Annotated in this window: 223 protein-coding genes, 1 tRNA gene and 1 pseudogene (2 of these 225 running past the window's edge); 100 read left to right on the top strand and 125 right to left on the bottom strand. The window is 69.5% G+C overall.

Annotated elements, in window-relative coordinates; genetic code table 11:
* The 5 genes from gltX to folC form a co-directional block, all read right to left on the bottom strand.
* A protein-coding gene (gene gltX / locus HHL11_RS13435; RefSeq protein ID WP_169418867.1) for a glutamate--tRNA ligase crosses the window boundary here: on the bottom strand, positions 1–1,271 show its 5' portion. 112 nt of this gene lie to the left of the window's left edge; the window shows 1,271 of its 1,383 coding nt (coding positions 1–1,271); it begins with the start codon at positions 1,269–1,271; the stop codon falls past the left edge of the window.
* 167 nt (positions 1,272–1,438) lie between these two features.
* The gene (gene purF / locus HHL11_RS13430; protein ID WP_169418866.1) at positions 1,439–2,947 is read right to left on the bottom strand and encodes an amidophosphoribosyltransferase; all 1,509 of its coding nucleotides are present in this window, start codon (positions 2,945–2,947) and stop codon (positions 1,439–1,441) included.
* Positions 2,948–2,962: 15 nt separating this feature from the next.
* Entirely contained in the window at positions 2,963–3,451 is a 489-nt protein-coding gene (locus HHL11_RS13425; RefSeq protein ID WP_169418865.1) for a CvpA family protein, read from the bottom strand.
* The gene (locus tag HHL11_RS13420; protein ID WP_169418864.1) at positions 3,451–4,197 is read right to left on the bottom strand and encodes an SPOR domain-containing protein; all 747 of its coding nucleotides are present in this window, start codon (positions 4,195–4,197) and stop codon (positions 3,451–3,453) included. Before HHL11_RS13420 ends, HHL11_RS13425 begins: the two co-directional genes overlap by 1 nt.
* An 11-nt stretch (positions 4,198–4,208) precedes the next feature.
* Complete coding sequence (gene folC / locus HHL11_RS13415) at positions 4,209–5,495, bottom strand: bifunctional tetrahydrofolate synthase/dihydrofolate synthase (RefSeq protein WP_240980071.1); 1,287 nt, start codon at positions 5,493–5,495, stop codon at positions 4,209–4,211.
* 31 nt (positions 5,496–5,526) lie between these two features.
* Here folC and HHL11_RS13410 point away from each other — a divergent pair, with 31 nt between their 5' ends.
* From HHL11_RS13410 to HHL11_RS13375, 8 genes are all read left to right on the top strand, one after another.
* On the top strand, positions 5,527–5,883 hold the full coding sequence (locus HHL11_RS13410; protein ID WP_169418862.1) for an ArsC family reductase: 357 nt from the start codon (positions 5,527–5,529) through the stop codon (positions 5,881–5,883).
* Between the two features lie 95 nt (positions 5,884–5,978).
* The gene (locus HHL11_RS13405) at positions 5,979–6,734 is read left to right on the top strand and encodes a glycine zipper 2TM domain-containing protein (protein WP_169418861.1); all 756 of its coding nucleotides are present in this window, start codon (positions 5,979–5,981) and stop codon (positions 6,732–6,734) included.
* Positions 6,735–6,845: 111 nt separating this feature from the next.
* A complete protein-coding gene (ppnP, locus tag HHL11_RS13400) occupies positions 6,846–7,163 on the top strand; it encodes a pyrimidine/purine nucleoside phosphorylase (RefSeq protein WP_169418860.1) in 318 nt (105 codons plus the stop codon).
* 8 nt (positions 7,164–7,171) lie between these two features.
* Entirely contained in the window at positions 7,172–8,497 is a 1,326-nt protein-coding gene (argG, locus tag HHL11_RS13395; protein WP_169418859.1) for an argininosuccinate synthase, read from the top strand.
* Between the two features lie 14 nt (positions 8,498–8,511).
* The gene (locus HHL11_RS13390; RefSeq protein ID WP_169418858.1) at positions 8,512–9,828 is read left to right on the top strand and encodes a hypothetical protein; all 1,317 of its coding nucleotides are present in this window, start codon (positions 8,512–8,514) and stop codon (positions 9,826–9,828) included.
* Positions 9,829–9,891: 63 nt separating this feature from the next.
* The gene (locus HHL11_RS13385; RefSeq protein ID WP_169418857.1) at positions 9,892–10,266 is read left to right on the top strand and encodes a nuclear transport factor 2 family protein; all 375 of its coding nucleotides are present in this window, start codon (positions 9,892–9,894) and stop codon (positions 10,264–10,266) included.
* Positions 10,267–10,268: 2 nt separating this feature from the next.
* A complete protein-coding gene (locus tag HHL11_RS13380; protein WP_169418856.1) occupies positions 10,269–11,141 on the top strand; it encodes an alpha/beta hydrolase in 873 nt (290 codons plus the stop codon).
* Positions 11,142–11,269: 128 nt separating this feature from the next.
* Entirely contained in the window at positions 11,270–13,204 is a 1,935-nt protein-coding gene (locus HHL11_RS13375; RefSeq protein ID WP_169418855.1) for a GAF and HD-GYP domain-containing protein, read from the top strand.
* A 53-nt stretch (positions 13,205–13,257) separates the two neighbouring features.
* Here the strand turns inward: HHL11_RS13375 and HHL11_RS13370 are convergent, their stop codons facing one another.
* Genes HHL11_RS13370 through HHL11_RS13335 form a run of 8 tightly spaced genes read right to left on the bottom strand, consistent with a single transcriptional unit; the run spans position 13,258 to position 20,653 of the window.
* Positions 13,258–14,037, bottom strand: coding sequence for an SDR family oxidoreductase (locus tag HHL11_RS13370; RefSeq protein ID WP_169418854.1), 780 nt, complete (start codon positions 14,035–14,037; stop codon positions 13,258–13,260).
* A gap of 10 nt (positions 14,038–14,047) precedes the next feature.
* Complete coding sequence (locus HHL11_RS13365; RefSeq protein ID WP_169418853.1) at positions 14,048–15,400, bottom strand: 3-hydroxyacyl-CoA dehydrogenase; 1,353 nt, start codon at positions 15,398–15,400, stop codon at positions 14,048–14,050.
* Positions 15,397–16,185, bottom strand: a complete 789-nt coding sequence (locus HHL11_RS13360; RefSeq protein WP_169418852.1) for a crotonase/enoyl-CoA hydratase family protein — start codon at positions 16,183–16,185, stop codon at positions 15,397–15,399. The genes HHL11_RS13365 and HHL11_RS13360 overlap by 4 nt, the downstream gene beginning before the upstream one ends.
* Before the next feature lies 1 nt (position 16,186).
* Positions 16,187–17,152, bottom strand: a complete 966-nt coding sequence (locus HHL11_RS13355) for a tripartite tricarboxylate transporter substrate-binding protein (RefSeq protein ID WP_169418851.1) — start codon at positions 17,150–17,152, stop codon at positions 16,187–16,189.
* Between the two features lie 51 nt (positions 17,153–17,203).
* On the bottom strand, positions 17,204–18,439 hold the full coding sequence (locus HHL11_RS13350) for an aromatic ring-hydroxylating dioxygenase subunit alpha (RefSeq protein ID WP_169418850.1): 1,236 nt from the start codon (positions 18,437–18,439) through the stop codon (positions 17,204–17,206).
* Positions 18,440–18,452: 13 nt separating this feature from the next.
* Complete coding sequence (locus HHL11_RS13345; protein ID WP_169418849.1) at positions 18,453–19,454, bottom strand: amidohydrolase family protein; 1,002 nt, start codon at positions 19,452–19,454, stop codon at positions 18,453–18,455.
* Positions 19,455–19,486: 32 nt separating this feature from the next.
* Positions 19,487–19,879, bottom strand: a complete 393-nt coding sequence (locus HHL11_RS13340) for a RidA family protein (protein WP_169418848.1) — start codon at positions 19,877–19,879, stop codon at positions 19,487–19,489.
* 27 nt (positions 19,880–19,906) lie between these two features.
* Complete coding sequence (locus tag HHL11_RS13335) at positions 19,907–20,653, bottom strand: GntR family transcriptional regulator (protein ID WP_169418847.1); 747 nt, start codon at positions 20,651–20,653, stop codon at positions 19,907–19,909.
* A 281-nt stretch (positions 20,654–20,934) separates the two neighbouring features.
* On the opposite strand from HHL11_RS13335, the gene HHL11_RS13330 reads away from it, so the two are divergent.
* From HHL11_RS13330 to HHL11_RS13270, 13 genes are all read left to right on the top strand, one after another.
* Positions 20,935–23,049 (top strand): acetate--CoA ligase family protein, encoded by a 2,115-nt coding sequence (locus tag HHL11_RS13330; protein ID WP_169418846.1) that lies wholly within the window; start codon positions 20,935–20,937, stop codon positions 23,047–23,049.
* 4 nt (positions 23,050–23,053) lie between these two features.
* The gene (locus HHL11_RS13325) at positions 23,054–24,247 is read left to right on the top strand and encodes an acyl-CoA dehydrogenase family protein (RefSeq protein ID WP_169418845.1); all 1,194 of its coding nucleotides are present in this window, start codon (positions 23,054–23,056) and stop codon (positions 24,245–24,247) included.
* Between the two features lies 1 nt (position 24,248).
* Entirely contained in the window at positions 24,249–25,355 is a 1,107-nt protein-coding gene (locus HHL11_RS13320; protein WP_169418844.1) for an acyl-CoA dehydrogenase family protein, read from the top strand.
* A gap of 19 nt (positions 25,356–25,374) precedes the next feature.
* Complete coding sequence (locus HHL11_RS13315; protein ID WP_169418843.1) at positions 25,375–26,349, top strand: Bug family tripartite tricarboxylate transporter substrate binding protein; 975 nt, start codon at positions 25,375–25,377, stop codon at positions 26,347–26,349.
* 11 nt (positions 26,350–26,360) lie between these two features.
* Positions 26,361–27,578, top strand: coding sequence for a thiolase domain-containing protein (locus tag HHL11_RS13310; protein WP_169418842.1), 1,218 nt, complete (start codon positions 26,361–26,363; stop codon positions 27,576–27,578).
* 5 nt (positions 27,579–27,583) lie between these two features.
* Entirely contained in the window at positions 27,584–27,976 is a 393-nt protein-coding gene (locus HHL11_RS13305) for a Zn-ribbon domain-containing OB-fold protein (protein WP_169418841.1), read from the top strand.
* Positions 27,973–29,175, top strand: coding sequence for a CaiB/BaiF CoA transferase family protein (locus tag HHL11_RS13300; protein WP_169418840.1), 1,203 nt, complete (start codon positions 27,973–27,975; stop codon positions 29,173–29,175). Before HHL11_RS13305 ends, HHL11_RS13300 begins: the two co-directional genes overlap by 4 nt.
* 7 nt (positions 29,176–29,182) lie before the next feature.
* Positions 29,183–30,184: a DODA-type extradiol aromatic ring-opening family dioxygenase gene (locus HHL11_RS13295; RefSeq protein WP_169418839.1), complete on the top strand. Its 1,002-nt coding sequence runs from the start codon at positions 29,183–29,185 to the stop codon at positions 30,182–30,184.
* 4 nt (positions 30,185–30,188) lie between these two features.
* The gene (locus tag HHL11_RS13290) at positions 30,189–30,863 is read left to right on the top strand and encodes an RraA family protein (RefSeq protein ID WP_169418838.1); all 675 of its coding nucleotides are present in this window, start codon (positions 30,189–30,191) and stop codon (positions 30,861–30,863) included.
* Positions 30,863–31,528 (top strand): RraA family protein, encoded by a 666-nt coding sequence (locus HHL11_RS13285; protein WP_169418837.1) that lies wholly within the window; start codon positions 30,863–30,865, stop codon positions 31,526–31,528. The genes HHL11_RS13290 and HHL11_RS13285 overlap by 1 nt, the downstream gene beginning before the upstream one ends.
* Positions 31,525–32,187 carry a 4-carboxy-4-hydroxy-2-oxoadipate aldolase/oxaloacetate decarboxylase gene (locus HHL11_RS13280; protein WP_169418836.1) on the top strand — a complete coding sequence of 221 codons (663 nt, stop codon included), beginning with the start codon at positions 31,525–31,527 and terminating at the stop codon, positions 32,185–32,187. Before HHL11_RS13285 ends, HHL11_RS13280 begins: the two co-directional genes overlap by 4 nt.
* Positions 32,174–32,956 carry an enoyl-CoA hydratase/isomerase family protein gene (locus tag HHL11_RS13275; RefSeq protein WP_169418835.1) on the top strand — a complete coding sequence of 261 codons (783 nt, stop codon included), beginning with the start codon at positions 32,174–32,176 and terminating at the stop codon, positions 32,954–32,956. The genes HHL11_RS13280 and HHL11_RS13275 overlap by 14 nt, the downstream gene beginning before the upstream one ends.
* A 117-nt stretch (positions 32,957–33,073) precedes the next feature.
* Complete coding sequence (locus HHL11_RS13270) at positions 33,074–33,448, top strand: SPW repeat protein (protein ID WP_240980070.1); 375 nt, start codon at positions 33,074–33,076, stop codon at positions 33,446–33,448.
* On the opposite strand, the gene HHL11_RS13265 is transcribed toward HHL11_RS13270, so the two are convergent.
* The 7 genes from HHL11_RS13265 to murB all read right to left on the bottom strand — a co-directional run bounded on the left by HHL11_RS13265 (position 33,445) and on the right by murB (position 40,356).
* On the bottom strand, positions 33,445–34,296 hold the full coding sequence (locus HHL11_RS13265; RefSeq protein ID WP_169418834.1) for an endonuclease/exonuclease/phosphatase family protein: 852 nt from the start codon (positions 34,294–34,296) through the stop codon (positions 33,445–33,447). The two genes, HHL11_RS13270 and HHL11_RS13265, sit on opposite strands and share 4 nt — an antisense overlap.
* Positions 34,297–34,302: 6 nt before the next feature.
* Positions 34,303–35,145, bottom strand: coding sequence for an endonuclease/exonuclease/phosphatase family protein (locus HHL11_RS13260; protein ID WP_169418833.1), 843 nt, complete (start codon positions 35,143–35,145; stop codon positions 34,303–34,305).
* Positions 35,146–35,153: 8 nt separating this feature from the next.
* Positions 35,154–35,984 (bottom strand): carbohydrate ABC transporter permease, encoded by an 831-nt coding sequence (locus tag HHL11_RS13255; RefSeq protein ID WP_169418832.1) that lies wholly within the window; start codon positions 35,982–35,984, stop codon positions 35,154–35,156.
* Positions 35,981–36,880 (bottom strand): ABC transporter permease subunit, encoded by a 900-nt coding sequence (locus HHL11_RS13250; protein WP_169418831.1) that lies wholly within the window; start codon positions 36,878–36,880, stop codon positions 35,981–35,983. Before HHL11_RS13250 ends, HHL11_RS13255 begins: the two co-directional genes overlap by 4 nt.
* Complete coding sequence (locus tag HHL11_RS13245; RefSeq protein ID WP_169418830.1) at positions 36,877–38,169, bottom strand: ABC transporter substrate-binding protein; 1,293 nt, start codon at positions 38,167–38,169, stop codon at positions 36,877–36,879. The genes HHL11_RS13250 and HHL11_RS13245 overlap by 4 nt, the downstream gene beginning before the upstream one ends.
* A 36-nt stretch (positions 38,170–38,205) precedes the next feature.
* A complete protein-coding gene (locus tag HHL11_RS13240; protein WP_169418829.1) occupies positions 38,206–39,219 on the bottom strand; it encodes an ABC transporter ATP-binding protein in 1,014 nt (337 codons plus the stop codon).
* Between the two features lie 96 nt (positions 39,220–39,315).
* Complete coding sequence (gene murB, locus HHL11_RS13235) at positions 39,316–40,356, bottom strand: UDP-N-acetylmuramate dehydrogenase (protein ID WP_169418828.1); 1,041 nt, start codon at positions 40,354–40,356, stop codon at positions 39,316–39,318.
* A gap of 54 nt (positions 40,357–40,410) precedes the next feature.
* Between murB and HHL11_RS13230 the strand changes: the two genes are divergently transcribed.
* The 3 genes from HHL11_RS13230 to HHL11_RS13220 are packed head-to-tail and all read left to right on the top strand — an operon-like array spanning position 40,411 to position 43,153.
* Positions 40,411–40,896: a YajQ family cyclic di-GMP-binding protein gene (locus HHL11_RS13230; protein ID WP_169418827.1), complete on the top strand. Its 486-nt coding sequence runs from the start codon at positions 40,411–40,413 to the stop codon at positions 40,894–40,896.
* A gap of 5 nt (positions 40,897–40,901) precedes the next feature.
* Positions 40,902–41,534 (top strand): retropepsin-like aspartic protease family protein, encoded by a 633-nt coding sequence (locus tag HHL11_RS13225; RefSeq protein ID WP_169418826.1) that lies wholly within the window; start codon positions 40,902–40,904, stop codon positions 41,532–41,534.
* Positions 41,534–43,153: an MFS transporter gene (locus HHL11_RS13220; protein WP_425355197.1), complete on the top strand. Its 1,620-nt coding sequence runs from the start codon at positions 41,534–41,536 to the stop codon at positions 43,151–43,153. The genes HHL11_RS13225 and HHL11_RS13220 overlap by 1 nt, the downstream gene beginning before the upstream one ends.
* A gap of 4 nt (positions 43,154–43,157) precedes the next feature.
* Here HHL11_RS13220 and HHL11_RS13215 read toward each other — a convergent pair whose 3' ends face one another.
* From HHL11_RS13215 to HHL11_RS13120, 20 genes are all read right to left on the bottom strand, one after another.
* Entirely contained in the window at positions 43,158–43,703 is a 546-nt protein-coding gene (locus HHL11_RS13215; RefSeq protein WP_169418825.1) for a MarR family winged helix-turn-helix transcriptional regulator, read from the bottom strand.
* A gap of 143 nt (positions 43,704–43,846) precedes the next feature.
* Entirely contained in the window at positions 43,847–44,665 is an 819-nt protein-coding gene (locus HHL11_RS13210; RefSeq protein ID WP_169418824.1) for an FRG domain-containing protein, read from the bottom strand.
* Between the two features lie 23 nt (positions 44,666–44,688).
* The gene (locus HHL11_RS13205) at positions 44,689–45,645 is read right to left on the bottom strand and encodes a PDR/VanB family oxidoreductase (RefSeq protein WP_169418823.1); all 957 of its coding nucleotides are present in this window, start codon (positions 45,643–45,645) and stop codon (positions 44,689–44,691) included.
* A gap of 4 nt (positions 45,646–45,649) precedes the next feature.
* A complete protein-coding gene (locus tag HHL11_RS13200) occupies positions 45,650–46,681 on the bottom strand; it encodes an aromatic ring-hydroxylating oxygenase subunit alpha (protein ID WP_169418822.1) in 1,032 nt (343 codons plus the stop codon).
* Positions 46,678–46,914 carry a recombinase-like helix-turn-helix domain-containing protein gene (locus HHL11_RS13195; RefSeq protein WP_169418821.1) on the bottom strand — a complete coding sequence of 79 codons (237 nt, stop codon included), beginning with the start codon at positions 46,912–46,914 and terminating at the stop codon, positions 46,678–46,680. Before HHL11_RS13195 ends, HHL11_RS13200 begins: the two co-directional genes overlap by 4 nt.
* 21 nt (positions 46,915–46,935) lie before the next feature.
* On the bottom strand, positions 46,936–47,916 hold the full coding sequence (locus tag HHL11_RS13190) for a Bug family tripartite tricarboxylate transporter substrate binding protein (RefSeq protein WP_169418820.1): 981 nt from the start codon (positions 47,914–47,916) through the stop codon (positions 46,936–46,938).
* A 37-nt stretch (positions 47,917–47,953) separates the two neighbouring features.
* Positions 47,954–48,943 (bottom strand): Bug family tripartite tricarboxylate transporter substrate binding protein, encoded by a 990-nt coding sequence (locus HHL11_RS13185; RefSeq protein WP_169418819.1) that lies wholly within the window; start codon positions 48,941–48,943, stop codon positions 47,954–47,956.
* Positions 48,944–48,949: 6 nt separating this feature from the next.
* Positions 48,950–49,909 (bottom strand): VOC family protein, encoded by a 960-nt coding sequence (locus tag HHL11_RS13180; RefSeq protein WP_169418818.1) that lies wholly within the window; start codon positions 49,907–49,909, stop codon positions 48,950–48,952.
* A gap of 12 nt (positions 49,910–49,921) precedes the next feature.
* On the bottom strand, positions 49,922–51,406 hold the full coding sequence (locus HHL11_RS13175) for an aldehyde dehydrogenase (protein WP_169418817.1): 1,485 nt from the start codon (positions 51,404–51,406) through the stop codon (positions 49,922–49,924).
* Between the two features lie 11 nt (positions 51,407–51,417).
* Positions 51,418–52,218, bottom strand: a complete 801-nt coding sequence (locus HHL11_RS13170; protein ID WP_169418816.1) for an aspartate dehydrogenase — start codon at positions 52,216–52,218, stop codon at positions 51,418–51,420.
* Between the two features lie 8 nt (positions 52,219–52,226).
* Entirely contained in the window at positions 52,227–53,891 is a 1,665-nt protein-coding gene (locus tag HHL11_RS13165; RefSeq protein ID WP_169418815.1) for a thiamine pyrophosphate-binding protein, read from the bottom strand.
* A 142-nt stretch (positions 53,892–54,033) separates the two neighbouring features.
* The gene (locus HHL11_RS13160; protein ID WP_169418814.1) at positions 54,034–54,831 is read right to left on the bottom strand and encodes an SDR family oxidoreductase; all 798 of its coding nucleotides are present in this window, start codon (positions 54,829–54,831) and stop codon (positions 54,034–54,036) included.
* Between the two features lie 10 nt (positions 54,832–54,841).
* Positions 54,842–55,681, bottom strand: coding sequence for an IclR family transcriptional regulator (locus HHL11_RS13155; protein WP_169418813.1), 840 nt, complete (start codon positions 55,679–55,681; stop codon positions 54,842–54,844).
* 2 nt (positions 55,682–55,683) lie between these two features.
* A complete protein-coding gene (locus HHL11_RS13150; protein ID WP_169418812.1) occupies positions 55,684–56,499 on the bottom strand; it encodes an alpha/beta fold hydrolase in 816 nt (271 codons plus the stop codon).
* 13 nt (positions 56,500–56,512) lie between these two features.
* Positions 56,513–57,037, bottom strand: coding sequence for a cupin domain-containing protein (locus HHL11_RS13145; protein WP_169418811.1), 525 nt, complete (start codon positions 57,035–57,037; stop codon positions 56,513–56,515).
* Positions 57,038–57,061: 24 nt separating this feature from the next.
* A complete protein-coding gene (locus tag HHL11_RS13140) occupies positions 57,062–57,835 on the bottom strand; it encodes an SDR family oxidoreductase (protein WP_169418810.1) in 774 nt (257 codons plus the stop codon).
* 175 nt (positions 57,836–58,010) lie between these two features.
* The gene (plsY, locus tag HHL11_RS13135) at positions 58,011–58,649 is read right to left on the bottom strand and encodes a glycerol-3-phosphate 1-O-acyltransferase PlsY (RefSeq protein ID WP_169418809.1); all 639 of its coding nucleotides are present in this window, start codon (positions 58,647–58,649) and stop codon (positions 58,011–58,013) included.
* A 51-nt stretch (positions 58,650–58,700) separates the two neighbouring features.
* Positions 58,701–60,362 carry an L-lactate permease gene (locus HHL11_RS13130; RefSeq protein ID WP_169418808.1) on the bottom strand — a complete coding sequence of 554 codons (1,662 nt, stop codon included), beginning with the start codon at positions 60,360–60,362 and terminating at the stop codon, positions 58,701–58,703.
* Between the two features lie 98 nt (positions 60,363–60,460).
* A complete protein-coding gene (locus HHL11_RS13125) occupies positions 60,461–60,955 on the bottom strand; it encodes an aminoacyl-tRNA deacylase (protein WP_169418807.1) in 495 nt (164 codons plus the stop codon).
* 4 nt (positions 60,956–60,959) lie between these two features.
* The gene (locus HHL11_RS13120) at positions 60,960–62,024 is read right to left on the bottom strand and encodes an aldo/keto reductase (protein ID WP_169418806.1); all 1,065 of its coding nucleotides are present in this window, start codon (positions 62,022–62,024) and stop codon (positions 60,960–60,962) included.
* Positions 62,025–62,206: 182 nt separating this feature from the next.
* Between HHL11_RS13120 and HHL11_RS13115 the strand changes: the two genes are divergently transcribed.
* Complete coding sequence (locus tag HHL11_RS13115) at positions 62,207–63,607, top strand: sulfatase-like hydrolase/transferase (protein WP_169418805.1); 1,401 nt, start codon at positions 62,207–62,209, stop codon at positions 63,605–63,607.
* A gap of 1 nt (position 63,608) precedes the next feature.
* Here the strand turns inward: HHL11_RS13115 and HHL11_RS13110 are convergent, their stop codons facing one another.
* The 4 genes from HHL11_RS13110 to HHL11_RS13095 all read right to left on the bottom strand — a co-directional run bounded on the left by HHL11_RS13110 (position 63,609) and on the right by HHL11_RS13095 (position 67,771).
* Complete coding sequence (locus HHL11_RS13110; protein WP_169418804.1) at positions 63,609–64,319, bottom strand: hypothetical protein; 711 nt, start codon at positions 64,317–64,319, stop codon at positions 63,609–63,611.
* Positions 64,320–64,432: 113 nt separating this feature from the next.
* A complete protein-coding gene (locus HHL11_RS13105; protein ID WP_169418803.1) occupies positions 64,433–65,110 on the bottom strand; it encodes a DUF1345 domain-containing protein in 678 nt (225 codons plus the stop codon).
* Positions 65,103–66,071, bottom strand: a complete 969-nt coding sequence (locus tag HHL11_RS13100; RefSeq protein WP_169418802.1) for a hypothetical protein — start codon at positions 66,069–66,071, stop codon at positions 65,103–65,105. Before HHL11_RS13100 ends, HHL11_RS13105 begins: the two co-directional genes overlap by 8 nt.
* Positions 66,068–67,771 carry an acetate--CoA ligase gene (locus HHL11_RS13095; RefSeq protein ID WP_169418801.1) on the bottom strand — a complete coding sequence of 568 codons (1,704 nt, stop codon included), beginning with the start codon at positions 67,769–67,771 and terminating at the stop codon, positions 66,068–66,070. The genes HHL11_RS13100 and HHL11_RS13095 overlap by 4 nt, the downstream gene beginning before the upstream one ends.
* Positions 67,772–67,853: 82 nt before the next feature.
* On the opposite strand from HHL11_RS13095, the gene HHL11_RS13090 reads away from it, so the two are divergent.
* The 11 genes from HHL11_RS13090 (at position 67,854) to HHL11_RS13040 (ending at position 82,884) form a co-directional block, all read left to right on the top strand.
* Positions 67,854–68,759 (top strand): alpha/beta fold hydrolase, encoded by a 906-nt coding sequence (locus HHL11_RS13090; RefSeq protein WP_169418800.1) that lies wholly within the window; start codon positions 67,854–67,856, stop codon positions 68,757–68,759.
* Between the two features lie 127 nt (positions 68,760–68,886).
* Positions 68,887–69,819, top strand: a complete 933-nt coding sequence (locus HHL11_RS34830; protein ID WP_205964271.1) for an SEL1-like repeat protein — start codon at positions 68,887–68,889, stop codon at positions 69,817–69,819.
* 92 nt (positions 69,820–69,911) lie between these two features.
* The gene (locus HHL11_RS13080) at positions 69,912–73,379 is read left to right on the top strand and encodes a response regulator (RefSeq protein WP_169418799.1); all 3,468 of its coding nucleotides are present in this window, start codon (positions 69,912–69,914) and stop codon (positions 73,377–73,379) included.
* Positions 73,376–74,197 (top strand): CheR family methyltransferase, encoded by an 822-nt coding sequence (locus HHL11_RS13075; RefSeq protein ID WP_342593211.1) that lies wholly within the window; start codon positions 73,376–73,378, stop codon positions 74,195–74,197. Before HHL11_RS13080 ends, HHL11_RS13075 begins: the two co-directional genes overlap by 4 nt.
* A complete protein-coding gene (locus tag HHL11_RS13070) occupies positions 74,194–74,787 on the top strand; it encodes a chemotaxis protein CheB (protein ID WP_169418797.1) in 594 nt (197 codons plus the stop codon). Before HHL11_RS13075 ends, HHL11_RS13070 begins: the two co-directional genes overlap by 4 nt.
* A complete protein-coding gene (locus tag HHL11_RS13065; RefSeq protein WP_169418796.1) occupies positions 74,787–75,920 on the top strand; it encodes a hybrid sensor histidine kinase/response regulator in 1,134 nt (377 codons plus the stop codon). The genes HHL11_RS13070 and HHL11_RS13065 overlap by 1 nt, the downstream gene beginning before the upstream one ends.
* Before the next feature lie 171 nt (positions 75,921–76,091).
* Positions 76,092–77,196 (top strand): peptide chain release factor 2 gene (gene prfB, locus HHL11_RS13060; protein WP_169418795.1). Its coding sequence is split into 2 segments (ribosomal slippage): positions 76,092–76,172 and positions 76,174–77,196, totalling 1,104 coding nucleotides; the frame shifts between segments, so codons are not numbered across the junction.
* Complete coding sequence (locus HHL11_RS13055) at positions 77,196–77,858, top strand: HAD family hydrolase (protein WP_169418794.1); 663 nt, start codon at positions 77,196–77,198, stop codon at positions 77,856–77,858. Before prfB ends, HHL11_RS13055 begins: the two co-directional genes overlap by 1 nt.
* A complete protein-coding gene (gene pepN / locus HHL11_RS13050; RefSeq protein WP_169418793.1) occupies positions 77,851–80,526 on the top strand; it encodes an aminopeptidase N in 2,676 nt (891 codons plus the stop codon). Before HHL11_RS13055 ends, pepN begins: the two co-directional genes overlap by 8 nt.
* A 33-nt stretch (positions 80,527–80,559) precedes the next feature.
* Positions 80,560–81,807 (top strand): 6-phosphofructokinase, encoded by a 1,248-nt coding sequence (locus HHL11_RS13045; protein WP_169418792.1) that lies wholly within the window; start codon positions 80,560–80,562, stop codon positions 81,805–81,807.
* Positions 81,808–81,879: 72 nt separating this feature from the next.
* Positions 81,880–82,884 (top strand): class 1 fructose-bisphosphatase, encoded by a 1,005-nt coding sequence (locus HHL11_RS13040; RefSeq protein ID WP_169418791.1) that lies wholly within the window; start codon positions 81,880–81,882, stop codon positions 82,882–82,884.
* Between the two features lie 47 nt (positions 82,885–82,931).
* On the opposite strand, the gene HHL11_RS13035 is transcribed toward HHL11_RS13040, so the two are convergent.
* From HHL11_RS13035 to HHL11_RS12990, 10 genes are all read right to left on the bottom strand, one after another.
* Positions 82,932–83,519: a hypothetical protein gene (locus HHL11_RS13035; protein WP_169418790.1), complete on the bottom strand. Its 588-nt coding sequence runs from the start codon at positions 83,517–83,519 to the stop codon at positions 82,932–82,934.
* Complete coding sequence (locus HHL11_RS13030) at positions 83,516–84,823, bottom strand: phospholipase effector Tle1 domain-containing protein (protein WP_169418789.1); 1,308 nt, start codon at positions 84,821–84,823, stop codon at positions 83,516–83,518. The genes HHL11_RS13035 and HHL11_RS13030 overlap by 4 nt, the downstream gene beginning before the upstream one ends.
* 143 nt (positions 84,824–84,966) lie before the next feature.
* The gene (locus HHL11_RS13025) at positions 84,967–85,269 is read right to left on the bottom strand and encodes a hypothetical protein (RefSeq protein WP_169418788.1); all 303 of its coding nucleotides are present in this window, start codon (positions 85,267–85,269) and stop codon (positions 84,967–84,969) included.
* Between the two features lie 20 nt (positions 85,270–85,289).
* Entirely contained in the window at positions 85,290–86,609 is a 1,320-nt protein-coding gene (locus tag HHL11_RS13020; RefSeq protein WP_169418787.1) for an ammonium transporter, read from the bottom strand.
* A gap of 27 nt (positions 86,610–86,636) precedes the next feature.
* Positions 86,637–87,509, bottom strand: coding sequence for a hypothetical protein (locus HHL11_RS13015; protein ID WP_169418786.1), 873 nt, complete (start codon positions 87,507–87,509; stop codon positions 86,637–86,639).
* On the bottom strand, positions 87,510–88,271 hold the full coding sequence (locus tag HHL11_RS13010) for a transglutaminase-like domain-containing protein (RefSeq protein WP_169418785.1): 762 nt from the start codon (positions 88,269–88,271) through the stop codon (positions 87,510–87,512). It abuts the gene before it with no gap.
* Positions 88,272–88,376: 105 nt separating this feature from the next.
* Positions 88,377–89,357 (bottom strand): Bug family tripartite tricarboxylate transporter substrate binding protein, encoded by a 981-nt coding sequence (locus HHL11_RS13005; RefSeq protein ID WP_169418784.1) that lies wholly within the window; start codon positions 89,355–89,357, stop codon positions 88,377–88,379.
* Between the two features lie 22 nt (positions 89,358–89,379).
* Positions 89,380–90,120 carry a class II aldolase/adducin family protein gene (locus tag HHL11_RS13000; protein ID WP_169418783.1) on the bottom strand — a complete coding sequence of 247 codons (741 nt, stop codon included), beginning with the start codon at positions 90,118–90,120 and terminating at the stop codon, positions 89,380–89,382.
* 17 nt (positions 90,121–90,137) lie between these two features.
* Positions 90,138–91,124 carry a substrate-binding domain-containing protein gene (locus tag HHL11_RS12995; protein ID WP_169418782.1) on the bottom strand — a complete coding sequence of 329 codons (987 nt, stop codon included), beginning with the start codon at positions 91,122–91,124 and terminating at the stop codon, positions 90,138–90,140.
* 33 nt (positions 91,125–91,157) lie between these two features.
* Entirely contained in the window at positions 91,158–92,456 is a 1,299-nt protein-coding gene (locus HHL11_RS12990) for a citrate synthase (protein ID WP_169418781.1), read from the bottom strand.
* 72 nt (positions 92,457–92,528) lie between these two features.
* Here HHL11_RS12990 and HHL11_RS12985 point away from each other — a divergent pair.
* Positions 92,529–92,604: transfer RNA gene (locus HHL11_RS12985), tRNA-Thr, on the top strand.
* A gap of 6 nt (positions 92,605–92,610) precedes the next feature.
* On the opposite strand, the gene copD is transcribed toward HHL11_RS12985, so the two are convergent.
* From copD to HHL11_RS34925, 4 genes are all read right to left on the bottom strand, one after another.
* The gene (gene copD, locus HHL11_RS12980; protein ID WP_240980264.1) at positions 92,611–93,588 is read right to left on the bottom strand and encodes a copper homeostasis membrane protein CopD; all 978 of its coding nucleotides are present in this window, start codon (positions 93,586–93,588) and stop codon (positions 92,611–92,613) included.
* Between the two features lie 27 nt (positions 93,589–93,615).
* A complete protein-coding gene (locus HHL11_RS12975; RefSeq protein WP_169418779.1) occupies positions 93,616–93,975 on the bottom strand; it encodes a copper resistance CopC family protein in 360 nt (119 codons plus the stop codon).
* On the bottom strand, positions 93,972–94,970 hold the full coding sequence (locus HHL11_RS12970) for a hypothetical protein (RefSeq protein WP_240980068.1): 999 nt from the start codon (positions 94,968–94,970) through the stop codon (positions 93,972–93,974). Before HHL11_RS12970 ends, HHL11_RS12975 begins: the two co-directional genes overlap by 4 nt.
* Before the next feature lie 101 nt (positions 94,971–95,071).
* Positions 95,072–95,416 (bottom strand): hypothetical protein, encoded by a 345-nt coding sequence (locus tag HHL11_RS34925; RefSeq protein WP_425355208.1) that lies wholly within the window; start codon positions 95,414–95,416, stop codon positions 95,072–95,074.
* A 177-nt stretch (positions 95,417–95,593) separates the two neighbouring features.
* On the opposite strand from HHL11_RS34925, the gene HHL11_RS12965 reads away from it, so the two are divergent.
* From HHL11_RS12965 to HHL11_RS12950, 4 genes are all read left to right on the top strand, one after another.
* Complete coding sequence (locus HHL11_RS12965) at positions 95,594–96,511, top strand: LysR family transcriptional regulator (protein ID WP_169418778.1); 918 nt, start codon at positions 95,594–95,596, stop codon at positions 96,509–96,511.
* 85 nt (positions 96,512–96,596) lie between these two features.
* A complete protein-coding gene (locus tag HHL11_RS12960) occupies positions 96,597–97,562 on the top strand; it encodes a tripartite tricarboxylate transporter substrate binding protein (RefSeq protein ID WP_169418777.1) in 966 nt (321 codons plus the stop codon).
* 19 nt (positions 97,563–97,581) lie between these two features.
* Positions 97,582–98,283 (top strand): RraA family protein, encoded by a 702-nt coding sequence (locus HHL11_RS12955; protein ID WP_169418776.1) that lies wholly within the window; start codon positions 97,582–97,584, stop codon positions 98,281–98,283.
* A 5-nt stretch (positions 98,284–98,288) separates the two neighbouring features.
* On the top strand, positions 98,289–99,308 hold the full coding sequence (locus HHL11_RS12950; protein ID WP_169418775.1) for a ketopantoate reductase family protein: 1,020 nt from the start codon (positions 98,289–98,291) through the stop codon (positions 99,306–99,308).
* Positions 99,309–99,478: 170 nt separating this feature from the next.
* On the opposite strand, the gene HHL11_RS12945 is transcribed toward HHL11_RS12950, so the two are convergent.
* Positions 99,479–100,396, bottom strand: coding sequence for a dihydrodipicolinate synthase family protein (locus tag HHL11_RS12945; RefSeq protein ID WP_169418774.1), 918 nt, complete (start codon positions 100,394–100,396; stop codon positions 99,479–99,481).
* Between the two features lie 94 nt (positions 100,397–100,490).
* On the opposite strand from HHL11_RS12945, the gene HHL11_RS12940 reads away from it, so the two are divergent.
* Positions 100,491–101,378, top strand: a complete 888-nt coding sequence (locus tag HHL11_RS12940; protein ID WP_169418773.1) for a LysR substrate-binding domain-containing protein — start codon at positions 100,491–100,493, stop codon at positions 101,376–101,378.
* On the opposite strand, the gene HHL11_RS12935 is transcribed toward HHL11_RS12940, so the two are convergent.
* Positions 101,375–102,055, bottom strand: a complete 681-nt coding sequence (locus tag HHL11_RS12935; RefSeq protein WP_169418772.1) for a FadR/GntR family transcriptional regulator — start codon at positions 102,053–102,055, stop codon at positions 101,375–101,377. The two genes, HHL11_RS12940 and HHL11_RS12935, sit on opposite strands and share 4 nt — an antisense overlap.
* Before the next feature lie 61 nt (positions 102,056–102,116).
* Between HHL11_RS12935 and HHL11_RS12930 the strand changes: the two genes are divergently transcribed.
* The gene (locus HHL11_RS12930; RefSeq protein ID WP_169418771.1) at positions 102,117–103,169 is read left to right on the top strand and encodes an Ldh family oxidoreductase; all 1,053 of its coding nucleotides are present in this window, start codon (positions 102,117–102,119) and stop codon (positions 103,167–103,169) included.
* 43 nt (positions 103,170–103,212) lie between these two features.
* Here HHL11_RS12930 and HHL11_RS12925 read toward each other — a convergent pair whose 3' ends face one another.
* On the bottom strand, positions 103,213–104,415 hold the full coding sequence (locus tag HHL11_RS12925) for a mandelate racemase/muconate lactonizing enzyme family protein (RefSeq protein WP_169418770.1): 1,203 nt from the start codon (positions 104,413–104,415) through the stop codon (positions 103,213–103,215).
* 7 nt (positions 104,416–104,422) lie between these two features.
* Positions 104,423–105,391, bottom strand: coding sequence for a Bug family tripartite tricarboxylate transporter substrate binding protein (locus tag HHL11_RS12920; protein WP_169418769.1), 969 nt, complete (start codon positions 105,389–105,391; stop codon positions 104,423–104,425).
* Positions 105,392–105,491: 100 nt separating this feature from the next.
* On the opposite strand from HHL11_RS12920, the gene HHL11_RS12915 reads away from it, so the two are divergent.
* Positions 105,492–106,196, top strand: a complete 705-nt coding sequence (locus HHL11_RS12915; protein ID WP_240980067.1) for a FadR/GntR family transcriptional regulator — start codon at positions 105,492–105,494, stop codon at positions 106,194–106,196.
* Positions 106,197–106,205: 9 nt separating this feature from the next.
* Here HHL11_RS12915 and HHL11_RS12910 read toward each other — a convergent pair whose 3' ends face one another.
* Together HHL11_RS12910 and HHL11_RS12905 are read right to left on the bottom strand one after the other, a co-directional pair.
* Positions 106,206–107,168, bottom strand: a complete 963-nt coding sequence (locus HHL11_RS12910; RefSeq protein ID WP_169418768.1) for a Bug family tripartite tricarboxylate transporter substrate binding protein — start codon at positions 107,166–107,168, stop codon at positions 106,206–106,208.
* A gap of 28 nt (positions 107,169–107,196) precedes the next feature.
* Positions 107,197–108,318, bottom strand: coding sequence for an L-talarate/galactarate dehydratase (locus HHL11_RS12905; protein ID WP_169418767.1), 1,122 nt, complete (start codon positions 108,316–108,318; stop codon positions 107,197–107,199).
* An 88-nt stretch (positions 108,319–108,406) separates the two neighbouring features.
* Between HHL11_RS12905 and HHL11_RS12900 the strand changes: the two genes are divergently transcribed.
* The gene (locus HHL11_RS12900; RefSeq protein ID WP_169418766.1) at positions 108,407–109,417 is read left to right on the top strand and encodes a LacI family DNA-binding transcriptional regulator; all 1,011 of its coding nucleotides are present in this window, start codon (positions 108,407–108,409) and stop codon (positions 109,415–109,417) included.
* Positions 109,418–109,582: 165 nt separating this feature from the next.
* Here HHL11_RS12900 and HHL11_RS12895 read toward each other — a convergent pair whose 3' ends face one another.
* The 4 genes from HHL11_RS12895 to HHL11_RS12880 are packed head-to-tail and all read right to left on the bottom strand — an operon-like array spanning position 109,583 to position 112,628.
* Positions 109,583–110,044, bottom strand: coding sequence for a cupredoxin domain-containing protein (locus HHL11_RS12895; RefSeq protein ID WP_169418765.1), 462 nt, complete (start codon positions 110,042–110,044; stop codon positions 109,583–109,585).
* A gap of 41 nt (positions 110,045–110,085) precedes the next feature.
* Positions 110,086–110,427, bottom strand: coding sequence for a hypothetical protein (locus HHL11_RS12890; RefSeq protein WP_169418764.1), 342 nt, complete (start codon positions 110,425–110,427; stop codon positions 110,086–110,088).
* On the bottom strand, positions 110,424–111,353 hold the full coding sequence (locus HHL11_RS34825; RefSeq protein WP_169418763.1) for a DnaJ C-terminal domain-containing protein: 930 nt from the start codon (positions 111,351–111,353) through the stop codon (positions 110,424–110,426). The genes HHL11_RS12890 and HHL11_RS34825 overlap by 4 nt, the downstream gene beginning before the upstream one ends.
* A 30-nt stretch (positions 111,354–111,383) precedes the next feature.
* Positions 111,384–112,628: an alpha-hydroxy-acid oxidizing protein gene (locus tag HHL11_RS12880; protein ID WP_205964269.1), complete on the bottom strand. Its 1,245-nt coding sequence runs from the start codon at positions 112,626–112,628 to the stop codon at positions 111,384–111,386.
* Positions 112,629–112,761: 133 nt separating this feature from the next.
* Between HHL11_RS12880 and HHL11_RS12875 the strand changes: the two genes are divergently transcribed.
* From HHL11_RS12875 to HHL11_RS12850, 6 genes are all read left to right on the top strand, one after another.
* Positions 112,762–113,658: an alpha/beta hydrolase gene (locus HHL11_RS12875; RefSeq protein ID WP_169418761.1), complete on the top strand. Its 897-nt coding sequence runs from the start codon at positions 112,762–112,764 to the stop codon at positions 113,656–113,658.
* Between the two features lie 22 nt (positions 113,659–113,680).
* Positions 113,681–113,923, top strand: a complete 243-nt coding sequence (locus HHL11_RS12870) for an acyl carrier protein (protein ID WP_169418760.1) — start codon at positions 113,681–113,683, stop codon at positions 113,921–113,923.
* A gap of 2 nt (positions 113,924–113,925) precedes the next feature.
* A complete protein-coding gene (locus tag HHL11_RS12865; protein WP_240980066.1) occupies positions 113,926–115,152 on the top strand; it encodes a beta-ketoacyl-[acyl-carrier-protein] synthase family protein in 1,227 nt (408 codons plus the stop codon).
* A gap of 389 nt (positions 115,153–115,541) precedes the next feature.
* Positions 115,542–119,834, top strand: a complete 4,293-nt coding sequence (locus HHL11_RS12860) for a DEAD/DEAH box helicase (protein ID WP_169418759.1) — start codon at positions 115,542–115,544, stop codon at positions 119,832–119,834.
* A gap of 51 nt (positions 119,835–119,885) precedes the next feature.
* Positions 119,886–120,704, top strand: a complete 819-nt coding sequence (locus tag HHL11_RS12855; protein WP_169418758.1) for a ParB N-terminal domain-containing protein — start codon at positions 119,886–119,888, stop codon at positions 120,702–120,704.
* A gap of 46 nt (positions 120,705–120,750) precedes the next feature.
* Positions 120,751–121,392 (top strand): phospholipase D family nuclease, encoded by a 642-nt coding sequence (locus HHL11_RS12850; protein WP_240980065.1) that lies wholly within the window; start codon positions 120,751–120,753, stop codon positions 121,390–121,392.
* Here HHL11_RS12850 and HHL11_RS34630 read toward each other — a convergent pair.
* Positions 121,389–121,514 carry a hypothetical protein gene (locus HHL11_RS34630; RefSeq protein ID WP_281068670.1) on the bottom strand — a complete coding sequence of 42 codons (126 nt, stop codon included), beginning with the start codon at positions 121,512–121,514 and terminating at the stop codon, positions 121,389–121,391. The two genes, HHL11_RS12850 and HHL11_RS34630, sit on opposite strands and share 4 nt — an antisense overlap.
* A complete protein-coding gene (locus HHL11_RS12845; RefSeq protein WP_169418757.1) occupies positions 121,511–121,993 on the bottom strand; it encodes a P-loop nucleotide/nucleoside kinase family protein in 483 nt (160 codons plus the stop codon). The genes HHL11_RS34630 and HHL11_RS12845 overlap by 4 nt, the downstream gene beginning before the upstream one ends.
* Before the next feature lie 12 nt (positions 121,994–122,005).
* Between HHL11_RS12845 and alkB the strand changes: the two genes are divergently transcribed.
* Entirely contained in the window at positions 122,006–122,653 is a 648-nt protein-coding gene (gene alkB / locus HHL11_RS12840) for a DNA oxidative demethylase AlkB (protein WP_169418756.1), read from the top strand.
* Here the strand turns inward: alkB and HHL11_RS12835 are convergent, their stop codons facing one another.
* From HHL11_RS12835 to HHL11_RS12825, 3 genes are all read right to left on the bottom strand, one after another.
* A complete protein-coding gene (locus HHL11_RS12835) occupies positions 122,654–123,424 on the bottom strand; it encodes a transporter substrate-binding domain-containing protein (RefSeq protein WP_169418755.1) in 771 nt (256 codons plus the stop codon). It abuts the gene before it with no gap.
* 68 nt (positions 123,425–123,492) lie between these two features.
* Positions 123,493–124,455, bottom strand: coding sequence for a Bug family tripartite tricarboxylate transporter substrate binding protein (locus HHL11_RS12830; RefSeq protein ID WP_169418754.1), 963 nt, complete (start codon positions 124,453–124,455; stop codon positions 123,493–123,495).
* A 105-nt stretch (positions 124,456–124,560) separates the two neighbouring features.
* On the bottom strand, positions 124,561–125,478 hold the full coding sequence (locus HHL11_RS12825; RefSeq protein WP_169418753.1) for a LysR family transcriptional regulator: 918 nt from the start codon (positions 125,476–125,478) through the stop codon (positions 124,561–124,563).
* A 75-nt stretch (positions 125,479–125,553) separates the two neighbouring features.
* Between HHL11_RS12825 and HHL11_RS12820 the strand changes: the two genes are divergently transcribed.
* From HHL11_RS12820 to HHL11_RS12765, 12 genes are all read left to right on the top strand, one after another.
* Positions 125,554–126,240: a hypothetical protein gene (locus HHL11_RS12820; protein WP_169418752.1), complete on the top strand. Its 687-nt coding sequence runs from the start codon at positions 125,554–125,556 to the stop codon at positions 126,238–126,240.
* 10 nt (positions 126,241–126,250) lie between these two features.
* Positions 126,251–127,162 (top strand): sugar ABC transporter substrate-binding protein, encoded by a 912-nt coding sequence (locus tag HHL11_RS12815; protein WP_169418751.1) that lies wholly within the window; start codon positions 126,251–126,253, stop codon positions 127,160–127,162.
* Positions 127,163–127,195: 33 nt separating this feature from the next.
* Entirely contained in the window at positions 127,196–127,984 is a 789-nt protein-coding gene (locus tag HHL11_RS12810; RefSeq protein ID WP_169418750.1) for an SDR family NAD(P)-dependent oxidoreductase, read from the top strand.
* Between the two features lie 25 nt (positions 127,985–128,009).
* The gene (locus HHL11_RS12805) at positions 128,010–128,993 is read left to right on the top strand and encodes a Bug family tripartite tricarboxylate transporter substrate binding protein (protein ID WP_169418749.1); all 984 of its coding nucleotides are present in this window, start codon (positions 128,010–128,012) and stop codon (positions 128,991–128,993) included.
* A gap of 10 nt (positions 128,994–129,003) precedes the next feature.
* Positions 129,004–129,375, top strand: coding sequence for a cupin domain-containing protein (locus HHL11_RS12800; protein ID WP_169418748.1), 372 nt, complete (start codon positions 129,004–129,006; stop codon positions 129,373–129,375).
* Positions 129,375–130,805: an aldehyde dehydrogenase family protein gene (locus HHL11_RS12795; RefSeq protein ID WP_169418747.1), complete on the top strand. Its 1,431-nt coding sequence runs from the start codon at positions 129,375–129,377 to the stop codon at positions 130,803–130,805. Before HHL11_RS12800 ends, HHL11_RS12795 begins: the two co-directional genes overlap by 1 nt.
* Positions 130,806–130,828: 23 nt before the next feature.
* Positions 130,829–132,616: a thiamine pyrophosphate-binding protein gene (locus HHL11_RS12790; protein WP_169418746.1), complete on the top strand. Its 1,788-nt coding sequence runs from the start codon at positions 130,829–130,831 to the stop codon at positions 132,614–132,616.
* Positions 132,617–132,769: 153 nt separating this feature from the next.
* Entirely contained in the window at positions 132,770–133,141 is a 372-nt protein-coding gene (locus tag HHL11_RS12785; protein ID WP_240980064.1) for a hypothetical protein, read from the top strand.
* A 4-nt stretch (positions 133,142–133,145) separates the two neighbouring features.
* Positions 133,146–133,481 (top strand): TfoX/Sxy family protein, encoded by a 336-nt coding sequence (locus HHL11_RS12780; protein ID WP_169418744.1) that lies wholly within the window; start codon positions 133,146–133,148, stop codon positions 133,479–133,481.
* Positions 133,482–133,559: 78 nt separating this feature from the next.
* Positions 133,560–134,834, top strand: coding sequence for a M24 family metallopeptidase (locus HHL11_RS12775; RefSeq protein ID WP_169418743.1), 1,275 nt, complete (start codon positions 133,560–133,562; stop codon positions 134,832–134,834).
* Positions 134,835–134,914: 80 nt separating this feature from the next.
* On the top strand, positions 134,915–135,514 hold the full coding sequence (locus HHL11_RS12770) for a M15 family metallopeptidase (protein WP_342593210.1): 600 nt from the start codon (positions 134,915–134,917) through the stop codon (positions 135,512–135,514).
* Between the two features lie 81 nt (positions 135,515–135,595).
* Positions 135,596–136,630 (top strand): VWA domain-containing protein, encoded by a 1,035-nt coding sequence (locus HHL11_RS12765; RefSeq protein WP_169418742.1) that lies wholly within the window; start codon positions 135,596–135,598, stop codon positions 136,628–136,630.
* On the opposite strand, the gene HHL11_RS12760 is transcribed toward HHL11_RS12765, so the two are convergent.
* On the bottom strand, positions 136,545–138,869 hold the full coding sequence (locus HHL11_RS12760; protein ID WP_169418741.1) for an ATP-dependent DNA helicase: 2,325 nt from the start codon (positions 138,867–138,869) through the stop codon (positions 136,545–136,547). The two genes, HHL11_RS12765 and HHL11_RS12760, sit on opposite strands and share 86 nt — an antisense overlap.
* 105 nt (positions 138,870–138,974) lie before the next feature.
* Here HHL11_RS12760 and HHL11_RS12755 point away from each other — a divergent pair, with 105 nt between their 5' ends.
* From HHL11_RS12755 to HHL11_RS12715, 9 genes are all read left to right on the top strand, one after another.
* Entirely contained in the window at positions 138,975–139,898 is a 924-nt protein-coding gene (locus tag HHL11_RS12755) for a histidine kinase (protein ID WP_169418740.1), read from the top strand.
* Complete coding sequence (locus HHL11_RS12750; RefSeq protein ID WP_169418739.1) at positions 139,895–140,527, top strand: response regulator; 633 nt, start codon at positions 139,895–139,897, stop codon at positions 140,525–140,527. The genes HHL11_RS12755 and HHL11_RS12750 overlap by 4 nt, the downstream gene beginning before the upstream one ends.
* 73 nt (positions 140,528–140,600) lie before the next feature.
* Positions 140,601–142,820, top strand: a complete 2,220-nt coding sequence (locus HHL11_RS12745) for a TonB-dependent receptor (RefSeq protein ID WP_169418738.1) — start codon at positions 140,601–140,603, stop codon at positions 142,818–142,820.
* A gap of 62 nt (positions 142,821–142,882) precedes the next feature.
* Entirely contained in the window at positions 142,883–144,346 is a 1,464-nt protein-coding gene (locus HHL11_RS12740) for an LVIVD repeat-containing protein (RefSeq protein ID WP_205964268.1), read from the top strand.
* Between the two features lie 2 nt (positions 144,347–144,348).
* The gene (locus HHL11_RS12735; RefSeq protein WP_169418737.1) at positions 144,349–144,681 is read left to right on the top strand and encodes a hypothetical protein; all 333 of its coding nucleotides are present in this window, start codon (positions 144,349–144,351) and stop codon (positions 144,679–144,681) included.
* A complete protein-coding gene (locus HHL11_RS12730; protein WP_169418736.1) occupies positions 144,678–146,015 on the top strand; it encodes a hypothetical protein in 1,338 nt (445 codons plus the stop codon). The genes HHL11_RS12735 and HHL11_RS12730 overlap by 4 nt, the downstream gene beginning before the upstream one ends.
* A complete protein-coding gene (locus HHL11_RS12725; protein WP_169418735.1) occupies positions 146,016–146,294 on the top strand; it encodes a hypothetical protein in 279 nt (92 codons plus the stop codon).
* Positions 146,295–146,398: 104 nt separating this feature from the next.
* Complete coding sequence (locus tag HHL11_RS12720; RefSeq protein ID WP_169418734.1) at positions 146,399–146,824, top strand: CHRD domain-containing protein; 426 nt, start codon at positions 146,399–146,401, stop codon at positions 146,822–146,824.
* Positions 146,825–146,850: 26 nt separating this feature from the next.
* A complete protein-coding gene (locus tag HHL11_RS12715; protein WP_342593209.1) occupies positions 146,851–147,648 on the top strand; it encodes an alpha/beta fold hydrolase in 798 nt (265 codons plus the stop codon).
* On the opposite strand, the gene HHL11_RS12710 is transcribed toward HHL11_RS12715, so the two are convergent.
* Positions 147,632–149,524, bottom strand: a complete 1,893-nt coding sequence (locus HHL11_RS12710; protein WP_169418733.1) for an FAD-binding monooxygenase — start codon at positions 149,522–149,524, stop codon at positions 147,632–147,634. The genes HHL11_RS12715 and HHL11_RS12710 overlap by 17 nt on opposite strands.
* A 109-nt stretch (positions 149,525–149,633) precedes the next feature.
* Here HHL11_RS12710 and HHL11_RS12705 point away from each other — a divergent pair, with 109 nt between their 5' ends.
* Together HHL11_RS12705 and HHL11_RS12700 are read left to right on the top strand one after the other, a co-directional pair.
* On the top strand, positions 149,634–150,653 hold the full coding sequence (locus HHL11_RS12705) for a GTPase (protein ID WP_169418732.1): 1,020 nt from the start codon (positions 149,634–149,636) through the stop codon (positions 150,651–150,653).
* A 111-nt stretch (positions 150,654–150,764) separates the two neighbouring features.
* Positions 150,765–151,043, top strand: coding sequence for a hypothetical protein (locus HHL11_RS12700; RefSeq protein WP_169418731.1), 279 nt, complete (start codon positions 150,765–150,767; stop codon positions 151,041–151,043).
* Here HHL11_RS12700 and HHL11_RS12695 read toward each other — a convergent pair.
* Positions 151,040–152,284, bottom strand: a complete 1,245-nt coding sequence (locus HHL11_RS12695; RefSeq protein WP_169418730.1) for a GGDEF domain-containing protein — start codon at positions 152,282–152,284, stop codon at positions 151,040–151,042. The genes HHL11_RS12700 and HHL11_RS12695 overlap by 4 nt on opposite strands.
* Before the next feature lie 103 nt (positions 152,285–152,387).
* Here HHL11_RS12695 and HHL11_RS12690 point away from each other — a divergent pair, with 103 nt between their 5' ends.
* From HHL11_RS12690 to HHL11_RS12680, 3 genes are all read left to right on the top strand, one after another.
* Complete coding sequence (locus HHL11_RS12690) at positions 152,388–152,888, top strand: cupin domain-containing protein (RefSeq protein WP_169418729.1); 501 nt, start codon at positions 152,388–152,390, stop codon at positions 152,886–152,888.
* Between the two features lie 66 nt (positions 152,889–152,954).
* Positions 152,955–153,869, top strand: a complete 915-nt coding sequence (gene ku / locus HHL11_RS12685; protein WP_169418728.1) for a non-homologous end joining protein Ku — start codon at positions 152,955–152,957, stop codon at positions 153,867–153,869.
* A gap of 3 nt (positions 153,870–153,872) precedes the next feature.
* Positions 153,873–154,700: a tetratricopeptide repeat protein gene (locus HHL11_RS12680; RefSeq protein ID WP_342593208.1), complete on the top strand. Its 828-nt coding sequence runs from the start codon at positions 153,873–153,875 to the stop codon at positions 154,698–154,700.
* A gap of 79 nt (positions 154,701–154,779) precedes the next feature.
* Here HHL11_RS12680 and HHL11_RS12675 read toward each other — a convergent pair whose 3' ends face one another.
* Entirely contained in the window at positions 154,780–155,145 is a 366-nt protein-coding gene (locus tag HHL11_RS12675; RefSeq protein ID WP_169418727.1) for a hypothetical protein, read from the bottom strand.
* Positions 155,146–155,261: 116 nt separating this feature from the next.
* Here HHL11_RS12675 and HHL11_RS12670 point away from each other — a divergent pair, with 116 nt between their 5' ends.
* Complete coding sequence (locus HHL11_RS12670) at positions 155,262–158,177, top strand: VIT domain-containing protein (RefSeq protein WP_169418726.1); 2,916 nt, start codon at positions 155,262–155,264, stop codon at positions 158,175–158,177.
* Between the two features lie 49 nt (positions 158,178–158,226).
* Positions 158,227–159,318 carry a DUF6765 family protein gene (locus tag HHL11_RS12665; RefSeq protein ID WP_169418725.1) on the top strand — a complete coding sequence of 364 codons (1,092 nt, stop codon included), beginning with the start codon at positions 158,227–158,229 and terminating at the stop codon, positions 159,316–159,318.
* Between the two features lie 3 nt (positions 159,319–159,321).
* On the opposite strand, the gene add is transcribed toward HHL11_RS12665, so the two are convergent.
* Complete coding sequence (gene add, locus HHL11_RS12660) at positions 159,322–160,323, bottom strand: adenosine deaminase (protein WP_169418724.1); 1,002 nt, start codon at positions 160,321–160,323, stop codon at positions 159,322–159,324.
* A 115-nt stretch (positions 160,324–160,438) separates the two neighbouring features.
* Positions 160,439–161,746, bottom strand: coding sequence for an Ig domain-containing protein (locus tag HHL11_RS12655; RefSeq protein ID WP_169418723.1), 1,308 nt, complete (start codon positions 161,744–161,746; stop codon positions 160,439–160,441).
* A 108-nt stretch (positions 161,747–161,854) separates the two neighbouring features.
* Between HHL11_RS12655 and HHL11_RS34155 the strand changes: the two genes are divergently transcribed.
* Positions 161,855–163,150, top strand: a complete 1,296-nt coding sequence (locus HHL11_RS34155) for an alpha/beta hydrolase family protein (RefSeq protein ID WP_205964266.1) — start codon at positions 161,855–161,857, stop codon at positions 163,148–163,150.
* Here HHL11_RS34155 and HHL11_RS12650 read toward each other — a convergent pair.
* Together HHL11_RS12650 and HHL11_RS12645 are read right to left on the bottom strand one after the other, a co-directional pair.
* A pseudogene (locus HHL11_RS12650) lies at positions 163,101–163,217 on the bottom strand (SDR family oxidoreductase); the annotation flags it as partial. The gene HHL11_RS34155 and the pseudogene HHL11_RS12650 overlap by 50 nt on opposite strands.
* 10 nt (positions 163,218–163,227) lie before the next feature.
* Entirely contained in the window at positions 163,228–163,473 is a 246-nt protein-coding gene (locus HHL11_RS12645; protein ID WP_169418722.1) for a DUF2158 domain-containing protein, read from the bottom strand.
* 93 nt (positions 163,474–163,566) lie between these two features.
* On the opposite strand from HHL11_RS12645, the gene HHL11_RS12640 reads away from it, so the two are divergent.
* Positions 163,567–165,561, top strand: a complete 1,995-nt coding sequence (locus HHL11_RS12640; RefSeq protein ID WP_169418721.1) for a bifunctional DedA family/phosphatase PAP2 family protein — start codon at positions 163,567–163,569, stop codon at positions 165,559–165,561.
* Here the strand turns inward: HHL11_RS12640 and HHL11_RS34625 are convergent.
* The 3 genes from HHL11_RS34625 to HHL11_RS12625 form a co-directional block, all read right to left on the bottom strand.
* Positions 165,558–167,183, bottom strand: coding sequence for a methyl-accepting chemotaxis protein (locus tag HHL11_RS34625; RefSeq protein ID WP_281068669.1), 1,626 nt, complete (start codon positions 167,181–167,183; stop codon positions 165,558–165,560). The genes HHL11_RS12640 and HHL11_RS34625 overlap by 4 nt on opposite strands.
* 11 nt (positions 167,184–167,194) lie before the next feature.
* On the bottom strand, positions 167,195–167,686 hold the full coding sequence (locus HHL11_RS12630; protein WP_169418720.1) for a cache domain-containing protein: 492 nt from the start codon (positions 167,684–167,686) through the stop codon (positions 167,195–167,197).
* A gap of 103 nt (positions 167,687–167,789) precedes the next feature.
* The gene (locus HHL11_RS12625) at positions 167,790–168,110 is read right to left on the bottom strand and encodes a hypothetical protein (RefSeq protein WP_169418719.1); all 321 of its coding nucleotides are present in this window, start codon (positions 168,108–168,110) and stop codon (positions 167,790–167,792) included.
* Between the two features lie 52 nt (positions 168,111–168,162).
* Between HHL11_RS12625 and HHL11_RS12620 the strand changes: the two genes are divergently transcribed.
* Positions 168,163–169,059, top strand: a complete 897-nt coding sequence (locus tag HHL11_RS12620) for a LysR family transcriptional regulator (protein ID WP_169418718.1) — start codon at positions 168,163–168,165, stop codon at positions 169,057–169,059.
* Between the two features lie 4 nt (positions 169,060–169,063).
* Here HHL11_RS12620 and HHL11_RS12615 read toward each other — a convergent pair whose 3' ends face one another.
* From HHL11_RS12615 to HHL11_RS12600, 4 genes are all read right to left on the bottom strand, one after another.
* Complete coding sequence (locus HHL11_RS12615) at positions 169,064–170,194, bottom strand: ABC transporter permease (protein WP_169420029.1); 1,131 nt, start codon at positions 170,192–170,194, stop codon at positions 169,064–169,066.
* Positions 170,191–172,914 carry a ribosome-associated ATPase/putative transporter RbbA gene (rbbA, locus tag HHL11_RS12610; protein WP_169418717.1) on the bottom strand — a complete coding sequence of 908 codons (2,724 nt, stop codon included), beginning with the start codon at positions 172,912–172,914 and terminating at the stop codon, positions 170,191–170,193. Before rbbA ends, HHL11_RS12615 begins: the two co-directional genes overlap by 4 nt.
* 2 nt (positions 172,915–172,916) lie before the next feature.
* On the bottom strand, positions 172,917–173,990 hold the full coding sequence (locus HHL11_RS12605) for an HlyD family secretion protein (RefSeq protein ID WP_169418716.1): 1,074 nt from the start codon (positions 173,988–173,990) through the stop codon (positions 172,917–172,919).
* Between the two features lie 85 nt (positions 173,991–174,075).
* On the bottom strand, positions 174,076–175,764 hold the full coding sequence (locus HHL11_RS12600; protein WP_169418715.1) for an AMP-binding protein: 1,689 nt from the start codon (positions 175,762–175,764) through the stop codon (positions 174,076–174,078).
* A 96-nt stretch (positions 175,765–175,860) separates the two neighbouring features.
* Between HHL11_RS12600 and HHL11_RS12595 the strand changes: the two genes are divergently transcribed.
* On the top strand, positions 175,861–177,261 hold the full coding sequence (locus HHL11_RS12595; RefSeq protein WP_169418714.1) for a phospholipase D-like domain-containing protein: 1,401 nt from the start codon (positions 175,861–175,863) through the stop codon (positions 177,259–177,261).
* A 6-nt stretch (positions 177,262–177,267) separates the two neighbouring features.
* Here the strand turns inward: HHL11_RS12595 and HHL11_RS12590 are convergent, their stop codons facing one another.
* The 7 genes from HHL11_RS12590 to HHL11_RS12560 all read right to left on the bottom strand — a co-directional run bounded on the left by HHL11_RS12590 (position 177,268) and on the right by HHL11_RS12560 (position 181,363).
* The gene (locus tag HHL11_RS12590; protein ID WP_169418713.1) at positions 177,268–177,831 is read right to left on the bottom strand and encodes a nucleotidyltransferase family protein; all 564 of its coding nucleotides are present in this window, start codon (positions 177,829–177,831) and stop codon (positions 177,268–177,270) included.
* Positions 177,832–177,840: 9 nt separating this feature from the next.
* On the bottom strand, positions 177,841–178,302 hold the full coding sequence (locus HHL11_RS12585) for a carboxymuconolactone decarboxylase family protein (protein WP_169418712.1): 462 nt from the start codon (positions 178,300–178,302) through the stop codon (positions 177,841–177,843).
* 77 nt (positions 178,303–178,379) lie between these two features.
* On the bottom strand, positions 178,380–179,279 hold the full coding sequence (locus tag HHL11_RS12580; protein ID WP_169418711.1) for an RNA polymerase sigma-70 factor: 900 nt from the start codon (positions 179,277–179,279) through the stop codon (positions 178,380–178,382).
* Positions 179,280–179,351: 72 nt separating this feature from the next.
* Positions 179,352–180,056, bottom strand: coding sequence for an aquaporin (locus HHL11_RS12575; RefSeq protein ID WP_169418710.1), 705 nt, complete (start codon positions 180,054–180,056; stop codon positions 179,352–179,354).
* A gap of 1 nt (position 180,057) precedes the next feature.
* Positions 180,058–180,546: an arsenate reductase ArsC gene (locus HHL11_RS12570; RefSeq protein WP_169418709.1), complete on the bottom strand. Its 489-nt coding sequence runs from the start codon at positions 180,544–180,546 to the stop codon at positions 180,058–180,060.
* Between the two features lie 4 nt (positions 180,547–180,550).
* Positions 180,551–181,018 (bottom strand): ArsI/CadI family heavy metal resistance metalloenzyme, encoded by a 468-nt coding sequence (locus HHL11_RS12565; protein WP_169418708.1) that lies wholly within the window; start codon positions 181,016–181,018, stop codon positions 180,551–180,553.
* A gap of 18 nt (positions 181,019–181,036) precedes the next feature.
* Positions 181,037–181,363, bottom strand: coding sequence for an ArsR/SmtB family transcription factor (locus HHL11_RS12560; protein ID WP_169418707.1), 327 nt, complete (start codon positions 181,361–181,363; stop codon positions 181,037–181,039).
* Positions 181,364–181,424: 61 nt separating this feature from the next.
* Here HHL11_RS12560 and HHL11_RS34620 point away from each other — a divergent pair, with 61 nt between their 5' ends.
* From HHL11_RS34620 to HHL11_RS12540, 3 genes are all read left to right on the top strand, one after another.
* On the top strand, positions 181,425–182,516 hold the full coding sequence (locus HHL11_RS34620; protein ID WP_281068668.1) for a redoxin domain-containing protein: 1,092 nt from the start codon (positions 181,425–181,427) through the stop codon (positions 182,514–182,516).
* 64 nt (positions 182,517–182,580) lie between these two features.
* Positions 182,581–183,417, top strand: a complete 837-nt coding sequence (locus HHL11_RS12545; protein WP_169418704.1) for a hypothetical protein — start codon at positions 182,581–182,583, stop codon at positions 183,415–183,417.
* 44 nt (positions 183,418–183,461) lie between these two features.
* Positions 183,462–184,694, top strand: a complete 1,233-nt coding sequence (locus tag HHL11_RS12540; RefSeq protein ID WP_169418703.1) for an MFS transporter — start codon at positions 183,462–183,464, stop codon at positions 184,692–184,694.
* Between the two features lies 1 nt (position 184,695).
* On the opposite strand, the gene HHL11_RS12535 is transcribed toward HHL11_RS12540, so the two are convergent.
* From HHL11_RS12535 to HHL11_RS12495, 9 genes are all read right to left on the bottom strand, one after another.
* Complete coding sequence (locus HHL11_RS12535; RefSeq protein ID WP_169418702.1) at positions 184,696–184,920, bottom strand: hypothetical protein; 225 nt, start codon at positions 184,918–184,920, stop codon at positions 184,696–184,698.
* A gap of 72 nt (positions 184,921–184,992) precedes the next feature.
* Positions 184,993–185,811, bottom strand: a complete 819-nt coding sequence (locus tag HHL11_RS12530; protein WP_169418701.1) for a M55 family metallopeptidase — start codon at positions 185,809–185,811, stop codon at positions 184,993–184,995.
* 81 nt (positions 185,812–185,892) lie between these two features.
* Positions 185,893–186,894, bottom strand: a complete 1,002-nt coding sequence (locus tag HHL11_RS12525; protein ID WP_205964264.1) for a DmpA family aminopeptidase — start codon at positions 186,892–186,894, stop codon at positions 185,893–185,895.
* Between the two features lie 5 nt (positions 186,895–186,899).
* Positions 186,900–187,835, bottom strand: a complete 936-nt coding sequence (gene gsiD / locus HHL11_RS12520) for a glutathione ABC transporter permease GsiD (RefSeq protein ID WP_169418700.1) — start codon at positions 187,833–187,835, stop codon at positions 186,900–186,902.
* Positions 187,832–188,752 (bottom strand): glutathione ABC transporter permease GsiC, encoded by a 921-nt coding sequence (gene gsiC, locus HHL11_RS12515; protein WP_169418699.1) that lies wholly within the window; start codon positions 188,750–188,752, stop codon positions 187,832–187,834. The genes gsiD and gsiC overlap by 4 nt, the downstream gene beginning before the upstream one ends.
* Before the next feature lie 16 nt (positions 188,753–188,768).
* Positions 188,769–190,310: a glutathione ABC transporter substrate-binding protein GsiB gene (gsiB, locus tag HHL11_RS12510; RefSeq protein WP_169418698.1), complete on the bottom strand. Its 1,542-nt coding sequence runs from the start codon at positions 190,308–190,310 to the stop codon at positions 188,769–188,771.
* 20 nt (positions 190,311–190,330) lie between these two features.
* Positions 190,331–192,211, bottom strand: a complete 1,881-nt coding sequence (locus HHL11_RS12505; protein ID WP_169418697.1) for a dipeptide ABC transporter ATP-binding protein — start codon at positions 192,209–192,211, stop codon at positions 190,331–190,333.
* Positions 192,211–193,137 (bottom strand): isoaspartyl peptidase/L-asparaginase family protein, encoded by a 927-nt coding sequence (locus tag HHL11_RS12500; RefSeq protein WP_240980253.1) that lies wholly within the window; start codon positions 193,135–193,137, stop codon positions 192,211–192,213. The genes HHL11_RS12505 and HHL11_RS12500 overlap by 1 nt, the downstream gene beginning before the upstream one ends.
* 53 nt (positions 193,138–193,190) lie before the next feature.
* Complete coding sequence (locus tag HHL11_RS12495; RefSeq protein ID WP_169418695.1) at positions 193,191–194,168, bottom strand: MurR/RpiR family transcriptional regulator; 978 nt, start codon at positions 194,166–194,168, stop codon at positions 193,191–193,193.
* Between the two features lie 62 nt (positions 194,169–194,230).
* On the opposite strand from HHL11_RS12495, the gene HHL11_RS12490 reads away from it, so the two are divergent.
* Complete coding sequence (locus HHL11_RS12490; protein WP_169418694.1) at positions 194,231–194,983, top strand: YecA/YgfB family protein; 753 nt, start codon at positions 194,231–194,233, stop codon at positions 194,981–194,983.
* A 33-nt stretch (positions 194,984–195,016) separates the two neighbouring features.
* Here the strand turns inward: HHL11_RS12490 and HHL11_RS12485 are convergent, their stop codons facing one another.
* The 6 genes from HHL11_RS12485 to HHL11_RS12460 are packed head-to-tail and all read right to left on the bottom strand — an operon-like array spanning position 195,017 to position 199,811.
* Positions 195,017–195,583, bottom strand: a complete 567-nt coding sequence (locus tag HHL11_RS12485; protein ID WP_169418693.1) for a GAF domain-containing protein — start codon at positions 195,581–195,583, stop codon at positions 195,017–195,019.
* Positions 195,584–195,615: 32 nt separating this feature from the next.
* Positions 195,616–196,116, bottom strand: a complete 501-nt coding sequence (locus HHL11_RS12480) for a hypothetical protein (RefSeq protein ID WP_169418692.1) — start codon at positions 196,114–196,116, stop codon at positions 195,616–195,618.
* Positions 196,117–196,153: 37 nt separating this feature from the next.
* Positions 196,154–197,020 carry an amidohydrolase family protein gene (locus tag HHL11_RS12475; RefSeq protein WP_169418691.1) on the bottom strand — a complete coding sequence of 289 codons (867 nt, stop codon included), beginning with the start codon at positions 197,018–197,020 and terminating at the stop codon, positions 196,154–196,156.
* Positions 197,017–197,853 (bottom strand): amidohydrolase family protein, encoded by an 837-nt coding sequence (locus HHL11_RS12470; RefSeq protein ID WP_169418690.1) that lies wholly within the window; start codon positions 197,851–197,853, stop codon positions 197,017–197,019. Before HHL11_RS12470 ends, HHL11_RS12475 begins: the two co-directional genes overlap by 4 nt.
* Before the next feature lies 1 nt (position 197,854).
* Entirely contained in the window at positions 197,855–198,844 is a 990-nt protein-coding gene (locus HHL11_RS12465; protein WP_169418689.1) for a Bug family tripartite tricarboxylate transporter substrate binding protein, read from the bottom strand.
* Between the two features lie 55 nt (positions 198,845–198,899).
* Entirely contained in the window at positions 198,900–199,811 is a 912-nt protein-coding gene (locus tag HHL11_RS12460; protein ID WP_169418688.1) for a LysR substrate-binding domain-containing protein, read from the bottom strand.
* Between the two features lie 115 nt (positions 199,812–199,926).
* Here HHL11_RS12460 and HHL11_RS12455 point away from each other — a divergent pair, with 115 nt between their 5' ends.
* Both HHL11_RS12455 and HHL11_RS12450 read left to right on the top strand, forming a co-directional pair.
* Positions 199,927–200,901, top strand: coding sequence for a tripartite tricarboxylate transporter substrate binding protein (locus HHL11_RS12455; RefSeq protein ID WP_169418687.1), 975 nt, complete (start codon positions 199,927–199,929; stop codon positions 200,899–200,901).
* Between the two features lie 5 nt (positions 200,902–200,906).
* Positions 200,907–201,794: an amidohydrolase family protein gene (locus HHL11_RS12450; RefSeq protein WP_169418686.1), complete on the top strand. Its 888-nt coding sequence runs from the start codon at positions 200,907–200,909 to the stop codon at positions 201,792–201,794.
* Between the two features lie 13 nt (positions 201,795–201,807).
* Here the strand turns inward: HHL11_RS12450 and HHL11_RS12445 are convergent, their stop codons facing one another.
* Positions 201,808–202,197 carry a hypothetical protein gene (locus HHL11_RS12445; protein WP_169418685.1) on the bottom strand — a complete coding sequence of 130 codons (390 nt, stop codon included), beginning with the start codon at positions 202,195–202,197 and terminating at the stop codon, positions 201,808–201,810.
* A gap of 152 nt (positions 202,198–202,349) precedes the next feature.
* On the opposite strand from HHL11_RS12445, the gene HHL11_RS12440 reads away from it, so the two are divergent.
* Entirely contained in the window at positions 202,350–202,751 is a 402-nt protein-coding gene (locus tag HHL11_RS12440; RefSeq protein WP_169418684.1) for an OsmC family protein, read from the top strand.
* Between the two features lie 3 nt (positions 202,752–202,754).
* Here the strand turns inward: HHL11_RS12440 and bla are convergent, their stop codons facing one another.
* Positions 202,755–203,600 carry a class A beta-lactamase gene (gene bla, locus HHL11_RS12435; RefSeq protein WP_169418683.1) on the bottom strand — a complete coding sequence of 282 codons (846 nt, stop codon included), beginning with the start codon at positions 203,598–203,600 and terminating at the stop codon, positions 202,755–202,757.
* Between the two features lie 92 nt (positions 203,601–203,692).
* On the opposite strand from bla, the gene HHL11_RS12430 reads away from it, so the two are divergent.
* On the top strand, positions 203,693–204,589 hold the full coding sequence (locus HHL11_RS12430; RefSeq protein WP_169418682.1) for a LysR family transcriptional regulator: 897 nt from the start codon (positions 203,693–203,695) through the stop codon (positions 204,587–204,589).
* On the opposite strand, the gene HHL11_RS12425 is transcribed toward HHL11_RS12430, so the two are convergent.
* Positions 204,480–205,445 (bottom strand): LysR family transcriptional regulator, encoded by a 966-nt coding sequence (locus HHL11_RS12425; RefSeq protein WP_169418681.1) that lies wholly within the window; start codon positions 205,443–205,445, stop codon positions 204,480–204,482. The genes HHL11_RS12430 and HHL11_RS12425 overlap by 110 nt on opposite strands.
* A gap of 98 nt (positions 205,446–205,543) precedes the next feature.
* On the opposite strand from HHL11_RS12425, the gene HHL11_RS12420 reads away from it, so the two are divergent.
* Positions 205,544–206,305 (top strand): SDR family NAD(P)-dependent oxidoreductase, encoded by a 762-nt coding sequence (locus HHL11_RS12420; protein WP_169418680.1) that lies wholly within the window; start codon positions 205,544–205,546, stop codon positions 206,303–206,305.
* Here the strand turns inward: HHL11_RS12420 and HHL11_RS12415 are convergent.
* The 6 genes from HHL11_RS12415 to HHL11_RS12390 form a co-directional block, all read right to left on the bottom strand.
* Positions 206,302–207,135 (bottom strand): hypothetical protein, encoded by an 834-nt coding sequence (locus HHL11_RS12415; protein ID WP_169418679.1) that lies wholly within the window; start codon positions 207,133–207,135, stop codon positions 206,302–206,304. The two genes, HHL11_RS12420 and HHL11_RS12415, sit on opposite strands and share 4 nt — an antisense overlap.
* Before the next feature lie 185 nt (positions 207,136–207,320).
* A complete protein-coding gene (locus HHL11_RS12410) occupies positions 207,321–208,532 on the bottom strand; it encodes a hypothetical protein (protein WP_169418678.1) in 1,212 nt (403 codons plus the stop codon).
* Positions 208,532–209,125 carry a hypothetical protein gene (locus HHL11_RS12405; protein WP_169418677.1) on the bottom strand — a complete coding sequence of 198 codons (594 nt, stop codon included), beginning with the start codon at positions 209,123–209,125 and terminating at the stop codon, positions 208,532–208,534. The genes HHL11_RS12410 and HHL11_RS12405 overlap by 1 nt, the downstream gene beginning before the upstream one ends.
* A complete protein-coding gene (locus tag HHL11_RS12400) occupies positions 209,122–209,958 on the bottom strand; it encodes a serine hydrolase (RefSeq protein ID WP_169418676.1) in 837 nt (278 codons plus the stop codon). Before HHL11_RS12400 ends, HHL11_RS12405 begins: the two co-directional genes overlap by 4 nt.
* Before the next feature lie 76 nt (positions 209,959–210,034).
* Entirely contained in the window at positions 210,035–211,018 is a 984-nt protein-coding gene (locus HHL11_RS12395; protein ID WP_169418675.1) for an EamA family transporter, read from the bottom strand.
* The gene (locus HHL11_RS12390) at positions 211,015–211,386 is read right to left on the bottom strand and encodes a hypothetical protein (protein ID WP_169418674.1); all 372 of its coding nucleotides are present in this window, start codon (positions 211,384–211,386) and stop codon (positions 211,015–211,017) included. Before HHL11_RS12390 ends, HHL11_RS12395 begins: the two co-directional genes overlap by 4 nt.
* A 78-nt stretch (positions 211,387–211,464) precedes the next feature.
* Here HHL11_RS12390 and nudC point away from each other — a divergent pair, with 78 nt between their 5' ends.
* Positions 211,465–212,292, top strand: coding sequence for an NAD(+) diphosphatase (gene nudC / locus HHL11_RS12385; protein WP_169418673.1), 828 nt, complete (start codon positions 211,465–211,467; stop codon positions 212,290–212,292).
* A 21-nt stretch (positions 212,293–212,313) separates the two neighbouring features.
* On the opposite strand, the gene HHL11_RS12380 is transcribed toward nudC, so the two are convergent.
* Positions 212,314–213,468, bottom strand: a complete 1,155-nt coding sequence (locus HHL11_RS12380; protein WP_169418672.1) for an oxidoreductase — start codon at positions 213,466–213,468, stop codon at positions 212,314–212,316.
* Positions 213,469–213,546: 78 nt separating this feature from the next.
* Between HHL11_RS12380 and HHL11_RS12375 the strand changes: the two genes are divergently transcribed.
* Positions 213,547–213,942 (top strand): winged helix-turn-helix transcriptional regulator, encoded by a 396-nt coding sequence (locus tag HHL11_RS12375; protein ID WP_169418671.1) that lies wholly within the window; start codon positions 213,547–213,549, stop codon positions 213,940–213,942.
* On the opposite strand, the gene HHL11_RS12370 is transcribed toward HHL11_RS12375, so the two are convergent.
* From HHL11_RS12370 to HHL11_RS12360, 3 genes are all read right to left on the bottom strand, one after another.
* Positions 213,943–214,398, bottom strand: coding sequence for a carboxymuconolactone decarboxylase family protein (locus tag HHL11_RS12370; protein ID WP_169418670.1), 456 nt, complete (start codon positions 214,396–214,398; stop codon positions 213,943–213,945).
* Between the two features lie 3 nt (positions 214,399–214,401).
* Positions 214,402–215,346 carry a tripartite tricarboxylate transporter substrate-binding protein gene (locus tag HHL11_RS12365; RefSeq protein WP_240980062.1) on the bottom strand — a complete coding sequence of 315 codons (945 nt, stop codon included), beginning with the start codon at positions 215,344–215,346 and terminating at the stop codon, positions 214,402–214,404.
* Between the two features lie 159 nt (positions 215,347–215,505).
* A complete protein-coding gene (locus HHL11_RS12360; protein WP_169418668.1) occupies positions 215,506–216,486 on the bottom strand; it encodes a LysR family transcriptional regulator in 981 nt (326 codons plus the stop codon).
* A gap of 107 nt (positions 216,487–216,593) precedes the next feature.
* Between HHL11_RS12360 and HHL11_RS12355 the strand changes: the two genes are divergently transcribed.
* Genes HHL11_RS12355 through HHL11_RS12345 form a run of 3 tightly spaced genes read left to right on the top strand, consistent with a single transcriptional unit; the run spans position 216,594 to position 218,521 of the window.
* On the top strand, positions 216,594–217,142 hold the full coding sequence (locus tag HHL11_RS12355) for a 4-hydroxylaminobenzoate lyase (protein WP_169418667.1): 549 nt from the start codon (positions 216,594–216,596) through the stop codon (positions 217,140–217,142).
* 3 nt (positions 217,143–217,145) lie between these two features.
* Positions 217,146–217,880, top strand: a complete 735-nt coding sequence (locus tag HHL11_RS12350; protein ID WP_169418666.1) for a nitroreductase — start codon at positions 217,146–217,148, stop codon at positions 217,878–217,880.
* Positions 217,877–218,521, top strand: a complete 645-nt coding sequence (locus tag HHL11_RS12345; protein WP_169418665.1) for an HD domain-containing protein — start codon at positions 217,877–217,879, stop codon at positions 218,519–218,521. The genes HHL11_RS12350 and HHL11_RS12345 overlap by 4 nt, the downstream gene beginning before the upstream one ends.
* A gap of 92 nt (positions 218,522–218,613) precedes the next feature.
* Here HHL11_RS12345 and HHL11_RS12340 read toward each other — a convergent pair whose 3' ends face one another.
* A complete protein-coding gene (locus HHL11_RS12340; protein ID WP_169418664.1) occupies positions 218,614–219,027 on the bottom strand; it encodes a GFA family protein in 414 nt (137 codons plus the stop codon).
* 176 nt (positions 219,028–219,203) lie between these two features.
* On the opposite strand from HHL11_RS12340, the gene HHL11_RS12335 reads away from it, so the two are divergent.
* Together HHL11_RS12335 and HHL11_RS12330 are read left to right on the top strand one after the other, a co-directional pair.
* A complete protein-coding gene (locus tag HHL11_RS12335; RefSeq protein ID WP_342593207.1) occupies positions 219,204–220,175 on the top strand; it encodes a Bug family tripartite tricarboxylate transporter substrate binding protein in 972 nt (323 codons plus the stop codon).
* A gap of 16 nt (positions 220,176–220,191) precedes the next feature.
* Positions 220,192–221,253: a beta-keto acid cleavage family enzyme gene (locus HHL11_RS12330; protein WP_169418663.1), complete on the top strand. Its 1,062-nt coding sequence runs from the start codon at positions 220,192–220,194 to the stop codon at positions 221,251–221,253.
* Here HHL11_RS12330 and HHL11_RS12325 read toward each other — a convergent pair.
* On the bottom strand, positions 221,220–221,395 hold the 3' portion of the coding sequence (locus tag HHL11_RS12325; RefSeq protein WP_342593206.1) for an AraC family transcriptional regulator. 871 nt of this gene lie beyond the right edge of the window; the window shows 176 of its 1,047 coding nt (coding positions 872–1,047); its start codon lies beyond the right edge, outside the window; its stop codon occupies positions 221,220–221,222. The two genes, HHL11_RS12330 and HHL11_RS12325, sit on opposite strands and share 34 nt — an antisense overlap.

Genomic DNA, 221,395 nt, shown 5'->3' with positions numbered 1-221,395 from the left:
AGCTGCGGCATCTTGATGCCGTTGGCACGCAGCGTTTCCTTCACCGCTTCGGAGATGTCCTCCTTCGTCCACGGCACCGTCTCCAGCATCTTGGCCAGCATGCCGATCGCGGGGCGCACGCCGTCGGTGATGTGCTTCTTCGCCTCGTCCTCGTTGACCTGCACGTCGCCATAGAAGCGCTGGGCCCAGTCGGCCAGTTGCAGCACGGTGTCGCAGCGGTCCTTGAACAGGCCGGAGATGGCGGGCAGGCGCGCATCGGGCGTGACGCTCATTTTCTTGAGCTCCGCTTCGACCAGCAGCGCCAGCGCGCCGTCTTCCATCGCCTTCAGGTGTTGGCTGTTCACCCACTTCAGCTTCGCTTCGTCGAACTGCGCAGCGCTCTTGCCCAGGTGGTCCAGGTCGAACCACTGCAGGAACTGCTCGCGGCTGAAGATCTCGTCGTCGCCGTGGCTCCAGCCCAGGCGCGCGAGGTAGTTCACCATCGCGTCGGCCAGGTAGCCCTGGTCGCGGTACCAGGTGACGGCCTTGGCACCGTGGCGCTTGCTCATCTTCTCGCCCTGCTCGTTCAGCACGGTCGGCAGGTGCGCGTACACCGGCGGCTCCTGGCCGAGCGCGCGGAAGATGTTGATCTGGCGCGGCGTGTTGTTCACGTGGTCGTCGCCGCGGATCACGTGCGTGATCTGCATGTCGATGTCGTCCACCACCACGCAGAAGTTGTACGTGGGCGTGCCGTCGGGGCGCGCGATGACCAGGTCGTCGAGTTCGTCGTTGCTGATCTCGATGCGGCCCTTGACCTTGTCGTCCCAGGCCACGACGCCGCCGATCGGGTTGCGGAAGCGCAGCACCGGCTGCACGCCTTCAGGCACCGGCGGCAGGGTCTTGCCCGGCTCGGGGCGCCACGTGCCGTTGTAGCGGGGCTTCTCCTTGTTGGCCATCTGCTGCTCGCGCAGCGCGTCGAGTTCGGCCACGCTCATGTAGCAGGGGTAGACCAGCCCCTTGTCCTGCATCTCGCGCAGCACTTCGCGATAGCGGTCCATGCGCTGCATTTGATAGAACGGACCTTCATCGGGGTCCAGGCCCAGCCAGCGCATGCCTTCGAGGATGACGTCCACCGCGGCCTGGGAGGAACGCTCCAGGTCGGTGTCCTCGATGCGCAGGATGAAGGTGCCGCCCTGCGAACGGGCGAACGCCCAGGGGTACAGGGCGGAACGGATGTTGCCGAGGTGGATGAAGCCGGTCGGCGAGGGGGCGAAGCGGGTTCGGACTTTCACGCCGCGATTCTCGCATTGGTTTCGGGATGCGGGAGACGGACAGCGGGATGCAGAAGGCGGACAGCCGGACGCAGAGGACGCAAAGGACGCAAAAGGAAACCCTTAAAGGCTGTTCTTTTGCGTCCTCTGCGGATCCTTTGCGTCCTCTGCGTCCGGCTGTCCGTTTCCTACGCCTCCTGCGCGTTCGGGATCGCGAGGCGAGTCGTGTTCTCTTCCAGCGGGTCTTCCTGCCCGATCCTCGCCTCGTTGATCCGCGAGATGTCTTCGGGGTTGATGTCGCCCGTGACGTACACGCCGTCGAAGCAGGACGCGTCGAAGCCGTCCAGCTTGCCGTTGAGGCTGCCGATGGCCTTCTTCATGCCGTCGACGTCCTGGTAGATCAGCGCATCGCAGCCGATGATCGCGCGCACTTCGTCCACCGTGCGGCCATGCGCCACCAGCTCGCTGGACGTGGGCATGTCGATGCCGTAGACGTTGGGGAAGCGCACCGGCGGCGCGGCGCTGGCCAGGTAGACCTTGCGCGCGCCCGCGTCACGGGCCATCTGCACGATCTCGCGGCTGGTCGTGCCGCGCACGATGGAGTCGTCCACCAGCAGCACGTTGCGGCCCTTGAACTCGCTCTCGATCACGTTCAGCTTCTGCCGCACGCTCTTCTTGCGCACGCCCTGCCCCGGCATGATGAAGGTCCGGCCCACGTAGCGGTTCTTGACGAAGCCTTCGCGGTACGGAATGCCCAGCAACTGCGCCAGCTGCATCGCGCTGGGCCGGCTGGATTCCGGGATCGGGATGACGACGTCGATCTCGTTCGGCGGCACGGTGGAGATCACGCGCTTGGCCAGCGTCTCGCCCAGGTTCAGGCGCGCCTGGTACACCGAGATGCCGTCCATCACGGAATCGGGCCGCGCCAGGTACACGTATTCGAAGATGCAGGGCGACAGCTGCGGGTTCTCGGCGCACTGCTGCGCGGACACGCGGCCTTCCAGGTCGATGAACACCGCCTCGCCCGGCGCCACGTTGCGCTCGAAGCGGTGGCCCGTGCCTTCCAGCGTCACCGATTCGCTGGCCACCATCACCGTGCCGTCGGCACTGCGGCCGAAAGCCAGCGGGCGGATGCCGTACGGGTCACGGAAGGCCAGCAGGCCATGGCCGGCGATGATGGCCACCACGGCATAGGAGCCGCGCACGCGCTTGTGCACGTTGGCGACGGCCGCGAACACGTCCTGCGGCTTCAGCGGCAGGCCGCGCGTGGTCTTCTCCAGTTCGTGCGCGAACACGTTCACCAGCACCTCGGTGTCGCTCTCGGTGTTGATGTGGCGGTGGTCGGTGGAGAACAGTTCCGCCTTCAGCGCCTGCGCGTTGGTGAGGTTGCCGTTGTGCGCCAGCGTGATGCCGAAGGGCGCGTTCACGTAGAAGGGCTGCGCCTCTTCCTCGCTGTACGCATTGCCCGCGGTGGGGTAGCGCACCTGGCCGAGGCCGGCGGTGCCGGGCAGCGCGCGCATGTTGCGGGTGCGGAACACGTCGCGCACCATGCCCTTGGCCTTGTGCATGTAGACCTTGCGGCCCTGCAGGGTGACGATGCCGGCCGCGTCCTGGCCGCGGTGCTGCAGCAGCAGCAACGCGTCGTAGATCAGCTGGTTGACGGGGCCCTGGCTGACGACCCCAACGATTCCGCACATGATGTTTCGCTTTCCTTACGCCGGCAGGAAGGCGCCGAACTTCTCCGGCACCACCGGCTTCAATCCACGCAGCGCCGCCGTTGCAACGCTGCCCGTCACCGATTCAGTCCACCAGCCGCTGTGGTACCAGCCGGCCAGTTGCACCACCACGGCCAGCACCAGCACCGCCACCGCGCCGCGCACCAGGCCGAACAGCCCGCCCAAAGCCCGGTCCACAGGGCGCAAGCCTACCGCTTCCACCAGCTTTTTCACCAGCCAGGCCAGCAATCCCCCGGCAAACAGTGAAGCAATGAACACCAGGACGAAGCCGACGGCATAGCGCGTGGCTTCCCCGCTGTCGCCCATCGGCAAGCGCACGCCCGCCCAGGGCGCGAAGTATTGGGCCACCAGGAAGGCCACCAGCCAGTTCAGCACCGACAGCACCTCATAGACCAGCCCGCGCCACAGCCCCAGCAACACCGAGGCGCCCAGCAGCGCGGCCACCACCCAGTCGAGCGAAGCCACTACAAGGTGAGGACGCGGGCCGGCAAATCCAGCCCTTTGATCTTCTCGGCCGCCTTGTCGGCTTCGGATCGCGACGCGAACGGGCCCGCCCGCACGCGGATGCGCTTGCCCTCTTCGGTCTCGGCGACCTGGCGGTAGTTCTTGAGGCCTGCGCGCTCCAGCTTCTGCTGGGCCTGGCGTGCCTTAGCTTCTTCGGCGAAAGCGCCGACCTGCACGACGAAGCGGCCGCTGTCCGCCACCGTCTTGCCATCCAGCAGGGCGCGGGCCTTGGCGGAGTCGTCGGCCTTGGCTTGCGCCTTGGGCTCGGGCTTCGGTTGCGGCTTCGCTTCTGCCTTTGGCGGTTCCGGCTTCTTCTCCGGCGCCTCCGTGATGATTTCTTCTTTAGTCTGCGCCGCGGCGGCCTGGGCGACCTTCTGGTCGGCCGGAGCCGAAGCCTGCTGCGCCCCCTTGACCGCCGTAGCCGGCTCCGCAGCCGCGGCAGGCGCCGACGGCGCAGCGGCCGGAGGCGGCGGCAGCGGCTTGACCTTGTTGCGGTCGGGAATCTCGATGGGGATGTCCACGGCCACGGGACGCGGCTGCGTGTCGAACAGCAGGGGGAAGCCGACGACGCCGGCCAGGACCAGCACGACGGCGCCGATCAGGCGGTGGCGGGCACGCCGCCGCATCGCTTCGATGCTCTCAGCCGGGGTGGCCGGGGCGGCCACGGGCTCGTCGACCTTTTTCTTGCGCAACTTGAACAGCGCCATGGAGTGGTGAATCAGCCGAGATGCTTGGCGGCCAGGCGGGGCACGCCCTGCTCCAGGACGCCACCCACGGTGAAGAAGGATCCGAAGACGAGGATTCTATCAGCGGGGTCCGCCTGCTCGACGGCGGCCTGTAGTGCTTCCTTCGGACTCGCGTGGGTACTCGTGGGCACCTCGCGACGGCCAGGCACCGCCTGCCAGCGCGCCTGCAGGTCGGCCGCGGTGGCAGCACGCGCGGTCGGCAGGCCGGTGAAGTACCAGCGGTCCACCAGCGGCCCGATCTTGGCGAACATCGGCGCCAGGTCCTTGTCCGCCATCGCGCCGAACACGGCATGCGTGGTCGGATAGAAACCCATCGCATCGAGGTTGGCCGTCAGCGCCGCCACCGAATGCGGGTTGTGCGCCACGTCCAGCACCAGCGTGGGCTGTCCGGGGACGATCTGGAAGCGGCCAGGCAGTTCCACCATCGCCAGGCCGTTGCGCACGGCCTGCGCCGTCACCGGCAGTTGCTGGCGCAGCGCCTCGAAGGCAGCCAGCACGCCGGAGGCGTTCAGCAACTGGTTGGCGCCGCGCAGCGCCGGGTAAGCGAGGCCGCTGTAGCGCCGGCCGCGTCCCGCCCAGTTCCACTGCTGCTTGTCGCCGTTGAAGTTGTAGTCGCGTCCCAGCAGCCACAGGTCGGCGCCGAGCGCGTTGGCGTACTGCAGCACGCTGTGCGGCGGCATCGGGTCGCTGACGATGGCGGGCTTGCCGGCGCGCAGGATGCCGGCCTTTTCGCGGCCGATGCTTTCGCGGTCCGGCCCCAGGAACTCCATGTGGTCCAGGTCGATGCTGGTGATGATGGCGCAGTCGGTGTCGATGGCGTTCACCGCGTCCAGGCGGCCGCCCAGGCCGACCTCGAGGATGGCGACGTCGAGGTTGCTCGCGGCCATCAGCCCCAGGATGGCCAGCGTGGTGAACTCGAAATAGGTCAGCGCCTCGCCCTGCCGCGCGGCTTCGACGCGCTCGAAGTGCGGCAGCAGCGCATCGGCCTGCACGATCTCGCCGCCGATGCGGCAGCGCTCCTCGAAATGCACCAGGTGCGGCGAGGTGTAGACGCCGGGGCGGTAGCCGGCCTGCAGCGCGATGGCTTCGAACATGGCGCAGGTGGAGCCCTTGCCGTTGGTGCCCGCGACGGTGACGACCGGGCAATCGAACTTCAGGCCCATGCGCTGCGCGACCGCCTGTACGCGTTCGAGCCCGAGGGCGATGGTCTTGGGGTGCAGGCGCTCGCAGTGCGCCAGCCAGTCTTGCAGGGTATCCATTGCGCTATTGTCCGTGACTAAGATCACGGCCATGACAATCACCGTTTACGGCATCACCAACTGCGACACCGTGAAAAAAGCCCGCACCTGGCTCGCGGGCTCCGGCGTCGACTACCAGTTCCACGACTTCAAGAAGCAGGGCGTGCCGCCCGAGCACCTGGATCAGTGGCTGGAGAGCGCCGGCTGGGAAAAGCTCCTGAACCGCCAGGGCACCACCTGGCGCAAGCTCGATCCCGCGGCGCAGCAGGCCGCCGGCTCCGCCGACGGCGCCCGGGCGCTGATGCTGGCGCAGCCCAGCGTCATCAAGCGCCCGGTCGTGGAGTGGAACAATGGCGCGGTGTCGGTCGGTTTCAACGCCGACGATTGGGGAAAGCGCAACAATTCCTGAGCTCGCAGCGTTTTACCCGGCCTTTACCGTAAACATTGGCGGGGTTTGACGGCTGTGCCTAAACTTTGCCCATTGCAGTCCAACGAGTCCAAGCCATGAAGCAGTCCATCCTCCTTGCCGCCCTCGGGGCGGTCGCCTTCGGCGCCTCCGCGCAGGAGGTCGGCCACGTCATTTCGCGCACCCCCATCACGCAGCAGGTCGCCGTGCCGCGCCAGGTGTGCAACAACCAGATCGTGCAGCGCCCGACCACGGGTGGCGGCTCGGTGCTGGGCGGCCTGACGGGCGCCGCGGTGGGCAGCGGCATCGGCCACGGCGGCGGCCAGGCCGCGGCCATCGTCGTCGGCACGGTGCTGGGCGCCGTGGTGGGCAACAGCGTCGAAGCGCAGGGCAACACCCAGGTGGTGCCCAGCTGCGTGACCGAGAACGCCTACGAGAACCGCACCGTCGGCTGGAACGTGGTCTACGAATACCGCGGCCAGCAGTACTCCGCGCAGCTGCCCTACGATCCGGGCCCGACCGTGCGCCTGAACGTCGGCTCGCAGCAAGCCGCGCAAGCCACCGGCGAGCCCGGCCCCGTGGTGACCGCGCCGCCCGTGCAGCAGGCCCAGGCGGAGCCGCAGGCCTACCAGGCCCAGCCGCAGGTCTACCAGGGTCAGCCGCAGGTGGTCTACCAAGGCCAGCCGCAAGTGGTGCAGCAGGCCCCCGTCTACGTGCAGCAGCAACCCCAGGTGGTGTACGCCGCGCCGGCCTATCCCTACGCCTACCCGTACCCGTACTACCGTCCGGCGCCCGTGTGGCCCGTCGGCCTGTCGTTCAACTTCGGCTATGGCTACTGGGGCCACCGCCACTGAGCCTTTCGTGCTCCGCGCCAAGGCCGCCTCCGGGCGGCCTTTTTCATGGCCGGCACGGCCCTGCACCGCCCCGGTAAAATCGTGGGTTTTCCCTCCTCCCAAGCCTTTCCCATGACCACCGAGAACCTCGCCGTCGCCAGCGTCGCGACCAAGGCCAACGTCTACTTCGACGGCAAGTGCGTGAGCCACAGCCTCACGCTGGCCGACGGCACGAAGAAGTCGGTGGGCGTGATCCTGCCCGCCACGCTGACCTTCAACACCGGCGCGCCGGAGATCATGGAATGCGTCGGCGGCGCCTGCGAATACAAGCTGGCCGGCAGCAGCGAATGGAAGAAATCGGGCCCCGGCGAGAAGTTCTCCGTGCCGGGCAACTCCTCGTTCGAGATCCGGGTGAGCGAGTCCTACCACTACATCTGCCACTTCGGCTGAACCACGCCATGAGCACCATCCTCGAAAGCCTGCCCCTGGGCGACAAGGTCGGCATCGCCTTCTCCGGCGGCCTGGACACCAGCGCGGCCCTGCACTGGATGCGCAAGAAGGGCGCCGTGCCCTACGCGTACACCGCCAACCTGGGCCAGCCGGACGAACCGGACTACGACGCCATCCCGCGCAAGGCCATGGAGTACGGCGCCGAGAAGGCCGTGCTGGTCGACTGCCGCAAGCAGCTGGCGCACGAAGGCATCGCCGCCCTGCAGTGCGGCGCCTTCCACATCTCCACCGGCGGCCTGACCTACTTCAACACCACGCCGCTGGGCCGCGCCGTCACCGGCACGATGCTGGTGGCCGCCATGAAGCAGGACGACGTCAACATCTGGGGCGACGGCAGCACCTTCAAGGGCAACGACATCGAGCGCTTCTACCGCTACGGCCTGCTGACCAACCCGAACCTGCGCATCTACAAGCCCTGGCTGGACCAGGCCTTCATCGACGAACTGGGCGGCCGCGCGGAAATGTCGGCCTTCCTGACCGCCGCCGGCTTCGGCTACAAGATGTCGGCCGAGAAGGCCTACTCCACCGACAGCAACATGCTGGGCGCGACGCACGAGGCCAAGGACCTGGAGCACCTGAACTCCGGCATCAAGATCGTCAACCCGATCATGGGCGTCGCCTTCTGGAAGGACGAAGTCGTCGTCAAGGCCGAAGAAGTGCGCGTGCGGTTCGAGGAAGGCCAGCCGGTCGCCCTGAACGGCAAGACCTTCGCGGACCCGGTCGAACTGATCCTGGAAGCGAACCGCATCGGCGGCCGCCACGGCCTGGGCATGAGCGACCAGATCGAGAACCGCATCATCGAAGCCAAGAGCCGCGGCATCTACGAAGCCCCCGGCCTGGCGCTGCTGTTCCTCGCCTACGAGCGCCTCGTCACCGGCATCCACAACGAGGACACCATCGAGCAGTACCGCGACAACGGCCGCCGCCTGGGCCGGCTGCTGTACCAGGGCCGCTGGTTCGACCCGCAGGCCATCATGCTGCGCGAAACGGCACAGCGCTGGGTGGCGCGCGCCGTCACCGGCGAGGTGACCGTGGAACTGCGTCGCGGCAACGACTACTCGATCCTCAACACCGAGTCGCCGAACCTCACGTATGCGCCGGAGCGCCTGTCGATGGAGAAGGTCGAGAACGCGCCCTTCACGCCGAAGGACCGCATCGGCCAGCTGACCATGCGCAACCTGGACATCCGCGACACCCGCGACAAGCTGGGCGTGTATTCGCGCGCCGGGCTGCTGGTGACGGGCGGCGACACGCCGCTGCCTTCGCTGGAGTAAGAGAATGGCGGCCCATGGCCGCCATTTTTCCTTGCAGTCCCCGGCGCAGTGCAGCGTTCGCTGCGGCGCTGCTCGCCCCCGTCGCCGCCTTCGCGAGCGGCAGCCCCGACGACACGCTCGGCCTCGCCGTCCTGATGATCGCCGGCTTCAACGTCGTCCTCTACGGCGTCGTCACGATCTGCTGGGGCCTGGCCATCCGGTGGCGCAAGCGGCCCGTGCTGGCGATCCTGATGCTGCTGCTCGGCGCCCTGCCCTTCCTCCACTACGGCGCGGAATCCTTCCGCCACCGTGACGCGCCGGAGCGGCGCGCCGCGGAACTGGCGGCTCTGCAGCTGGAAGCAGCGCCGCGGGTGCCGGTGCGCGTGCTGGAAGCACCCAACACCTTCGACCAGGACCGCGACCTGCAGACGCTGGTGGCCACCGGCGTGGTCGGGGAGCTGGTGGCGCCCGTCTTCGGCCGGCAGGCCAACCTGTACCGCCGCCACGAAGCCTGGGACTGCATCGACTTCGAGACCTCCGTCAGCCCCGAGGCCGAATACCGCCGCGTGCTGCTGGCGCGGCACGCCTTCCGCAGCTGCGTGTCCGAGCGCCGCGGCGACCGGCCGGCCCAGGCCACGGTGCAGTTCCTGGTGAACGACGCCGCGCCGCACCATTACACCGGCACAGCCTGCCGCGTCGTCACCGATCCGCATCACGCGCTGGAACTGCGGACGCCCGCCGGCGGGCTGCTGGCCTACCGCGAGGCGCCGCTGCATCCGGGCTATGCGTTCCCGCCCGTGCTGGTCCTCGGCCCCACGCTCTGGAAGTGCCCGCCGTGGACGCAGCAGGACTGGGAGCGCGAAAGCGCGGGCATGGCCGTGCTGCCATTCGTGGCGCAGGCGCTGGGCCTGCGCTCGCCCGAAGATTTCCCGCGCTCCGGCGACGCCGCGCGCGTGGCCGAGGCACTGCACCGTCTCGAGCCTTTCCTGCGTTCGCAGTTCGCGCACGACGCGGTGCTTGCGCTGCTCGGGCAGTGGGCTTCGACGCCGGAGATCGACGCGCTCATCTCGGAAGGCCCGATCGCGGAACAGGCCAAGGTCCGCATCCTGCCGCGCGCGGCCGACCTGCTGACGGACCCGGCGCTGCGCGAACACCAGCGGCTGCTCTATCCGCAGCTCGCTTCGCACCTGCCCGCGCTGCTGCAGGCCTGCGGTGCGGGGCCCTCCGGCGCCGGGCTGTCGGAGCCTTGCCAGCGGCTGGCGCAGCTGTCGGAGCAGCTGCAGGCCCAGCCGCCGGCGCCCGCGCCGCGCGCGAAACGCGCGCCCGCGCGCGGGGCGCGGCCGCAGCGCTGACCTCAAATGTTCTATTGACAAGACAATTTGCGGGTTCCTAGAATGAATCCCCGAAAGGATTCCATGGACACCACGCTCCAGGCGCGGGTCGAGGCCTACTTCGCCGCCGTCGACCGCAAGGACCTCGCGGCCACGCTGGCCTTCTTCACCGCGGACGCCGTCTTCACCATCGCCACCTTCGACGTCGAATACCGCGGCCGCGACAGCGGCCTCGCCGGCATGTTCGAGCGCCTGTTCGCGCGCTACGACGGCGTCTGGCATGGCAATTTCGACCACGTGGTGCAGGCGCCGCAGCGCATCGCGACGCGCTTCGACGTAGCGAACCGCACCTTCGACGGCCAGTCGATCCGCAAGCACAACTGCAATTTCTTCCGCCTGGACGGCGACCGCTTTTCCGAGGTCTTCGTCTACATGAGCGGCGACAACGCGCTGCGCTGAACATGACCCAGGCAGCAACAAGCGGCTGGCAACCCGGCATCGGCCGCGGCTTCGTCGAACTGCCGCAGGCGCAGATCCACTACCGGCACGCCGGCCGCGACGGCGCGCGCCGCCCGCTGGTGCTGGTGCATGCCTCGCCGGCTTCGTCCGCGGGCCTGGTCCCGCTGATGGCCGCGATGGCAACCGACCGCCGCGTGATCGCGCCCGACACGCTGGGCAACGGCGACTCGGTGGGGCCGATCCCCGAAGGTGCGGACGTTCCGTTCTTCGCCGGCCGGCTGCTGCAGGCACTGGATGCCCTGGGGCTGCAGCGCTTCGACCTGTACGGCACCCACACCGGCGCCTCGATCGCGACCGAACTGGCGCTGGTCCACCCGGAGCGCGTCGGCGCCCTGGTGCTCGATGGCGTCGGCCTCTACCCGCCCGACTTCCAGCGTGAACTGCTGGAGCGCTATGCGCCGGCGCTGAAACTCGACCACCAGGCCGGCTACCTGATGTGGGTGTGGCACTTCGTGCGCGACACCTTCATGTACTGGCCCTGGTACCGGCTGGACCGCGAACATCGCCGCGACAACGCGCTGCCCGCGCCCGAGGTGCTGCACGCGAAAGTGGTGGAAGTGCTGAAGGCGGCGCAGACCTACCACCACTCGTACCGCGCCGCGATGGCCTACGACAAGCGCTCGCGCATGCCGCTGCTCCAAGTGCCCACGCTGGCGGCCTGCGCCCGCAGCGACATGCTGCACATCTACTTCGACGAACTGTGCACGCTGGTGCCCGGTGGCCGGGGCGCCTGGCTCGAAGGCATCCACACGCCGGAAGCCGCAGCGGCGACGGCGGCGCAGTTGCGCCAGTTCTTCGACGCGGTCGCGGATTGAACCGTCCGGCGGGGCTGGAGCTTCCTGCGTGAATTCCTCACGCCGGCAAGCTCGGCGCTCGCTGGCTCGGCAGCCATTCACACGCCGCAACCGGGAGTAAGCTTTTCCCTGCAGGGAGGGTTGCCCCCATGGAGCACCAGAGCACCGCCGACGCCTACCGCGAGCTGATCGAGATCGGGATCGCACTGTCCGCCGAACGCGATCCCGCGCGGCTGCGCGAGCGCATCCTGCTGGAGGCCAAGGCCTTCACCAACGCGGATGCCGGCACGCTCTACCTGAAGAACCAGGGCAAGGAGCTCACGTTCCAGATCGTGCGCAACGACTCGCTGGGCATCGCCAAGGGCGGCACCACGGGCCTGGCAATCGACCTGCCGCCGGTGCCGCTGGTCGCGGCCAACGGCGGGCCCAACATGAAGCACGTGGCGGCGTACTGCGCCATCACCGGCGAGATCGTCAACATCGCCGACGCCTACAGCCGCACGGAACACCTCGACTTCTCCGGCACCGTCGAATTCGACAGGCGCCTGCACTACCGCTCCCAGTCCTTCCTGACCGTGCCGCTGAAGAACCACAACGGCATGGTCATCGGCGTGCTGCAGTTGATCAACGCCAAGGACAGCGAAGGCCAGGTCGTTCCCTTCGACGCCGCCATCGTGCCGATGGTGAGCGCCCTCGCCTCGCAGGCGGCGGTGTCGATCGACAACCGCATCCTCATCGAGGAGCTGAAGCACCTGCTGGATTCCTTCATCGGCGTCATCGCGGCGGCCATCGACATGAAGTCGCCCTACACCGGCGGCCACTGCCAGCGCGTGCCCGTGCTCACCGAGATGCTCGTGAAGGCCGTCTGCGATTCGCTGGACGGCCCCTTCGCCGGCTTCGACCTGACGCCCGAGGAGTGGTACGAGCTGCGCGTGGCGGCCTGGCTGCACGACTGCGGCAAGGTGATCACGCCCGAGCACATCGTCGACAAGGCGACCAAGCTGGAATGCATCTACGACCGCATCCACGAGGTGCGCATGCGCTTCGAGGTGCTCAAGCGCGACGCCGAGATCGCGATGCTGAAAGGCCAGCTGGCCGGCGGTGACCTGGCGCAACTGCGCGCCGACTATGAGCGCCAATGCACCGTGCTGGACGAGGAGTTCGCCTTCGTCGGCGAGTGCAACGTCGGCGGCGAGGCGATGGCGCCGGAGAAGATCGGGCGCCTGCAACGCATCGCCGAACGCACCTGGACCCGCACGCTGTCCAACCGCGTGGGCATCTCGTACGCCGAGCAGAAGCGGCGCGACGCCATCCCGGAGCGGCCGCTGCCGGCGCGGGAAAGGCTGCTGGAAGACCGCTACCACCACATCAGCCCGCGCGTGGGCCTGCGCCTGTGTACCGAGGGCAACCCGTGGGGCTTCCAGGCGAAGGCGCCGGAGCGCGAGGCCAACCTGGGCGAGCTGTACAACCTGTCGGTCGCCCGCGGCACCTTGACCGAGGAGGACCGCTACCGCATCAACGAGCACATGGCGCAGACCATCGTGATGCTGGAGTCGCTGCCCTGGCCGCGCCACCTGCGGCGCGTGCCCGAATACGCCGGCGGCCACCACGAGAAGATGGACGGCACCGGCTACCCGCGCGGCCTGAAGGGCGAGCAGATGTCGATCCCGGCGCGGGTGATGGCCATCGCCGACATCTTCGAGGCTCTCACCGCAGCCGACCGCCCTTACAAGCCGCCGAAGAAGGTGTCGGACGCGCTGCGCATCATGCGCTTCATGGTGAAGGACAGGCACATCGACGCCGACCTGTTCCGCCTGTTCGTCGCCTCCGGCGTGTACAGCGACTACGCGCAGCAGTACTTGCAGCCGGAGCAGGTGGACGAGGTCGACCCGGGCATGCTGCTGGACGGCATCGGCGACGAGGCCATCGCCACGCCGGCGCCCGTGGCGGCGCCTTCTGGCGACGAAACGGTGGTGCTGGCCGCGATCCCGGTGATCGCGGCGATCCGCACCGAGGAAGGGCCACAGGTACCCCTGGCGGTGCCGGCCACGCCGCTGGTCGAAGAGGTGGACGCACGCGTGTAGGCCGGGCTGTTGCTCCCTCTCCCTCTGGAAGATGGCTGGGGTGAGGGCCGCCCTCAGACCAGCGCCGTATACGCGCCCCCATCCAGCTGCAGGTTCTGCCCGGTCATGAACCCGGACAGGTCGGCGCAGAGGAAAGCGCAGGCGGCGCCGAACTCGCGCGGCTGGCCGAAGCGCCGGGCCGGCACCGTGTCGGCAATCTGCTGGCGCGCGGCCTCGCGGACGATGCCCTGCTCGCGCATCAGCCGCTGCGCCATGAATTCCTGGCGGGCGGTGTCGAAACGCTCGGGCAGCAGGTTGTTGATCGTCACGTTGTCCACGATCGCCTCGCGCGCCAGCGCCCGCGACAGCGCCGTCAGGCCGGCCCGGGCGGCGGTGGACAGGCCCATGGCGGCATGCGGCGTCTTCACCATCGCCGACGTGATGTTGACAACGCGGCCGAAGCCCCGCGCCCGCATGCCGGGCAGCACCTCGCGCAGCAGCAGCGCCGCCGCGAGCAGGTTGCTTTCCAGCGCGGCCAGCCAGGTGGCGTGGTCCCAGTCTTCCAGCTTGCCCGGCGGTGGACCGGCGTTGTTGTTCACCAGGATGTCGGGCGCCGGGCAGGCCGCGAGCAGCGTCGCGCGGCCGGCATCCGTGTCCAGGTCGGCCCGCACCGCATGCACCATGGCACCAGTAGCTTCGTGCAAGGCAAGGCGCGCCTGCGCGAGCTTCTGCTCGTCGCGGCCGTTGATGAACACCTCGCAGCCCTCCTGCGCCAGTGCCAGGGCGCAGGCGTAGCCGAGGCCTTGCGAGGACGCGCAGACGATGGCCTTGCGGCCGGCGATGCCCAGGTCCATGTGCCCTCCTTCAACGAGCTTGCAGGTCCGCGAGCGACCGGCCTTCGCGCACCAGCCGCTCCAGCAGCGGCGCCGGTTGCCACCAGTAGCCGTACTGCGCGTGCAAGCGGCGGACGTCGGCCAGCACCCGGTCCAGCCCGATGCGATCGGCCATGAACAGCGGGCCGCCCTGGCGCGCGGGAAAGCCGTAGCCAGTGACGTAGGTGATGTCGATGTCGCTGGGCCGCTGGGCGATGCCCAGTTCCAGCAGCTTCGCGCCTTCATTGACCATGCCGTAAAGGCAGCGCTTGAGGATCTCGTCTTCGTCCATCGGCTTGCGCGCGATGCCCATGCGGGCCGACTCCGCGACGATGAAAGCCTCCAGCCCGGGGTCGCGCAGCGGCGTGCGCTCCCCCTTCTCGTAGCGGTACCAGCCCTGGCCGGACTTCTGCCCGAAGCGGCCCTGGTCGCACAGCTTCAGGATCAGGTCGTTCCAGCGCCGGTCCGTGGGGCGCGTCGCCATCTGCGCCTTGCGGGTCTGCCAGCCGACGTCGTTGCCGGCCATGTCGTGCACGGCGAAGATGCCCATGGCATAGCCGAACTTCTTCAGCGCGGCGTCCACCTCGTGCGGCAGCGCGCCGTCCTCCACCAGGAAGTGCGCTTCGCGCGTGTAGTTGCGGAAGAGCGCATTGCCGATGAAGCCGGGGTACACGCGCGCCAGCACCGCCACCTTGCCCAGGCGCCGGCCCAGGTCCATCAGCGTGGCGACGACGTCCGGCGCGGTCTGCGCGGCGCGCACCACCTCCAGCAGCTTCATCACGTGGGCCGGGCTGAAGAAGTGCGCGCCGACCACGTCCTGCGGCCGCGCGGTGAAAGCGGCGATCTCGTCGATGTCCAGGCCGGAAGTGTTGGTCGCGAGGATGGCGCCGGGCTTCGCCAGCACGTCGAGCTGGCGGAAGATGCCCTGCTTCAGCTGCATGTCCTCGAACACCGCTTCGATCACCAGGTCGGCATCGGCAACGTCTTCCATGCGCAGCGTGCCGCGGATCAGCGCCAGCCGCTGCTCCATGTCCTGCGCTGCCAGCTTCCCGCGCGCCACGCTGCCGGCGTAGTTGTCCTTCACGCGCGCCAGCCCGCGCTGCAGGCCTGGCGCCTCGGCGTCGACCAGGGTCACCGGAATACCGATGTTCGCCAGAGCCATCGCGATGCCGCCGCCCATGGTGCCGGCGCCGATCACGGCGACCTTGCGCACCGGGCGCAACGGCATGCCGGCCGGGAGGTCCGGCGTGCGGGCCGCCTCGGCGGCCGCGAACTTCGCGTGCGCTTCGCCGGCGGCGGCCTGCGCCTCGCTCAAGCCGAAGACGTCATCCAGCACCGCGCTCATGCCTGGTTCTCCTGCAAGCGCTTGGCCTTGCCGTCCACGAATTCGCGCAGGCGCTGTTCGGCCTCCGGCGGCCGGGCGCGCGCGGAGTTGAGCTGCTCCAGGAACAGGCCGTCGTCGTGCGACAGGTCGTTCACGCGCGGCAGCACGTTGATGATCATCCAGTTGGTCTCCACGCTGTTCTTCGCCACGCGCGCCGCCAGTTCGCGCGCTTTGGCCAGGGCCTGGCCCGCGGGAACCACGTAGCGCACGATGTGTTCCTGCAGACCCTCGGCGGCGCCGAGCAGGCGGCCGGTGAGCATCATGTCCATCATCACGGTCGTTCCCACCACGCGCTGGATGCGCACGGTGCCGCCGCCGCCGACGAAGATGCCGCGCTGGCCTTCGGGCAGGCCGAACAGCGCGGTCTCGTCGCCGACGCGCAGGTGGGCGGCGGTCGCCAGCTCCAGCCCGCCGCCGACCACCGCACCATGCAGCGCCGCGACGAAGGGGATCGGTCCGCGGGCGATGAGGTCGAACACCTCGTGCCAGTTGTGGCGCCGGCGCTTGCGCGGCGGCTTGACCTGGCCGGTGGCCCGGGCCAGCGCCTCCGCCAGGTCCAGGCCCGCGCAGAAATTGCTGCCATGCCCGAAGAGGACGGCGACGTCGGCCTCCTCGTGGGCGCGCAACACCGCCGCGCGCAACGCGTCGATGACGGCGTCGCTGATCGCATTGCGCTTGTCGGGACGGTTCAGGCCGATCAGCGCGATCGCGCCATCGAGTTCGTAGGTGACGAGTGAGTCGTTCATTTCATTCCGCCTTGAAGCCCGATGCCTTGATGATCGGCTCCCAGTGCTCCAGTTCGGCGCGCTGCAAGGCCGCCGTCTCCGCGCCGTCGCGGAAGCGGGCCGAGACCCAGAGGCTCTTCGCCATCAGCTCCTGCACCGGCGGCATCTTCAACACCTGCTGCACGGCGGCCTGCACCCGCTGCACTTCGGCGGCGGGCGTGCCGGCGCGCGCCCACATCGCCGTCCAGGCCTCGCCGGAGCTGACCGGGATGCCCTGCTCGGCGAAGGTGGGGATGTCCGGCATCAGCGGCGAGCGCTCCGGCGTGAAGATGCCGATGGCGCGCACCCGGCCGGCACGGTGGTGCGCCATCAATCCGTCCATCAGGCTGATGGCGGAGGCGAGATGGCCGCCCACCAGGTCGGTGATCATCGGCGGCGAGCCCTTGTAGGGCGTCACCGGCAGGTCGATCTTCGCGGTGGTCGCCAGCTGCACCGCGAGGAAGGCGTTCTGGCCGCCCATGCCCGGGCTGCCCACCGTGGCCTTGCCCGGATTGCGGCGCACCCATTCGATGAATTCCGGCGCGGTCTTCGCGGGCACGTTCATCGCCACGCCCATGCCGAGCGGGTAGGACGCGATGCCCGCCACCGGCACGAAGTCCTTCAGGATGTTCCAGCGCACCTGCGACGGCGGCACCAGCATCAGGAAGGTGGGCGTCGCGTTGGGCGCGATCATGTAGGTGAGGCCGTCGGCCGGCGCGTTCAGCACCGCATCGGCCGCAATCCGGCCGCCGGCACCGGGCCGGTTGTCGATGATGACCGGCTGGCCCAGCAGGGCCGGCAGCCGGTCGACCACGGCGCGCGCGATCGCATCGGTGGCGCCCCCGGGCGGGAAGCCCACCAGCACGCGGATGGCGGGCTTGCCCTGGGCGCGCGCAAGCGCCGGCAGGGCGACGGCGGCAGCGAGCAGCTGCCGGCGGCTGAACGTCATTGCTTGTCTCCTAGAGAGGTAGCGGAGGCGGCGTCTGCGCGCCGCTGTCCGTCATTGGTCGGCCAGGGTGCGCCAGTTGGCGCCGGTTGCGATCACGCCGCCCACCGATCGGATCGCGCGGTAATCCAGCTGCGGGTTGTCCGCCAGCGCCGGCGTCTTGCCGTCGATGAACTCGCGGGCGGCGCGCAGCAGCAGCGCGCGCACGCGCATCACCGCGCCGTCGGCGGAGCACAGCTGCTCCTCGCTGCGGTCGTAGATGGGGCCCTGGCTGATGAACATCGCGAAGTCCTCGGTGCCCAGGTGCTGCGGGAAACCGGTCTTGTGCCCGCGCCGCATCAGGTCGCGGTTCTGGCCCCAGTTGTCCTTGGCATCGCCGGGCGGCAGCGGCGGGAAGTTCCACACGTCCGGCGACGCCGACATGATGGTCATGCCCAGCGGCCGCTTGGGGTTGAACTGCACGAACCAGGCGCGGTGCGTCACGTCGTCCACCGGCGTCGAGAAGAACACCGTGGTCGGCCCGTTGGCATCCGGCGGGCAGATGAGGCCGTACCAAGGCATCACGAAGTTGTTGACGCGCGCGTAGACCTGGTCGTCCGGCAGCGCGCGCAAGGCAGCGTAGCGGTAGCCATAGGGCCGGTCCTCGAACTCCAGCTTCGGCGCGAGCGCCTTGGCCATCAGCATGCGCTCGTTGCCGCCGCCGGCGGTGATCTGCGTCGTGGACTCGTGCAGCACGCCGACGTGCGAGGAGTCCATCGACGCCTCCACCGCCTGCACCCAGTTGGTCGGCACTTCCACGCTGGTGACGGAGCGCTGGTCGGCCGGCAAGTCGATGAAGGGCAGTTCGGGGAACGGCGGCGCCTTCTCGCCCTGGCCCAGCCAGACCCAGACGATGCCGCCGCGGTCCACGGTGGTGTAGCGGTTCACGCGCACCTTGCTGCAGAAGCCTTCCTGGTTGCCGGTGTGGTTGGGCGCCTCGACCACTTCGCCCTTCACGTTCAGCTTCCAGCCGTGGTAGATGCAGCGCAGGCCGTTCTCGCCGTTGCCGGCCAGGGCCAGCGAGGCGCGGCGGTGCGGGCACTGCTCGTCGAGCACGCCCACCGAGCCATCGGTGGCGCGGAAGGCGACGTAGTTCTTGCCCAGGAGCCGCACGCGGACCGGCGCGCCGTCGGCCTCCAGCTTGCTCGCGGGCACCGCCGGCAGCCAGTAATGCTGGCGGATCATCTCGCCCATGGGCGCGCCGTTCTCGACGCGCGTGAGGAGTTCGTTCTCCTCCTTGGTCATCGCCATGGTGACGCTCCCTTCAGCACTGTTCGTCGGTGCGGAACGCGCGGCTGTACACGCGGCGGCAGTTGCACTCGAAGATGTCCTTCTTCTGCGCGGCGGACAGCCACTCGATGCCTTCGATCACCGGCTTCATGTCGTCGAAGTCGCGGCCCGACAGCGGATCGCGCGCGCTGCCGGTGCCGGGCTTCTCGGTGCCGAACAGCACGCGCTCGGTGCCCACCACCTTGCACAGCAGCTCGATGGCTTCGGTGCTGTAGTTGCAGGTGTCGTAATAGAGCTTGCGCACCTGCTGGTCGAAGGTCTCCTGCTCGCCCTTGCGCACGTTCCACGCGCGGAAGCGCCCCATCTGGTAGGGGATGGCGCCGCCCGCATGCGCAACCACGATCTTCAGGTTCGGGAAGGTGTCGAACACCTTCGCCTGCAGCAGCGAGACGACGGCGATGCTTTCCTCGTTGATGAACTTCAGCGTGTACGACTCGCGCGCGCTGCAACTGCCAGCGGAGTGGATCAGGCCCGGCACGTCCAGTTCGGTCATCGCCTGGTACAGCGGATGCCAGTAGGGGTCGCCCAGGCCGGGCGGATCGCCCAGGCCCTCGGTGGGGTCCGGGTTGACCAGACAGCCGACGAAGCCGTATTCGCTGACGCAACGGCGCAGCTCGGGGATGGCGCGCAGCTCCAGCGCTTCGTCCATGTACTGCGGCAGGCCGGCGACGCCGCGGAAGCGGTCCGGGAACATCTGCACGAACTGCGCGATGAGGTCGTTGCAGTGCCGCGACCACAGCTGCGCCACCTTGCCCGGCTTCACCGAGTGCATCTGCAGGTAGGGACGCGGCGAGATGAACTGCACGTCGGTGCCCACCTTGTCCATGCTGTGCACCAGCTCCTCGGCGACCTTGCGCACCGAGGCTTCCGGAATCTTCGGCAATGTGTTCGGGTTGGCGCGGCCGCCCACCAGTTCCGCCATGAACCGGAAGCTTTCCGGCGGCATGACGATGTGGGCGTGCGAATCGATGATCATGGACTTGGTCTCCGTTGGGAAGGGGTGGCGGGCTAGCGCAGGACGGCCATGGCCTCGACCTGCAGCCACATGCCGTGCTGCAGGTCGTGCAGCACGATGTGCCGCGCCGGCCGGTCCTGGGGATCGGGAAAGGCCGCCTGCCATTCGGCATTGACGGCTTCGCGCACCGCTTCGTCCTTGATCGTCACCGCGAGCTTCACCACGTCGTCCAGCGAGCCGCCGCCGGCCTGCAGCACCGCGCGCAGGTTGGCGAAGGTGTTGCGCGCCTGGCTGGCGATGTCGTCCGGCAGCTTGCCGCTGGCCGGGTCCTTGCCGGACACCGCGGACGTGCAGATCACGTTGCCTACCCTTGCCGCCGCCGGGATGGGCGCCTTGTGCGAGGCGCCGGGGACGTTGATCGAGCGGGGCGGGCGGGTTGTGGACATGGAGGGACTTTCTTCAGGCGAGGCCGCTCAGGCGTCGCCTGGTTCGGCCTCGAAGAGGTGCATGGGGATGCGGGCGAGAAACTCGGAAAAGCCGGTGGAACCGGAAGGCACGTGCAGCAGCATCAGCTGTGCGGACAGTGCCTCGTCGCCATCCTCGATGGCGCGGGCGATCTTGCGGTGGTCCTGCAGCGACTGGTTGATCTGCGCCTTGGTGACGAAGTCGCGGATGCGGTAGCGCAGGATCTGGCGGCGCGCGTTGCGGATCAGGTCTGCCAGGTAAGGGTTGCGGCTGCCGTTGTAGATGACGTCGTGGAAGGCGATGTTGGCCGCGCCGTATTCCTCGGTGCCGCCTTCGACTGCGGCGTCCTGGCATTGCTGCAGCGCCGCTTCGAGCTTGCCGCGCAGTTCGTCGTCGACCCGGCGCGCGGCCAGCTTGGCGCAGGTGGCCTCGAGCTCGCCGATGCCTTCCATGATGGCGCGCACACGACTGATCGAAAGCCGCCCGACGGTGATGCCCTGGCGCGGCGCGATCACCACCAGCTTGTGCGCGGCCAGCTGCTGCAGCGCCTCGCGCACCGGCGTGCGGGAAACCTGGAAGCGCGTGGCGAGCGCCCGCTCGTCCAGCAGGCTGCCGGGTGGCAGCTTGCCGGTTTCGATTTCTTCCTGCAGCGCGCCGCGGATCTCGGCGGCGCGGCCGCCACGCGGGCGGCCTTCGTCGCCGCCGGCAGGCGCTTCGGCATCGAGTTGCGGATCGGGCAAGACAGTGTGTTCCATGAACGGTCCTGAATATATCTGAGTTTGCTTGTGGCATGCAATCAATTTCTACCTGCATGCCAAACTAGGGTATTCACTAGCCAATCCCCATGGTACCCGGGACGGCCACCTACAGCTCGCCCGCACTTCGGCTCCTCCCTGGTAAACAGGCCATGCATCGTTCGTCCGGACTGCCAAGCCGCACCCTGGGAATAACCCTGAAACTCTCTTCTGGTGTATTTACAAAGAGTTCTGGCATGCCACAGAATCCACGTACTGCATCCAGAAAGGTCCCCGGCTCCATGTCCCCCGCCTCCCCGCTCGCACGCGTGCTGCGTCCGCGCTCCATCGCCATCGTGGGCGCCTCGGCCGACCCGCGGTCCTTCGGCGGCTTCGTGCAAGGCAACCTGGAGCGCGCCGGCTTCGAGGGCCAGCTGCACCTGGTCAGCCGCAGCAGCGAACAGATCAACGGCCGCCCCTGCGTCAAAGCCATCGAGCTGTTGCCCGAAGGCATCGACCTCGCAGTGCTGGCCATTCCCGAAACTGGCGTGCTCGACGCCGTGCGGCAGCTGGCCGCGCGCCGCTGCCACGCCGCCGTGCTGTTCGCCTCCGGCTACGCAGAAGCGGGCCCCGAAGGCCAGGCGCGCCAGCAGCAACTGGCGCAGGCGGCACACGAAGGCGGCATCCTGCTGGTGGGCCCCAACTGCATGGGCTTCAGCAACCTGGCCGATGGCGTGCCGGTCACCTTCGAGCCGCTGCCCGCGCGCGAACGCGAGACGCGTCCGGGCGTGGCCATCGTGGCCCAGAGCGGCTTCATGGCCGCCAACCTGCGCGACGCCCTGCTGGCGCGCGGCGTGCCCGTGCGCACCGTGTTCTCCACCGGCAACGAAGCCAACGTCGCGGTGGAAGACGTGCTGGCCGACTACCTGGCCGACCCGCAGGTGCGCCTGGTCACCGTGTATGCCGAGCAGTTGCGCGCGCCGAAGCGCTTCCGCGCGCTCGCGGCCGAGGCCCGCGCGGCCGGCAAGCCCATCGTGCTGCTGATGCCCGGGCGCAGCGCGCGCGCCCGCGAGGCCGCGCAGTCGCACACCGGCGCGCTCGCCGGCGACCATGCCACCGCCTGCGCGGTGCTGCGCCGCGAAGCCGTGGTGGTCGTGGACTCGCTGGACGAACTGCTGGACGTCACAGCCATCCTGCAGCGCCATCCGCGGCCGGCCGCCGGCGGCACGGCCTTCATGACCGGCTCCGGCGCCATGAAGAACATCGCGCTGGATTTCGCGGAGGACCTGAGCCTGCCGCTGCCCACCCTGACGGACGACACCGCGCAGCAGCTGCGCGGGATGCTGCCCGCCTATGCGGTCCCTGAAAACCCACTGGACTACACCACCATCGGCGTGCGCCAGCCGGGACTGGTGGGCGAGTTGCTGCTGACGCTGGTGGCCGACCGCAACATCGGCAACGTGGTGCTCGCGATTCCCGTCGGCCCTTCGGTCGCGCAGCAGGACAAGGCCGCGCACATCGTGCCGGCGCTGGCGCGGGCCAGCAAGCCGGCGGTGCTGGTGCTCACCGGCGACGACAGTCCCATCGAGCCCTTCTTCCACGACGCGATCCAGGCCAGTGGCGTGGCCCTGTTCCGCTCGGCCGACCGCGCGCTGCGCGCGCTGCGCCAGGTCGGCGCGTATGCAGAAGCGCTGCAGCGTGCCGAGCGCGCCTCGACCGCCGCGCATCCGGCCCTGCCGCTGCCCGGCGCCATTCCCGCCAACGGCACCTTCGCCGAATACCAGGGCAAGCGCTGGCTGGCGCAGGCCGGCCTCGCCATCCCGCCCGGCGAACTGGCGACCAGCGCCGACGAGGCCGTTCGCATCGCGCGAACCATCGGCTATCCGGTGGTCCTGAAGGCGCAAGCCAGCGAACTGCCGCACAAGAGCGACGCCGGCGGCGTGCTGGTGGGCCTGCCGGACGAAGCGGCGCTGCGCGCCGGCTGGGAGCGCCTGTACGCCAACGTGCGGCAGCACCGGCCCGCCTTGCAGCTCGATGGCGCGCTGGTGGAAGCCATGGGCGCGCGCGGCCTGGAGTTGGTGGTGGGCGCGAAGCGCGATGCCGACTGGGGCCCCGTGCTGCTGGTCGGCCTGGGCGGCATCTGGATCGAGGCGCTGAAGGACGTGCGCTTGCTCGCCCCCGACCTGGCAGAGGAAGACATCGTCCAGGAACTGCAGCGCCTGAAGGCGGCCGCCGTGCTGCGCGGCACGCGCGGCGCCGCCGCCGTCGACATCGCGGCGGTCGCCCGCGCGGTGGCCCGCGTGGGTGCGCAGATGCGCGCGGACCCGCGCCTGCAGGAGATCGACATCAACCCGCTGGTCGCCTACTCCGAGGGCGTGCTGGCCCTGGACGCCCTGATCGTCGCCAAGGAAATGTGAAGCCATGCGACTGCAATTCACCGCGGCCGAAGAGGCCTTCCGCCAGGAAGTGCGCGCCTTCGTGCGCGCCAAGCTGCCCGCCGACATCAAGCGCAAGGTCGAACTCGGGCTGCGCCTGGAGCACGCCGACTACCTCACCTGGTTCAACCTGCTCGAGGAGCGCGGCTGGCTCACCCCCGGCTGGCCGCCGGAGCACGGCGGCCCGGGCTGGAACCACGTGCAGCGCTACATCTTCGACGAGGAGACCTTGCTGGCCGGCGCGCCGCGCATCATCGCCAGCGGCATCCAGATGCTGGGGCCGGTGCTGATCGCCTTCGGCACGCCGGACCAGAAGGCCAGGTACCTGCCCGACATCCGCGCCAGCCGCACCTGGTGGGCACAAGGATTTTCCGAGCCGGGCGCCGGCTCGGACCTGGCCGCCGTACGCACGACCGCGGTGCTGGAGCCGGACGGCAAGCACTTCGTCGTCAACGGCCACAAGGTGTGGACCTCGTATGCACAGTGGTGCTCGATGATGTTCGCGCTGGTGCGCACCGATCCCACGGCCGCCAAGCCGCAGGAAGGCATCTCCTTCCTGCTGATCGACATGAAGTCGCCCGGCCTCACCGTGCGGCCCATCCGCATGCTGGAAGGCGGCACCGACCTGAACGAGTGCTTCCTGGACAACGTGCGGGTGCCGGTGGAGAACCTGGTCGGCGAGCTGCACAAGGGCTGGAGCTACGGCAAGTACCTGCTGGGACACGAGCGCACCGGCATCGCCGGCATCGGCTCCTGCAAGCAGCAACTGGCCCGCGCGCGCCAGCTGGCCGCGCAACAAGGCCTGGCCGATGACGCACTGCTGCAGGCGCGCCTGGCGCAGTTCGAGGTGGAGCTGATCGCGCTGGAAGCCACCGCGCTGCGCCTGCTCGCCCCAGGCCAGGGCAGCCGCACGCCAGCCGTCGAGGCATCGATGCTGAAGGTGCGGGGCACCGAGCTGCGGCAGGCCATCTACGAGACGCTGGTGGACATCGCCGGGCCCGACGCCCTGCCCTTCTCCACCGAAGCGCAATTCCTCGAACACCTGGACGAAGCCGCGGTCGCACCGGAGCTCACGGCCGTCGCGGCCAACTGCCTGGACGCCCGCAAGGTGTCCATCTACGGCGGCACGAACGAGGTCCAGCGCAACCTCATCGCCCGCGCCACCTTGGAGGTGTATTGAAATGGACTTCGCACTGGACGACGACCACCTGGCGCTGCGCGAAGCCGTGCAACGCTTCTGCGAAGGCGAATACCCGGCGCAGCACCGCGGCAACCCCGAGAGCGCGGAACAGGCCAGGCAGCGCTGGAAGGGCATGGCCAAGCTGGGCCTGCTGGGCCTGCCCCTCCCCGCCGCCTTCGGCGGCAGCGGCCAAGGGGCCATCGAAGTGATGCTGGCGGCGCAGGAGCTGGGACGCGCACTAGGCGGCGGTGCCTTCGTGGCCTCCACTGTCATCGCCGGCCAGCTGCTGGCGGCGCTCGGCACGCCCGAACAGAAGCTGCAATGGCTTCCCGCGCTGGCCAGCGGTGAGATGCAGGCGGCGCTGGCGATTGCAGAAGAAGGCCAGCGCTACGACTGGACCGCGCCGCGGCTGCAGGCCACGCGCACGCCGCGCGGCTGGGAGCTGCAAGGCCGCAAGACCTTCGTCCTGCATGGCGACAGCGCGTCGCTGTTCCTGGTCGTGGCGCGCAGCGCGACGGGCCTGGCCGTCTTCGCCGTCGATGCAGCCACGCCCGGCGTGCGCGTGCACGGCTTCGACACGCTGGACGGCCGGCGCGCGGCGCACGTGGACTTCGAAGCGGTCACGCTGGCGGAAGCGCGCCTGCTCGCGACCGACGGCGTCGAGGACGCGATCGAAGCCGCGCTCGACGCCGGCATCGCCGCGCTCTGCGCGGAAACGGCCGGCGCCGTCGAAGCCCTGCTGGCGGCGACGGTGGACCACCTGCGCACGCGCAAGCAGTTCGGCGCGCCGCTGGCGAAATTCCAGGTGCTGCAGCACCGCGTGGCCGATCTCGCGATCGACCTGGAACAGCTCAAGTCCATGGCCTGCGTCGCCGCGATGGCGGTGGCGGCAGGCGAGCCGGTGCAGCGGCGCCGCCTGGTGTCCGCCGCCAAGGTGTTCGCGTCGCAAGCGGGCCGCCGCGCCGGCCTGGCCACCATCCAGATGCACGGGGCCATGGGCATGACCGACGAATGCCGCGTCGGCCACTACGCCAAGCGCCTCATCGCCATCGGCCAGCAAGCCGGCGACGCCGCCTTCCACCTGCGGCACGTCCTGGCCACGAACTGAACACACCAAGGAGACAAGCATGCGATTCTTCCGCGCCCTGCAATCCGGCTTGGCCGGGCTGGCCCTGGGCTTCTCGTTCGCCGCGCACGCACAGGGCGAAACCATCCGGCTGCTGGTGGGCTTCCCGCCGGGCGGCTCCACCGACACCATCGCGCGCGTGCTGGCCGACAAGCTGTCCGCCACGCTGAAGCAGCCGGTACTGGTGGAAAACAAGCCGGGCGCCGGCGGCCGCATCGCCGCGCAGCTGCTGAAGGCGAGCGCGCCCGACGGCCTGACCTACATGGTGGCGCCGAATGCCACGCCGGTGTTCCAGCAGCTGCTGTACCCCACCAGCGTGCTGCGCTACGACATGCTGCAGGACTTCGCGCCGGTCGCGGTGGTGGCGTCCTATCCGCTGGCGCTGGCCGTCGGCACGCAGATGCCGGTGAAGAACGCCGTCGAATACGTGCAGTGGCTGAAGGCCCACCCCAAGGACACCAGCTTCGGCTCGGCTGGCGCGGGCGGCCAGACCCACTTCTCGGGCATGCAGTTCGGCAAGGCGGCGGGCGTGGAGATGCAGGTCGTGCCCTATCGCGGTAACGGCCCGCTGATCACGGACCTCCTCGGTGGCCAGGTCCCGGCCGGCGTGATGACCGCCAGCGACGTGCTGCCGCACCTGAAAGGCGGCAAGGTCCGCGTGCTCGGCGTGTTCGGCGCGAAGCGTTCGCCGCTGCTGCCGGACGTGCCCACGCTGATGGAGCAAGGCATCGCGGTCGACACGGGCGACGCCTGGACCGCCTTCTGGGCGCCGGCGAAGACGCCGCCGGTGCAGCTGGATCGCATGCAGCGCGCGCTGCAGTTCGCGCTGGGCCTGCCCGAGGTGCGCGAGCAACTGAGCAAGCTGTCGCTCAGCCCCGACTACCGCCCCGCGAAGGAGATGGACGCCTTGCAGCGCAAGGAGCTCGCCTATTGGGGCCCGATCATCAAGTCCAGCGGCTTCACGCCGGAGCAGTGAGGAAACTACCCATGTCCCTGAACGGAAAGGCCTGCATCGTCGGGGCCTACGAACACCCCACCCGGCTGGCCGAGAACCGCTCGGTGCTGCGCCTGCACGCCGACGTCGCCAAGGGCGCGCTGGCCGACGCCGGCCTGGCCAAGGACGACATCGACGGCTACTTCTGCGCCGGCGACGCACCCGGCCTGGGCACCGCCACCGTGGCGGAATACCTGGGACTCAAGCTGCGCCACCTGGACTCCACCGAATGTGGCGGCTCCGCGCCCATCCTGCACGTGGCGCATGCGGCCGAAGCCATCGCGGCCGGCCGCTGCAACATCGCCTTGATCACGCTGGCGGGGCGCCCACGCGCCGCGCTGGCGGAAGCGCAGGCGCGCGCCGCTGCCGCGGCCGCCGATGGCCGGCCCGCGAAGGCGCCGCTGGCGCTGAAGGCGCCGGACCCCGACGCGCCGGAGCTGGCCTTCGAGCTGCCCTATGGGCCGGCGACTCAGAACCTCTATGCCATGGTCGCCAAGCGGCACATGCACGAATTCGGCACCACCTCCGAGCAGCTCGCCTGGATCAAGGTCGCCGCCTCGCAGCACGCGCAGCACAACCCGCACGCGCTGCTGCGCAAGCCGGTGACCGTGGAAGAAGTGCTGGCCTCGCCCCTGGTCAGCGACCCGCTACGCCGGCTGGACTGCTGCGTGATGAGTGATGGCGGCGGCGCGCTGATCGTCACTCGTCCCGAGATCGCGCGCGAACTGAAGCGCCCGCAGATCGTCGTGCGCGGCACCGGCGAGGCGCAGAAGCACGGCATGGGCGGCCAGGTGGACCTGACGTATTCCGCCGCCGCCTGGTCCGGCCCGCGCGCTTTCGCGGAAGCAGGCATCACGCCGGCTGACATCCAGTACGCCTCCCTCTACGACAGCTTCACCATCACCGTGCTGATGCAGCTGGAGGACCTGGGCTTCTGCCGCAAGGGCGAAGGCGGGCGCTTCGTCGCCGACGGCAACCTCATCTCCGGCCAGGGCAGGCTGCCCTTCAACACCGACGGCGGCGGCCTGTGCAGCAACCACCCTGCCAACCGCGGTGGCGTCACCAAGGTGATCGAGGCCGTGCGCCAGCTGCGCGGCGAAGCGCACCCCGCCGTGCAGGTACCCGGCTGCGCCTGGGCGCTGGCCAGCGGCATCGGCGGCGCGCTCGCTTCGCGCCACACGGCCGCCACCCTCATCCTCGAAAGGCTTTGAGCACCATGCGCAAGATCCCCGCACCGCAGGCGCTGCCCGAGTCGCTGCCCTTCTGGCAGGCCGCGGACCAGGGCCGCCTGCTGCTGAAGAAGTGCAATGCCTGCGGCCGCGTGCACCACTATCCCCGCGACATCTGTCCCTTCTGCCTGGCGGAGGACACCGCCTGGGTCGATGCCACCGGCACCGGCAGCGTCTATTCCTTCAGCACCATGGGCAAGGGCGAGGACGCGTACACCCTCGCCTTCGTCACACTCGCCGAGGGCGTGACGGTGATGAGCAACCTGGTCGACTGCGACCCCGCACGCGTCGCCATCGGCGCTGCCGTGCGCGTCGTGTTCAAGCCCTCGCACAGCGGCCACGCGGTGCCGATGTTCACGCCGGTGGAGGCGCAGGAATGAACACGCCCCGCCCCGGCCCGCTCTCGCGCTTCACGATCCTCGATGCCTCGCGCGTGCGCGCCGGCCCGACCGCCGTGCGCACCTTCGCCGACCTCGGCGCCCGCGTCATCAAGCTGGAGATCCCGCCCGGCGCACCTGGCGGCGACGACATGATCGGCGGGCGCGACCACAACCGCGCCGACTACGAGAACCTGCACCGCAACAAGGAGAGCCTGACGCTCAACATGAAGGAGGCCGAGGGCCGCGAGATCCTGCATGCGCTGGTGCAGCGCGCGGACGTCTTCATCGAGAACTACCGGCCCGACGTCAAGCACCGCCTGGGCATCGGCCCCGATGCGCTGCGCGCGATCAATCCGCGGCTGGTCTACGCCAGCATCTCCGGCTTCGGCCAGGACGGCCCGGCCATGGGCTGGCCCGGCTTCGACTCCATCGCCCAGGGCATGGGCGGACTCATGAGCGTGACCGGCCGCCCCGGCGAAGGCCCGATGCGCGCCGGCATCCCCATCGCCGACCTCTGCGCCGGCCACTTCTGCGCGCAGGCCATCATGGCGGCGCTGCTGGAACGCGAGGCGACCGGCGCAGGCCAGTGGGTGCAGACCTCGCTGCTGGAAGCGCAGATCGCGATGCTGGACTTCCAGGCCGCGCAATGGCTGGTGGACGGCAAGGTGCCGCAATCCACCGGCAACGAGCATCCGCTGACGGTGCCCACCGGCGTGTTCGCCACCAGCGACGGCCACATCAACATCGCCGCCATCGGCCAGACCATGTGGAAGCGCCTGTGCGAAGCGCTCGACGTTCCGCATCTCGTCACCGAACCGGGCTTCGGCTCCGACCCCGAGCGCGTGCACAACCGTGACCGCGTGAATGCCGCCGTAGGCGAGCGCTTCCGCCAGCACAGCACGGCCTGGTGGACCGACCGCTTGCTGGGCGCCGGCGTGCCCTGCGGCCCCATCCACACCGTGGACCGCGTGTTCGCGGACGCGCAAGTCCGCCACCTGGGCATCGCGCAGACCATGCAGCATCCGGAGCTGGGCGGCATCGAGGTCGTCGGCCTGCCGATGCAGTTCTCGCGGCACCCGCGCGCGCAGACGCGGCTGGACGCCGCGCCCTTGCAGGGCGCCCACACCGAGTCCATCCTGCAGGAACTGGGCTACGCGCCCGATCGCATCGCGCAGCTGCGCGAGCGCTTCGTCGTTTGAGGACATCATGGCAAGACTGGCCGCCGCCTTCGCCTCTTCCCACAGCATCATGCTGGTCTCGCAGCGCGAGGACTGGCAGCACGGCTTCCGCGCCGCCGACCCCAAGAACCCCCACTACTTCGACCGCCAGGGCGAGCGCACCGACTACGAAACCCTGCTCGCGGCCGCGCCGCCCGGCAGCGAAGCGAGGGTCACGCCCGTGAAGATGGGCGAACGCTTCGACGCCGCCCAGGCCGCGATGGACCACCTGGGCGATCGCATCCGCGCCGCCCGCCTGGACGTCCTGCTGATCGTCGGCGACGACCAGACCGAGCTGTTCCGCACCACCAACAATCCGGCGATCGCCATCTACTACGGCGACACCATCCGCAACACCGCGCGCGAACCGGCCTCGCCTTCGGACAGCTGGATGAAGTCCGCGCGCATGTGGCGGCACGAGCCGGAACGCGACCGCGACTACCCGGTGCAGAGCGAGCTCGCGCAGTGGCTGGTGCGCCAGCTGTGCGACCGCGACTTCGACATCGCCGCGCTCGATGGCCTGGAGCGCGGCCAGTTCGAGGGCCACGCCTTCCAGTTCGTGCACCGCCGCCTGCTGGGCGCGCACGAGCTGCCCGTCATCCCCGTCATCCTCAACACCTTCGATCCGCCCAACCAGCCGACGCCGCGGCGCTGCGTGGCGCTGGGGCGGGCGCTGCGCGAGCTCGTCGCGCAATGGCCGCAGGACTTGCGCGTGGGCGTCATCGCCTCCGGCGGCTTGAGCCACTTCGTGGTGGACGAGGAACTGGACCAGCAGGTGATCGCCGCCGTGCGCAACAAGGACAGCGCGGCGCTCGCCGGCTTCGACCCGAAGCGCCTGCAGGCAGGCAGCTCGGAGATCCGCAACTGGCTGGTCGTCGGCGAGATGGCCAAGGACCTGGACATGGAATGGCTGGAATACATCCCGGGCTACCGCACGCCGGCGCTGACCGGCACCGGTCTCGCGTTCGCGGCCTGGAAGACCCTGGAGTGAAGACATGAGCGATCCCTTCGTGCAGAGGCTGCGCCGGCTTGACGCCTGCGCCGTTTCCGATGCCCTCGACAAGCTGGGACTGGCCGGCGCCGTCACCGGCATTCCGCAACGCAGCGGCCCCGACCACGGCGGCGGCCGCATCGCCGGCCGCGCCGTGACCATGAAAGTGGGCCCGGGCGAGCGCCCGCCCGGCCCACCCGTGCACCTCGGTTGCAGCGCGATCGGCCTGGCCGGCCCGGACCACGTGATCGTCGTGGAGCAGCGCAGCGGCGTCGAGGCCGGGTGCTGGGGCGGGCTGCTGACGCTGGGCGCCAAGGTGCGCGGCGTCGAAGGCGTGGTGGCCGACGGCCCGTTGCGCGACGTCGACGAAGCCATCGCCTACGGCTTTCCCGTCTTCAGCCGCAGCCTCACCTCGCGCACCGCGCGCGGCCGCGTGGTGGAGCTCGGTACGCAGGTGCCGGTGCAGATTGGCGAAGTCCAGGTGCAGCCGGGCGACTACGTGCTGGCCGATCGCAGCGCCGTCCTCTTCATCGCCGCGGCGGACATAGCACGCGTGCTCGAGGCCGCCGAAGGCATCGTCGCGAAAGAGGCCGCCATGGCCAAGGCCATCCTGGCCGGCACGCCCATTGCCGAAGTGATGGGCGGCAACTACGAACACATGCTGCAGAAGGATTCCTGATGGACCCGACCGAAGACCGCAACGTCGCGCGCGCCGCGAAACTGGACACCGCCACCCTCAGCGACGCGCTGGACAAGCTGGGCATCGCCGGCCAGTGCTACCGGATCCAAGGCCGCGACCCGTCGTTCCGCATGGCTGGCCGCGCCTGGACCTTGCTGTACGGGCCGGCCGGCAACCCGCCCGGCACCGTGGGCGACTACATCGACGACGTGCCGCCCGGCAGCGTGATCGTCCTGGACAACGGCGGGCGCGATGACGCCACCGTGTGGGGCGACATCCTCACCGAGATCGCGCACCGGCGCGGCATCGCCGGCACGCTGATCGACGGCGTCTGCCGCGACACGCACCTGTGCCGCAAGCTCGGCTACCCGATCTTCAGCAAGGCCCACTGGATGCGCACCGGCAAGGACCGCGTGCAGGTGGAAGCCACCGGCGTGCCGGTCAACATCGGCAATGCGCGCGTGGCGCCCGGCGACCTGGTCAAGGGCGACTGCGACGGCGTGCTGGTGATCCCGCGCGCCCACGAGGACCGCGTCCTGGAAACGGCGGAAGCCATCGAGGCGGCGGAAGACCGCATCCGCGCGGCGGTGCGCGACGGCATGCGGCTGGACGAGGCCCGCAAGGCCTTCCGCTACCACCAGTTGCAGGCGCGCGAGGCGGCATGAAGCGGCATGATCCCGCGGCTACCACCCGCACCGGCAGGCAGCGCGTCGCGGCCTCGCTGGTGCACGAGGCAGCGAAGCTGCCGACGGCCACGCTGCACGAAGCGGCCGGCAAGATCGGCGCCTTGCCCTCTGTGTTGAAGCCGATGGCGCCAGGCTTCCGCTTTGCCGGCCCTGCGCTGACGGTGCACGCGCCGCCCGGCGACAACCTGTGGCTGCATCGCGCGCTGGACATCGCGCAGCCCGGCGACGTGCTGGTGGCTTTCTGCAGCGGCGCCTACGAACATGGCTACTGGGGCGAGATCATGAGCACCATGGCGCAGGCGCGGAAGATGGCCGGCCTGGTCATCGACGGCTGCGTGCGCGACGGCGTGCTGCTGGCCGCGATCGGCTTCCCGGTGTTCGCACGCGGGCTGTGCATCCGCGGCACCGGCAAGGACTTCGGCGCCACCGGCTGGATCAACCATCCGGTCCTGATGGGCGACGTGGTGGTGCAGGCGGGCGATCTCGTGGTGGGCGATGGCGACGGCGTGGTGGCGATTCCCGCGGGCCGGGCCGAACAGGTGCTGGCCGCCTCGCACGCGCGCGAGGCGCAGGAAGCCGCGATCCTGGAGCGGCTGCGCGCCGGCGCCAGCACGCTGGATGTCTATGGCTGGCGTTGAACGCGATCCGGGCGGCGTGCCGACGCTGCAGATCGAAGGTCGCATCGCCACCATTGCGCTGCAGCGCCCGGCCCAGGCGAACCGCCTGGAACCGGAGGACCTGCACGCCCTGCTGGCGCACATCGATGCGGTGGATGCGCGGCCCGAGGTGCTGGTGCTGCGCCTGGTCGCCAGCGGGCGGAGTTTCTGCGCCGGCTTCAACCTGAACCGCATGGCGGGCGAAGGCGGCGAGGCCGGGCGGCTGTTCGAGCAGCTCGCCGATGCGATCGAAGCGACGCGGCCGGTCACCATCGCGGCGCTGCAAGGCGGCGTGTACGGCGGCGCGACCGACCTCGCGCTGGCCTGCGACTTCCGCCTCGGCGCCGCCGGCTGCGAATGGCAGGTGCCGGCGGCACGCCTGGGCCTGCACTACTACCGCGGCGGCCTGGAGCGCTATGTGGCGCTGCTCGGCCCGGACCTCACGCGCCGGGTGATGCTGCTGGCCGAGCGCTTCGATGGCCCGGCGATGCTGGCGGCGGGCATGCTGCACCGGCTGCTGGCGGATCCGCAGGAACTGGTTCGGGAGCTGGACAGGATGAGCGCGGAGCTCGCCGCCATGGGTCCGCTGGCGCTGCTGCCTATGAAGCGGCACATCAGCGCCATGGCACGCGGCCGGCTGGATGCCGGGCGCATCGCGCAGGACATCGCCCGGGCCCAGGCCTCCGAAGACCTGCGGGAGGGCAGCCGGGCCTGGCAGGAAAAGCGGCCGGCCCGGTTCCACGGCCGCTGAGCCGACGGCGGAACGGGCTTTCTACGGACAATCGCCCGACAGCCGGGAGCCCCCAAAAAGCGCGCGCGGCGTTTTAATGGCCTTGCCGCCGGTCGATGCGGCCATAGGAGGCTCGGTATGAAGCTGAAGCGCATGAAGCACTGGCAGGACGTCGTCAGCGTCCTGGTGGCGATCTGGCTGATGGCGTCGCCCTGGGTGCTGGGGTTCGCCCACACCAACCTGGCCGCCACCGGCAACTGCGTGATGATCGGTGCAGTCCTGTTCGCGTTCGAGATGGTCGAGCTGTTCGTTCCGGAATCCTGGGAAGAGTATTCGGAGCTGGTGATGGGCTTGTGGCTCATCGCCTCGCCCTGGATCCTGGAATTCACCGGCGTGCGGGTGGCGATGCAGAACGTCATCGCCGTCGGCGTCGTCACCTGCCTGCTGGCCCTGTGGGTGCTGGTGACGGACGACGAGTTCGGCTGGTTCCCGCCGCGCCGCGTCCCGCACTAAAGCTCCAGTTCGAGCAGGATCGGCTGGTGGTCGGACGCGTCGGTAGCCGCGTCCACCTCCATCCGCCGCACCGCGCCCTTCAGGTCCGCGGAGACGAGGAAGAAGTCGAAGCACTGCGGCCCGTCCGGCCACTGCTGGTGGTCGTGCAGGCCGATGGTCATCGGGTGCGGTTGCCCCGGGTGGGCGACCGGCCAGGCGTCGCACCAGCCGGGCATCTGGCCTTCGGGCTGCTGCAGGCGGGCGATCATCGGGTCCGGCGCGTCGCAGTTGAAGTCGCCGCAGATAACCCCGCGGCTGTTGCGCTCGCGCGTTTCGAAAGGCTTGCCCTCCTGCCCGGCCTGCGGCGGCAGGCGCGCGTGGCTGCCCGCCTCGGCCTGCAGCTGCCGCAGCCGCTCGACCTGCGCCGCGCGCTGCAGCGCCGAGTAGTACTCCAGGTGCGTGGTCAGCACGCGGATGGCGCCACCGGGCGCCGGCAGCACGGCTTCGATCACCAGGCGCGGCATGCTGGCCTGAGTGCCGTCGCCGGGCCACGGCAATTGGTGGCGCAGCACCTGGACCGGCGCCTCGCGCGTGAACATCATGTTGCCGAAGCGCTGGCGGCCGATGCCCGGCGTGTTGCGTTCCACCGCCACGCCCTCGATCGCGTGGAAACCTGGCAGCAACTCGGGCAGTTCGGCGAACTGGTTGGCCTTGCCGGCGCCGTCCAGCCCCGGGTAATGGTCCGCCACCTCCTGCAGGCACAGCACGTCGAAGTCGCCCAGCGCCTGCGCGGTGCGCACGATGCGCTGCAGGTCGACCTTGCCGTCGACGCCGCGGCCCCACTGCATGTTCCAGCTGACGATGATCATGGCGGCTCAGCCCAGCTCCACCAGCACCGGCTGGTGGTCCGACACCTGGGTGGCGCCATCGACGGCCGTGCGCTTCACCCGGCCCCGCAGGCCCTCGCTGACGAACACGAAATCGCAGGCGATGGGCACCGGACCGTAGGTGCGGTCGTGCACCAGGAAGGTCGGCGGCTGCGGCGCCGCGCCGTGCAGTGCCGCCCAGGCGTCGTGCAGCGTGGAACGGCCAGCCGCCTGGGTGAGCAGGCCGTATTCCGGGTCGGTGGCCACCAGGTTGAAGTCGCCGCAGAGGACGGCCTCGCCGGTGTGCGCCTTGGACTGGAAGGGCGAGCCGTCGCTGCTGGGCGCGGGCGGCGCCTTCGCCTGCCCCACCGCCTCGGCATGCAGCGCGTGCAAGGCGCGCGCCTGCGCCATGCGCTGCGGCTTCGAGAAGAACTCCAGGTGCGTGGTCATCACCCGCACCGGGCCCAGCCGCGGGTCGGCCACCGTCACCACCGTGCACATGCGCGGCATGCTGCGCACGCCTTCGTCGGCCGGCCAGGGCAAGGGGTGGTGCCGCACCTGCTTCACCGGCAGGCGGGTCGCGATGAGGTTGCCGAACTGCTGGCGGCCAGCCGCGGTGAATTCATCGACCGCCGGCCCGTAGAAGAACTGGAAGCCGGGCAGCAGCTCGCGCAGCAGCGCCGGCTGGTCGTGCCCCGGCCCACCGGCCAGCGCGGGATAGTTGACCGCGATTTCCTGCAGGCACAGCACGTCGAAGTCGCCGAGCGCGCGGGCGCCCTCGACGATGCGCCGCGGGCTGACCACCTTGTCGAGTCCGCAGCACCATTGGGTGTTCCAGGTGACGAGCAACATGGCTTGGCTTACTTGATGCCGGCCCGCATGAAGCTCTGCACGAACTGGCGCTGGAAGAGCAGGAACCCGACCAGCAGCGGTGCGGAACTCATGAGCGTCGCGGCAGTGATGACTGACCAGTCTACGCCCTGGTCCGGCGATGAGAAGACCTGCAGCCCCACCGTCAGCGGCCGCGCCTCCACACTATTGGTGATGATCAGCGGCCACAGGAAGTTGTTCCAGTGGAAGCTGACCGACACCAGCGCGAACGCGGTGTAGACGGGCCGCGCCAGCGGCACGTAGACGCGCCACAGCACTTGCATCGCGCTGGCGCCCTCCACCCGCGCCGCCTCGTCCAGCTCCTTCGGGATGCCCAGGAAGGTCTGGCGCAGGAGGAAGATGGCAAAGGCCGAGGCGAAGTAAGGCAGGCCGATCGCCACCAGCGAGTCGACCAGGCCCAGGCGCGCCATCGTCTTGTAGTTCGCCACCAGCAGGATGTCCGGCATGATCATCAGCTGCACCAGCACCAGCGCGAAGGCGACGTTGCTGCCGCGGAAGGTGTAGCGCGCGAAGGCATAGGCCGCCAGCGTCGCCAGCACCAGCTGCACCGCCAGGATCATCGCCACCAGCAAGGTGGTGTTGAAGAAATAGCGGGCGAAGGGCGCGGCCTCCCAGGCGCGGCGGAAGTTGTCCAAGGTCAGCGGCGCCATCAAGGTGAAGCGCGTCGAGAACTCCGCCGGATGGAAAGCCGTCCACACCGCATAGAGCAGCGGCAGGATCCAGGCCAGCGCCAGCACCCAGGCAGCCACGGTATCGAGCCAGGTCGGCTCGTTGTAGGCCAGGCGATCGGCTCGCTTCATTTGTAGTGCACCCGCTTGTCCAGCACGAAGAACTGGAACAGCGCCACGCTCGCGAGCACGACGACCAGCACCACCGTGATCGCGGCGGCATACGCCGTGTCCCAGAACTTGAAGCCCACTTCGTACAGGTGGTACAGCAGCAAGGTCGACGCGTTGTCCGGCCCGCCGCGCGTGAGCACGAAGATGTGGTCGACGGCGCGGAAGGCGTTGATCACCGCGTTGACCAGCACGAACAAGGTCGTGGGCATCAGCAGCGGCCACTGCACGCGGCGGAAGAAGGTCCAGCGCGAAGCTCCTTCGATCGCCGCCGCCTCGCGCAGGCTGGGGTTCAGCGTCTGCAGCGCGGCCAGGTAGAAGATCATGAAGAAGCCGGCTTCCTTCCACACGGCAACGACCGTCACGCAGGCCAGCGCCGTGCGCGGGTCACCCAGCCAGTTGTGCGAAGGCAGGCCCAGCGCGCCGGTCAGCTGCTCCAGCAGGCCGTATTGCGGCGTGTAGAAGAACAGCCAGATGTTGGCCACCGCGATCATCGGCAAGACCGTCGGCGTGAAGTAGGCCATGCGCAGGAAGGCGCGGCCGGCGATGCGCTCGTTGACCCACAGCGCCATGACGAGGGCCAGGCCGATGGACAGCGGGATGGTGGCGCCCGCGAACCAGAGGTTGTTGCGCACCGCCTTCCAGAACACCGGGTCGTCCACCATGGCCTGGTAGTTCTCCAGGCCCACCCACACCGCCGGGCGGCTGCCCTTGGGCGTCGAATAAAAGCTGTCGATGAAGGTGGCGACCGCCGGCCAATGGGTGAAGGCCACCAGCAGCACCAGCGCCGGCAGCAGCAGCAGCCAGGCGTGGACGGCGGTGGCTCCGGGACCGGTGGCGCCGAGGCGCCGCGCGCTCACTTGTACGAGCGCAGGATGCGATCGGCTTCGTGCTGCGCGTCCTGCAGCGCCTGGGCCGGCGTCTTGGCGCCGGTCAGGGCGGCCTGCACCGCGTCGTTCAGCGCCTTGGTCACGCGCTGGTTGTCATGCGTGGAGAACTCGGCCACCGACACCGGCAGCTGGTCGCGCGCCACCAGCGCGGGCGGGAAGTCGCGGCCGTACTTGCGCAGCGCATCGGTGCCGTAGGCGGCCTGCGACACGGCGACGTAGCCGGTGTCCATGCTCCACACCGCGGCGCGCTCCGGCTGCGTGATCCACTTGATGAACTTGAAGGCGGCTTCCTGCTGCGCGGGCGAGGCCTTCTTGAAGATGTAGAAGTTGCCGCCGCCGGTGGGCGAGCCCTTGCGCTTGTTGCCCGGGATCATGCCGACGCCGAAATCGAACTTGGCGTTCGCCTTCACGTTGGTAAGGTTGCCGGTGGTCGTGTACATGATGGCCGTCTTCTTCTCGAAGAAGTCCTTGGGCGTCGTGCCCCACTCCACCACGCCGGGCGGGTGCACTCCGGCCTTGCCCAGGTCCACCCAGTACTGCAGCGACTCCACGACCTTCGGGTCGTCCAGCTTCACCTGCGTGCCGGCGTCGTTGGCCAGGATGGCGTCGTTGGCCGTCGTCATCGTCTGCAGCATCCAGTAGCCGAAGCCGGTGGACGGGATCTGCACGCCGTACTGCAGGACCTTGCCGCTCGCGTCCTTCTTCGTCAGCTTGGCGGCCGCGGCCTTCAGCTCCGCCAGGTTCTCCGGCGGGCGGTTCGGGTCGAGGCCGGCCTCCTTGAACAGCTCCTTGTTGTAGTACATGACGATCGTGGAGCGCTGGAAGGGCACGCCCCAGGTCTTGCCGCCGCTGCGGCTGTTCATCATGAAGGCGGGGTAGAAGCTGTCCAGCCAGGCCTTGTCGTCGGCGGTCCTGACGAAGTTGTCGATGGGGACGATGGCGTCTTCGTCGATCAAGGTGAACATGTCGGTGGACAGCAGCACCGAGGTCACCGGCGGCGTGCCGGCCTTGTGCGCGGTCAGCGCCTTGACGATCGTTTCCTGGTAGGTGCCCGCGTAGATCGGGTTGACCTTGATGCCGGGATTGGCCTTCATGAAGTCGGCGGCGAAGCCGTCGATGGCCTTGGCGATCGGGCCGCCCACGGCGACCGGATAGAAGAAGGAGACCTCCGTCGTCTGCGCCTGCGCCTGCGCGGGCGTCCAGGCGAGGGAGGCAGCCGCCGCGGCGGCAAGGAACAGCGTGAACGTTTTTCTTTTCATCTCGACAGTCTCCTTCGTTGTTGTGAAAGTCTCGTGTCAACCCAGCCTGCGGCCCTCGGCGTCGAAGTGGTGGGTGTTGGCGGCCGCCCATTCGAGCAGTACCTTGCTGCCGGCGGCGAGTTCGGCCTGGCCGTTGGCGCGCACGGTCAAGGTTTCGCTGCCGATTGCGCAATGCAGGATCAGGTCGGCGCCCAGATATTCGACGCTGCGTACGGCGGCCGGCACCTGGCCGCCCAGGCGCACGGCCTCGGGCCGAACGCCCAGCCAGTGCGCGGCCCGGCCCGCGGGCACGACGCTGCCGGCGATGGCCTCGCCCTCCACCCGCAGCAGGTTCATGGCAGGCGTGCCGATGAAGCTGGCGGCGAAGGTGCTGGCCGGCCGCGCATACAGCTCGCGCGGCGTCGCGGCCTGCTCGATGCGGCCGCGATTCAGCAGCACCACCTGGTCGGCCATGCTCATGGCCTCGGCCTGGTCGTGGGTGACGTAGACGACGGTGAGCCCCAGGCGCTGCTGCAGCTCGCGCAGCTCGGTGCGCATCTCCTGGCGCAATTGGGCGTCCAGGTTGGACAGCGGTTCGTCCATCAGGCAGACCTGCGCCTGCGCCACCAGCGCGCGGCCCAGCGCCACCCGCTGCTGCTGGCCGCCCGAGAGCTGGCCCGGCTTGCGCGCCAGCAGCTTGGCCAGGCCCAGGAGTTCGGCGGTCTCTTCCAGGCGGCGCGCCGTCTCGGCGGCCGGCACCTTGCGCACCGACAGGCCGAAGGTGATGTTGTCCGCGACGCTCAGGTGGGGAAACAGTGCGTAATTCTGGAACACCATGGCCACGCCGCGCTGGGCGGGCGGCAGGGCCGTGACGTCGCGGCCGGCTATGAAGACCTGGCCGCTGGTGGCCGTCTCGAGGCCAGCGATGATGCGCAAGGTGGTGGACTTGCCGCAGCCGGACGGACCGAGCAGCACGCAGAAGCTGCCGGCCGCGATGTCGAGGTCGATCTGTTCCAGCGCCATCGTGTCGCCCCACTGCTTGGCAACGCCGACAAGCTGGATGGATGACATGCGGGCCAGTCTATGACAGTCCCGTGGCAGTCCGATGACGGGATTGCCCTGACTCCGTGCGGTGCGCATCGCATGGTGCGCAGCAAGCTGCGCCCCCTACACCACCACCGGCTCCGGCTCCAGCCGGATGCCGAAACGCTCGTACACGCTGGTCTGGATCGCCCGCGCCAGGGTCACGACCTCGCCGCCCGTGGCGCCGCCGCGGTTCACCAGCACCAGCGCCTGCTTCTCGTAGACACCGGCCTGGCCGACCGACTTGCCTTTCCAGCCGCAGGCGTCGATGAGCCAGCCCGCGGCCAGCTTGATGGAGCCGTCCGGCATCGGGTAGTGCACGATGCCCGGGTCGCGGGCGATGATGTCCTGGCACTGCTCCGGCGTCACGGTGGGGTTCTTGAAGAAGCTGCCCGCATTGCCGATCACCTTCGGGTCCGGCAGCTTGGCCGAACGGATGGCGCAGACCCAGTCGTAGACCTGGCGCGGCGTGGGATGGTCGACGCCGCTCTCGTGCACCTTGCGCTGCAGGTCCACGTAGCCCAGCACCGGCTTCCAGGGCTTGGCCAGGCGCATGCGCACGCGCAGGATCAGCGCCCGGCCGGCCAGGCCCAGGTCGCCCTCGCGCCCGGGCGGGTGCTTGAACACGGAGTCGCGGTAGCCGAAGGCGCACTGGGACGCGTCCAGCGTGAACAGCTTGCCGGTGGCCAGGTCGATGGCATCCAGCGACTCGAAGCGGTCCTGCAGTTCCACGCCATAGGCGCCGATGTTCTGCACCGGCGACGCGCCCACCGTGCCGGGGATCAGCGCCAGGTTCTCCAGCCCGCCCAGGCCCTGGTCCAGGGTCCAGGTGACGGCGTCGTGCCAGTTCTCGCCGGCGCCGAATTCGACGATGGTGGCCCGCGGGCCGTCCTCGAGGATGCGCTTGCCCGGAACCTCGACCTTCAGCACCACGGCCTTGACGTCGCCCGTCAGCACGATGTTGCTGCCGCCGCCCAGCACGAACTTCGGTTCGCCGCCGAGTTGCGCATGCTCCAGCACCTGCTGCACGTCCTCCTCGTCCTTCACGCGCACCAACGTCCTCGCCTTCGCGACGATGCCGAAGGTGTTGTGGGGCTGCAGCGACGCGTTTTGCTCGACGATCATGGGACAATTGTGACTGAAGGAGCCCCGGGACGGGGCGAAGGAGGACCTGCCGATATGCCGTCGTTCGATATCCAGTGCGAGCCGGACATGGTGAAAGTGAAGAATGCCGTGGACAACACCGTCAAGGAGGTGGGCACGCGGTTCGATTTCAAGGGCACGTCCGCGGCCATCGAGATCAAGGACAAGGAAATCACGATCACGGGCGATGCGGACTTCCAGCTGCAACAGGTGCAGGACGTCCTGCTCGGCAAGCTGGCCAAGCAGACCGTCGACCCGCGCTTCCTGGACAAGGGCGACGTGCAGAAGGCCGGCGGCGACAAGGTGAAGCAGGTCGTCAAGGTCCGCAGCGGGATCGAGGCCGAACAGGCCAAGAAGATCCAGAAGCTCATCAAGGAAAGCAAGCTGAAGGTGCAGGCGTCCATCCAGGGCGACGTGGTGCGCGTCACCGGCGCCAAGCGCGACGACCTGCAGGCGGCCATCGCCGTCGTGCGCAAGGACATGGCGGACCTGCCGCTGTCCTTCAGCAACTTCCGCGACTGAGGGCCATGCAGCGCCTGGCCGCCTTGCTGCTGGCGCTGGCCGCCTTCGGCGCGGCGGCCCAGAGCGTCACCTTGCAGGGCATGCTGGGGACCAAGGCGCTGCTGATGATCGACGGCGCCCCGAAGACGGTGGCGCCCGGCGACAGCGTTCAGGGCGTCAAGGTGCTCTCCACCAGCGGCGACCAGGCCGTGGTGGAAATCGGCGGCAAGCGGCAGACGCTGCATGTCGGCGACGCGCCGGCCAGCATGGGCAGCACCGAGTCGCCGCGCGGCAACCGCATCGTGTTGCCGGTGGGCAGCGGCGGCCATTTCTTCGCCAGCGGCAGCATCAACGGCAAGCCGGTGGAGTTCCTGGTCGACACCGGCGCCACCTCGGTGGCCATGAGCGTGGGCGACGCCCAGCGCCTGGGCCTGGACTACCAGTCCGGCCGGCCGATCGGGGTGAACACCGCCAACGGGGTCGTCCCGGCCTGGCTGCTGCGCCTGGGCTCGGTGCGCATCGGCGACGTCGAGGTCTACGACGTCGACGCCGTGGTGTCGCCGGCCAGCATGCCTTACGTCCTCCTGGGCAACAGCTTCCTGAACCGCTTCCAGATGACACGACAGAACGACCAGATGGTGCTGGAGCGACGCTACTAGTGCCCGATTCGACCCTGGATCCATCGCAGCTGCGGCCGGCGCAGCCCGAGCCCGAGCCCGAGACGGCGTTCGGCCCGCTGAAGTCCAAAGTGTTCCGCATGCTGTGGCTGACCTGGATGGCGGCCAACACCTGCATGTGGATGAACGACGTGGCTTCCGCCTGGCTGATGACGTCGATCGGGCCGTCGCCGCTTTGGGTGGCCTTGGTGCAGAGCGCCTCCACCCTGCCCGTGTTCCTGCTCGGCGTGCCCAGCGGCGCGCTGGCCGACACGGTGGACCGCAAGCGCTACTTCATGCTGACGCAGTTCTGGGTGGCGGGCGTGGCCACCATCCTGTGCGTCGTCATCCTCACCGGGCACCTCACCGCGCCGCTGCTGCTGGCGCTGACCTTCGCCAACGGCGTGGGCCTGGCGATGCGCTGGCCGGTGTTCGCCGCCATCATCCCCGAGGTCGTGACCAAGCCGGAGCTGCCGCAGGCGCTGGCTCTGAACGGCATCGCCATGAACGCGTCGCGCATCATCGGCCCGCTGGTGGCCGGCGCGCTGATCGCCAGCGTGGGCAGCGCCTACGTGTTCGTGCTGAACGCGGTGCTGTCGATCATCGCGGGCCTGACCATCTGGCGCTGGCGCCGCGTGCACCGGGAAAGCCCGCTGGGCCGCGAGCCACTGGCCAGCGCCATGCGGGTGGGCGTGCAGTACGTGCTGCAATCGAGCCGGCTGCAGGCGCTGCTGCTGCGCATAGCCCTGTTCTTCCTGCATTCGACCGCCGTCATGGCGCTGCTGCCGCTGGTGGCGCGCGGCATGCCGGGCGGCCAGGCCGGCACCTTCACCGTGCTGCTGGCGTCCATGGGCGCGGGCGCCATCGTCGCCGCGGTGCTGATGCCGCGCATCCGCGTCTGGCTGCCGTTGCAGCCGCGCGTGCTGGTGGGCACGGCCACGCATGCGATCGCTTCGGTCATCGTCGCCTTCTCGCCGACCATCTGGCTGTCGGTGCCGGCCATGATGTTCGCCGGCGCGGCCTGGATCACCACCGCCAACTCGCTGACCGTGGCCGCCCAGATGGCGCTGCCGGACTGGGTGCGGGCGCGCGGAATGGCGATCTACCAGATGGCGGTGATGGGCAGCACTGCCGCCGGCGCCGCACTGTGGGGCCAGGTGGCCACCTGGAACGGCATCGCCGTCGCACTGGCGATCTCCTCGGCCAGCAGCATCGTCTGCGCGCTGGTGGCGCAGCGCACCGTCATCGACCGCGGCACCGAGGAGGACCTGACGCCTTCGCAGGTGATCCGCGTGCCGCAGATGCAGCACCCGCAGCGGCCCGGGCGCGTCCAGGTGTGCGTGGAATACCGCATCGACCCGGCGCGCACGCAGGAATTCCTGGCGCTGATGCAGGAAAGCCGGCGCAGCCGCCTGCAGCAGGGCGCGCTGGACTGGCAGCTGCTGCACGACCTGCAAGCGCCCGAGCACTACGTGGAGCAGATCATCGACCCTTCGTGGACCGAGCACCTGCGCCGCTTCGACCGCATCACCGCGTCCGACGTCGCGCTGCGCGACCGCCGGCTGTCCTTCCACGTAGGCGAAGGCCCGCCGCGGGTGACGCGCTACCTGTTGGAAGAATGACCCGCTAGAACTGCGAGTCGTCGGACTGCGCGGGCGTGCTGCCGCACATTTCGCGCAGCCGCCGCAATGCGCCGTAGATCGCCCTGCGCTCTTCGACGCTGAGCTGGCGGATCATTTCGGCCTGGCGCCGGCGCGCGATGGGCATGATCTGCTCGTAGAGCGCGAGGCCTTCGGGCGTGATGCGGCACAGCACCTTCTTGCGCGGGATCACGCCCTCGGTGCGCAGCGTGACCAGCGACCGCTCTTCCATCAGCCGCAGCGTGCGGCTCACCTGGCCCTTGTCGGTGGCGGAGCGCTGCACCAGCTCCGAGAAAGGCAGCTCGCGCGAGTCGGCCAGCACCGAGAGCATTCGCCATTCGGAGACCGACAGCCCGAACTGTTCTGCGTAAGGAAGTGTGACATGGCGGCGCAACGCGTTACCCGCCAGGCCGGTCACCGTGGTGATGAAATCGTCGATGTGCAGGCCGGAGCCGGCTTCATCGATTTCATCCCAGGGGCTGGCCTGCGACAGGCTGTCGCCATGGAGGGGAAGGGTATGCACGCTGCTCATGGTGCGGTTCGAGGCCGGACACGAATTGTTTCACAGCCCGCAGAAAAATTGCGGCCCTCCTCCTCTTGGCGGAGTGCCCGAAACCCCGCTTGATCCGACAAGCCGGGCGAATGTCTCAGCGGCAGCCCGGCAGCAAGCGGAGCTCAGGAGGAGTTTGGAGGGTTCGCCGGCTGCGCCCGCTCGTAATCCTCCACCAGCCGTTCCCAGATCGCCTCGAGTTCGTAGCTCACCGAGCGGGCCAGGCCGTCGAGGTCGGGGAACAGCGTGGCGTAGGTGACGTTCATGCGGTACAGCGCGCGCATGGCTTCGTCGCGCATGGACAGCGGCAGCACGAACTTGACCAGCAGGTCCTGCGAGCCCCCATAGTTGTCGAGGATGACGTCCAGCGGCTGGTCGAGCAGGCCGGGGATCACGAACAGCCCGCTCTGCGCGATCAGCCGGCTGTCCATCTCCGAGGGCTCGCCGTACCACAGCAGCGGCAGCTTGTTGCCCAGGAAGTACCGCTCGAAGTTGCCGGGCAGGCGCGGGTCGATGCGCGAGCGCGTGAGCGTGGTGTTGAAGTCCGGCGCGCGGTGCCACAGCGCCGGCGTATTGAGCGCGAACACCGCGACGTCGCTGCTGGCGCTCTCCAGCGCGAAGAACGCCGCCACGAAGGGCGACTTGGTGAAATCGAGCAGGCGCGTGGCGGCGCCGTGGTGCTGCATCAGCGCCAGGCAGCGCAGGTCGTCGTCGAGCGCGCTGCGGTCCTGCAGGTGGATGTGCGCCTTGCGCCGGAACACGCGCATGGCGCGTCCCTCGCGCAGCGGCCAGATGCGCGGGTCGGGGCTGAACAACTGCAGCCGCCGCGTCAGCGACGGCACCAGCGGCCACGAGGCATCGACATGGCCGCGAAAGGCCCAGCCTTGCAACGCATCGGTCTGCGCGACGAACTCGGACCAGCGGGAGGGGGTGAGGACTTTCACGCCCTCATCCTACCGTGCCTGTATTACAGATCCAGCGCCAGCGTCTCGCTCTTGCACCCCGACACGCAGACCATCATGCACTGGTTGCCGGCTTTTTCCTTGGCCGTGAGGATCGAGTCGCGGTGGTCCGGCACGCCTTCCAGCACGCGGGTCTGGCAGGTGCCGCAGACGCCTTCGCAGCAGCTGTGGTCGACCGCTATGCCGGCTTCCAGCAGCTGGTCCAACAGCGATTTGTCCGGCGTCACGGTGAAGCTCTTCCTGCTCTTCACCAGGTTCACCACGTAGGTCTTGCGCGCATCATCCGCAGCCTTGTGCTCCACCGCGGCGAAACGCTCGATATGCGCGTTCTCGTGGCCCAGGTCGGCGCAATGCTTCTCGAAAGCGTCCAGCAAGGGCGCGGGACCGCAGGCGTACAGATGCAGGTCCGCAGCCGGTGCATGCGCGGACAGCAGCGCGCGCAGGTCCGGCGGCCCGCCGGCCTCGTCGTCGAAGTGGGTCTTCAAGGGCACGTCGAGCCGGCGCAGCTCGTCGAGAAACGCGGCACTGGAACGCGAACGCGCCAGGTAAATCATCTCGAACGGCCGCCCCAGCTCCCGCAGCCGCCTGGCCATGCACAGGATCGGCGTGATGCCGATGCCACCGGCGATCAGCACGCTGTGGCCGGCGTCCTCATGCAGCGCGAAGTTGTTGCGCGGCGCGGCGATGGCCAAGGTCATGCCCACCCGCAGTTGCTCGTGCACGTAGCGCGAGCCGCCGCGGCTGGCGCGGTCGCGCAGCACGCCGATCACGTAGCGGTGGCGCTCGCCCGGCGCGTTCAGCAGCGAGTAGTTGCGCACCAGCCCGTTGGCGAGATGCAGGTCGATGTGTGCGCCGGCGTCGAAGGCAGGGAACTCCCCGCCCGCCGCCGGCCGCAGCTCCACGCTGACGATGCCGTCCGCCTCGTGCCGCATCTGCTGCACGAAGGCCTGCAACATGCTCATGGCTTCAGCCCGCTGCCGCCTGCGCCTGCTCGGTCGCCATCGTCTTCAGGAAGCGGCGCAGCCGCACCAGGCCGATGTCGTGCTGGTACAGGTGCTCGCGCTGGTTGGCGTCGGGCTCCATGGCTTCCAGCATCACGCGGTCCTGCTCCAGCACCGCCCAGTGGCGCGCCTCCAGGCGGTTGCGGTACAGGAAGCGCCAGGTGTCGCGCATCCAGCCGTCCACCTTGCGGCAGCGCCAGAAGAAGATGGCGCTCATGCGCTCGTTGATCGGCGTGACGCAGCCGACGATGGCGAAGTTGCCGCCGGGGCCGCCCGTCTTCGGGTACGGGATCTCCAGGCGCATCCAGGCCGTGCCGGTGACGCCCCACTCGGTCCAGTCGAAGTTGACGCCGCGCTGGCCCGTCTTCTCGAACACGAAGCCGGTCTCGGTGTCGCGGATGCGGAAAGCGGCCGTGCTGTCGCCCTCGGCCATGGAGTGCGACTGCTTGTGCAGGAAGGTCCCGTGCATCGGGTCCATCACGTTGTCCATGGCGTAGCGCCAGTCGCATTTCCACTCGGAGTAGCAGAGGAAACTGGAGAATTCGGGCGAGCTCAGTTCCTCCGGCAAGGTGAAGGCCGGCGGCTCGTCGATGTTCTTGTCGGCGTTGAAGGCGAAGATGGCGCCGTGGGCTTCCTTCACGTGGAAGGCCAGCGCGGGGCGCGAACCTTCCAGCTTGCAGCCGGGGCTGCCCGGCACCTTGGTGACAGTGCCGTCGCAGCGCACCTCGACGCCGTGATACGGGCAGGCGATGCGGTCACCCAGCGCCACGCCTTGCGACAGCGGGCCGCCGCGGTGCGGGCAGTGGTCTTCCAGCGCGTGGACCTGGCCGCTGGCGTCGCGCCACAGCGCGAGCTTGCGGCCGAAACGGCGCAGCGACACCGGCTTCTCGCCGACGAAGCCGGACGGGCACACCGCGTACCAGAGGTTCTTGGGCCCGAAGGTCAGCAGCTTCTCCACCGGGTCGGCGGCGGCGTTGGCAATGGCGATGGTGGTCATGCGGCGTCTCCTTCGCGGCCCAGGCGCGCCATCAGCGCGCTGAAGCTGTCTTCGGTCCAGGGCTGGCCGTTGCCGGCCGGCAGGCCTTCGCGGTTCAGGTGCGCCACCAGCTCGGGCAGCGTGTGGTTGCCCGCGGCGAAGGCGCGCTCGATGGCGTCGCCCAGCAGGTCTTCGAAGATGGTCGGCGGGCGCTGGCGCGCCTGTTGCGGCTGCAGGTAGCGGTCGGTGTCCATGGCGTTTGTCTCCTCGGTGTCTCAATCGGCCTGGATGCCGAATTCCTTGATGATCTTCCCGAAGCGCGCGTTGTCCTCGGCGTTGACCTTGGCCAGGCGGGCGGGTTCGCCCCCGGCGGGCAGCGCGCCGAAGACCTTCATCTTGGCGGCGACGTCGGGCATCTTCAGGATCTCGTTCATGTGCGTGTTGAGCGTCTTCACGATCTCGGGCGGCAGGTTCTTCGGCCCCATCAGGCCTTGCCAGGCGCCCACTTCCACGCCCTTCACGCCCAGTTCTTCCAGCGTCGGCACGTTGGGCGCAAGCGGCGAGCGCACCTTGTCGGCCACGGCCAGCGGGTGCACCTTGCCGGTGGCGATGTAGGGCTCCACGGGGCCCCAGGTGATGTAGGTCAGCGGAATGTGGCCGCCCAGCACGTCGTTGATGGCGGGCGCCACGCCCTTGTACGGAACGTGCGCGATCTTCACGCCGGCGGACTTGTTGAACAGCTCGCCCAGGATGTGCATCGGCGAACCGCTGCCCGGGCTGGCATAGGACAGCGGCTTGGCCTTGGCCTCGGCCAGCAGCTCCTTCACGTCCTTCGCGCCGTTGGGGCCGGCCACCAGGAACAGCGGCTGCGTCGCGGTCAGCACGATGGGCGAGAAGTCCTTCAGCACGTCGTAGGTGGTCGCCGGCCCGGCCTTCACCACCAGCTGCGCGATGGAGATGGTGCTGGGCGACAGCAGCAGCGTGTAGCCATCGGGCTGCGCCTTGGCGACGAAGGAGTTGCCGATGATGCCGCTGGCGCCCGGCTTGTTGTCCACGATCACCGTCTGGCCCAGGCGGCCCTGCAGCTTCTCGGCGAACAGGCGGGCCATGGCATCGGTGTCGCCGCCCGCGGGGTAGGACACGACGAGCGTGATCGGCTTGCTGGGCCACTTGTCCTGCGCCGCTGCAGGCACGGCGACGACTGCGGTGGCGAGGGCGGCGGCGAGCGCCAGGGCGTGACGGCGATTCAGGTTCATGTGCGTGTCCTTGCGGGCGGGAGGGTGGATGCGCGGCTTACTGCGCTTCGATCTTTCGGCTGCGGATGACGGGGGCCCAGGTGGCCGTTTCCTTGCGGATCAGGTCGCCGAAGGCGGCGGTGGGGACCAGCCAGGCATGCAGGCCGATCTTTTCCAGGTTGGCCTTGTTGGCCGGCTCGTTGAGGATGCGGGCGGCGTCCTTGGCCAGTTGCTCGACGACCGCGGGCGGCGTGCCCTTGGGTGCCAGCACGCCGTACCACGAGGTCACGGCGACGCCGGGCACGCCGGCTTCGGCCAAGGTCGGCACGCTGGGGATGGCGGGGTCGCGCTGCGGGTCGGTCACGGCCAGCGGGCGCAGCTTGCCGTTCTGGATTTGCGGCAGCAGCGCCGGCAGGTTGCCGATGATCATGGGCACGGTGCCGCCGATCACGTCGTTCAGGCCGGGCGCGGTGCCCTTGTAGGCCACGTGCAGGATGTCGGCGCCGCTCTGCTGGCGGAACAGCTCGCCGGCCAGGTGCAGGCCGCTGCCCACGCCGGGCGACGCATAGCTGATGGTGTTGGGCTTGGCCTTGGACAGCGCCACCAGTTCGGCGATGTTCCTCGCCGGCACGTTGGGGTTCACCGCGATCACGTTGGACGCGCGGGCCAGCGTGCTCACCGGGGCGAAGTCACGGTCGACGTCGTAGCCCAGGTTGTGCATCAGCGTGGGGTTGATCGTCAGGTTGCCGGCGGGCACCACCAGCAGCGTGTGGCCGTCCGGCGCGGCGCGCTTCACCTGCTCGATGCCGATGTTGCCGTTGGCGCCTGGCTTGTTGTCGACGACCGCGGCCTGCTTGTACTGCTTGGCCAGGCCGTCGGCCAGCACGCGGGCCAGCGTGTCGATGGGGCCGCCGGGCGGGAACGGGGCGACGATGCTGAAGGGCTTGCTGCCCAGGCCCGCCGGGTCCTGCGCGTGGGCGGCAGGCACCAGCGCGCACACGGCGGCGGCAACGGAGGCGAGGCGGATCAGGAAAGAACTGCGGCGCATGGTTTCTTACTTGCGGTCGGTGATGAATTGCTTGGTCGGGGCTTCGACGGACTTCTGGCGGCGCGTGTTGCCGTCGATGCCGCCGGCGATGGCCCATTCGGCGAACACGGTGGGGCCGGGCTCGAAGTCGCGCGGCTGCCAGTCGGCGGTCAGCTGGTCTTCGTCGGCGTAGTACTCCACCAGCGCGCCGGCGGGGTTGCGGAAGTACCAGAAGTAGGCCGAGGAGATCGGGTGGCGGCCCGGGCCCAGTTCGGTGTCCCAGCCGCAGCGCGAGATGTGCATGCCGCCGCCGAACACCTCGTGGATGTCGCGCACGGTGAAGGCCACGTGGTTCAGGCCGGCGTGCTGGTCGGGGCGCTGCAGCAGGAACAGGTCGTGGTGGCCGCCTTCGGCAGCGCAGCGCAGGAAGGCGCCGCGGCCGGGGTAGTGGTCGGAAGCGACGAAGCCGAAGTTGTCCACGTAGAACTGCTCGCAGGCGCCCACGTCCTTGACGAAGAACACCACGTGGCCCACTTCGATGGGCGTCGCGCGCTCGTAGGCCGGCGCGGCGGCGTTGATGCGGCCCTTGCGGTTCCAGGTGTTGTAGTCGGCGGACTGCACTTCCACGGCGCGCTTCTTCGTCACCTGGAAGCGCACGGCCAGGCCGTTGGGGTCGGTGCAGCCGATGCGGCCGTCCTGCTGCACGAAGCTTGGCAGCTTGCGGATGCGTTCCGCGAAGCGCGCGAGGTCCAGTTCGCTTTCCACGCCCCACACCACTTCACGCAGCGTGTTGCCGCTTTCCATGGAGGCCGGCAGGCCGGCGCGGTCCGGCGCGGCCACGATCACGCGGCAGCCGTTCAAGGTTTCGAAGACGAGGCGGTCGCCCTCTTCCTGCACCAGCTGCAGCCCCCAGTCGGCGAAGAAGCGCTTGCAGGTGGCGAGGTCGTCCGCGCCGTAGGTGATTTCGTCGATGCCCAGTACGCTCATGGTCTTGTTCCTTCAGTTGGCCCAGGCGAGCGGCGCTTCGTTGAGGCCCCAGTACAGGCTCTTCTGCTCCATGTACTGCTGGATGCCCAGGCGACCCTTCTCGCGGCCCAGGCCGCTGTCGCGCCAGCCGCCGAACGGCGTGCTGATCGAGAACTGCTTGTAGGTGTTGATCCAGACCGTGCCGGCCTGTACCGCGCGGCCGATGCGCCACGCCTTCTTGTAGTCGCGGGTCCAGATGCCGGCGGCCAGCGCGTAGACGCTGTCGTTGGCCTGGGCCAGCAGGTCGGCTTCGTCGTCGAAGGGGATCGCCACCAGCACCGGGCCGAAGATCTCTTCCTGCACCGTTCGCGCGCTGTTCGTCAGCCCGTCGAGGATCGTCGGCAGGTAGTAGTTGCCCTTGTCGAACAGCGCGCCTTGCGGCCGCTTGCCGCCGGTGAGCACGCGCGCGCCTTCGCTCTGGCCCAGCGCCACGTAGGACTCAATGGTCTCGCGGTGCCTGGGCGTGATCAGCGGACCCATCTGCGTGCGCTCGTCAGCCGGGTCGCCCACGCGCAGCGCTGCGGCCTTGGTGGCGAGCTTGTCCAGGAAGGCGTCGTACAGCTTGCGCGCCACGAACAGGCGCGAGCCGGCGATGCAGGATTCACCGGAGCTGCTGAAGATGCCGTACAACACGCCGTTGACCGCGTGGTCCAGGTCGGCGTCCTCCAGCACCATGGTGGCGGACTTGCCACCGAGCTCCAGCGACACCGGCATCATCTTGTCGGCGGCGATGCGGGCGATGTGCTTGCCGGTGGTGGTGCCGCCGGTGAAGGACACGCGCTTGACCAGCGGATGCCTGGTGATGGCATCGCCGATCACCGAGCCGCGGCCACACACCACGCTGACCACGCCCTTGGGCACGCCGGCTTCCTCGCAGATGGCGGCGAGTTCCAGCGCCATCAGCGGCGTCACTTCGGCCGGCTTGACGACCACGGAGTTGCCGGCGGCCAGCGCCGGCGCCATCTTCTGCGCCTCGCTCGCGATCGGCGAGTTCCAGGGCGTGATGGCAGCCACGACGCCCATCGGCTCGTAGACGCTCATGGTCATGAAGTCGCCGCGCGAAGGCGTGATCTGCTCTTCGAAGGTCTCGCAGGCGGCGGCGAAGAACTGGAAAGTGCCGGCGGCGCTGGCCACCAGGGCGCGCGTCTCGCTGATCGGCTTGCCGTTGTCCTGGCGCTGGCGCTGCGCCAGCGGCTCGGCCCGCTGGCGGATCAGCGCGGCCACGCGGTGCAGGACCGCGGCGCGCTCGTGCGGCTTGCGCTGCGCCCAGCCGCTGTGGCGGAAGGCGTGGTCGGCGGCGGTGATCGCCTCTTCGACGTCGGCCGCGTCGGCGGCGCGCAAGCGGCCCACGGCCTCGCCGGTGGCGGGATAGAAAGTCTCGGACTCGGCGCCGCGGCCCAGCCGGCGTTCGCCGGCGATGAACAGGGGCAGCAGTTCCTGGGTGTCGGTCAGCAGCATGGCGAAAGTCCTCAGATCGCGAGAGCGCGGCCGCGGTTGGCCAGGGCCCGCACCACGCTGTAGACGGTGAGCGCGGAAGTCTTGGGGTTGGCGGCCAGCGGCTTGCCGCGCATGGTCAGTTCGAAGCTGCCGAAGGCGCCCTTCGCTTCCACGTGGTGCACGTTCTCGCTGACGCCGGGGTCGGCATACAGCTGCACGCGGGTGCGCTGCAAGCCCAGGCCCGCCAGCGACAAGGTGGCCGCCACGTTGGCGTTCTTGGGATAGAGCTGCGCGGCCTCTTCGGCGTTGCCTTCGAAGATGCACTGGGCCTGCGTCAGCGCGTCGAGGTCGACGGCGCGCTCGGCCGGCGTGCCCTTCCAGGCCTGCGGCGGCTTGCGGCCGGTGTAGACCACCGAATCGAGGCCGCCGACGCGGGCCGCGGCCAGCGCGTCGATGCCGCCAATGGCGCCAGACAGCAGTTGCACCTGCGTCTTGCCCTTGCGCGCAGCCTCTTCCAGGCGCTGCACCATGCCGGGCGCGCTGAGCGCACCGACCGAGGCAACCATGCAGGGGATGCCGCGCTCCAGCGCCGGCAGCACGTGCTCCTCGATCGCTGCATGGCCGGCGCATTCCACGACCAGGTCGGGATGCTCGCCGTCCAGGTGCGGCACCACGCGGGCCTGCGGCGCGTGCTTCGCCAGCGCGCAGTCGGCATCGGCATGCGCGCCGGGCGGCAGCACCACGGTGTCCACCACCAGGTCGGCGTCATCCCGGATCAGCTCCAGCACGCCGGCGCCGATGGCGCCGCAACCGAGCATGGCAATTCGCAGCATGTTCATCCTCAGGCGGGCTGGGCCAGCTTGGTGGGCGGGCCGGCGAAGGCGGTCTTGAAGCTGCCGATCGCGTTCATGTCGATCTCCATCAGAAAGGGGCCGCTGCTGCTCTGCGCGCGGTCCAGCGCGGCGGGCAGGTCTTTCCAGTCACGCACGCGGGCGTGGCCCATCTGCAGCGAAGCGGTCAGCTGCGCGTAGTCGGGCGTGTGCAGCTCGGTGTAGCAGCGGCGGCCGCCGTAGTGCGCGTCCTGGATGTTGCGGATCACGCCATAGCGCTGGTCGTTCATCATCACGTAGAGCACGTTGGCTTTCTCCTGCACCGCGGTGGCGAGCTCGCCCAGGTTCAGGATGAAGCCGCCGTCGCCGGACAGGCACAGCGTCTTGCGGCCGGACTTCGTCTCAGCGGCGGCGATGGCCGCGCCCACGCCCATGGCCAGGCCCTGGCCGATGCCGCCGCCCATGGCGTGCACGCCGGCGGTGGGATCGAAGACGCGCAGCTGACGGTTGCCCCAGGTGCTGTTGCTGACCGTTACGTCGCGCACCCAGTTGAAGTTGCGGCCGGCCACGGACTGCAGCTGGGCGACCAGTTCGGCGTAGGGACCGAGGCCGTCGATCAGCGTGGCTTCGGCCTGAATGCGCGCGGCCAGCAGGTCGTCGGCGAAGGCGGGATCGATTTTCATCTTGCCCTGCAGCCGGTCGGCCAGGCCGTTCAGCGCCAGCTCGGAATCGCCCTGCACGAAGAACTCCGTGGGGTAGCAGCGGCCTTCGGCGCCGGCATCGGTGTCGATGCGGTACAGCGGGCGCGGCAGCTTCAGCTTGTACTTCAGCGTCTCGTTGCCGCGCAGGCGCGAACCCACCACCAGCATCGCGTCGCAGGTCTGGTAGAACTTTTCCACCGGCGCATGCAGGTTGTAGGCACCAAGCGAACGCGGGTCGTCTTCGGCCACGATGCCGCGGCCTTGCGTGCTGGTGACCACGCCGATGCCGAGAGCCAGCAGGCGCTGCACCGCGGCGCCGCCGTGGCGCGCGCCGCCACCCAGCCACAGCAGCGGGCGCCTGGCCTGCACTAGGCGTTCGGCCAGCGCGTCGAGCGCGTCCTCGCTGGGCACCTGGCGCGCGATGGGCAGCGGGCTCCAGTCGGCCGGCAGCGGGATCTTCGCTTCCTGGATGTCGATCGGGATCTCCACGCTGACCGGGCCGGTGGGCGCGGTCAGCGCCGTCTGCACGGCCAGCTTCACGGTGGACAGAGCGGTCAGCGCGCTGCGCACGCGGAAGGCCGCCTTGGACACCGCGGTCAGCATGGTCAGCTGGTCCGGCGCCTCGTGGATGTACGACAGGCTCTGGTCCAGGTAAGGCGTCTCGATCTGGCCCGTCAGGTGCAGCAGCGGCGTGCCGGCCGTCAGCGCTTCCACCATCGCGCCGGCGGCGTTGCCGGCCGCCGTGCCCGTGCTGGTGATCGTCACGCCCAGGCTGGCCGTGGTGCGCGCGTAGGCGTCGGCCATGTTGGTGGCGCCGGCCTCGCCGCGCGCCATCACGAAGCGGACCTGGCCGCGCTCGTGCATGCCGTCGAGGATGGGCATGTTGTGGATGGAGATGACGCCGAAGGCGGCCTTCACGCCGCACTCCTCGAGGAAGCGCGCGATGGCGGCGCCGACGGTGATGGTGTCTGTCATGTCAGTATTCCAGTCGGGAGGAAGTCTTCATCGGCCTGCGAACGGCGCGGCGCAATCCAGTGCCACCGCGGAACCGGCTTTGCCGGGCCGCTGGTGGCGCCCCCTTGAGGGGGAGGCGCCGAAGGCGCTTCGGGGGTGGGTGTCAAGCATGGTGGCTGAGGCCTCCGGAAACGTCGATGTGGGCGCCCGTCGTGTACGAAGACAGCGGCGTCGCGAGGAAGAAGATCGCCTGCGCTGCCTCTTTCGGCAGGCCCAGGCGCTTGAGGGGAATGTGCTTGCGCTCGGCGAGCGCGCCGGTCCACTGCTCCCAGGTCTCGGCGCGGTTCTCGCGGGCCTCGAAGCGGCGGCGCCACTGGCCGGACTCCACGAGCCCGATCAGGATGCCGTTGACGCGGACGCCGTGCGGCGCGAACTCGGTGGCCAGCGAGCGCACCAGGTTCTTCAGGCCGGCACGGGCGGCGGACGTGGCCACCATGTGCGGTTCGGGCTGGGCGGCCAGCAGCGAGTTGACGCAGACGATGGCGGGGTCGGGCTGCCGCTTCAGCTGCGGCAGGAAGGCGCGCGTCGGGTGGATCACCGAGAAGAACTTCAGGTGCAGTTCCTCGGTCCAGGCGGCGTCGGTGGTGTCGGCGAAGGTGGACACGCGGCCCTGGCCGGCGTTGTTCACCAGGATGCCGGCGGCGCCGAGCTCGCGTTCCACGGCGGCGGCGAAGCCCTGCACCTGCTCCGGCTCCAGCACGTTGCAGGCCTGCGCCAGCAGCTTCGCCTGGGGGAACTGTTCACGCAGGCCGGCAACGGCCTGCTGCAGGCGTTCGGGGTTGCGGCCGCAGATGGCGACGTTGGCGCCAGCGGCGAGGAACAGTTCGGCGGTGGCCAGGCCGATGCCCGACGAGCCGCCGGTGACGACGGCGGTGACGCCTTGCAAGTTGCTTGTGAACATCGCGTGTCCTTCAGCGGCCGCGCGCCAGCGGCAGCACCTGCGCGCCGGCCGCCCGGCGGGGCGTGTAATTGAGCAGGCCCGACAGCTCGTCGGCCGAGGTGCGCACGCGCGCCACCAGGCTGTCGATGCGCTCCGGGTCGATATGGGCCGAAGGAATCGTCGCGCCCAGGGCGGCGACGATGTGGCCGGTGTGGTCGCGCACCGGCGCGGCGATGGTGGAGATGCTCGCCTCGAAGAAGCCCTCGCCCAGCACGTAGCCACGGGCGCGGTCGCGCTCCACCATGTCGAACAGCTCCAGCACGGTCTTGGGCGTGCTGTGCGAGAACTCTTCCAGGTGCTCCTCGGGATAGAGCGTGCGCAGCTCGTGCAGGGTCAGGTCTTCCAGCAGGATGCGGCCCAGCACCGTGGCGTGCGCCGGCAACCGCGTGCCCACGCGTACCGCGCTGGCGAAGGGCGTCGGCGGCGTGACCTTGGCCACGTAGACGATGGAGCGGGAGTCGCGCACCACGATGTTCACCGGGTAGCGGATGTCGTCGCACAGGCGCTGCAGCACCGGCTGGCCCAGCTCGGTAAGTTCCAGCGAGGCGATGTATTCGAAGCCCAGGCGCAGCACGGCGACGCCCAGGCGGTAGTCGTTGCCCTGGCGCTCCACGTAGCCCATGCCTTCCAGCGTGCTGAGGAGGCGGAACACGGTGGAGCGCGGCAGGCCCAGGCGGCGCGCGAACTCGGGCGCGCTGATCACGCGCGTGTCGCGGTTGAACTCGCCCAGCATGCGCAGCCCGCGCTCCAGCGCCGGGACGGTGTACTTGTCGGCGCCGTTGTCGTCGGCGAGGTTGTCGGTATCGGCCATCGTTACTTGTCGCTGGCGGCGGCGCGCAGGATCGCGGCCACGGCATCGGGACGCTCGGCATGGCTGGCATGGCCGGCGTCGGGAATGGGTTGGTAGCTCGCGCCCAGGGCGCGGGCGGCCTGCTCGCAGCTGGCGGGCGGCGTCACCACGTCGGCGTCGCCGCAGTGCACTTCCACCGGGATGCCGGCGGGGATGGCGGCCAGCGTGCTGTTAGCCAGCATCTGCACGGCCTGCAGGTAGCCTTGCGGATGCAGGCGGGCGGCGTTCCAGCGCACCCAGGCGCGGGCTTCGTCGCTGGCGTTGGCTGTGACGAGGCGCTGGTCGATGGCGGCGGCGATGCCGGCGACACCCTTGCTCTCCAGCGCCTGCGTGCGCTCGCGCCGCACGCGCTCGGAAGCCTGCGCATCGTCGCCGTAGCCACGCGCCGGGGAGATCAGCACGACGCGCTGCAGCTCGATGCGCTCGCTGCGGGCCGCGTAAGCGCAAGCCATCAGGCAGCCCAGCGAATGGCCCACCAGCACGCAGCGGGTGATGCCCAGCGCCAGCAGCGTCTCGTGCAGGCGCTGCGCGTAGTCGGCGGCCGCGGGCGCGGCTTGCTGCAGCGGCGTAGACAGGCCGTAGCCCGGGGCGTCCCAGGCGACGACGTGCTGCTGCGGCAGCGCCGGCACCCAGGAAGCGGCGCTGGAGCTGATGCCATGCAGCAGGACCAGCGCGGGGCCCTGCCCCGGCGTGCCGCGCTCGCGCACGGCCACCTGCGCGCCGCCGCTCAAGGGCAGCACGCGCTCGGGGAAGCAGGACAGCAGGGCCTCGGTCTTCATCGCGACGCCTCGCTCAGCGCTTGATCTTGGCGAGCGGGTGCTCGGGCGGATAGCTGGGCGTCACCGGCTTGGCCGCGCCCAGCATCACGCACATCAGCGCGTCTTCGTCGCCGATGTTGATCTCCTCGCGGTACACGCCGGGCGGCACCGAGATGACGTCGCGGTCGGTGAGGATGGTCTCGTAGCGTTCGCCGTCCTTCTCGAGGACGACCTTCATCTTGCCGCGGATCAGGAAGAACACTTCCTCGACGTCCGTGTGCAGGTGCGACGGGCCTTCGTGGCCGGCCGGGATGACCATCGTGGAGAAGGTGAAGTGCTCGGCCGGGATCGTGTTCACGTCCTTGGCCACGCCGGTGCCGCCGGTGCCGACATAGCGCATCTGGCCGCGGCGGTACTTGGGGTCGAAGTCGGCCTGGAACTTCAGCGCGTCGAAGTCGTACTTGCGGCTGGAGAAGCGCGCGACGCGCGTTTCCATCCAGTCCTTGAAGTTGGCGCCTTCGGGGCGGTCCCAGCTGCGCTTTTCCTTGGATTCACTCATGGTGCTTTCTTCCTTCACTCGAATTCAATGCATGACGAAGCCGCCGTTGACGGCGAGCAGCTGCCCTGTGACGAAGCGCGCCAGGTCGGACAGCGCATAGAGCACGGCGCCGGTCACGTCGTCCGGCATCTGCTCGCGCTGCAGCGCGCGCTGCTCCACGTACAGGCGGTGCCGCGCTTCCGGCACGTACTGCGTGGCTTCCACGTTCACCAGGCCGGGGGCGATGGCGTTGACGGTGATGGCGTCGGCGCCGAGCTCGCGGGCCAGCGTGCGCGTCATCGCGATCACCGCGCCCTTGCTCGCCACGTAGGCCAGCAGGCGGGGCGCGCCCCACAGCGCGGTGTCGGAGGCCAGGTTGACGATCGCTCCGCGGCCGCTCCTGGCCAGGTGCGGGCGGCAGGCGCGCGTGACGAGCCAGGTGCCGCGGACGTTGACGTCCATCACGCGGTCCCAGGTCTCGATGTCCAGTTCGTCCACCGTCTTGCCGCCGGAGTCGGTGATGGCGGCGTTGTTCACCAGGCCGTCCAGGCCGCCCAGCATTTCCACGGCCTGCGCCACGCAGCCGGTGATCGATGCGGGGTCGGACACGTCGACCGGCACGCCGTGGACGTCGTGGCCCTGCGCCTTCAGTTGCGCGACACTGGCTTGCAGCAGCTCGGCCCGCAGGTCCGCCAGCACCACGCGGGCGCCGTGCGCGCAGAGCGCCTGCGCGAAGGACAGGCCGAGGCCGCGGGCGGCACCGGTGACGAGGATGCGGCGGGCGGCGAGCAGCGGGGCGTTGGAGGTGGTGCTTGGCATGTCTTGTTTCGTATGTGAAACAACGATCTATATGTGGAACGGATTGGACTGTACCGAGGACGAAAAACCCTAAAAACTAGGGAAAACCCGTAGCCGCGAGACCAATGCAAAAAGGGCGGCCGCGATCCGCAGATCGCGCCGCCCTTGGGCCTGGTGGAAACGGTTGGCCGGCCGGTCAGGCCTTGGACTTGGCCTTGGACCCCAGGCGGGATTCCGTCCCCGCCAGCAAGCGCCTGATGTTCTCGCGATGGCGCCACGCCATCAGCGCCGCCATCACGAACAGCGCGAAGGCGATCGGCGTTTCCGCGTACCACGCCATGCGGTCACCGAGCAGGTAGTACACCGGCGCGAAGATCGCCGCCACCAGCGAGGCGAGCGAGGAGTAGCGGAAGAAGAAGGCGATGATGATCCAGGTGAGGCCGGTGGCGACGCCCAGCGCCCAGTGAATGCCGAACACCACGCCGATGAAGGTGGCCACGCCCTTGCCGCCCTGGAAGCGGAAGTAGACCGGGTACAGGTGGCCCAGGAAGGCGGCCAGCGCCACCAGGGCCACGGTGCCGTCGCCCAGGCCGATGCTGTCGCCATACAGGCGCACCACCAGCACCGGCACGAAGCCCTTGAGCGCGTCGAGCAGCAGCGTGACGATGGCGGCCGGCTTGCTGCCGGAACGCAGCACGTTGGTGGCGCCCGGGTTCTTGCTGCCGAAGGTGCGCGGGTCCTTCAGGCCCATCACCCGGCTCACCAGCACGGCAAAGGCCAGCGAACCCAGGAGATAGGCCGCGAGCACCGCGGCCACTGCATAGATGTAGTCCAAACCCGGCTCCTCCTCTTTGTTCTCCGAGAAGCCGTATTTTGCCAGCGCGGGCTAGTGGATCACCATGTTCGTGAAGGGCGGAACGTAGGCCTGCAGCATCACCAGGATGCCGACCAGCGCGGCGAGCGCCAGCGAGTGGAAGAACACGTAGCGCAGGATCTCGCCTTCCTTGTTCAACCAGCCCGTGGCCGTCGATGCGACCACGATGGACTGCGCGTCGATCATCTTGCCCATGACGCCGCCCGAGCTGTTGGCCGCGCCCATCAGGTTGATCGGCAATCCGAGCTGGCCCGCGGCCACCTTCTGCATGCCCCCGAACAGCACGTTCGACGCCGTGTCCGAGCCGGTGAGCGCCACCCCCAGCCAGCCCATGAGCGTGCCGAAGAAGGGATACAGCACGCCGCTGGCGGCGAAGGCCAGGCCCAGGGTCGTGTCCAGGCCCGAGTAGCGTGTGACCGTGCCCAGCGCCAGCATCAGCGCGATCGTCATCAGCGAATAGCGCACTTTCCAGAAGGTCGCGCCGTACACCTGCACCAGTTGCACCGGGTTGTAGCGCGCCAGCAGGCCGCCGACGATCGCGGCGAACAGGATCGCGGTGCCGGTGGCCGACAGCAGCGTGAACGCGTAGACCGCGGCTTCCTTGGTGTTCTTCGTCACCACCGGCGGCACGCGCTCGATCATGTTGTGCAGGCCCCCGATCGGATAGGCCGGCGCGAACACGCCGTTCAACCAGGTCTTCACCACCGGCAGGCCCCACAGGAACACGAAGATGGCCAGCAACGCCCAGGGCATCCACGCGCGCCACACCGCGGCCCGCGGGTGCTGCGCGCGTGCCCGCGGCGGCGGCGCGTCGCCGGCGTCCGCCTCGCGGCCGCGCGGCACCACCGAGGTCCACACCACCTTCGGCTTCCAGGCCTTCAGGAACAGCGCCAGGCACAGCATGGACACCGCGGCGGCGATCACGTCCACCAGCGAGGGGCCGAAGTAGTTGGAAACGACGAACTGCGGGATCGCGAAGGACACGCCCGTCACCAGGATCGCCGGCCACACCTGCAGCATGCCGCGGAAGCCGGCGAAGGCCCAGATCAGCCAGAACGGCACCAGCAGCGAGAAGAAGGGCAGCTGGCGCCCCACCATCGCCGACACCGCATTGACGTCGTAGCCGTGCACCGCGGCCAGCGTGATGATGGGCGTGCCCAGCGCGCCGTAGGCCACCGGCGCGGTGTTCGCGATCAGCGACAGCGCGGAGGCAGCCAGCGGCGAGAAGCCCAGTCCGATCAGCATGGCGGCGGTCACCGCCACCGGCGTGCCGAAACCCGCCGCGCCCTCGAAGAAGGCGCCGAAGGAGAAGGCGATCAGCAGCAGCTGTAGCCGCCTGTCCTCAGTGATGCCGGCGATCGAATCCTGCAGCACCTGGAAGGAGCCGTTCCGCTCGGTGAGCTGGTGCAGGAAGATGATGTTCAGCACGATCCAGCCGATCGGCAGCAGGCCCGTGATGCCACCGAGGAAAGCCGCGCGCCCCGCCATGCCGGCCGGCATGCCGTAGGCGACGATCGCGATCACGATCGCCGCCACCAGGCCCGCCAGCGCCGCGTAGTGCGCCTTCATGTGCAGGAACCCGAGTCCCACCAGCATCACGACCACGGGGATCGCCGCCAGCAGCGTGGAGAGCACCATGCTGTGCATGGGGTCGTACACCTGTTGCCAAGTCATCGTCGCCTCCTGTTGTGTTGTGCGCGCGGTGTAGCACGGGCAATCACGGCTGTCAGGAGGGACAACCTGCGAAAAGTCAGGCGACGGTCAGGAAGGGCTCAAGTTTCGTCGAGCGCGCAGTTCACCGGCTTCGCAACCAGCAGTTGCACCAGCACCTGCGGGTCGATCCCGACCAGGTAGCCGCGCCGCCCGCCATTGAGCACGATGCGCGGCAAGGCGAGGATGCTCTCCTCCACGTACACCGGCATCTGCTTGCGGGTGGCGAAGGGCGAGGTGCCGCCCACCAGGTAGCCGCTGTGGCGGTTGGCCACCTCCGGCTTGCAGGGCTGCACCGACTTCAGGCCGGCCTGGCGCGCCAGGTTCTTGGTCGAGACGGTGCGGTTGCCGTGCATCAGCACGATCAGCGGCCGCGCCTTCTCGTCCTCCATCACCAGCGTCTTCACCACCGTGAACGGGTCAAAACCCAGCACCGCTGCACTGTGCTGCGCCCCGCCGTGCTCCAGGTACTCGTACGGATGCTCGGTGAAGCCCACGCCGTTCGCCTTGAGGAAGGCGGTGGCGGGCGTTTCGCTGACGTGGTCCTTGCGTGCCATGGCCTCAGGCCGCCGGGTCGCGCAGCTCCCAGCGGATCGCGTCGATCTTCGCGAGCAGCTCGGGCGACAGGGTCGTGCCCCAGGCGTCCAGGTCCTCGTCCAATTGCGGCAGCGAGGTGACGCCGATGATGGTGCTGGCCACCTGCCACTTGGTGTAGCACCAGGCCAGCGCCATGCGCGTGGGCGTCAGGCCGTGCTCGCGCGCCAGCGCGTTGTAGCGGCGCGCCGCTTCCAGCGCGCCGGGGCGGCCCCAGCGCTGCTTGCGCACGCTCTCGTACGAGGAGATGCGCGCGCCCTTGGGCGCGTCCGGGCCTTCGGTGCCGCTCGCGTCGTACTTGCCCGTGAGCAGGCCGAACCCCAGCGGCGAATACGCCAGCAGCGACACGCCCAGGCGGTACATGCTCTCGTCCAGGCCGTTCTCCAGCGCGCGGCTGATCATGCAGTAGACGTTCTGCACGGTGGCGATGCGCGGCAGCTGGTACTGCTCGGCGAGCCGCACGAATTCGTGCACGCCATAGGGCGTCTCGTTCGACAGGCCGATGTAGCGGACCTTGCCTGCGCGCACCAGCTTCTCCAGCGCTTCCAGCTGCTGGTGGATGGTGGTCTGGGTGCGCTCCTGCTTGGGGTCGTAGTAGATCGAGCCGAAGGCCGGCACGTTGCGCTCGGGCCAGTGGATCTGGTACAGGTCGATGACGTCGGTCTTCAGGCGGCGCAGCGAGGCGTCGCAGGACGCGGCGATGTCTTCCTGCGTCATGCCCGAGCCCTGGCGCACCCAGGGCATGCCGCGCGAAGGGCCGGCCACCTTGGTGGCGAGCACCAGCTTCTGCCGCAGCCCGGGGCGTGCGGCCAGCCAGTTGCCGATGATGGTTTCGGTGGCGCCGTAGGTTTCCCTGCGCGCCGGCACCGCGTACATCTCCGCGGTGTCCAGGAAGTTGATGCCGCGCTCGACGGCGCGGTCCATGATGGCGTGGGCATCGCGTTCGGCGACCTGTTCGCCGAAAGTCATGGTGCCGAGGCAGATGCGGGTGACGCGGAGATCGCTCTGGCCGAGCTGGATTCGTTCTTGCATGGAGTTGGGAGGGGACGACGGGGAAAGCTGGCCGGCATTATCACGTCCGGCCGGCAGCAGCGAACTTTCGGCGTCGGAAGCCCGCCCGGCTCTACATTTGGGAACAAATTCACGGTCCTGCTTCAGGAGACGGAAACGCCCGCTTTACAGCAGAGTTACTTTCGCTCACCAGAATGGGCTGCATGTCCGGCTGGGTCTTCCGCTACCTGCTGCTGTACGGCCTGTCGGTGCTCGTGAGCACCGGAAACTGGTTCGCCCGCCGCTTCGGCCGGGTCGACCTGGACCAGATCCTCTACCACCTGCAGCAGTCGCCCGGCGCGCTCGTCAAGGCGGACAGCGCCCTGGTGCACAACGGCATCAGCAACTGCGTGCTGGCGCCGCTGGCCTATGCGCTGGTGCTGACCCTGGCGCTGGCCAGCGTCGGCCGGCTGCAGCGGCGCTACTTCACCTGGCCCGGGCAGGTGCTTGCCTTCACGCTGGCCAGTGGCTGGGCGGTGCACGCGGACGTCGTGATGCAGCCGCCCGATTTCTCCGGCCAGGACTGGATCGCCACGCACTACGCCGCTCCGGCGCAGCCCGTCGCTCCGGCGCAGAAGCGCAACCTGGTGCTGATCTACGCCGAGTCGCTGGAGACCGCCTACGGCGTCGACCCGCTGGCAGGCCTGCCGGCGGCCGACAACCTGAGCTTCAGCGATTTCCGCCAGCTGCCCGGCACCGGCTGGACCATCGCCGGCATGGTGTCCTCGCAGTGCGGCCTGCCGCTGAAGCCGCTGGGCATCCTGGGCTCCAACGACCTGGGTGAAAGCGTCGCGAACTTCCTGCCGCGGGCCCGCTGCCTGGGCGACGTGCTGAAGGACGCCGGCTACCACCAGGTCTTCCTGGGCGGCGCGGCCCGCCAGTTCGCCGGCAAGGACCATTTCCTGCTGCAGCACGGCTACGACGAGGTGCTGGGCCGCGATGAATGGGTGGCTGAGGACCCGGAGGTGCTGCTGAACGAATGGGGCCTCAACGACGACGCGCTGTTCACGCAGGCGCTGCTGAAATTGCGCGCACTGGCGGCGGCGAAGCAGCCCTTCAACCTGACGGTCCTCACCATCGGCATGCACCCGCCGCGCGGCTATCTGTCGCCCACCTGCCCCGCCACGCATGGCGACTTCCGCGACGCCGTCGACTGCACCGCGCTGCTGGTGCGCCGCTTCGTGCAGCAGGCGCAGGCCGAGGGCCTGCTGGCCGGCACCGACGTCGTGCTGACGGGCGACCACCTCACCATGCCGGCCAGCGACATGGGCCGCAAGCTGCAGGGCGCACGCCGCTCGGTCTACAACCGCATCCTCACGGCCAGCGCGCTGGCGCCGAACCGGCGCGTCATCGACCACTTCGACCTGGCGCCGACGCTGCTCACGGCGCTGGGCTTCCAGCTGCAGGACGGCCGCTTCGGCCTGGGCTGCTCCGCGCTCGGGCCTGTGCGCTGCCAGTCGCTGGCCGAAGACGGCAACGCGCAGGCCAGCCTGCAGCGGCACTCGGCCTTCTACGACGCGCTTTGGGCGCCGCCGGTCACGCTGGCGGGCGTGCCCGAGCCCTGAATCACTGGAGGGGTTCGCCGCCACCCGGGTCGGTGGCGGTGGCGCTGCCCGTCGCACTGCCGGTGGCGGCCGTGGGCGTGTCTTCGTTTTGCGCCTGGCGCGGCGCCGGCGGCGGATTGCGCGGCGGCTCCGGCGCGATGCGGATCGTGTTCGCCGGCTGCGCGTCGTCAGGCGCAGGACGCGGGCGGCGCACCGGTGCATCGGCGGCAGTGACCGTGTCGCTGGCGGCCGGCCTGGCCGTGGTGTCCGGCGCGGGCCTGGCGGTCGGGTCACGCTCGACGAAGGGGCGCATGACAGCCTCGCGCTCCACGGGCGGCCTGGCCATCGCATCCACGGGCGGCCGGGCAAGGGTCTCGCGCTCCGGCGGTGGCAGCGCCTCGCGCTCTGCCGGCGGCGCGACCGCTTCGCGGCTGGCCGCGCGCTTGGGCGCCGTCTCGCGGACCGAAGCCACCTGCGCGGCAATCGGGAGATTGGCCACGGCTTGCCTGGCAGCCGCGTAGCTCTCGCTGGTGGCGGAAGTCGGCGTCGCGTCCACTGGCGCGAACGGTGCCTGCGGGACTGCGGGCGCCGACGCGGCGGCCACCGCCGGTCCCGCGCCGGCAGCGTGGGTCGCCGCGGAGGCGGTTTCGTCCGACGCGCCCAGCAGGCGCGCGGTGGTCGCAGGATCGAGCTGCGGCCCGAACATCAGGCCCATGCCGAGCACCCCGAGCAAGAGCCCGGCTCCGAAATATCCTGCACCTCGCCATCCGAATCGCATGCCGGCAGGGTAACGAGGTGCAAGCGCAGCCGTGCGGGACGGCTTTGCTTTGCGGCGACGGACCTTTCCTACAGCAGGCCGGCCACCACGTTGATCGAAAGCGCGATCAGGCTCGCGTTGAAGAAGAAGGCGACGACGCAATGCAGCGTGCCCACCGGCCGCAGCGCCTGGCCCATGAAGGTGATGTCGGCCGTCTGCGACGAGGTGCCGATGATGCAGGCGAAGTGGAAGAAGTCGAAGTAGCTCGGGTCCGGCGTGCCGGGAAAGTCGAGCGGGTCCTTCTGGCCGCGCAGCCGCAACAGGTAGAAGTCGTGCGCATAGTGCAGCGCGAACACCACCTGCGTGAACAGCCACGACGTCACGATGGTCAGCACCGCGAAACTCACGTGCAGCACGCGCGCGCTCCCATGGAGGTCGCGCGCCTGCCCGAGCTGCGTGCCCACCGCGACCAGCATCGCCGCCGCCGCGAGCACGACCACCGACAGGATCGCGATGCGGCCTTCGTCCTGGCCGATGGCGCGCTGCTGGATCGCCTTGACGTCCGTTTCGCGCATCCATTCCCAGGCCAGGGCCAGGTACAGCAAGGCGCCCGCGTTCCAGGCCACCAGCGCGCAGCCGGCGTCGCGCCAGGGCGAGAAGGTCCTGGCGAGCACGAACACGAGCACGCCGAAGGCCATGGAGCCCAGCAGCCGCGGCCGCGCGCGCAGGCCGCGGTACAGCCGCAGCGCGAGATGGCCCTTAGCCATGCGCAGCCTCCGTGCGGGGCCGGCGCAGCAGTTGCAGGAAAGCCAGCAGGCCCAGCAGCTGCGCGGCCGCCGGCAGCAGCCGGAGTTCGTCCGGCAGATTGCCCCCGCCATACGGAATGGCGGACAGGATGAAGCCGACCGGAGCAAGCAGCAGGAACACGCAGGTCACGATGAACGCCGCGCGCGCGAGCCGGGCCCGGGCGGGCGGCTGCGCCACGCCGCGCCGCTGCAGCACCCGCAGGAGCAGCCACGCGAGCATCAATGCGACCCCGCTGCGCAGCAGCAGCGCGGTTCCCGGACCCAGCCCCAAGAAGAGCCGCGACAGGAAGGAGAAGTAGTCGAAGAGCGGGAACAGCGGATACAGGGCGAGCGCGACCGCGACCACCATCGCAAGGCCCCAGCGCGCGGGCGGTCTCGCTGTCGCCTCCACGTCAGGCGGCTGCGTCGGCGCCCACGCGTGGTCCTGGGCGCTGCCGCGGACGAGAGCGTGGCCCACCGCGCCCGCGGCGCAGACCTTGAAAGCCAGGGCGGCCACCGCCGTCGCATAGCTCAGCGCCATCGCCTGCGGCAGCGGTAGCGACTCCAGGCCGAAGCGCCGCGCGAGCCAGACGGCCTGGGCGACGGCGTAGAACGCAAGCGCGGCCCAGGCCATCCACGGCAGCGGCGGCGCGATGGCATGCCGCACCAGCAGGTGATGGCGCGCCAGCCAGGTCGCGCCCACGGCCAGTGCCACGTAGACGGGCTGGAGGGCGTTGTGCAGGAAGACCAGCCGGATCCAATCCATTTCGTGGAATCCGTTCCGGTTGCTCCCCGGGCCGAACACGCCGGCGACGGTGTCCGTGGGATCCCAGCCCCAGGCCCACTCCACCAGCAGAAGCCCGAACAGCAGCGCCGGGATCCAGGCGCGCATGGCCTCGGACTGCAGCGTTGAAGCCGGCATGCCCTCGCGCACCGCGCTCATGCTGCGCCCCCGGCCGCGCGGGCGCGCTCTTCCTCGCGCAGCCGCAGCACGCGGCGCTGCACCTTGCCGGTGGTCGTCATCGGCAAGGCCTCGATGAACTCGATCTCCTTCGGGTACTCGTAGGGCGCCAGCTTGTCCTTCACATGTAGCTGCAACTGCGCGACCAGCTCCGCGTCGAATCGTGCGGCGTCGCCACCGGCCCGCTGCTGCGCGGCCTGCGGGGCCAGCACCACGTAGGCCTTCACCAGCGCGCCGCGATCGGGGTCGGGCTTGGGCACGACCGCCGCATTGACCACCGCCGGGTGCTTGACCAGGCAGTTCTCGATTTCGCTCGGGCCGATGCGGTAGCCCGCCGCCTTGAAAACGTCGTCGGCGCGGCCCTGGTACCAGAGGTAGCCGTCGGCGTCGCGGGTGGCGAGGTCGCCAGTGCGGCACCAGTCGCCGGTGTACTTGCGGCGCGTGGCCCCCGGGTTCTTCCAGTAGCCCAGGAAGAAGATCGGGTCCGGGTCGCCGTGCACGTCGAAGCGGTTCACCGCCACGTCGCCCGGCACGCCGGCCGGGCATTCCCTGCCTTCGTCGTCGATGACGGCGACGCGGTGGCCCGGGTAAGGCCGGCCCATGCTGCCCGCGCGGGCCGGCCAGTGGATGGCGCAGTTGCCCACGACGTAGTTGATCTCGGTCTGGCCGAACATCTCGTTGGGCACGACGCCCAGCTGGTCGCGGCAATATGCGAACACGGCGTCGCCCACCGCCTCGCCGGCGCTCATGATCGCCTGCAGCTGCAGCGCGAAGCGTTCGTGCGGCTGCGGGAAGGCTTTCATCATCGCCTTCAGCGCGGTGGGAAACAGGAAGGTGTGCGTGACGCCGCGTTGCTCCAGCAGCTGGAAGGCCAGCTCCGGGCTGAAGCGCGCGTTGCAGCCGACGATGGCGCGGCCGAAGTAGAGCGTCGGGAGCAAGGCGTCCATCAGTCCGCCCGTCCACGCCCAGTCGGCCGGGGACCAGAAGACCGCTCTGCTCTCGCCACCACCGTCGAAACCGAACCAGTTCTGGCTGCACACGAAGCCAGGCAGGTTGCCAATCAGCGCCCGATGCGGAATGAGCGCGCCCTTCGGCGGCCCGGTCGTGCCGCTGGTGTAGATCAGGACCGCGCCGTCGTCGGCCGCCGTCTCCACCGGCACGAACTCCGGCGCCAGCTGTTCACGCTGCGCCTCCCAGGACAAGTCGGCGGAAGCCGCGCCCACGCCGACCACCGTGCGCAGCGCGGGGCATTGCGCCCGCACCTGCGCGATGTTGGCGATCGAGCTCTCGTCGCAGAGCGCCACCACCGCCTCGCTGTCCTGCAGCCGGTACTCCAGCGCGTCGGGGCCGAACAGCATCGACAAGGGCATCGCCACCGCGCCCATCTGCAGCACCGCCATGTAAGCGATGGCGGTCTCGAAGCGCTGCGGCATCACGATGGCCACGCGGTCGCCGCGTTGCACGCCGAGTTTGGACAGCAGCCGGCTCATGGCATGGGCTTCGCGCTGCAAGGCGGCGTAGCTCAGGGTCGCGCCGCTGCCGTGGTCCACGATCGCGACGCGCTGCGCCGCATCCGGCCGCGCCGCCCAGCGGCCGCAGCAGGCCTGCGCGATGTTGAAGCCTGCCGGCACCTGCCAGCCGAAACCGCGGTGCAGAGCCGCCCAGTCGTCCCTCATCGCCATGTCGCCCGCCTCCTCGCGTGGTGTGTCACCAGGGTGCGGCGATTCTAGGAGACCCGTTGCCGCGCAGCCTATAGTCACGCCCATGTACCCGGCCCGGAAAGCATCCCGCAGCGAGTTCGTCGCCATCCGCAACCTGCGCTATCACGTGCGCCTGTGGGGCGAGCCGGCGCCGGGCCGCACGCCGCTGGTCCTGGTGCACGGCTGGATGGACGTGGCGGCTTCCTGGCAGTTCATGGTCGATGCCTTCGCCCGCGACCACTACGTCATCGCGCCGGACTGGCGCGGCTTCGGGCTCACCGAATTGCCGCCGACCGACAACTACTGGTTCCCGGACTACCTGGCCGACCTCGACTTCCTGCTCGATCACTACGCCGGCGCGCAGCCCGTGGACCTGGTGGGCCACAGCATGGGCGGCAACATCGCGATGCTGTATGCGGGCGCGCGGGCCGAGCGCATCCGCCGCCTCGTCAACCTCGAAGGCTTCGGCATGGCGGCCACGCAGCCCGAACAGGCGCCCAAGCGCTACGCGCAGTGGATAGCCCAGCTCAAGGCCTTCCACCGCGGCGAGCTGGACCTGCAGTCCTACGACAGCCTGGACGGCGTCGCCGCGCGCCTGATGAAGACGAACAGGCGCCTGCCGCAAGCCAAGGCCGACTGGCTCGCGCAGCACTGGGCGCGGCGGGAGGCGGACGGCCGCTGGCGCATCCTGGGCGACGCCGCCCACAAGATCGTCAACGCCAGCCTGTACCGCGTGGACGAAGTACTGGCGCTGTACCGAGCGATCCAGGCGCCGCTGCTGGCGGTGGAAGCCGGCGACGACAGCCTGGAGGGCTGGTGGAAAGGCCGCTACACGTTGGCGGAGTACCACGAACGGTTGAAGAACGTGGCCGACCACCGCGTCGCGCGGGTCGACGACGCCGGCCACATGCTGCACCACGACCAGCCTGAGCAATTGGCGCAACTCCTCGAAGCCTTCCTGGAAGCGTGAAATTTTCCGGTTGGGGTTGCGCTACACGGCGACACCCCCGTAACAGCCCTTGCCGTAGGAGCTGTCCTACCCCATAGTCGGACATCTTCGAGTCAGCAGGGGTAGTCCTCATATGTGGAAGTCGGGTGTGGCGGCCCTTCTCGCGGCCGCGGTGGCAGGTCCGTGTCTGGCGCAGGCCGATGAGTTCGACCAGGGCATGGGCACCATGTGGGAGGTGCTGTGGCACCAGAGCGGCACGCCCACGCGCCTCGTCCGCTGGGAGCAGGACATGAGGGTCCGCATCTTCGGCGTGAACCTGGCCCAGCACAAGCAGCACACCCTGCAGGCTCTGCGCGACGTCGCGGCCGAGGCTGGCGTCAAGCTGGTCGACGTCAGCGACCGGCCGGATGCCGCCCAGGTGGCGAACGTCAGCGTCGAGATCGTTCCGGACAGCCAGCTGGAAGACAACCAGCCCTGCGTCACCTACCTGAACTTCCAGACCGAGACGAAGATCGACTCGGCGGCCATGCAGATGCGCAGCCGCGACGCCTGGCGCTGCGCCTACCACGAGTCCATGCACGTCATGGGCGTGCGCGGCCATCCGGCCGGCAAGACCGTGCTGTCCTATTTCCCGACCAAGGTGGACGGCCTGCTGCCGCTCGATCGCGCCATGCTGCACGCCTGGTATTCGCCGCGCACCCGGGGCGGCATGACGCCCTTCGAGGTGCTGCCCATCCTGGCCGACGAACTGGTGGCGCAGATGCCGGACAAGACGGCCGCCGCGGCTTCGCGCGACCGCTTCTTCACCCGCACCATCGACCAGATGCAGTCCTTCGCCAACGGCGCCGGCGACGTGCCGATGATCGTCAAGCGCTCGGGCAAGTCCACCGAGGAAGGCATCCGCTTCGGCCGCATGGAGATGTGCTATTTCCTGGGCGTCGCCTACCTTGAAGGCGCCAGCGTGCCGCCCGATGCCACGCTCGCCGTGAGGTGGCTGCAACGCGCCGCCAACCTGGGCAGCCGTACCGCGCAGGCCAAGCTGGGCGCGGCGCAAGGGCGGATGACCGCCGCCTCGCGCTAAGGCCCTGCTCGGGAGACGCGCTGTTCTCCTACGCCTGAGCTAAAAAGATTGCCGCACACTCGGCGGCTGGCCGTTTCATGGCCCGCCGCCGGATGTCCGAGAAAACCTCCCAAGATCCCACCGGCTTCCGCCGGATCCTCACGCGCAACGTCGCCCTGCCGCTGGTATTGGGCGTGCTCAGCGCCGCCGTGTTCGTCGGCCTGATCGCCTACCTGATGAACGCGATGCGCTGGGTCGAACACAGCGACCTCGTCATCGCCCGCGCCTATGCGCTGCAGAAGCTGGACCTGGACATGGAGACCGGGCTGCGCGGCTACCTGCTGGCCGGCACCGAGCCCTTCCTGGAGCCTTACCAGCAGGGCCTGGCCTCGATGGACACCGAACGCGACCGGCTGCGCGCGATGGTCGCCGACAACCCCCAGCAGACCGACCGCATCGACCGCATCCAGGCGCTGCAGAAGCGCTGGAACGCCTACGCCGCGGCGCAGATCGCGCGCAAGCGGACCGAGCCCACGTACCAGATCGGCGCCGCCGCCGACCAGGGCAAGCAGCTGAAGGACGCCGTCCGCAACGAATACGACCAGTTGCTGGAAACGGAACGCGTGCTGCGCCAGGACCGCACCGACACCGCCAACCAGAACACCGTCTGGACCGCGACCGCCTTCGTGCTGCTGATGCTGACCGTGGGCAGCGTGCTGGCCTGGCGCGGCCGGCGCGACCTGCTGGGCCTGTCCGACACCTTCGAGACGGCCCTGGCCGAACAGCGCAACCAGGCCGAAGTCTTGCAGGCGCAGGCCTGGCTGCGCGAAGGCCAGTCGCAGCTGTCCGAGCGCCTCGCCCGCGAGCAGGAGCTGCAGGGCGTGGGCCACGCGGCCCTGGAAGGGCTGTCCCGCTACCTGGGTTGCAATGTCGGCGCGCTCTACACCGTGGACGAAGGCCTCAACTTCCTGCGCGCCGCCACCTTCGGCTGGCCGGCGGACGCCGAAGGCACGGGCCAGCGCGTCCCCGCCGGCCGCACCTTGCTGGCCGAATGCGCGACGCAGCGCAAGCCGATCGCGCTGGAAAGCGTGCCCGCCGACTACCTGCGGGTGAACTCCGCGCTGGGCGAGACGACCGCCCGCTCCGTGCTGATCGCCCCGCTGATCCACGAAGGCCGGCTGGCCGGCATCGTGGAACTCGGTTGGATGCGGGCGCTGGAAGCGCGCGACCGCGAGCTGCTGGAGACGTCGGGCGGCATCCTCGCCGCGTCCATCGAATCGGCGCGTTATCGCAAGCGCCTCGGCGACATGCTGGAGGAAACGCAGCAGCTCAATGAGGAACTGCAGGTGCAGCAGGAGGAACTGCGCACCGCCAACGAGGAACTCGAAGAGCAGTCGCGCGCGCTGAAGGAGTCGCAGGCCCACCTGGAAAGCCAGCAGGCGGAGCTGGAACAGACCAACGTGCAGCTGGGCGAACAGGCCGAGCGCCTGGAGAAGCAGCGCGACGACCTGCGCGTCGCGCAGACGGCGCTGGAAGACCGCGCGCAGGAGCTGCAGCGCGCCAGCCGCTACAAGAGCGAGTTCCTGGCCAACATGTCGCACGAGCTGCGCACGCCGCTGAACAGCTCGCTGATCCTCGCACGCCTGCTCGCGGACAACCCGCAGGGCAACCTCAGCGAGGAACAGGTCAAGTTCGCCGACTCGATCTACAACGCCGGCAACGACCTGCTGAACCTGATCAACGACATCCTGGACATCGCGAAGGTCGAGGCCGGCAAGCTGGAAGTGCGGCCGGAGGTGACGCCGGTGGCCGCGCTGGGCGGAGGCCTGAAAGGCATGTTCGAGCCGCTCGCCACGCGCAAGGGCCTGCAGCTGGACCTGCGGATCGCCAGCGACGTGCCGGCCACGCTGTACACCGACCGCCAGCGCCTGGAGCAGATCCTGCGCAACCTGGTGAGCAACGCGCTGAAGTTCACCGAGCGCGGCACCGTGGCGCTGCACGTCACGCGCAGCAGCGGCGATTCGCTCGCCTTCGAGGTGCGGGACAGCGGCATCGGCATCGAGCCCTCGCAGCAGGAAGCCATCTTCGAGGCCTTCCGCCAGGCCGACGGCACGGTCAGCCGGCGCTTCGGTGGCACCGGCCTGGGCCTGTCGATCTCGCGCGACCTCGCGCGCCTCCTGGGCGGCAACATCACGCTGTCCAGCGTGCCCGGCGTGGGCAGCACCTTCACGCTGATCCTGCCGCTGGAATATCGCGCCGGCCTGGCGCAGCCGCCGGTGGCCATGGCGCCGCCCGCCGCGCGCCCTGCCCCGCCGGCGGCCGTGCCTGCTTCCACGCCCGCCGTCACGCGCGCGCCCTTCGGCGACGACCGCGAGCAGCCGGCCGGCGATCGCCGCACGGTGCTGGTGGTGGAGGACGACCTGCCCTTCGCGCGCATCCTGTTCGACCTGGCCCACGAGCTGGGCTACCGCTGCCTGGTGGCGCAGGACGCCGACGAAGGCGCGACCGTCGCCCTGCAGCACCTGCCCGATGCCGTGCTGCTGGACATGCGCCTGCCGGACGACTCGGGCCTGTCCGTGCTGCAGCGGCTGAAGGAAGACGCGCGCACGCGCCACGTGCCGGTGCACGTGATCTCGGTGGAAGACCGGGTGGAAACCGCGATGCACCTGGGCGCCATCGGCTACGCACGCAAGCCCGCCAGCCGCGAACAGCTGCACGAGGTGTTCGACCGGCTCGAATCCAAGCTGAGCCAGAAGGTCAAGCGCGTGCTGCTGGTGGAGGACGACCCGCGCCAGCAGGAAAGCGTGATGCGGCTGATCGGCGACGGCGACGTCGAGATCGTTCCCGTCTCCGAAGGACGGCAGGCCTTGCAGGCGCTGGCGGAGTCGGTGTTCGACGTGATGATCATCGACCTGAAGCTGCCGGACATGACCGGCCAGGAGCTGCTGCGCCGCATGGCCAGCGGCGAGAGCCGCTCCTTCCCGCCGGTGATCGTCTACACCGGGCGCAACCTGACGCGCGACGAAGAGGCGGAGCTGCTGCGCTACTCGCGCTCGATCATCATCAAGGGTGCTCGCTCGCCCGAGCGCCTGCTGGACGAAGTGACGCTGTTCCTGCACCGCGTGGAAAACCAGCTGTCCGCCGAGCGCCAGAAGATGCTGCGCACGGCGCGCAGCCGCGACAAGGCCTTCGAGGGCCGGCGCATCCTGGTGGTGGACGACGACATGCGCAACATCTTCGCGCTCACTTCCGCGCTGGAGCAGAAGGGCGCGGCGGTGGAAGTGGCGCGCAATGGCGTGGAAGCGCTGGACAAGCTGCACGACGGCGCGTCCGACGTGGACCTAGTGCTGATGGACGTGATGATGCCGGAGATGGACGGCTACACCGCCACCCGCGAAATCCGCAAGGACCCGCGCTGGGCCAAGCTGCCGATCATCGCCGTCACCGCCAAGGCGATGAAGGAAGACCAGCAGAAATGCCTGGACGCCGGCGCCAACGACTACCTCGCCAAGCCGATCGAGCTGGAGCGCCTGTTCTCGCTGATGCGGGTGTGGATGCCGAAGATGGAGCGGCTGGCGTGAGCTCGGTCGCGGATATCGAGATCCGCCTGCTGGTGGAGGCGGTGTTCCTGCGTTACGGGCACGACTTCCGCGACTACGCGCCGGCTTCGCTGAAGCGGCGCGTGCTGGGGGCGCAGCAGAAGATGGGCGCGCCTTCGGTGTCGGCGCTGCAGGAGCGCGTGCTGCACGACGCCAGCGAGTTCGCGATCCTGCTGCAGTACCTGACGGTGCCGGTCAGCGAGATGTTCCGCGACCCGCCGTACTACCTGGCGCTGCGCCGCCACGTGGTGCCGGTGCTCAAGACCTACCCGTCGCTGAAGGTCTGGGTGGCCGGCTGCAGCACCGGCGAGGAAGCCTATTCGCTCGCCATCCTGCTGCAGGAGGAAGACCTGCTGGCGCGCACCATCCTCTACGCCACCGACATCAACCATGCGTCGCTGGACCGGGCGCGCCAGGGCATCTTCGCGCTGGACCAGATGCAGGGGTTCACGCGCAACTACCAGCGCGCCGGCGGCACCCGCTCCTTCAGCGACTACTACACGGCGGCCTACGGCGGCGCCTTGCTGGACAAGGGATTGCGTGACAGCATCACCTTCGCGGACCACAGCCTCGCCACCGATGCCGTGTTCTCCGAAACCCAGCTCATCTCCTGCCGCAACGTGCTGATCTACTTCAACCGCAAGCTGCAGGACCGCGCGCTGGGCCTGTTCCACGAGTCGCTGTCGCGCCGCGGCTTCCTGGGCCTGGGCTCGCGCGAGACGCTGGAGTTTTCGGCCCATGGCCAGGACTTCGAGCCGGTGAGCAAGCCGGATCGCATCTACCGGCGGGTGGGCCCATGAGGATCGAGCTGCCCGCCGACTTCCAGGCCCGCGCGGAAGTCGTGGCCATCGGCGCTTCGGCCGGCGGCATCGACGCGCTGCTGTCGCTGCTGACCGTGCTGCGGCCGCCCATGAACGCCGCGGTGGTCGTGGTGCTGCACCTGCCGGAAGACCACGCCAGCCGGCTGGTGGAAGTGTTCTCCGCCCGGCTCGACGTGCCCACCAGCGAAGCCCAGCCCGGCGCCCCGGTGCGGCCGGGCACGCTCTACTTCGCGCCACCCGGCTACCATCTGCTGGTGGAAGACGACCGGACTTTCGCGCTCAGCTGCGATCCGCCCGTGCACTACTCGCGCCCTTCCATCGACGTGCTGATGGAATCCTGCGCGGACGTCTACGGCGAGCGCGCCGCCGGCCTCGTGCTGACGGGCGCCAACGAGGACGGCGCCAACGGCCTGGCGGCCATCAAGGCCGCCGGCGGCCTGTGCGCCGCGCAGGACCCGGCCGAGGCGGCGCATTCCACCATGCCGCTGGCGGCCATCGCCGCCGCCCACCCCCACTACGTCCTTCCCCTGGCGGGGCTTGCCCGCCTGCTGCAAACGGTGATCCGCTGATGAGCGCTGCCTCCCCCGACGTCAACGTGCTGCTGGTCGACGACCTGCAGGACAACCTGGTCGCCCTGGAAGCCTTGATCCGCCAGCCGGGCCGGCGCATCTTCCAGGCCCGCTCGGGCGAGGAAGCGCTGTCGCTGATGCTGGAGCACCCGTTCGCGCTGGCCATCCTGGACGTCCAGATGCCGGTCATGAACGGCTTCGAGCTGGCCGAACTGATGCGCGGCACCGAGCGCACCCGCAACATCCCGATCGTGTTCGTCAGCGCCGCCGGCCGCGAGCTGAACTACGCCTTCCGCGGCTATGAAACGGGCGCGGTCGACTTCCTCTACAAGCCGCTCGATTCGGTGGCCGTGCGCGGCAAGGTCAACGTGTTCGTGGAACTGTTCCGCCAGCGCCAGGAACTGCAGGCCACCCACGCGGAGCTGCAGCGCGCCGTGGCCATGCGCGACGACTTCATGTCCATGGTCTCGCACGAGCTGCGCAACCCGCTCAACTCCGTCTACCTGCAGGCCCAGGTGCGGCGCAAGATGCTGTCCGGCCCGGCCGCGCCGGACCGCGCCGCCATGCTGCGCACCGTGGAGCGCGACGAGCGCCAGATCCGCAGCATGATCCGGCTGCTGGACGACATGCTGGACGTGTCGCGGCTGCGCACCGGCCGCCTGGCCATGAGCCCGGGCCCGTTCGACCTGGCGCAACTGGCACGGCGGACCGTGGAAACCATCTCCGAGCAGGCGGCGGCCACCGGCGTGCAGCTGGTGCTGGACGCGCCCGAGGCGCTGCCGCTGGAAGGCGACGAATTCCGCATCGAGCAGGTCATCACCAACCTGCTGACCAACGCCTTGCGCTACGGCCAGGGCAAGCCGATCGCCGTGACGGCCAGCGCCGGCGAAGGCCGCGCCCTGCTCTCGGTGCGCGACCAGGGCATGGGCATCGCCCCGGCCGACCAGGAGCGGGTGTTCCAGCAGTTCGAGCGCGCCGAGAGCGCGCAGTCGGTTCCCGGGCTGGGCCTGGGCCTGTTCATCGCCCGCCAGATCGCCGAATCCCACCGCGGCCGCCTGGAAGTCGCCAGCGCCCTCGGCGAAGGAGCCACGTTCACTCTCTATCTGCCTTTGCCGGGATCGGCGGCGGCTTGAAGTCAAAACTGCCGGACGCAAAAGACGCAAAAGCACGCAAAGGTCGCAAAAGGACATCCAATTGAATTTGGATTTCTTTTGCGACCTTTGCGAAACCTTTGCGACTTTTGCGTCCGGCAGTCCGCTCCCCTTGTATTTGAGACAATCGGCGGTTGTACAAGGAATCTCAAAATGGACGCAGAACGCATCAACCTCATCGGCACCACCCTGGCTGACCTGCAGGGCCGGACCGCGGACCTACGGAGGTATCTTTGACTTCGATGCCAAATCGGAGCGCCTGAGGACGGTCAACGCGTCGCTGGAAGACCCGGCGGTCTGGAACGATCCCAAGAAGGCCCAGGAGCTGGGCAAGGAAAAGAAGGCCCTGGACGGCATCGTGCTGGTCATCCAGGACCTGGACCGCGAACTGGCCGACAACCTCGAGCTCTATGAAATGAGCAAGGAGGAAGGCGACGAAGCAGGCCTCGCGACCATCGAGGGCGAGACCTCGAAGCAGGAAGCCATCGTCAAGGACCTGGAGTTCCGGCGCATGTTCAACCAGCCGGCCGACCCCAGCAACTGCTTCCTGGACCTGCAGGCCGGCGCCGGCGGCACCGAAGCGTGCGACTGGGCCAGCATGCTGATGCGGCAGTACATCAAGTACGCCGAGCGCAAGGGCTTCAAGTACACGGTCGAAGACGAGACGCCGGGCGACGTGGCCGGCATCAAGAGCGCCACCCTGAAGATCGAGGGCGACTACGCCTTCGGCCTGCTGCGCACCGAGACCGGCGTGCACCGCCTGGTGCGCAAGTCGCCCTTCGACTCCTCGGGCGGCCGGCACACCAGCTTCGCCAGCGTGTTCGTCTACCCGGAAATCGACGACTCGATCGAGATCGACATCAACCCGGCGGACGTGCGCACGGACACCTACCGCGCCTCCGGCGCCGGCGGCCAGCACATCAACAAGACCGATTCGGCGGTGCGCCTGACGCACATGCCGACCGGGATCGTGGTGCAGTGCCAGGACAGCCGCTCGCAGCACAGCAACCGCGACGTCGCCTGGCGGCGCCTGCGTTCGCGCCTGTACGACTTCGAGATGCGCAAGCGCATGGAAGCGCAGCAGAAGCTGGAAGACTCGAAGACCGACGTCGGCTGGGGCCACCAGATCCGCAGCTACGTGCTGGACAACAGCCGCATCAAGGACCTGCGCACCGGCGTGGAAATCTCGGCGACGCAGAAGGTGCTGGACGGCGACCTGGATGTTTTCATCGAAGCGTCGCTGAAGCAGGGCGTCTGATGAGCGCCCCCCGCGCCTTCATCTTCGACATGGACGGGACCATGGTCGACTCCATGCCCGCCCATGCGCGCTCGTGGGAGTGGTTCCGGCAGCGGCATGGCCTGGACATGCCGGTCGACGAGATCCTGCGCCGCACCACCGGCCGCAACGGCGCGGAGTGCGTGCGCGAGCTGCTCGGCGCCGACGTGCCGGAAGACCGCGCGTGGGAACTGGTCGGCGAGAAGGAAGCGGTCTACCGCGAGATCTTCGCGGAGGAATTCCGCGAGGTCGCCGGTTTCACCGCTTTCGCGAGCCAGGCTCGCGGGCGCGGCCTGAAATGGGCCGTGGCCACCGGCGGCGACCGCCACAACCTCGCCTTCGTGCTGGATCGCCTGCACCTGCAGGCCGATGCGGACGCGCGCGGCGACATGGGCCTGCCCGGCAAGCCCGACCCGGCCATCTTCCTGGAAGCGGCGCGCCGCCTCGGCGTGCCGCCGCCGGATTGCATCGTGTTCGAGGACGCGCCGTTCGGCATCGAGGCCGCGGCCCGCGCCGGCATGCGCGCCGTCGCCATCTGCACCACCCATCCGGCCGCCGAACTGGCCGGCAAGCACGTGATCGCCCAGGCGCGCGATTTCGAAGAACTGACCAAGAAGAACTTTCTGGAGAGCCTCCATGCGTGAAGGACAATCCAAGGTGATCCACCGCGCCGACTACCAGCCGCCGGCGTTCTGGATCGACACCGTCGAACTCTGCTTCGACCTCGACCCCGCGAAGACGCGCGTGCTGAACCGCATGCGCATCCGCCGCAACCCCGACGTGCCGCCGCAGGCGCTGCGCCTGGACGGCGAGGAACTGAACCTGGCCCGCGTCCTCGTGGGCGGCCAGGGCACCAGCTTCAAGCTGGAAGACCACCAGCTGGTGCTGGAGAACCTGCCCGAAGGCAACGAGCCCTTCGACCTGGAGATCTTCACCACGTGCTACCCGGCCAAGAACACCAAGCTGATGGGGCTGTACGTCAGCAACGAAAGCTTCTTCACCCAGTGTGAAGCCGAGGGCTTCCGCCGCATCACCTACTTCCTGGACCGTCCCGACGTGATGGCCAGCTACACGGTGACCCTGCGCGCCGACAAGCAGAAGTACCCGGTGCTGCTGTCCAACGGCAACCTCGTCGCCCACGGCAACCTGGACGACGGCCGCCACTACGCCAAGTGGGTCGACCCGCACCGCAAGCCCAGCTACCTGTTCGCGCTGGTCGCGGGCCAGCTGGTGTGCCGCGAGCAGCGCATCGCCGCGCGCAATGGCAAGGAGCACCTGCTGCAGGTCTACGTGCGCCCCGGCGACCTGGACAAGACCGAGCACGCGATGAACTCGCTGATGGCCTCGGTGGCCTGGGACGAGGCGCGCTTCGGCCTGGCGCTGGACCTGGAACGCTTCATGATCGTCGCCACCAGCGACTTCAACATGGGCGCCATGGAGAACAAGGGCCTGAACATCTTCAACACGAAGTACGTCCTGGCCAACCAGGCCACGGCCACCGACACCGACTACGCCAACATCGAGTCGGTCGTCGGCCACGAATACTTCCACAACTGGACCGGCAACCGCGTCACCTGCCGCGACTGGTTCCAGCTGTCGCTGAAGGAAGGCCTCACCGTCTTCCGCGACCAGGAATTCAGCCAGGACCTGGCCGGCACGCCGTCGGCACGCGCGGTCAAGCGCATCGAGGACGTGCGCGTGCTGCGCACCGCGCAGTTCCCCGAGGACGCCGGCCCGATGGCGCACCCGGTGCGGCCCGACCAGTACCTGGAGATCAACAACTTCTACACCGTGACGGTGTACGAAAAAGGCGCAGAGGTCGTGCGCATGCAGCAGACCCTCGCTGCCAGCAGCGAGTCCGACCCCCTGGGCCGCAAAGGCTTCGCCAAGGGCCTTTCGCTGTACTTCCAGCGCAACGACGGCCACGCCGTCACCTGCGACGACTTCACCCAGGCCATCGCCGACGCCAACCCCGAGTCGCAACTGGCGCAGAAGCTGGAGCAGTTCAAGCGCTGGTACAGCCAGGCCGGCACGCCGCGCGTGAAGGTGCAGACGCACTGGGACGCCGCCGCCGGCATCTACAACATCACGCTGACGCAGTCCTGCCCGCCGACGCCGGGCCAGGCCGAGAAGCTGCCTTTCGTCATTCCGGTGGCGCTGGGCCTCCTGGACGCCGACGGCCGCGAACTCACCAGCGGCATGCACGTGCTGACGCAGCAGAGCGAGACGCTCAGCTTCCCCGGCTACTCCGCCGAGCCGGTGCCTTCGCTGCTGCGCGGCTTCAGCGCGCCGGTGGTCCTGGAGTACGACTACAGCGACCAGCAGCTGCTGACCCTGCTGGCCAACGACACCGACCCGTTCAACCGCTGGGAAGCGGGGCAGCGCCTGGCCACGGCCCGCGCGCTGGGCTTCATCCGCGGCGGCACGCCCGCCGGCGAGCTGCGGCTGGACGAAGCCTTCCTCGAGGCCATGCGCGCCGTGCTGCGCCACCCGGACCTGGACGCTGCCTTCAAGGAACTGGTGCTGACGCTTCCCGCCGAGACCTACCTCGCCGAGCAGCTGGAGGTGGTCGACCCGCAGCGCATCCACGCGGTGCGCGAGGCGATGCGCGAGCAGCTGGCCGAGGTGCTGGCCGCCGACTGGGAACAGGCTTACGAGGCCAACCGCGAGAACGGCGCTTATTCGCCCGACCCCGTGTCCAGCGGCCGCCGCGCCCTGGCCGGCCTGGCGCTGACGCACCTGTGCCTGGCCGCGCGCAAGACCAACGACCCGGTGTGGCCGGGCCGCGCCTACCAGCGCTTCAAGGACGCGTCCAACATGACGGACCGTTTCAACGCGCTGGCTGCGCTGGTCACCAGCAACAACGAACTGGCGCCGCAGGCGCTGCAGCGCTTCCACGCCATGTTCAAGAACGAAGCGCTGGTGCTGGACAAGTGGTTCGCCCTGCAGGCCGGCGCGCCGGACCGCAACGGCAACATCCTGCCGGTGGTGAAGGCGCTGATGCAGCACCCGGACTTCAACATCCGCAACCCGAACCGCGCGCGCAGCGTGATCTTCAGCTACTGCAGCGCCAACCCGGGCGGCTTCCACCGCTCGGACGCGGCCGGCTACGTGTTCTGGAGCGAGCGCGTCGTCGAACTCGATGCCATCAACCCGCAGGTGGCCGCCCGCCTGGCGCGCGCGCTCGACCGCTGGCGCAAGCTGGCTGAGCCGCTGCGCGGCGCCGCCCGCGAAGCGATCGCCCGCGTTGCCGCCAAGCCGGATTTGAGCAACGATGTGCGCGAAGTGGTGACCCGCGCGCTGGCCGATTAAGCGACGCGTGGCGCCCTGCCCCAGGAGAGCGCCATGCAGAACGTCTTCTACGCCCAATCGGGCGGCGTCACCGCGGTCATCAACGCCTCGGCCTGCGGCGTGATCGAGACGGCGCGGTCCCACCCGGGCCGCGTCGGCAAGGTCTACGCCGGCCGCAACGGCATCCTCGGCGCGCTGGCCGAGGACCTGATCGACACCAGCGAGGAATCGGCGGCGGACATCGCGCTGCTGCGCTCCACGCCGGGCGGCGCCTTCGGCTCCTGCCGCTACAAGCTGAAGTCGCTGGAGGCGAACCGGCGCGAGTACGAGCGCCTGATCGCCGTCTTCAAGGCGCACGACATAGCCTGGTTCTTCTACAACGGCGGCGGCGACTCGGCCGACACCTGCTTCAAGGTGAGCCAGCTATCGGCCAGCATGGGCTACCCGCTGCAGGCGATCCACATTCCCAAGACGGTGGACAACGACCTGCCCATCACCGACTGCTGCCCGGGCTTCGGCTCGGTCGCGAAGTACGTCGCAGTGTCGACGCTGGAAGCTTCGTACGACGTGCGCTCGATGGCGCGGACCTCGACCAAGGTGTTCGTGCTGGAGGTGATGGGCCGCCATGCCGGCTGGATCGCCGCGGCCGGCGGCCTGGTGGAGGACCAGGGCATCCCGGTCGTGGTGCTGTTCCCGGAAATCCCGTTCGAGGAGCAGAAGTTCCTGGCCCGCGTGGATGCGATGGTGAAGCAGCACGGCTTCTGCACCGTGGTGGTGTCCGAGGGCGCGCACTACGCCGACGGCCGCTTCCTGGCCGAACAGGGCAGCAAGGACGCCTTCGGCCACGCGCAACTGGGTGGCGCCGCGCCCGTGATCGCGGGCCTGGTGCGCGAGCACCTGAAGTACAAGTTCCATTGGGCCGTGGCGGACTACCTGCAGCGCGCAGCCCGGCACGTGGCTTCGAAGACCGACGTGGAACAGGCCTACGCAGTGGGCGCCGCGGCGGTGCAATTGGCCCTGGAAGGCCGCAACGCGGTGATGCCGGCGATCGAGCGCTATTCGGACGAGCCGTACAAGTACCGCATCGCCACCGCGCCGCTGTCGGAAGTGGCGAACGTCGAGAAGTTCATGCCGCGCGAGTTCATCACCGAAGACGGCTTCGGCATCACCGAAGCCTGCAAGCGCTACCTGCGGCCGCTGATCCTGGGCGAGGACTACCCGGCGTACCGCGACGGGATGCCGGTGTATGCGACCTTGAAGAACGTGGCGGTGCCCAGGAAGCTGCCTGCCTTCGACCTGTAGGCTGGGTTCGGCGCCAGCCGACCCCAGCACCCGTGTACGGTACGATTCACCCCTGCCCCGCAGGAGAGTGAATTGCCCGCCCGAGTTTCCCTGACCCGCTACCTCGTCGAACAGCAAAGAGTCGACGGCCGCATCCCCCCGCAACTGCGCCTGCTGATCGAGATCGTGGCGCGAGCCTGCAAGAAGATCTCGCATGCCGTCGAAAAGGGCGCGCTCGGCGACGTGCTGGGCTCGGCCGGCACCGACAACGTGCAGGGCGAAGTGCAGAAGAAGCTGGACATCATCGCCAACGAGGAACTGATCGAGGCCAACGAATGGGGCGGCCACCTGGCGGCCATGGCCAGCGAGGAAATGGAAGGCATCTACGTGGTGCCCAACCGCTACCCGCAGGGCGAATACCTGCTGCTGTTCGATCCGCTGGATGGCTCCTCCAACATCGACGTCAACGTCAGCATCGGCACTATCTTCAGCGTCCTGAAGAAGCCCGATGGCAGCAACCACGGCGTGAGCGAGCAGGACTTCCTGCAGGCCGGTGCCAGGCAGGTGGCGGCCGGCTACTGCATCTACGGCCCGCAGACCACGCTGGTGCTGACCGTGGGCGACGGCGTGGCGATGTTCACGCTGGACCGCGAACAGGGTTCCTTCGTGCTCACGCAGGAAGACGTCCAGATCCCCGAGGACACCAAGGAATTCGCCATCAACATGTCGAACATGCGCCACTGGGACGCCCCGGTAAAGCGCTACATCGACGAATGCCTGGCCGGCAAGGAAGGCCCGCGCGGCAAGGATTTCAACATGCGCTGGATCGCCTCGATGGTGGCGGACGTGCACCGCATCCTGACGCGTGGCGGCATCTTCCTGTACCCCTGGGACAAGCGCGAGCCGGAAAAGCCGGGCAAGCTGCGCCTGCTGTACGAAGCCAACCCGATGTCCTGGCTGGTCGAACAGGCCGGCGGCATGTCCACCAACGGCAAGCAGCGCATCCTGGACCTGCAGCCGACGAAGCTGCACGAGCGGGTCAGCGTGATCCTCGGTTCGAAAAACGAGGTGGAGCGCGTCACCTCGTACCACCGCTAAGCCGCCCTTCGTCACCCCCGCGGAGGCGGGGGCCCAGGGCATGGGGGCTATTGCAGGCGGGTGAGCTTCACCCAGATCTGCCCGCCGTTGTTGCCGTAGAAGTAGTGGCTGCCGGTGGGCGGAATTGCGTCGTTGGGGAAGAACACCAGCGTGCCCGCCCGCGTGGGCCGGAAGATGAAACCGACGTCGCGCGAGCCTGGCAAGTTGCGGACGGCCTGGCCTTGGACTTCGTCGCCAGCTTTCGCCGCCACGCCCACCGCCAGCGCGAACCAGGGCGCGCCCGGCATCCGCTTCCAGTCCGCAGCCGTGTTCATCTGGTCGCTGCCCGGCTCGCCATCCAGTGGCGAGCTGATGCGCGACGCATCGAACCAGCGTTGATTTTTCGGTAGCTCGATACGCCAGGCCTGGTTCGCATCCACTTCGATGTCGGTCAGGGTTTGCCAGTCGCTTGCCCGCACCAGGGCCACGCACGGTTCATTCCTATTCCTGGCGGCGTCGCTGCACCCCGACAGCTCGGCAAGCTCGGCCGGCCTGGGCGTGTCATACGGGATGGTGTCGTATTTGGTTGCCACACACCCAGCCATGCCGGTGGCAAGCAGGGCCAGGACCACGCTGCGCAGAAGCGCCGCGATCATGGTTGCAGCCCTCCATCGCATTCGTTCGAACCCTTGGGATGCTGGGCGAACTCGCGAACATGCAGCTCGCATGCCTCGCCGGCGCCCTGCTTGCGCCGGCCCCGGAACTTGTCGTCCTCGACAAGGCACACCTTGCCCGGTGCCAACAGGGCAAGCTGCTGATTCTCGTGGTCATGCATGGGCGCGACCTTGCGGCGTTCGAACACGGAGCGATGCACGCACAGGGTCTTGCTGCTCAGGCTCTCTTCGTCGAAAGGATAGCCGGCGACGTCCCGGTGCATTCGGTGATAGAGCGGCGACCACTTGCCCGCCTCCGGGTCGTGGCTCCCGCCGTAGACGTCCTCGCGGACCTGCGTACCGTTCGGCAGGAGCTTCGTCTCCTCCAGCTGCTCGATCATCCAGTTCAGGCTCACCCCGCTCAGCTGCGTGTCCTCGTAACCACCGCCGACATCCGAGTGCGCCCCGGCAAACCAGACCTCGCGCAACTTGATCTTTGCGATGCGGTCCTTGCAGCCTTCGAACAGGTGCGCGCGCGACAGCGGCAGCGGCGTGAAGATCCATTCCCGGTCGTCGTCGATGGACAGGGCCTGGTAGGCCTCCGTCACGTTGCACAACGTGTCCCCGTAGCGCTCCGAAGGATCGTCGATGTCCGGGTGGTAGGCCTTGAAGCCGCCCTTGTCGGCCAGGCGGGCACTCTCGTCGGGGATGCCCAGCGAAGCGACCGTGTCCCAGAGCGCCAGCGCCTGGACCTGCACCGGACCGTTCGGACGCATCGCGTGCTCGCGAAGAGCCGTCTTGATCTGCCGCGGCGTGCGCACGACTTCGTTGCCGAACCAGTCGAAATGCCCCGTGACGGCTTCGTAGACGTACTGCGCCGCCTCCGTATAGGTCTTGCCCTCCGGCTTCCTGGGTACCCCCGCGCGGTACAGGAGCGAATTCAGGATACGCGCCGTATACGCGCCCCGGCTGAAACCCACGATATAGATCTGGTCGTTCGGGCGGTAATGCTGGAGGATGAACTCATACCCCAGCCGCGCGCGGGCCCCGATGCCGGCGCCGGCGCCCATCCCGACCACGTCCGATTCGGTGCCTACGCCCTCCACGTACAAGGTGAAGATCTCCAGCCGATTCTGCAGCGTCACCAGCGAATGCAGCCGCTTGACGTTGGTGTCCGATGCCTCGTTGTTGTGCGTGCCGTCGAAGAAGACGACGATCTTGCGCGGGCCGTCGGCGCTGCCGACCGACTGCTTGTGGACGATGCTGCCGCAGCCGGCAAGCAGCAGCGCAAGGAGCGCGGTGAACACGCGCAGGAACGTTTGTTGGAACATGCTGGTCGTCGCGGCGTGAAAATGCAGCGGGCATTCTCGTGAGCCGGGGTCCGCGCCGGCTACCCCCGTTTGAGGTAGTGCGGCGAACTTGCAACAACGCGCAGGCCCTGCGAATGCCGCTAGCGAATCCCACCCACATACCGCGGCACATCAGGCGCGGCCGCCGGCTCCACCGGTTCGGCCACCGCCACCGCCCGCCGAGGCGGCTGCTCGGGCGCCAGCAGCCCGCGCTCCAGCCTGTCGGCCAGCTCGCCGAGCTCGGCGTCGTTGCCCTCGCGGGCCTTCAGGCGCGTGAAGCGCAGCACCTCCCGCGCATAGTCCGCGTTCTGCGCCATCCACTCGGTGTCGGTCACGCGGCCGGTCTTGCGCCGCAGCACCACGTGCACCTGCGCCGCCAGGGCGATCTTCTGCGAAGGGAGCATGGCAGTTGTCCTTCCCCGGCTCAGGAGCCGATGCGTTCGTTGTGCAGCCCGAGGTCCAGGCCACCCGCCTCCACGGCGTCGCCCACCCGCAGGGAAACGAACAGCCGGGTCACGGCCAGCAGCAGCATGGTGGCGAACGCCGAATAGAAGAACACCGAGACCACGCCCAGCGCCTGCATCGCCAGGCTGCCTTGCACGCCCGAGACGCCCTTGTCGGCCAGCACGCCGGTGAGCAGCGAGCCGACGATGCCGCCGACCGCGTGCACCCCGAAGACGTCCAGCGAATCGTCGGCGCGCAGCAGCCGCTTGAGGCCGGTCGCGCCCCAGTAGCACACCAGGCCGGCGACCAGGCCGATCAGCAGCGCCGCCGGCGGCGTGACGTAGCCCGAGGCCGGCGTGATGGCGACCAGCCCCGCGACCACGCCCGAACACAGCCCCAGCAGCGAGGCGCGGCGGCGCAGCACCAGTTCGCCCGCCATCCATCCGAGGCTGCCGGCCGCCGCGGCCACGTGCGTCACCAGCATCGCGAGGCCGGCGCGGCCGTCCGCAGCGACGGCGGAGCCCGCGTTGAAGCCGAACCAGCCCACCCACAGCAGGCCCGAGCCGCACATGGTGAGCGCCAGGCTGTAAGGCTCGAAGGCCTCGCGGCCGTAGCCGCGCCGCGGCCCGAGCGCATAGGCGCAGACGAGGCCGGTGACGCCGGCGTTGATGTGCACCACCGAGCCGCCGGCGAAATCGAGCACGCCCAGCGACGCCAGCCAGCCGCCCGGTTCCCACACCCAGTGCGCGATGGGCGCGTAGACGCACACGGACCACAGCGCGATGAAGATCATCAGCGCGGAGAACTTCATGCGCTCCACCACCGAGCCCATCACCAGCGCCGCCGTGATGATGGCGAAGGTCAGCTGGAACATCGCGTAGACGGACTCCGGCACGTTGGGCGCGGCGTGGCTGACGGCCACCTGGCCCGCGTCCTTCAGGTACTCCATGCCCGCGAAGCCGGCGCGCTCGACGCCACCGAGGAAGCCGTTGCCGGGCGTGAAGGCGAAGGAATAGGAGATGGCGAACCACAGCACGCTCACCAGCGCGGTGATGCCCATAACCGAGGCCATGGTGTTGATCACGCTCTTGCGGCGGACCATGCCGCCGTAGAACAGCGCGATGCCCGGCAGCGTCATCAGCAGCACCAGCGCAGTGGCGGCGATCATCCACGCGGTGTCTGCGCCGCTGATGCGGTCCACTGGCACCAGCCCGGGATGCGTCAAGGGTGGCGACTGCGCCCAGGCCGGCAGGCCGGCGCCGAGCGCGCAGGGAACGAGAAGGAGCGGGAGCTTGCGCATGGGCGGTTCTTCCTTTCGACGGGGGGATCAGGCTTCGGCGGCCAGCGGCGCGCCGGCGGTTTCGCTCCAGGCAGCGGGCTGCAGCTGCCGCTCCACCGCCTCCAGCGCGGCGGCCAGCTGCGAGCGCGCTTCTTCCAGCTGCTGCAGCCGCACCGCCGCGGCCGCGAGCAGCGGCTCCAGCACCTGCCGCGCGGCCTGCGCGGCGCCGATCTCGTCGCGGCTCGCGGCCGGCATGCCGGCGATCATCGGTCGCAGCCGCTCCAGCAGGCCGCCGCCCAGGCGATGTGCCAGCTTGTGCAGCACGGCCTGCACGCCGGCGCGCTGCTGTTCGAATTCGTGCGCGAGGCGCCGCACCCGCCGCGCGCCCTCGCAGGCCTCGGCAAAGGCATCGCAGTGGTGCAGCAGGCTGCGCAGCAGGTCACCGGCCTCGCCCTCGCCTGCGGTCGCATGCCGCAGCGCTTCCAGGGGCCGGCCCCACTGCGCCGAGCCGCGTTCGAGCCCGCGCGCCTGCATCACGAACTCCGACAGCAGCACGTCGCAGCGCGCGGCAGCGCCTGCGCTCGCGCCCATGTAGAAGCGCAGCGCCGTCCAGGTCCCGGCGGTCGCATCCACCACCCGCTGTACCTGGACGCGGAAGGCGGCTTCGTCCGCGCGCGAGGCCGCGGCGCGCAGGCCCGGGGGGATCAGCAGCTCGAAGCGCAGCGCGCGGCTGGCCGCCAGGTGTTCGGCGAAGGCCGCCAGCAACGGCGCGGCTTCGGCCTGGGCCGCTTCGCGCCGCAGCTCGCCGCTGAGCGCATGCAGGCGCGGCAGCTTGCCGCGGGCCAGGTCGCGCAGGCTCACGTCCGCGCTGCGCAGCAAGGCGGCGGGCGGGATCGAGCGCTGGGCGAGCATGGTGGCCATTCAGCTGCGTGCACCGCCGCGGCGCAGGTTGTGGATGGCGCGATCCATGCGGTGCGCGACCAGGTTCCATTGCAGGGCGCGCGGCAGCCGGCGATGCCGCGCGCGATAGGCCTCGGAAGACGTGAACTCCAGCGGGTCGCAGAAGCAGCCGTGGTCCTCCAGCAGCAGCGGGTCGTCGCCGGGCGGACATGCGTTGACCCAGGCATCGCGGGCGCCGTCCCACAGCAGTTGCCCGTCGACGTGCATGCCGTAGCCCACCTGCCAGCCCAGCGCGCGCAGGCGCTGGCGGGCGGCGGCGCCGTAGGCGGCGTCATAAAGATAGCTGTCGGTGGCCAGCCAGCGGCCCGCGCACCAGACTTCGACGATGGGCCGCGTGGGCACCATCGCCCGCGGCACCAGGCCCCGCAGGATGTCGCCATGCAGGGTGACGAAGCGCATGCGCGCCGGCAGGCCGGCGATGCGCAGCATGGCGACCAGCAGCGTGGCCTTGTCGGCCGCGTCGCCGCAGGCCTGGCCCAGCACCTCCCGCGCCGTGTGCAGCCGCATCTTGAACGGCTTGGCGAAGGGGATGCGCTTGACGAAGCGGTAGACCGCGAGCGCCTTCTCGCGCTCGCCGATGCACAGCTGCGTGAGCGACTGCACCCTCAGGCGCAGCCGCGGGTCCTCCAGGTCCAGCAGGGGCGTGGACGCGCGCCAGGCTGCGGGCGGATCGCCAGGGGAAGGAACGGCGGGAACATCGATCAGGCCTTGCGCCTCGGGCATGTTGTAGGTGTGCGTGCTGCCAACGACGCACACTCTGTTGCAAGATCAGGGCCAGGCAAACGAAAGTGTCCGTTGCCCGGCGCCCGCCCGCGCCCGCCCTCGCCTTCAGTCCGGCGTGATGTTGTTCTTCTTGATGAACGCCCCCCAGTGCTCGCGCTCCTTGCGGATGTCCACCGCGAACTCCTCCGGCGTATCCAGCACCGGGATCAGCGCCTGCTGTTCGAGACGCTGCACCACCGCGGGGTTGCGCAGCGCCTTGCCCACTTCCGCCGCCAGCTTCTTCACGATGGCCGGCGGCACCTTCGCCGGCGCCATCACGCTGAACGAAGTCCAGGCGCGGATCTGCGGGTAGCCCTCTTCCGCCAGCGTCGGCACGTTGGGCAGCAACGGGGTCTTCTGGTTCACGGCCAGCGCCACCACCTTGCCGGCCTTGATGTGCTGCTCGATCGACGCGAGGTCGGTGAACATGAACTGCAGCCGCCCCGACAGCAGGTCCTGGTAGGCCGGCGCCACGCCCTTGTACGGAACGTGCGTGAACTTCGCGCCGGTCGCGTCCTCGATCATGCGCACGCCGATGTACACCGGGCTGCCGGTGCCGGCCGAGCCGTAGAAGAACTTTTCGGGCTGCTGCTTCCCGGCCTCCAGCATGTCCTTCAGCGACTTCCAGCCGGTGGCCGGCGAGGCCACCACCACCATCGGCGCCATCACGCCGCGCGAGACCGGCGCCAGGTCGCGCTCGATGTCGAAGGGCATGGTCTTCAGCAGCGACGGGTTGATGCCCAGCGAGGAGTTCGACGCCACCAGGATCGTGTAGCCGTCGGGCGCGGACTTCGCCACGATGTCCGCGCCGATGTTGCCGCTGGCGCCCGGCTTGTTGTCGACGACGAAGCTCTGCTTCGTCTGCTCGGTCAGCGCCTGCGCCAGGATGCGGCCGAAGGCGTCGGTGCCGCCGCCCGGCGACGAAGGCACGATCACGCGCACGGGACGCGCGGGCCAGTCGGCCTGCGCCAGCGCCAGGCCGGGCAGCGCCAGGCTGCCCAGGGCGGCCTGCGTGAACACGCGGCGGGAAAGACGGGCTTGCTTCATGGTGTCTCCTCTCTTCTTCGAACTAGGCGCGGTCCGCGAGCGCGCGCTCCGCGTCGGCCTTCCACAACGCCCACGGGCGCTCCACCTGGCCTTCGGTGCTGGCCATGGCGGCGCGCGCCTCGCCCTCGGTGAGGTACTCGGGGTCGCCGAGCTGCAGCGCCTGCGCCTGCAGCCGCGCGTTGACCTCGGCATACACGGCGCGGTAGACGGCCAGCTTCAGCGTCGGCGCGACGACGGTGGAACCGTGGCCGCGCATCAGCACGCAGTTGGCCGAGGCCAGCGAATCCGCGAGCGCGCGGCCCAGGCCGTCGCTGGTGATCAGCAGGTCGCTGGCGTCGCCCGCGGCCTCGCGGATCTCGAACAGCGGTGCGCCGGCGCCGAGGAAGCCGCTCATGTGGCAGACCGGGCGCAGGCGCGCCTGGCGCGACACGGTGAAGGGCACGACCGAAGGCGAGTGGCTGTGCACCACCGCCATCACGTCGGGCCGCGCACGGTAGATGGAGCCATGGATGAAGCGCTCCAGGTACACGCGGCGGCCGTCGGCGTCCAGCGGCGTGCCGTCGTGCGTGTACGTCACGATGTCTTCGGCGCCCACCGTGCCGGGCGCCATGTTGCGCGCCAGCAGGAAGTGCTCGGGGTTCTTGTCGTGGCGCACGCTCACGTGGCCGAAGGCGTCGACGACGCCCTGGTGGAACAGGATGTGGTTGGCGACGACGAGGTCGTCGACGAGTTGCTGCGAGGGACGCTGGAGTCCGGAAGTCATGCTGGGTCGTCTCTTTCTCAGATCTTCGCCATCTCGTAGGTGGATGGCGCGAACAGTTCATCCACCTGCACGCGGCGCCGGGACAGCCCCTGCTCGTGGTGGTGGGCCAGGAAGGCTTCCAGGGTCGCCAGGTTGGCGGCCACGCCGTTGGGCCAGTAATCATGGCCCATCAGCTGCTGGGTGGCGGCCAGCTGCTCCTCCAGCCAGGGCAGCGAGGCCTTGGGCGCGGAGGGGTCGGCCAGCTTCTGCAGGCCGATGTCCTTGGCGCGATCGAAGGCCTTGAGCAGCGCCACCGGCAGCCAGGGATGCTGCGCCGCCAGCGTCTTGCGCACGCCGAGCACGTGCATGATGGGAAAGATGCGCGTGCGCCGGTAGTAGTCGCGCGACGCCGCGGTCGGGTCCGCGTAGAGCCAGCGCACCTGCGGATTGCGGCCGAAGCAGGAAGGCGCGCGCGGGCCGATGAAGGCGTCGATGTCGCCGCGATCGAGCATCGCCGACAGGGTGTCGGTCTCGGGCGCGTCGGCGATGCGGACGTCGGCGTCCAGCTGCACCTTCAGCTTCTCCAGCCGGCCCGGATGCTCGATGCCGCCGCGCACCCAGGTGACGTCCCGCGGCTCGATGCCGAAGTCCTGCTTCAGCAGCGCGCGGGCCCAGACGTTGGCGGTCAGCTGGTATTCGGGCAGGCCCACGCGCTTGCCGCGCAGGTCCGCCGGCGTCGCCACGCGGTCGCTGCGCACGTAGATGGCGGTGTGGCGGAAGGCGCGCGACATGAACACGGGCACGCCGACGTAAGGGCAGTCGCCCTGCGACACCTTCAGCGTGTAGCTGGAGAGCGACAGTTCGCTGACGTCGAACTCCTGGCCGCGGAAGGCGCGGAAGAAGATCTCCTCCGGCTCCAGCAGGCTGAACACGGGGGCTACGCCGTCGATCTGCACGTCGCCGTCGAACAGGGCGCGCGTGCGGTCGTAGTCGCCCATGGCGATGGAAAGGTTCAGTTTGCTCACGGCCCGGACCTTAAGGCCCGGGGCGCGGCCGGGTCAAGATTGATTGTTGAATGCACCCGCCGCGGCGTCACCCGCCGGCGTGTAGCGCGCGCGCGGCCGCAACAGCTGCCCGCTGGCGCGCTGCTCCTGGATGTGCGCCACCCAGCCGGCGGTGCGGCTCACCAGGAAGATGGCGCTGGCGGCCGGCCGCGGCAGCCCCATGGCGCGCGTGAGCGCCACCATCGGCAGCTCGTGGCGCACGCGCTGCCCCGTGACCTGCTCCACCTCCTCGATGAAATCGCACACGGCGAGCAGCCCAGGGTCCGGCCGCTGTTCACGGATGAAGGCGAGCAGCATCGTGCCGCGCGGGTCGCCCTGCGGGTACAGCGGATGGCCGAAGCCCGGCATCGGCGTGCCCTGCGCGTGCCGCTGCACCGCCTCGCGCACCCAGCCCGCGCGCTCGCCGCCCCGTTCGAGGAAGTCGTAGATCTCGTCGAAGCGGTGGGCCACCACCAGGCCGGCGCTGGCGCAGAGCGCCGCCGCGATGCAACCATGCAGCGTGGCCCCGCCGGAGGCCGCCACCCGCACCGACAGGGTTCCCGGCGCCAGTTCGTGGTCCGCCAGCAAGGCGAGCAGGGCCGACACCGTGGCAACGTTCGTGTCCGTGGCCGCGCCGCCCAGCGCGCGCAGCACGCCCGCGGCGATGCGATCGCCGCCTCGCGGCGGCACGAAGCGCTGCGCGGCCGAGGCCAGGCCGCAGCAGCCCACCAGGTGCCCGATGATCTGCCGCGCCTCCTCGAAGATCCGCGTTTCCAGCGGCAGGCCGGCGGCCTCCGCGCGGCGCTGCAGCCCCAGGTGCAGCACGGCGACGGCGAACACTTCCAGCACCGGATTGCGCTGCGCCATGGCGCCGAAGCCGTCGACGAGCGCCACGAATTCGCCGGCGGCCGGCTGGACCTGCCACGCGGGAGCTTCGGGCTGCCATGCGCCGGACCACAGCAATTGGGCGACGGCCTCGAAGGAGGCGCCCTCGCTGGCCAGCTCCGTCGCCAGGCGGCCGCGGTAGCGCGGCCCCTCGGGCGTGATCTCGGTGATCGCCGTCGGGATGATGGGCTGGCCATGGTTCATGGCGTCGGCCGCCACCGCGCCATGCCCGGCGCGGGCCTGCGCGCGCGCATGCACCCGCTCGACGTCCTCGCGCAGGTACAGCCGCTCCTTGCGCCCGACCCGGTTCGTGCTGCGGATCAGGCCGCGGCTCACGTACGCATACAAGGTCTGCAGCTTGACCCCCAGCAGGCGCGTGGCCTCGGCGGCGCTCAGGTAATTGGCAGTCGGTCGGGATGGCTGGGACATGGGGCCGGGAATTGTCCCGCATCGCCGCGTCCGGCCGGGCTGCCAGCGCGATGCGCTATAATCGAAGACTTCGCCGGAGTAGCTCAGTCGGTAGAGCAGCTCATTCGTAATGAGAAGGTCGGGGGTTCGATTCCTCTCTCCGGCACCAGACGCATCAATGACTTGGCCCCGCCTCCCCGGCGGGGCTTTTGTTTTGGCCTCCGACTGCGAACCCAGGCTCGTGCGCCGGCGGTTCGCTGCCTCCGAGAAAACCGACCGCTGCAAGGATGCAAGCGCCGAGCGCGATCTCCACGGCCACATTGCGCCAGAGCAAGCGGGCCGCCGACCTTGCCTGCGGGTGGCCAGGAGCCATGCGCGGTGCCAACCACCACCTGTTCATGGCTGCGAGGGTGACCATGCCCAGGAACAGCACGATCTTTGCGATGACCAGGCGGCCGTAGCTGCTGCCCACGAGAGCGCTCGCGCTGCCGACCATCATCTGGCCATTGATGAAGCCGGTGAGGGCCAGCGCGGCCACGGCGAGCACACCCAGGGCCGAAAACGCGCGGGTCGCGGAATCGGCGAGCGCCATCCACGCAGGAGCGCCCGCGCGGGCGCGCGCCAGGACCATGAGCAGCGGGAGCAGGCTGCCGACCCAGAGTGCGGCGGCCACGAGATGGACGGCATCGGCCACGACATGCCAGGGCGGAGCGGCCGTCGCGTGGCCGGCCCACACCTGCGAAACGAGAACGCCGCTGGCGAGCGCCGCGCCTACTGCGTCGGCGCCAGCCAGCCGATCGCGGCGGCGGCGCTGCCGCCACGCCAGGTACGAGACCAGCAGCACCAGCAGCGCGCAGCGGATCAGCCAGACATGGCCAAAGCGGGTCTCCACCATCACGGTGCCGACCACGGACGGCCGCCAGGCCTCGCCGAGTGGCAGCCCGCTCATGCCGGCGGCCACCGCCACAATCCAGGCAAGCCAGGTCGCCACGGCCACAACCGTGCTCCAGAGGCGAAGACTTGCCAGCCAGCCACGCAGGAACGAGCGCTCCGGGTCGCCAGCCGCGGAGGGCGGCAGCACGAAGGCGGGAAACGCAAAGCTGCCGGCCAGCAGCGCGATGGCCGCGAGGTGCAGCGCGCGGACGACCGGCATCAATTCCACGAAGCGCTCACTGGCCGCCTAATCGCCGACCCGGAAAACAAAGTCGCCTCGACTGACGTGCGTGTCGACCGAGACGGCGCGCCAATGCACCGTGTAGGCTCCCGGCCCGATTGGCTGCAATGAAACGCGCAACAGCGTTTTGCCGGAGGGGTCGAGGTGTGCGTCAGCGCGATCCACCCGCCGGCCATTCGCATCCGTCACCGTCACGCTGCTGAATGCGGCCTCGAGCGGTTCGCTGAACCACAGCTTCACCTCCACCGGCGCGGCTTGCAGCTGCGAGCCGACGCGCGGCTCGGCGCGCTCCAGGAACGCGTGCGCATGGGCATTGAGGGCAGCCACTGCCAGGCAGCTTGCGACCAAGAATCGCGCGAAGTTCATCTCGTTCCCCCCAACAACGGATGACCGAAGGTTCCGGGGAACAGGTCGTCCAGGAAGAAATGCAACTGCGCCATGAACCCGACGCCGTGGCCACTGCGGCTGTTCATCGGGATCACGGCCTCCAGGCCCAGCTGGATCTTCTGCCCCGCCCACAGGACACCCGGGTTGATCGTCCCGGTGGATCGGCGATCGTCCACGCGATCCAGCGGCTTGGCCATGGTGAACTCCACGATGGGGATCATTCGATCGAAGGGGGCAGCCAGCCCGATGTCCTTCACCTGGGACTGCAGGTAGGGCAGGCTGTATTGCAGCGCCAGGCCCACGTTCAGCACGTGCGGGTGGTGCTCCACGTCGGTCGTCGACGAGCCGGTGTCCGGATCGACACTCGTGGTCGTGGTGCTGGCGCGCGTCGGGATCGCGACGCCGACGGTTCCGGTCACCGCCAGCGGCCGCAGCGCCGGCGCGGACAGGTCCCCGAAGCCCTTGCCGAAATACAGGGTCGGCGTCACCGTGCTGAATCGCTCGGCCCCGACCGCACTGCTGCCGGTGCCGCCGACGTCCCAGTCGGCACCGATCGACAGGATGGATTCGTGGGCCTCGTTCGTAGAGAGCTGGTACTTGGCGCCGATGGACACGTTGTCCCAGCCCCGCGCGGCCGGTTGGCCGTCGGGCGCGATGCGAAGGTGGTTCGCTCCGAATTCCAGCCCGAAATCGGGCGTGATCCGGCGGGCGAAGGCCATCGAGAGGGCGGTCTGGCGCGTCGCCGGCGTCTCGCCATCGGCGTTGCTGCTCGTGGACGTGAGCGTCGGGAACGACAGTTCATCGGCGACGAAGGGATCGTCGGTGGCCAGCGTGGCGGGAAAGAACCGCTGGCCGACAAAGCCATGCGCTTGTGCGGCCGCCGGAAGCAGCGCCAGCGCGGCCAAGATGGATAGTGCGGGAGTGGCGAGCACGGCCATGCGACCGGCTGCAGCGAGGCTGGATGGCTTCTTCATGGATGGCAAGCATGGTTGGCTCGACTCGGGTTGGGAGGAGCACTGACGACAAGGAAAGACGCCGGAATCCGCCGGCGCCACCGAGACGGCGCGTGAAGCGCTTACGCTTGCCTTGGGGGGCCTCGCGAGAGCCAGATCGAGCCCGCGTATCCGGGCTGCTCGGGACTGTCGAGGCGGGGGAGCGCGAAGAAGGGTAAGTCTGCAGCAGGAATCGATGCGCGGAACAGTGCAGGTGCCAGCGCCGCATGCGCGGCGGGCGCGCACAGGGGGCAGTGATGGAGATCACTCCCGAGCGGCCCGGATTCGTCCTGCGGCTGGCTCCCGGGAGTCCCGAACCGGGCTTCCTGCACCGCTTGGGAGCAGATCCCGAGGGCGGCGAGGTCCGCGGGAGACACCCGGCTGGCGAAGGACGGCACCGCGCTGGACAATGCCGTCGCGAAGAGCATCAGCCACGTGATGAGCCGCCGTACCATCGGAGTCATGGCGGAAGCATTGTAGATTCGGCCCCGCTGAACCGGAAGCCGTCGCGCTTGCGGGGAACCGGAAAAACTTCGACGCGAGCCGACAGCCGCTGCCGGACCCTGGATTTCCTATGATGCAGGGCACTCAGCCACGCGTACCGGATGAACGTCAATTTCAAGCTGCTCCAGGCCTTCCTGCTGGTTGCCGACCACGGCAGCTTCCGGAAAGCCGCGGAGGAATCCAACCGGACGCCTTCGGCCGTGAGCACGCAGGTGAAGCAGCTGGAAGACCAGCTGGGCGTGCCGCTGTTCCACCGCACGACCCGGAGCGTGGAACTCACGGCGGAAGGCCGGCAGCTGCTGGCCAAGGCACGCGAAGCGGTGGCCACGCTGGCGCAGGGCCTGGACCAGCTGCGTGAGTCCATCCAGGAGCGGCGGGGCGTCGTCGCGTTCGCTTCCTCGCCCGCGATCTCCGCCACGCGCCTGCCTGCGATCCTGCTGGATTTCGCCCGCAGCCATCCCGACGTGACCGTGAAGGTGCGCGAACTGGTCCAGTCCGAACTATTCGAGAGCGTGGGCCGCAGGGAGGTCGATTTCGGGCTGGGCACCGCCATCGACGGCATGGGCGACTTCGCCTTCGAGCCGCTCCTCGACGACGAAGTCTGCGCGCTGCTGCCGCCTTCGCACAAGCTGGCCCGGCAGCGGCGCGTGTCGATCGGCGACCTGGCCGGCGAGCCGATGATCATGTTCCAGCCGGCGGGCGCGGCCGCCTTGCGGCGGACCATCGACGACGCGGTGCGCGCCAGCGGCACCTCGCTGTTCCTCAAGTACGAAGTGCAGCAGCCGCAGACCGTCGCCGCGTTCGCAGCCGCGGGGCTGGGCATCGCGCTGCTGCCGCGGATAGCGATTCCCGCGGAGCTGGAGTCCAGGCTGCGCGTCATGCCGCTGGAAGACCCGCCCATCGTGCGCAAGGTCGGCATCATCACCTTGCGCGGGACGCAGCTGTCCCCGACGGCCCTGGCGCTGGCTTCGCGCATCGGCGCCAGCCTGCGCGCCGCGCGCACTGTCCGCGTTCCTTGAGGCATTCCTCAATTTTTTCCAGCAATCGGGGCGCGCGGCCTTCCTAAACTTCCAGCCGCATACATCGGCTGAGAGGAGACAGGAAATGAAGCTTCGTGCATTCGTCATGGGTGCCGCGCTGGCGCTGGCCGCCGGCACTGCAGCGGCGCAGGCTTACCCCACCAAGCCCGTGACGCTGGTCGTACCGCAGGCGCCCGGCGGCGCGACGGACGTCTTCGCCCGCTACATCGCGCAGAAGCTGGGCCAGAAATGGGGCCAGGCCGTGGTGGTGGAAAACAAGGCCGGCGCCGCGGGCGTGATCGGCACGGCCGTCGTCGCCAAGGCTCCGGCGGACGGCTACACCATGCTGTTCACCTACGCGGGCTCGCAGGCGGTGAACCAGAGCCTGTACGCGAAGTTGCCCTTCGACTCCGTCAAGGACTTCTCCACGGTCGCGACGGTCGCCACCACGCCCTTCTTCCTCGTCGTCGCGGCGCAGTCGCCCATCCAGAGCTTCCGCGACCTGGTGGAGCGCGCGAAGGCGAACCCCGGCAAGGTCACCTATTCGACTTCCGGCAACGGGTCCATCAACCAGCTGCTGTCGGAATCGCTGAACGTCGAAGCCGGCATCAAGATGGTCCACGTGCCCTACAAGGCCATCTCGGCCGCGCTGATGGACGTGAGCACCGGCGTCGTCGACAACGCGTTCGCCGCCGTGCCATCGGCCCTGCCCCTCATCAAGGGTGGCAAGCTGCGGCCCATCGCGGTGTCCAGCGTCAAACGCAATGCCAGCCTGCCGGACGTGCCGACCATCGCCGAATCCGGCTATCCCCAGTTCGACGTGAGCCCGTGGTGGGGCATCCTGGCGCCGGCGGGGATGCCCAAGGCGATCGTCGACAAGGTCAACGCCGACGTCGCGCAGATCCTGCACGCGCCCGAATCCCAGGCCTTCTTCCGCGACCAGGGCGCGGAGGCGATGGTCACGTCGCCGCAGGCATTCCAGAAGATCCTGGAAGCCGACGTCGTGAAATGGGCCAAGGTCGTCAAGGCCTCCGGCGCCAAGCTTGATTGACCCAGCCGCCCGACCCGCCATGAACACTCCCAACGTCTACCTGCGCGTCAACCGCGTTGCCGCCGAACTCTGCTCGCAAGCCCGCGACGTCACCGTCGCCGACCTGCACGAGAGCACCGCGTCCCTGGGCTTCCCGGGACTGATGTCGCCGCGCATGCGCCGCGTCACGCCGGGCAAGATCGCCGGTCCCGCCGTCACCGCGCTGTGCCAGCCCGGGGACAACCTGATGATGCACCGGGCCCTGCGCCTCGCCCAGCCCGGCGACGTGCTGGTCGTCGTCTGCCAGAGCGAAACTTCCGCGGCGCAATGGGGCGACGTGGCCACGCGCTATGCCGTGCAGAAGGGCCTGGCCGGCGTCGTCGTGCAAGGCAGCGTGCGCGACATCGATGTCGTCGCCGGCCTCGGCTTCCCGGTGTGGGCCACCAAGGTCTGGCCCATCCATGCCGAGAAGGGCAAGGGCGGCGCCGTGAACCTGCCTGTCACCTGCGGCGACGTGCTCGTGAACCCGGGCGACCTGGTGGTGGCCGACGGCGACGGCGTCGTCGTGGTGGCGCGCCGCAACGCCGAAGCGGTGGTGAACGCGGCGAAGGCCAAGATGCGCCGCGAAGACGAGATCGCGGCGGCGATGCAGGAGGGCGGCGTGCTCTGGGACCTGAGCGGCGCGGCCGCTGCATACGCGAAGCTCGGCCTGGTCGAGAGCGACACCGCCTTCGACGATTGACGGCCATGCGGGTCTGCGTCTTCGGAGCCGGCGCGGTCGGCGGCCACCTCGCGGCCCGGCTGCTCCAGGCGGGACGGCACGAGGTGTCCGTGGTCGCACGCGGCGAGCAGCTGCGCGCGATCGGGGCTGACGGCCTCACGCTGCTGTCGCGCGATGAGCAATTCACCGTGCGGCCGCACGCTACCACCGACCGGCCGCAGGACCTGCCCGCGCAGGACGTGGTGTTCGTGTCCATGAAGGCCCAGTCGCAGCCGGCGGCCGCGCGCGACATCGCGGGCCTGCTGGCTCCAACGGGCGTGACCGTGTTCGTCAACAACGGCATCCCCTGGTGGTGGACTTACCGCGGCGCCGAGGCTCCCGGCACGCCCCTGCCCCTGCTGGACCCGCTGGCCGCCCTGTGGACCCACGTCGGTCCCCAGCGCGCGCTGGGATGCGTCATCTACTCCGCCAATGAGGTGGTGCGGCCCGGGGTGATCCGGCACGTGGCCAACAACCGCTGGCTGCTGGGCGAACCCGATGGCACGCGGAGCGCGCGCCTGGCCGCGGTCATCGCGCTGTTGAATGCCGCGCAGCTGCAGGCCGAAGCGGTGGCCGACATCCGCAAGAGCGCGTGGACCAAGCTGCTGCGCAACGTGCCCTTGAATTCGCTGTGTGCCCTGACCCGCCTGCCGGTGAGCGGACTCGCGCGCGTCCCGGAGCTGGAAGCCCTGTGCGCCGGCATCGTCGAGGAAGTGGCCGCCATTGCAGCCGCGGACGGAACGGACCTGTCAGACCAGGTGGAGATCGCCAAGGCCGCGCCCCGCCTCGGCGCGGCCACGGACGGCAGCCAGGCCGCCGAGATCCGGCCCTCCATGCTGCAGGATGTGCTGGGCGGCCGGACCATGGAAGTCGAAGCCATCCTCGGCCAGGTGCAGGCCTTCGCCCGCGCCACGGGCACGCCCTGCCCCCGGCTGGATGTGCTCGTGGCCCTGGTGCGGGGGCTGGAGTTGTCCGCGCTTACGCCGGAGGCCGCAGCGCGCCGCTGAGCGGCGCCGGGCGCGCCCGTCAGCCGCCCGCAAGCCGCTGCCCAAGGAACAGGCAGTCCGTGGAAAGCCAATGCCGGCGCGGCTTGCGCGAATACTTCACACGCTTGTCCACAGCGTTCTCCACGTTGGCTGTGAGAATCGGTCCGGCGCGCGTGTGCTAGGGAGCGTCTTCAGGCAAGCAGTTTCCAGCCGCCCAGCAGCTTCTGCAGGTCGGCTTGTGCGGCGTCCGACAGCGGCCACGCAGACGGCGGCCGGGTGGCGCCGCAGTCGTTGCCCATGAGCCGCAGCACGGACTTCACGACCGTGACGTTGGTGCCGTTGTTCTCCTGCGCGCGCAGGTCCTCGAAGGGCAGCATCTCGGCGATCAGGCGCATGGCCAGCGGGTAGTCGGCCGCCTCCAGCGCGTTGTAGATGGCCACCGAGCGTTGCGGCAGCACGTTGATCAGGCCCGAGGTGAAGCCGCGCGCGCCCACCGCATACAGCGGCGGCGCCCAGACTTCGGCCAGCCCGCCCACCCAGGCCAGGCCCAGGTCGGCGGTGCGGCGGATCGCCTCGGCCAGCACCATCGGCGTCGGCGAGGCCCACTTCACGCCCATCACCTGGGGCAGCCGGCACAGCGCCTCGATGGTCTTCAGGCCGATGTTGTCGTTGCGCAGGTACAGCACCAGCGGCAGGCCGTCGCCGGCTTCGGCGATGCGCTTCACGTAGTCGACCACGCCGCGCGGCGCGACGAAGGGATCCGGCGGCTGGTGCACCATCAGCGCGTCGGCGCCGGCGCGGGCCGAGGCCTGGGCCAGCGCGCGCGCCTCGTGCACGCTGCGGCCCACGCCGCCCAGCAGGGGCACGCGGCCGCGGACGCATTCGGCCGCCACATGGACCATGCGCTCGGCTTCCGCGGCCTCCAGGCCGTAGAACTCGCTGGTGTTGCCGTTGGCCACCAGCACGTGCACGCCGGCGTCTACGGCGCGGTCGACCACGGGCTGCAGCGGCCCGGGCGCCAGCTGGTCGGCGGCGTCGAAGGGGGTGACGAGGATGCCCGAAATGCCATCGAGCGCCTTGCGCAGCGCCGGACCTTGGAAAGAACTCACGCGATGTCTCCTGACGAAATAGCCGCCGACTCTAGGCAGGCGGAGCGCCGGCGTCCAATCCAATGAGGCAATGCCGTGATACAAGATCTGGATCGTGTTCCAGCTCTCCCAACTCCGCTGCTTCGTGGCCGTCGCCACCGAACTGCATTTCGGCCGGGCCGCCGCCCTGCTGCACATGACCCAGCCGCCGCTGACCCGGCAGATCCAGCTGCTGGAGCACGAGCTGGGCGTGCAGCTGCTGGAGCGCTCGGGCGGCAGTGTGCGGCTGACCCTGGCGGGCGCCACCTTCCTGCGCGAGGCCGAGGACATCCTGCGCCGGGCCCAGGCCGCCACCCTGGCGGCGCGGCGCGCCATGCGGGCCGACGCCGGCAGCGTCACCCTGGGCTTCGTGCCGCCGGCCGGCTTCGCGCTGCTGCCGCGGCTGCTGGCCGCCGTCAGCGGCACGCTGCCGGAGGTGTACCTGGCCCTGCGCGAGATGCAGACCGACGACCAGCTCGAAGCGCTGGGCGCGGACCGCATCGACCTGGCGGTGGTGCGGCCTTTCACGCCGCGCAGCTACGTCGAATCCGCGGTGCTGCTGCGCGAACCCATGGTGCTGGCGATTCCGGCCGGCCATGCGCTGGCCGGCGAAGGGCCGGTGGCGCTGTCCGCGCTGGCAGGCCAGGCCTTCATCGAATTCAGCCCTGCCGAATCGCGCTATCTCTACGAGCTGGTGGCGGGCCGCCTGCGCGCCGAGGGCATCGCGCCGGAGGTGGTGCAGTCCCTCAGCCACACCCATACCATCCTTTCGCTGGTGGACTCCGGCCTGGGGCTCGCATTGGTGCCGCAGTCTTCGATGCGGCTGCGCTTCGAGGGCGTGTCGTTCCGTGCGCTGGCCGATGGCGCGGAACTGCATGCGGAACTGCACCTGGCCTGGCGGCGCGGAGGCCGCAACAGCCTGGCCGCCGAAGTACGCGGCGCGATCCTGGCGGGATTCGACTAACCGCCGAACAAGCGGACCAGGCCGCGGCGCAGATGCTTGATCATCGCATTGCGCGCGGCCGCCGGATCGCCCGAACGGATCGCCTCGTCGATCAGCCGGTGCTCCTCACTGACGTAGTTGGCGCGCACCGCCGGCGCGCGCTGGAGGATGTCCTTCGTCATCTGGATCGAGACGCGGATCTGCTCCATGCAGGCCGCCGTGGCCAGCTCGAAATAGCGGTTGCCCGAGGCCGCCGCCACCGCCATGTGGAAGGCGATGTCCTCCTCGAGGGCGTGCTCCTGCAAGGCCAGGCGGGCGTCGAGTTGCAGCCGGCGCTTCGTCACCAGCTCCACGGCCTCGGCATTGGCGGACACGGCGGCCAGTGCGGCCGCTTCCCCTTCGAGGATCAGGCGGAATTCCATGAAGCGCTTCAGGTCGTCGAGCTCGCCGAAGGGCCCGAAGCTGAGCGGCGAGACGCCGAGCTTGCTGCCGACGTAGTTGCCCGAGCCGCGCACAGCGTACAGGCGTCCTTCCGACTTCAGGCGCTCCAGGGCCTGGCGCAGGATGGGCCGCGAGATCCCCAGCAGCTTCACCATCTCGACTTCGCTGGGCAGCCGGTCGTTCGTGGTCAGGCCGCGCTGCTCGATCAGCTCGCAGATGCCCTCATAGGCCAGGCTGTTCAGGTTGGTGAGGCTCATGGCAGTCAGTCAACTTTACCGTGCGTTTGGCGCGCGCCGGGACTCGGCCCAGAATCCTTCAATGACCAACACCCTCCATAGCGCCGCCGCGCTGCGCGCCTTCGCGGCCCAACTGCTGCAGAAAGGCGGCCTGGCGGCCGACCGCGCCGCCGATGTCGCCGACATCCTGCTCGCTGCCGACCTGATGGGCCACGACACGCACGGCCTGAACCTGTTGCCGCCCTACCTGGAACACCTGGGAAACGGCACCATGGCGGCCACCGGCGAGCCCGAAGTCATCGCCGAGCGCCCGGCTACGCTCACCTGGGACGGCAAGCAGCTTCCCGGCCAATGGCTGGTGCTGCGCGCCATGGATGCCGCCATCCCGCGCGCCCGCATCCACGGCACCGCCACCGTCGTGATCAAGAACGCCCACCATATCGGCAGCCTGTCGGCGTACCTGCAGCGGGCCACGGCGCAAGGCTTCGTGATGCTGCTGCACTCGTCGGCCCCAGGCGGCAGCACCGTCGCGCCCTTCGGCGGCAGCAAGGGCCTGTTCTCGCCCAGCCCCATGTCCATCGGCTGTCCCACCGAGGGCCTGCCGATCCTGGTCGACATCTCGACCTCCATCACCACCAACAACATGGTGGTACGCCTGCAGAAGCAGGGCCGCAAGCTGCCCAAGCCCTGGCTGCTGGACGCGCAGGGCCAGCCCAGCGACGACCCGGCGGTGATCGGCGCGGGTGGCTCGCTGATGCCGCTGGGCGGCGAGGACGCCGGCCACAAGGGCTACGGCCTGGCGTTGATGGTGGAGGCGCTGACCGCGGGCCTCACGGATCGCGGCCGCCACCAGCCCGGCTTCAAGTTCAACAACACGGTCTTCCTGCAGCTGCTGGACCCGGAAGCCTTCGGCGGCCTGCCGGGCCTGCGCTCGCAGATGGAGCACATCGCCGCGGCCTGCCGCGACAACCCGCCGCGCGCCGGCGGCCAGCCCGTGCGGCTGCCGGGCGAAGCCGCGCAGAAGCGGGCCACGCAGCAGGAGCGCGAGGGCGTGGCGCTGGCGCCCGGCGTCCTGGATGCGCTCAAGCCCTGGGCCGAGCGGCTGGGCGTGGCGCTGCCGGCGGCACTGGGCTGACGCGGCCCTCCCAGGGGAGAGGGAGCAACAGCCACCCACGCGCCTACTTCGCCTCGCTCCGGCGCACCACCGCCTCGGGATCCCGCTTGACCGCGGGCGAGAGCTCGCAGCCGAGGCCGGGCGCAGTGGGCCGCAGCAGGTAGCCGTGATCCAGCACCGGCAGCTCGGTGACCAGGTCACGGTAGAAGGTGGCGAGGAAGGCGCGCACGACCTCCTGGAAGATCGCATTCGGCGAAGCCAGCGCGAGGTGCAGCGAAGCCCACAAGACAACCGGGCCCGTGCAGTCGTGCGGTGCGATGGGCTTCTGGTAGGCATCCGCCAGGCTCGCGATCTTGCGGCCCTCGGTGATACCGCCGCACCAGGACAGGTCGAGCATTACGTAGTCGAGCGCGTGCGCGGCCAGGTGGTCGCGGAAAGCGCCCTGCGCCGCCAGCGTCTCGCTGCCGCACACCGGGATGCCGGCCGCGCGCCGGTAATCCGCAAGCGCGCCAAAGCTGTCCATCTTGACGGGGTCCTCGGCCCAGAAGGGCCGGTACTGCTTCAGCTCGCGGGCGATGTTGATCGCGGAGGTCACGTTCCACATCGAGTGGAACTCGCACATCACCTCGATCTTGTCGCCGACGGCGGTGCGGATCTTCTCGAACACCTCCAGGCCCTGGCGCATCGCCTTGGCGTCGACGTACTGGCCATCGGTGGCGCTGGCGGCGGCGTCGAAGGGCCAGATCTTCATCGCGCTGAAGCCTTCCTCGATGAGGCTCTGCGCCAGTTCCGCCGGGCGCTCGATGAAGGCGACCTGGTCGTCGTAGCGCCCACGCACCTGCGCCGTGCCGGACTGGACCAGCCGCCGCTGGATGCTCTTGCTGTTGTAGTCGGAGCCGGCGCAGGTGTTGTAGGCCCGCATGCGCTCGTGGCAGGCGCCACCGAGCAGCTGGTACACGGGCTGCTTCGTGACCTTGCCGAACAAGTCCCACAGCGCGAGGTCGATGGCCGACGCCGCGCGCGTCTCGACGCCGCTGCCGTTGAAGCCCAGGTAGCCGCGCAGCAGGATCTTGTGCAGGCGCTCGATGTCCAGCGGGTTCTGGCCTGCCAGCAGCGGGGCCGCCATGCTGTGGATGTAGGTCTCCACGGCTTCGGCGCCGCGAAAGGTCTCGCCCAGGCCGGTGATGCCTTCGTCGCTTTCGACCTGCACCCACAGCAGGTTGGGCTGGGTCTTCAGCCGGATGGTTTCAAGGGCCGTGATGCGCATGCTGCGTTTACTCCGCGGTGATGTGTTGGGCCCGGATCAGCTCGGCCCACTTGTCGTGTTCCGACTTGATGTGCCGCGCCAGGACGGCAGGTTCGCCGCCGACGGGCGTGATGCCTGCATCCAGCATCTGCTTGCGCACGGCCGGGTCCTGCAAGGCCTTGTTGAAGGCGGCGTTCAGGCGCTTGAGCACCGGCTCCGGCAAGCCCGCGGGCGCGCCGATGGCGTACCAGGGCTCGATGACGAAGCCCTTGAAGCCCAGTTCCTCCATGGTCTTCACGTCCGGCAGGTTCGCCGAGCGCTGCTTGCCGGTGACGGCCAGCGGCGTCACGCGGCCCGACTTCACGAAGGGCAGGATCGAAGGCTCGTTGTCGAAGAAGACGTCGATCTGGCCGCCCAGCAGGTCCGTGATCGCAGGGCCCGAGCCCTTGTACGGAACGTGCGTCATCGAGACGCCGGTCATCTTCTTCAGCAGTTCGCCGCCCAGGTGGTTGGAGGCGCCAATGCCCGAAGAGCCGAAGCTGACGTGGCCCGCCTTCGCCTTTGCCAGCAACTCGGAAACGCTGGTGATGCCGGTGCCCTTGCCGGCCGTGAAGATGTTGATGGACGAACCCACCAGGATCACGGGCCCGACGTCCTTGAACAGGTCGAAGCCGGGGTTCGTGTACAGGCTGGAGTTGACGGCGCAGTTGCCGATGCTGCACAGGAAGATGGTGTAGCCGTCCGCCGGCGCCTTGACGGCCATGGCCGTGCCGATGTTGCCGGTCGCACCGGGCCGGTTGTCCACGACGATCTGCTGGCCCAGCTCCTTCGAAGCCGCGGTGGCCATGAGCCGCGACACGAGGTCGCCGGTTCCGCCGGGGGGCACCGGCACGATCATCCGGATCGGCTTGGAGGGAAAGTCTTCGGCGGCCGCTGCCTGGGCGAGCCCCAGGGCGCAAATCAGGGCGAGCAATGCGCCGGCAAGTCGTTTCTGCATGGACAGGTCTCCGTTGTTCTGGACTGGTCCTGCAATCGTACAATCATTATATGATTCGATCAATGACGAATCGAGCCGGGCTGCGGCTATGCTCACGGCCATGGCTCTGTCGCCCCTGAGGAATTACCACAACCAGATCGTCGATGCGCTGGGCAGCAGCATCGTGTCCGGTGAATTCGCCGAAGGCGCGCAGTTGCCCACGGAACCGCAGCTCGCCGAAACCTATGGCGCCAGCCGGCTGATCATCCGGGAGGCCATGAAAAGCCTGGCCGCGAAAGGCCTGGTGTCGATCCGGCCGCGCACCGGCACGCGCGTGCAGCCCCGCGCCTTGTGGAACCTGTTCGATCCCGCGGTGCTGGGGTGGCACAGCTCGGCACCGCGCGAAGGGCTGATCGAGGACCTGATGGAGTTGCGCCAGGCGATCGAACCGCTGGCGGCGCGGCTCGCGGCGCAGCGCGCGACGCCCGAGGACATCGCGGCGGTGCGCGAGGCCTTCACCGCGATGTCGGCCGCGACGACGCGCAACGTCTACATCGACGCCGACCTGCGTTTCCACGGCGCCGTGGTGCGCGCGTGCGGCAACTCCTTCATCATGCAGCTGGAGACTGCCTTGTCCGCGGTCTGGGAGACGAGCTTCCAGGCGTCGAGCGGCAAGTGGGGACCCGACGCGCAGGCGCTCAAGCTGCACCAGCAGCTGTTCGAAGCGCTGGAGCGCCGGAATCCCGCGGCCGCGGAGAAGGCCGTGCTGGCGTTGATCGATCGTGCCGTGGTGCGCATCAAATCGAATCCGGCACGGCAGGCCTGAGCCCGCGGATCACTCCGCGGTGATGTGGCCGGTCTCGATCACCTTCTTCCAGCGCGCGAACTCGCTGGCCTGGAACTCGGTGAACTGCTGCGGCGTGTTGCCGACGATCTCGAAACCCAGGTCCAGCAGCGGCTTCTTCACCTCGGGCTCATTCAGCGTGGACACGATGGCCGCATGCAGCTTGGCCTTGATGTCGGCCGGCAGGCCCTTGGGCGCGGCCACCGCCTGCCACGAGTAGACGGTCAGGCCTTTGTAGCCCAGTTCCTCCATCGTCGGCACGTCGGGCAGCAGCGGCGAGCGTTTCGAGCTCGTGATCGCCAGCGCGCGCAGCTTGCCGGCCTGGATGTTGGGCAGGCCCGTGTTGATGTTCATGAAAGTGGCGCCGACCTGGCCGCCGATCAGGTCCTGCATCGCCAGCGCGCCGCCCTTGTACGGCACGTGCGTGCCCTTGGTCCCGGTCTCCTGCCAGAACAGTTCGGCCGTCAGGTGGTCGCTGGTGCCGGTGCCGGCCGACGCGAAGGTCAGCTTGCCCGGATGCGCGCGCAGGTCGGCCAGCACGTCGTTGACCGACTTGAAGGGCGAGTTCGCCGGCACCGCCAGCACGTTGGGCGCCTGCACGGCGACGGTGATGTAGTCGAAGTCCTTGAGCGGGTCATAGGCCACGCCCTTCATCAGGTGCGGGCCGATCACGAAGGGGCCCAGCGAGGACACGAAGATGTTGTAGCCATCGGGCGCCGCGCGCTTGGCACTGGCCGCGCCGATGGTGCCGCCCGCGCCGCCGGTGTTCTGCACGATCCAGGTGCCGCCCAGCTTCTGCGGCAGCCGCGTCGACAGCGTGCGCGCGATCATGTCGGTGGAACCGCCCGGGGGGAAAGGCACCATCAGGTTCACCGTCTTGCCCGTGGGCCAGGCCTGGGCGTGCGCGCCGAGCGCGGCGGCGCCCAGCGCGAATGCGGCAAGGTACTTCTTCATCGTTTGTCTCCTTGGTGGTTGGAATTCTTCAGCGCTGTTCGACGACGGCCTGCTCGCGCGTCCACGTACGTGCCTGCTCGCTGAGGCTCACGCCCAGGCCCGGGCGCGTGGGCACCAGCATGCGGCCGTCCCTGATCTCGATGCGTTCGTTGAACAGCGGCTCGAGCCATTCGAAGTGCTCCACCCAGGGCTCGCGCGGGTAGGCCGCGGCCAGGTGGATGTGCAGCTCCATCGCGAAGTGCGGCGCCAGCAGCAGGCCGGCCTGCTCCGCCTGGCCCGCGATCTTCAGGAAGGGCGTGATGCCGCCCACGCGCGGGCCGTCGGGCATCAGGTAGTCGGCGGCGCGGTGCCGGATCAGGTCGCCGTGTTCGGCGGCGCTGGTCAGCATCTCGCCGGTGGCGATGGGCGTGTCGAAGGCCTGCGCCAGCGCGGCGTGGCCTTCGTGGTCGTAGGCGTCCAGCGGCTCCTCGATCCACACCAGGTTGAACTGCTCGAAGATGCGGCACATGCGCTGCGCCGTCGGCCGGTCCCATTGCTGGTTGGCGTCCACCATCAGCGGCATCGCGTCGCCGAGATGCTTGCGCACCGCTTCGACGCGCTGGATGTCCAGCGTGCCATCCGGCTGCCCCACCTTCAGCTTGATGCCGCCGATGCCGCGCTCGCGCGAAGCGGCGGCGTTGACCAGCAGCTGGTCGATGGGCGTGTGCAGGAAACCGCCGCTGGTGTTGTAGCAGCGGACCGATTCGCGGTAAGCGCCCAGCAGCTTGGCCAGCGAGAGGCCGGAGCGCTTGGCCTTCAGGTCCCACAGTGCGACGTCGAAGGCGCCGATGGCCTGCGTCGAAAGACCGCTGCGGCCCACCGAGGCGCCGGCCCAGCACAGCTTGTCCCACAGGCGCGCGATGTCGCTAGCGTCCTCGCCGATCAAGGCCGGCGCGATCTCGCGCGCATGCGCGAACTGGCCGGGACCGCCGGCGCGCTTGGAATAGCTGAAGCCCAGGCCCTGATGGCCGTCATCGGTCTCGACCTCGACGAACAGCATCGCGATCTCGGTCATCGGCTTCTGGCGGCCGGTGAGCACCTTGGCATCGCTGATCGGCTGCGCGAGCGGCAGGTAGGTGGAGGACAGGCGCAGGCGGGTGATGAGCGACATGACAACGTTATCAGTGAATGGTCGAGAAAACGGGCGTCAAGCCCGTCGCGGGTCGCATGATAACGTTGTCAAATACAATCCGTCAACGATGCCCCGTTCCGCCGCCGCCGCGAAAGCCGCCACCCTGCACGACGTCGCCCGCGAAGCCGGCGTGTCGCTCATCACCGCCTCCCGCGCCTTGAGCAATCCGCGCCTGGTGTCGGAGACGACCATCGAGCGCGTGCGCGAAGCGGTGCGCCAGACCGGCTACATCCCCAACCTCCTCGCCGGTGGCCTGAAGTCCAGGCGCAGCATGACGGTGGCGGGGCTGGTGCCGATCATCTCGGTGCCGCAGTTCCTGCCGACGGTCCAGGCCCTGACGGAAGCGCTCGATGCCGAGGGCTACCAGTTGATCCTGGGCCAGAGCGGCTACGACCACGCGCGCGAGGAACGGCTGGTCGACACCATCATCGGCCGGCGGCCCGACGGCATCGTCGTCACGGGCCTGCTGCAGTCGGCGCGCACGCGCGAGCAGTTGCAGCGCCTGCGCATTCCGGTGGTGGAGACCTGGGACCTGAGCGAGCGCCCCGTCGACATGATGGTCGGCTTCTCGCACCTGAAAGTGGGCAGCGCGGTCGCGGGCTACTTCCTCGGCAAGGGGTGGAAGCGCCTGGGCATCGCCACCGGCGACGACCATCGCGCCGCGCAGCGCCGCGCCGGCTTTCTCGCCGCCGCCGGCAGCGACGTGCCGACCGTCACCGTGCCGGCGCCGAGCAACGTGGCGCTGGGACGGCGCGCGCTGTCGGAGTTGCTGCAGAAGGACCCGCAGGTACGCGCCATCTACTGCAGTTCAGACGCCCTCGCGCACGGCGTGCTGGTGGAAGCCGCGGCGCGCGGGCTGCGCGTGCCCGAGGACCTGGCGGTCTGCGGCTTCGGCGGCGCCGACTTCGCCGCCCACCTGCACCCCACGCTGACCACGGTGCAGATCGACGGCGCGGAGATCGGGCGCCTGGCCGCGAAGCTGATCCTCGACCGCTGCGCCGGCCGCACGATCGAGCAGCCGGTGATCGACGTGGGCTTCCGCATCGTGGAGCGCGAGTCGACCGGCGCAGCCGGATAACAACGCTTTTGCACCGCCTACCGGAACTCCGGCGCGCTGCCCAAGAAACAGGCAGCGTGTTGAGACCCAATGCCGGCGCGGCCTGCGGCGGGTCTCCACACGCTTGTCCACAGCGTTCTCCACGACCGTTGTGGGAATCGCTGTCACGCGCTTGTGCTAGGAGCTTTAGCGAACCACGACCTTGCCGGCCATGCCGGCTTCCAGGTGCCCGGGCTGCAGGCAGGCAAACTCGAACTCGCCGGCCTGGGTGAAGCGCCAGACGATTTCACCGCTCTTGCCGGGCGCCACGCGGGCCATGCTGGCATCGGCGTGGTCCATGCCCGGATGCTTCTTCATCATCTCCGCGTGCTCCTTCAGGACCGCCCTGGTTCCCAGCACCATCTCGTGCGGAAGCTTGCCGTCGTTGCGGACCACGAAGCGCACCGTCTGCCCCTTCTTCACGGTGAAGGTCGCGGGCAGGAAGCGCATGCCGTCGTTCATGCCGACCTGGATCGTGCTCGACACCTGGGCGGGGTCGCCCGGCTCGCCGAACGCGGTCCGATCATGGTCGTCGCCGTGGGCCGACGCGATGCCGGCTGCGGCCATCAGGGCAGCAGCCAGCGCTGGGAGAACGTGTCGTGCAGTCATGGATGCATCCTGCACCTTGCCTCCGTGGGAAAGTCAAGCGCTCAGCGTCCCCGCACCTGCACCGACGTGAACGAGACCTCGGTGTACACGGTGCAGGCCGGACGCTCGGCGCGCAGATGCTGCACCTCCTCGCCCAGCTCCTCGATGCGCAGCAGGTAGCGCGCCAGCAGGCCGGTGGTGAACAGGTCCAGGTCGAAGGCCTTGCGCTGGCGGTTCGCCTCCTTCAGCGCCAGCGCCGTCCTCGTGTCCAGCTTCGCGGGCAGCAGCTGGTAGCCCACCAGTTCGCGGACTTCCGACTCCTGCATGCCGCTGATGTGCGCGAAGTCCTTCGCCGCCAGGACGCGGTCGTCGTCGGCCGCCAGGTGTTCCATTACGCTGCTCATGACTGCCGCTCCTCCTGGCTCCTGCGCGCATCGAATTTGCTCACCTTCGCGAGCTCTTCGAACAGCTTGCGTTCCTGCTCGGTCAGCTTGGCCGGCACGTCGACGTAGATCACGGCATAGAGGTCGCCGCGCGTGGTGGCGTTGCCCAGCCCGCGACCGCGCAGGCGCAGCTTCTGCGCCGAATGCGTGGACGGGGGCACCGTCAGCAGCACGTCGCCATCCAGCGTCGTCACGGGGACTTCCGCGCCCAGCGCAGCTTCCCAAGGCGCGAGCGCAAGATCGAAGTACAGGTCGCGACCATGCACGCGATAGCGCGAATGCGGCAGCAGGCTCACGTGCACGTAGATGTCGCCATCACGGCCGCCGTTGCGGCCCGGGCTGCCCTTGCCGCGCAGGCGCAGCTTCTGGCCTTCGGTGACGCCCGCCGGCACGGTCACCTGCAGGGTCTGCGGTCCTTCGGGGCGCTGCAGCTGGAGTTCGAGCGTCGTGCCGCGGTGCGCGTCTTCCAGGCCGATCTGCGCGGCGACGTCGAAGTCCTGGCCGTCGCGCGGCATGGCGTGCCGTGGACCGGCCCGGCCGGCGCCACCGCCTCCGCGCAATGCGTCCAGCAGGTCCGCGAGGTCCAGGTCCTCGAAGCCCTGGAAGCCACCGGCGCCACCGCCGCCGAAGTGCTCACGCCAATCCGGCGGCGCCGTGAAGTCCTCGCCGGAGCGGCGCTGGCCCAGCGCGTCGTAGGCCGCGCGCTTTTCCGGATCCTTCAGCGTGTCGTAGGCCTCGCTGAGCTCCTTGAACTTCGCCTCCGCATCCGTCTCCTTGGAGACGTCCGGGTGGTATTTGCGAGCCAGCCGGCGGTACGACTTCTTGATCGTGTCCGCATCGGCATCGCGCGGCACTTCGAGTGCCGCGTAGTAGTCCTTGTACTTCACGCATCCTCCGCTTGGGCCGGGGTGCCCTCATCATAGGACCGCACGCGCCGCAACGGTGTCATCGAAAGGCCCGGCGAGAAACTCGGGCCCGAGCTCGCCGCACGATCGCGCCCCCAGCAGCCCCAGCGCGTCGTGCGCTTCCTGGTGCAGGATCTCCAGCGCGCGCAGGACGCCCTCCGTGCCCGCCGCGCACAAGCCATACAGCGGCGCCCGGCCCGCCAGCACGGTGTCGGCACCCAGCGCGATGGCCTTCAGCAGGTCGGTGCCGCGCCGCAGGCCGCCGGTGACGTGCAGCGCGATGCGGCCCTGCGTGATCTGCCGCGCGGCCGCCACGAGGTCCAGCGCGGAGACGGTCCAGTCCAGCTGGCGGCCGCCGTGCGAGCCCAGCACCACGCCGTCGACGCCGGCATCCAGCGCGCGACGCACATCGTCGAGCTGCAGGATGCCCTTGACGAGCAAGGGCCGCTTCCAGCGCTGGCGGATGCGCTCGACGTCCTGCCAGCTGAGCGACTGCGGCTGGTGGTCGCGGATCCAGAACGCCGTTTGGAAGAAACCGCGGTGATCTTTCGGGATGAAATCGACCACGTTGGGAAAGCCCGGAAGCCCGTGCGGCCACAAGGTCGAAGCGAGCCAGCGCGGATGCAGCGCCGCGTTCGCCGCCGTCGACACGGTGGGCATCGTGCGCGTCGCCTGCGCACGCGTCGACCACTCGCGGTTGCCGAAGATCTGCGCGTTGGTCGTGAGCAGCAAGGCTTCGCAACCCGCGGCGTCGGCGCGACGCAGCAACTCCTGCCACACCTCGTCGCCGCCGAACACATACAGCTGCCACCAGTGCCGCAGCCCGGGGATGCGCGCGATCTCTTCGAGCCTGTCGTTGGACATGGTGCTCTGTGCGAACGGCACGCCGAAGCGCGCGGCGGCCTGCGCCAGTTCGAGATCGCCATGGCGGCGGAACAAGCCATTCAAGCCGGTGGGCGCGATCGCCAACGGCATGGGCGCTGGCTTGCCGAGCACATCGGCTTGCAGCGTACGCTGCGAGACATCCACCAGCTGCCGCGGCGTGAAGCGCCAGCGCGCATAGGCTGCGCGCTCGGCGCGCAAGCTCGCCTCTTCTTCGGCGCCGCCTTCCAGGTATTCGAGCACGAAGCGTGGCAGCCGCCTGTGCGCCATGGCGCGCAAGTCCTCCACGGTTACGGCCCGCTGCAGGTTGCTTCCGGTGTAGTAGCGCCGGCGCGGCGAGCCATCCAGCTGGGCGACGGAGCTGCGGTGGGTCACCTTGCGAGTGTCCCGCGGCCGCGGCGGCGGCCGTGTAGGGCAATGGCGCGGACACCGGCTGCGGGCCGAAACATACCGCGCGTCGCACTCGCTGACCGCCCCCTGACCCGGCTGTTTCCAGGGCGCGGAAGGCATGCAGAATGTTCTCCCGTCCCGCTACATCGCCGACGCCGCACCAGTGCTTCCCTCCTCAATCCTGGATCGAGAGACGAGTCTTCCCGCGACCACGCCGCGCCATCTCGTGCTGTTGCACGGCCTGGCCAGCAGCCCCAAGGAATTCGCCTTGCTCTCGCATCCGCTGCGCCGGCACGGCGTCGTGTTGCATGCGCCGGAGATCCCGGGCTACAGCCAGTCTTCGCTGTCATCGGCTGCCCGCTGGCAGGACTGGCTCGCAAGCGCGACCGGCCTGGTTGAAAGCATCACGCAGCGCCACGGACCGGTGGTGATCGGCGGACTCTGCACCGGTGCCGTGCTCGCACTTGCGATCGCGGCGCGTGGCGAGGCGCGCGGGGTTCGCGGGCTCGCCCTGCTCTCGCCCCTTCTTGCCTACGACGGCTGGGGCCTGCCCTGGTGGTACCGCTTCCGCTCGCTGGCTTACCTGCTGCGCCTGGAGCGCCGCTTCTTCATGGAGGAGCGGCATCCCTACGGCCTCAAGAACGAGCGGCTGCGGCAATGGGTGCGCCAGCAGATGGCCAACGGCGACGCCACGCTGGCCGGACCGCCGCGCGTGTCCTTGCAGGCGGTGCGCGAGAGCGAACGCATCTCCAGCCACGCCGCGGATTGGCTCGCCGGCCTGGCCGTCCCCACGCTCGTCGTGCATGCGCGGGAGGACGAGATCTGCAGCTTGTCCAGCGTGCAGGCCGCGGTGTCGCGGGCGCCTCGCCAGCTGCTGGAAATGACGGTGCTGGAAGACAGCTATCACATGATCACCGCGGACAACGACCGCCAGCTCGTGGCCGCGCGGCTGGCCGCTCACGTCGCAGCGTGCGCAGGGACAGAAAGCCGCACGCCTGCCGTCGCGGCGGGCTGAAGACACTCATCGGAGGAAACCCATGGACACGATCGAAACCCTCAAGCAGATCATTCACCGCGAGTTCGAAGTGCCGCCGGCCGACGTCGACCCGGATGCGCCCTTCGCCGACTACAACCTCGACTCGCTCACGGTCGCCGAACTGCTGTTCGCGGTGGAAGACGAGTTCCACGTGCAGGTGCCGGATGAAGCCGCCACGACCGTCACGAACCTGCGCGGGCTCGCCGGGCTGCTGGACGAGCTCTGCGCAGCGAAGGCGGCGTAACCTTGGCCGCGCCCGCTGAGCGCATCGCCGTTGCCGGCATGGGGATCGTCAGTCCCCTCGGCAATTCCGTGGACGCCGCCTGGGCCCGCCTGCTGCAAGGCGAGAGCGCGTTCGAGCGCATGCAGTGCGAAGGCTTGCCGGACCTGCCGGTGGCGCGTGCGAGTTTCGACGTCTCGCCTTACCTCGGCAAGCTGCAACAGGTCGGCACCGAGCGCGTCAGCCAGATGGCGCTCGTGGCCGCGCGGCAGGCGATGGCCGATGCAGGCCTCGCGTCCTGGGCCGAGCCCGAACGCGTGGGCCTCTACGTCGGCACGGGCATGGGCGGTGCGGCGACGATGGACGCCGGGTACGCGGCCCTGTACGGCGGCAGCCGCATCCACCCGCTCACCGTGCCCGCGGGCATGGTCAATGGTGCGGCGGCGGTGATCGCGCTTCACACGGGGGTGCGGGGTCCGGTCCTGACCTATGCGGTGGCCTGCGCCTCCAGCGCCGTCGCGATCGCCGAGGCCGCCCATGCGCTGCGCCGCGGCGAGGTCGACATCGCGCTGGCCGGCGGCGCCGAAGCGCTGCTGGTGCGCGGAACGCTGGCCGCGTGGCACGCGCTGCGCGCCCTGGCGCCCGCGGACGAGGCCGACATCGCGCGCAGTTGCCGGCCCTTTGCGCGCGAACGCAGCGGCCTCGCGCTGGGCGAAGGTTCCGCCTTCCTGGTGCTGAAGCGCGAGAGCGATAGCGCCGGCGATTCCCGCGCGCCCCTGGCGTGGCTGGCGGGGAGCGCCATGCGCTGCGATGCCGTGCACCTCACGAATCCCGACGCCCGCGGCCAGGCGGCCACGCTGCGCGCAGCTCTTGCAGCCAGCCAGCTCGCGCCGGCGGACATCGGTTACTGCAATGCGCACGGCACCGGCACCGTGGCCGGCGACCCGGTGGAATGCGAGGCGCTGCGGCAGGTCTGGGGCGATGCGGCACCCGGTCTCGCTTTCAGCTCGACGAAGGCGGCCCATGGCCACCTGCTGGGCGCGGCGGGCGCGCTGGAAGCGGTGTGGACGGTGCAGGCCTTGCGCACCGGCGAACTGCCGCCTACGCATGGCCTCGCCGAGATCGACCCCGCCTGCGCGGGTCTCGGGCATGTGCTGGGCCCTGGCATGCGCAAGCCCGGCTTGCGCCATGCCATCAGCAATTCGTTTGCCTTCGGCGGCAGCAACACGGCGCTGGTCTTCAGCCGGGCTTGAGCACCGTCAGGCTCGCGCAAGCAGGTGCCCAAGGAAGAGGCACCGTGTCGGAAGCCAATGCCGGCGCGGCTTGCGCGCGTGTTGCACATGCTTGTCCACAACGTTCTCCACGTGCGCTGTGGGAAGCGCCGGGAGGCTGGTGTGTTAAGGGAAGGAGCTTCCGAAAACCCTTGGCCGCAAAAGAAAATTGTTGCCGTCAGTGACACGCAAGCAGCTGCCCAAGGAACAGGCACCGTGTCGGAAGCCAATGCCGGCGCGGCTTGCGAGAGCTCTGCACATGCTTCTCCACAGCGTTCTCCACGGGACCTGTGTGAAAGGCACGAGAGCCCGTTGTGCTAGGGCCGCTGCAAGGTTGAAACTGGCGTCCTCGACCGCATATGGCCACTTCCATGAAGACCCTGCCCTTCCATCCGGCCGTCTCCGCCTGGCTGGAGGGCCGCTTCGGCCAGCCCACGGAAGTCCAGGAGCAGGCCTGGGCCGTCACCTCGCAGCGCCGCCATGCGTTGATCGCCGCGCCCACGGGCTCCGGCAAGACGCTCGCGGCCTTCCTGTCGGCCATCGACGAACTGGTGCGCGAGGGGCTGTCCACCGGCCTCAGCAACGAAGTCCACGTCCTCTACGTCTCGCCACTGAAGGCGCTGTCCAACGACATCCGCAAGAACCTGCAGGAGCCGCTGGCCGGCATCAGCGCACAGTTGGCCGCGCAAGGCTTGCCCGACCCCGGCATCCGCAGCGCCGTGCGCACCGGCGACACGCCGCAGGCCGAGCGCGAGCGCATGCGCCGCGCGCCGCCGCACATCCTGGTGACGACGCCGGAGTCGCTGTACATCCTGCTCGGCTCGGAGTCGGGCCGGGCGATGCTGAAATCCGTGAAGAGCGTCATCGTCGACGAGCTGCATGCGGTGGCCGGCAGCAAGCGCGGCTCGCACCTGATGCTGTCGCTGGAACGGCTGGAAGCGCTGTGCACGGCGCCGCCGGTACGCATCGGCCTGTCCGCCACCGTGAAGCCGCTGCAGGAGATGGCGCAGTTCCTCCTGGGCCAGCGCGACGAGCCCATCGCCATCATCGACGCCGGCCACATCCGCGAGCGCGACCTCGCCATCGAAGTGCCGCGCTCGCCGCTGGGCGCGGTGATGCCCACCGAGGTCTGGGCCGAGCTGTACGACCGCCTCGCCGAGCTGGTCGTGCAGCACCGCACCACGCTCATCTTCGTCAACCAGCGCCGCACGGCGGAGCGCGTGGCGCGCCACCTGGCCGAGCGCCTGGGCGAAGAGCACGTCACGGCCCACCACGGCAGTCTCGCGCGCGAGCACCGGCTGAATGCGGAACAACGCCTCAAGCAAGGCGAGTTGAAGGCGCTGGTAGCCACCAGCTCGCTGGAGCTGGGCATCGACATCGGCGACATCGACCTCGTCTGCCAGATGGGCTCGCCGCGCGCCGTCAACGCCTTCCTCCAGCGCGTGGGCCGCGCCGGCCATGCGATCGGCGCCATCCCCAAGGGCCGCTTGTTCCCGCTGGCACTGGACGACCTGCTGGAGTGCACCGCCCTGCTCCACGCCGTGGACCGCGGCGAGCTCGATCGCATCCGCGTGCCCGAGAAGCCGCTGGACGCGCTGGCGCAGCACGTCGTCGCCGAAACGGCCTGCCGCGAATGGCCGCTGGATGCGCTGTACGAGTCCCTCAAGCGCGCGCAGCCCTATCGCGCGCTCACGCTGCACGAATTCGAGCAGGTGGTGCAGATGCTGGCCGACGGCTACAGCACCCGCCGCGGCCGCCGCGGCGCCTACCTGCACTACGACGCGGTCAATCGCATGCTGCGGGCCCGCAAGGGCGCGCGCCTGGCCGCCGTCACCAACGCCGGCGTCATCCCCGACCAGTTCGACTACGACGTCGTGCTGCAGCCCGAGGGCCACAAGGTGGGCACGCTCAACGAGGACTTCGCCTTCGAGAGCCTGCCCGGCGACATCTTCCAGTTGGGCAACACCTCCTATCGCATCGCCAAGATCGAAACCGGCAAGGTGATGGTGGAAGACGCCAGGGGCCTGCCACCCTCCATGCCCTTCTGGCTGGGCGAGACCCTGGGCCGCAGCGACGAACTGTGCGAAGCCGTGTCGCGCGTCTGCGAAACCGCCGACCGGCTGCTGGCCGACGGCGGCGTGCCGGCCTGCGCAACCTGGCTGCGCGATGCGCTGCACCTGCCGCTGGCCGCGGCGGAACAGCTCGCGCTGTACCTGGCCTCGGCCTGGCAGGCACTGGGCGTGCTGCCCAGCCGCCAGCACATCGTGCTGGAGCGCTTCTTCGACGAGGTCGGCGACACGCACCTGGTGATCCACTCGCCCTACGGCTCGCGCATCAACAAGGCCTGGGGCCTGGCGCTGCGCAAGCGCATGTGCCGCAAGTTCAACTTCGAACTGCAGGCCAGCGCGCTGGAGGACAGCATCGTGCTGTCGCTGGGGCCCACGCACAGCTTCGCGCTGGAAGAAGTGCGGCATTACCTGAAGTCCGCCACTGCGCGCGACGTGCTGGTGCAGGCGCTGCTGGACGCGCCGATGTTCGGCACCCGCTGGCGCTGGAACGCCACGGCCTCACTCGCGGTGCGCCGCATGAACGGCGGCCGCAAGGTGCCGCCGCAGTTCCAGCGCTCCGACGCCGAAGACCTGCTGACGGTGGTGTTCCCCGACCAGATCGCCTGCGCCGAGAACCTGGTGGGCGAGCGCGAGATCCCGGACCATCCGCTGGTGGCGCAGACCTTGCACGACTGCCTGCAGGAGACCATGGATGCCGAAGGCTTCGTGGCGCTGCTGAAGCGCATCGAGGCCGGCGAGGTGGAGGTCAGCACCCGCGAACTGGCGACGCCTTCGCCGCTGTCGCACGCCATCCTCAACGCGCGGCCCTTCGCCTTCCTCGACGACGGCGCGGCGGAAGAGAGGCGCACCAAGGCGGTCCGCACGCAGCCCATTTCGGAGCTGCAGTCGGCGCAGGACGTCGGCCGTCTCGACCCGCAGGCGATCGCGCAGGTGCGCGAGGATGCCTGGCCGGAAATCGAAAGCGCGGAGGAACTGCACGACGCGCTGGTGGTGCACGGCTTCCTCGCCGTGGACGAAGCGCCGCAACTGGAGTTCGCGCAGGCGCTGGCGCAGCAGCGGCGCATCACGCGCCTGCAGACGCCCGCAGGCGCGCTCTACGTGGCTGCGGAGCGCCTGCACGAGATGCTGGCTGTGTTCCCGGGCGCGCTGCTGTCCCCACCGATTGCTGCCGTGAACGGCACGCAGCCCACGCGCGAAGATGCCCTGCGCGAACTGCTGCGCGGCCGCCTCGACCTGCTCGGGCCGGTGACGGCCGAAGCGCTGGGCGCGCCGCTGGACCTGGGCGCGGACGAAGTACTGCCCGTGCTTTTCACGCTCGAAGCCGAAGGCGCGGTGATGCGCGGCGCCTTCACGTCGCCGCTCGCCAGCGAATGGTGCGACCGCCGCCTGCTGGCCCGCATCCACCGCCTGACGCGCGACAAGCTGCGCGCGGAGATCCAGCCGGTGCCGCCGGCGCAGTTCCTGCGCTTCCTGTTCCAGTGGCACCAGCTGGCCGGCAGCGAAGGCGACGAGCGCCGCCAGGGCGAAGCCGGCCTGGCCGACGTGCTGCGCCAGCTGGAAGGCCATGCCGCACCTGCGGGCGCCTGGGAAGAAGACCTGCTGCCCGCGCGCGTGGGCGACTACCAGCCGGCGATGCTGGACCGCCTCTGCGCCGTCGGCCGCGTCGCCTGGTGGCGCCCGGCCGAAGGCGGCGAGGCCGCCGCGCGCAAGTCGGGCCCGATCCGCGGCACGCCGGTGCTGCTGTGCGAGCGCGACGCGATGCCGCACTGGCAGCAGGCCGCCGGCGCCACGCCGGTCGACGAGTCCGTGCTGTCCGGCCCCGCCCGCGTCGTGCTGGACCTGCTGCGCCAGCATGGCGCCAGCTTCTTCCCCGACCTGCAGCGCGACGCGCGCATGCTGGGCACGCAGGTGGAACAGGCGCTGTCGGAACTGGTGGCGCATGGCCTCGTCACCTGCGACTCCTTCGCCGGCCTGCGCACGCTGGTGATGCCATCGGACAAGCGCAACAAGCTGCGCCGCAGGAACCGCGACCCCATCGACGATGCGGGCCGCTGGTCGCTGACGCGCAGCCCGCGTCCGGTGGAGCCCGTGCCGGGCGCGCTGGCCGCGCCGCACGTGGAGCACATCGCGCGCGTGCTGCTGCGCCGCTACGGCGTGCTGTTCCGCAAGCTGCTGGAGCGCGAGGAAGGCCTGCCGCCCTGGCGCGAGCTCTATTACGTGCTGCGCCGGCTGGAAGCGCGCGGCGAGGTACGCGGCGGCCGCTTCGTCAGCGGTTTCTCCGGCGAGCAGTTCGCGCTGCCCGAGGCCGCGACGGCGCTGCGCAGGATTTCCAGGACGCCGGGCCGCGAGCGCGTGGCCATCTCCGCGGTCGACCCGCTGAACCTGGCCGGCATCCTGACGCCGGGCGAGAAAGTGCCGCGCCTGCCCGGCAACCGCCTGCTGTTCGAAGGCGGCGTGCCGGTCGCGGTGCAAAGCGGCGGCGACGTCCGCTACCTGCAGGCGCTGGAGCCGGCGGCGCAGTGGGAAGTGAAGAATTTGCTGATCCGGCGCCAGCAGCCGGCCAGTTACATCCTGCCGCCGCCGGGGCTTTCCTGAGGCCTCCTAAAATGCGCGTCCCCCACCCAACAACGCGCAGCAACTTCCCGCATGGACCTGGTCGTCAACGAAGAAATCAAAGCCTACATCGAACCCTTGACGCCGGACGAGTACCAGGCCCTGGAGCGCAGCATCCTGGCAGAGGGCTGCCGTGACGCGCTGGTGGTGTGGGGTGACGTGCTGGTCGACGGCCACAACCGCTACTCCATCTGCCAGAAGCACGGCCTGCCCTTCCAGACGGTGCAGAACACGCGCTTCCAGTCCATCGAGGACGTGTACCTCTGGATGATCGACCAGCACCTGGGCCGCCGCAGCCTGTCGGACTTCCAGCGCGGCGTGCTGGCGCTGCGCAAGCGCGAGATCGGCGCCGAGCGCAAGGCGCGGCAGCAGGCCGCGGTGCCCGCGCCCGCCGAGGAAGCCGCGCCGGCGCCCGCGGAAGCCACGCCGGCCGAAGTGCCCGAGACGCGCGAAGCGCTGGCCCGCGCCGCGCGCCTGAGCAGCGCGCAGGTGATGCAGATCGAGAAGATCCAGAAGAGCGCGGCGCCCGAAGTGGTGGCCGCGGTCAAGGCCGGCACCATCTCCATCAATGCAGCGGCCACGGTGGCCAGCCTGCCGCTGGAGGAACAGGTGGCCGCGGCCGCCGCCGGCAAGGAAGAACTGAAGGAAGCGGCCAAGCGCGTGCGTGCGGCGCGCAAGAAGCCGGCGGCCGAAGAACCGGCAGCCGAGACGGAAGAAGCAGCAGCGCCCGTCCCCGAGGAATCGGTCGAGACGCTGCGCCAGCGCATCGCCACGCTGGTGGCCGAGAACATGGCGCTGCGCGAGCAAGTGGCACGCCTGCAACGCGAAAACGCCGAGCGCGCCGAATCCTGATCCTGGTTACGCCTCGCGCGGCGCGCGGACGCTACGCTTGCGCGCAATGACAGGAAGTATCGAAAACCGGCGGCATTTTTGCCTGGCCGCCGTAGCCATCGCAGCCCTTGCCTTCGGGCCCGCCGCGCACGCACGCAAGAGCCCGCTGGAAAAGGCCGTCGAATCCGCGGTGGAAAGCGCGCTGGAGCCCGGCTCCACCACCGTGGCCGGCACCGGCCAGGTGGAATTCGCCTTCTCGCCGCGCGAAGGCGCCGAAGGGCTGGTGATCAAGGCGATCCGCTCCAGCCGCCACGACATCCGCATGCTGGCCTACGCGCTGACCAGCGCGCCCATCGTCGAGGCGCTGATCGCCGCGCACAAGCGCGGCGTCGACATCGCCGTGGTGGCGGACTACAAGGAAAACATCAAGGCCGACCGCAGCGGCAAGGCCCATGCGGCGCTGAGCGCGCTGGTGACCTCCGGCATCGCGGTGCGCACCATCGACGTCTACGCGATCCACCACGACAAGACGCTCGTCATCGACGGCGCGACGGTGCAGACCGGCAGCTTCAACTACACGCAGGCGGCGGCCAAGTCCAACAGCGAGAACGTCATCGTGCTGTGGAACAACCCGCAGCTGGCCCGGGGCTACCTCGCCCACTGGGAGCGCAACTGGAAGCAGGGGCGCGCTTTCGAGCCGGCGTACTAAGCCGGTCCGTTCGACATGTCCTGCACCGCCGTCTGCGGCAGGTGCAGCAGCAGCCGGCCGAGGAAGGCGTCGGCCGCGGCCGACAGCGGCCCCTCGGCCTGGCCGCCCAGCGGCGGCGTCAACGCTTTCGGACGTCGAACGCTTCGGCCACTTCCGGCGGCTCGAAGAACGAGGAGATCTGGGCGAACTGCTCCGGCGTGAGGTGGTGCGAGCCTTCGGGCCGCTCCGCGTTGCGCCGGACTATCTGTTGCAGGCAAGCCGCATCCGTGCGCTCGACGTAGTGCAGCATGTGCTGCACATCGGCCTCGTCGATCACCGAACGGAACCACGCGCGTGACGCGCGGTTGTTCGCGGGGAAGTCCAGCACCACGCTGCGCCCCGAGCGCAGCAGCTCCACGACCAGCGGCCCGACCACGGTCTTCAGGCGCCGGGACAGCCGGACGTAGTCATCGAAAGTCTGCAGCTGGTCACCGTAGAGGCGCGCCATCCAGACGTCTTCGCTGATCAACATGGCGCCTTCGGCTTGCGCGAGCCCCTGGGCCAGCGTGCTCTTGCCGGCGCCGGCCTTGCCGCAGAAGAAATGCAGAGTAGTCTCGGACATCCGCCCATTGTCATGAATAACCTGGAACTCTTCGCCGACGCGCCGCGCCGCACCGAGATGATCGGCGCGCAGGCCTGCGTGCTGCGCGGCTTTGCGCTGGACCACGTGGATGCGGTGCTGGCGGCGCTGGACGGCATCCTGCAGGCCGCGCCGTTCCGGCACCTGGTCACGCCGGGCGGCTTCACCATGCAGGTGGCGCTCACCAACTGCGGTTCGCTGGGCTGGACTTCGGATCGCCGCGGCTACCGCTACACGGCGCAGGACCCGCAAAGCGGCCAACCGTGGCCGGCGATGCCCCACGCATTCCTGCAGCTCGCGCGCGCTGCCGCAGCGGCGGCCGGCTTCGAAGGCTTCGCGCCCGACGCCTGCCTGGTCAATCGCTACGCGCCGGGCGCGCGCCTCAGCCTGCACCAGGACCGCGACGAGCGCGACTACGGCGCGCCCATCGTGTCGGTGTCGCTGGGCATGCCGGCCACCTTCCTGTTCGGTGGACTGGCGCGGACGGATCGCACTGCCAAGGTGCCGCTGCAGCATGGGGACGTGGTCGTCTGGGGCGGCGAAGACCGCCTGCGTTTCCACGGCGTGTCGCCGGTGAAGGATGCGCCGCATCCGCTGCTTGGCAGCCAGCGCATCAACCTCACCTTCCGCAAGGCGGGGTGATCAGCGCAGCCAGCGGTCCACCACCCGGTCGTACTCGCCGGTCGCCTTGGCCAGGTGCAGCCACTGGTCCATCCAGGCCTTGAAGGCGGCGTCGCCGCGCGGCAGCAGCCAGGCCATCTCGCCGTACTGCAGCGGCTTGTCCGGGTTCACCGCGCACAGGCCCGGGCGCGCCTTGGCCTGCGCGATGGTCTCCACCGACTCGGAGATCATCACGTCGGCGTGGCCCTTCAGGATCTCGTCGAAGATGGTGGTGTTGTCGTTGAAGATGACGATCTTCGCGTTCTTGAAGTTGGCCCGCGCGAAGCGCTCGTTGCTGCCGCCCGGGTTCTCGATGACGGTCACTTCGGGCTTGTCGATGTCGGCGACGGTCTGGAACTTCTTGACGTTCTCGCACTTCGTGATCGGCGCCTTGCCGTTGACCATGTAGGCGTCGGTGAAGAAGGCGGTCTTCTGCCGGTCCAGGGTGACCGAGATGCCGCCGATGGCCACATCGCACTTCTCGACGAAGTCCTTCATCAGCGTGGGCCAGCCGGTTTTCACGATCTCGACCTGCACGCCCAGCGCCTTCGCGGCCGATTGCACCAGGTCCACGTCCAGGCCTTCGAAGCTGCCATCCGGCTTGGCCAGGCTGAAGGGCTTGTAGTCGCCCGGCGTGCAGACGCGCAGCTTGCCTTGCTTCTGCACCGCGTCGAGCCGCGAGGCGTCCTGGGCAAGCACGCAGAAGGGAAGGACCAGGGCCGCGAGGGCGGCGAGAACACGGGCAAAACGCATGGCGGGATGTCTCCGGTGTTGTGGGCCGGGCCATTGTAGGAACACCAGGCGCATCCCGCCCGCCGGTTTCAATCCGCGGTGATCTTGCGCGTCTCGATCAGCTTCTTCCAGCGCAGGGACTCGCGGCCCTGGAACTCGGTGAATTCCGCCGGCGAGTTGCCGACGATTTCCATGCCCTGGTCGGTGAAGACCTTGGCCACCGCGGGATCGCGCACTGCCGCGACGGCGGCTGCGGCAAGCTTTTCCTTGACGGCCGGCGGCAGGCCCTTGGGCGCGACCAGGCCCTGCCAGGAATAGACCTCCGCGCCCTGCACGCCGGCTTCGGCCAGCGTCGGCACGTCGGGCAACACCGGCGAGCGCTTGCTGCCGGTGACGGCGATCGCGTGCAGCTTGCCGGCGCGGATGTAGGGCAACACCGCGTTGACGTTCTGGAACGAGTAGTCCACCTGGCCGCCCAGCAGGTCGTTGATGGCGGGCGCGCCGCCCTTGTAGGGCACGTGCAGGCCGTCGGTGCCGGTCTGCTGCCAGAACAGTTCGGCCGACAGGTGGTCCGAGGCGCCGTTGCCGGAACTGGCGAAGGGCACCTTGCCCGGCCTGGCCTTCAGTTCCGCGATGACGTCGGCGACCGTGCGCGCCTTCTTCTGCGGCGCGGCGACCAGCACGTTGGGCGCCTGGACCGGAATGGTGATGTAGTCGAAGTCGCGGGTGGCGTCGTAGCCCAGGCCCTTCTGCAGGTGCGGCGTGATCACGTAGGTGGCGAGCGAGGACACCATCAGCGTGTAGCCGTCGGGCGCCGCGCGCTTCACCTGCGACGCGCCGATGGCGCCCGTCGCGCCCGGCCGGTTGTCGACCAGGAAGGTCTGGTGCAGGCGCTGCGTGAGCTGCTGCGCCAGCGCGCGTGCCACGGTGTCGGTGGACCCGCCCGGCGGGAAGGGCACGATGACGGTCACCGGCCGTTCGGGCCAGGCGGTCTGGGCGCCGCAGGCGAACGCGGCACCCAGCGCCAGCAGCGCTGCGATTGTTCTGATCATTGCTTGCTCCCTTCAAGGCGGTGACGAGTGACAGATGATTCATTGTCCGAACCGTCCCGCGAACCTGTCAATGGAATCCAGAACTTGTCAAACAACCCAGGCGATTCACTCCGCACCGGAAGTCAGCAGGGCCGGCACCTCCTGCTGCAGGAGCCCGAGCAGCCGCTGCGCCACCGGTGACAAGTAGCCCTCCCGGCGGGCCGTGACGCCCAGCTCGCGGCGCAGCAACAGCAGCGAGGGCTGCACCTCGCGCAGGCGCGCCCTCCGCTCGCTGGCGATCGCGTGGCGCGGCACGAAGCTCAGGAGGTCCGTGCTCGCGATCAATTGCGGCAGCAGCGGCACCGAGTTCGCTTCGATCTGCACGCGCGGCGCGGCGAGCCCGCGCGCGCTGAAGGCGGCGTCCAGCCATTGCCGGCTCGGCGTCTCCGGCTTGGGCAGCACCCAGCCGTGCTCCAGCAGCATCGGCAGCGTGACGCGCCTGGCCTTGAAGATCGGGTGGCCGCTGCGTGCCGCCACGACGACTTCGTCGACGGCCAGCGGATGCCGCACGAAGTCGCCGTCCTTCTCCGGCGGCAGCAGGCCGACGACCAGGTCCAGCCGCTTCTGGCGCAGTTGCTCCAGCAGGTCGAAGCTGGCCCCCAGCTCGATGCTGACCTGTGCCTGCGGCGCCTGTTCGAGCAGGAGCCCGCACACCTTCGACAGCAGCGAGCCCACGGTGACCGTGCCGCTGCCGATCCGCACCAGGCCGGCCAGGCCCTGGGAGAAATCCGCGACGTGGCGCAGCGCCTCGTCGGCGGAGACGCGCAGTTGGCCGGCCTCCCGCAACAGCACCTGGCCCACCGGGGTCAGGCGGACCCCGCGGCCGGACTTTTCGAACAGCGGGCTGCCCACCGTCTGCTCCAGCCTGCGGATGGCCTTGGTCAAGGCCGGCTGGCTGCGGGCAATGGCCTCCGCGGCGCGCCCCAGGTGCTCCGCCTGCGCCGCGATTTCGAAGTAGCGCAAGTCCCGCAGGTTGAGTTCCATTCCAAACTTCCAGTTATCGGTTGGGGAATATTAGCGAATGGACAGTTAAGCATCGCAAGCGGAGCATCCGGGCCCATGGACGCCACGATCCCCTTGCAGCAGCAGAGCGCGAGCCGCGCGCCGGCCGGCATGCTGGCCATCTGGCACGACGTCGCGCCGGGGCAGGCCGCGGCGGTGCGCGACTGGTATGCGCGCGAGCACCACTTCGAGCGGCTCGCGGTGCCCGGCTTCCTGGACGCCCGCCGCTACGAGCGGGTGGCCGGCAACGGCGCCGAATTCTTCGGCAGCTACCGGCTGGCCGCGCCGGCGGTCCTGCGCAGCGCCGCCTACCAGGCGCGCGTGGATGCGCCGACGCCCTGGACCCGCGAGGCGATGCGCCAGTTCCGCAACATGTGCCGCACCGCCTGCACCATCGCGGCGGAGGCCGGACGCGCCCGGGGCGGCCACCTGGCCACCCTGGCCGCGTCGGATGCGAGCGAGCTCGAGGATGCGGCAGGCCTGTGCGAGCGCCTGCGCGCGCTGGCCGGCGTGCTGCGGGTCACGGCCATCGCCGCCGAAGCTGGCGAGGCGACTCCGCCCAGTACCGAACTCGCGTTGCGCGGCCGGCCGGACGCGCAGGTCCGTTGGGCCCTGCTCCTCGATGCCGACAGCCAGCAGGCCGCGGAAGACGCGCTGCTCGCCGCCCAGGACGCCACGGCGTGCCGCCGCCCCGCGCAGTTCGCCGTCTACCGGCTTTGCTTTTCCGCCCGCCATCCCCAGTGAGACCCTGCCCTTGGAACACCTTCGCATCATCCTGAAAAACCATACGAACCCCGCCTATGGCGGCGCCCTCGTCGGCGCGCGGCAGGTTGCGCAGCGGCTGGGCTGCACCATCGACCACCGGGCGCCGGCGACGCCCGACAGCCCGCAGGAGCAGTCCGCGCTGGTGGACGAAGCCATCGCCGAGCGGCCGGATGCGATCGTGCTGCTGCCGGCGCATGCGACGGAGGTGAACGGCGCCATCGCGCGCGTGAACGCCGCCGCCATCCCGCTGGTACTGTTCGTGAGCGAGCCCAGCACCGGCCACTGGGCAGGCTTCATCGGCTCGGACGACACGCGCATGGCGGCCTCGCTGGCGCACCACGTGTTGCGCCGGCTGCGGCCCGACGCCAGGGTGGCGTTCATCGACGGCCACCCGGGATCGATCACCACACCGCAACGCCGCCGCGGCTTCGAGCAGGCGCTGGCGCAGTACCCGCGCATGCGACTGGTGGACACCGCCTGCGGCTACTACCAGCATGCGCCAGGCCGCGAAGCGGCGCTGCAGTTGCTGGATCGCCAGCCGGAGCTGGACGCCATCCTGTCCGCCAACGACCTGATGGCGATGGGCGCCCTGGAAGCGCTCGCCTCCCGCCAGCGCGCCGTGGCGCTGGCCAGCATCAACGGTACACCCGACGCGATCGCCGCGGTGCGCGCGGGCCGGCTCGTCGCCACCGCCTCCTTCAACACCCACCGCTTCGGTTGCCTCGCCGTCGAAATGGCCTTGCGCCACCTGCGCGGCGAGCGCGTGCCGCGCCGCATCGACCTCGTGCCGGACCTCATCGACGCCGGCAATGCGGCCGACTGGGACCAGCCCTACGAGCAGCGCTCGTGCCCCGATTGGGACCAGACCGTAGCCAGCGCCGCCGAACCCGCCGCGGCCTGAGCCCCCGATTCATTCACTCAAAGAGAGACATTCATGCGTTTGAAAGACAAGGTCGCGTTCATCACCGGTGCAGGCGCCGGCATAGGCGCGGCGGCCGCCCTGCGCTTTGCGAGGGAAGGTGCAGCGGTCGTCGTCGCGGAGCTCGACGCGGCGCGCGGCCGCGACGTGGCCGAGACGATCGTGGCCGCCGGCGGCCAGGCCAGGTACGTGCATTGCGACGTGACGGACGAGGCCTCGGTGGAACAGGCCGTCGCCGAAGGCACGGAGGCTTTCGGCGGCCACCTCGATATCCTCTACAACAACGCCGGCGGCTCCACGCCGCACGACGACATGGTGACCGTGGTGGACATGGCCGAATTCTGGCGCTGCATCAAGCTGGAGCTGCTGGGAACCTTCCTGTCCAGCCGGTTCGGCATCCGCCAGATGCAGAAGGCGGGCCGCGGCGGCTCGGTGATCAACACGGCCTCCTACAACGCGACGATCGGCACCGCCGGGCGCGACTGCTATACCGCGGCCAAGGGTGCCGTGATCGCGTTGACGCGTTCGATGGCGGTGGAGTACGCGCCCGACGGCATCCGGGTGAACTGCATCGCGCCCGGCGTCGTCATCAGCCCGCGCATGACGCGGTTCCAGCAGGACTTTCCGAACCACCGCATCTTCGACAAGAAGAATCGCCATCACCGCCCCGAAGTGCCGTCGCACCTTCTCGGCATGATCGAGATCGAGGACCTGACCCATATGGCGCTGTTCCTGGCGTCCGACGAATCGCGCCGCGTCACCGGGCGCATCGAGCTGGTGGACAGCGGCGCGACCGCTTCCTGAGCGGCAAACAACGAGGAGACAAGACATGCAGCAGAACCGACCCATCGCGCGGCGCCTGTTCCTGGCCACCGGCCTGGCCGCCACCTGCGGGGCTGCGCTGGCGGAGAGCGCCGCGGGCTACCCCAGCAAGCCGATCCGCCTGATCGTGCCCTTCACGCCCGGCGGCGGCTCCGACGCCGCGGCCCGCTTCTTCGGCGACAAGCTCGCCGATGCGCTCGGCCAGCCCGTGGTGGTGGAGAACAAGCCGGGCGGCAACAGCGGCTCGATCGGCACGGCGCTGGTCAAGTCCGCGCCGGCGGACGGCTACACCATCCTCCTGGGCAGCACCGCACCGCTCGTGACCAACGTGGTGATGGTGAAGGAACTGCCCTACGACGCCGGCAAGGACTTCAAGCCGGTCGCCGGCCTGACGAAGAACACCACGGCGATCGTGGTGCCCGCGAACTCGCCGCACCGCACGCTGGCCGACCTGGTGGCCGCCTCGCGCAAGGACCCGAAGCTGAACGCGGGAACGGCGTCCGCGGGCTTCCAGCTGGCCGCGACCTGGTTCGCGAGCACGGCGGGCTTCCGCTTCACGCACGTGCCCTACAAGGGCCTGAACCAGGCCTTGACCGACCTCGCGGGGGGCAACCTCGATTGGGCGATCGTCGACCTCGCCGGCGCCACGGCGCTGCTGCAGGCCCAGCGCATCCGCGCGCTCGCCGTCACCGACGACGACCGCCATCCCTTCTTCCCCGCCGTGCCCACCGTGCGCGAAAGCGGCTATCCGCAGTACGTCTACAACACCTGGACCTCGTTCCACGTGCGCGCGGACACGGCGGACGACATCACGCGCAAGCTCGTCGAGGCCACGCTGAAGGTCTTGAAGTCGCCAGCCGCCCTCGAATACGCGAAACGAGCCGGCACGCCGCTGCTGCCGCTCGGACCGGCGGATTTCGCGAAGTACCAGCGCGAGGAGGTGGAACGCTTCCAGAAGGTCGCCGACGCCGCCGGCATCAAGGCGGAATGAGGGCCACGCCTTGAGCAACGTATTCCTCGCCAACGTCGCCGACATCGACTGGCTGCAGTATCCGGGCCACTTCGGCGGCGCGCTGTCGAAGCCGCTGGTGGCGCCCGAGACCTGCCGGTCGCGGCGCATCGACCACCGCATCTCCTGCTATGCCCCGATGGCCCGGGTGGAGGACCACGCCCACGAGGTCCAGGAACAGGTCTACCACGTGCTGGAAGGCGAAGGCCTGCTCACGCTGGACGGCCAGCGCCACGTGATGCGCCGGCACGACTACGTGTTCGTGCCGCCGGGCGTGCGGCACGGTTTCCGCAATACCGGCACGGTGCCGCTGGTGTTCCTGGTGATCACCACGCCCGTCACCGACCAGGAGGTTCCGCTCTGATGGCCCCCGAACTGCTTTCCTGCCGGCTGCTGCTCGCCGGCACCTGGCAGGACGGCTGCGACAGCAGTCCCGTCCTCGACAAGTTCCGCCAGGTCCCCTGGGCCCTCGCGCACCTGCCCTCGCGCCAGCAGGTGGGCGCCGCGGTTGCCCACGCCGAGGCGTCATTTCGCGCCAGCCAGCTGGATGGCTACTCGCGTGGTGCCATCCTCGAGCGCTGCGCCGCCATCATCGAGGGCCGCGGCCAGGAGCTCGTCGCCGTCATGCAGGCGGAAGCCGGCTTCACGAGCCACGACGCGGCCAACGAGGTGCGCCGGGCGGCCATCACGCTGCGGCTGTCCGCCGAAGAGGCCCGGCGCTTCGGTGGCGAGTTCGTGCCGATGGAGGGCGCGCCCGGCCAGGGCGGCCGCATCGGCTTCACGCTGCGCGTGCCGCTGGGCGTGGTGTGCGCCATCACGCCCTTCAACGCGCCGCTGAACACCGTCGTCCACAAGGTGGCGCCGGCGCTGGCCGCCGGCAACGCGGTCGTGCTCAAGCCCTCGCTGCACACGCCGATGACGGCCTGCATCCTGGCCGAAGCGCTGCTCGAGGCCGGCCTGCCGGCCGGGCTGCTCGCCGTGCTCCACGGCGGCGCCGCCGTCGCGCAATGGCTGCTGGACGAGCCCGCCGTGCGCTTCTATGCCTTCACCGGCAGCACCGACGCCGGCCGCGCCATCCAGCAGCGCGCCGGGCTGCGCCGCACGCAGATGGAGCTCGGCTCGATCGCCCATTGCATCCTATGCGACGACGCCAACTTCGGCACCGCGCTGCCCAGGATCGTCAACGCCGCCTACCGCAAGGCCGGACAGGTTTGCACCTCGGTGCAGGTGCTGCTGGTGCAGCGCCCGCGCGTGGCCGAGGCCGAGCAAGCCCTGGCACGGCTGGTCGCGGACCTGCCTTGCGGCGATCCGAAGCAGCCGGGGACCGTGGTGGGTCCGGTCATCACGCAAGCCGCGGCCGAGCGCATCGACGACTGGCTCGCCCAGGCGATTGCCCGGGGGGCGCGGCGTCTCGCCGGCGGGCCCCGCCACGGCGCGGTCGTGCCGCCGACCTTGATGGCCGACGTGCCGGCCGACACGCCGCTGGGCTGCCAGGAAGTGTTCGGCCCCGTGATGTGCATCGCGCCCTTCGACACGCTGGACGAAGCCATCGCACGCGTGAACGCCACGCCCTACGGCCTCGCCACCGGCATCTTCACCAACCGGCTGGGCGACGCGCTGGCGGCCGCCCGCCGGCTGGAAGTCGGCGGCGTGCACGTCAACGAAACCTCCAGCTCGCGCATCGACCTCATGCCCTACGGCGGCTCCAAGGACAGCGGCTTCGGCCGCGAAGGACCGCAGCACGCCGTGCGCGAAATGAGCGAAGAACGCATGGTCACCCTGCTGGCCCCCTGAACCGCATCCCGATGGAACTCCCCATGACCAACATGAAAGGCGGCGAGCTGATCGCCGAATACCTCGTCCAGCAGAAGGTGCCGTATGTCTTCGGCATCTGCGGCCACGGCAACGTCGGCATGCTCGACGCGCTGCACCAGGTGCGCGACCAGGTCAAGCTGGTATCGCCGCGCCACGAGCAATGCGCCGGCCACATGGCCGACGCCTACTTCCGCGTCAAGCACCAACCCGTCGCCACCCTCACCTCCACCGGACCCGGCAGCGCGAACATGGTGATGCCGCTGGCCACCGCGCTGTCGGACTCCTCGGCTTTCCTGGCCATCACCGCCAACGTGCCGACCTCACAGGCCAACCGGGCGCCATTCCAGGAGCTGTACGCCCACAACCAGTCGGACTTCGCGCAGGTGCTGCGGCCGGTGGTGAAGCGCAGCTTCCAGCCCAGCCGCGTCGACATGCTGCCGCTCGCCCTGCGCCAGGCCTTCGACACCATGGTCACGGGCCGGCCGGGTCCCGTGAACCTGGACATCCCGTACAACGTCTTCCAGGAAGAGGCGGAGGTCCAGGTGCCGCCGCCCTCGCACCGGCATGGCGGCCACCGGCCAGGCGCCAGCGAGAGCGACCTCGCGGAGGCAACGCGCCTGCTGGCGAAGGCCCGGCGTCCCGTGCTTTTCATCGGGCACGGAGCCACGCTGGCCAACGCCAGCGAGGAGCTGACCGCGCTTCAGCAGCAATTGGGAATTCCCGTCATCACGTCGCCGAACGGCATGGGTTGCGTCCCCGCGGACGACCCGCTGACGCTTGGTTTCATCGGCCGCAACGGCGCCTACCCGGCGAACCAGGCCGGCCGGTACGCGGACCTCGTGGTCTGCATCGGCACCCGCTTCGACGACCGGTCTTCATCGACCTGGCAGCCGGGCTACTCCTGGAACTTCCCCGAATGCGCGCTGATCCACGTGGACATCGACCCGGCGGAGCTGGGGCGCAACTACCCGCCCACGCTGGGCATCATCGCGGACGCCAAGGTCTTTGCGGGGCAATTGCTGCACGCGGTGCAAGCGGGCGACCAGGTGCGGCGCGGCAACTTCGCCGCCTGGCGCGAACAGGTGGGCGCATGGCGCGCGGAATGGGAGGCCTTCGTCCGGCCGAACTTCGAGGCCATCACCACGCCGCTGCGCCCCGAATACGTCGTCGGCGCGCTGCAGTCCGTGCTGCCGCAGGACGTGATCCTGGCGCTCGACTCCGGCGTCCACCACAACTGGTTCATGCAGTTCTGGCAGCCGCAGCGCGCGCAGAGCATGCTCAATAGCTGGGGCTATTCGTCGATGGGCTTCGGCGTCTGCGGCGTCCTTGGCGCGCAGCTGGCCGCGCCGGAGCGTCCGTGCGTGGCGGTGGTCGGCGATGGCGGCTTCATGATGGCCCCCTACGTCGTCGCGACGGCCGTGGAATACGAGCTGCCCTGCGTCTGGGTGGTGTGGAACAACTTTGCCTGGGGCGCCATCCGCGACCTGCAGTACGGCCTGTTCGACGGGCGCGAGATCGGCACCGGCTTCTACAAGGGCACGCAGGGTCCTGGCGGAGAGCGCTACAACCCCGACTTCGCCGCCTGGGCCCGCGCCTGCGGCGCCGACGGCATCACGGTGACCCGCAGCGAGGATCTGCGCGGCGCGGTCGAACTGGCCGTGCGCAACCGCCGGCCCTGCGTGATCGACGTCCACGTCGATTCCGAGGTACGGCCGCCTTCGACCGGCACCTGGCAGCTGCCGCCGATTCCCTACAAGGAACCGGTGTTCGGCCAGCCACGGCGGGGCTGAGCGGGGCTAAAGGGTCGCGTCGAACGCCGGAAGCGGGCATCCGCTATGCTTCCCGCAGTGATCCGTTGCTCCCTTCCGGCCCTCGCGGCCTGCGTCTCCTTCCTCTCCACTTCCGCGCACGCCCAGTCCCTGCCCGGAGGCGCGGAGCTGGGCATGACCGTGCCGCAACTGCAGCAGGCCGTGCCGGGCCTGCGTCCCGTCCCTCATCCCGCGCGACTGGCCGGCGGCCTGGTGGGCGGCTGGGCCGGCCCCGCCATCGACGTGGCCGGGGTTTCGCTGGCCCCGACCTTCTTCCTCGCCGAAGGCCAGCTGCGGCGCGTCGAGTACTTGGCCGCGCCCGGCGGCTTCGACGCCCTGCTCGCCTGGGGCCGCGCCGCCTGGGGCCCCGAGCTGGCCTCGCAAAGCCCCGAGGGCGCGTACGCGACCTGGACCAGCGGCGACCTGGATGCCTACCTGCAGCAGTCCGGCAGCACCGTGCGCCTGGTCCTGAAGCGCCGCGTCGTCAAGGACGACAGCGAGCTCTGAGCGCATGGGGGTCGCCTCCGGCTTCGTCACCTACTGCGCGGAGCTGCTCGCCGGCGCGGGCACGGTGCGCTCCCGGCGCATGTTCGGCGGCTACGGCCTCTACGTCGACGACGTGTTCGTGGCCATCATCAGCGGCGAGACGCTGTACCTGAAGGTCGATGCCCAGACCCTGCCCCGCTTCGAAGCCGAAGGCTGCCGGCGCTTCGAATACACCGCGCGCGGCAAAACGCACGGCCTGGGTTTCTGGACGGTCCCGCCGGAGGCGATGGATTCGGCGCGCCTGATGCAGCCCTGGGCCCGGCTGGCGGTCGAAGCGGGGCTGCGGGCCCGCCGGCTGTAACCACCGGTTGCAAAACCCCGGCTTCCCTCCTGCGTGCCGGCCCCCTAGGATGGGCTGGCAAGCAAGGGGAGAAGAACAATGGAATCGATCTGGCCCGACGACACGGGAGACGAGTTCGCGCGCCGGCGCGCGGCCGTGCAGCAGAGCCTGCACGCACGCGGGGTCCGCCGGCTGGTCCTCACCTCCACCGAAGCCATCTACTACCTCACCGGCGCCACCTACGAGCCGCTGGAACGCCCGGTCTTCCTGATCGTCGACGCCGAGTGGACCGACTACAAGCTGCTGGTCCCGCTGCTCGAACGAACGCACCTGGAGAAGGCCTGGGGCGTGCGGCCCGCCGGCATCCTCACCTACCGCGAATACCCGGCGCCCAGCGGCGAAGGCTGGGCCGACCGCATCCTGCCGCTGCTGGACGCGCGCTTCCTGTTCGAGCCCGGCACGCCATTCGAGATCGCCGACCACTTCGTCCGCTCGCGCGGCAAGCCGGTCGACGTGCTGGGAGCGATCCGCCTCGTCAAGTCGCCGTGGGAGATCGAGCAGATCAAGCGCGCAGCGAAATATGCGGACTGGGGCCTGCAGAAGGTGCTGCAGGCCAGCTACTACGGCGCGACGGTGGCCGAGGTGTACGCCGCCGCCAGCGTCCTGCAGCGCAAGGTGATCCGCGAAGTGCCGGACTACGACGCGCTCGCCAGCAAGTCCATCTGCGCGCCCTGGCCCGCGCCGCTGTCTTCCGAGCCCCATTCGGTGCCGCCGCTGCGCATGAAGCTGGAGCGCGGGCCGCACGTGGCCCTGGCGCTGACGCGCGTGAACGGCTATGCGGCCGAATGCGAGCGCACCTTCTTCACCGCCCCGCCCCTCCCCGAGGAGCGCGAGCGCTTCGAGCTGATGCGCGCCGCGCGCCGGCTGGTGGCGCGCCATGCCCGCCCGGGGGCGTCCTGCCATGAACTCGATGGCGCGGTGAACCGCTTCCTGGAGGAAAAGGGCTGGACGCCCGCGCTGCGGCTGCACCGCGTCGGCCACGGTTTCGGCCTGGGCAACCACGAGCCGCCCTGGCTCGCCGAAGGCAGCTCCGACGTGCTGGCGGCCAACATGGTGATCTCGATCGAACCGGGGCTGTACCAGACCGGCGTGGGCGGCTATCGCCACTCCGACACCTTCCTCGTCACCGACGACGGCGTCCAGCGCCTGACCCATGCGCCCGATACGCTGGAAGCGCTGACCCTGCGCAGCCGCTCGCTGAGCCACCGCGTGCGGGCCGTCTTCGTGCAGCGGGCGCTGGGCACGCATTCGGCGCCCGTGCGCGGCGTGCACGTGCAGACCCGCGCCTCGGGCGTCGCGGCGCCGCCCGCCTGAGCCAGGCGAGCCCCCGGGCCAGGCCGGGGTTTGGCCGGCCCGGCCAGCGCCCTTGCGGCCGGGCAGGTATCCTTGATCTCGTGCGTTGCGAAGACATCCACACGAACGAGCAGTTCCGGCATCTCTCCACCATTCCCGGCATCGCGATCGACCTGCGCTACGCGGGCGCGAACAATTTCGTCGGGCGCGACCTCTACGGCTCCCTCGACTGCGCCTGGCTGCACCAGCGCGCGGCGCAAGGCCTGGAGCGCGCGGTGGAACTGCTGGCCCAGCAAGCGCCCGGCCACAGGCTGCTGGTGCTGGACGCGCTGCGCCCGCACCGGGTGCAGGAGCAGCTGTGGGACCACCTGGGCGACACCGCACTGCGCCGCTACGTGGCTGACCCGGCCCGCGGCTCCATCCATTCCTTCGGCATGGCGCTGGACGCGACCTTGCTGGACGCCGGCGGCCGCGAGCTCGACATGGGCAGCGGCTTCGACGAGATGACCGAGCTGTCGCATCCGCACCTCGAAGCCCGCCACCTGGCTGCGGGCAGCCTTACGCCGGAGCAGCACCGCAACCGCGAACAGCTGCGCGGCGTCATGTTCGGCGGCGGCTTCCAGGGCATCGAGGACGAGTGGTGGCACTTCGAGATGCTCGATCGCCACCACGTGCGCCGGCACTTCCTGCGCGTGAACTGACCCGGGTGCGGCCGAAAGGCCGTGCCTGTACCATGGGAATGACGCCGCCTCTGCCGCGTGCAGGCACGATGGGGATCACCCATGTACTTCCTCTGGCCCCAGTATCTCTGGCTGTTGCTGGCGCTGCCCTGGCTGGTGGCGGCCTACCTGTGGCTGCTGACGCGCCGCAGCCGGCAGGCCGTGCAATACAGCAGCCTGCGGGTGGCACGGGAGGCGGCGGCGCGCAACTGGCGCCGGCACGTGCCGCCGGCGCTGCTGCTGCTGGCCCTGGCCGGCCTGCTGGTGGCCATGGCGCGCCCGGTGGCGCGGGTGCCGCTGCCCTGGGCGCGGTCCTCGGTGCTGCTGGCCATGGATGTGTCGCTGAGCATGCGCGTCACCGACGTCAAGCCCTCGCGCATCGTCGCCGCACAGGAGGCTGCCAAGCTGTTCCTGCATGACCTGCCGAAGGACGTGGAAGTGGGCTTGATCACTTTCGCTGGCAGCAGCGAAGTGGTGCAGCGCGCCACCCTGGACCGCGAGGCGCTGGTCGCGGCGATCGACGGCTTCCAGATGCAGGTTGGCACGGCGATCGGCAGCGCCATCGTCGTGTGCCTGGCGGAGCTGTTCCCCGACCAGGGCATCGACGTCGGCGAGATGACCTTCGGCGTGCGGCGGCAGGTGCGCGGCCTGGACGACAAGGACAAGCCCGGCCCCAAGGAGTTCCAGCCGGTCCCGCCGGGCTCGTACCGGTCGGCGGCGATCATCCTTCTCAGCGACGGCCGCCGCACCACCGGCGTCGACACCCTGGAAGCCGCGAAGATGGCGGCCGACCGCGGCGTGCGCATCTACGTGATCGGCCTGGGCACCGTCAACGGCGACGCCAGCACGCCCGAAGGCCTGCCGATCTACATGCAGCTGGACGAACCGACGCTGCGCGAAGTGGCGCGCATGACCGGTGGCGAGTACCACCATGCCGCCACCGCCGAGACCTTGCGCGGCGTGTACCAGAACCTCGGCAAGCGGGTGCAGGTGACGGCGCGCGAGACGGAACTCACGGGGCTCGTTGCCCTGGCTTCGGCGCTGGTGATCGTGCTGGCGGGGACGCTGTCGCTGGTATGGTTCCGGCGGCTTGCGTGACCTTCCACCACGCCGGCAACAACTCGCGCACCGACGCACGCGCAAACCGGTCGTCGATCAGGTACACGACGCCGCGATCCTCCTGCGTGCGGATCACCCGACCTGCCGCCTGCACCACCTTCTGCAGCCCCGGATAGAGATAGGTGTAGTCGTAGCCCGCGCCGAAGGCGTCCTCCAGGCAGGCCTTCAGCTGCTCGTTGCGCGGGTTCACCTGCGGCAGGCCCAGCGTGGCGACGAAGGCGCCGACCAGGCGGTCGCCGCGCAGGTCGATGCCCTCGCCGAAGCTGCCCCCCAGCACCGCGAAGCCGACCCCGGCGCCGCCCGGCTGGAAGCGCTCGATGAACTGCGTGCGCTGCGCCTCGCCCATGCCGCGCGACTGCGTCCACATCGGCACGTCCGGAAAACTGCGCTGGAACTCGGAAGCCACCAGCTCCAGGTAGTCGAAGCTGCTGAAGAAGGCCAGGTAGTTGCCTGGCTGCGCTTCGAACTGCCCGGCGACCAGCCGCGCGATCGGCGCCGCCGAACGTTGCCGGTCCGGGTAGCGCGTCGAGATGCGGTTCACCACCCGCACCTGCAGCTGCTCGGGGCCGAAGGGCGACTCGACGTCGATCCACGCCGTGTCGTCCGGCAGCCCCAGCATGTCCAGGTAGAAGCGCGGCGGATTGAGCGTCGCGGAAAACAAGGTCGCCGTGCGCGCCGCCGCGAAGCGCGGCTTGAGGAAAGGCGCGGGGATCAGGTTCTGGATGCGGATGGTGACGGCCGGCTTGCGCGCGCTGGTGGCGTGGTCCGCCAGCTCCAGCACCGAGTGCGGGCCGAAGCTTTCGGCCAGCCGCAGGAAGCCCACCATGTCGAAGTAGCACTGCTGCAGCGATGCATCCACGGCACCGGGAGCTGCGTCGGTGAAGTACGCCTCCAGCCCTTCGCAGGCCTTCTTGAGCGCCGCGACGAAGGGGCCCGGCACGTCGTCGGGCGGGCCTTCGGCCTTGCGCAGCGCGTTGAAGCCGCGGTTCACCTTGTCCAGCGCCAATCGGACCGCCTTGGTCGCGCCTGCGCGCACCTCGCGGAACGCTGCCTGGCTGAGATCCGCGGAGTACATCGTGCGGGCCCGCTCGACGAGGTTGTGCGCTTCGTCCACCAGCACGCCCACCCGCCATTCGTGGGCCTGGGTCATCGCGTGCAGCATCGCGCTCACGTCGAACCAATAGTTGTAGTCGCCGACCACCAGGTCCGCCCAGCGCGTGGCCTCCTGCGCCAGGTAGTAGGGGCAGACCGCGTGCTTGCGCGCGACTTCGCGCAAGGTTCCGGCATCGAGGTGGCCGGCGGCCAGGGCTTCGGCACGTGCGCCCGGCAGGCGGTCGTAGAAGCCGCGCGCGAGCGGACAGGATTCGCCATGGCAGGCCTTGTCGCGGTGCTCGCAGGCCTTGTCGCGCGCGGTCAGTTCCACCACCCGCAGCCGCAACGCCGGCGCGCTGCGGACTATCAGTTCCGCCCCATCCAGCGCCAGCTGGCGGCCGGTCGTCTTGGCCGTCAGGTAGAACACCTTGTCGATGCCCTGCGGCGCCACCGCTTTCAGCATCGAAAAGATGGTGCCCACCGTCTTGCCGATGCCGGTGGGCGCCTGCGCCAGCACGCAGCGGCCGCTGGCCGCGCCCTTGTAGACCGCTTCGGCCAGTTCGCGCTGGCCGGTACGGAAGGACGGGTAGGGAAAGGCCAGTGCCGTCAGGGCCTGGTCCCGCGTCGCGCGGTGCTCCAGCTCCTGCGTGGCCCAGGCCAGGAAGTCGCGGCAGCTCGCTTCGAAGAAGGCCCGCAGCGCATCGGCCGAATGCGTCTCGGCGAAGGTGGTCTCTTCCTGGCTGGCGATGTCGAAGTACACCAGCGCCAGCTCCACTTCGGCCAGCCCGCGCGCCTGGCACAGCAGCCAGCCATAGACCTTGGCCTGCGCCCAGTGCAGCGCACTATGGTTGGCCGGCTGGCGCGCGATGTCGCCGCGGTGGGTCTTGATCTCCTCCAGCCGGTTGCGCGCGGGGTCGTAGCCGTCGGCGCGGCCGCGCACCGTGAGGTGCTCGAATTCGCCGCGCAGCGTGATTTCCGTCTCGTAGCCGTCGCCGCGCCGCCCCGCCACGAATTGGTGGCCGAAGATGCCCTCCTGCGCGCTGGGCGTGGGGGTGAAGCGCAGGTCCAGGTCGCCGCGCTTGGCGGTGAACTCGCACAGGGTGCGGACGGCGACCGAATACTGCATTGCCCAATGGTAGCCGGGAGGCGAGAATGGGCCAGCCCGCAGGCCCCACCCATGCCCGCCCCGCCGCACGCTCCCGCCCCCGCGAGCTCCCTCGCGGAACCCAGCGTGCTCGCCGACCTGCTGGTCGTCACGGCGGTCACCGCCCTCTTCTTCCTCGTGGCAGTGCAGGTGGAACTGTCCGAGCGCATCGCCGGCTGGACCTTGCGCCACGAAGCCTGGCAGGTCGACGAATTGCCCATGACCCTGGTGGTGCTCAGTGCCTGCCTGGCCTGGTTCGGCTGGCGGCGCTTGCGCGAACGCACCCGCGAGATGCAGGCCCGCCTGCAGGTCGAGGACGCCATGCGGCTCGCCGTGGAAAAGAACCGCGAGCTGGCGCGCCACCTGCTGCGCCTGCAGGAGGACGAGCGCCAGCGCATCGCCCGCGAACTGCACGACGAACTGGCGCAACAATGCGTGGCGATCCGCGTCGAAGCCGCGAGCATCGAGGACGAAGCCCTGGCCTGCGAGTTGCCCGTCGTCGCCGCTGGCGCGCGGACGATCCGCGACGCCGTGGACCACCTGCACGGCGTCGTGCGCGAGATGCTCACCCGCCTGCGGCCGCCGATGCTGGATGCGCTGGGCCTGGAGGCCAGCCTGCGCACCCTGGCCAGCGGCTGGTCGCAGCGCCATGGCATCGCCTGCAGCGTGCGCGTCGATCCCAGCTGCGAGCACCTGCTCGACGAAGTGCAGGTCGCGCTGTTTCGCGTCGCGCAGGAAGCCCTGACCAACGTGGCCAGCCACGCCGGCGCGACCCAGGCGCAGCTGGTGCTGGCCCCCGATGGCACCGGCCTGCTGCTGACCGTGGACGACGACGGCCGCGGCCTCGACGGCCAGGCGCACCACGGCGGCCTGGGGCTGGTCGGCATGGCGGAACGGGTGGCGGTGCTGGGCGGCAGCCTCGCGCTGGCCAGCTCGCCGCGCGGCGGCCTGCGGGTGGCCGCCCGCGTGCCCGGTCTGCAGAAGCTGCAGGCCGAGGAGCTGCCCGCTTGATCGGCATCCTGCTGGTCGACGATCATGCCGTCGTCCGCGAGGGCTACCGGCGCTTCCTGGAACGCAGTGACGACCTGCGCGTGCTGGGCGAAGCCGAGGACGCCGAAGAAGGCTATCGCCTGTGGCAGCAATGCGCGCCGGACGTGACGGTGGTGGACCTCTCCATGCGCGGTACCGGCGGCCTGCGCTTGCTGCAGCGTGTCACGGCGCGCGCGCCCAGCGCCCGCTGCCTGGTTTTCAGCATGTACGAGGACGCCCTGGTCGCGCAGCGCGCGCTGGAGGCCGGAGCGCGCGGCTACGTCACCAAGAGCAGCCAGCCGGAGGTGCTGGTGCAGGCGGTACGCGCGGTGCATGCGGGCGAGGTCTACCTGAGCGCCGACATCGTGCAAGGTCGCGCGGCCCTGGCGCAGGACGCCGGCCGGCTGGCGACGCTGACCGGCAAGGAGCACGAGATCTTCCGCCTGCTGGCGCAGGGGCGCAGCGTCGCCGACATCGCGAGCCTGCTGAACCTGAGCGCCAAGACGGTGGCCAACCACCAGTCGCAGATCCGGGACAAGCTGGGGCTGGCCACCGCCGCGGCGCTGGTGCACCTGGCCTTGCGCCACGGCGTGATCGAAGCGACGCCCTAGGGTCACCCGGGAGCTAGGCCGGGAATTCTTCCCTGTCCTTCGGTGCGCGCGCGGCGCTAGGCTCGCGCTCATCATGCCCACGCTGCGCCCACCTCTCCTGGCCGCGATGCTCGGCGCCGCGGCGCCCGCGGCCCTGGCGCAGGACGCGAACACCGCGCCGACGCTGCCGCAGGTCAACGTGATCCAGCAGGCGCCGCTGCCAGGCTTCGGCATCCCGCGCGACCGCTACCCCGGCAACGCGCAGCAGGCAGACGAAGCGACGCGGCGCGCGGCCGACCCGCTGAACCTGCCGGACTTCATGAACAGCCGCCTGCAAGGCGTGGTGGCCAGCGACGTCCAGGGCAGTCCCTTCCAGGTGGACATCACCTACCGTGGCCAGAAGCTGTCGCCGCTGCTCGGCACGCCGCAAGGCCTGTCGCTGTACCTGGACGGCGTGCGCATGAACCAGCCCTTCGGCGACGTCGTCAGCTGGGACCTGCTGCCGGAAGCCGCCATCGCCGACCTGGTGCTGGTGCCCGGCTCCAATCCGCTGTACGGCCTGAACACGCTGGCCGGCGCGCTGGTGCTCACCACCAAGTCGGGCCGCACGCACCCCGGCGGCCAGGCGGAGTTCTCGCTGGGCAGCGGCCAGCGGGCGCGGCTGGATTTCTCGCAGGGCCTGCGCAACGCGGACGGCTCGCACTTCTTCGCGGCCGCGACGCTGTTCCAGGAACAGGGCTGGCGCGAACGCTCGCCCGGCGAACTGGCCAACGCCTACCTGAAGTACGGCCGCACGCAGGGCGACACCGACTGGAGCGTGAGCCTGCTGGCCGCGGGCAGCAACATCAATGGCCTCGGGCTGCTGAACGACTCGCTGGCGGCCGTCGACTGGCGCGCCGTGTACACCGCGCCCGACACGAACCGCAATCGCGATGCGCTGCTCACCTTCCAGGGCAGCCACGGGATCGATGCCTACAACACCCTGGGCCTGCAAGCCTGGCTGCGCTCCGGCAGCCGCAACGGCAGCACCGGCGACATCGCCGAGGTCGAAGCGGGCGACGACGTGAGCCCGCCGGCCGCCGTCTTCAACCGCAGCAAGTCGCGCCAGGACGAAGCCGGCCTCTCGCTGCAGTGGAACCGCAACCAGGGCATGCACGCGATCACGGTCGGCACCGAGCTGGCGGCCAACAAGATCCAGCACGACCAGTACACGCAGCCGGCGGCTTTCGACGTGAACCGTAACGCGCTGAAGTTCGCCGACGCGGTGGAGGAGCACGAGATCGCGCTCACCGGCCGTACGCAGCGCTTCGCGCTGTTCGCCGCGGACATCCTGTCGCTGTCGGAGCGCGCGCAGCTGGCGCCTTCGGTGCGCTGGAACCTGGTGCGGGTCGAGAACTCGCTGGGCCATCCCGCGCCCGCCACCGACGAATCCTTCCGCTACAGCAAGGTGAACCCGGCGCTGGGTGGCAGCTACGTGGTCAACGACGGCCTGGTCCTGTTCGGCAATGCGGCACAGGGCAATCGCGTGCCCACCGCGCTGGAACTCGGATGCGCCGACCCTGCGACCCCCTGCGTGCTGCCCACCGGCCTGCAGGCCGATCCCTTCCTGAAGCAGGTGGTCAGCCGCACCCTGGAAGGCGGCGTGCGCGGCAAGGTCGCCAGCAGCGTGCAGTGGTCGGCCAGCGTGTACCGCACCGACAACCGCGACGACATCGTGTTCGTGCGTTCGGGCGTATCGCAGGCCGGCTACTTCACCAACATCGACCGCACGCGCCGACAGGGCGTCGAGCTCGCGGCGCAGGGCACGCACGGCGCCTGGGACTGGGTGGCGAGCTACAACTTCGTCGACGCCACCTACCAGTCCAGCGGCGTGCTGCCGGGGCCGCTGAGCACCGATGACAACCCCAACACCTTCCAGCCCGGCACACGGATGGCGGGCATCCCGCGCAACGTCGTGAAGCTGACCGTGGGCTGGCGCGCCCTGCCGCAACTGCGGCTGGCGGCGGACCTGCTGGCCGCCAGCGGGCAGGTGGTGTCCGGCAACGAGAGCGGCACCCAGCCCGAGCTGGGACGCGTGGCCGGTTACGGCGTGGTGAATGCCCGCGCGAACTGGCTGTTCGCGAAAGGCTGGGAAGCCTGGCTGCGCGTCAACAACGTGACCGACAAGCACTACGCCACTTCGGCCGTCGGCAACTACGACTTCTTCCCCGCCGGCCAGGTGCTGCCGGCCGGCGCGCAGCCGCAGCCCGCGCGCTTCATCGGTCCGGCCGCGCCGCGCATGGCTTTCGTGGGCGTGCGCTACGCCTGGGACTGAGCGCGCGGCTTCCGCTACCATGCCTCCTGCTCGCGCCCGCCGCGGGAGCAAGAGGAGACAACATGAAAAAACTGGTGTTCGCGGCGTCCTTCTGTGCCGCCTTATTGCCTGCCATCGTGCCGGCGCAAACCGCGCCCGGCAGCCATGCCGAAGCGCTCAACATGCGGCTGGTCGGCACCAACGACCTGCAGGGCCGCACGGCCTACCAGCCCACCATCCACAAGCAGGGCAAGCGGTGGATCCTCTACGTGGGCCACCACGGCGACAAGAAGCTCAACCCGCTGGATGGCGCGATGGAGGACAACGGCACCTCCATCCTCGACGTCACCGACCCGGCGCATCCGAAGTACCTGGCCCACATCCCGGGCGAGGAAGGCAAGGCCGAACAGGGCGGTGCGCAGATGGTGCGCGTGTGCAGCGGCTCCGACCTGCCGCGCGCCGACAAGAGCAAGTACTACATGCTGCGCGTGTTCGGCAACCAGGCCCACGAGATCTGGGACGTGACGGTGCCGGAAAAGCCGGCGCTGCTCACGACCATCGTGCGCGGACTGAAGGGCACGCACAAGAACTTCTGGGAATGCGATACCGGCATCGCCTACCTCGTCTCGGGCAACCCGCAATGGCGGACCAACCGGATGACGCAGATCTACGACCTGTCGGATCCGGCGCACCCCGTCTTCATCCGTGACTTCGGGCTGGTGGGCCAGCAACCCGGCGCGGGCGGCGCAGTGCCGATCGCGGTGCATGGCGGCATCTCCACCGGCCCCAAGGGCAACCGCGTCTACTTTGGCTACGGCACCAGCACCGACGGCGTGTTGCAGATCGTCGACCGCGAGAAGCTGCTGAAAGGCCCGAAGGAGCCGACGCCGGAGAACCTGCTGGCGCCGCAGATCGCGCGCCTCGACATGCCGCCCATGCACGGCGCGCACACGGTGTTCCCGATGCTGGGCGTCGACGTGCCCGAGTTCGCGAAGAACTACCTGGGCAAGACGCGTGACTTCGTCGTCATCACCGACGAGGCGATCCAGAAGGAATGCCTGGAAGGCCGGCAGATGGTCTGGTTCGTCGACATCAGCACGGAGACGAAGCCGTTTGGCGTCGCCAACTTCACGGTGCCGGAAGCCAGCGGCGACTTCTGCTCGCGCGGCGGCCGCTTCGGCACGCACTCGTCCAACGAGAGCATGGCGCCGGTGTTCTACAAGCGGCTGATGTTCTTCGCGCACTTCAATGCCGGCGTGCGCGCGCTCGACGTGCGCAACCCGATGGCGCCCAAGGAAGTGGGCTTCTACATCCCCGCGATGACGGCCAACACCGTGGTGCTGGAGACGCCGGCCAGTTCGGCCAACGGCCCGCGCCTGCCCTACACCGAGGCCGCCAACCGCCGCGCGATCCAGACCAACAACGTCGAAGTGGACGAGCGCGGCTACATCTACATCGTCGACCGCGCCAACACCGGCCTGCACATCCTGGAGCTGACGGGGCCGGCGCGCGCCATCGCCAACTGGGACGCCGCGGCGAAGGAGTAGCGGTGCTTCGCAGGGTGCTGCTGTTGGGCGCCTGCGGGAGCGCCTTCGCGCTGGAGAGCGTCGTGGAACTGCGCATTGCCGGCGGCAAGCTGCCGGAGGCGCAGCGCCGCATCGTCGCCCTGCAAGGCGATCGCCTGCGCTGGCGCGTGAGCAGCGATGCGCCGGGCGAACTGCACCTGCATGCCTATCGGCTTGCGGTGCGGGTCGGGCCGGGTTCACCGCAGGAACTGGCCTTCACCGCGGCGGCCACCGGCCGCTTTCCACTGGAGTGGCATGCGGGAGCCGGCCAGCACCACGAAGCGCCGCTCGCCTGGCTCGAGGTGCGTCCGCGTTGACCCGCTCGCGGTTTGCCTTCTGCCTCGCGCTCGCATGCGCCGCACCGGCCGCCGGCGCACACGCGCTGCAGGACCGCTATGACCTGCCGCTGCCCTTGTCGTGGGTGGTGGCCGGCGCCGGCGCGGTGGTGCTGCTCACTTTCGTGCTGGCGGCCTTCTTCGCGCGCGGCGCGGCGGACGCCAGCGCCTTGCGCCGCCAGCGCGTGCTGCGGCTTCCGCAGCCACTCTTGCTGCCACTGCAGGCGCTGTCGCTGCTGCTGTTCACCGTCACGGTGGCCGCGGCGCTGTGGGGCACGCAGGACCCGTTGATGAATCTTGCGCCGACGATGGTGTGGATCGTGGCCTGGCTCGGCCTGATCTTCGCGGCAGCCTTCTTCGTGGACCTGTGGCCGGCGCTGGACCCGTGGCGCAGCCTGCATGCATGGCTGCCTTGGCGCAATGCGGGCCCGCTGCGCTGGCCGCGCGCGCTGGGCTGCTGGCCCGCCGTCGCGCTGCTGCTGGCGTGGTGCTGGCTGGAGATCGTCGCGCCGATCGCGAGCTCGCCGCGCCGCATGGGCTGGCTGCTGCTGGCCTGGACGGTGCTCTCGCTGGCGGGCATGCTGGCCTTCGGCCGCCGCCGCTGGCAGGCCCATGCCGACGTCTTCGCGCTGGTGTTCGCCACTTTCGGGCGCATGCCGCCGCGGCGACTGGAGCTGGCCGACCCGCCCTCGGCTGAGTCCGTCGCGGGCCTCGTGGGCTTCGTGCTGGCCCTGTTGTCCACGGTGATCTTCGATGGCCTGCATGGCGCGCCCGCGTGGCTGGTCTTCGAGGAAACGCTGCGCCGGTTCTCGCCCGTGACATTGGACGTGAACGGCCATCTCGCCGGCACCGCGGGGCTGCTGCTGGTATGGCTGGCATTCGTCGTACTGTTCGAAGCCGCCGCGCGCGCAGCGAGCAAGCTCGCTGGCACCGGCCCGGACCTGCGCGAGCGGCTCGCGCTCACCTTGCTGCCCATCGCCACCGGCTACGTCGTGGCGCACAACTTCTCCACCTTCGTGCTGCAGGGCCAGCGCGTGTTCGCGCTGCTGTCCGATCCCTTCGGCCGGCAGTGGGACCTGTTCGGCACCGCGTCCTTCTATCCGGACATCGCCTGGCTCGATGCGCGCGCGATCTGGTTCATCGCCGTCACGGCGATCGTGGCCGGGCATGCGGCTTCGATCTGGTGGTCGCACCGTGTGACCCTGGCGCACGGCGTCGCGCCGCGACGCGCGGCGCTGGCGCTCGCGCCGCTCACGGCGCTGATGGTGGGCTTTACCGCGGTGAGCCTGCTGCTGTTGGCGGCCGGCGAGGCCTAGATGCGCAGGCAGGCCGAACACCGGATCCGCGGCGCAGCCGCACTGGCACGCCCGGGCTGGACCTGGCTCGCCGCCCTGTTGATGAACGCGCCCTCGGTGGGCGGTGCGGTCCTGGTCGGCTGGTTCGCCTTCACGGCCGACGAGCCGGCCTTGCAGGCGCTGGCCGGCATCCTGTTCGCGCTCGCCCTGCTGTGGGCCTGCCTGGTCACGCTGGAGTCGTGGCGGGTGCTGCGGCGCTTCGTGCGGCGAGGGTTCGGCGGGCACGAAGCGGATCGCTGAGCTCCACCTGCATGGAGCAAAGGCCCGGCTCGCGCCGGGCCTTTCACTTTTGCTCGCCGCGTGGCAGGCTGCGGGGCGGCGATCTTGCCGACAAGGAGGCCACGATGAACCGGATGATTCTTGCCGCGGCGACCGCGGTCGTGCTCAGCGCCTGCCAGACGATGGGCTGGACCGAATCGGTCCACCTCGGCGGCGGCCTCACGGGCGCGCAGGAAGTGCCTGCCGTGGCCAGCGCCGGCAGTGGAACGCTGGAAGCGACCTACAACAAGGAAACCCGCAAGCTCAGCTACACCGTCAACTACTCCGGCCTCAGTGGGCCCGCGACCATGGCCCACTTCCACGGGCCGGCCGCGCCGGGTTCCAACGCTCCCGTTGTCGTCCCCTTCGCCAACCCGGCGAACCCGATCAGTGGCGAAGCGACGCTGACGGAGGCGCAGGCCATCGACCTGCTGGCCGGGCGCTGGTACGTCAACGTCCACACCGCCGCGCATCCGGGCGGCGAGATCCGCGCGCAGGTCACGACGCGTTGACCGCGAGGGTGGCCTCGCCTTCCGCCGTGCACCGGCTGCCTGTCGGTGACGGCCATGTGATGCATGTCGAGGAGCATGGGAACCCAGCCGGTCTCCCATTGCTGCTCCTCCACGGCGGCCCCGGATCCGGCAGCTCACCAGCGCTGCGGCTGGGCGTGGACGCGGAGCGCTATCGCATGCTCTGTCCCGACCAGCGCGGCGCGGGACAGAGCACGCCGCGCGGCGGCATCGAAGCGAACACGCTGGCGCACTTGCTCGCGGACTTGCGCCTGCTGCGCGCGCACCTGCATATCGAACGATGGCTGGTCGCCGGCGGTTCGTGGGGCGCGACGCTCGCGCTGCTGCACGCGGTCGATGCGCCCGAGGCCGTGTCGGGGCTGGTGTTGCGCAATCCCTTCCTGGCACGGGCCGAAGACATGGCGGCCTTCTTCGCTGCCGCAGGCTTCCCTCTTCCAGTCACGGTGGATCGGGACGCAGCCTTGCGTTGGTGGCAAGCCGAGCAGCGCCTCGCAGGTGGCCAGCCCGGCTCACCGCCGGACGAAGCGAGGCTGGTCGACCGCTACCGCGTCCAGAGCCACTTCCTGCAAAACCGCTGTTGGCTCCGGCAGCGGACACTTCTCGAGCGCTGCGCCGCGCTGCCCGCCATTCCCATCGTCATCGTGCAGGGAAGCGAGGACGCGATCTGCCCTCCGGCAGGCGCCCGTGCCCTGGCGCAGGCGCTGGGCGAGCGCGCCAGCCTGCGCATGGCGCAAGGCGCCGGCCACGACCCCACGCATCCCGCGCTGGTCGAGGCGATGCGCCAGGCCCTTACGCCGGCAGCATGAAGCGGGCGAAGAAGTCCGCCAGCGCCTGGTGCGCGTCCAGCGGCAGCACGTGCGCGATGTACTGGTCCGGGCGCACCACCACCAGCGCGCCGCGCGCACGGTCGATGCCGCGCAGGTCGAAGATGTCCGGGCCGTTCTTCGGATCCGGGCAGAACACCTTCTCGTAGTCGTGCAGCCCGTGCTTGCCCTTGCGCGGCAGCAGCAGGGCCGGCATGGCTTCGATCGCCAGGTCGCGGTGCGACTGCTGGAAGATCGCCCGCAGGTCGAACACCGCATCGATGTCTTGCCCGGCACGCGTGTAGCGCCGCACCGGCGACTGCGGCGAATCCTGCAGGAACCTGCACAGCGCCCGCAGCGCCTTCTGGTCCGCATCGGCGAAGGCATACAGGCGCCAGCGCCCATCCGCCTTGCCCGCATGCCCCAGCTGCACCGGCTTGGCATCCGTGATGCGCAGCACCGGCGCGGAATGGAAGCGCGTGCCGATCGCGAAGCCGCTGGCCAGGCCCTGGTGCGCCGCCTCGCCGGTGACGAGCGAGGGCTTGTACTGCGTGCCCATGCCGGCGGTGAAGCGGCCGTGGCGCTCGAAGTACTTCTGGAATTCCTTCGGGTCCACACCCTCGGTGTCGCCGCTCGCGGCCTGCCTGGCGCGGTCGCTGAACATCTTGGCCCACTCGCGGTCGAAGTCGATCAGCTCCTGCGCGACCACCTGGCGTTCTTCCGAATAGGTCTGCAGCAGCTGGGGCGCGGCCTGGCCGCGCAGCACCGCGGCCAGTTTCCAGCCCAGGTTGAAGGTGTCCTGCATCGAGAAGTTCATGCCCTGGCCCGCCTTGGGGCTGTGCGTGTGGCAGGCGTCACCGGCGATGAACACGCGCGGCATCCGCCTGGCGTCTTCGCCCGCGGGCACTTCGTCGTACTTGTCGCAGATGCGCTGGCCGATCTCGTACACGGACCACCAGGGCACTTCCTTCACCTCCAGCTTGTAGGGATGCAGGATGCGCTGCGCCGTCGCGATCAGGTGGTCCAGCGTGATGCCGCGATTGGCAACGCGCTCCTCCTCGCCCAGCTTGTCCATCTCCACGTACAGGCGCACCAGGTAGCCGCCTTCGCGCGGGATCACCAGCAGGTTGCCTTCGGCCGACTGCACGGCGGACTTGTAGCGGATGTCGGGGAAGTCGGTGACGGCCAGCACGTCCATCACGCCCCAGGCCTGGTTGGCCGAGTCGCCCACCAGCTGGCGGCCGATCGCCTTGCGCGTCGCGCTGCGCGCGCCGTCGCAGCCCACCACGTAGCGCGCTTTCACCGTTTCCTCGCGGCCCGCATGTTCCAGCCGCACGGTCACCGGATAGTCCTTCGCCTCGCGGTCCACCGTGACGTCCAGCAGCTTGCGCCCGTAGTGCGGCTCCAGCCGGCTGGGCGAATTGCGCATGGATTCCAGGTAGAAGTCGTGCACCCGCGCCTGGTTCAGCACGACGTGCGGGAATTCGGAGAGGCCGTCCTCGGTGTCCTGCACGCGGCCGTGGCGGACGATCCTGCCGGCTTCCTTCTCGTCCGGCTTCCAGAAGGTCACTTCGTTGATCCAGCACGACTCCTTCAGCACGCGCTCGGCGAAGTTGAAGGCCTCGAACATCTCCATGGTGCGGCAGGCGATGCCGTCGGCCTGGCCCAGCTGCAGCGGGCCGTCCTTCTGCTCCACGATGCAGGTGCGGAGATCGGGAAAGGCCGCCAGCTGCGCGGCCAGCGTGAGGCCCGCGGGGCCGCAGCCGACGATGAGCACGTCCACCTGCGCCGGCACCGCGGCCTGGTGCGGCACGGCCTGGGCCGAAGCGTCTTGAAGGTGGGGATCGCCGGGCCGGAAGCCGTCCTGGTGGAATTGCATCAATGTCTCCTCGTGCGGATTTGATAAGTATACATATCAATTTCCAGGAAGCGCAAGATATCCCTTCCGCCATCTAGCCGGAAGGCGGCTCTTGCACCAAGATGCGGGCGTGCCCGCGAACCTATCGCCCGAGTACAAGGCGGCGGAGGCTGCCTTCCGCAAGACGCGCGAACCGCAGGAACGCCTGCACGCGCTGCGGGACATGCTGCGCACGATTCCCAAGCACAAGGGCACGGAGCACCTGCAGGCGGACATCAAGGCGCGGATCAAGGACCTGTCGGAGCAGCTGGAAGGCGGCGCGCGCAAGGCAGGCGGCCATGGCGGCCCCGCGCTCGTGGTCCGCCCGGAAGGCGCCGCGCAGCTGGCGCTGCTGGGTCCGCCGAATTCCGGCAAGTCCTCGCTGCACGCGCGCCTGACGGGATCGAACGCGCACGCGGGGCCCTACCCTTTCACGACGCAGTTCCCGGAGGCCGGGATGCTGCCCTTCGAGGACATCCACCTGCAGCTGGTCGACCTGCCGCCCGTCAGCGCGGAGCATCCCGTGCCCTGGCTGGCGCAGGCCTTGCAAACCGCGGATGCGGCACTGCTGGTCGTGGACCTGGCCGATCCGTCCTGCCTGGAGCAGCTGCAGTCGGTGCAGGCCTGGCTCGCGCAGCAGCGCGTGACCCTGGGCAGGCAGTGGCCCGGCGATGCAGCCCTAGCCTGCACGCCAGACGACGACCCCTTCGCGCTGCGCCTGCCCGCGCTGCTGCTGGCGAACAAGGCCGACGGCAACGCCGATGCGCAAGCCGAACTGCAGGTGTTGCGCGAGTTGAGCGGCGCGCCCTGGCCGATGCTCGCCGTCTCCGCGTCCACGGGCCAGGGCCTCGACGAACTGGGGGCGTGGATCTTCCAGCACCTGGGCATCGTCCGCGTCTACACCAAGATTCCGGGCCATGCGGCGGACAAGCATCGGCCCTTCACCTTGCGCCACGGGCAGACCGTGGGCGACGTGGCGCGGCAGGTGCATGGCGACGTCGCCCGCTCGCTGCGTTTTGCGCGCGTCTGGGGCCACTCGGCCTTCGACGGGCAGCAGGTCGGGCCGGAGCATGTGGTCGACGACGGCGATGTGGTCGAGCTCCATGCCTGAGCCGGTACGCAGGTCGAGCCGGTCCTTCCTACGCCGATTCATGGGCGCCGCTGGCAAGGCGCAGCGGCTGCGGTCCTAAGCTGGCTGCGAATCGACCTCCTGGGAGCCATGATGAAGCGTTCCGTCCTTTCGCTGTCCCTGCTGGCCGCCGTGCTTTGCGCCGGCTGCGCCGACACCTACTACGCCCGGCCGACGGCCTACTATTCCTCGCCGGCCTACTCGCGCACGACGGTGACGACGACGCGCACCACCACCCTGGGCGCAGGCCCGGCGACGATGTCGGGCACCTTGTGCCAGGACGGCACGCTGCTGCCGGCCAACAGCGGCTGCGCGCTGCACGGCGGCGTCGACCGGCAGTCGAGCTACTGGCAGGCGTTCCCGCGCTACTAGGCTTCAGGCGTCCAGCGCACGCAACGGTCGCGGCCCTGTGCCTTGGCGCGATACAGCGCGTCGTCGGCGCGCTGGAGCAGTTGCGCCGCCGACCCGGCGTCCGCAGGCGCGACCGCCACGCCGACGCTGACCGTGCGCGCCTGCTCCGGCCGGTCGGCGAAGCTGGCCACGAAGTCCTCGCGGACATGATTGGCGATCTGCACCGCGCCTTCCCCCGGCGTGGCCGGCAGGATCACCGCGAACTCCTCGCCGCCGAAGCGCGCGGCCAGATCGCCCGGGCGCCGCGCGCGGCCGCGGAGGCAGGCCGCCAGCCGGCGCAGCGCCTCGTCGCCGGCGGGGTGGCCGTGCTCGTCGTTCAGGCGCTTGAAGAAGTCGATGTCGAACAGCAGCAAGACCAGCGGCTTGCCATCGCGCTGGCAGCGCCGCCATTCGGCCTGCAGGCCCTGGTCGAAGGCGCGCCGGTTGGCGGCGCCGGTCAGCGGATCGGTGAGCGCCAGCGCCTCCAGTTCGCGCCCGGCCTGTTCCAGCTGCAGCTCCGCGGCCTTGCGCGCGCTGATGTCGCGCAGGTTCAGCAGCTCGGTGCCACCGCCTGGCGGCGCTGTCGTCAGCCGGATCTCCACCCAGCGCTCGCTGCCGTCCGCGTGGCGCGCGCGCGCCTGCAGCGGCTGGGTCATGCCCAGCGCGATGGCGGACTGCAGCATCGACGCGTGCTCCGGCGCCAGCAGGTCGCCGGCCTCGCGCCCGGCCAGCTCTTCGGGCCGCCATCCGAGCAGCTGCTCGATCGAAGGCGAGACATAGTCCAGGCGGCCTTGGCGCACCGCGGCGATCGCATCACCGGACAGCTGGGCCAGCAACCGGTAGCCGCGTTCGAGTTCGTCGCGTGACAGCACTTCATCCCGTTCGCGCTCGCCGCCCCGGCGAAGTCCCGCCACCCGGGCGCGCCAGACGCTGGCCCGTCCCAGCCCGGGCACGTCGACCGAGGCGACGTCGATCTCGCGCCCATCGTCCAGCAACACCTGCTGCGTCTGCACGGCCGCGGCGCCATCGCTGGGCACCAGCTGCCGCAAGCTGTCGTCCGCCGGTTCGCCGACGTGGATGTGGCCGCTGTGCTCCGGGAACATCGCGACGAAAGCATCGTTCCACAGCAGCGTGCGGTGCGCCTGGTCGAAGGCGCAGAACCCGATGTCGACGCCATCGAGGATCTGGCTCAGCGCATGCAGGTCGGCAAGGGCCTGGGGCATGGGCGCACCCTAAGGCCGGCGCGACGCGGCCGGGGTAGGACCATGGCTCAGCCTTCGGTCAGGCCTATAGTCCAGGGACACTCCTCCGCCACCGGAACCGACCATGTCCACCACCCTCGAATCCCTGGCCCGCGCCTGCCACCAGGCGCTCGCCACCGACCAGTCGCCTGCCGCCCGCGAACGCGTCGCCACGCTGGTCGCCGAAGCCTTGAAGGACCGCGCCTTCGTGCAATCGCAGTTCCCGGCCGGCGCCCCCGAACGCAAGGTCGTCTACGAAGACCCGGAGCTGGGTTTCTGCATCCTGGCCCACGAGTACCGCGGGCCCAAGGAAGGCCTCCCGCACGACCACGGCCCGTCCTGGGCCATCTACGGCCAGGCCGAAGGCGAAACGATGATGAGCGACTACACGCTGGTGGAACCGGCCGCGCCCGGCCAGCCGGCCAGGATCCGCAAGGGCCGCAGCTATGCCCTGGGCCCGGGCGACGTGCATGTTTACAACGAAGGCGCGGTGCATGCGCCGAGCCGCCAGGGCCCGACGCGCCTGATCCGCGTCGAGGGGGTGAACATGGAAAAAGTGGCGCGCGGGCGCTACCAGCTGGCCTGAGGCCGCTTCACAGCCGCGTCAGTACGCCCTAACATGATCCTCCCGCCGCAGCGCTGGAGGTTCTCCATGGCCGCCCGTTCGATCGCTTCATTGACGCTGAGCTTCGGTCTCGTCTCGATCCCGGTGAAGCTGTATTCCGCGACCGAGAGCTCGGGCGCGGTGAAGTTCAACCTGCTGGCCAGGGACGGCTCGCGCCTGAAGCAGCAATACGTCTCCGAAAAGGACCAGAGCGTGGTCGCCCGCGCGGAGATGCTGAAGGGCTACGAATTCGAGAAGGACCGCTTCGTCCTCTTCACGCCGGAGGAGCTGAAGGCCCTGGAGGAGTCCAGCGACCCCAGCATCGACATCATGTCCTTCATCCCCTCCAGGTCGGTCGACCCGCTGTTCTACGACAAGGCCTACCTGCTGGCGCCGGACAAGCGCGGCGCCAAGCCCTATGCCCTGCTGGCCGAAGCCATGCGCCAGAGCGAGCGCTGCGCGCTGGCCCGCTGGCGCTGGAAGGCCAAGCAATACGTCGTGCAGGTGCGCCCGGCCGAAGACGGCCTGGTGCTGCAGCAGCTGCTGTACGCCGACGAAGTGCGCTCGCTGAAGGACCTGGGCATCGAGCAGGTGGACGTGTCCGCCAGCGAACTGCAATTGGCGCTGCAGCTGATCGCGCAGATCTCCACCGACAGCTACGACCCCGCGCAGTACGTCGACGAGGAGAAGAAGCGCATCCTGGCCGCCATCGACGAGAAGATCGCCGGCAAGCAGATCGTGGGCGCGCCGCACGCCGAGGAGCCCACCGCGCAGGTCATCGACCTGATGGAAGCCTTGCGCGCCAGCCTGAAGAAGCCAGCCGCCGCGCCCGCCAAGGCGGCCGCGATCGAGACACAGCCCGTCATCGCCACCAAGGAGCGCAAGGCCGCGAAGCGCGGCGCCGCGCCGGCCGAGGCGGCGGCGGCCAAGCCGCCCGCGAAGGCCCGGGCCGCCCGCAAGTAAGCCGTGGCGCCGGCGGACGACGCTTCCACCTTCACCTTGCGCCGCGTGCAGGCCATGCTGGGCCTGTCGCGGCACATCGTCACGGGCCTCATCGATGCGGGCTTCGTGCAGCCCACGCGCGGCAAGCGCAACGAGCTGCGCTTCACCTTCCAGGACCTCGCGCTGCTGCGCACCGCGCACGCGCTGCAGGCGCAGAGCATTCCCGCGCGCCGCATCCTGCGTTCGCTGGCGCGGCTGAAGGCGACCTTGCCGGCGGAGCTGCCGCTGACCGGCCTGCGCATCACGGCGATCGGCCCGGACGTGGCGGTGCGCGACCGCAGCGGCCGGCTGCAATCCGACAGCGGGCAGTTGCTGATGGACTTCGAAGTGGCGCCGGTGGCGGGGACGGTGACGCTGCTGGAACATGCGGCGTCGCGCGAGGAGCCTTCTGCGCAGGAACTGTTCGAACAGGCTCTGTCTTTGGAAGAAGACGACGCAGCAGCGGCCGAAGCCGCGTACCTGCAGGCGCTGGCCTTGTCGCCGGACCTGGAGGATGCGTACCTGAACCTCGGCGCGATGTGGGCGGAGGCGGGGCGCTTCATCGACCTGGTGCGGCTGTCGGAAGCCGCCCTGGAGAATTGTCCCCAGTCCGCGCTACTGCACTTCAACCACGGGGTGGCGCTGGACCACCTGGAGCGGCTGGACGAGGCGGCGGCGGCGTATGAGCGCAGCCTGGAACTCGATCCGAACCTCGCCGATGCGCACTTCAACCTGGCGCAGCTGCGGCAGCAGGCGGGGGATGAACGCGGGGCGTTGCGGCATTACAGCGCGTACCGGCGTTTGCAGCGCTGAGGAAGTCCAAGCCTTGAAGGTGATCCAGGAGTGCCTCCGCACCGGCAGGAGCACCTGCGCCTGCGCGGAGGGGGCAGACTCATGGCATCGGCGAAAGAAGATCGCCAAGCGTCACGCCATCGGGCACGGCTTCCCGGAACAGGCCCAGGAAGACATCCAGGCCGCAGAAATGGCCGTGTGCGTCCGCGTGCACGATGATGCAGACCGGGTCTCCCGCGTCCGATGAAAAGGCCAGTTCGCAGGAAGTCCGGCCGCCGTCTCCGAACAGGGGGGACAGGCCGGCGCCGGGCGGCACCGCGCACACGAAGGAGTTGCAGCCGCACTCGCACAGGCGCGTGAGGCGGGCCTGGGCGAAGTGCTCCCGCAGCCGCGCGGCGAACGGCACGTCGAAGCGGCTCGCAAGCGCCGTCACCCACTTCGCGGCAGTGGCCTCGGTATTCGGCATGTGCTCCCCTGCTCCTGGTGTTCGCGCGCATTGTCGAGCCGCGCGCGTCAGGCTCGCAACCCCGCATTCGGGTGTGCTCCGTACAAGCCGATATCCCAGAAACTGGAGCGCAGTCCATGATCCCTCTCTTCCTCGGCCGCCTGCTGGCGCTCGCCTGGCTGGCGCTCGCGGCCTGCTCCGCCGCGGCGCAGGTCCGCACACCCCCCGCCGTGCTGCGCGTGCCGGATGCGCGGCTGCCGGTGGAGCTGCGGCGCGTCAGCATCGAAGGCAGTGTCACCGGGCTGGCGGCGCAGACCCGCGTCGAACTGGAGTTCTTCAACCCGAATGCACGCGTGCTGGAGGGCGAGCTGCAGTTTCCGCTGCTGCCCGGGCAGGTGGTGACCGGCTTCGCGCTGGACATCAACGGCGAACTGCGGGCGGCGGTGCCGGTGGAGAAAGCCAAGGCGCGGCAGGTGTTCGAGGACGTGACACGCACGCGCGTCGACCCCGCGCTGCTGGAAGCCGCGGGCGGCAACAACTACAAGCTGCGCGTCTATCCGCTGCCCGCGCAGGGCACGCGGCGCGTCGTGCTGGAGATCGGCCAGACTCTCGCGCGCGGCCCGGCCGCCGGCAAGCCCACGGCGGCGTACGTGCTGCCGGTCGCCTTCGGCACCCGCGTGGACCGCCTGCACGTTTCGGTGCGCGTCGCGCGTTACGAGGGCGCGTTCGCCAACTGGGGCCAGTTCGGCGGGCAGCGACTGGCGGTGCGGCCGCAGCCGGATGGATCGGCGCTGCTGGACCTGGACCGCAGCGGCTACGACGGCCGCGACAGCTTGCGCCTGGACCTCGCCGTGCCGGCCAACGAACCCGCGGTGCTGGCGCAGGCCTTTGGCGACGCCACCTGGTTCTACGCCGAGGCGCCGGTTGCCCTGAAGACGCGGGCGCGCAAGTTGCCGGGCAACGTCGCCATCGTGTGGGACGCTTCCGGCTCGGGTGCGAAGCGCGACCTCGGGCGCGAGATTCAACTGCTAGCCGCGTTCTTCCGCCGCGTGCCGGACGTGCAGGTGCAACTGCTGGTGGTTCGCGACGTCGCCGAAGCCCCGCAGCGCTTCACCGTGGCGGGCGGCAACTGGCTGGCCTTGCGCGAGCACCTGCGCACCCTGGCCTACGACGGCGCGACCCGCCTGGACCAGATGGCCGTGCCGGCCGGCGCCGATCTGGCGCTGCTGTTTTCCGATGGCCTCGGCAACTACGGCGAAGGCAGCCTGCCGACGAGCCCGGTCCCGCTGTACACGGTGAGTTCCACCGCCGGGGCCGACACGGCGCGGCTGCGGCATGCCGCCGAAGCCAGCGGCGCGACCCTTCTGGACCTGACGCGCGCCAGCCCCGTGGCAGCGACGGCCGAAGCGCTGCAGGCCCGCACCCGGCTGCTCGCGGTGGATGGCGCCGGCGCGAGCGACATCGTCTTCGAGAGCCGCTATCCGCAGGACGGGCGCCTGCAGGTGGCGGGACGCCTGGACCAGCCGCGTGCGGAGCTCGCCCTGCAGTTGCAGGAACCCGATGGAACCCTCGTCTCCCGCAAGCTGGTGATCTCCGCGAGTACCGGTACCGCGCCCGGCGCCGTGCCGGTCGCGGCGCAGCGCTGGGCCATGCTGCGGCTGGCCGAACTGGAAGCCGACCGCGATCGCAACCAGGCCGCGATCCGCCGCATCGGCAAGCAGTTCGGCTTGGCCACGAGCGGCACTTCGCTGATCGTGCTGGATTCGCTGGCCGACTACGTGCGCTACGAGATCGAGCCGCCGCCGTCCATGCGCGACGCCTACCTGAAGATGCTGGCCACGCGCGCGCGCTGGAACGGCGATGAGCGCCAGGCACATCTCGAGAAAGTGGTGCGCCGCTACGAGTCACAGCGTGCATGGTGGGAGAAGGACTTCCCCAAGGACGCCCCGCCCCGGACGCAAGCCACGACGAAGGCGGACGAGGAAGCGCGCCAGCGCGAACGCGTGGCGGGCACCGCTCGCCCGATGGCGCAGGCCGTGCCGGCACCGGCGCCGATGCTGCGCGCCGCCCCTGCGCCAGCCGCGGCCGAAGCGCCTGCGGCCGACCGCAGCGCAGGTGGCAATACACGCAAGGACGCCGCCGCCACCGTGGCGCTGCAGCCCTGGCAGCCCGACTCGCCCTACGCCCGCCGGCTGCGCGAGTCCGCGCCGGAAGCGATGTACGCGATCTACCTCGACGAGCGGCCTTCGCATGCGCGCAGCACGGCCTTCTTCCTCGACGCCGCGGACATCTTCCTGGAGCGCGGGCAGCGGATGCTGGCGCTGCGGATCCTGTCCAACCTGGCCGAGATGGACCTGGAGAACCGGCAGGTGCTGCGCCTGCTCGCCTACCGCCTGGTGCAGGCGAAGGAAGTGCAGCTCGCCTTGCCGCTGCTGCGGCAGGTGCTGGCCCTGAGCCCCGACGAGCCGCAGTCCTACCGCGACCTCGGCCTGGCGCTGGCCGCGGCCGGCCAGCCGCAGCAAGCCGTCGAACGCTTGTGGGAAGTCGTCACGCGACCATGGGCCGACCGCTTCCCCGACATCGAGCTGGTGGCGCTCGAGGAGCTCAATGCGATTGCCGCGCGCGATCCGGTCGACGTCTCGAAGTTCGACGCCCGGCTGCTGCGCGCCATGCCCGTGGACCTTCGCGCCGTGCTGGCCTGGGACAGCGACAACACGGACATCGACCTGCACGTGATCGACCCCAACGGCGAAGAGGCCTTCTTCGGCCACCCGCTGACCTACCAGGGCGGCCGCATGTCGCGCGACTTCACCGGCGGCTACGGCCCGGAGGAGTTCAGCCTGCGGCAGGCGAAGCCCGGCACCTATACCGTGAAGGCGCACTTCTACGGACACAACCAGCAGATCCTGTCGGCCGGCACGACGATCATGCTGCGGCTCACCACGGGCTTCGGCACGCCGGCGCAGAAAGACCATGAAGTCGTGATGAGGCTTTCGGGCGCGGGGCGCGAGGTGGTGGTAGGGACTTTCGAGGTGGGCGGCCCTTCGCCCTAGGCCAAACGGGCGGCTTGACGGCGCCGCACCCGCGTGGCTCCATTCGCGCATGCAGATCGACTTCCACCACGCAGTCACCTACGTCTGCTGCCGGCTCGCCGGCATGGACGACGCCGGCGCCGCCGTCGTCGCGCATGCCGCGCAGTACGTGGACGACGCCACCAACGACGGGCCGCTGCAGTTCGCCACCGGCGAGCGCTACGTCCGCGTCACATCGGCGCACCAGACCCTGGACCTGCGCCTGAACAGCGACGCCGCCGACAACCGCATGGTCTGGGTGCCCTTCCATTTCCTGCCGGGCAACGACGCCGTCGCGCCCGGCACGGATGCGGATGAAGCCTTCATCCGGCGGATGGTCTGCCGCCCCAACAGCCAGGTGGCCCAGGAGATGGTGTTCGACTGCATCGAGCGACAGGACAAGGTCTTCGCGCTGCATCGCCTGGGCGTCGCTCTGCACACCTACGTGGATACCTGGGCGCACCAGGGCTTCGTCGGCATGGTGAACGACTTCAACAAGGTCGATGCCATCCAGGTGCAACCCGATCCGGCTTACCGGAACACCGAGGTTTACGCGGACCTCACGAGTGGCGCGACCCGGGCCAAGGCCTTCGTCGCGGGCCACCTGCCGGTGGGCCACGCCAGCGTGCTGACCTTTCCCGACCTGCCTTTCCTGCGCTGGTCCTTCACCCGCGACAACGGCGAGAAGGTGGTGCGCGACAACCCGGGCGACTTCCTCGTGGCCGCACAGAACATGTTCGACATGGCCCGGCGCTATGTCGCCAGGGACAGGAACCTGGCATCCGCCGACCTGCCGGCCGCCGACCGCCAGGCCATCGACACGCTGCTGCGCAACACCATCGCCCTGGAGGGCGAGGAGCGCCACAAGGCCTGGGCGGAAGCCATCGCGCAGGGCCGCTTCTCCTTCGGCCCGACGCAGGTCGACTACATCGACTCAGGTCCCGGCTCGTGGAAATTCCAGGCGGTGGGACAGGACCCGGACGTCGAGGACGGCAGCGAGCGCTTCGACTTCACGCCCGCCTTCCTCACCTCGCACTGGAAACGCTTCCACGACGCCGTGCAGCACCATCGCCTGTTCATCCTGCATGAGCTGCTGCCGCGCCACGGGCTGTCGGCATCCTGAGCCTTACCAGCGCGCCAGCTTCGCCTGCAGTTCCGCCTTCAGCCTGGCATCGGCGAAGCTCGCATCGATGGAAGTCCGCGCGATGTCGCGCAAGACTTCGTCGCTCCAACCGAAGGCTCCGGCGCACAGCGCATATTCGCGCTCCAGCGTCGTGCCCAGGAGCGCGGGATCGTCGGTGTTGATCGACACCGGCACGCCGGCGCGCCGGAGGCGATCGATGGGATGCTCCGCGAGCGAGGGGTAGACCTTCAGCACCAGGTTCGAACTGGGGCAGATGCCCAGCGGGATCTGCCGCTCCACCAGCAGCGCGACCACTGATGGGTCTTCGATGGCGCGCACGCCGTGGTCGATGCGGTCCGCACCCAGCAGCTCGATGGCGTCGCGCACGCCCTCGGGCCCGCTCGATTCGCCGGCATGCACGGTGCGACGCAGGCCAGCGGCCGCAGCGCGGCGGAAGGCGTCGGCAAAGCGCGGGCCGGTGCGGCCGGCCGCGGCCTCGTTGCCATCGATCGACAAGGCCACCACGCGCGGATGGCGCAGCGCCACCAGCTCGTCGACCACCTGCACGGCGGCCTCGGCCGATTGCGTGCGCAGCAGGCTCACGCACAGGCCCACGCGCGGCAGGCCTTCCTGCTCCGCCGCGCGAAAGCCGGCATCGAGGGCGTCGATCATGGCCGGCAGGCGCGCCGTCCAGTGATGCCAGTGGGTCGGGTTGAAGATCAGGTCCGCGTAGCCCGTGCCGCTGGCCGCCATGCGGCGGCTGAAGGCGTAGGCGGCTTCTGCCAGTTCGTCGCGGGTACGGACCAGGCCGCAGGCCCAGTCGAGGAACTCCAGGAAGTCGGCCAGGCCCTGGAACTCGAACAGGCGCTCGACGGGACGCGGCATGCTTTCGCCATGGCGGCGTGCCCATTGTTCGAGCAGCGGCGCATCGAAGCAGCCTTCGAGGTGGGCGTGCACTTCAGCGCGCGGCAAGGCGCGCAGGCGGGTGAGATCTGGAACGGTCATGGCGGGCCCATCATGCGCCACATGCCGCGCGCCGGATCGCCTGGAACAGGTTCACGTCCCGGTGCAGGGGTTGAACATCCGCATGCATCGGGACGGCCGCTGGTGCGGCTTTTCGCTAGTAGGGCCCGATATAGGTCGTCAGCGATTTCACGAAGCTGATGCCGTTGATCGTGGTGGTCACGTCGATGCCCAGAGGAACCGACGACGACGATCCATAGCCGGTACTGGGGTACGTCCCGGAAATCGTGCCTGTCGCGGCGTCGAGCGTCAGGCCGGCGGGCAGAATGCCGCTCGCCAGGACGTAGTTGTAGGCAATGCCGTTCAGCGGATCGGAGCTGTTATTCGTCACGCTCGGACTCATCGTGAAAGGCTGGCCCCTGAAGGCTTGCCCACTGGAATAATTGATGTACACCGGCGACTCGACGAACAGCTGCAGTTGCGTATGCGTCGTGAACGTGCCGCCGGTGCCGTTGGCCGTCATGACGATGTCGAGGTTGCTCGGGTACACCTGCGGCGTCGTCGCGACGCCTGAAATGACGCCGGTCTGGGAATCCAGTGCCAGCCCCGGCGGCAGCGTCCCCGTCGTCGAGAACTGGAAGTTGACGCCGCCCGCGGGCAGCTTCGGCGAACCCGTGAAGGGCAGCCCCACCCATGCCGCGGTGTGGTCGTACATGATCGTGGGCACGTACACGCTGACCAGGTTGCCGAATTGCTGCACCTGGTTCGCCGTGCGGCCGCCGTTGAGGACCTGCACGGCCACCTTGAACTGGTAGTCGCCCGCGGCGATGGGCGTCCCCTGGACGCGGCCCGTCGAATCGATCGTCAGGCCGGGAGGCGGGTTGCCGACCAGGGAGTAGGTCACCGTGTCCGAAGGCGTCGGCTGCCAGAACACGTTGAGCGGACGGACATCCACCGTCGCTCCCGCACTCACGGTCGAAGGGAAGGTGTAGACGACGGACGGGCCCAGGACGGTCACCGAGGTCTTGAAATCGAGCGTATTCGAAACGCCGGATGCGCCCAGGTGCACCGTGATCGGGAAGCTCCCCGCCTGCGTGGGCAGGCCCGAGATGCTGCAGTCGGCATTGAGGACCATGCCCGGCGGCAGCGAGCCGGCCGTCAGCGAGCAAGCTGGCGTGTAGCCGTTCAGCCCCGTGAGCGTCGGCGGGATGACGACCTGCCTGAAAAGGCTGGCGCTGCCGTTGTAAGCGAGGTTCACGTTCAAGGTGCTGCCGTCACCACCGGAGACCGTGCCGCCGCCGGTCACCGAGCCTCCAGTTCCGGCTCCGCTGGTGTCTGTGCCACCCGTGCCACCACCACCACCACCGCCGCAGGCCGCGAGCGCGGCTCCGAGCACCATCACCGACGCCAGCTTCCAGCCGCGCGCCTCCCATCCTGTCCGCGCCATGCGCAGGCCCTGCATCATTTCCTCGATCCCTCTTGCTTGCTGCGCCGTGAAAACCGGCGCTGTTTGTATGCTAACAAACAAATGTAACCGCGCCGCGGTCATACTGACGGTTGGAGGTTCCTGCCCGTGCGAACGACATTGCTTGCCGCCCTGCTTCTTCTTGCCTGCGCTTTCACGGCCCGCGCCGAAACCGCCTGGCCCGCCTACATCGGCACGCTGCCGCGCGCCGTCTCCGAAAGTCCGGTCGCCGCCGAACTGCCGGCGGAGGTGGCGAAGCTCGCGCCCGATGCCAGCCTGCCGCCGGAGCTTGCGCGCTGGAGCGGCGCCTGGAACGGCTGGGCCTGCTTCGCCGCGCTGTGCGACATCAAGCTCGCGATCCGCGATCTCACGGCCACCGGTGCGCGCGTCACCTATGCCGGCGCCAGCGCGCAGCAGGTGAACAACGACGAGGCCGCGGGGACCTTCGACGGTGGCGAACTGCAGGTCCGCCTGCGCACCGGCGCAAAAGTGGTGCTGCGGCTGCGCGCCGACGGCGACATGGAGTTCAGCCTGTGGCGGCCCGACACGCAGCTGCTGTCCGCCGGCGTGCTCTCGCGCAAGCCACCCGCGTACGTGCGCCAGGCGGAGTGGATCACCACGCCCTGGACCGAGCAGGGCAAGCCCGTGCGCCTGGAACTGGTCGTGCATCGTCCGCCCGGCGCCGGCCCCTTCCGCACGGTCATCATCAACCACGGTTCCACCGGCGAAGGCAACCGGCCCGAGTGGTTCAAGCAGACGTGGACGAGCCCCGAGCTGAGCGCCTTCCTCGTGGCCCGCGGCTGGCAGGTGATGTATCCGCAGCGGCGAGGACGCGGGCGCTCGGATGGCCTCTACGACGAAGGCTTCGAGCGCGACCGCTCGCGCTACTCCTGCGATCCCGAACTGAGCTTGCCCGGCGCGGAGCACGCGCTGGCCGACCTGGAAGTGGCCTATGCCGCAATCAAGGCGCGGCCGGATGTCGATGCGCGCCAGCTGGTGGTCGGCGGCATCTCGCGCGGCGGCATCCTGTCGGTCGCCTTCGCGGGACGCCACCCGCAGGAACTGCGAGGCGTGCTGAACTTCGTGGGTGGCTGGGTCGGCGGCGGCTGCCCGCAGGCCAGCCTGGTGAACACAACGCTGTTCAACGCGGGGGTAGGCTTTCCGCGCGATACGCTGTGGCTGTACGGCGAGAAGGATCCCTTCTATCGCATCGCGCACAGCCGCTCCAACTTCGATGCCTTCAGGGCCGCCGGCGGCAAGGCCAGCTTCCACGTGCTGCCGCCGCCCGACGGCCTGGACGGCCACAACATCTACCGCCAGCCCGCGCTGTGGGCGAGCGAGGTCGACGCCTACTTCACGGCGATCGGCTCAGGCCCCCGTCCACCCGCAGGTTCTGCCCCGTGATGTAGCCGGCGCCTTCGGACGCGAGGAAGGTGATGGTCGCGGCGATCTCGCGATGGCGACCTTGCCTGTTGTCTTGGCTAGCAGGCGGCGACCACCGGCCAGCGACTGGACAGCCGCAGGAAGACCTTCAGCCAGATCAGGGAGTCGGAGTGGACCAGGTCGACCTGGTCGGGGGAGTAGGTCTGGCGCCGGGTGCGGCCGGCAGCATCGATCCAGGCGCAGAGCAGCAGCTCATTCACTTCGAACTTGACGGCCATGACGGGACCGCCAGCCTTCAGCCGGACCAGGTCTCCCTCACGGAACACATGCTGTTCTACAACCACGTGAAAATTCTAAACGGATGTGTGCGGGCGGGTAGCTCAGCAGCGGCCGAAAAAATGTAAAACCGCGAACGTCGCGGGGTAAAGCACTGATCCATGCAGCACGCGCTTGACGTCTTCCTCTCCCTGGCCGGCCGCCATCCGCGGGCGGCGCTGGCCTTCATCGGCCTGGTCGCTTTCGCGGAGTCGCTGGCGATCGTCGGCACGCTGGTTCCGGCGGCGGTGGTGCTGTTCGGCGCCGGCGCGCTGGTCGGGCATGGCACGCTGGACCTGGCTTGGGCGCTGGCCGTCGCGGTGGTCGGCGCGGTCGCGGGCAACGCACTCAGCTACGAGCTGGGCCGCCACCAGCAGGAACGCGTGCGCGCCTGGCCGCTGTTCCGGCGCTACGCGGACCACCTGGGCAAGGCCGAGGGCTTGATCGCGCGACATGGAGCAATGAGCGTGCTGCTCGCGCGCTTCGCCGGCGCGGTACGAGCCTTCGTGCCGCTGCTCGCGGGCTTCGCGCGCATGCCGGCCGGGCGCTTCTACGCGACCAACGTCGCGTCGGCCCTGCTCTGGGCGCCGGCGCACATCCTGCCGGGTGTCGTATTCGGCGCATCGCTGCACCTGGCCGAACAGGCCAGCGGCCGGCTGGCGGTGCTGGCCCTGCTGCTGGCGGCTTTGGTCTGGGGCGCGACCTGGATCGTGCGGATCACGATCCGCGTCGTCGTGCCGCTCACGCGCGTGCTGCGCGCGCACGCGCTGCGGGCAGCCGGCACGCGCGAGGCCTGGTGGACCCGCTTCATCCGCTTGCTGCTGGACCCCGGGCGCCCGGGCTCGGAAGCGCTGCTCGCCGCGCTGGCGCTGCTGCTCGCCTCGATGTGGCTGTTCCTGGGCATCGTCGAAGACGTCGTCACCAGCGATCCGCTGGTGGCCGCCGACCACGCCGTCTTCACCTTCCTGCAGCAGCTGCGCACGGAGCCGATGGACCGCGTGATGTTCGCCATCACCGAGCTGGGCAGCGTCGGCGTGATGCTGCCGCTGGTCGTCGCCGTGGCTGCGTGGCTCGCGTGGCAGCGCAGCTGGCGCACCGCGGGCTACTGGATCGCCACCGTCGCCAGCGCGGAAGCGATGGTGCAGGTGTTGAAGTTCACGCTGGGGCGGCACCGGCCGCTGTCGCTGTACCGCGGCGTGGAGCAGTTCTCCTTTCCCAGCGGCCACGCGACGATTTCGGCGGTCGTGCTGGCCCTGCTCGCCTTCCTGCTCACGCGCGGGCAGTCGATGCGGTGGCGCATCGGAATCGGCGCGGTGGCCGCGGTCTACGCGGCGCTGGTCGGCTTCTCGCGGCTGTACCTGGGCGCGCACTGGCTGTCCGACGTGCTGGGTGGCTTCAGCTTCGGGCTCGCCGCGGTGGCGCTGTCGGCGATGGTCTACACCCAGCACCGGGTGGACGAAACCATCCACCCGCGCGGCATGGCGGTCGTCGCGCTGGTGACGGTCGTCGTCGCGGCGAGCGGCTGGGGCTGGTGGCGCGCGCCGGCCGACCTCCAGTTCTACGCCGCCGCGGTGCCGCCGCAAGCCACCACCTTGCAGGCCTGGTCCTCGGGCGGCTATCGCCTGCTGCCGCTGCGGCGGCACGAAGTCGCCGGCGAACTGAAGGAGCCGTTCACGCTGCAAGTCGCCTGTGCCGAGGGCGCACTGCGCGATGGCCTGCGGCGCTCCGGCTGGGTGGCAGCGCCCGGACTGGGCATTGCCAGCGTGCTGCAGGCCATCGCGCCGCACCCTGCCGTGGGCCAGCTGCCGCTGCTGCCGCGCTACGACGGCGGCCGCGCCTCGGCCATCGACCTGATGCTGATGCCAGCGCCGGGCGCGAACGCCCGCAACGTGCTGCGGCTGTGGGACTCGGGCTGGCGGCTGCCGGGCAACGTGCCGATCTGGTACGGCGCCTACGACCGCGAAGTGCAGCTGCGCCCCAACTACAGCTTCCTGCGCCGCCAGCCGCAGCCGGCCAGCGCCTTCGTCGGCAACCTGGCGACCACGGGCTGGCAGCGCCTGGATCAAGCGGGCGGCACGGCGCCGGAGCTGTGGGCCTGCACGATGCGCAGCCCCTAGAACTGCCGCCACGCGGCGTTGCCCGCGGATGCGAGCACGGGCCGCAGCGCGATGGAGGCAGGCGATGGCTCTGCCTCCGTCTCGCGTCCCACCTGGAAGCGCGCCACCAGCTTCAGCAAGGCCGCCGCCTGCTCCTTCATCGACTCGGTGGCCGCCGCCGCTTCTTCGACCAGCGAGGCGTTCTGCTGCACGACGCGGTCCATCTGCGCGACCGCCGTGTTCACCTGCCCGATGCCGGAACTCTGTTCCTGCGTGGCCGCGGCAATCTCCGCCAGCAGCACGCTGACATCCTTCACCGAATCCACGATCTCCTGCATCGTGCGGCCCGCGGTGTCCACCAGCTGCGCGCCGGCCTGCACCTGGCCGACCGAGTCGCCGATCAAGGCCTTGATCTCCTTGGCCGCGGTGGCGCTGCGTTGCGCCAGGTTGCGCACTTCCGCCGCCACCACCGCGAAGCCGCGGCCCTGCTCGCCCGCCCGCGCGGCCTCGACCGCCGCATTCAAGGCGAGGATGTTGGTCTGGAACGCGATGCCGTCGATCACGCCGATGATGTCGGCGATGCGGCCAGACGAGGCCGAGATGCCGTTCATCGTGGACACCACCTGCGCTACCACGTCGCCGCCACGGCGCGCGATGTTGGACGCGTTCACGGCCTTCTGGCTGGCGGCCTGCGCGTTGTGCGCGTTCTGCGTCACGGTGGCCGTCAGTTCCTCCATCGAGCTGGCGGTTTCCTCCAGCGTGGTCGCCTGTTCCTCGGTGCGCTGCGACAGGTCCAGGTTGCCCTGCGCGATCTGCACGCTGGTGTCCGCCACCGCGTGGGCGCCGGCCGCGACGTCGCCGACCAGCGAGCGCAGGTCCTGCTTCATTTCCGCCATCGCCTGCAGCAGTTCGGCGGTCTCGTCGCGCCCGCTCACCTGCAGGTCCGAGGCGAGGTCGCCGCGCGCGACCTGGCGCGCCGCCGACACCGCATTGCGCAGCGGCCGGACGATGGCGCGGCTCATGAACAGCGTCACCGCGCCGGAGACGAGCAGCGACAGCGCGAGCACCGCCACGAAGGCCAGCAGCACGCGGTCAAACGCCGCTTGCGCGCTGTCGTAGCTTTCCTGCGCCCGTTGCTCCTCGATGCGCACGAGCGACTGCAGGTCCTTCAGCATCGCCTGGAACTCGGCGTCCGCCGTCTGCATGGTGGCCATGCCGGTGTTGACGTCGACCGTGCTCAGGTCGATGGCCGCGGCGAAGTCGCGCTTGTACTTGCCCAGCACCTGCCTCACGGCCTCGGCAAGCTGGCGCTCCTCCGCTCCGCCGGCCTGCGTGCCGAACTGCGCCACCTTCGCGGTCACCGCGTCGATGCGCGCCTTCTGCTCGTTGGTGATCCGGGTGACCTGGTCTTCCTTCAGGTTGGAGATCCAGGTGAAGAGGCGGTACACGTTGGAGTGCACCTCGCTGATCGCCTGCGCGGCGTCGGCCGCCACGCGGTAGCTGGCGAAGCGGTGCTTGTACATGTCGTCCAGCGACGCATGCTGGCGCGCGATGACGCCATACGACACCGCCCCCAGCACCACGAGGAACAGGATCGCGATGCCCGGCGCCGCGACGATCTTGTGCCAGATCCTGAGGCCCATGCCGCCGCTGTCTATTGCTGGCCGGAGTAGACGCCGGCGCAGACGTAGCTGTCGCCCGCGCCGCGCATGCAGTAGGACTTCTTGGTTTCGACCTTGTTCGTCACCGGATTGTTGAACCGGTAGGGGCCATACCAGCCGGAGCCCTTGGCCTTGACCAGGGCGATCTGGTCCTTGATCAGCGGCTTGCCGTCGATGTCCTTCAGTTCGAGCAGGTTCTTGCCCACCATCTTGGCGTTGGCGCCCTGGGCGAGGCAGTTGCCGTCGAAGTCGTAGACGAAGATGTAGAGGTCGCGGTCCTTGAAGGTCGCGCCGGGGTTCTCGGTGAAGGTCTTGTAGGCGCTCTCGGGGCCGGCGGACTTGATCAGGGCGACGGCCTTCGTGACCATCACCTGCGCCTCGGCTTCGCTACCGTGTTCGGGCAGCGCGGGCGCGGCCGCGGTGGCAAGGCCTTGCACGGCGCAGAACAGCGCCACGGCCAGGCCGGACTTCAGACTCTTGCTCATTCGGACTCTCCTCCAGGATCGGCGCTCCGGGCGCCGGTTGATCAGGACTTGGCCTGCCCATCCTGAAGGATGTATCCAAATGCTTCAATACTCGCGAACCCTGTTACACCGGGGAATTGGCGGAGCGTGCCAAAAAGTTGGCACTCCGAAACCACTTCGCGATCGGAAACAGCGGAGCCGGTTGGGGCACCACCACCTTGGCAGTGCCCACGGCCATGACGGAGGCGTTGGGCGGCAGGTCGCCGAGGACGGCCGGCGCGACGATGCGGACCGGCGAAGGAATGACGACCGTGCCGGCCAGCCATTCCGCGGGGGCCTGCACCAGCAGTTCGCCTTCCGCCAGGATCGCCGGGCCCGCGCCGAAGCGGGATTGCGGCAGCGACTCCCCGGCCTGGAGGCGCTGGACTTGTGCTTGCGTGTTCATGGGCCCAAGTTTAGGATTCAATGGTTCTCACATTCAATTGAATCCAGATTCAATGCGGTCCGACGCCGGTTTTCCCACCCTGCGCCAGCTCGAACTGCTGGTGGCCTTGCCCGGCGCGCCCAGCATCGCGGCGGCCGGCGCCCGCATCGGCATGAGCGCCTCGGCCACCAGCCACGCCTTGCGCGCGCTGGAAGACGGCCTGGGCAGCGAAGTCGTGGACCGCATGGCCGCCGGCGTGGTGCTGACGCACGCGGGCGAACTGGCGCTGGGGCATGCGCGCGATGTCTTCGCGTCCCTGCAGCAAGTGCGCTCCGCGACGGCCGCTTCGCGCGGCCTGCACACCGGCCTGCTGCGCATCGGCTCGATCGGCCCCAGCACCTCGCTGCGGCTGCTGCCGCCGCTGCTGGACAAGTTTCGCCAGCGCTATCCCGGCGTGGAGGTGCACGTCACCGAGCACGCCGATGCCGTCGTCGAACAGGACTTGATCGAACGCCGGGTGGAGATCGCGGCTGTCCGCCTGCCGCAGCCTTCGCTGGACACCGTGGCGCTGGCGACCGACGAACTGGTGGCCGTCCTGCCGCAGGACCATCCGCTCGCGCGCAAGGCCACCGTGTCCGTGCGCGAACTGGCCGACTACCCGCTGATCCTCACGCAGGCGGGTTCGCAGGACATGGTGCTGCGGATGTTCGAGCAGGCGGGGCTGCGGCCGAAAATCGCCCACGAACTGTTCCAGATCGCCTCGATCCTGGAGTTCGTGGCGCACGACAACGGCGTTTCCGTCCTCGCTTCGCTCGCCGTCCCCGAAACCCGCCCCGGCCTGGCCTTCCGCCCCATCACGCCGCGCTTCTCGCGCCGCGTCGCCCTCGCCTGCCTCGACATGGCGCGCCTGACGCCGGCCGGCCGCGCGTTCTGGGACCTGGCGCGGCGCGAGGCACCGGCCAAGGGCTGACGGTTCACGCCATCTGGCTGATCGTCCGCCGGAAGCGCCGCAACGCCACGCCGAAGAACACCGCGGCGATCAGCAGCAGCGCCAGCAACTGCGGCCAGACGAGCGCCAGGCCGGCGCCGCGGAACAGGATGGCCTGGCCGGCGATCGTGAAGTGCGTGGTCGGCGCCACCAGCATGATGTCCTGCAGCAGCTGCGGCATGCTTTCCCGCGGCGTGGTGCCGCCGGACAGCATCTGCAGTGGCAGCAGGATCAGGATCAGCAGCAGCGCGAACTGCGGCATCGAGCGCGTCATCGTCGCCATGAAGATGCCCATCGCCGTGGTCGCGAACAGGTGCAGCGCGGTCACCAGCAGGAAGAGGCCCATCGAGCCCTCCACCGGAACGCCCACCAGGCCCTTGACGACGAACTGGAGCGACGCCGCCACCGCCACCAGTACCACCAGCCCCATCGACCACACCTTGGACAGCATGATCTCGGTGGGCGTGACCGGCATCGCCAGCAGGTGCTCGATGGTGCCGTGCTCGCGCTCGCGGATCAGCGCCGCGCCGCACAGCAGGATCGACACCATCGTGATGTTGTTGATCAACTGCGTCATCGCGCCGAACCAGCCCTGGTCCAGCGTCTGGTTGAAGCGCGCGCGCAAGGCCAGTTCCACCGGCGCAGCGGTGGTCCGCTGCGCGCGCTGCACGAAGGCCGAGACTTCGCCCTGCACGATCTGCTGGATGGCGCCCGAGCCGTTGAAGGCCTGCGTCATGCGGGTCGCATCCACATTGAGTTGCAGCGCCGGCCCGCGACCGGCCAGCACGTCGCGCTGGAAGTTGGCCGGGATCACCAGCACGAAGGTGTAGATGCCCGCGTCCATGCCGGGATCGACCTGGCCCAGCCCGATCATGGCCGGGCCGACGAACTGCGGCGGGAAGAAGGCCGCCGCGATGCGCGCGGACAGCGGCGAGGCGTCCTCGTCGACGATGGCGATCGGCGCGCGGTTCAGCGACTGCGGCATCGAGCGCGCGCCCGAATACACCGAGAAGCCGAACATGAAGACGATCAGCACCAGCATCGCCGGGTCGCGCCACAGGCCCCAGAGCTCCTTGACGCCCAGGTGGAAGATGTTGGCCAGCGTGCGCAGCATCAGCGGTCCTGCTTCTTCAGCAGCGCGATGGCCAGCAGCAAGATCACCGGCACCGCCGCCGCCAGCGACCAGACGGCCGACGACAGGTCGGACCACGACAGCGCCTTGTTGAAGACGCCGCGGCTGATGTCGATGAAGTGCGTGGTGGGATAGACCGCGCCGATCACCCGGCCCATGCCTTCCAGCGAGCTCACCGGGTCCATCATCCCGGAGAACTGCGCCGCCGGGATCATGGTGCCTATCATCGCCAGGAACATTGCTGCGACCTGGCTGCGCGTGAAGCTGGAAGCAAGCAGGCCGATGCCGGTGGCGCAGATCACGTACAGCACCGCCGCGCCCAGCAAGGTGGCGAAGCTGCCCGTCACCGGCACGCCGAACACCGTGACCGCCAGCAGCACCATCAGCAGGAAGTTCAACAGCGCCAGCACCGCGTAGGGCAACTGCTTGCCCAGCATGAACTCGGTGCGCGTCACCGGCGTGACGTACAGGTTGGTGATGGAGCCCAGCTCCTTTTCGCGCACCACGGCCAGCGCGGCGAGCATCGCCGGCACCATCATCAGCAGCATCGGGATCACCGCCGGCACCATCGCCGGCAGGCTCGCCACGTCGGGGTTGTAGCGGAAGCGCGTCTCGATGTCGGCGGCCGCCGTCGCGGCACTGCCCGCGCGGAACTGAGCGCGCTCGGCCAGCCAGCCCTGGTGCATGCCGTTCACGTAGCCGGACACCGTCTCCGCGCGCGAAGGCATCGAGCCGTCGATCCAGGCGCCGATCTGCACCGCCTGGCCGCGCGCCATGTCACGGGCAAAGCCTGGGGGAATCTCCAGCGCCAGCGCCAGCTCGCCCGCGCGCATGCGGCGATCGAGCTCCGCGAGGTTGGCCAGCGGCCGGTGCGCGATGAAGTAGCGCGAGCCGGACAGGTTGTCGGCGTAGTCGCGGCTCGCCGCCGTCTGGTCGCGATCGAGCACGGCGAAGCTGAGTTCGTCGACGTCCATGTTGATGCCGAAGCCCATCACGAACATCAGGATCAAGGTGCCGCCCAGCGCCAGGGTGGCGCGCACCGGGTCGCGCAGCAGCTCCAGCGATTCGCGCCAGCTGTAGGCCAGCAGCCGCTGCAGGCTGAAGGGAGCAGGCCGCGCATGCACCGCGGGCGCGGGCACCGCTTCTTCCGTGGCCGGCGGCAGCTCGGTGCCGCCACCCGCTTCGACCAGGTAGCCGATGAAAGCCTCCTCCAGGTTGGCCGCCCCGCGCTTGGCCACCAGCGCCGCCGGGGCGTCGCTATCGAGCACGCGGCCGGCGTGCATCATCGACATGCGGTCGCAGCGCTCGGCTTCGTTCATGAAGTGGGTGGAGATGAAAATCGTCACGCGGTCGCGCCGCGACAGTTCTACCAGCAGCCGCCAGAAGGCGTCGCGCGCAACCGGGTCGACGCCCGAGGTCGGCTCGTCCAGGATCAGCAGTTCCGGCTTGTGCACCATGGCCACCGCCAGCGACAGGCGCTGCCGCATGCCCAGCGGCAGGCTCTCGGGCAACGCGGAGCGCACCTCGCCCAGGCCGAAGCGCTCCACCATCTCGTCGACGCGGGCGCCGATCTCCGCCGCCGGCACGTGGAACAGGCGCGCATGCAACACCAGGTTCTGCTGCACCGTCAGCTCGCCGTACAGCGAAAAGGCCTGCGACATGTAGCCCACGCGCCGCCGCGTGCCGATGTCGCGCGGGTCCACTTCGTGGCCGAACAGCCAGGCCTGTCCTTCGCTCGCCTCGAGCAGGCCGGTCAGCATCTTCATCGTCGTCGACTTGCCGCAGCCGTTGCTGCCCAGGAAGCCGAAGATCTCGCCGCGCCGGATGCGGAAGCTCACGTGGTCGACGGCCACGAAGTCGCCGAAGCGCATCGTGAGGTCGTGCGCCTCGATCGCGATGTCGTCGTCGGCCGCGGTGAGCGGCGGAATCTGCACCGGCTCGTAGCCGCGCTGCTTCTCCTCGGGCAACAGGCGGATGAAAGCGGCCTCCAGGTTCTGGCTGCCGGTGCGTTCCAGCAGTTCGGCCGGCGTGCCGGTGGCGAGCACGCGGCCGGCGTCCATGCTGACGATCCAGTCGAAACGCTGCGCTTCGTCCATGTAGGCCGTGGCCACGAGCACGCTCATGCCAGGCTGGCCCACGCGGATGTGCGCGATCAGGTCCCAGAACTGCGCGCGCGCCAGCGGGTCGACGCCGGTGGTGGGCTCGTCGAGGATCAGCAGGTCGGGGTCGTGGATCAGCGCGCAGCACAGTCCCAGCTTCTGCTTCATGCCACCGGAGAGCTTGCGCGCGGGCCGATCGAGAAAGGGATGCAGGCCGGTGCGGCGCGTCAGGTCGTCGATGCGGCGGCGGCGCTCCGCGGCGCCGTGGCCGAACAGGCGCGCGAAGAACTGCAGGTTCTCCTCCACCGACAAGGTGGGATAGAGGTTCTTGCCCAGGCCTTGCGGCATGTACGCGATGCGCGGGCAGACGCGCGACCGGTGCCGCACCGAGGCCATGTCGCCGCCCAGCACCTGCAGCCGTCCCTGCTGCAGTGCGCGGGCGCCGGCCACCAAAGACAGCAGGCTGGACTTGCCGACACCGTCGGGCCCGATCAGGCCCACCATGCAGGCGCCCGGCAGGTCCAGGGTCACGTCGTCCAGCGCCAGCGTCTTGCCGTAGCGCAGCTGCAGGCCTTCGAGCCGCGCCACCGGTTCCGGCGCCGTCATCGCTACTCCGGCAAGCGCACTTGCAGCGTGCCGGGCCAGTCGCGCCCGGAGTCGGTACGCATCCAGGCGACGCCCGGCAGCCCGGTCTTGACCTGCTTCAGGTGCTTCTGCAGCAGCTCGCGGTCGATCTGCCCGCGCACGCGGAACATCAGCTTCTCGCGCTCGCTGGCCGTCTCCACCGTGCGCGGCGTGAACTGCGCGGTGGCGGAGACGAAGGACACGCGCGCCGGGATCACGTACTGCGGCGCGGCGTCGAGCACGATGCGCACCTCGCTGCCGATGGCGACACTGCCGGCCACGGTGGCGGGCAGGAAGAAGGTCATGTAGACATCCGAGAGGTCCACCAGGTTCAGCACCTTGCCGCCGGCCGCGACGATCTCGCCGACGTTGGCTACGCGGTACTGCACGCGGCCGGGCCGCGGCGCCGTGAGCGTGCTGTCGTCGATGTAGGTCTCGGCGCGCGCCACCGCGGCCTCGCCAGCCGTCACCGCGGCCTGGGCGCCCGCCACCTGCGAGCGCGCGGCATCGATGGCGGCCTGCGCCGCGTTCGCCTTCGCGCGCGCGGCGACGGTGGCCGCCTCGGCGCCCTTGACGCTGGCAAAGTCGTTGTCCAGTTCCTGCCGGGGCCACATGCCTTCGGCGGCGAGCTTGCTGGAGCGCGTGTACTTGGCCCGTGCCGCGTTCAGCACGCTTTCCTGCTGGGCGATGGCCGCCACCGCGCTCTGGAAGTCGCCCTCGCGCGCGGCCACCTGCGCCAGCGCCGTGGCCACGGCCGTCTTCGACTGGGCCAGCTGCGCGCGCGCTTCGTCGCGCTGCGCGATGAGCACGTCGGTCTGCAGGTGCGCCAGCACCTGGCCTTGCTGGACGAAGTCCCCTTCACCGACCAGGACGTCCTGCAGGCGGCCGCCCTGCTTGGCGGCGATATCGATTTCGGTGGCTTCGATGCGGCCGTTGCTGCGCAGGAAGCCCTCGCCGGGGCCGCTGGCATGCATGCGCTGCCAGGCGACATAGCCGCCCGCGGCGACGACGACCACCACCGCGGCCGGCAGGACAACGCGTTTCCACTGGATGTTCATGGGCGGCCTCGAGTCCCTCGGCCCGTGCGGCCCAGATGGTCGGCCGCGGCGCCCATTCGCTGAATTGGACCTAGGTCCAATGGGTTCAGGACCCCGGGAAATCCTCCTCGAAGAACTCCAGCGCGCCGCGCTCGCCGCTCGCGCGCCGCTGCGCTTCGCCGGCGCGCAGCTCCACGCGGCGGATCTTGCCGGAGATGGTCTTCGGCAGCTCGGCGAATTCGATGCGGCGGATCCGCTTGAAAGGCGGCAGCTGCTCGCGCAGGAAGGCGAACAGTTCGCGCGCGACCTGTGCCCCCGGCTCGTGTCCCGCGACCAGCACGACGAACGCTTTCGGCACCGCGAGCCGCACGGGGTCCGGACTGGGCACGACCGCCGCCTCGGCCACGGCGGGATGCTCGATCAGCACGCTTTCCAGCTCGAAGGGGCTGATGCGATAGTCGGAGGCCTTGAAGACATCGTCGGTGCGGCCGACATAGGTGATGTAACCCTCTGCATCGCGCGAGGCGAGGTCGCCCGTGTGGTACGCGCCGTCGCGCATCGCATCGGCGTTGCGCTCCTGGCTGTCGATGTAGCCGTCCATCAGCCCCAGCGGCCTGGCGGACAAGGGCAGGCAGATCTCCCCCATGTCGCTGTCCTGCCCGTTCACGTTCAGCAGCACGACCTGGTACCCGGGCAATGGCCGTCCCATGGAGCCGGCCTTCACCGGCTGGCCCGGCGAATTGCCCACCTGCGCCGTGGTCTCCGTCTGGCCGAAGCCGTCGCGCAGGTCCAGGCCCCAGGCCGAACGCACGCGTTCGATGATCTCCGGGTTCAGCGGCTCGCCGGCGCCGATCACCTCGCGCAGGCGCAGCCGGCCCCGGTACGCCGCCAGGTCCTCCTGGATCAGCATGCGCCAGACGGTCGGCGGCGCGCACAGCGAAGTCACGCCGCGCGTCGCCAGCACTTCGAGCAGCGCCTTCGCCTGGAAGCGTTTGTAGTTCGAGATGAAGATGCAGGCGCCCGCGTTCCACGGCGCGAAGAAGCAGCTCCAAGCGTGCTTGGCCCAGCCCGGCGAGGAGATGTTCAGGTGCACGTCGCCCGGCTGCAGGCCCAGCCAGTACATCGTGGATAAGTGCCCCACCGGATAGCTCTGGTGCGAATGCAGCACCAGCTTCGGCTTGGCGGTGGTGCCGGAGGTGAAGTACAGCAGCAGCGGGTCGGTCGCCTTCGTCACGCCGTCGGGCGTGAAGGTGTCCGGCTGCGCTTCGGGCGCGAACGCCTTGCAGCCCGGCGCGGCGCCGCCGATGGTGAGGCGGCCGCAGTTGGCCGGCAGCGGCGCGAGCTTGTCGGCGTTCGCGGCGGCGGTGATCGCGAACTTGACCTCGCCGCGCTCGACCCGGTCCTGCACGTCCTGCGGCGTCAGCAGCGTCGTCGCCGGGATGACCACGGCGCCGAGCTTCATGGAAGCCAGCATGATGTCCCACAGCGCGACCTCGTTGCCGAGCATCAGCAGGATGCGGTCGCCGCGGCGCACGCCCTCGCCCCGCAGGAAGTTGGCCGCGCGGTTGGAGCGCGCCGCCATCTCGCGGAAGGAGAACTTCTGTTCGCTCCCGTCCTCTTCGACGATCCACAGCGCCGGCGCCTCGTTGTCGGCGGCCAGCGCATCGAAGTGGTCGAGCGCCCAGTTGAATGCATCCAGCACCGGCCAGCGGAAGTCGCGGTAAGCCGTGGCGTAGTCCTGGCGGTGTGCCAGCAGGAAGTCGCGCGCCTGCAGGAAGGCGTTTGCATTGCCCATAAATGTCTCCTTGCTGCGATGATCGCCGCGCGGCGACCGGCCGGCGAAGGGGAGTTTCCCCAGACCAGCAGGCGTTGCTAATCTCTCGTCCCAGCCATGACCTTCCACCTCGGCTCGCAGCAGCTGCTGACCCTGCACACGGCGGTGGTGCTGCTGTCGCTCGTCACCTATGCCGGCATCTCGCTGGCGCGGCGCCAGCGCCGGCATCCGTCAGCGGCCATCGGCTGGGTGCTGCTGCTGGCGCTCGCGCCCTACGTGGGCTTGCCGCTGTTCCTGATGTTCGGTTCGCGCAAGACCGCGCGCGCCCGCCGCCAGCCGCGGGTGGCCATGCACGACATCATCCGGACGATGCAGGGCCCGGGCGGCCGCATGCGGGCGCTGGCACTGGGCCTCGGCCTGCCGCCCGCGGTGCGCTGTGACGACCCGGTGATCCACCAGGATGGCGCCGCCGCGCTGCAGCGCCTGAAGGCCGTTCTGCTGTCGGCGCGGCGCACCCTGGACGTCAGCACCTTCCTGCTCGGACGCGATGCGCTCGGCGCCGAGATGGTGGCGCTACTTGCGCAGCGGGCCCGCGAAGGCGTGCGCGTGCGCTTCATGATCGACGGCATCGGCCGCTACCTCGGGGGCATCCCGGACCTGCGGCCGCTGCGCGCCGCGGGCATCGAGGTCGCCCTGTTCGTGCGGCCGTGGTCCTCGCCTCTGCGCGGCCGCGTCAACCTGCGCAACCACCGCAAGATGGCCATCGCCGATGGCGACTGGCTGTGGACCGGCGGCCGCAACCTGGCGGCCGAATACTTCACCGGCGGCGACGCGGCGCCCTGGACGGACCTCACCTTCGACCTGCGAGGCCCGGTCGCCGTGCAGGCGCGCGAGCAGTTCGAACGCGACTGGGCGGTAGCGCTCAAGACCGCGCCGCCGACTACGCCTGCGTTGACACCGGCGCCGGTCGAAGCGACGGATGCGCCGCTGGCGCAGCTGCTCCCCAGCGGCCCGGACCAGGCCGACGACACACTGTACGAGCTGCTGATGGACGCCTGCTTCAACGCCGGCGACCGCATCATCGCCATCACGCCCTACTTCGTGCCCGACCCGGCCCTGCTGATGGCCCTGGGGCTGGCGGCCCGGCGCGGCGTCACCGTGGACCTGCTGCTGCCGCGCCGCTCGAACCACCGCCTGGCCGACCTCGCCCGGCCGCCGGCCGTGCGCGACCTGCTGGAATGCGGCGCGCGCGTATGGCTGGTGCCGGGCATGGTGCATGCCAAGCTGTTCGTAGTCGACGAAACGGTCGCGCTATGCGGCTCGCTGAACCTGGACTCGCGCAGCCTGTTCCTGAACTACGAAATGATGGTGGCCTTCTACGACGCCGCCGTCATCGCGCGCTTCACGGCCTGGGCCGACGGCGTGCGCGCCGGCGCCAAGCTGCTGCAGCCACGGCAGGTGAGCGCGCTGCGCGAAGTGGGCGAAGGCCTGCTGCGCTGGTTGACCTTCCAGCTGTAGCCGGCCTCACTCGCGCACCTGCAGCCAGTCCCAGCGGCTGCGGTACGACGCCGCCTTGGCGCGGAACAGAGGCAGGTGCAAGACCAGCGGATTGGGCGCGAGCTCGCCGGCATACAGGATCTCCAGCCCGTTCGGGACATACACGCGATGCCCCTCCGCGCCCGGCTGCACGCCGACGCAGGTGGACGGAATCAGGAAGCGGTCGATGCCGTCTCGCGCGTTACCCAGCTTCGGATACGGAAAGCCGAAGAATTCCTCGTACCAGAGATGCACGCGCGCCTGGTTCTTCACTTCCACCGGCACGCCCAGCGGACCCAGCACGGCATCCACGCGCTTTTGCACCGCCTCCTCCGCTTCCGCCGACAGGTCGGACGGGTCGAAGTAGAAGATGTCGTAGTCCTTGATGCCCGATCCGGGTTCGCGGCCGGCCTGCAGGTTCCACACGGTCTGGAACAGGCAGCCGGCCACCAGCCAGCCATCCGGCAGGCCCAGCTGCGGCCAGGCCTCCAGGATGGCGCGGTTGTGCGGGTTGTGGAGGATGTCGGAGACGAAGCGCTGCGTGTCGATCACGCGGCGAGCTTAACCCGCCGTGTACGGCACTTCCGGCACCGGCATGCGGAAGCTGGCGTTCAGCATGTTCCACGCGCGGATCGCGCCGACCGAGAAGGTCAGTTCGGCGATTTCCTCGTCGCTGAAATGCTCCTGCATGGCGGCGAAGTCCTCGTCGCTCGGGCTGCGCTGCGGCACCGCGTTGACGGCCTCGGCCCAGTTCAGCGCGGCCTGTTCGCGCTCGCTGAAGAAGCGGCCCGCTTCGCGCCAGCCGGCGACCGCGTTCACGTGGCGCGCCTCCATGCCCATCTTCAGCAGGTCGGCCCAGTGCATGTCGATGCAGAAGGCGCAGCCGTTGATCTGCGACACGCGCAGGTTGACGAGTTCCTTCAGCTTCTTGTCCGGCCCGCCGGCGGCGAACGAGAACTGGCTGAGCGCGCGGGCCGACTTGGGGGCGAGCGCGTGGTAGTTCAGGCGGGGATCGTGGCTCATGTCTTGTCCTTGGAAGGGTTGGGAAGCAAGTCGCTTCTTCCCTTAGACGCGCCACGGCGCCGGCTTGTGACAGGCGTTCAGCCCGCGAGCGAAAGAATCCCCGGCGCAATGCTTGCCAACTTGTCCGGGTTGCGGACCACGTAGATGGAAACGATGCGCTCGCCATCGGTCACCAGCGCCTGGGCCGACTCCAGTTGGCCATCGACGTAGCGCAGCAGGCCGGGCTCGCCATTGATGGTGGCCAGGCGGTAGGCGATGCGCTCGCCGTACTTCAGCGACAGCGCCCAATAGAGATTGGTCACACGGTCGGCGCCATGCATGCCGCCCGCTACGCTGGGGACCTTGCCGCCGCCGTCGCCGATGGCTTCCGCGTTCTCGGCCAGCAGCGCCCGGATCGCGTCGCGCTGGCCGCTCTGCGCGGCCTGCATGAAGCGCGCCAGCAGCTTCGTGTGCGTCTCGCGCGGCACCTCGAAGCGCGGCCGCTCCGCGCGCACGCGCTCGCCTGCGCGATGCACCATCTGGCGCAAGGCCGGCTCGGTCTTGTCCATGATCGCGGCGATCTCGTCGTAGTCGTAGTCGAACACCTGCCGCAGCAGGAAGGCGGCGCGCTCCTCCGGCGCCAGCCGCTCCAGCAGGTGCAGGAAGGCGACGGACAGGTCGCTGGCCAGTTCGGCCGCCGTCTCCGGCGTGCGCTCGTCCAGTTCCACGATCGGCTCCGGCAGCCACCAGCCGACATAGGCTTCGCGCTCTGCCTTGGCCGCGCGCAGGCGATCGATCGACAGCCGCGTGACCACGGTCACCAGCCAGGCTTCGGCGGACTGCAGCGCCGCGTGATCCGCCGCGTTCCAGCGCAGCCAGGCGTCCTGCAGCACGTCCTCGGCATCGGCGCGCACGCCAAGCATGCGGTAGGCGATGCCGAACAGGCGCGGACGCAGGGCGGCGAAAGGTTCGGCGATTGGCTGGTCTGGGATGGACATGGGGGTTCCTGGCGAGTCTATCCAGCCAAGACGGCCCTGGGTTCCGGTTTGTGACAGGTGGCGCTGGCCGCTTCAGGCTTTATCGGCCAACCGGGCCGGAACAGCTTCCTGAGGGCTGGTGGCGTCCCCGGCGGCCCCGAGCATCCGGTGCACGGCCACCGCGCAGGCCGCCCCCGCGAGTTCGGCCAGCACGAAGCCCGGCACGCTGGCCGGCGCAATGCCGGCGAAGCTGTCGCTGAACATCCGGCCGAACGCCGCTGCCGGATTGGCGAACGACGTGGAAGCGGTAAACCAATAGGCTGCACCGATATAGGCGGCGACCATTGCAGCGACCCGCGATGCCGGTGCCCGCAGCACGACGAGCAGCAGCCCGAAGGTTGCCACTGCTTCCGCGATCCACTGTCCCTGGCCGGTGCGCGCCTTGCTGGAAAACTGCAGGATCGCCACGTCGAACATGGCATGGGCGAGCCAGGCGCCCAGCAGCGCGCCGAGGAGCTGGCAGGCGACGTAGGGCGCGAGCAGTCGCCACGGCAGGTTGCCGCGGAAGGCCATCGTCAGGGAAACGGCCGGATTGAAGTGGGCGCCACCGATGGGGCCGAACAGCTCGATCAGGACGTACAGGCCGCCGACGGTGGCCAACGTGTTCGCCAGCAGCGCCATGGCGACGTTGCCGCCGCTGAGCCGCTCCGCCATGATCCCGGACCCGATCACCACGGCGAGCAGCAAGGCGGTGCCCAGGAGCTCGGACAGCAGCTTCTGTCGCAGCGTGGAGGGCATGTCAGGTCCTGGAGATCTTCTCGAGCGCGGCCTGCAGGTCGGCATCGCTCAGGCGCTCGAAGGGCAGTTGCACCAGTTGCAGCATCCGATACGCAATGGCCTGTCGCGTCAACTCGAAGGCCTTGCCCTTCTCGGGCTCAGCGGCATTCGAGGGATCCGCATAGCCCCAGTGCACCTGGACCGGGCTGCCCGGCCAATACGGACATTGCTCCGCCGCGGCGCTGTCGCAGACCGTGATGACAACGCGCATCCGCGGGACGCCCTCCCCGACGAATTCGTCCCAGCTCTTGCTGCGCAATGCTTCGGTCCGCACGCCCGCGTTCGACAGCGCCTCCAGCGCGTACGGGTTGACGCGGCCGCTGGGCGCGCTGCCCGCGCTGTAGGCGTGGACGTCCCGCCCCAGCGCGCCAGCCCAGTGGTTCAGCATGCCCTCCGACAGCACGCTGCGCGCGGAGTTGTGCGTGCAGAGGACCAGGATGTTGGTGCTCATCGCTTCAGCAGCAGGAATCGCCGGACTTCACCGGAATGCCGACCGGCTTGCCGCGCGGGGGACAGCAGGCGGCGGGCGCCTCTGCGTTCGCTTCGCGCTGGCTGAAGACCGGAATGTCTCCCAGCGTATGGAAATGTTCCCAGGCGATGCCTTGCGGATCGGTGATCCAGTGCTTGTCGCTCTTCGCATAGCAGCAGGTCGTCGCGCCGACGTCATGCAGCGCGAGGTCCGCCGCCTCGGCGCGCGCCTTCATCTCAGCGAGTTCCTCCTCGCTGTCCGCCTGGAAGCCCAGGTGGTCGATGCCCGGCTGGCTACCGCGGGTGGAAATGGCGAAGTTGATGCGCGGGTCCTCCAGCATCCACTTGGCGTAGTCGGCCTCGATGCGGGTGGGTTCGGCGCCGAACAGCTTCGAATAAAAGGCGATGCTCGCCTGCAGGTCGGCAACGTGGGTGTGGACGTGGAAACGCTTCATGGCGAGGCTCCGTGAGGTTCAACACTGGCAGGCGGCGCCGTCCGCCTGCACTTCGCAGGCCGCGCCCTCGCAGCAGTTCTGCGTGAGGTAGCCGAGCACGGCATTCATCTGGTCGAAGGCCGCGCGGTAGATCAGGTTGCGGCTGGAACGCTCCTGCGTCACCAGGCCCGCATGGACCAGCTCCTTCAGGTGGAACGACAGCGAGCTCGGCGCGATCCCCAAACCTTCGGCCATGGTCGACGGAACCATGCCGCGCGGCCCGGCGATCACCAGGGCGCGAAACACCTGCAGGCGCACCGGTTGCGCGAGCGCGGCCAGGGCCTTGACGACAGCGGCTTCTTCCATGGATCGATGTTACCGCAATTCAAGGATTGTCGAAATATAACCCCGCGACTAGACTGGCTCCATGATCGTCCTCCACGAAGACCGCGAGACCGCCCTCCCCGGCGCCACCGCGGACGGCGACTCGCTCTGGCTGGATGCCGCCCAGGTCGCGCAAGCCACCGGCTGGACCTGGAAGCCCGAAGGCCTGTGCCACGGCGACACCTGCGTGCCGCTGCCGCCGGCACGGCGCGGCACCATCGTCCGCGATGGCCGCCTGGACCTCGCCGCGATGTGGGGCTACAGCGGCCAGCCCGTGCTGCACGACGCCGCTTCGCAGGTGTGGGTGCTGGGGACCGGCGCGCAGCAGCGCAGCGCCGCTCTCGGCAGCCTGCAAGCGCCGGACTTCGCCCTGCCCGACCTGGACGGGCGCATGCACACGCTGGCGGAACAGCGCGGGCGCAAGGTCTTCCTGGCCACCTGGGCGAGTTGGTGAGGCTGCCGTCTGGACTTGCCCGTGTGGCAGTCGATGGCCCGGGAACTCGCAAGCTACCCCTTCACGGTCCTGGCGATCGCCCTGGACGAAGCCGATGCCGCGCGGCCGTGGATAGACGCGGCGGCACCGAGCTATCCGTGCCTGATCGACCGCGACCATCTCCTGGCCGACCTCTACAACCTGGTCAACGTGCCGCAGGCGGTGTGGATCGATGAAACGGGCCGCATCGTGCGGCCGGCGGAGACCGCGGGATCGACCGACGCCTTCCGCGCGATGAACCGCCAGACCGGCGCGGTGGCGCCGGACGTCCTCGCCGAGAGGGAGCGCACCAAGCGCGACTACCTGCAGGCGGTTCGCGACTGGGTGCGCACCGGCCAGCACGCGCTGCCCGCAATGGAAGCCGCAAGTTCCCTGCAGCTTCCCGGTGACGGGATTGCATGGGCCCACGCCCACTTCCGCCTGGGCCAATTCCTGCGGCGCCAGGGACACGATGAGGAGGCCCGCGCTCACTTGGAGCGCGCCACCGAGTTGCATCCCGATTCCTGGGCGATGTGGCGCCAGTCCGCGCAGAAGAACGAACGCGGCCTCGCCGCCGGCCCGGAGTTCTGGGCACGCGTCGATGCGCTGGGCGAGCGGCCCTATTACCCGGCCGCGAAGATCGTCGGACCGCGCGAAGACTGAGGTCGCCAGCCGGTTTCGGCTGCCGAGCTTAAGATCGACGGCAAAACAAGGCGGCCGATCCAGCATGAAATTCCTCCTCCGCGCTTTCTGCCTCGCAGCCCTGCTCGCCGCTGCCACCCTGGCCCGCGCCGACATCGACCGGCCGGCGGCCGAGAGCCTGGTGCGGAAGTCCGGCATCTGGGAACAGGTCGGCAACCTGGCGCCGCAGGTCGAAGCGGAAGTGCTGCAAGGCTTTGCGCAGGCCGGCGTGGAGCCTGCCGATTCAGAAAAGGCCCGCATCGCCCGCGCGGTCGAGACCGCGTATGCGCCCGAACGCCTGCGCGACAAGTGCACCGCCGTAGTCGCCGAGGAACTCGAAGCCCGGCACCTCGAGGCGCTGCAGCGCTGGTTCGACTCGCCGGACGGCCAGGCCATCACGCGCGCCGAGGAGGCCTCGTCCCAGGGCGAGGACGATCCGCGGGCCGCGATGCAGGAAGGCATGGCCCTGCTGAGGCAGATGCCGGCTGCGCGCCGCAAGCTGCTGCAGAACCTGATGGCGGCGACACGCGCGGCCGAGGCCATGGTGCAGCTTTCCATCGGCACCGCCATCGCGGTGCAGATCGGCGCGGCCAGCGCGCAGCCCGGAGCGCCCGCGCCGTCCGCGGACCAGCTGAAGGACATGCTGGAGACGCAGCGTCCCGAGATGGTCGAAGCCAGCGCCGCGATCACGCTGGCCCTGTTCGCCCGCACCTATGCCACGGTGCCGGCGGAGCGCCTGCGTCGCTATCTCTCCTTCGTCCGCACGCCGGCCGGCACGCGCTTCAACGACGTCAGCTTCGACGCCGTCGATGCGGCCCTCACCGATGCCGCGCGTGAAATGGGCCGCCGGCTGCCCGGCACCCGCGACAGCAACAACATCTGACCGAAGGCGCGCCCGCGCCTCCCGGTCACCTCTTTCGCGACCCGATGTCCACTGCCGCCCCTTCCTTTGCCGCCCTTCGCATCCGCGGCTTCCAGGCCCACTGCGGTACCTACCTGCTGGCGATGATGGCCGACAACATCGAGCACGTCATCAGCTACTGGATGGTGTTCCAGGAGTTCCATTCGCCCGCGCTCGGCGGCTTCGCGGTGGTCTCGCACTGGCTGCCCTTCCTGCTGTTCTCGGTGCCCGCCGGCGCGCTGGCCGACCGCTTCGACCCGCGCCGCATCATCCAGTGCGGCATGGGCCTGTTCATCCTGGCCTCGCTGGGCTGGGCCTGGTTCTTCATCACCGACTCGCTGCAGCTGTGGGAGGCGATGGCGCTGCTGGTCATCCACGGCTGCGCCGGCGTGCTGTGGCAGGGCGCCAGCCAGATGCTGCTGCACGACATCGTGCCGCAGCAGTCGCTGGGCAGCGGCGTGCGGCTGATGGCGACCGCGCGCACGCTGGGCGTGCTGGTCGGGCCGGCCGTCGGCGGCGCGATCATGCTCACGCTGGGGCCGCGCTACGGCCTGCTGCTGAACGCGCTGTTCTACCTGCCCGCCGTGCTGTGGCTGTGGAAAGCGCCCTATGGCCCGAAATTCCGCGCGGCGCCGGCGGCACCGCCGCGGCCGGTGCGCGGCTTCGCGGACATCTCCCGCACGATCACTGAAGTGCGCTCCCAGCGGCTGCTGGCGGCCATGATCCTGCTGGCCGGCTGCGCGTCCTTCTTCGTGGGCAACAGCTACCAGGCCCAGATGCCGGGCTTCGCGCAGGACCTCGGGCATGGAGACCCCGGCGCCACCTACAGCATGCTGCTGGCGGCGGATGCGGCCGGCGCGCTGGTGGCGGGCCTGCTGCTGGAAAGCCGCGGCGGCCTTTTGTCCACGACGCCGCGCACGGCATTGGTCATGGCCATGCTGTGGTGCGTGGCGCTGGCCGGCTTCGCGGCCACGAGCGCCTACCCGATGGCGCTGGCGCTGCTGTTCGCCGCCGGCGTGTGCGAGCTGGCCTTCAGCAGCATCGCGATGACGCTGGTGCAGGTGCACGCGCCGGAGGCTTCGCGCGGGCGCGTGATCGGCCTGTACAACATGTCGGCCCTCGGCCTGCGAGCCTTCGCCGGCATCACCGTGGGCCTGGGCGGCAGCGCCATCGGCATCCACCATTCGCTGGTCGCGTCGGCGATCGTGCTTTTGTTGGCGCTGGGCTTCTTAGGGTATTGGGTGCGGCGGCGGGGCTGATTCAGCGTTCTGTCAGGTGATGGGCGTCGATCGCCGCCTTCGCCTCGTCGAGCGCCGACTGTTCCAGTTTCTTGCTGCCCCAGCGGGGGCGGCCGACATAGTCGGGCAGCGAACTGACCCGCTTCACCACCCTGCCGTCCTGGCGGATGGTGAAGTTCCCGTGCCGATCGGCCTCGATTTCGTAGGCTGGCCCCTCGCCGCCCTTGCTGACATACGTAACCTTCATGGTCCGGGATTTTCGCGTGTGCCCGTGACGAAGACCGGATACACCCGCGTGCTTACGCGGATTTACGCAGTTTTACCTCAGGAGCGAGGACATCGCGGACAGGCAGTTGATCATCCGCAGGGCAAATTCCACGCTTGGCGCCTCGAAGCCGATCTCGTCGCCGGCCAGCCTCTGCAGGGTCGGCCACTGGCAGAACAGGTCGGCCAGCGCCGGCGTCTGGGTCTGGATGCGCACGGCCAGCGGCAGCTGCAGCCTCAGCGGCTGCGCACCATTCCGGTTCGCCAGCGCCTGGGCCACGCCAGCGCGAATGTCGGCGCAGGACTGCTCGGGCGACAGGCTGATGCCGCTGGTCTGGCCGGTCGCGCGCTTGGTCTGCACGAACACGGCCTGCGGAAACAGCGGCCGGTGTTCCTCGATGAAGACGTCGTCACCGCTGGCCATGACCACGGCCGCGCCGCGCTCGCCGGCCAGGGCGCCGTAGATGCCGGCCTCGCCCATTTCCTGGCCGTTGAAGGACACGCGGGCAAAGGCGAAGCTGTTGATGGTGTGCGCCAGGATGCCTCGGCCCTGCGCGCGCGAGTGGTAGCCGACCATGCAGACGGCCGTGGCGCCGGCTTCCAGGCCGCCCATCATGCCCAGATAGCGCGGCTTGCCGGCCACGTACTGCGCCCGCGGGTCCAGCAGTTCGGCCGGCATGTTGCGGTAGTCGCCGTGCGAGTCGTTGACCAGCACTTCCTCGGCGCCGGCGTCGAAGGCGCCGGCGATGGCGGCGTTTGCCTCGTGCGTCATCAGCAGGCGGGCGCGCTCGTACTCCGGGTTGCCGGAGCGCGTCTGCTGGTGGCTGAAGACGCCGGCGACGCCTTCGATGTCGGTGGAGATCAGGACTTTCATGGGGATTCGGTCATCCCCGCGGAGGCGGGGATCCAGGGCGCCCTGGGTTCCCGCCTGCGCGGGAATGACGAAGGGCGCGGTTCATAGGAGGTCCGTCAGCGCTTCGCGCTGGTTGCCGTCGCGGCCGGTGACCGGCGTTGCTCGCCACAGCGCGCGCAAGATGGATTGTTCGGTGCTGTCCGCCGCGGCTTCGAACAGCTTGTCGATCAGGGATTCGTGCAGCATGGCCAGTGCGGGCATCGGGCGCGTGGCTTCCAGCGGCACGGTGTAGGCGGTGGAGAAAGCCAGCGCGATGTCGCCGCTGCCGTGCCCGAACACCGAGCCGGTGCGCGCCAGGCCGGCGCCGGCTCGCAGCGCAAGGCGGCGCAACTGCCGCGCATCGAGCGGCGCGTCGGTGGCCAGCAGCAGGATGATGGAGCCCTTTTCGGGCGAAGCGTCCGAAGCGCGCCGCCCCGCGAGCGTCTCGCCCACCGGCGCGCCCGCGATCCGCAACTGGTGCAGCTTGCCGAAATTCGCCAGCACGAGCGCGCCCACCGTGTGGCCGCCCGCGACGCGCGAAGCCGTCCCGATGCCGCCCTTCAGCTCGAAGCAGGACATGCCGCGCCCCGCGCCGACCGCGCCCTCTTCCACCTGTGCACTGGCATTCGCGAGCGCCTGCAGGTAATGCGGCTCGCCGACCACCATGCGCTGGATGTCGTTGAGGAAACCGTCATTGCACTCGAACACCAGCGGATTCACCGTCGCCAGCCCGCGCCCGCACTCCGGGTTGGCAGCAATGCAGGAGCGAATCTGCGCCTGGGCCACCGCAGCCACCGAAAAGGTGTTGGTCAGCGCGATGGGCGTTTCCAGCACGCCCAGCTCCTCGACCTGCACCAGCCCGACGCTCTTGCCGAACCCGTTCAGCACCACGGCCGCCGCCGGCACGCGATCGCGATACGGATCGCCTGCATGCGGACGCACCACCGTCACACCGGTCTGCACGTCGCCTTCCGCAAGAGTGCAATGCCCCACCGTCACGCCCGCGAGGTCGCTGATGGCGTCACGCGCGCCGGCAGTCAGGCGGCCGATGAAGGGCAGGTCCATGGAACTCAGGAGCGATCGATCTTCGGATCGAGCGCATCCCGCAAGCCGTCGCCCAGCAGGTTGAACGCCAGCACCGTGAAGAAGATCGCGAGGCTGGGGAACAGCGCCACGTGCGGCGCGTTCACCATGTCGGCGCGCGCCTCGTTCAGCATCGCGCCCCACTCCGGCGTCGGCGGCTGCGCGCCCATGCCCAGGAAGGACAGGCTGGCCGCCGTGATGATCGACGTGCCCAGGCGCATCGTGAAGTAGACGACGATCGCCGAGATGCTGCCCGGCAGGATGTGCCGCGTCAGGATGGTCCAGTCGGAGGCGCCGACGCTCTTGACCGCCTCCACGTAGGTCATCTGCTTCAGCACCAGCGTGTTGCCGCGCACCAGGCGCGCGAAGGCCGGCACGCTGAACACCGACACGGCCACCACCACGTTGATGATGCTCGGGCCCAGGATGGCCACCACGCCCAGCGCCAGCAGGATGCCGGGGAAGGCGAACAGCACGTCGGAGATGCGCATCACGATGCGGTCCCACCAGCCGCCGTAGTAGCCGGCCATCAGCCCCAGCGCGGAGCCGATGACGCCGCCGATGGCCACCGAGAAGAAGCCGGTGGCCAGCGAAATGCGCGCGCCCATCAGGATGCGGCTGAAGATGTCGTGCCCCAGCGCGTCGACGCCCATCCAGTGCGCCATCGACGGCCCCTGGTTCAGCGCGTCGTAGTCGAAGTAGTTCTCGGCGTCGTAAGGCGTGATCCACGGCGCGACGATGGCCACCACCACCAGCAGCAGCACGAAGGCCAGCGCGGCCAGCGCCACGTGCTGCTTGCGGAACTTGCGCCAGAACTCGCTCCAGGGCGTGCGCACGCGCGAAGCGGCGGCCATGGCCGGCGCGGCATCCGCTTCCGGCGCGGCGGCGTCGGTCACGAGCGAGGGGTTGTCGGGCTCGTTCATCGGTAGCGGATGGTGGGATTGATGAACCCGTACAGCAGGTCCACGACGAGGTTGATCAGGATGAATTCCAGCGAGAACAGCAGCACCAGCGCCTGGATCACCGGGTAGTCGCGCATGGTCACGGCGTCCACCAGCAGGCGGCCGACGCCGGGCCAGTTGAAGACGGTCTCGACGACGATGGAGCCGCCCAGCAAAAAGCCGAACTGCAGGCCCATCATGGTGACCACCGGGATCAGCGCATTGCGCATGCAGTGCTTGAACAGCACCACGCGTTCGTTGAGGCCCTTGGCCCGCGCGGTGCGCACGAAGTCTTCGCGCACCACCTCGATGAAGGACGCGCGGGTGAAGCGCGCCATCACGGCCGCCACGGCGGCGCCCAGCGTGATGGACGGCAGGATGTAGTGGCGCCAGCTGTCCGCACCCACGGTCGGCAGCCAGCCCAGGTAGACGGAGAAGACCTCCATCAGCAGCATGCCCAGCGCGAAGGCCGGGAAGGAGATGCCGGACACCGCGAGCGTCATGCCCAGGCGGTCCGGCCACTTGTTGCGGTACACGGCCGACGCGATGCCGATCGCCATGCCGAAGACGACCGACCACACCATGGCGGCGATCGTCAGCAACAGCGTGGGCATGAAGCGGTCGGCGATCTCGGTGGCTACCGGCCGCTTGGTCCGCAGCGACTGGCCGAAATCGAGATGCAGCATGCGCCAGAAGAAATCGACGAACTGCGTCGTGATCGGCTTGTCCAGGCCCAGGTCCTGGCGCACGAGTTCCACGGTCTGCTGGTCGGCCTCCGGCCCGGCGGCCAGCCGGGCCGGGTCGCCCGGCAGCATGTGGACGAACAGGAACACCAGCACCGCGACGATCAGCAGCGTCGGCAACAGGCCGAGGAGGCGCTTGAGGAGATAACCGGCCATCGCGGTGCTTGCAGGCTTACTTCAGGTCGACGTCGTCGAAGTTGAAGGAGGCGTCGGGCATCACGTAGAAGCCAGACAGCTTCTTCGAGCTGGCCGACAGCAGCTGCTCGGTCACCAGGAAGGCCCAGGGCGCGTCGGCCCAGATCTTCTTCTGCGCGTCCGTGTACAGCGCGGCCTTCTCCTTGCTGTCGGTGGTGTTCAGCGCCTTCTGGATGTCGCCGTCCACTTCCGCGTTCTTGTAGTAGGCGGTGTTGAACAGCTTCGGCGGGATGGAGCCCGATTCCAGCAGCGGGCGCAGGGCCCAGTCGGCTTCACCGGTCGACGAGGACCAGCCGACGTAGTACAGGCGCACCGGCGCGGTCGCCGGGTCCTGCGCGCTTTCGACCTTCTCCACGCGCTGGCTGGCGTCCATGGCCAGCAGCGTCGTCTTGATGCCCACCTGCTGCAGCTGCTGCTGCAGGAACTGGATCACCTTCTGCGCAGTGGAGTAGTTGTAGGCGGACCAGAGCGTGGTCTCGAAGCCGTTCGGGTAGCCGGCTTCCTTCAGCAGCTGCTTGGCCTTGTTCGGGTCATAAGGCCAGGGGCCCAGCTTCGCCGCATATTCCACGCCGTGGGGCACCACGCCTTCGGCGGGAATCGCATAGCCGGAGAAAGCCACCTTGGCCAGCGCCTGCTTGTTGATCGCGTAGTTGATCGCTTCGCGCACCTTCACGTTGTCGAAAGGCTTCTGCGTCGTGTTCATCGACAGGTAGCGATGCACGATGGAGGGCGCCGCCACCAGCTGCAGCTCCGGCTTGGTCTTCAGCACCTCGGCCTGCTCGTAGGGCACCGGGTAGGTGAAGTGCGCTTCGCCGGTCTGCATCATCGCGGCGCGCGAGTTGTTGTCCACCACCGGACGCCACGTGATCGTGTCGACCTTGGGGAAGCCCTTGCGCCAGTAGCCGTCGAACTTGGCGACCTTCACGTAGTCGGTGGGCTTCCACTCGACGAACTTGAAGGGGCCGGTGCCCACCGGGTGCTGGGCCAGGCCCTTGCTGCCGAATTCCTTGATCGCCGCCGGCGAGATGATCACCGCGGAAGGGTGGGCCAGCGAGTTGATGAAGGGCGAGAAGGGCTCGTGCAGCGTGAACTTCACCGTCGTGGGGTCCACCACCTCGGTCTTCTCGATGTTCTTGTACAGGACATAGCGCTTGAGCTTGTTGTCCGGGTTGGTGACGCGGTCGAAGTTGGCCTTGACGGCTTCGGCGTTGAAGTCGGTGCCGTCGTGGAACTTGATGCCCTTCTTCAGCTTGACGGTGTAGGTCAGGCCGTCCTTGCTGGCGGTGTAGCTCTCGGCCAGCACCGGCACCATCTTCATGTTCCTGTCGAAGCCGAACAGGCCCTGGTAGAAGGACTTGGCCACGGCCTGCGACAGCGTGTCGTTGGCGTCGTAGGGGTCCATCGTCGTGAAGGTCGACTGGACGGCGGCCACCACGTCCTTCGCGGCGAAGGCGGGCGTGGCCAGCGTGGCGCCTAGCGCCAGCGCGGCGACGGCAAACGGTGCGAGGGTGTGTTTCATTGCTTTCTCCTCAGTAAAAATCATCGGTAGTCACCCACCGGATGGCGGGCGACGAAGTGGCCGGGTTCCACCTCGACCAGCGGGCGCACGACGGGTTCGTCGCCCACGGCGCGGATCGGACTGGGGACTTCGCCTTCGAGCAGCGCGCGCTTCAGGTGGCGGCGGCTCGGGTCGGCGATGGGCACGGCGGCCATCAGCCGCTTCGTGTACGGGTGCAGTGGGTTCTCGAAGATGGCGCGGCGCGGGCCGATCTCCACGATCTGCCCCAGGTACATCACGGCCACGCGGTGGCTGATGCGCTCCACCACCGCCATGTCGTGCGAGATGAACAGGAAGGCGACGCCCAGCTCGCGCTGCAGGTCCAGCATCAGGTTGACGATCTGCGCCTGGATCGACACGTCCAGCGCGGACACCGATTCGTCGGCGATCACCACCTTGGGGTTCAGCGCCAATGCGCGCGCGATCGCGATGCGTTGCCGCTGGCCGCCGGAAAACTCGTGCGGGTAGCGCTGCGCCACGTCGGGCGGCAGGCCCACCTTGCGCAGCAGCCATTCGACGCGCGCTTGCGCCTCGGCGCCCGCAGCCAGCTTGTGCACCAGCAGCGGCTCCATGATGGTGAAGCCCACCGTGAGGCGCGGGTCCAGCGAAGCGAACGGGTCCTGGAAGATGAACTGGATGTTGCGCCGCAGCTGCTGCAGCTCGCGCCGCGGCAGCTCGCGCACGTTGCGGCCGCCGAACTGGATGAGGCCGGACTCGCTGTCCACCAGCCGCAGCAGCGACCTTCCGGTGGTCGACTTGCCGCATCCGGATTCGCCCACCAGCGCCAGCGTCTCGCCAGGCTGCAGCTGGAAGCTGACGTGCTCCACCGCATGCACTCGCTTCTTCACGCGGCCGAACAGTCCGCTGGGCACGTCGAAGCGCGTCACCAGGTCCTGCACGCGCAGCACCGGCGGCTCGTCGGCGCGCACCGTGTCCTGCGGCCTGGCAGACTCTGCCGGGGACGCTGCTCCATCGGCACGCAACAAATCGAACTTGCGCGGCAGCTCGGTCCCCTGCATCGCGCCCAGCCGCGGCACCGCCGCCAGCAGCGCGCGGGTGTAGCGCTCGCGCGGGTGCGCGAACACCTCTTCCGAAGGGCCGGTCTCCACACCCCGGCCGCGGTACATCACCAGCACGCGATCCGCCACTTCGGCCACCACGCCCATGTCGTGGGTGATGAACACCACGCCCATGTTCATCTCGTCCTGCAGCGAGCGAATCAGCTGCAGGATCTGCGCCTGGATGGTCACGTCCAGCGCCGTCGTCGGTTCGTCGGCGATCAGCAGCGCCGGCCGGCAGGCCAGCGCCATCGCGATCATCACGCGCTGGCGCATGCCACCCGAAAGCTGGTGCGGATAGCGGTCCAGCACCGAGCGCGCTTCCGGGATGCGCACCAGTTCCAGCATGCGCAGCGCCTCGGCGCGCGCTTCGGAGCTGCTCTTGCCCTGGTGCACGCGCACGGATTCGGCGATCTGGTCGCCGGCCGTGAACACCGGGTTCAGCGAGGTCATCGGCTCCTGGAAGATCATCGCGATGTCGGCGCCGCGGATGCCGCGCATCGTCGCGTCCGTTGCCCGCGCCAGGTCCAGCACGTTGCCGTCGCGGCGGCGCAGGGCCATGCGGCCGCCCACGATGTGGCCGCCGCCGTGCTCCACCAGCCGCATCAGCGACAGCGAAGTCACCGACTTGCCCGAGCCCGACTCGCCCACGATGGCCAGCGTCTCGCCGCGGTCGACGTGGAAGGACAGGTCCATCACGGCGTCGACCGTGCGCTCCGAACCGGCAAAGCGCACCGACAGGTCGTCGACCTGCACCACGCGCTGCTCGGGCAGCACCAGCGGGGCGATGGCGTCTCTTTGCATCAGCGGAAGATGGCGGTCACGGGCTCTTCGCCCACGCGGGCGCAGCCGCGGTACATGCCTTCGGTGTTGAAGGGCATGCTCACATTGCCTTGCCGGTCGACGGCCACCAGCCCCCCGCGGCCGCCGATGGCGGGCAGCGCTTCCTGCACGGCCAGGTCCGTCGCCTGCTCCAGCGACAGGCCGGCGTAGCGCATGCGGGCACAGATGTCGTAGGCGGTCGCCAGGCGAATGAACATCTCGCCGGTGCCGGTGCAGGAGATGGCCGCCGTCGCGTTGTCGGCATAGGTGCCGGCGCCGATGAGGGGCGAGTCGCCGACGCGGCCCGGCTGCTTGTTGGTCATGCCGCCAGTCGAAGTCGCCGCGGCCAGGTTGCCGTGCACGTCCAGCGCCACCGCGCCGACGGTGCCCAGCTTGCCGCGCTCTTCCAGCGGCGCCGCGGGCGGCGCACGGAAGGCGAGCGCGGCGCCATCGTGGTCGAGCATCGCGCGGTCGGTGCCCAGGGCGCGCCGCAGCTGCTCGCGGCGCGGCTCGGTGGAGAAGTAGGAGGGCTCGACCATATCCAGGCCCTGGCGGCGCGCGAATTCCTCGGCGCCGGCGCCGGCGAACAGCACGTGGTCGCTGTCTTCCATGACGGCGCGGGCGGCGCGCACCGGCCGCTTGATGTGGCTGACGCAGGCGACGGCGCCGGCGCGCAAGGTGGCGCCATCCATCACGGCCGCATCCAGCTCGTGCGTCTCGTCGTGGGTGAACACCGCGCCGTGGCCGGCGTTGAACAGCGGGCAGTCTTCCAGCAGTTCGACCGCCAGCGTGACTGCGTCCAGCGCGCTGCCGCCACCGGCCAGCAATTGCTGCGCGGGCAGCAGGATGCCGCGCAGCGCCTGGTGGTAGGCGGCTTCCTGGCCGGCGGCCGCGCCGTTGCGGCTCATGGTGCCGGCGCCGCCATGGATGGCGATCACGGGACGGAAGGGTTGGGCAGTCGTCACTTGGAAATCCTGGAAGTTCGGTTTGTAGCGCGCTTCGGCTCGGCGCGCTTGCTCCGCGCCGCCGGACCAGCACGGTCCGTGCCTGCAGGGGCACTGGCGCCGCCGGCGCCATGCAGCCAGGGCAGCACCGACTCGGCCAGCCGCGTGGCCGCTTGCACCGAACCCTTGGCCCGGTGCGCCACCGCGCTGCAAAGCGCCTCGATCAGGGGCAGCACGCTGGCTTCGGAGGAGGCGAAATAGTGGCTGTCGACCTGGCAATAGAGGCTGACGGTGGCCAGCTTCGCCAACGGCGAAGCCACCCGGTCCGTCAGCGCCAGCACCGGGATGCCGGCTTCGCGCGCCTGCCGGGCGAGCAGCACGGTGTCCGCCAGGTAGCGCGGGAAAGCAATGGCGACCAGCAGGTCGGCCGGCTGGGCGCGCGCCAGCACCTTGGCGGCGAAGGACGCGCTCTCGACTGTCACCAGCGAGTGCACGCTTTCGCAGTACGGGTCCAGGCCGCGCTGCAGCAGCCCGGCCAGCCAGCTGCTGGCGCCATAGCCGACCACGTAGACTCGGCGCGCGCGCAAAATGGCGTCCACGGCCTGCTCGCAGGCCTGCGGGTCCAGCGCCTGGCGCGTGGCCTCGATGTTGTGCTGGATATCGGCCAGCACGCCGGCGCAGACCTCGGCCACGGTGGCGGAGCGCTCCAGCTTGTTGCGCAGTTTCTGCACCGGCGCCAGGGTCGTTTCGAAGCCGAGCACCAGGGCCGCGCGGAACTGGGCATAGCCCTCGAACTCCAGCGCGCGCGCGAAGCGGTTGGCGGTGGCGACCGAGACGCCGACCTGGGCCGCGAGCTCGTCGATGGGCATGGTGGCCGCCTGCAGCGGATGCGCCAGCACCCAGTCCGCCATCTGGCGGTGCGAGGGCGTCAGCGCCGGCAGCACCCGGGCGATGCGCTGCGCCAGGGTGGGGTTACCGGGAGGGGAGGCGCTCATCGATGAAGGTTTTTTTACAAGCGACTGCATCATACTGAAAAGATTCGATCATTCTGCAAACCATGAGTACGACGCCCCCTGCCGGTCCCCTGACCCCCGACGATTTCGACTGGCTCGATGCCGAGCTGGACATGCTGCGCGAGCAGGACGAGAACACGCCCGAATGGGAGTTCTGCGAAGGCTTCCTGGTGGCGCTGGTCTGCATGCGCCGCGAGGTGCCGGCCGAGGAATACTGGCCAGTGCTGCTCGGCGAGAACTTCCGCCCGATGAAGCACATGGAGTTCGTCTTCCGCTGGCGCCGCCGCTGGCAGGAGATCGCCACCGCGCTCGACGAGCCGGTGGACCTGCTGGAAGACGAGCGCACCTACCATCCCGAAGCCATCGACCTGCGCGGCGCCGTGCTGGCCGAACAGCAGGACGCGAGCGAGCTAGGCGCCCTGCCCGCCTACGCGCAGCTGTGGGCCGCGGGCTTCATGCACGGCGTCGAAAGCTGGCCCGAAGACTGGGAAGCGCCGCGTGACCGCGACGCCGCCGAAATGCTGGAAGCGGCGATGGAGGACATCGAAGCGCTGGTCGAGGACGACGAAGGCGAGCCCGCCGTCTCCATGTACAGCGAGGACGGCCCGCCCAGCGTCAGCAACGAGCGCATCGACGCGCTGGCCGCGGCGATCTGGGCGGTGTATTCACTGCGCCAGATGTGGCGCAGCCTGGGTCCGCGCGTGGACCCGATCCGCAAGGCGCCGGAGCCGGGGCGCAACGACCTGTGCCCCTGCGGGAGCGGGAAGAAGTACAAGAAGTGCCACGGCGCGGGGTGAGGGAAGGAAGCAGGCGCTGGCCGCAAGGCGCGCTCAGTCGTCCCGATCCTGGAGCCGCGCATGCAGCCGCGCGTTCTCGATGATCAGCGCGGCGGTGTTGCCCACCAGCTTGACGATTTCGCGGTCGTCCTCGCTCGGGCCGTGCGGCTCGCGGTAGTAAAGCGCGAGCGTACCCAGCACGGACCGGTCGCGGGCCACGAACGGCGTCGACCAGCACGCGCGCAGCCCGTGCTGCAGCGCGAGCTCGCGGAAGTCCGCCCAATGCGGATCGCGGGCGATGTCGGTGACGACGATCGCGTGGCCGAAATACGCCGCCGTGCCGCACGAACCGGCGCGCGGACCGATCTCGTTGCCCTCGATGCCCTGGTTGTACGCGTCCGGCAGCGAAGGCGCGGCGCCATGGCGCAGGTGCTTGCCGTCCTCGTCGAGCAGCAGGATGGAGCCCAGGAACCTGCCGCCGGCCTGCTCCTCCGCGGTCCGCACCAGCACGGCCAGCGCTTCGGACAAGGGCGCGCCACCCAGCGCGAGTTGCAGGGCCCGGTTCTGTCCGGCCAGCAGCTTGCTGAAGCGAAGATCAGTGGCATCCAGGCTATCGGCCATGCACGATTATGGGCCGCCGGCAGGCCAGGGCCTCACATGTGCAGGTCGAACATGCGGTCGCGGAACTCCATCGCCGGGTGCGCGCGCCGCACGATGCCCTGCGGGTCCAGGTAGACGTAATAGAACATGTCGGCGTTCTGCACGTCGCGCCAGCGGTAAGTCAGCACCGGGCCGTTCCAGCTGGCGACGCGGTCCACCCGCGCCGGCGGCCCGAACTCGCGCTCGACGTCCGCGGCCGTCCATTGGCCCGGCACGATACGCTGGAAGTCCTGCTGGTTGAGCACCTGCCGCGCGTTGGTGACGCGGCCGGCGGCGTCCAGGTCGACCATCCAGGCGTACTGCCCGCCCGGTTGCAGGGTGTACTGCAGGCGCTGGGCGCCGTCGGCCAGCGGCACGATCCGCGCAGGCTGGCCCAGCCGGGCGAACACCTCTTCGCGCGGCGTGCCGGGCGCGATGCTGTCGGCGCCGAAAGGCGTGGCACAGGCGCTGAGGAGGACCAGCGCCGCGGCGAGCGTGAGCAGACTCTTCTTCATGCGGATTGGAGTCTGGCGCAAGGCCTGGAGTTCTGGCTCAGAAGCGCAGCAAGGCCGACAGCGCCTGCCCCATGACCCAGGGCTGGTCCGCCGCCGGAATGAAATCCAGCTCTTCGAGGAAATGATCCACGGCCTGCCGGTAGCTGCAAGGCAGCCGCGAGACGTCGGAGCCCCAGCAGAAGCGGCGCGGGCCGAAGGCGTTGTAGACCGCTTCCAGCATCCCATTGAGGTTGCGGAAGGGATACGTCTCGCTGCTGTAGCAAGGCATCGCCGAAGCCTTGACGGCCACGTTAGGCAGGTTCGCCAGCGGCAGCAGGCCCAGCACGTCGGGCCAGCACTGCGCGTCGCGCAGGTTGCTGTGCAGGCCGAGGTGGTCGACGACCAAGGTCAGGCCCGGGTGCTTGCGCGCCACGCGCGCGACCGCATCCAGCCGGCCCGGCGCCATCAGCATCAGCGGGATGCCCAGCCGCTCGCAATCGGCCCAGAACCAGGCGATCGCTTCGTCGTCGCCTTCCAGCCAGCGGCTCCACTGCGGCTTGTGGAAGGTCATGCGGATGCCGGCCATGTGCGGCTGCTCCAGCCAGCCGGCCAGCTGCTCGCGCGCATCGGCCGCCAACGGATCGAAGCGCCCCATCACGGCGAAGCGCCCCGGCCAGGCCGCCGCCGTTTCCAGCGCGAAGAGATTGCTGTCGCCGGCCGGCGACGGCGGCACGATCACCGCGCGGTCCACCCCGGCGGCATCCATCATCGCCACCATCTCCGCGCCGCCCAGGGGCTCGGCCCGATGCGGCCGCGCGCCGGGCACGGCGACGAAGCCGCCGGGCTGCGAGAGGCTTTCGGGCGGCCAGGGGCGCTCCGCGGAATGCGCCTGCCAGACGTGGACCTGCGCGTCGGTGATCTTCATGCGGCCGGCCTGGCGCCGCGGAAATACAGGTCGATCGCGTTGAGCCCCAGCACGCGGCGCATCGCGGCATCGGGCACCGCCTCGTGGATCCAGTCCACCGTGCTCTGGTAGGTCGTAGTCTCCGCGCCGACGAAGGGGCAGTCGCTGGCCCACAGCATGCGCTCGTAGCCGACGCGCCGGCACAGCTCGCGCGCCAGTTCCGCGGAATGGTCACCCAGGCGATAGCCACCGGAGAGCTTGACCCAGGTGCGCCCCGCCTCCACCGAACGCGCCATGGCCTCGAAGCCTTCACTGCGTTCGCGCAGCACGGGGTCGGGCCGGCCGATGTGGTCGATGACGATCTTGACGCCCGATCGCTCCAGATGCGGCAGCACCTGCGGGATGCGCGGGCCGTCCAGGTGCAGGTGCACGTGCCAGTCCAGGTCCGCCAGGCGCCACAGGAAGCGGCGCCACTCGAAGGTGCCCAGGTCCGGCAGCTCCTTCGCGCTGATGAAAGGCAGCCGCACGCCGACGATGCCGTCGCGCGCCAGCTGGTCCAGCTCGTGGCGGCCCACCGTCGGCTCCAGGATCACGGTGCCGCGCCACAGCGGGCGCGTACGCAGCGACTGCACCACGTAGTCGTTGCAGTCGCCCCAGGGGCTGGCCGCGGCGATGACGCAGAACTTGACGCCGTGTTCGTCCAGCGTCGTTTCGAGCTGTTCGGCGGTGAACTCGTAGTCGGGGTTGTGGCGCGGGTTGGGCAGCAGCGGCATGCCGCGCCGGAACACGTGCACGTGGGTGTCGACCAGGGGCGCATCCGGCTTCTGCATGCCGATTCGCGGGGAGGCTTGCATGTCAGACCTTGATGTTGGCTTGCTGGATGACCTGCGCCCACTTGCGGCGGTCATGCTCGAAGACGGCGGCCATCTCCGCCGGCGTGCTGCCGCGCGGCTCGGTCCCCAGCTCCAGCAGGCGCTTGCGCAGATCGGGCTGCGCCATCACTTCGCGCATGGCGGCGCCCAGCACGTCCAGCGCGGCCTGCGGCACGCCCTTGGGTGCGTACACTGCGTTCCAGCCGGTCACTTCGTAGTCCAGCCCCATTTCGCGGGCCGTGGGCACTTGCGGCAGCCACGGGGTGCGCGCGGGCCCGGTGGTGGCGAGGGCGCGCAGTTGGCCGCCGTCGATGCCGCCGCGCAGCGCGGCATAGGACTCGAAGCCGACGTCGATGTCGCCGCGCAGCAGCGCCACCTGCACCTCGCCGGAAGTCTTGAACGGCACCATCACCGCCTGGATGTGCGACGTGGCGCGGAACAGCTCCGCCGACAGGTGCTGCGTGCTGCCCGGGTTGATCGAGCCCAGGTTCAGCGGCCGGCGCGCGCCTTCGGCCAGCAGCGCCTTCAGGTCCTTGAAGGGACTGTCCTTGCCCACCAGCAGGTTGAGGTCGAAGTAGGCCATCGACGACAGCGGCACGAAGTCCGCCTGCGGGTCGTAGGGCAGCTTCAGCAAGGTCTTGGCGATGGTCGTGCCGTTGCTGAAAAGAATCAGCGTGTGGCCGTCATGCGGTGCGCTCAGCGTCGCTTGCGCCGCGACGATGCCGCCGGCACCCGGGCGGTTGTCCACCAGCACCTGCTGGCCCAGCTTCTCGCCCAGTTTCGCAGCCACCAGCCGCGCGGAGATGTCGGCCAGGCCGCCCGGGCCGAAGGGCACGATCAGGCGCAGCGGCTGCGAAGGAAAGCCTTGCGCGAACGCCTGGCCCAGCGGCAGCAGGCTGCCCGCGGCGGCGGCTGCGGCGCCCTGGAGCAGTTGGCGCCGGCGCAGCGCCGGCAGGTGGGGAATGGCTTGCATCGCGGCAGTGTAGGAAGCTGGCGCCGCGCCGGCCAATGAATTGTTCTCACGCGATTCATGGAGCCGGTGCCAGGGCCGCCAGCCGCTCGCGCACCAGGCCGGCCAGGGTTTCCGCGATGAACTGCTCGGGCCCGCGCAGCGGCGCCGGCCCGGGCTTCAGCAGCACCAGCGTGCGCATCACCACCGGCCCGCGCAACGGCACCACGGCCACGCCTTCGTGGCCCGCCCCGGACAGCGCCGGCACGACCGTCACGCCCAGGCCGCCGGCCACCATCTCCAGCGCCATCGAAGTCCGCTGCGCCTCGTACACCCACGGCAGGCGCTCGCGCAACGGCCCCAGCGATTCGTCGATGGTGGCGCTGTTGCCCGAAGGCAGGCTGATGCGGATCAGGCGCTCTGCTTCCAGCTCCGCCCAGTCCACCGCGGGCTTCGCGGCGAGCGGATGCGCGCGCGGCACGACCAGCACGAAAGGCTCCTGCGCGATCGGCTGCTGCGCCAGCGCGTCCGGCACGCTCTGCGCGATGTTGACGCCGAAGGCCGCCGTGCCGGCCTGCACCAGCTCCACGATCTCGCCGGGCGTGCTGTCGAACACGCGGATGCGCAGCCCGGGCAGCGACTGCTGCATGCGCTGCAGCAGCGGCACCAGCAGGCCCGCCGCCACCGTGGGCAGGCAGCCGAAGCTGACCCAGGCCGGCGCGTTCTGGCCGTGCTTGCGCACGACGTCGCAGGACTCCTCCAGCTGCCGCACCGAATTGCGGGCCCGCGGCAGCAGCGCCTCGCCGGCCTGCGTGAGCGAGACGCCGCGCGAAGTGCGCACGATCAGCTGCACGCCCAGGCTGTCCTCCAGCTTGCGCATGCGATGGCTGATCGCCGTCTGGGTCAGGTGCAGCCGGGCCGCCGCCAGGCCGAAGGTGCCGCATTCGACGATGGCCAGAAAGGCCTGGATGCCCAGGAAATCGATTTGCACGCATGTCTCCGTTCGCGGGGATTGTGCCGCTGCGGCCCGGCGGCCCATTCAAAACTTTCATTGGCGCGCTGTCGCCTGCCTTGGTCTACTGGCCGCCCACTGGAGACACTTCGAAATGAGCTTGAGCCTGTCCCGCCGCCGCGCCCTGGCCCTGGGCGCCGGCCTGCTGGCCATCGGCCCGGTCGCCCGCGCCGCCTACCCCGACAAGCCGCTGCGGCTGCTGGTGCCCTTCCCCGCCGGCGGCACCGTCGACACCGTGGCCCGCGCGCTCGGCACGCAACTGTCCAAGGAATTGCACACCGCGGTCGTCGTCGAGAACGTGCCGGGCGCCGGCGGCGCCATCGCCACGCAGCGGGTCGCGTCGGCTGCACCCGATGGCTACACGCTGCTCTTCACGACGCCCAACCACACGATCAACCCCGCGCTGTACGACAAGCTGGGCTTCGACACGGAGCGCGACCTGCGGCCGGTGTCGCTGGTGGCGCAGATCCCGGAACTGCTGGTCGCGCATGCGTCGCAGCCCTATTCCGACTTCGCCGGCTTCGTCGCCTATGCGCGCGCCAATCCCGGCAAGCTCAATTACGCCTCGGCCGGCAACGGCACCTTGCCGCACGTGACGATGGAGCTGCTGCTGCAGCAGCTGCACTTGAAGGTCACGCACGTGCCGTACAAGGGCGCGGCGCCGGCGCTGAACGACTTGCTGTCCGGCGTGGTGGCGGTGAAGATGGACACCATCGCGACTTCGGCGGCGCACATCCACGCGGGCCGCATCAAGCCGCTGGCCATCGCCAGCCTGAAGCGTTCGCCGCTGATGCCGGACGTGCCCACGATCGCGGAGTCGGGGCTGCCCGGCTACCAGGGCATCCTGTGGATGGGCGTCGTCGCGCCGGCCGCGGTGCCGCCCGCGGTCGTCGACACCTTGTACCGCGCCATCCGCGCCAGCCTGGCCGACCCCGCGCTGCAGAAGACGCTGGACGCCGGCGGCGTCGACGCCGTCGGCAGCTCGCCCGCCGAATTCGGCAAGACCATCTCCATCGAACTGCGCCAATGGGCCGAGGTGGTCAAGCACGCCAACATCAAGGCCGGCTGAAAACCATGACGACAGTTTCCACGCAACCGCCGCTGACGCAGCCGCCCGACCCCTATCCCAAGAGGCCCCAGGTGCAGGCACCGGCCGGTGCCATCGACTGCCACATCCACCTGTTCGGGCCGGCCGACCGCCACCCTTTCCACCCGGGCAGCCGCTACACCTCGGCCGATGCCCTGCCCGAGACGAACATCGCGCTGCAGGACACGCTGGGCCTGGCCGGCGCGGTGGTCGTCAGCGGCGGCGGCTACGGCCAGGACACGAGCCATCTCGAAGAAGTGCTGGAGCGCTTTCCCCAGCGCTTCCGCGGCGTCGCGCTGCTGCCCGACGACGTGACGCGCGAGCACGTCGCGCGCCTGGACCGCCTGGGCGTGCGCGGCGCCCGCTTCGTCAGCGCCGGCCACCAGGGTGCGCTGCCGCGGCTGTCGCGGCGCGTCGTCGACCTGGTTGCGGACTACGGCTGGCACGTGCAGTTCTACCCGCATGGCGAAGACCTGCTGCAGAACGCCGACGACCTGCTCGCGCTGCCCACGCCCGTGGTGCTGGACCACTTCGCTGCCATCCCCGCTGCCGACGGCACCGCGCAACCCGCCTTCCAGTGCCTGCAACGGATGCTGGATTCGGGCCGCGTGTGGGTGAAGCTCTCCGGGCCGATGCGCTGCACGCCCGGCGACTATCCCTACGCGCCGGTCACGCCGATCGCGCAGGCACTGGTGCGCCATGCGCCGCAGCGCCTGCTGTGGGGCAGCGACTGGCCGCACGTCAACATGAACGGCCGCCGGATGCCCAACGACGGCGACCTGTTCGACCTGCTGGCCGAGTGGGCGCCCGACGCGGAAACGCGGCGGGCGATCCTGGTGGACCATCCGCGCACGGTCTACGGATTCCAGCCCTAGCTGGAATCCTGCTTCAGCTCTCCCGCCGGAACCAGTCGAGCGGGATCTGGCCGATGTCCCGCCCGGGCTCCATCGTCACGACGTCGCCGCCGATGTCCTTGCTCCAGCAGCCGGAATAGCGCCGGCTGCCCTGCACCACGTCATAGGCGCGCGCCTTGGTGACGCCTTCGGTTTCCAGGGCGCGCGTGAATTCCTCGGAGGCGCAGGGGCGGTCGGTGAGACGCAAGGTCGCGGAGCCGCTGCGCCAGACCAGGCCGGGCACCGCGTCGGAAGGCATCTGCGCCGGGTTGGCGGCGGCCGGCGCGCGCTGCAGCGGCCGGGCGGGAGGCGCGTGCAGCGCCATGGCGGCGGCCGCAGCTGCGGCCATGGTCATCGCGGCGGCAGAGGCGATCAGGATGCGCATGCGTTCTCCCGGTGTTCGACAAACGGAAGAATGCAAACCCCGTGCCTGCGGCAGCGTCAGGCGCTGCTGCGCCAGCCGGCAGGCGGCAAGCTCTTCCCGGGATCGGAAAATGCTGCCGTGGAGCTGGGCGCGCCCGGGGCGACAATGCCGCCATGCCTGAAACCGCCCAGACCATCATCGCCCGCTCCCAGCCCGACACGACCGCCGTTGCGCTCGAAGCCGGCACGGCCCGCTGGAGCGCCGACCTCGCCCAGGCCGCCGGCGGCGCGGGCGAGGCCCCCACGCCGCACGAGCTGCTGGATTCCGCGCTCGCCGCCTGCACGCTGCTCACGCTGCAGCTCTACGCCAAACGAAAGCAGTACCCGCTGGCCAGCGCCGAAGTGCGCGTGCTGCGCGACGAATCGGCCGAGGTCTACAAGCTGCACCGGCAGGTGACGGTGCACGGCGACCTCGACGAGAAGCAGCGCGCCGACCTGCTGCGCGTGGCCAACGCCTGCCCGATCCACAAGGCGCTGGAGAAGCGCTTCGAGATCACGACCGCGCTGGACGCCTGAGGCCTAGCTTGCGCTCGTCACGCGGCGCGCGACGGCTGCAATCGCGCCTTCGCGCTCGGCCTCCGGCGCCTTCGTCGTCGTGAGGTAGGTGACGACGATGACCGGCTTGCCTTGCGGCGGCCAGAAGATGCCGACGTCGTTGGTCGTGCCGCGCGCACCGGTTCCCGTCTTGCTGCCCATGCGCCAGCCGGCAGGCAGGTCGGCGCGCAGGCGCTTCTGGTTCGTCTGCGTGCCTTCCAGCCAGGTGGCCAGCAGCTTGCGGCTGCTCTCCGAAAGCGCATGGCCAAGCAACGCCGCCTGCAGCAAGCCGGCCATCGCGCGCGGCGAGGTCGTGTCGCGCGGGTCGCCCGGACGCGCTTCGTTCAAGGCCGGCTCCCACCGGTCCAGGCGCGTCACCTTGTCGCCCAGGCCGCGCGCAAAAGCGGTCAGGCCCTGCGGACCGCCGAAGCTGGCCAGCAGCAGGTTGGCCGCCGTGTTGTCGCTGAGCGTGATGGCGGCTTCGCAGAGCTGCGCGACCGTCATGCCCTGGTCCACATGCTTCTCGGCGACCGGGGCGTACGAGAGCAGGTCCTTGCGCGTGTAGCGGATCACCCGGTCCAGCTTTTCCTGGCCACGGTCGACGCGCTGCAGCACGTGCGCGGCGGCCACCCACTTGAAGGTGCTGCACATCGGGAAGCGTTCGTCGAGGCGATTGCCGTCGATGCGGCCATCGGACTGCAGCACGGCGATGCCCATGCGGCCGCCGGACCCGGCCTCGATCGCGCGCCAGGAAGCAGGTTGCGCCAGCGAGGGCAGCGCGAAGCCGGCCGCTGCGGCCGCGAGATGAAAGCTGAAATTGCGTCGGTTCACTGTGTCTCCATGAAAGCGGACGGACTGTATCGAGCCGGACGCACTCCGCGCAAACGATGATTTCGTGCGGCAAATAAAAGAAAATCTTGGCCATGAGCCTGCCGTTGAATGCCTTGCGCGCCTTCGAAGCCTCCGCGCGCCACCTGAGTTTCACGCGCGCCGGGCTGGAACTGAGCGTGACGCAAGCCGCCGTCAGCGCGCAGGTGCGCAACCTGGAGGCCCGCCTGGGCGTGCCGCTGTTCCGCCGGCTGCCGCGCGGCCTGGTGCTCACCGACGAAGGCCAGGCCTTGCTGCCGGTCCTCAGCGAATCTTTTGGCCGGCTGGGGACGATGCTCGACCAGTTCGGCAGCGGCAACTACCGCGAGCCGCTGACGATCGGCGTGGTCGCCACCTTCGCCATCGGCTGGCTGGTGCGGCGCCTCGAAGCCTTCCAGCGCGAGCATCCGTTCGTCGACCTGAAGCTCATGACGCACAACAACAAGGTGGACCTGGCCGGCGAAGGGCTGGACTTCGCCATCCGCTTCGGCGACGGCAGCTGGCACGGCACACACGCAGAGCCCTTGCTGGCCACGCCGCTGACGCCGATGTGCACGCCCGCGATTGCCGCCCGCCTCACCGCGCCGGTGGACCTGGCCAGCGAAGTGCTGCTGCGCTCCTATCGCAACGATGAGTGGCGGAGCTGGTTCGCGGCCGCCGGCGTCGACGATTGGCCGGGTCCCTTGCGCGGCCCGGTCTTCGATTCGTCACTGGCGCTGGCCGCCGCCGCCGCGCAGGGCATCGGCATCGCGCTGCTGCCGGCCTGCCTGTTCCAGCACGAGGTGGACGCCGGCCGGCTGGTGCGGCCGTTTGCCTTCGAGGCGCACACGGGCCGCTACTGGCTCACGCGCCTGCATTCGCGCCTGCCTTCGCGCGCGATGCTGCAGTTCCAGCAGTGGCTGCAGCGGGAACTGGGCCCGGCGCCTGCAGCCGCTCCGCCACCCAATCGATGAACACGCGCACCCGCGGCGCCAGCTGCCGGTGGTGCGGGTACATCACGGCCACCGGCATCGGCGGCGGCGGGAACTTCGGCAAGGCCTCCACCAGCTCGCCGGAATCCAGGTAGCGCTCCAGCCGGTAGCGCGGCGCCTGGATGAAGCCCAGGCCCTGCAGGCAGCAGGCGGTGTAGGCCTCCGTGCTCGTGACGGAGATGCGGCCCTTCAGCGTGACGGCCTGCGCCTTGCCCTTCACCGTGAACTCGAAGGGCGAGTGCTTGCCGGTCGCCGTCGACAGGAAGTTCACCGCCAGGTGGTTGCGGAACTGCTCGATCGTGCGCGGCATGCCGTGCGCTTCGATGTAGCTGCGGCTTGCGCAGGTCACCGTCGGCATCGTGGCCACGCGGCGCGACACCAGTCCCGCATCACGCGGCTCGCCCGCGCGCACCACGCAGTCCACGCCTTCGCGCAGGAGATCCACCAGGCGATCCGTCGCGCCGATCTCCAGCTCGATGCCCGGGTAGCGCGCGCAGAACTCGCCCAGGTGCGGGAACAGGAAGGCCGAGCCGATGGCGGTGGACATGTCCACGCGCAGCCGGCCACTAGGCTTGGCCGCGGCTTCGCCGAGGAAGGACTCGGCGGCCTCCACCTCGTTCAGCACGCGGTGGCAGCGCTCGTAGTAGGCCTGCCCCTCCAGCGTGGGGCTCACGTGCCGGGTGGTGCGGTGCAGGAGCCGCACGCCCAGGCGGCGCTCCAGCTGCTGCAGCGAATAGGTGGCGGTTGCACGCGGCAGGTTCAGGTCCTCGGCGGCGGCAGTGAAGCTGCCCAGGTCCACGATGCGCGTGAACAGCCGCATGACGTCGATGCGGTCCATGTTTGTTGGCCATTATTGAACAATCCTGGCAATTGGCGAGCATTGATCCGATGGGCAAGGGCGCCGACCATCTGCACCTCACCGAAAGGAACCCACAGATGGAAACCGGAAAGATCGCCCTCGTCACCGGCGGCAGCCGCGGCCTGGGCCGCAGCATGGCCCTGCACCTGGCCCGCGCCGGCCACGACGTCATCGTCACCTACAAGAGCCGCGCCGACGAGGCGGCGGAAGTGCAGAAGCAGGTCGAGGCGCTGGGGCGCCGCGCCGCGGTGCTGCCGCTGGACGTCGCCGACGTGCCGTCCTTTCCCGCCTTCGCGCAGCGCCTGGCCGAGGTCCTGGAAAGCCGATGGCACCGCAAGCACATCGACTTCCTCGTCAACAACGGCGGCTTCAACGGCCAGGGCAAGCTGGGCGAGACGCAGGAAGCCGTGTTCGACGCGCTGGCCCACGTCCACTTCAAGGGCGTCTACTTCCTGACGCAGCAACTGCTGCCGCAGCTGCAGGACGGCGGCGGGATCGTGTGCGTTTCCTCCGGGCTGACGCGCATCTCCATCCCTGGCTACGCGCCGTATGCCGCGATGAAGGCGGCCGTCGAAACGCTGGTGCGCTACTGGGCCAAGGAGCTCGGGCCGCGCCGCATCCGCGTGAACGCGATCGCGCCGGGCGCCATCGCCACCGACTTCAGCCGCGAGGTGTACGAGGCCAACCCGCAGCTGCCGGTGATGGTGGCCCAGAACACGGCGCTCGGCCGCATCGGCGAGGCCGAGGACATCGGTCCCGTCGTCGCCTTCCTGTGCTCCGAAGCGGCGCGCTGGGTCAACGCGCAGCGGCTGGAAGCCAGTGGCGGGCAGATGATCTAGGTCGGCATCTCGGCGCCCTCGAGCAGCCCCGGTTCTTCGGCCGTCTCCGGCGCGGCCCGGAAGCGCCGGACCGCCATGCGATGCAGCTCCAGCCAGACCACGCCGGCGGCCACCAGCGTGAGCCCGGCGCCGATGCACTTCAGGACCAGCCGCATGCGGTCGACCCGGGAGTTCGCGTCGCGGATCTCGTGGTCCGCGGCGATGAGGGTCTGCGAGGTGCGCCGTTCGACGTCCAGAACCGCCGCCAGCTCCCTGCGCGCGGCTTCCAATTGCGCCATCGCGGTGGCGGCGTCGGAGCGCGCCTGGCGCAATTCCTCGGTCGGCGGCGCCTCCGGCTTCGGCACGCTGGTTTCGGGCGGCATGGGCGGGGGAAAGAGCGGCTCGCTCGGCGCCATCAACGCGACCGGCTTCGGCCGCGGCTTGACCGCGAGCTCGGCGCGCCGCGTGGCTGGCTCGGGCACCGGCGGACTCTTGGCCACCGGCACGCCCGTTGCCATGACGAACTTGCGTGTCACCGCCTTGGCGCCGCAGCCGACGCGCACATCCACCGTGACCGGCTGCGCATCCACGCGCGAGCGCGAAGTGACCAGCAGGTTGCGCTTGAGGCCCTGCCCCTGCACATGCAGCACCATGGGCGCGGGCGCGCTGCCATAGCGCACGCCGGCGCTGGCGCAGGCGCGCTCCGTGGGCGCATCGACCGCGAACGGGATGTTCACCGCGAGCGGGTGCCCGGGGACCGGCGCGCCCTTGATCGGGCCCACCGTGGTGGCCGACGCACCCGCCGCGAGAAACAACAGCCCGAGCAAACTGACGTTGGAACACCGCGCCATTTCGCCTCCTCTGCCAGCCCGCAACACAGGGCTCGTCGGCAGCCATGCTGCGCCGGGCAAGCCCTGCAATTCAACGGACCGGATGTAAGAGGACGGCACAAGGCGTCAGTCGTCGAGCCGCAGGCGTGTAAACCGTTACGACTTTGATGGCGTTGCGTCCGACCGGCCCCGCATCGACGGCGGCATCAAGCGGGACTGAGCTCCCAGTCGTCGAGATGGGGGATGAGGTCGTCGATGGCGATCACCTCGCGATGCTGGTCCTCGCCTTCGAACACCACCGCCGACCAGCCACTCATGCCCACCGGGCGCAGGCAGGCGCCGTTCATGCGCAGCTGCCGGCCCGACACGGCATGCATCACGACCCGCTCGTAGCGCGAGCGCGCCAGCTGCGCGGGCGGCGCGCGTCCGTCCCAGGCGCAGAGGCTGCCGACGTGCTCGTAGGCCGGCGGGCGGGCGTCCAGATCCAGCAGCGAGGCGCTGCGCCCGCGCATGACAGCGCGGATCAGGCGCGAGCTGGATGGGTCCGCAATGCGGTGGATGGCGCGCCAGAAGTGGCGCACGGTCTGGCCGGCCATGGCGCGCAGGCTCAGTTCCCCGTCGTGCTCCGTCTGCCACTGGTCACGGTCGATGTCGCAGGTGGACGGGTTCTCCGGATAGCAGCTGAAGCGCGCCAGCCAGCCCTTGCGCGAGGTGTGGGGCATGGGCTGGAAGCCGCTGATCACGGGGATGCCGCGCCTGGCCAGTTCGCCCGGCTCATACGATGGCCAGGTCATCACCTCGCGCACGACGGCCACGATCACGGTCGCCGCCGCGATCATCAGCGCCGGCTCCGGCGTGAAATCGGAAGTGATCTCGATGCGACCCGGGCGCGGCCGCACGCCGACGCCCGTGGATTGCCGGTTGGTCGCCAGCAGCATCACGGGCGCGGGAAGGATGAAAGTGAGCAGGCGCGCGAGCTTCTCGATGCTGCGCCCGTTGGCCGGCTCGTCCGGCGGCAGCTCGAAGGACACGTTGTAGTGCGCGCTGAAGCCGACGAGCCGCGTTTCGCGGCAGTTGCGCGCATCCCAGGCATCCAGCTCGCCGCGGACGAACTGCAGCGCTTCCCACAGCGAGCGCCCGGCCCGCGCCGCGCAACCGCGCTCGATCTCCACCACTGGCGTCGCCACTTCGATGACGCCCGTGTCGAAGTACACCGCGCCCCCGGTGGGCAGGTGATACGAGGTGCCCTGGCGGTGCATCAGCTCACCGCGGATGAAGTCGCGCGGGCTGCCGAACAAGTCCTCCGGCCGCGTGGGTTCGCCATCGAGCATCAGGGAGCACTCGGCTTCCAGGCCCATCGCCGCGAGGCGCAATTGCTCAGGCGCGGAAGGTTTCGCCAGCTTCTTCGGGTCCGCCATCAGGCTGCTCCCTCGGTGTGCGCCGGGTCGAACACCGTGTAGCCGAGGTCTACGTGCAGGTGGTCGTCCGCCTGGCCGTCTTCGATGCCGTAAGGGCGCACCCATACGCCGGGAATGACGCGGCGCGCGATGGCCGCGTGCTTCTCGATCTCCTCGCGGTTGTCGAGCCAGCTGTCGCCGATGCGGTAGATGTTGGCCGCCGTGCCCCAGCAGTGGCGCGAAGCATGGCGGCTCATCGCGTGCCCCGGCGAGCGGTAGCCGCCGTTCGCGGCCACGTAGACATAGGTCCCGAGTTCCAGGCGCAGCAGTTCGAGCGCGCCCGCCAGCAGCAGCACGGCGCATGGAATGAAGCGCGGAAAAGAGCGCAGCGGCGGCGCTTCGCGCACGTCGACGCTGATCAATTCCGACAAGGTGAAATGCGGCGTCAGCACCGTCTCGCGCGCCTGCTCCCAGGAATCCACCCGCAGGAAGGACGAGGGCAGCGCATGCGCGCCTCCGGTCCGATCGCGCAGCGTCTCGCCGGGCCGCAGCACCGGCCGCAGCTCGGGCGGCAGGTCGTCGGCGCGGACCAGGGGCAGCGGCAGCACGCTCATTCCCTGCGCCCCGTCATCGACTGGTAGACGGCCCGCGAGATGCGCGCGATCGTCTCCTGCCGGCCATTCACCTCCGGCGCCCATTCGGTGAGGATGACGACCACGTAAGCATCGCGGCCGTCCAGGTAGACGATGCCGGCGTCGTGCGCGATGGTGGAGATTTCGCCGGTCTTGTGGGCAACCCGCGCGTCCTCCGGCAGGCCGGCGGGGATGCCGCTGCGAAAGCGCTGCTGGTGCAGGATGTCCAGCATCGCCTTCGAGGCCTCGGGGGAGATGGCGTCGCCATCCTCGATGAGGCGGAAGGCATCGCAGAGGCCGGCCGCGGTCACGCGGTTGTTGAGGCCCGCCTCCCACGCCACCTCGTCTTCCACGCCGCGCTGCAGGTCGATGCCGCCCAGGCGCAAACGCGCGAGCGACGCACGCGCAGCCTCGACACCGACCAGATCGAGGAGCAGGTTGGTGGCGAGGTTGCTGCTGGTCGCGATCATGTGCCCGGCCAGCTCGTGCACGGTCAGCATGCGCCCGAGCGCAGCATGGACCTCCGCGTTGGCATCGCGCTCCTCCGCCACCCGGAACGGCCGGCCGTCAACCACGCCGAGGAAACGGTTGCGCACGTGCACGCGCGAGTGCGGCTCGAAGCGGTGCTCTTCGATCGCCGCGCACACAGCCAGCAGCACCGGCACCTTGATGGTGCTGGCAGCGTGGAACCAGCGGTGGGCGTTGAGCGACCAGGTCGTGTGGTGCTCGAAGTCGTAGGCCGCGACCGCGATGGCCGAGGCACCAGCTTCTTCGCCTATCCTGAGCACGGTGTCGCGGAGCGTTGCCTCGGTCATGCGTCCAGAGCCTTGTCTGGCTCGAGAGTCGCATGGCCGCTGCCGGGCAGCGGCAGGGCAAGGCCGCGAGGCGGCATCAGCCGGAGGCTGAAAGGCTCCGTTCAGGCGCGGGCCGCGCAGCCGCGCCAACCGCGCGCGTCACCAGCGTGATGCCGCCGCAGACCAGCACCAGCGCGACCAGGTTCTTCCATTCGAGCACCGACTCGCCCAGGAAGATCGCCGACAGCCCCGCGCCGAACACCGGGATCAGGAAGTTGAACACGGCCACCAGCGACACCGGGTTGTGCTTCAGCAGCACCGTCCACAGCGTGAAGGCCACGGCGGACAGCAGCACCATGTACGCCATCAAGGCGACGGCCTGCCAGCTCCAATGCACCAGGCCGCCGCCGGTGACCCGGCCGACCAGCAGCAGCAAGGCGCCGCCGATGGCCAGCTGCGCGCCGGTCATGAAGACCGCATCGAAGCGCTGCGACAGCCACTTGCCGTAGATGGAAGCCGCGGCCAGCACGAAGGCGGCGATCACGACGAAGCCTTCGCCCAGCAGCGTGAAATCGAACTCCGCCAGCTGCGGGCTGACGTTGACCACCAGCACGCCGGCGAAACCCACCAGGCAGCCCAGCGCCTTGCGGTGCGTGAGCCGCTCCTGCCGATAGATGAAGTGCGCGAGCAGCACGCTGAAAAAAGTGCCGGTCGCGTTCATGATCGAGCTCTTGACGCCGGTGGTGTGGGACAGCCCGATGTAGAAGAAGACGTACTGCAAGGCCGTCTGCGTCGCGCCGAGCAGGAACAGCGAACCCACGTCGCGCGGCGAGCGCACGCCCGGGCGCCGGCCGGTGGCCGCGGCGACCACCAGCAGCACGAGGCCGGCGAGCAGGAAGCGCCAGCCCGCGAACAGCATCTTGCCGCCCAGGTCGTCCGGCGCGATCTGCAGCAGCGCATAGCCGCCCTTGATGGCCGGATACGCACTGCCCCACAACAGGCAGCACAGCGTCGCCAGCGCCACCACCACCAGCGGACGCGAGAAGAAGGAAGCGGTTTGAGAAGCGGAAGGACGGCTCACGCGACTTCCACGCAATCCGAACCGCAGGCGCCGGGAGCTGCCGGCTGGCGAGGCGCGGCCGGCCGATGCAGCACCGCGCGCGCAGGCGTGATGCGCAAGGCGCCGTCCGCCGCGACGACCTTCCCATCGACGATCAGCGAATAATCCGCCTCCGTTTGCGGCGGCCACACCAGGGCCACCTCGGGCCGTTGCGAGGCGTTTTCGCGGGTGCGTCGCCCCGGCTCGTCGACGACCAGCTCGCCGTCCTGCAGCACGGGCGTCACGGCGACGACATGCGGCGCGCCGCGCTCGCTGGACGTCATCAGATAGGCAAAGCGATAGCGCCCCATGACTTCCGCCAATTGGGGCAGATCGACAGGAATGCTCATGGCCGGGTCCTCGTGGATCGAATGCAAAGGGAAAGCGTACCCGACTTCGGGTGGCCACTCGCTCCGTATGATGATCCCATGCTCATCACACCCTCGCATTTCGTCCCGCTGCACGCGCCACAGCCGGGCGCCCAGGAGCACATCTTCGTCTTCCGCGGCGGCGCCCTGCTGGTCCGCGAATCGGACCTGGCCTTGCCCGACGAGGCCGCGTGCCTGGCGCTGGGCGTATCACTGGCGGAATCGCGCGCGGTCGGCCTGCTGGGCCAGCACTATTGCCGGGCCGTGTGGGTGGACGCCAGTTTCACGGAGCCCGTTGCCGGCTTCACCTTCCGGCCCCTGCGTTCGCTGTTCGGCGCAATCGACGACCACCTGGCGGCGGTGGCGGGCCGAGCCTTCCAGATCGCCGAGTGGTCCCGCACGCATCGCTTCTGCGGCGCCTGCGGCGGCACCATGGAGGCGTTGGCCGGCGAACGCTGCATGCGCTGCACCCGCTGCGGCCACGCGGCCTATCCCCGCATCTCGCCAGCCATGATGGTGCTGGTGAAGAAAGGCGACGCCATCCTGCTGGCCCGCAATTCGGCATCGCCCAATCGCCGCTTCAGCGCCTTGGCTGGCTTCCTGGAGGCGGGCGAGTCGGTCGAGGATGCGGTGCACCGCGAGGTGTTCGAAGAAGTCGGCCTGCGCGTGCGCGACCTGCGCTATTTCGGCAGCCAGTCCTGGCCCTTCCCGCATTCGCTGATGATCGCCTTCACCGCGGAGTGGGAGAGCGGCGAGATCGTGGTGGACGGCGAGGAGATCGCCGAAGCGCGCTGGTTCGGGCCGGGGGATGCGCTGCCGGAGTTTGCAACGGGGGTGTCGATTTCGGGGGAGTTGATCCGGGGGAATCTGCCGCGGCGGACGCCTTAGCGTCCGCCTCGCCCGCAAGGCTCAACGCGCTCCTGCTTGAGCCCCGGCATACCGCGCAAAGTCGGTGAACCCCACCTCGCCCCGCCGCGTGTAGTAAGTCGAGCGGTCCGCCTCCGTCAGCGGCCAGCCTTTCTTGAGCCGTTCCGGCAGGTCGGGGTTGCCGATGAAAGGCCGCCCAAACGCGATCAAGTCCACGAGCCCGGTCTTGAGCGCGGCCTCTGCGCCGTCGCGGCTGTTGAAGCCGCCGGCCCAGATGAGGGTCCCCGGGAAGCTCGCGCGGACCTTCGCCAGCAACGCGTGATCGAGATGGCGTGCCTGGAAGACGGCGGTCTCCATGTTGCCGGTGGGCATCAGCTCGTAGATCAGGTGCATGTACGCGGCGCCGCGGCGACCCAGTTCCTTGGCCAGGTACAACAGCGTCCCCTCGACGCCCGGGTCAGCAGGCATGGAGTTGAACAGGCCGAACGGAGACAGGCGGACGCCGACGCGCCCGGGGCCGAACTGGCGCACGCCGGCGTCGACGACTTCCATCAGGAACCGGGTGCGATCGTGGAGGCTGCCGCCGCCGTAGCGGTCGGTGCGCGTGTTGAGCACGGGGTTCATGAACTGCTCGAACAGGTAGCCGTTGGCGGCGTGCAGTTCCACGCCGTCAAACCCGGCGGCACGCAGGTCCGCGAACGCATGGGCGAAGGTCCCGACCAGGTCCGAAACCTCCTGCGTCGCGAGCTTGCGAGGCGCGCCGGCGCGCATGTAGCCCAGGACACCGTTGGCGTCGTGCGCGAACACGTCGGAGTTTTCAGCCCGCTGCTCGGTCACGCCCCAGGGGGCTTCGCCATTGGGCATCATCGACGGATGCGCCATCCGGCCCACGTGCCAGAGCTGCGCGAAGATGGTCCCGCCTTGGCGATGGACCTCCTCCGTCACCAGGCGCCAGCCCTTGCGCTGCGCCTCCGTGTAGATGCCGGGCGTGCAGGCGTAACCCTTGCTGGACGGCGCCACGTCGATGGCCTCGCTGATGATCAGGCCGGCGCTTGCCCGCTGGCCATAGTAGGTAGCCATGAGCGCATTGGGGACGTCGCCAGGGGACGTTCGCGTGCGGGTCATGGGCGCCATCACAATTCGGTTCTTCAGGGCAACGGCGCCGCCAAGCAAGAGGGATGAAAACAGGTCTGTCACGGGACTTTCTCCAAGGGATGCGAGGCCTGGAGATTAGGTAGCGAAGCGCGCGGAATCTACACACCGATTGGTCAGTACATGAAGGTCATCAAACACCTGCGAGGCTTGCCGCTCGAACGCGCGTTGGGCATCCTGTCCGGGCGCTGGAAGGCCGTCCTCCTGGACGTGCTGGCGACCGGCCCGCAGCGCACGAATGACCTCGAAAAGCGCATTGCCGGCCTGTCGCAAAAGGTGTTGATCGAGCAGCTGCGGGCGCTGGAGGAACATGGCCTGGTCGAACGCCGGCCCGTGGCCTCCAGCCCGCAAGGCGTCGAGTACCTGCTCACGCCGCTGGGAGAGAGCTTGCTGCCCTTGCTGCAGTCGCTGATGGCGTGGGGAACCCATCACGCCACCGAAGTCGGCGAGACGCACAGGCTGCTGCCATGCGAGGCCGTCGTCCGGGGCCGCTCCGCCTTGGCCGGCAAGCCGGACTGACTACTTCGAGGAAACCGCCGCCGGCGTGCTGCGGAAGCTGATCGCCATGCGGTTGTAGCTGTTCATCACGCCGATGGCGAGGGTGAGGTCCACCAGTTCGCGCTCGTCGAAGACGTCGCGTGCGGCATCGAAGTCCGCGTCGGGTACGCCCGTGTCGGCGACGCGCGTCACCGACTCCGCCCAGGCCAGGGCGGCCTGCTCACGCGGATCGAACAGGTCCCCGGCTTCGCGCCAAGCCTGCAGCAGCGCGATCTTTTCCACGGGGACGCCTCGCTTCAGCAGGTCCCGCGTGTGCATGTCGAGGCAGTACGCGCAGTTGTTGATCTGCGAGACGCGCAGGTAGACCAGGTCCACCAGGACCGGCGAGAGGCTGCTTTGCGCGGTGTAGCCGTAGGCAGCACCGAGAGCCTTCATTCCCGCGGGAGCGAGCTGGTTGTAGTCGAGGCGCTGGCTCATCGATCACTCCTCCGAACGGAAACCGGACGCACGCACGACCGGCGCCCAGGCGTCACGCTCTCGCTGCAGCTGCCTCGCGTACTCGCCCGGCGGCATGGTCACCGTTTCCAGCCCGACCTCCGCGAAGGCGCGCTGCAACGCCGGGTCCTTGCTTGCCGCCACGATGGCGGCATACGTCGCCTGGACGACGCCGTCCGGCGTGCCAGGCGGCGCGAAGATGCCGTAGTTCTCGGCACCCCGGACCTTCGGAAAGCCCTGCTCGATGAAGGTCGGAACCTTGGGCAGGAAAGGCGAGCGCTTCTCCCCGGAGACGCCGAGGATCCGGAGCTTCCCTTGCTCCAGGTAAGGCAGGAAGTCCGCGACAAACCCGAGGTAAGCGGGAATCTGCCCGCCGATGAGGTCCTGCATGGCCGGGGCGGACCCGCGGTAGCCGATGTGCTGCAGCTTCAGGCCGGCCGCCTCGGACAGCTGGTAGCCGAGGAAATGCGCGAACGAGCCGGCGGCCGGCGACGCATAGCTGGCGGCCCCAGGGAAACGCCGCACCCACTCGACGTACGACTTCACGTCCGTCACGCCGGGAGGCGCCGCATTGCTCACTGCGAACGCGCAAGTGGCGGCCACCAGCGGCGACACGGGCAGCAGGTCCGCGACCGGGTCGTACATCAGGCGCGAGTACACATGCGGGTAGATGGTGAGAGCGGAAGCGTGCGTGCACAAGAGCGCGCTTCCGTCCGGCCGTTCGCGCTTCAGCTGGCTGCTGGCGATGCGGCCCGCCGCTCCCGCGCGGTTGTCGACGATGTAAAGGTGCCCCTGCTTGCGCCACGCTTCGGCCAGCTGGCGTGCCGTGGTATCCAGCGTGCCGCCGGCGGGGTAGCCCACCAGCAACTTGCCCACGCCAGCCGCCTGGGAGAAGGATGGAGCCAGCCAGCTGGCCGCTGGCAGTGTCATGGCCAACCGCGCAAACGCGCGACGATTCATTGCATTCATTCCGCACCTCACACACTTGAAAACTCGAAGTGGCGGAATGATGGTGGGTCGCGGCGCCCGGGAGAACTGAAGTCTTTGCAAGCACGCGATGCACGCCGTGCACTTCACTGCCGGCAACTGTCAGGCGAGCGCCTCCTCGGCGACGCGAGCCGTCCCGGCCACCAGCTCACGCAGCCACGCGTGACCTGCATCGTGCTCGTCGCGGCGATGCCAGACCGCGCGGATCGTGGAGGCCTCGGCCTGGTACGGAGCTTGCCGGCGCAGCAGTTCGCTGTTCTTGACGAGCGCCACGGCCAGCGAGGCGGGGACGATCGACAGCATGTCGGTGTCGCGCAGGAGCTCCGGGATCGCCAGCGAATGCGGCACCGTAACCCGCGCACGCGGCCTTTCCTGTTCACGCTGCAGCGCCTCTTCCAGGGCCTGGCGATCGAACATCTCGGACTGCCGGGCCAGACCGCGCTCCAGGATGAAGCCACCCACCGCGCCCTCCTCCTGCCCGCCGACGGAGACCGTCACCAGCGGGTACTTCGCCATGTCCCGCAGCGTGAGCTTGCGGCGCGCCGCGGGGTGGCCGCGCCGCATCAGCACGGCTTCGCCCTGCGACATCAGCGTGCGCGAGTTCAGCCGGCTGGGCACCTGCGCGAAGATGCCGATCGCGAGGTCGATCCGTCCAAGGTCGATCTGCTCCGCCAGATCGAGCCGCGTCGAGGGCCGGATCACGAGGTCCACGCCAGGCGCAGCCTGCTGCAGTTCGCGCGTGAGCGGTGCAATGATGACCGCGGTGAGGTGGTCGTTGGCGGCGATCACGAAGCGCCGCGTAGACTCGCCCGGCACGAACTTCTCCGTGCCCAGCGTCGCCTCGATGCGCCGCAAGGAATCGCGCAGGACCGGCGCCATGGCCGTGGCGCGGCCGGTCGGCACCATGCCCTTGCCCGTTCGCATGAAGAGCTCGTCGCCCACCAGCTCGCGCAACCTCGCAAGCGCATGGCTCACCGCCGATTGGGTGAGGTTGAGCCGCTTGCCTGCGAGGACCAGGTTCCTTTCCTCGTAGACGGCGTCGAAGACCTTGAGCAGGTTGAGGTCCGTGCGGCCGATACTCATGATTGCCCTCTCGCCATGAACGGCATGCATTATGGGCTTGCAGAAGCATCAGTTCCCTTCAACGCGGGCCGCGACCATGATTCGCCGCACCACACCGCGAGAAGCCCATGACCACCGAACCCTCCATCCATGGACCCGAGGCGCTGATCGCGCGCTCGATCCCCTTCCTCGAAGAAGTGAAAGACATGACCGCAAGCACGGAGGTCGAGCGCTGGCTGAACGAAAAGTACGGCCCGGGCAGCGAGCTCTACCAGGCCTTGTCGGCCCTCGTGCAGATGGGGGTCCAGGAAGGCTGGGCCGCGAACGTGGAGATCGACGGTCCGGCCTACCGCCGCAGCCGCATCGCCGAACCGAGCGAGCGCACCCTGCACTTCAGCATCACCGCGGTGTACATGGACAGCACCGGCAACCACCAGGGCCATCCCGACCGCCGCTTTCGCGGCCAGTACCACGGGCACCCCTACGGCGAGTTCAACCTGGTCGTGCCGCTCACTCCCGGCGCAGCCCTGAACGGTCCCAACGGATGGTGCTACGGTGGCTGGACCGCGCCCGCTCCCGGCAGCCAGCACTATCCGGAAGCCAAGGACGGCGCCGTCATCGCCCTGTTCTTCCTGCCCTCGGGCCGGATCTCCTACCACGCGGCGCCGCAGGAGTAGACGATGGACAACTCCGTACGTGATTGGGGCCAGGAAGCCATCGCCCGCTGCGTGTCCACGGTCATGCGCTCGCGCCACGCGGTGCGCGCGTTCAAGCCGCAGCCGCTGGACCGGAAACAGGTGGAGGACATCCTCGCCGACGCTGCCACGGCGCCGAGCGGCGCGAACATCCAGCCATGGCGGGTGTACGTCGTCAGCGGCAGCGTCAAGGACAAGCTTGGCGATATGCTGCTCGCAGCCTCACGGGCCGGCAACCTGCCGGCGCCGGCCCACTTTCCGGATCCGCTGCCGGATGTGTTCCGCGCGAGGCTGCAGGACTTCGGAGCGCGCTACTACGCTTCCCTCGACATCGACCGCACGGACGCCGCCGCGCGCGCCCGCCAGTCCGAGCGCAACCTGTCGTTCTTCGGTGCGCCAGTGGGTCTCCTCTTCGCGATCGACCGCCGCCTGAAGCCGCACAGCTGGATCGACCTCGGCATGTTCGCGCAGAACGTGATGATCGCTGCGAGGGCGCGAGGCATCGACACCTGCCCCCAGGTCTCCTTTGCGCCTTTCCATGAAGTCATTGCGGAGCAACTGCACTTGCCGCCCGAGGAAGTGGTGGTCTTCGGCATGTCCATGGGCTACGGCGACCCGCAGGCACCGGTGAACCAGCCTGCGATGCCCCGCGAGAGCGTGGGCGACTTCGCGCAGCTGCTTGGTTTTCCCGAACATCATCCACCGATGGAGAAGCCATGATTCCCAACGAAGTCTCCGGAATCCGCATTCCGGACAGCCAGCTCGCCCGCGAGCTGACCCAGTTCGTTCGCGACACCGAAAGCGACCTGCTCTATCACCACTCGCTGCGCGTCTATTGCTGGGGCGAGCTGGCTGGCCGCCGGGCAGGCTTGCAGTTCGATGCCGAACTGCTCTACGCGGCGTCCATGTTCCACGACATCGGCCTCACCCCGCACTACGGGAACAGCCAGCTTCGCTTCGAAGTGGACGGCGCGAATGCGGCACGCGACTTCCTGCGAAGCCACGGCATTGCTGAAGGCGACATCGAGACGGTCTGGAACGCCGTGGCGCTCCATTCGACACCCGGCATTCCGCAGTTCATGAAGCCGGAGATCGCGCTGGTCCAGGCGGGCGCGGGCATGGACGTTGCGGGCCGCGGCTACGACCAGTTCACGGACGCGGAGCGCCAGGCCGTCCTCGCCGCATTTCCCCGCGAAGCCGATTTCAAGAACGGGATCATCGACGCCTTCTACCAGGGCATGAAGCACCGCCCGGACAGCACTTTCGGCACCTTCAACGACGACTTCCTCGCCTGCAAGGAGCCGCACTTCCACCGCGTCGACATGTGCGCCGTGATCCATGCCTCGAAGTGGCATGGGTGAGCTCGACTGAGCCCTGAAACTCAGGGCTCGCTCCAGGCGCGCGCGTCGGCAGCACGTTCGCGCCGAGCGCGGGAGAGCGATCAAGGAAGCCCTCACCTAGGCGGCATCTTCTCGAAGCGGGGCAAGGCCGGGTCCAGGTGCTCCCAGTCATGGGCACGCATTGCGTAAGTCACCGCCTGTGGCTGGAAGCGACCGGGGTCGTCCAGGCTGGCCGCGTGCACGGTGAACAGCTCCGGCATCGCGGCGAAGGTCATCGAGACCGGTGAACCGCAGGTCGGGCAGAACGCCCGCGTCTTCACGTTGCCGCTGTCGGCCACCATCTCCCAGTGCGTCGACTGGCCGCGCTGCACCACGCCAGCCCGCGCGAACGTCAGGTAGGAGCCGTGGCCGGTGCCGCTCTTGTGCTGGCAGTCCAGGCACTGGCAATGGTTCTGGAAGACCGGTTCGCCCGCAATCTCGTAGCGCAGGGCGCCGCACGCGCAGCCGCCGGTGTAAGGGTGTCCCATGGTGATGTCCTTTCTTCGTCGGGAAGGACGCCAATGTAGGAACAAGCGCGCGCGGGGTGGGAGTAACAGTTCTGTCGCGAAAACCGGATGTCCCAGATTGGCAAATCCATGTCCCAGAAAAGCAAGTTCCAAGACCAGTGACGCCAGATACTGCCCCGAACGGCAAGGAGACAAAAGTGAACCTGCAGCAATTCGGACGGCGTACCGCCCTGGCCCTGATCGCGTCGTCAATGTCGCTGAGCGTCTTCGCGCTGGGCGAAAAGCCCTTGAAGGTGATCGTGCCGGCGCCGCCGGGCGGCACGGTGGACATCGCCGCCCGCGTCATCGGCCAGAAGATCTCCGAGGACATCGGCCGGCCCGTCGTCATCGAGAACCGCGCCGGCGCCACCGGCTGGATCGGCCTCGGCGCCATGATGAAGGCCGAGGCCGACGGCAACACCATCGCCATCGGGCCCAACAACATGCTGGTGGAAGCGCCGCAGGTGATGAAGGTCCCCTACGACCCGCTCAAGGACATCGTCTCGCTGGCGCGCGTGGCCCTCACGAGCTATGTGCTCGAGTCGTCCGCGGACTACCCGGCCAAGGACTTCACTGGCCTGGTCGCGCACCTGAAGGCGCAAAAGGGCAAGACTTCCTTCGCCAGCTACGGCGCCGGCACGGTGTCGCAGTACTCGGGCCTGATCTTCAGCAACCGCGAAGACCTGGACATGCAGCACGTGGCCTATTCCGGTTCGCCGCCGGCGATCCAGGCCATGCTGGGCGGCCAGGTCGACATCATGTTCGACGGCATGGTGGCCTCGCTGCCCTTCATCAAGAGCGGCAAGCTGCGCGCCTATGCCGTCTCCGGCAAGAAGCGCTCGCCCTACCTGCCCGAAGTGCCGACCATGACCGAGCTGGGCTTCCCCGAAATCCAGTTCCAGGGCCAGCTGTGCTTCTACGGCTCCAGCAAGCTGCCGCCCGAGGTGGTGGCGAAGCTGCAGGAGACCATCAAGAAGGCGGCCAGCACGCCGGCCATCCAGCAGCGGCTGTTCGACGCCGGCCTGGAGCCCGACGTGAGCGTCGACTCCTCCGCGCTGCTCGCCGAGAACAAGGCGCTGTCGCAGCGCAACGCCGCCATCGTCAAGAAGTTCGACATCCGCGCCAACTGACCCCAAGGACCCCACCATGAACTTCCTCGACGGCCACCTCTACCCCGAGAACCAGCAGCCGCTGATCATCACCGCCGCGCCCTACGCGCCGGGCTGGATCCCTTCGGACTTCCCCGAAGACATCCCCATCGCGATGAAGGACCAGATCCAGAAGGCCGTGGATTGCTACGAAGCCGGCGCCACCGTGCTGCACCTGCACGTGCGCGAAGCCGACGGCAAGGGCAGCAAGCGCCTGTCGAAGTTCAACGAGCTGATCGCCGGCGTGCGCGAACGCGTGCCGGAAATGGTCATCCAGGTCGGCGGCTCCATCAGCTTCGCTCCTGAAGAAGGCCAGGCGGCCAAGTGGCTGAGCGACGACACGCGGCACATGCTGGCCGAACTCGACCCGAAGCCCGACCAGGTCACCGTCACCGTCAACACGACGCAGATGAACGTGACCGAACACGCCGGGCTGGACGACTTCCGCGGCGTGTCACGCGGCTTCCCGGAGTACTACGAGGCCTACCGGAACATGATCGTGCCTTCGAACCCCAGCTGGGTCGAGGAGCACATCCGCCGCCTCACGGCCGCCGGCATCCAGAGCGAGTTCCAGTGCTACAACATCAACAGCTTCGAGACCATCGAGCGGATGATCCGCCGCGGCGTCTACAAGGGCCCGCTGGTGATGAACTGGGTGGCCATCAGCGGCGGCATGGACCAGGCCAACATCTACAACCTGGCCAACATGCTGCGCGCGGTGCCGGACGGCGCGGTGCTCACGGTGGAAAGCTCGGTGCTGAACGTTCTGCCGATCAACATGATCGGCATGGCCCTGGGCCTGCACGTGCGCTGCGGCATCGAGGACGTGCTGTGGAACCAGCAGCGCACCGGCAAGATGAGTTCGGTCGAACAGATCAAGCAGCTGGTGCGCATCGCCGGTGAATTCGGCCGCCCCATCGCGACGGCGCAGCAGGCGCGCGAGATCCTGAAGATCGGCGTGTTCTACGACACGGTGGAAGAGACGCTGCAGGCCAACGGCTTTGCGCCCAACCGCAACGGCGGGCATCAAGGCTTCCTGCGCAAGCCGGCGATGGCCTGATCCCGGCCGGCCTGGCTTCGCCACTCCGAGGCGCTGCAGCCGAACACGCCGCGGAACCAATGGCTGAAGCCGGTGGGCCTGGCGAAACCCAGCAGCGCGGCCACCTCGCTGATCGGCAGGTCGCTTTCGCGCAGGTGGCGCT

Source organism: Ramlibacter agri (assembly GCF_012927085.1).
GTDB classification, from domain to species: domain Bacteria; phylum Pseudomonadota; class Gammaproteobacteria; order Burkholderiales; family Burkholderiaceae_C; genus Ramlibacter; species Ramlibacter agri.
The sequence above is the reverse complement of the archived record's forward strand: the minus strand, read 5'-3'. Positions and strand labels throughout refer to the sequence as shown.

Coding starts and splice junctions, on each gene's coding strand:
- HHL11_RS13380 (WP_169418856.1), top strand. CDS start 10,269: ATGACCCAGGCAGCAACAAGCGGCTGGCAACCCGGCATCGGCCGCGGC.
- HHL11_RS13375 (WP_169418855.1), top strand. CDS start 11,270: ATGGAGCACCAGAGCACCGCCGACGCCTACCGCGAGCTGATCGAGATC.
- HHL11_RS13260 (WP_169418833.1), bottom strand. CDS start 35,145: ATGTTGCTCGTCACCTGGAACACCCAATGGTGCTGCGGACTCGACAAG.
- HHL11_RS12760 (WP_169418741.1), bottom strand. CDS start 138,869: ATGCAGTATTCGGTCGCCGTCCGCACCCTGTGCGAGTTCACCGCCAAG.
- HHL11_RS12975 (WP_169418779.1), bottom strand. CDS start 93,975: ATGAACTTCGCGCGATTCTTGGTCGCAAGCTGCCTGGCAGTGGCTGCC.
- HHL11_RS12775 (WP_169418743.1), top strand. CDS start 133,560: ATGGAATCGATCTGGCCCGACGACACGGGAGACGAGTTCGCGCGCCGG.
- HHL11_RS13105 (WP_169418803.1), bottom strand. CDS start 65,110: ATGGCTAAGGGCCATCTCGCGCTGCGGCTGTACCGCGGCCTGCGCGCG.
- HHL11_RS12365 (WP_240980062.1), bottom strand. CDS start 215,346: ATGACACTGCCAGCGGCCAGCTGGCTGGCTCCATCCTTCTCCCAGGCG.
- HHL11_RS12370 (WP_169418670.1), bottom strand. CDS start 214,398: ATGAGCCAGCGCCTCGACTACAACCAGCTCGCTCCCGCGGGAATGAAG.
- HHL11_RS13245 (WP_169418830.1), bottom strand. CDS start 38,169: ATGAAAAGAAAAACGTTCACGCTGTTCCTTGCCGCCGCGGCGGCTGCC.
- HHL11_RS12675 (WP_169418727.1), bottom strand. CDS start 155,145: ATGCCGAATACCGAGGCCACTGCCGCGAAGTGGGTGACGGCGCTTGCG.
- HHL11_RS12350 (WP_169418666.1), top strand. CDS start 217,146: ATGGACAACTCCGTACGTGATTGGGGCCAGGAAGCCATCGCCCGCTGC.
- HHL11_RS12345 (WP_169418665.1), top strand. CDS start 217,877: ATGATTCCCAACGAAGTCTCCGGAATCCGCATTCCGGACAGCCAGCTC.
- HHL11_RS12355 (WP_169418667.1), top strand. CDS start 216,594: ATGACCACCGAACCCTCCATCCATGGACCCGAGGCGCTGATCGCGCGC.
- HHL11_RS12670 (WP_169418726.1), top strand. CDS start 155,262: ATGATCCCTCTCTTCCTCGGCCGCCTGCTGGCGCTCGCCTGGCTGGCG.
- HHL11_RS13410 (WP_169418862.1), top strand. CDS start 5,527: ATGACAATCACCGTTTACGGCATCACCAACTGCGACACCGTGAAAAAA.
- HHL11_RS12890 (WP_169418764.1), bottom strand. CDS start 110,427: ATGAGCAGCGTAATGGAACACCTGGCGGCCGACGACGACCGCGTCCTG.
- HHL11_RS13180 (WP_169418818.1), bottom strand. CDS start 49,909: ATGAGCGTACTGGGCATCGACGAAATCACCTACGGCGCGGACGACCTC.
- HHL11_RS12710 (WP_169418733.1), bottom strand. CDS start 149,524: ATGCAATTCCACCAGGACGGCTTCCGGCCCGGCGATCCCCACCTTCAA.
- copD (WP_240980264.1), bottom strand. CDS start 93,588: ATGCCGGTCGTCCGCGCGCTGCACCTCGCGGCCATCGCGCTGCTGGCC.
- HHL11_RS12790 (WP_169418746.1), top strand. CDS start 130,829: ATGACCAACATGAAAGGCGGCGAGCTGATCGCCGAATACCTCGTCCAG.
- HHL11_RS13160 (WP_169418814.1), bottom strand. CDS start 54,831: ATGTTCACAAGCAACTTGCAAGGCGTCACCGCCGTCGTCACCGGCGGC.
- HHL11_RS13025 (WP_169418788.1), bottom strand. CDS start 85,269: ATGCTCCCTTCGCAGAAGATCGCCCTGGCGGCGCAGGTGCACGTGGTG.
- HHL11_RS12970 (WP_240980068.1), bottom strand. CDS start 94,970: ATGAAGAAGCCATCCAGCCTCGCTGCAGCCGGTCGCATGGCCGTGCTC.
- HHL11_RS13305 (WP_169418841.1), top strand. CDS start 27,584: ATGCGCAAGATCCCCGCACCGCAGGCGCTGCCCGAGTCGCTGCCCTTC.
- HHL11_RS12855 (WP_169418758.1), top strand. CDS start 119,886: ATGGACCTGGTCGTCAACGAAGAAATCAAAGCCTACATCGAACCCTTG.
- HHL11_RS12485 (WP_169418693.1), bottom strand. CDS start 195,583: ATGGCCGATAGCCTGGATGCCACTGATCTTCGCTTCAGCAAGCTGCTG.
- HHL11_RS12725 (WP_169418735.1), top strand. CDS start 146,016: ATGCGCAGGCAGGCCGAACACCGGATCCGCGGCGCAGCCGCACTGGCA.
- HHL11_RS13205 (WP_169418823.1), bottom strand. CDS start 45,645: ATGAGCATGTTGCAGGCCTTCGTGCAGCAGATGCGGCACGAGGCGGAC.
- HHL11_RS12575 (WP_169418710.1), bottom strand. CDS start 180,056: ATGCCCTCCACGCTGCGACAGAAGCTGCTGTCCGAGCTCCTGGGCACC.
- HHL11_RS12480 (WP_169418692.1), bottom strand. CDS start 196,116: ATGAAGAAGAGTCTGCTCACGCTCGCCGCGGCGCTGGTCCTCCTCAGC.
- HHL11_RS12600 (WP_169418715.1), bottom strand. CDS start 175,764: ATGGGCAATGCAAACGCCTTCCTGCAGGCGCGCGACTTCCTGCTGGCA.
- HHL11_RS13095 (WP_169418801.1), bottom strand. CDS start 67,771: ATGGCGATGAGGGACGACTGGGCGGCTCTGCACCGCGGTTTCGGCTGG.
- HHL11_RS13270 (WP_240980070.1), top strand. CDS start 33,074: ATGAAGCTGAAGCGCATGAAGCACTGGCAGGACGTCGTCAGCGTCCTG.
- HHL11_RS13020 (WP_169418787.1), bottom strand. CDS start 86,609: ATGCGCAAGCTCCCGCTCCTTCTCGTTCCCTGCGCGCTCGGCGCCGGC.
- HHL11_RS12780 (WP_169418744.1), top strand. CDS start 133,146: ATGGGGGTCGCCTCCGGCTTCGTCACCTACTGCGCGGAGCTGCTCGCC.
- HHL11_RS12410 (WP_169418678.1), bottom strand. CDS start 208,532: ATGGCGGACCCGAAGAAGCTGGCGAAACCTTCCGCGCCTGAGCAATTG.
- murB (WP_169418828.1), bottom strand. CDS start 40,356: ATGATCGTCGAGCAAAACGCGTCGCTGCAGCCCCACAACACCTTCGGC.
- HHL11_RS12895 (WP_169418765.1), bottom strand. CDS start 110,044: ATGACTGCACGACACGTTCTCCCAGCGCTGGCTGCTGCCCTGATGGCC.
- HHL11_RS12570 (WP_169418709.1), bottom strand. CDS start 180,546: ATGAGCACCAACATCCTGGTCCTCTGCACGCACAACTCCGCGCGCAGC.
- HHL11_RS12870 (WP_169418760.1), top strand. CDS start 113,681: ATGGACACGATCGAAACCCTCAAGCAGATCATTCACCGCGAGTTCGAA.
- HHL11_RS12695 (WP_169418730.1), bottom strand. CDS start 152,284: ATGCCCCAGGCCCTTGCCGACCTGCATGCGCTGAGCCAGATCCTCGAT.
- HHL11_RS12525 (WP_205964264.1), bottom strand. CDS start 186,894: ATGGACCTGCCCTTCATCGGCCGCCTGACTGCCGGCGCGCGTGACGCC.
- HHL11_RS12810 (WP_169418750.1), top strand. CDS start 127,196: ATGCGTTTGAAAGACAAGGTCGCGTTCATCACCGGTGCAGGCGCCGGC.
- HHL11_RS13355 (WP_169418851.1), bottom strand. CDS start 17,152: ATGACGTTCAGCCGCCGGCAGCTGCTCGCTGCCGCCGTCGCCCTGCCG.
- HHL11_RS34925 (WP_425355208.1), bottom strand. CDS start 95,416: ATGCTCTTCGCGACGGCATTGTCCAGCGCGGTGCCGTCCTTCGCCAGC.
- HHL11_RS13115 (WP_169418805.1), top strand. CDS start 62,207: ATGTCCGGCTGGGTCTTCCGCTACCTGCTGCTGTACGGCCTGTCGGTG.
- HHL11_RS12930 (WP_169418771.1), top strand. CDS start 102,117: ATGACCAACACCCTCCATAGCGCCGCCGCGCTGCGCGCCTTCGCGGCC.
- HHL11_RS12805 (WP_169418749.1), top strand. CDS start 128,010: ATGCAGCAGAACCGACCCATCGCGCGGCGCCTGTTCCTGGCCACCGGC.
- HHL11_RS12445 (WP_169418685.1), bottom strand. CDS start 202,197: ATGCGCATCCTGATCGCCTCTGCCGCCGCGATGACCATGGCCGCAGCT.
- HHL11_RS12470 (WP_169418690.1), bottom strand. CDS start 197,853: ATGCAAGCCTCCCCGCGAATCGGCATGCAGAAGCCGGATGCGCCCCTG.
- HHL11_RS12375 (WP_169418671.1), top strand. CDS start 213,547: ATGAAGGTCATCAAACACCTGCGAGGCTTGCCGCTCGAACGCGCGTTG.
- HHL11_RS12830 (WP_169418754.1), bottom strand. CDS start 124,455: ATGATCAGAACAATCGCAGCGCTGCTGGCGCTGGGTGCCGCGTTCGCC.
- ppnP (WP_169418860.1), top strand. CDS start 6,846: ATGACCACCGAGAACCTCGCCGTCGCCAGCGTCGCGACCAAGGCCAAC.
- HHL11_RS13320 (WP_169418844.1), top strand. CDS start 24,249: ATGGACTTCGCACTGGACGACGACCACCTGGCGCTGCGCGAAGCCGTG.
- gsiB (WP_169418698.1), bottom strand. CDS start 190,310: ATGAAACACACCCTCGCACCGTTTGCCGTCGCCGCGCTGGCGCTAGGC.
- HHL11_RS12565 (WP_169418708.1), bottom strand. CDS start 181,018: ATGAAGCGTTTCCACGTCCACACCCACGTTGCCGACCTGCAGGCGAGC.
- HHL11_RS12430 (WP_169418682.1), top strand. CDS start 203,693: ATGAGCCTGCCGTTGAATGCCTTGCGCGCCTTCGAAGCCTCCGCGCGC.
- HHL11_RS12505 (WP_169418697.1), bottom strand. CDS start 192,211: ATGCAAAGAGACGCCATCGCCCCGCTGGTGCTGCCCGAGCAGCGCGTG.
- HHL11_RS12820 (WP_169418752.1), top strand. CDS start 125,554: ATGGACGCCACGATCCCCTTGCAGCAGCAGAGCGCGAGCCGCGCGCCG.
- HHL11_RS12425 (WP_169418681.1), bottom strand. CDS start 205,445: ATGGACCGCATCGACGTCATGCGGCTGTTCACGCGCATCGTGGACCTG.
- HHL11_RS12740 (WP_205964268.1), top strand. CDS start 142,883: ATGAAAAAACTGGTGTTCGCGGCGTCCTTCTGTGCCGCCTTATTGCCT.
- HHL11_RS12960 (WP_169418777.1), top strand. CDS start 96,597: ATGAAGCTTCGTGCATTCGTCATGGGTGCCGCGCTGGCGCTGGCCGCC.
- HHL11_RS12765 (WP_169418742.1), top strand. CDS start 135,596: ATGTACTTCCTCTGGCCCCAGTATCTCTGGCTGTTGCTGGCGCTGCCC.
- HHL11_RS13165 (WP_169418815.1), bottom strand. CDS start 53,891: ATGACAGACACCATCACCGTCGGCGCCGCCATCGCGCGCTTCCTCGAG.
- HHL11_RS12915 (WP_240980067.1), top strand. CDS start 105,492: ATGGCTCTGTCGCCCCTGAGGAATTACCACAACCAGATCGTCGATGCG.
- add (WP_169418724.1), bottom strand. CDS start 160,323: ATGACCGTTCCAGATCTCACCCGCCTGCGCGCCTTGCCGCGCGCTGAA.
- HHL11_RS13120 (WP_169418806.1), bottom strand. CDS start 62,024: ATGCAAGAACGAATCCAGCTCGGCCAGAGCGATCTCCGCGTCACCCGC.
- HHL11_RS13125 (WP_169418807.1), bottom strand. CDS start 60,955: ATGGCACGCAAGGACCACGTCAGCGAAACGCCCGCCACCGCCTTCCTC.
- HHL11_RS12850 (WP_240980065.1), top strand. CDS start 120,751: ATGACAGGAAGTATCGAAAACCGGCGGCATTTTTGCCTGGCCGCCGTA.
- HHL11_RS13055 (WP_169418794.1), top strand. CDS start 77,196: ATGAGCGCCCCCCGCGCCTTCATCTTCGACATGGACGGGACCATGGTC.
- HHL11_RS12530 (WP_169418701.1), bottom strand. CDS start 185,811: ATGAAAGTCCTGATCTCCACCGACATCGAAGGCGTCGCCGGCGTCTTC.
- HHL11_RS12620 (WP_169418718.1), top strand. CDS start 168,163: ATGCGGTCCGACGCCGGTTTTCCCACCCTGCGCCAGCTCGAACTGCTG.
- HHL11_RS13185 (WP_169418819.1), bottom strand. CDS start 48,943: ATGCGCCGCAGTTCTTTCCTGATCCGCCTCGCCTCCGTTGCCGCCGCC.
- HHL11_RS12360 (WP_169418668.1), bottom strand. CDS start 216,486: ATGAGTATCGGCCGCACGGACCTCAACCTGCTCAAGGTCTTCGACGCC.
- HHL11_RS12950 (WP_169418775.1), top strand. CDS start 98,289: ATGCGGGTCTGCGTCTTCGGAGCCGGCGCGGTCGGCGGCCACCTCGCG.
- HHL11_RS12450 (WP_169418686.1), top strand. CDS start 200,907: ATGACGACAGTTTCCACGCAACCGCCGCTGACGCAGCCGCCCGACCCC.
- HHL11_RS13285 (WP_169418837.1), top strand. CDS start 30,863: ATGGACCCGACCGAAGACCGCAACGTCGCGCGCGCCGCGAAACTGGAC.
- HHL11_RS12455 (WP_169418687.1), top strand. CDS start 199,927: ATGAGCTTGAGCCTGTCCCGCCGCCGCGCCCTGGCCCTGGGCGCCGGC.
- HHL11_RS12965 (WP_169418778.1), top strand. CDS start 95,594: ATGAACGTCAATTTCAAGCTGCTCCAGGCCTTCCTGCTGGTTGCCGAC.
- HHL11_RS12440 (WP_169418684.1), top strand. CDS start 202,350: ATGCCTGAAACCGCCCAGACCATCATCGCCCGCTCCCAGCCCGACACG.
- HHL11_RS12400 (WP_169418676.1), bottom strand. CDS start 209,958: ATGACCGAGGCAACGCTCCGCGACACCGTGCTCAGGATAGGCGAAGAA.
- HHL11_RS13170 (WP_169418816.1), bottom strand. CDS start 52,218: ATGCTGCGAATTGCCATGCTCGGTTGCGGCGCCATCGGCGCCGGCGTG.
- HHL11_RS13275 (WP_169418835.1), top strand. CDS start 32,174: ATGGCTGGCGTTGAACGCGATCCGGGCGGCGTGCCGACGCTGCAGATC.
- HHL11_RS12845 (WP_169418757.1), bottom strand. CDS start 121,993: ATGTCCGAGACTACTCTGCATTTCTTCTGCGGCAAGGCCGGCGCCGGC.
- HHL11_RS13065 (WP_169418796.1), top strand. CDS start 74,787: ATGAGCGCTGCCTCCCCCGACGTCAACGTGCTGCTGGTCGACGACCTG.
- pepN (WP_169418793.1), top strand. CDS start 77,851: ATGCGTGAAGGACAATCCAAGGTGATCCACCGCGCCGACTACCAGCCG.
- HHL11_RS13240 (WP_169418829.1), bottom strand. CDS start 39,219: ATGTCATCCATCCAGCTTGTCGGCGTTGCCAAGCAGTGGGGCGACACG.
- HHL11_RS13345 (WP_169418849.1), bottom strand. CDS start 19,454: ATGATCATCGATTCGCACGCCCACATCGTCATGCCGCCGGAAAGCTTC.
- alkB (WP_169418756.1), top strand. CDS start 122,006: ATGAATAACCTGGAACTCTTCGCCGACGCGCCGCGCCGCACCGAGATG.
- HHL11_RS12625 (WP_169418719.1), bottom strand. CDS start 168,110: ATGAACACGCAAGCACAAGTCCAGCGCCTCCAGGCCGGGGAGTCGCTG.
- rbbA (WP_169418717.1), bottom strand. CDS start 172,914: ATGACGGCGCCGGAACCGGTGGCGCGGCTCGAAGGCCTGCAGCTGCGC.
- HHL11_RS13300 (WP_169418840.1), top strand. CDS start 27,973: ATGAACACGCCCCGCCCCGGCCCGCTCTCGCGCTTCACGATCCTCGAT.
- HHL11_RS13230 (WP_169418827.1), top strand. CDS start 40,411: ATGCCGTCGTTCGATATCCAGTGCGAGCCGGACATGGTGAAAGTGAAG.
- HHL11_RS12495 (WP_169418695.1), bottom strand. CDS start 194,168: ATGAGCGCCTCCCCTCCCGGTAACCCCACCCTGGCGCAGCGCATCGCC.
- HHL11_RS13365 (WP_169418853.1), bottom strand. CDS start 15,400: ATGAGCGCGGTGCTGGATGACGTCTTCGGCTTGAGCGAGGCGCAGGCC.
- HHL11_RS12690 (WP_169418729.1), top strand. CDS start 152,388: ATGTCCACCACCCTCGAATCCCTGGCCCGCGCCTGCCACCAGGCGCTC.
- HHL11_RS13190 (WP_169418820.1), bottom strand. CDS start 47,916: ATGAACCTGAATCGCCGTCACGCCCTGGCGCTCGCCGCCGCCCTCGCC.
- HHL11_RS13390 (WP_169418858.1), top strand. CDS start 8,512: ATGGCCGCCATTTTTCCTTGCAGTCCCCGGCGCAGTGCAGCGTTCGCT.
- HHL11_RS12580 (WP_169418711.1), bottom strand. CDS start 179,279: ATGTCCATCCCAGACCAGCCAATCGCCGAACCTTTCGCCGCCCTGCGT.
- HHL11_RS13330 (WP_169418846.1), top strand. CDS start 20,935: ATGTCCCCCGCCTCCCCGCTCGCACGCGTGCTGCGTCCGCGCTCCATC.
- HHL11_RS12720 (WP_169418734.1), top strand. CDS start 146,399: ATGAACCGGATGATTCTTGCCGCGGCGACCGCGGTCGTGCTCAGCGCC.
- HHL11_RS13035 (WP_169418790.1), bottom strand. CDS start 83,519: ATGATCGCGGCGCTTCTGCGCAGCGTGGTCCTGGCCCTGCTTGCCACC.
- HHL11_RS12900 (WP_169418766.1), top strand. CDS start 108,407: ATGCCCCGTTCCGCCGCCGCCGCGAAAGCCGCCACCCTGCACGACGTC.
- HHL11_RS12795 (WP_169418747.1), top strand. CDS start 129,375: ATGGCCCCCGAACTGCTTTCCTGCCGGCTGCTGCTCGCCGGCACCTGG.
- HHL11_RS12640 (WP_169418721.1), top strand. CDS start 163,567: ATGCAGCACGCGCTTGACGTCTTCCTCTCCCTGGCCGGCCGCCATCCG.
- folC (WP_240980071.1), bottom strand. CDS start 5,495: ATGGATACCCTGCAAGACTGGCTGGCGCACTGCGAGCGCCTGCACCCC.
- HHL11_RS13315 (WP_169418843.1), top strand. CDS start 25,375: ATGCGATTCTTCCGCGCCCTGCAATCCGGCTTGGCCGGGCTGGCCCTG.
- HHL11_RS13155 (WP_169418813.1), bottom strand. CDS start 55,681: ATGGCCGATACCGACAACCTCGCCGACGACAACGGCGCCGACAAGTAC.
- HHL11_RS12415 (WP_169418679.1), bottom strand. CDS start 207,135: ATGGCGCGGTGTTCCAACGTCAGTTTGCTCGGGCTGTTGTTTCTCGCG.
- HHL11_RS34625 (WP_281068669.1), bottom strand. CDS start 167,183: ATGGGCCTCAGGATCTGGCACAAGATCGTCGCGGCGCCGGGCATCGCG.
- HHL11_RS13130 (WP_169418808.1), bottom strand. CDS start 60,362: ATGACTTGGCAACAGGTGTACGACCCCATGCACAGCATGGTGCTCTCC.
- HHL11_RS12700 (WP_169418731.1), top strand. CDS start 150,765: ATGAAGCGTTCCGTCCTTTCGCTGTCCCTGCTGGCCGCCGTGCTTTGC.
- HHL11_RS13015 (WP_169418786.1), bottom strand. CDS start 87,509: ATGGCCACCATGCTCGCCCAGCGCTCGATCCCGCCCGCCGCCTTGCTG.
- purF (WP_169418866.1), bottom strand. CDS start 2,947: ATGTGCGGAATCGTTGGGGTCGTCAGCCAGGGCCCCGTCAACCAGCTG.
- HHL11_RS13175 (WP_169418817.1), bottom strand. CDS start 51,406: ATGCTGCTGACCGACACCCAGGAACTGCTGCCCCTGTTCATCGCCGGC.
- HHL11_RS12630 (WP_169418720.1), bottom strand. CDS start 167,686: ATGAGCAAGAGTCTGAAGTCCGGCCTGGCCGTGGCGCTGTTCTGCGCC.
- HHL11_RS12745 (WP_169418738.1), top strand. CDS start 140,601: ATGCCCACGCTGCGCCCACCTCTCCTGGCCGCGATGCTCGGCGCCGCG.
- HHL11_RS12935 (WP_169418772.1), bottom strand. CDS start 102,055: ATGAGCCTCACCAACCTGAACAGCCTGGCCTATGAGGGCATCTGCGAG.
- HHL11_RS13090 (WP_169418800.1), top strand. CDS start 67,854: ATGTACCCGGCCCGGAAAGCATCCCGCAGCGAGTTCGTCGCCATCCGC.
- HHL11_RS12990 (WP_169418781.1), bottom strand. CDS start 92,456: ATGTCCCAGCCATCCCGACCGACTGCCAATTACCTGAGCGCCGCCGAG.
- HHL11_RS13225 (WP_169418826.1), top strand. CDS start 40,902: ATGCAGCGCCTGGCCGCCTTGCTGCTGGCGCTGGCCGCCTTCGGCGCG.
- ku (WP_169418728.1), top strand. CDS start 152,955: ATGGCCGCCCGTTCGATCGCTTCATTGACGCTGAGCTTCGGTCTCGTC.
- HHL11_RS13005 (WP_169418784.1), bottom strand. CDS start 89,357: ATGAAGCAAGCCCGTCTTTCCCGCCGCGTGTTCACGCAGGCCGCCCTG.
- HHL11_RS13405 (WP_169418861.1), top strand. CDS start 5,979: ATGAAGCAGTCCATCCTCCTTGCCGCCCTCGGGGCGGTCGCCTTCGGC.
- HHL11_RS13310 (WP_169418842.1), top strand. CDS start 26,361: ATGTCCCTGAACGGAAAGGCCTGCATCGTCGGGGCCTACGAACACCCC.
- HHL11_RS12665 (WP_169418725.1), top strand. CDS start 158,227: ATGCAGATCGACTTCCACCACGCAGTCACCTACGTCTGCTGCCGGCTC.
- HHL11_RS13140 (WP_169418810.1), bottom strand. CDS start 57,835: ATGCCAAGCACCACCTCCAACGCCCCGCTGCTCGCCGCCCGCCGCATC.
- HHL11_RS13145 (WP_169418811.1), bottom strand. CDS start 57,037: ATGAGTGAATCCAAGGAAAAGCGCAGCTGGGACCGCCCCGAAGGCGCC.
- HHL11_RS13045 (WP_169418792.1), top strand. CDS start 80,560: ATGCAGAACGTCTTCTACGCCCAATCGGGCGGCGTCACCGCGGTCATC.
- HHL11_RS13340 (WP_169418848.1), bottom strand. CDS start 19,879: ATGTCCACAACCCGCCCGCCCCGCTCGATCAACGTCCCCGGCGCCTCG.
- HHL11_RS12340 (WP_169418664.1), bottom strand. CDS start 219,027: ATGGGACACCCTTACACCGGCGGCTGCGCGTGCGGCGCCCTGCGCTAC.
- HHL11_RS13420 (WP_169418864.1), bottom strand. CDS start 4,197: ATGGCGCTGTTCAAGTTGCGCAAGAAAAAGGTCGACGAGCCCGTGGCC.
- HHL11_RS13195 (WP_169418821.1), bottom strand. CDS start 46,914: ATGGACACCGACCGCTACCTGCAGCCGCAACAGGCGCGCCAGCGCCCG.
- HHL11_RS12330 (WP_169418663.1), top strand. CDS start 220,192: ATGAACTTCCTCGACGGCCACCTCTACCCCGAGAACCAGCAGCCGCTG.
- HHL11_RS13335 (WP_169418847.1), bottom strand. CDS start 20,653: ATGGAACACACTGTCTTGCCCGATCCGCAACTCGATGCCGAAGCGCCT.
- gsiC (WP_169418699.1), bottom strand. CDS start 188,752: ATGGCCGGTTATCTCCTCAAGCGCCTCCTCGGCCTGTTGCCGACGCTG.
- HHL11_RS12545 (WP_169418704.1), top strand. CDS start 182,581: ATGAAATTCCTCCTCCGCGCTTTCTGCCTCGCAGCCCTGCTCGCCGCT.
- HHL11_RS12875 (WP_169418761.1), top strand. CDS start 112,762: ATGCAGAATGTTCTCCCGTCCCGCTACATCGCCGACGCCGCACCAGTG.
- HHL11_RS12540 (WP_169418703.1), top strand. CDS start 183,462: ATGTCCACTGCCGCCCCTTCCTTTGCCGCCCTTCGCATCCGCGGCTTC.
- HHL11_RS12860 (WP_169418759.1), top strand. CDS start 115,542: ATGAAGACCCTGCCCTTCCATCCGGCCGTCTCCGCCTGGCTGGAGGGC.
- HHL11_RS12910 (WP_169418768.1), bottom strand. CDS start 107,168: ATGAAGAAGTACCTTGCCGCATTCGCGCTGGGCGCCGCCGCGCTCGGC.
- HHL11_RS12420 (WP_169418680.1), top strand. CDS start 205,544: ATGGAAACCGGAAAGATCGCCCTCGTCACCGGCGGCAGCCGCGGCCTG.
- HHL11_RS13385 (WP_169418857.1), top strand. CDS start 9,892: ATGGACACCACGCTCCAGGCGCGGGTCGAGGCCTACTTCGCCGCCGTC.
- gsiD (WP_169418700.1), bottom strand. CDS start 187,835: ATGAACGAGCCCGACAACCCCTCGCTCGTGACCGACGCCGCCGCGCCG.
- HHL11_RS13280 (WP_169418836.1), top strand. CDS start 31,525: ATGAAGCGGCATGATCCCGCGGCTACCACCCGCACCGGCAGGCAGCGC.
- HHL11_RS13200 (WP_169418822.1), bottom strand. CDS start 46,681: ATGACCACCATCGCCATTGCCAACGCCGCCGCCGACCCGGTGGAGAAG.
- HHL11_RS13150 (WP_169418812.1), bottom strand. CDS start 56,499: ATGAAGACCGAGGCCCTGCTGTCCTGCTTCCCCGAGCGCGTGCTGCCC.
- HHL11_RS12405 (WP_169418677.1), bottom strand. CDS start 209,125: ATGAGCGTGCTGCCGCTGCCCCTGGTCCGCGCCGACGACCTGCCGCCC.
- HHL11_RS12905 (WP_169418767.1), bottom strand. CDS start 108,318: ATGTCGCTCATCACCCGCCTGCGCCTGTCCTCCACCTACCTGCCGCTC.
- HHL11_RS13080 (WP_169418799.1), top strand. CDS start 69,912: ATGTCCGAGAAAACCTCCCAAGATCCCACCGGCTTCCGCCGGATCCTC.
- HHL11_RS13010 (WP_169418785.1), bottom strand. CDS start 88,271: ATGCCCGAGGCGCAAGGCCTGATCGATGTTCCCGCCGTTCCTTCCCCT.
- HHL11_RS13325 (WP_169418845.1), top strand. CDS start 23,054: ATGCGACTGCAATTCACCGCGGCCGAAGAGGCCTTCCGCCAGGAAGTG.
- HHL11_RS12605 (WP_169418716.1), bottom strand. CDS start 173,990: ATGAACATCCAGTGGAAACGCGTTGTCCTGCCGGCCGCGGTGGTGGTC.
- HHL11_RS12825 (WP_169418753.1), bottom strand. CDS start 125,478: ATGGAACTCAACCTGCGGGACTTGCGCTACTTCGAAATCGCGGCGCAG.
- HHL11_RS12560 (WP_169418707.1), bottom strand. CDS start 181,363: ATGGAAGAAGCCGCTGTCGTCAAGGCCCTGGCCGCGCTCGCGCAACCG.
- HHL11_RS12925 (WP_169418770.1), bottom strand. CDS start 104,415: ATGCGCATCACGGCCCTTGAAACCATCCGGCTGAAGACCCAGCCCAAC.
- HHL11_RS13255 (WP_169418832.1), bottom strand. CDS start 35,984: ATGAAGCGAGCCGATCGCCTGGCCTACAACGAGCCGACCTGGCTCGAT.
- HHL11_RS13100 (WP_169418802.1), bottom strand. CDS start 66,071: ATGAGCGCGGTGCGCGAGGGCATGCCGGCTTCAACGCTGCAGTCCGAG.
- HHL11_RS13360 (WP_169418852.1), bottom strand. CDS start 16,185: ATGAACGACTCACTCGTCACCTACGAACTCGATGGCGCGATCGCGCTG.
- HHL11_RS13295 (WP_169418839.1), top strand. CDS start 29,183: ATGGCAAGACTGGCCGCCGCCTTCGCCTCTTCCCACAGCATCATGCTG.
- HHL11_RS13070 (WP_169418797.1), top strand. CDS start 74,194: ATGAGGATCGAGCTGCCCGCCGACTTCCAGGCCCGCGCGGAAGTCGTG.
- HHL11_RS13290 (WP_169418838.1), top strand. CDS start 30,189: ATGAGCGATCCCTTCGTGCAGAGGCTGCGCCGGCTTGACGCCTGCGCC.
- HHL11_RS12490 (WP_169418694.1), top strand. CDS start 194,231: ATGAGTACGACGCCCCCTGCCGGTCCCCTGACCCCCGACGATTTCGAC.
- HHL11_RS12835 (WP_169418755.1), bottom strand. CDS start 123,424: ATGCGTTTTGCCCGTGTTCTCGCCGCCCTCGCGGCCCTGGTCCTTCCC.
- HHL11_RS12535 (WP_169418702.1), bottom strand. CDS start 184,920: ATGAAGGTTACGTATGTCAGCAAGGGCGGCGAGGGGCCAGCCTACGAA.
- argG (WP_169418859.1), top strand. CDS start 7,172: ATGAGCACCATCCTCGAAAGCCTGCCCCTGGGCGACAAGGTCGGCATC.
- HHL11_RS12475 (WP_169418691.1), bottom strand. CDS start 197,020: ATGAAGATCACCGACGCGCAGGTCCACGTCTGGCAGGCGCATTCCGCG.
- HHL11_RS12390 (WP_169418674.1), bottom strand. CDS start 211,386: ATGAGCATTCCTGTCGATCTGCCCCAATTGGCGGAAGTCATGGGGCGC.
- HHL11_RS12500 (WP_240980253.1), bottom strand. CDS start 193,137: ATGAGCCGCAACGGCGCGGCCGCCGGCCAGGAAGCCGCCTACCACCAG.
- HHL11_RS12785 (WP_240980064.1), top strand. CDS start 132,770: ATGACCGTGCCGCAACTGCAGCAGGCCGTGCCGGGCCTGCGTCCCGTC.
- HHL11_RS12920 (WP_169418769.1), bottom strand. CDS start 105,391: ATGCAGAAACGACTTGCCGGCGCATTGCTCGCCCTGATTTGCGCCCTG.
- HHL11_RS13370 (WP_169418854.1), bottom strand. CDS start 14,037: ATGGACCTGGGCATCGCCGGCCGCAAGGCCATCGTCTGCGCGTCCTCG.
- HHL11_RS12595 (WP_169418714.1), top strand. CDS start 175,861: ATGACCTTCCACCTCGGCTCGCAGCAGCTGCTGACCCTGCACACGGCG.
- HHL11_RS13350 (WP_169418850.1), bottom strand. CDS start 18,439: ATGGCGATGACCAAGGAGGAGAACGAACTCCTCACGCGCGTCGAGAAC.
- HHL11_RS12585 (WP_169418712.1), bottom strand. CDS start 178,302: ATGAGCCACGATCCCCGCCTGAACTACCACGCGCTCGCCCCCAAGTCG.
- HHL11_RS13000 (WP_169418783.1), bottom strand. CDS start 90,120: ATGACTTCCGGACTCCAGCGTCCCTCGCAGCAACTCGTCGACGACCTC.
- HHL11_RS12655 (WP_169418723.1), bottom strand. CDS start 161,746: ATGATGCAGGGCCTGCGCATGGCGCGGACAGGATGGGAGGCGCGCGGC.
- HHL11_RS13215 (WP_169418825.1), bottom strand. CDS start 43,703: ATGAGCAGCGTGCATACCCTTCCCCTCCATGGCGACAGCCTGTCGCAG.
- HHL11_RS12465 (WP_169418689.1), bottom strand. CDS start 198,844: ATGCAAGCCATTCCCCACCTGCCGGCGCTGCGCCGGCGCCAACTGCTC.
- nudC (WP_169418673.1), top strand. CDS start 211,465: ATGCTCATCACACCCTCGCATTTCGTCCCGCTGCACGCGCCACAGCCG.
- HHL11_RS13265 (WP_169418834.1), bottom strand. CDS start 34,296: ATGATCATCGTCAGCTGGAACATGCAGTGGGGCCGCGGCGTCGACGGC.
- HHL11_RS12955 (WP_169418776.1), top strand. CDS start 97,582: ATGAACACTCCCAACGTCTACCTGCGCGTCAACCGCGTTGCCGCCGAA.